Raw genomic sequence first — 224,717 nt, forward strand, 5'->3', positions numbered from 1 at the left:
GGAGCTGCTGCGCCGACGCCTGGGCGAGGAGGGCCTGCTGGACGCCTCCCGCAAGCGGGCCCTCCCCCTGCTGCCCGGCGTCATCGGGCTCATCACCGGCCGGGACTCGGACGCGAAGAAGGACGTGCTGCGCAACACCCAGCTGCGCTGGCCCGCCGCGCGGTTCGAGGTCCGCGAGGTGGCGGTCCAGGGCCCGGAGGCGCCCCGCCAGGTGGCGGCGGCCCTGGCGGAGCTGGACGCCCGTCCGGACGTGGACGTCATCGTGATCGCCCGCGGCGGCGGCGCCCTCGAGGAGGTCATCCTGCCGTTCTCGGACGAGGCCCTCGTGCGCGCCGTCGCGGCGGCCCGCACCCCGGTGGTCTCCGCGATCGGCCATGAGGCGGACCGCCCGGTGCTGGACGACGTCGCAGACCTGCGCGCCTCCACGCCCACGGACGCCGCGAAGCGGATCGTGCCGGACGCGGCCGTGGAGTCGGCCGGCGTGGCGGACGCACGGCACCGGCTGGCCGCCGCCGTCGAGCGCCGCGTGATGCGGGAGGGCGAGGGCCTGGCGCAGCTGCGCTCCCGTCCCGTCCTCGCCGATCCCACGGTGATGGTGGACCGGCGCGAGGAGGACCTGCACACGTGGCGGGAGCGCGCCCGGCGCTCCACCGGGCACCGCCTCACGCTGGAGCGGGACGCCGTGGCGCACCTGGTGGCCCGAGTGCGCTCCCTCTCCCCGCAGCAGACCCTGGACCGCGGGTACGCCGTGGTCCAGCACGCCGGCCACCTGGTGCGCGACGCCGCACAGGTGGCCCCCGGAGACACCCTCGACGTCCTCGTGGCCGCCGGCCGCATGGCCGCCGAGGTCACGCACACCACACCGGCGGCGCCTGCCGCAGGCCCCGCCCCCACCCCCCAGGAGCAGTCATGACGGAGCAGAGCAGCACCCCCCACGCCGCCCCGGTGGAGGGCTTCGCCGGAGCGGACACCTCGGACGTGGCCGCCATGAGCTACGAGCGCGCCCGCGCCGAGCTCGTGGAGACCGTGTCCCGGCTCGAGGCCGGCGGCGCCGGGCTCGAGGAGTCCCTCGCCCTCTGGGAGCGCGGCGAGGCCCTGGCCGCGCGCTGCCAGGCCTGGCTCGACGGCGCCCGCGCGCGGCTCGACCAGGTGCGCGGCACCGCGGACGCCGCCCAGGACTGAGCCGGCCACGGACGACGGCGCCCCGCACCGGGAGGGTGCGGGGCGCCGTCGGTGTGCTCAGCGGGGCGGGCTCAGACGGACTGGCCCTCGTGCCTGCCCTCGGCGAGCTCCTCGACGAGCTTGGCGTTGAAGGCGTCCAGGTCGCCCGGGTTGCGGGAGGTGGTCAGGCCGGAGTCGACCACGACCTCCTTGTCCACCCACGTGGCGCCGGCGTTCTTCAGGTCCGTCTTGAGGGAGGCGTAGCTGGTCAGCTCGCGGCCCTCGACGACGCCGGCGTCGATCAGCGTCCAGGGCGCGTGGCAGATGGCGGCCACGGGCTTGTGCTGGGCGAAGAAGTCGCGCACGAACGCCAGCACGTCCTCGTCGCCGCGCAGGGCGTCGGCGTTCAGGGTGCCGCCGGGCATGACGAGGCCGGCGAAGTCCTCGGCCTTGGCCTCGGAGACGTGGAGGTCCACGGGGAAGGACTCGCCGTGCTCCCAGTCCTGCTTCATCGCGGTGACCGTCTCCTTCTCGAGCGAGACGAGGCTGGGGGTGCCGCCGGCGGCCAGCACTGCCTCCCACGGGGAGGTGAGCTCGACCTGCTCGACGCCCTTGGTGGCGAGGAAGGCGACCTTCTTGCCGGTGAGCGGCGCCGTGGTCTCGGTCTGCTGGGTGGTGTCCGTCATGGTCTGCATCCCTTCGTTCTGCGGTGGCGCGCCGTCGGAATGGCGCCTGGTCTACCATAGGCACGCTCCCCGGGGGTGGTGGCAAGGGGCGCCGCCCCGCGGGCGGGGATCAGCCGACCGCGGGCGGTGTCAGCCTGCGGCGAGGCGGCGGCGCTGCTCCTCGACGTCGAAGTCAGCCTCGGGCCAGGTCAGCTCGAGGCCCTGGAGCGTCTCGATGAGCAGCTCCTGCACCGCGAGGCGGGCGTACCACTTGCGGTCCGCCGGCACCACGAACCACGGGGCCGTCTCGGTGTCCGTCCGCTCCATCGCGATGCGGTAGGCGTCCATGTAGGCGTCCCAGTGCGCGCGCTCGTCGACGTCCCCGGGGTTGAACTTCCAGTGCTTCTCGGGCTCGTCCAGGCGCGCCTCGAGCCGCTCGCGCTGCTCCTCCTTCGAGATGTGCAGCATCACCTTGACGATCCGCGTGCCGCCGGCCGTGATCTCCTCCTCGAACGCGCGGATGAGCCCGTAGCGCTCCTCCACCGTGGCCAGGGGTGAGAGTCCGCGGACGCGGTGGACCAGCACGTCCTCGTAGTGGGAGCGGTCGAAGACCGCGAGGAAGCCCGGCTCGGGCAGGTGCGGGCGGATGCGCCACAGGAAGTCGTGCGCGCGCTCCTCCTGCGTGGGCGCCTTGAAGGCCGCGACGTCCACGCCCTGCGGGTCCATCGCGCCCACGACGTGCCGCATGATGCCGCCCTTGCCCGCGGTGTCCATGGCCTGCACCACGAGCAGCACGGACGGCGCCGGCCCCGCCGCGTCCGCGCGCGTGGACTGCGCGAAGAGGAGCTCCTGGAGCCGGGTCAGCTCCTCGGAGCGGGTGGCCAGCGCCGCCTTGCCGTCCGCCTTGTCCCCGTCGAATCCGGGCGTGGCGTGGGGGTCGACGTCGGCCAGGGGCGGCACCGCCCCGTCCGCGGCGCGGGCGCGCAGGGCACGCCGCAGCGGCTCGGCGAAGGGGCTCAGGATGGTGTGATCAGGCATGGCTCTCCCTCCACTCCTCGAGGAAGTCCTCCAGGCGGTCCAGGGCCACCTCCAGGTCCTCCACGCTCGGGAGCGTGACGAGCCGGAAGTGGTCGGTGTGCGGGTAGTTGAAGGCGCCGCCGTGGGAGACGAGGATCTTCTTCGCCCGCAGCAGCTCGATGACGAACCTCTCGTCGTCGTCGATCCGGTAGACCTCCGGGTCCAGGCGCGGGAACAGGTAGAGCGCGCCGTGTGCGGGCTGCACCGAGACGCCGGGGATCTCGTTGAGCCGCTTCTGCGCGAGGTTGCGCTGCTCCAGCAGGCGGCCGCCGGGCAGCACGAGGTCGTTGATGGACTGGTAGCCGCCGAGCGCCACCTGGATGGCGTGCTGCGCCGGCACGTTGGCGCACATGCGCATGTTCGCCAGGAGCGTCAGGCCCTCGAGGAAGTCGCGGGCTCGGTGCTTGGGCCCGGAGACGGCCACCCAGCCGGAGCGGAACCCGGCCACGCGGTACGCCTTGGACAGGCCGGAGAAGGTGAGGGTGAGGACGTCGTCGGAGAGGCCGGCCGCGTTGATGTGGCGGGCGCCGTCATAGGTGATCTTCTCGTAGATCTCGTCCGCCATGAGCACGAGGTGGTGGCGGCGGGCCACGTCGATCAGCCCGTTCAGTACAGCGCGGGAGTAGACCGCGCCCGTCGGGTTGTTGGGGTTGATGACCACGATGCCCTTGGTGCGCTCGGTGATGAGCGACTCGATGTGCTCCAGGTCCGGCTCCCAGCCCTGCTCCTCGATGCAGCGGTAGTGCACCGCGCGGCCGCCGGCCAGGGTCGTCGCCCCCGTCCACAGCGGGTAGTCGGGCGAGGGGATGAGGATCTCGTCGCCGTCGTCCACGAGGGCCTGGAGGACCATGGAGATCATCTCGGACACGCCGTTGCCGATGTAGACGTCCTCGACGCCGATGTCCCGGATGCCGCGGGACTCGTAGTACTGGGACACCGCGGTGCGCGCCGAGTAGACGCCCTTGGAGTCGGAGTAGCCCTGCGCGTGCGGCAGGTGCTGGTACATGCCCTGCAGGATCGTGTCCGGGGCCTCGAAGCCGAACGGCGCCGGATTGCCGATGTTCAGCTTCATGATCCGGTGCCCGGCGGCCTCCATGCGCTGCGCCTCCTCCAGGATGGGGCCGCGCACGTCGTAGCGGACGTTGAGCAGCTTGGAGGACTGACGGATCTGTCGCGGGTCGCCGGAGGAAGCCATGCGCTCCATGATGGCACTCGGCCGACCAGGCCGGAACACCGTGTCAGAACCAGGAGCCCCGCGGGACGAACCAGTCCTCGGGCGCCTCCTCGAGCCCTCGTGTCACGAGCCAGTACTGCGCGGCGTCCTCCGGGCTCAGCGCGTCGTCCCCGGTGGTGAGGCGGGCCAGCTGGCGCAGCCCCTCCTCGTCGAGGCCGTCCATGACCTCGCGGATCGCGGCCTCGGCGTCGTCGTCGAGCGCGTCCGGATCTCCCAGCACCGCGATGCTGCCCTCCGGGAGGACCCGTTCCCCGTCCCCCAGGGGCACGAGCGCGCTCGCCTCGATCTCCGGGTCGAAGCGGTAGGCCAGGCCGACCTGGGCCTCGTCCTGCACGACGGCGGGGATCGCCTCCTGCGCGGGCGGCAGCCACTCCCCGATCCGGCAGCCGGCGAGGCGGTCGAGCCGCTCGCGCAGCAGGACCGCGGCGACGCCGGGCTCGGCGCCGCCCAGCACCGCAGGGGCGGCGGCGCGCAGCTCTTCACAGCGGCCGTTGAGGTCGTCCAGGGAGTCGAGCTCGAGCCGCGTCGCGGTGGTGGCCGTGACCACGGCGGCCAGGCGCAGCGGCTCGCGGGAGGCGGAGAGCACGTGGGGGCTCGCCACCCCCGGGAAGGCCGAGGCCGCTGCCGCGGTGGAGGAGCCGCTGGCCGGCGTGACGCCGGAGGACACGGCGCCGCCGGCGGCCAGCAGCTCCTCCACGATGCCTCGCGTCGCGGCCGCGTCCGGGGCCGACTCCCCGCGCGGCAGGGGCGTGGGCGAGGCCGCGGCCGCGGGGTCGGCGGGCACGCGGGGCGGGGCCGCCGGGTCGAGCGGGGGCAGGCTCGTGGACGCCGCGCCCGCCGCCGTGGGGGCCGTCGTCGGGCGCGGACTCGGCTCGGGCACCGAGGGCAGCAGGGAGGCGGGGTCCTCCGTCAGGACGAGGGTGAGCGTGTCCACGACGGCCACGGTGCGGCCGCCCGCGGCGTCCCAGGGCTGGGCCGGGACGGGCGCACCCTCGGGCTGGGGGGCGACGGCGTGGCCGCGGCGGCGCAGGTTGCGCTCCACGACGGCGGCCACGGCCGCCTGGAGCGGGGCGTTCGAGTGGGTCACCGTGACGGGCGCCCCCGTGGGGCCGGACGACGGCTCCGGAGGGCCGGCGGGCGAGCACGCACCGAGGGCCACGGCCAGGCCGAGAGCGACGGCGGGGACGAGCGAGCGGCGCGCCGGGCGGCGGTCCTTCACGCGGCGGCCGTTCACGCGGCGTCCCCGACGGAGCGCTGCGCGGCGAGCTCCAGGGCGCGGGCCACCCACGTGGCGGTGCGGACCTCGTCGAGCGCGGTCAGGTCGAACCAGCGGGCGTCGGTGGAGGATCCCCCCACCTCGGGCCGGAGGACTCCGCCCGTGAGGCGCGCGGTGTAGAGGATCTGCACGGTGAGGAGAGGGACGCCCTCGCCCCGCAGGCGTCGTTCGGCGGGGATGAGGCCCGTGGTGACCCCCAGCAGGCCCGTGAGCTCGCTCGTGTGGCCGGTCTCCTCCCACACCTCGCGGCGGCAGGCCTCCTCGGGGCTCTCCCCCGGCTCCAGCCCGCCGCCGGGCAGCGTCCAGACCACCTCGCCGGGGCCCTCCCACGAGGAGAGCAGGATCCGGCCCTCGGACACGATCAGGGCGTAGGCGCCCGCGCGCGTCTGGAACGGCCCGGGCTCGGGCGCGGCGGCGGCGGGGGCGGCGGGGCGGGTGGTCACGGGCGGGCTCCTGCCGGACGGGGATGGGGGTGGGGCGGACCGGCGGGCCCAGTCTACGAGCACCGCCCGCCGCGAACAGGGGCTCGGCCCGCACTCACCCTGGCTAGGGTGGGTGGACCACCCGCCGCCCGAGGAAGGAGTCCGCCCATGGCCCCCGCGGCTCCCGCCCCCGAGGACCCGGCCGCCGCCGGCGACGACGCCCTCGGCCGCCTCACCACGCTGCTCGCCCGGGCCCAGGCCGCACCCGGCGGCCTCAACCTGACCGGCACCGACGACCCGGCCGGCGTCACCGGCCCGCAGGGCGCCGCGCTCGACGCGCACGGGTGGTCCGACCTCGCCCTCGAGGCCGCCCTCCGGGAGGAGCCGGCCGACGTCGTCCGGTGCGCGGAGTCCGGTCTCCTCGCCCCCGGCGGGGATCAGCCCGGCACGCGCCTGACCCTGCTGCGCCAGCTCGCGCTCGCCGCCGATCAGGCCGACGACGAGGACGCCCTCGCCCGGCGCGTGGAGGAGCGGGCCGACGTGCTGCGGGCCCTCGGGCGGCCACATCAGGCGGCCCTGGAGACGCAGCTCGGCGCGGCCCTCGTGCGCGAGCCGGACGGGTTCGAGGCCGCGGTGCTGGCCGGCGTCGTGGAGGACGAGCGGCGGCGCCGCGCGCAGGGATCCGGCGGCGACCCGGCGGACACCGTGCTCCCGGAGGCACTCCTCGGCCTGGCCGTCCAGCGCATCCACGAGTCCGACCTGGACGGGGCGCTGGTGCACCTGCGCGAGGCGATCGCGCTGCTGCGCGAGCTGCGGGCCGCCGGCGCGGTGCTCCCCTCCGGCACGTGGGCCAGCGCCCACCTCGTGCTCGCCCGCCTCCACCTGTGGCGGGGCGAGCACGCGGAGGCGGAGGTGGAGGCCCTGACCGTCCTCTCCCTTCCAGCGGCCCGCGCCGTCCGGGCCTCCGCGCTGCTGGTGCGCGCCATCGCCGCCCATGAGCAGGGACGGCCCGACGACGCCCTGCGGTTCGCGCTCGACGCGACCGCGGGCATGGGCGAGGCCGGGCTCCGGCGCGGGGCCGCCTCGGCCGCTGCGCTCGTGGCCCGGGCGGCCGACGACGGCGACCGGCAGGAGGCCGCCGTCCTCGCGTGGCGGCTGGCCGCCGTCCACGCCGAGAAGGCGGAAGCCCCGGAGGCGGCCGTCCTGACCTACTGGTGGGCCCACCAGCTGGTGCTGGCCGGCAGGCCGCAGGAGGCCGAGCCCGTGCTCGAGGGGCTCGTGCGCCGCGCCGCCGCGGGCGGGCAGGCCGTGGAGCAGGCCCGCGCGCTCGTGGACCTCGGCCACGCCCTCCACGACCAGGACCGCTCCGTCGAGGCGCTGCCGCTGTGGCGCGAGGCCGCGGACCTGTTCGAGGCCCACGGGCAGGCCGAGGACGCCGCGCGCGTGCTGCTGGCCGCCGGAGCCCTCGTGAACCGCGAGCGCGACGCGGCCTCCCGCCCGCTCGCCCTCGACCTCTTCGAGCGCGCGGCGACGGCAGCCCGCCGCGCCGCGGACGAGGCCGGCGAGGAGGACGACGGCGACGTGCTGCCCGCTGCGCTCCACGCGCTGGGGTACCTGCTGTGCGAGTCCGGCCGCCCGGAGGGGCTGGCCCTGCTGGACGAGGCGATCTCGCTCGCGGAGCAGGCCCCGGCGCCGTGGCAGGCCGCCGACTTCCTGGACACGCGGGCCCGCGCCCTGTGGGCCCTGGAGAACGGGCCGGAGGCCGTGTCCACCGCGCTGACCTCCGCCGACCGCTTCACGGCCGCGGGAGACCCGAACGGCGCCGCGCAGGCCGAGCTGTTCGCCGCGTACGTGGTGGCCGAGGACGGGCGCCCCGAGCAGGCCGCCACCCTGTTCCGGCTGGTCGGGGACTCCACCGGATCGGACCTCGTGCGACTCGGCGCGCTGACGGGGCTGCACCAGTGCCTCGACGCGCTGGGCGACCACGCGGGCGCGGCCCGCGTGCGCGACGACCTCGAGAGCGTCCGCGCGCGGCTCGGGGTCAGCGGAGACTGACCGGGGTCAACGGGGGCTGTCCGGGGGCACCGCGGGCCGACCAGGGCCCTCACCGGCCGTGCAGCACCTCCGCCGCCGCCGCCCGCCGTGCCTCGCGTGCCGCCGGGGGTGCCTCGGGCTGGGCCGCGAGCGCGAGCAGGGTGGCGGCCGTCCGCGCCGCGAGGGCCTCCGGGTCCGCGCTCGTCCCCGCCCGGCGGGTGAAGCGTGCGATCACGCCGTCGAGGGCGGTCCCGCCCGCGCCGAGGTCGGCGCGCGCGGCACGCAGGTGGCCGATCAGGGCGGCCCAGTCGTCCACGCGGTGGCCGGGTCCGAGGGTGTCGGCGTCCAGGAGTCCCGTCACGCGCGTGCCGGCGGGGCCCACGTGGAGGTTGCCGGGGTGAAGGTCTCCGTGCACGGGGACCACGGGCCCCGGATCGGCGGAGTCCAGCAGCGTCCGGGCGGCGCCCGCGGCGCGCCCCGTCTGCGCGCCCGTCGCCGGGTCCAGCACGGCGGCGGCCCACGTCGCGTGGTCGAGCAGCTCGCGCCATGCCCCGGTGCCCGCGGCCGCGGCGTCGGGCGCGGGGACCCGGCCGGCCGTGCCGGAGGCGCCGACGTCGTCGGGGTCCTCGGCGGCCAGGGCGGCGGGGAGGCGGTCCAGCACGTCCTCGACCGCCCGGGGATCCAGGGCGTCCGCCCGCGGGCCGGTGAGGAGTCCGCGCCACGGGACGCCGGGGACCCGGCCGAGCGCGAGGACGCCGAGGTGGGGCGGGGCCACGAGCGGTGGGACCGGGACGCCGGCCTCCAGGGCCGCGCGCAGGCGGCGGTGCAGCGGGTGGACGGCCTCCGGTGGGAGCACCTTGAGGAACACGGTGCGGTCCGGGCGGGCCTCGTCCTCCCGGGGCTCCCATGCGGTGGCGAGGACGGCCCGCTCTCCGGGCCGGTAGGCCACCTGCTCGAGGGAGCGCAGCACGCCCAGTCCGCCGAGCCATCCGCCCACGTGCTCGCGGTCGACGGCGAGGGGCAGGCCCGGCAGGGCGGGGTCGTGGGGCAGCCAGCACCACGCCGTCCCGTCGGGGAGGTGCCCGGAGAGTGGACCGTCGGCGGGATCATCGTCGGCCACGGGATCGTCGTTCGCGGGATCGTCGTCGGCCACGGAGATGACGGCGGGGTGTTCAGCCGCGGCGGCGGGCGGGCCGTCGAGCACGAGGGTGCGGGCGATCGCCTCGCCGGCACCCACCGCCCCGGCCACCACCACGAGGTCGATCTCATGGGCGACCCGCCGGCCGAGCCTCAGGTGCAGGCGGGGCGGAGCGGCGCGCAGCAGGCGCAGCCCCGACGCCTCGAGGGCGGCCAGGACTGCGAGAGGGACCGCCGTCATGCGTGGGGCCGGAGAGGGCTCAGGAGGCGCGGCGGCGGGCCAGGACGTTGTCCAGGTCCAGTGCGGCGATGTCCCGCTCGGCGGTGGGGCTGATGTCCTCCGCGCGGGCGGTCTCGGGGCTCAGGGAGTCCTTGATGCGCCCGGAGGTCGCGGGCACCGGCGCGGCCTCGAGCGGCGCCGGCGCGGGGCGCTCCATCTCCGGTGCGTCCAGGTAGGTGGGGCGCGGCACGGCGGGGATGACCACGGAGCCGTGGCCGGACGGGACGGCGGGCGCGGCGCTCCGCGGCGCCTCCGGCACCGCGCGGGCCTCAGCTTCCCGGCCGTCGACGACGCCGGCCGTCCCGGTCTCCTCCGCGGCCGGTGCGGCGGCGGGGGCGCCGAAGGCGAGGACGGTCTCGAGCGTGCGGCGGTCGCGCGCGGGATCGGCGTGCGGAGCCGTGGCGTCCGCGTCCTCGGCCGGTGCGGCGCCGGTGAGGGCGTCGTCGGCGGGGGCGGCGGGACGATCCGCGGCGCGATCGCGCAGGGCGAGGGCCCGGAGGCCGCCCAGCGAGGCCGCGGCGATCAGCAGGGACCACCCGGCGGCGGCCGCGCTGGAGGCCCCGAAGAGCGCGCCCATGCCGGTGACGAGGAAGACCACGAGGGCGAGGGCTCCCACCAGGGCGACGGCGGCACGGTCCCGGCGCACGTGGAGGCGCGAGAGCTCGGGCGAGACCTCGGCGAGGCGGGCGGCGGAGACCTGCGCGGCCGCGCGGCGGGCGGCGGAGAGACGCCGGGCCAGGGCACGGGCCGCCGGAGAGCTCTGCACACGGGTCGTCATGAAGGTCCTCCAGCGGTTCGGGCGGGCGGCGGCGGCGCGGGCTCGGCGGCGGTGCACGAGCCGCCCCACCCCGACCGCCACGAGGACCAGCATGACCACGGAGGCGCTGACCTTGAGGCCCGCGAACACGCCGAGGGCGGAGTCGAGCTCCGCCACCAGGGTGTTCCACTCGTCCATGCGGGCCAGCCTACCGGCCGGCAGGGGCACGCCGCGCGTCGAGCCAGCGCGCGAGGAGGCCCTGCGGCACCTCGTCCACGGTGACCGCGAAGCTGCGGTGGTCGCGCCAGTCGCCGTCCACGTGCAGGTAGCTCCGGCGCAGGCCCTCCTCCCGCAGTCCGAGCTTCTCCACCACGCGCAGGCTCGCCGCGTTCTCGGGACGGATGTTGACCTCCACGCGGTGCAGCCCGAGGGTGAAGAAGGCCCAGTCCGCGGCCATCGCCACGGCGGTCGGCGTGAGCCCCCGGCCCGCGTGGCGCTGGTCGATCCAGTAGCCGATCGCGCCCGAGAGCACGGAGCCGTACTGCACCCCGCTGAGGCTCAGCAGCCCGATCAGGCGGTCCCGCCCCGGGGCGTCGTCGTCGAGGGCCACGCCCCACGTGAAGGAGGTGCCCGCGCGGGCATGGCGGCCGTGCCAGCGGACCATCTGCCCGAACGTGGCCGGGCCGGCGCCGGGCTCGGGGCTCGTGGCGTCCCACGGCGTCAGCCACTGCTCGTTGGCGGTCCGCTGCTCCCGCCACGCCCGCTCGTCGCGCCGACGCAGCGGGCGCAGGGTGAGGGAGTCGTGGCGCAGCGCCACGGGCCAGGACGAGCTCGACATGCCCTCGATCCTAGGACGTGGGCCGGAGTCCCAGGGCGCGGGCACAATGGCTCCATGGCCTCCCCCGACGCACCCCTGCCCTCCCCCGCGTCGACGCTCGACGAGTCCGGCGCGACGGCCCTGGCGAAGGCCGCCCTGCGCGCCCGCGTGCGCGCCGCACGCCGGGCCCTGGATCCGGCGCGCCGCGCCGCCGAGGCCGAGGCGGCGGCCGCGCACCTGTGGGAGTGGCTCGGTCCGCGCGTCGCGGCGACGCGCGGGCGGGGCGCCACGCCCGTCGTCGCCACGGTGCTGCCGATGCCCACGGAGCCGGACACCGGCCCGCTGCGCGAGCGCCTCCACGCCGCCGGGGCGCGCATCCTGGTGCCCGTGATCGAGCCGGGGCGGCGGCTGAGCTGGGCCGCGTGGCACCCCGGGGTGGGCATGGCCCGGGCGACGGCGGCCCCGATCGACGAGCCGATCGGGCCGCGACTCCGCGCGGACGCCCTCGCCGACGCCACGGCGGTGGTGCTGCCGGGGCTCGCGGTGGGCGAGGACGGCATGCGCCTGGGCCAGGGCGGCGGGTACTACGACCGCTTCCTCGCGGATCTGCCTGCCGCCGTGCCCACCGTGGCCCTGCTGTTCGCCCACGAGGTGCTCCCGGCCACAGAGGTGCCCGCCGAGCCCACGGACCGGCCCGTGGACGGGGTGGTCACGGCGGCCGGGCTGCGGTGGCTCGGACCGGCGGGTCCGCGGGGCGCGGCGGAGTAGCATCGCAGGGCCCGGACCATCCGCCCCGCGCCACGGCGCGCCCGACCCGAGGGGACCCATGCCCACGTACGCCTACCGCTGCAAGGACTGCGGCCACGCCTTCGACGCCGTCCAGTCCTTCACGGACGACGCCCTCACCGAGTGCCCCGAGTGCGGCGGCACCCTGCGCAAGCAGTACGGCTCCGTGGGCGTGAGCTTCAAGGGGTCCGGCTTCTACCGCACCGACTCGCGCGGCGGATCGGCCGGCGTCCCGGCGAGCGGCTCCGAGGGGTCGACGGGCGGCACGGCCTCCTCCGGCACGTCCGGCTCCGGCGCGGGCGACGGCGGCTCGTCCTCCGGCACCCCGACCTCGGCGTCCAAGGCCGACTGACCTCCGCCGCCCCCGTGGTCCCTGACCCCGGGGGCGGGGGCGTCGTCAGCCCCAGTGCGGCGGGCGCTGCGCGAGCAGCCAGCGATCGTGCTCGTCCATCGCCGCCACGGGCTGCCCCGCGGGCGCCTGACCGGCGGCACCGGGGCGGGGCGAGGAGCGGGGCGCGCGGGCACCGGCCCCGTCGAGCCCCGCGACGCGCGGCTCCGGGCCGTCGGCGGCCGTCGGCCCCGTGCCCGGGGCGTCCGCGCGCCGGGACCGGCCGCGCCGAGGACCGCTCCCCCGCGCCGCACGCCCGTGGGCTGGGGGCCCCGGCTCAGCGCTCATCGGCGTCGGTCTCGTCCTCCGACTCCTCCACCGGCTCGTCCAGGCCGAGCCGCTCGGCCAGCCGGTCCGCGAGGGACTCGGGATCGGCGAACACGTCGATCGCCCAGAGGGTGTCCGTGTCCCAGCCGCGCGCCTCGAGCTGCTCCGGCAGGCGCCGCGAGCGCTCGCGCACGGTCATCGAGCGGTACGTCAGGCCGCCGTCGCTCACGAGGGCCAGCGGCCGCACGGCCCCGCCCCGCCCGGCGGCCGCGAGGTCCATGACTCCGCCGAGCCGCGGGCGCACCTGCGCGCCGTGCTCCGCGAGGCGGTCGCACAGGTCCGCCATGAGCGGATCGTCCACCTGGCCGCCCGTGGGCTCCTCCCCCGAGCCGAGGTAGGCCTCCAGCAGCGTGAGGAACCAGCGGGCGCCGCCGTCCAGCCGCTCCGCCTCGAGGTCCGAGGCGCGCACCGCGGAGACCAGGTGCAGGCGCCGGCGCGCCCGGCTCACCGCGATCGCCATCATGCGCTCGCCGTCCGGCTCCGAGACGGCCCCGAAGTGGTGCACCACGCGGCCGTGGGGGGTGCGGCCGTAGCCCGGGGTGAGGATCACGGCGTCGCGCACCACGGAGGCGGCCCGCGTGACCGGGACGATCACGAAGGGCTCGCGGGTCGACTCGTCCTCGCCCCGCCCGCGGGCCAGGAAGTCCCGCGCCCACGGCGCGCGCGCGGCGGTGGCCTGCACGGCGGCGGCCACGCGGCGGGCGTGCTGCTCGGACACGGTGACCACGGCGAGCGACTCGTCGGCGTGGTCCCGGATGTGCTCGAACACGCGCTGCACGGTGCGGGCCACCTCGGCGTCGGTGGACTCCACCACGTCTCCGCCCGTCATGGGGATGCCGGTGCCCTCGGCCACGTACTCGGCGGTCACGGTGCGGCCGTGCCCCGTCAGCTCGCCGGCCGTGGGCACGGCCTCGAGCTCGCCGTCGTAGGCCAGCGTGGAGATCAGGCGGACGAGGCGCCGCTCCATCCCGCGGTGCACCGTGCGCAGCGGCAGCACGGGCAGCACCTCGGCGAGCGCCTCGTGCGCGGAGCGCAGCGGACGCAGCGGGCCGGCGGTGGCCGTGGGGTCCACGGACACCTGGAAGGACTGCGGCCGGCCGATCACGGGGTCGCCGAACGAGACCACCTGGGGGGCGCGCACGAGCGCGCCCATCACGGTGGCCAGCGCGGTGGCGTCCGCGTCCAGCAGCACCACGACGTCGGCGGACCAGTCCGCGGGGAACTCCGCGAGCGCCATGGGCGAGGTGGTCATGATCGGCACGAGGGGCTGCAGGACCTCCGGTGTGAGCGTGGCGAGCGACTCCACGCTCGGGCGGCCCTGCTTGAGGAGGTTCCGCAGCACGGCGGCGTCAGCACGGTAGGTGCCCAGCGCGGCGCGCCAGCGCTCGGACAGCGCGGCGGAGAGCCGCTCGGCGCCGGAGGCCAGCAGGTCCCGGTCCGCCGCGCGGAAGCCGCGCTCGACCTCGGTCAGGTCGGTGCCGCTCATCATGGCCAGGAAGTCGTCGCCGGAGATCATCGCCTCGAGCGCGGACTGCCACCAGGCCAGCTCGAGCTCGGCGTTGAGCCGTTCGGGCGGCACCTCCCGATCGTGGAGGTCTGCGAGGAGCTCGGTGAGGCCGTGGTCGCGCAGCTGGTCGAGCACGAGCGTGCGCTCGGGCAGGGAGGAGAGGGTCTCGCGGTCGGCCACGAGGCCGTCCACCGCGGCGGCGAGGTCGTCGGCGTCCCGCTCCACGAGCGCGGTCTCGGCGGTGGCCTCCGGCGCCAGCACGGCCGTGAGCCGCTCGAGGCGGTCCTCGACGCCGGCCACGGCGCCCAGTCCGCGGGCGGCCTGGTCCGGGACCATCGGCACGGAGCCGGGCTCGGCGGCGTGGCGGCGCCAGTCCTCGACGACGGTCTCCGCCTCCAGCAGCGCCGCGTGCAGGTCGTGCGGCTGGACGCCGGGACGCACCACGTCCTTGGCCTGGCGGCGCACGCGGGAGCGGGCGACGGAGGACATCTCCACCATGTTCTGGCGACGCCACCCGCTGGAGGCGGTGGCCGCCACGAGCTGAGAGAGGTCCTGCGCGAACACCTCGGGGGTGAAGGTCTCGAGGCAGCGGGCGACCCGCTCGTACAGGTCCACCTGCTCACGCCAGCCGGCCACGGTGCGCGCGGGGCGCAGCCCGGCCTGCGCCGCGGCGGTGTCCACCGCGCGACGCGTGGTGTGGAGCGTGGCCGCGAGCTCCTGCACGAGCTCGGCGGCGGATTCGGTCTCCTGCACGTTGCGCACGCGCGCACCGAACCAGCGGCTCTGCGTGGCCTGGGGCGAGAACGCGCCCAGCTCGCCGGCCCGCTCGAGCTGCTCGGCCACGGCGTGGCGGTTCACGGTGGAGTCCAGCACGGAGCGCTTCAGGCGCACGGTGGTGGCGGGCGGGGTCTCGAGGCCGGTCAGGGCCGCGAGCGCCTGCATGGCCTGGAACGGCGAGCAGCCCCACCGGGGGCGCACGTGGTGCAGCGAGCCCACGTGCTCGCGCAGGCGACGGCGACGCTCGACGAGCTCGGCGTCGGCGCGGCGGCGGTCCGGCTGCTCGGCGCGTTCCGTCCGCAGCACGGCGGCCACGAGCTGACGCCGCAGCCACTCCGGGTCCGCGTTGGCGGGCACGTCGAGGGCCGCGGCCCGCAGGCCGGCCTCCTCGAGGCGGTCGTGCACGTCGGCCAGGGCCGCGGAGCGCTCAGCCACCACCAGCACGCGCCGGCCCTCCCAGGCCAGGCGGGCGGCCAGCGCGACGGCGGTCTGCGTCTGGCCCGTGCCGGGCGCGGCGTGCACCACGAGCGAGCGGCCCGCGGAGGCTTGGTCCAGCACCGCCTGCTGGGAGGGGTCGAGGTCGAGCACGAGCCGCTCGTCCTGCGGCGCGCGGTCGTCCCCGTCCGGCCCGTCCACGGGCCCGAGGTCGGCGGGACGGGGCACCATGCCGGTGCCGGCGTCGTAGAGGACCTGGACCACGGGCAGGTGCTCGAGGGAGTCCGGCAGGCTCGCCGTCTCCCCGAGGTCCGCGAACGTGGAGAGCAGCATGCGCTCCGAGACCTGCAGGCCGTCCAGGGACCCGGCCTGCTCCCGCAGCAGCGCCAGGGCGGGGCCCGGCTCCATGCGCGCGGTGGCGTAGGCGGCGTGCTGGTACGCCTCCGGGTCCAGGCGGATCCCGTGGTGCCGGCGGAGGTTGCGGACCAGGGCGGGGTTGAGCCGCGCCGGCTCGGTGATCTGCACCTCGAGCTCGTCCCGGTCCTGCGCGCCGCGGCGCACGGTGAGCGCCACGCGGGCCAGCAGGACGGGGGCGGAGCGGCGCTCCCGGCGGCCGTCCTCCTGCGCTGTCCACGTGGCCACGCCCACGGCGAGGGCCGCGACGTCGATGCCGCGCTCCTCCGAGAGCTCGCGCACCTTGGCGCGCAGGCCGAGGGAGACCTGGTGGGCGGACTCGAGCACGGGGCCGGCCGGCAGCAGCGTGGACAGGCGCGTGCGGCGCCCCAGCAGCAGCTGCGAGACGCCGGAGGAGTTGGCGTCCGTCACGTCGATGCTGTTGGCCGCCGAGGGCGCGAAGCGCAGCATCGTGTCGTTCTCCGCCCCCGAGCCGAGCGAGGCCACCCACGTGGCCGGGTCGGGACGGGCGGCGCCCTCGTCGGGGCGGGCGGCCGCGCGGGCGCGGGCCAGGCGGGGGAACTCCTGCTCGGTCACTTCGGTGCGGTCCTTCCTCTGCCCGCCCCGGGCGGGCGGGATTCGAGCCTGATGCCGCCCCGGATCGGGGCGGCCCTCACGCGGCGCGCGGGGCGCCGCTCACTCCCACTCGATGGTGCCCGGGGGCTTGGACGTGACGTCCAGGACCACGCGGTTGATGCCGTCCACCTCGTTGGTGATGCGATTGGAGATCCGGGAGAGCACGTCCTCCGGGATGCGGGCCCAGTCCGCCGTCATGGCGTCCTCGGAGGTGACGGGGCGCAGGACCACGGGGTGGCCGTAGGTGCGGCCGTCGCCCTGCACGCCCACGGAGCGCACGTCCGCGAGCAGCACCACGGGGCACTGCCAGATCTGCCGGTCCAGGCCGGCCGCGGTCAGCTCGGCGCGCACGATGGCGTCCGCGCGGCGCAGCAGGTCCAGGCGCTCCTGCGTGACCTCGCCGATGATGCGGATGCCCAGGCCGGGGCCGGGGAACGGCTGGCGGTGCACGATCCCCTCGGGCAGGCCGAGCTCGGCGCCCACGGCGCGTACCTCGTCCTTGAACAGCTCGCGCAGCGGCTCGCACAGCTCGAACTCGATGTCCTCCGGCAGGCCGCCCACGTTGTGGTGGGACTTGATGTTGGCGGCGCCGTCGCCGCCGCCGGACTCCACGACGTCCGGGTAGAGCGTGCCCTGCACGAGGAAGCGGACCTCGGGGGCGTTCGGGTCGTGCGCGGACTCGAGCACGATGTCCGCCTGGGCCTTCTCGAACGTGCGGATGAAGCGCTCGCCGATGGTCTTGCGCTTCTGCTCGGGGTCGGTCACGCCGGCCAGCGCGGCCAGGAAGTCCTCGCGGGCGTCCACCATGACGAGCTTCGCGCCGCCGTGGGCCTCGCCGAAGGCCTTCTCGATCTCGGCGGACTCGCCCTCGCGCATGAGGCCGTGGTCCACGTACACGCAGGTCAGGCGGTCGCCGATGGCGCGCTGCACGAGAGCCGCGGCCACGGCGGAGTCCACGCCTCCGGAGAGGCCGCAGATCGCGCGGGCGTCGCCGATCTGCTCGCGGATGCGCTCGACCTGCTCCTCGATCACGTTGCTGGCCGTCCAGTCGGAGGCGAGCCCGGCGCCGTCGTGCAGGAAGTGCTCGAGCACCTCCTGGCCGCGGGAGGAGTGGCCCACCTCGGGGTGCCACTGCACGCCGTAGATGCGGCGCTCGCGGTCCTCGAACGCGGCCACGGGGGCGCCGACGGTGGTGGCGGTGACCGCGAAGCCCTCGGGCGCCGCCGTCACGGCGTCCCCGTGGGACATCCACACGACCTGCTCCTCGTCCTGGCCCGCGAAGAGCACCGACTCGGGATCCACCTCGGTGAGGCGCGTGGAGCCGTACTCGCGGGTCCCGGTGCGGGCGACCTCGCCGCCGAGCGCGTGGGCGATGGACTGGAAGCCGTAGCAGAGGCCCAGCACGGGCACGCCGGCCTCGAGCAGCGCGGGATCGAGCCGGGGGGCGCCGGGCTCGTACACGGACGAGGGGCCGCCCGAGAGGATCAGCGCCGCGGGCTCACGGGCGAGCACCTCGGCGGCGGGCGTGGACGCCGGCACCACCTCGGAGTACACGTTGGCCTCACGCACGCGACGGGCGATGAGCTGGGCGTACTGCGCACCGAAGTCCATCACCAGGACGGTGGGCATCACGTCGCTCAGCGGGGCGGGCTTCTCGGGGGTGGGGGGGGTCTGCGTCACCCGACCAAGGATAGTCCAGGCGTCCCGGGGCGCCGCGCCCGCGCCTCAGTAGCGGCGGGCGGCGGACGGGTACCGGTGGACCTCGTCGCGCACCACGCGGGTCATGCGCTTCTCCACGATGAAGGAGAGGAAGGGCACGACGCCACCGCCCGCCATCGCCAGCAGGCGCACCGGCTCCCAGCGCATGAGGGACCACAGGCGGAAGCACGCGAGGAGGTAGACCACGTACATCCAGCCGTGGGCGATGAGGATGAGGAGGGAGAGGTTCACTCCCCCGGTCACCGAGTCCTCCGGATGCAGGCCCAGCACGTTGGGCTCGCCGTCCACCGTGGTGCCGCCCGCGAACAGCTCCTGGTGGAGGCCGTACTTGAACACCATCTCCGCCACGAGCAGCAGGAGCATGACGCCCGTGATCCACGCGCACACCACGTAGAACCGGGTGGCCGAGCGGATCTGCTGCTGCGTGCCGGCGAACCGGCGGCTCTCCCGGCCCGGGCGCGGCGGCGGCTCGGGGAGGTCGGCCTCGGTGATGTCCTCGGGGTCCGGCAGGCTCGTCGGGTCCACCGCGGCGTGCGCGTCCGGTCGGGACTGGGGGTCGGGATGGCTCATCGTGTCTGCTCCTTCGGGGGACCCGCGGGTCCGTCGTCATGCGGGGTGCGCGCGGCCTGCGCCGCGAGCGCCCGCTCCTTGGCCTCGCGCGTGGCGGCCCGGCGCCGGGCGAGCTCCTCGGCCCGCCACTGGGCGGCCCACTCCTCGTCCAGGCGGGCCTCCTCCAGCTCGCGCTCGTGGTCGTCGCGCACGAACCGCCACCACAGGAAGAGGGCGAAGCCCGCGAAGAGGATCCACTCGATCGCGTAGAACACGTTCAGCCAGACGACCTGCGTCTCCTCCGGCTGCGGCGGCACCCACACGGGCTCGAGGCCTCCCGGGGCGGCCCCCGCCGAGACGTCCGCGCCCACCGCGTCCGTCACCGCGAACGCGGCCACGTAGGCGGCGTAGGAGGGCTCGTCCCAGACGTTGACCAGCTGGCCGGGGGCGAGCGTGGTGTACACGGGGCGCCCGGAGGTCTCCGCGGGCTCCGTGGAACGGGGCAGGGGGCCGTCCGGGGGCAGGAGGCGCCCGGTCAGGGTCACCTCGCCCGTGGGCGCCGGGTCCACGAGGGCGGCGTCCTCCGACCAGCCCCGCACGACGGGGACGACCTCGCCGTCCGGGGCGCCGGCCACCCGGAAGGCCGTCACGGTCCAGAAGCCCTGCCGCCCCTCGTGCAGGCGCCGGGCGATGAGTGCGTCCGTGCCCGGGATGAACGCCCCGGACGCGGTGACGACCTGATCCGCCTGCGAGGCCAGGAGCGGCTCGGAGGGGCGGACGTGGTCCGTGAACGGGACGGCGTTCTCCGTCTGCGTGCGGGGCGGCGGGGCCGCCGTCTCCGCAGACTGGAACTGCCAGCGTGAGAGGGCCACGAACAGGCCGGCCGCCACGAGGGCCAGCACGAGCGTGGCCAGCCACACGGGCTTCAGGGCGGTACGGAGCACCCGAGATCACTTCTTCCGGAACGGGACGGGAGGGCCGCAGCGACGGCGGGCCGAGGGGCGGTCGGCCGGGGCAGGCGGTGGCCCGCCCCGGCGCCGGTGGTCACATCACGTGCGTGGGCGCGACGATGACCTCCACCTTCTGGAAGTCCTTGAGCTCGGTGTAGCCCGTGGTCGCCATGGCGCGCTTGAGCGCGCCCATGAGGTTGGAGGTGCCGTCCGTCTGGTGGCCGGGGCCCCACAGGAGCTCCTGGAGCGGTGCGACGGTGCCGACGTGCGTGCGGTGGCCGCGCGGCAGGTCCGGGTGGGCGGCCTCGAGGCCCCAGTGCCAGCCGGCTCCGGGCGCCTCGGCGGCGCGGGCGAGCGCGGTGCCGAGCATGACGGCGTCGGCGCCCATCGCGAGGGCCTTGACGATCTGGCCGGACGTGCCCAGGCCGCCGTCGGCGATCACCTGCACGTAGCGGCCGCCGGACTCGTCCATGTAGTCGCGCCGGGCCTCGGCGATGTCCGAGATGGCCGTGGCCATGGGGACGCGGATGCCGAGGGCGCGGCGCGTCGTCGTCGAGGCGCCGCCGCCGAAGCCCACGAGCACGCCGGCCGCGCCGGTGCGCATGAGGTGCAGCGCCGGGGTGTAGCCCGCGGCGCCGCCCACGATCACGGGGACGTCGAGCTCGTAGATGAACTGCTTGAGGTCCAGCGGCTCGTGCGTGGAGGACACGTGCTCGGCGGAGACGGTGGTGCCGCGGATGACGAAGAGGTCCACGCCCGCGGCGAGCACGGTCTTGTAGAACTGCTGCGTGTTCTGCGGAGTGAGGGAGCCGGCCACCACGACGCCGGCCTCGCGGATCTGCGCGAGGCGCGCCGTGATCAGCTCGGCCTGGATCGGCGCGTCGTAGATCTCCTGGAGGCGGCGGGTGACCTCGGGGCTGCCGGGGGCCGCCTCGAGCGCGGCGATCTCCTCCAGCAGCGGCGCGGGATCCTCGTGCCGGGTCCACAGGCCCTCGAGGTTCAGCACGCCGAGGCCGCCCAGGCGGCCCAGCGCGATGGCCGTGTCCGGGCTCATCACGGAGTCCATGGGGGCGCCGATCACGGGCATGTCGAACGTGTAGGCGTCGATCCGCCAGGACAGGTTCACATCCCCCGGGTCCCGGGTCCGGCGGGCCGGCACCACGGAGACGTCGTCGAGGGAGAAGGCGCGGCGGCCGCGCTTTCCACGGCCGATCTCAATCTGATTCGTCACCTCCCCAGCATATCCCAGGGATCCTGGGCGCCACCGGGGAGGGCGCCGGGCTCAGCGGGAGCTGTAGTTCGGCGCCTCCACGGTCATCATGATGTCGTGCGGATGGGACTCCTTGAGGCCCGCGGAGGTGATGCGCACGAAGCGTCCGTTCTCCTTGAGGTCCGCGATGGTGGGCGCGCCCGTGTAGAACATGGTCTGGCGCAGGCCGCCCACGAGCTGGTGCACCACGTTGGCGACGTGGCCGCGGTAGGGCACCTGGCCCTCGATGCCCTCGGGGATCAGCTTGTCCTCGGCCGGCACGTCCGCCTGGAAGTAACGGTCCTTGGAGTAGGAGCGCTTGCCGTTGCGGGTCTGCATGGCGCCCAGGGAGCCCATGCCGCGGTAGGCCTTGAACTGCTTGCCCTGGTAGAACACCAGGTCGCCCGGGGACTCGGCGGTGCCGGCCAGCAGGGAGCCGAGCATCACGGAGTCGGCGCCGGCCACGAGCGCCTTGCCGATGTCGCCGGAGTGCTGCAGGCCGCCGTCGGCGATCAGCGGCACGCCCGCGGGGCGCGTGGCCTTGGCCGCCTCGTAGATCGCGGTGATCTGGGGGACACCGACGCCGGCCACCACGCGCGTGGTGCAGATGGAGCCCGGGCCGACGCCGACCTTCACGGCGTCCGCGCCGGCGTCGACGATCGCCTTGGCGCCCGCGTACGTGGCGGCCTGGCCGCCGATGATGTCCACGTGCGCCGCGGCCTTCTCCTTCTTCAGGCGGGCGATCATGTCCAGCACGCCGTGGGTGTGGCCGTTGGCGGTGTCCACCACGAGGGCGTCCACGCCCGCCTCGACGAGCGCCATGGCCCGCTCCCAGCCGTCGCCGAAGAAGCCGACGGCACCGCCCACGCGCAGGCGGCCCTCCTCGTCCTTCGCGGCGTCCGGGTACTTCTCCGCCTTGTCGAAGTCCTTGACGGTGATCAGGCCCTGCAGCCGGTTCTGATCGTCCACGAGGGGGAGCTTCTCGATGCGGTGGCGGGAGAAGAGCGCGACCGTCTCCTCGCGGGAGATGCCCACGGGGCCCGTGATGAGCGGCATCGGCGTCATGGCCGAGCGCACCGTGCGGGTGGCGAAGTCCTCGTGGTCCACGAAGCGGACGTCGCGGTTGGTGATGATGCCGACCAGCACGCCGTCCGTGTCCACCACGGGCAGGCCGGAGACGCGGTACTGCGCGCACAGCTCGTCGAGCTCCTCGAGGGTGGCGTCCGGGCCGACGGTGACGGGGTCCGTGATCATGCCGGACTCGGAGCGCTTCACCGTGTCCACGTGCGAGGCCTGGTCCTCGATGGAGAGGTTGCGGTGGATGATGCCCATGCCGCCCTGGCGCGCCATCGCGATGGCCAGCGGCGCCTCGGTCACGGTGTCCATGGCGGCCGAGATGACGGGGATGTTCAGGCGGATCCGCTTGGTCACCTGCGTCCCGGTGTCCGCGTCCGCCGGGATGACGTCCGTGTGGCTGGGCAGGAGGAGGACGTCGTCGTACGTCAGGCCGAAGAATCCGAACGGATCGGCGGCGGAGTGGACGGGGTCCGAGGACGGGCCGGTGCTGGTGGTGGTCACGAAGGGGCCTTTCGAGACGGGGGTTTCCGCGATTCTATGCCCACGGGGTGGTGCGCCGGGGATGGGTGCGTCGGCGGTCACAGGGTCGGGCGGGTCCGGGTGGAGGACCGGAGACGGAGGTCGGCATGGGAGCTCCCCGATGATGTGACGGTCGGGGCGGTCCCGTGAGGTCCGCCATGATTCGCGCACGGGCTGCCGGCGAGACCGGCGTCACGCCCGAGTCACAGAACGCAACCCGTTTCGTCGTCGTGCTAGGCACCCTCCTAGCCTCTCCCGGTGAGCACAGCACAGACCTCCCCCGCACCGGCCGCGCGACGCCGGCTCCCCGCCTGGATGACCAACTTCGGCTGGCAGATCGTGGCCGCCCTCGTCCTCGGCCTCGTCCTCGGCCTCCTCGCCCGCGGCATGGGCCACACCGAGGAGAATCCGACCTGGCTCGGAGAGATGCTCGACCTGATCGGCGGCATCTACGTGACCCTCCTGAAGGCCGCGGTCGTCCCGCTGGTCTTCTTCGCCGTCGTCGCCTCCATCGCCAACCTCGCCCAGGTGACCAACGCGGCCCGCCTGGCCGCGAAGACCCTGCTGTGGTTCGCGATCACGAGCCTCATCGCCGTGCTGGTGGGCCTCGCCGTGGGCGTGATGCTGCAGCCCGGCGTCGGCACCGGGCAGACCGCCCCGGACTCATACAACGCCCGCGACGTGGGCTGGCTCGACTTCGTGACCTCCATGGTCCCGGTCAACTTCCTCGGCCTCACCGTGAAGGCGTCCACCAGCGACGCCGGCGCCGTCGTCGCCTCCCCCACCTTCAACGTGCTCCAGGTGCTTGTCATCTCGATCGCGGTGGGCGTCGCCGCCCTCAAGGTGGGCGAGAAGGCCGAGCCGTTCCTCGCGTTCTCCCGCTCGATGCTGGCCATCATCCAGAAGGTCCTGTGGTGGATCATCCGCCTCGCACCGATCGGCACCATCGGCCTGCTGGGCACCGCCGTGGCCTCCTACGGCTGGTCCACCATGGGCACGCTCGTGAAGTTCGTGATCGCCATCTACATCGGCCTCGCCCTCATCATGCTCGTGGTCTACCCGCTGCTGGCCCGAGCGCACGGCCTCTCCGTGCGGCAGTTCTTCTCCGGCGTGTGGCCGGCGTTCCAGCTGGGCTTCGTCTCCCGCTCCTCGCTGGGCACCCTGCCCGTGACCCAGCGCGTGGCCGAGCGGAACTTCGGCGTGCCCACCGGCTACGCCTCCTTCGCCGTCCCGCTGGGCGCCACCACCAAGATGGACGGCTGCGCCGCCATCTACCCCGCCATCGCGGCCGTGTTCGTGGCGCAGTTCTACGGCATCGACCTGAGCCTCGGCCAGTACGCGCTGATCGTGCTCGTCTCCGTGCTGGGCTCGGCGGCCACGGCCGGCACCACCGGCGCCACCGTGATGCTCACGCTCACCCTCTCCACCGCGGGCCTGCCCCTCGAGGGCATGGCGCTGCTGCTCGCCGTCGACCCGATCGTGGACATGGGGCGCACCGCCCTGAACGTCTCCGGCCAGGCGCTCATCCCGGCCCTCGTGGCCAAGCAGGAGGGCATCCTGGACCAGGCCCGCTACGACGCCGAGCGCGGCGACGTGATGGCCGACGACGACGCCGAGATCGTCGAAGCCCGGGCGCAGGACCGCGCCGACACGCAGGCGCAGATGGTCGGGGTCGACACGCGTCCCTGACGCGGCCCCTCGCTCGACGCGCTGATCAGGGGAGGAGGGGCCATGGCCCCTCCTCCCCTGGCCTGTCCCCACGTCGGCGACTCCCTCGGCGCGCCGCCCGGTGGTCCCGAGCCCTCTCCCCCGCGACCCCCCCCCTGGCGCAGGACCTCATCACGCGGCGGTCCGTCACGGCGCCGGGTCCGACGTCCCGGACCGCCATCGATCCCGTTGCGTCAAGGACGCGGCCGCGGAGCGCCCCGGTGCGCCAACGGAAGCGGGCACAGGTGCGGAGGCGCGAAACGGCCCGTCATCTGCGCGCGCAGATGACGGGCCGTCGTCGTGAGGGAGCCGGCCCTGCCGGCGTCGTCACTCAGCTCAGTGCTGGTGGCCGTGCTCGTCCTCGTCCTCGGGCTTGTCCGCCACGAGGGTCTCGGTGGTGAGCACGAGCGCCGCGATGGACGCCGCGTTGGCCAGCGCGGAGCGGGTGACCTTCACGGGGTCGATCACGCCGTCGGCGAGGAGGTCGCCGTACACGCCCGTCTTCGCGTTGTAGCCGTGGTTCGGCTCCAGCTCGGCGACCTTGGAGACGACGACGTAGCCGTCCTCGCCCGCGTTCTGGGCGATCCAGCGCAGCGGCTGCTTGAGCGCCTTGCGCACGATCTCCACGCCCGCGGCGGCGTCCCCGGTGAGGGCCTGCACGTCGGCGTCCTCGTCCAGGACGGAGAGGGCGTTGATGAGGGCGGTGCCGCCGCCGGCGACGATGCCCTCCTCGAGCGCGGCACGCGTGGAGGACACGGCGTCCTCGATGCGGTGCTTGCGCTCCTTGAGCTCCACCTCGGTGGCGGCGCCCACGCGGATCACGCCGATGCCACCGGCGAGCTTGGCGAGGCGCTCCTGCAGCTTCTCGCGGTCCCAGTCGGAGTCGGTCGCGGCGACCTCGGCCTTGATCTGGGAGACGCGGGCGTCCACGTCGGCCTTCTCACCGCCGCCGTCCACGATCGTGGAGTTGTCCTTGGACACGGTGATGCGGCGGGCGGTGCCGAGCACGTCGAGGTCGGCCTGCTCGAGCTTCATGCCGAGGTCCGGGGAGACCACCTGGGCGCCGGTGAGGATCGCGATGTCCTGCATCATGGCCTTGCGGCGGTCGCCGAAGCCCGGGGCCTTCACGGCCACGACGTTCAGGGTGCCGCGGATCTTGTTGACCACGAGGGTGGACAGGGCCTCGCCCTCGACGTCCTCCGCGATCACGAACAGCGGGCGGTTGGACTGCAGGACCTTCTCCAGCAGGGGCAGCAGCTCCTGCACGTTGGAGATCTTGCCGGAGTTGATGAGGATGTACGGGTCCTCGAGCACGGCCTCCTGACGCTCGGCGTCGGTGACCATGTACGGGGACAGGTAGCCCTTGTCGAACTGCATGCCCTCGGTGACGTCCAGCTCCGTCGAGGTGGTGGAGGACTCCTCGATGGTGATGACGCCGTCGGTGCCCACGGTGTCGAAGGCGCGGGCCAGCAGCTCGCCGACCTCGTCCGACTGCGCGGAGATGGCGGCCACGTGGGCCACGTTCTTGCCCTCGACCGGGCGGGCGTTCTCCAGCAGGCGCTTCTCGACGGCGGACACGGCCGCCTCGATGCCCTTCTTGACGTCGTTCGGCGCGGCGCCGGCGGCGACCTGGCGCATGCCCTCGTTCACGAGGGCCTGGGCCAGCACGGTGGCGGTGGTGGTGCCGTCGCCCGCGATGTCGTTGGTCTTGGTGGCGACCTCCTTGGCGAGCTGGGCGCCCATGTTCTCGTAGGGGTCGTCCAGCTCGATCTCACGGGCGATCGTGACGCCGTCGTTGGTGATGGTGGGGGCACCCCACGCCTTGTCGAGCACCACATTGCGGCCCTTGGGGCCGAGCGTCACCTTGACGGTGTCGGCGAGCTTGTCGATGCCGGCCTGGAGGGCGCGGCGTGCGTCGTCGTTGAATGCCAGCTGCTTGGCCATGACGGACGCTCCTTTCGGTTCAGGAAGTCTTCGGGGAGTGCGGGACGCGTCGGGCCCGGGGCGGCGCACCGGTGGGGTGCGCTCCGCTCACCGGGCCCGACGCGCGGGGGTCACTTGGTGACGATGGCCAGCACGTCGCGGGCGGAGAGGACGAGGTACTCCTCGCCGCCGACCTTGACCTCGGTGCCGCCGTACTTGGAGTACAGGACGACGTCGCCCTCGGCGACGTCCACCGGCACGCGGCTGCCGTTCTCGGCGACGCGGCCCGGGCCCACGGCCACGACCTGGCCCTCCTGGGGCTTCTCCTTGGCGGTGTCCGGGATGACGAGGCCGGAGGCGGTGGTCTGCTCGGCCTCCAGCGGGCGGACGACGATGCGGTCCTCGAGGGGCTTGATGGCAACGGACATGCTGCACACTCCTTCTTGTTCGACGTGCGGGCCGGCGACAGGGCCGCCGAGTCTGCGTTGACGTGGTCTCAGGGGGTGCCACGGGCGTGGAGACCCTCCGTCGTCGCGGTGCCGCAGGGCCCATCCTCGGGCGTTGGCACCCGGTACCCCCGAGTGCCAGTGTCGACTCTACTCCGGGCCTTGGCACTCCTTCAACACGAGTGCCAGCCGCGTCCGGCGGCGGGGTCCGCTCGCCGACTCGCCGCGCGGCTCGAGTCGTCAGCGCCCACTCCTGGCCCCTTGCCGTATGGACCCGGTTCCAGGGTGGTCACAACACGCCGTCTGCAAGAAGTTCAGGCGGCGTGTTGCGACCATCCTGCGGGGGGCGGGGCGGCGGGGACGGGGCCGGGCGGCGGGGCCGGGCGGCGGGGCCGGGGCCGGGGCGAGGCGGGGGCGGGAAACAGGGCGGGAGAGCCATAGGGGTCGTCGGGAGGGAGGCGGGGCCACCCTCCCCCGGAGCGGACACGCAACGCCCCCTGCACAGCGGCCGACGGCGGGCTGCCCCATCCCCAGATGTGCTCACCGCGAGCGTCGCACGGTCCCGCTGCGCCGAGGCTTCGGCCATGTCGCCGACGCCGCCCTCGGGCCTTCCTCCCCTGCCTCCTGCGTTCACCACAGCTGAAGCGCGGACAGCGGGGGTGCCCCCTCAACGGCTGCGACGCGCTGACCTCTCCACTCCCCTGCACGGCGTGCGGGTCCGCGCGGAGTCTCCCGGCCCGTCATGGGCGGACGTCGGCCTGGCCGAACCGGGCCACGGATGGAGCGGTGCTGTCCTCGCCGCCCTGCTGCGCCGACGCGGTGCGGCGGTGCTCTCCCACGACACCGCGGCTCATCTGCACGGCATGCCGACCCCGCACGCCGCGGCCCCCTCCAGCCTCGTCCACGTCACGCTCCCGCCGGGGCAGCGGCTGCGGCGCGAGGGCGTCGCCCCGCACCGTCGGGATCTTCCAGCGCACCACGTGGGTGCCGTCCACGGGCTGCGGGCCACCACGCCGGAGCGGACCTGGGCGGACCTGTGCACGCGCGGCGCTCCGTGGACGCCCGAGGACCTCATCGCCGCCGGCGACCACCTGCTCGCCCGGCCATGGTCGCGGCGAGGACGACGCGAGCCGGCGTCGACTCCGGAGGGGCTGGCCGCCGTCGTGGCGGCGCTGGGTGGTGTACCGGGCATCGATGCGGCGCGACGGGCGCTGGCGCAGGTGCGCGTGGGGTCGGACTCTCCCCTGGAGACGCGTGTGCGGCTCGATCTGATCGCTGCGGGGCTGGGCGAACCCATCCTGCAGTTCCGCCTCGACGCCGCCGATCCCCAGTGTCCCGAGGTGGACCTGTACTACGCCGACGGCGCCGTCGCCCTCGAGTACGACGGCGCGCATCACCTCGCGCGGGAGCAGCAGGCCCGGGACGCCCGGCGGGACCGCTGGCTCCTCGCGCGGGGGGTCGCTCCCCTGCGGGTGACGGCCGAGGATCACCGTGAGGCCTGCCGACGGCTGGTCGAGGTCATTCTCGGACGGCGGGCGGCGGGGCATCGCATCGACCCGCGCCCGGAGTCCACCTCGCAGAGTGGTCACGACGCGCCGCCTGCCGAGAGTTGAGACGGCGTGTTGTGACCACTCTGGGAGGGTGTGGGCGTCTCTGGGAGGGTGTGGGGGTCTCTGGGAGGGTGTGGGCGTCTCTCGGAGGGTGTGGGCGTCGGATGGAGGGACCGGAGACCACACGGGCGGCCGACGGCAGCTCAGCCCAGCTCAGCCCCGCCCCGCCCAGCTCCAGCCCCGCCCAGCCCCGCTCAGTAGTAGACGGCGAGCGGGCCGGCCGGCCCCTCCACCACGTGGCACGGCGTCTTGAAGATCCGCTCGAGGACCTCGGGGCGCATGATCTCGTGGGGCGAGCCCGTCTCCACCACCTGGCCGTCGCCCATGGCCACGATGTGGTCGGCGTAGTGCGCGGCGAAGTTGATGTCGTGCAGCACGATCACCACGGTGCGGCCCAGCTCGTCGGCGGCGCGGCGCAGCTGCTGCATCATCTGCACCGAGTGCTGCATGTCCAGGTTGTTCAGCGGCTCGTCGAGCAGCACGTACTCGGTGTTCTGCGCGAGCACCATGGCCACGTAGGCACGCTGACGCTGGCCGCCGGAGAGCTGGTCGAGGTAGCGGTTCTCGAACGGCCCCAGGCCCAGGAAGTCCACGGCCTCGGAGATGTGGCGCTCGTCGTCGAGGGTCAGCCGCCCGCGGGAGTACGGGTACCGTCCGAAGCCCACGAGCTGCCGCACCGTCAGGCGCGTGATGAAGTGGTTCTCCTGGCGCAGGATGGAGAGGGTCTGCGCGATCCGCCGCGAGGGGGTCGCGGTGATGTCCTGGCCGCCCACGGCGATCGTCCCGGCGTCCGCGTCCTGAAGCCGCCCGATCATCGTCAGCACGGTGGACTTGCCCGCGCCGTTGGGCCCCACGAGGGCGGTGATGCCCCCGGCGGGGATCTGCAGGTCCACCGGACCGATGCACACCTCGTCACTGTGGCGCTTGGTGACGCCCCGCAGTTCGATCACAGCCGACCCTTTCTCATCACGACGATCAAGAAGGTGATGCCGCCCACGAGCTCGATGACCACGGTGACCGCACCCCCCGCGTAGAAGACGTGCCGCAGCACGAAGTAGGCGCTCGCGAGCACGGCGTAGCCGGCCAGTGCGGCCACGGGCAGCACGAGACGGTGGTCGTACGTGTCCGTGATGGAGTACGCCAGTGTGGCCACGAGGAAGCCGAGGAACGTCATCGGCCCCACCAGGGCGGTGGTCATGGCCATGAGCACGGAGACGAGCAGCAGCGTCCCCATGAGCTCCCGGCGGTGGCTCAGCCCCAGGTTGGTGGACACGTCGGCGCCGAGGGCCACCACGTTCATTCGCCGCGAGCGCAGCCACAGCAGGAGGCACACCACGACGACGATCGGCGCGGCCACCGCCACGTACTCGGTGCGCGCGTTGGAGATGTTGCCGAACAGGCGGGCCGAGAGCACGTCGAACGAGTTGGGGTCCAGCAGGCGCTGCATGAAGGTGCTCAGCGCCGCCAGTCCCCCGCCCAGGACCACGCCCACGAGCAGCATCAGGTGCATGCTCCCGTACGGCCGGGAGAGCAGCCACGAGTACAGGGCGGTGGCCAGCACCACCATGAGCGCAGCCTGGGCCAGGAAGGGCCCGGTCCCGCTCACCACGGCGACGCCGGCAGCCCCCAGCGCGTATACGGCGGCGGTCTGCACCGCCACGTAGAGGGCCTCGAAGCCCATGATCGAGGGAGTGATGATCCGGTTGCCGGTGGCGGTGTGGAAGCTGACCGTGGCGAACGCGTGGCACAGGGCCACGAGGGCGATCACCCCGATCGCGTCCACGCGCATCCCGGCGATGAGCCAGAACGCGCGGGAGCCCGGCGTCGCCTCATTGCCCCACAGCAGGATGCCGGCCGTCGCGGCCAGCCCGACGACGGCGAGCACCGCCACGGTCACGAGGTACCGGGTGCGCTCGGTGCGGGTGACGAACGGGCCGGACGCGCGAGCGCGGTCGGCGAGGGGACCGGCGGCGGTGGAGCCGCGGCGCAGCCCCGGGACGGTGCGGGCCTCAGCCATGCTTGGCCTGCCTCAGCAGCAGGGCGAGGAACACCACGGCCCCCACGACGCCGAGGATCAGGGAGATCGGCACCTCGAAGGGCATGATCACGGTGCGCCCGATGACGTCGCACACGATGACCACCCAGATGCCCACCATGACCACCCACGGCAGGTTGGTGCGCAGGTTGTCCCCGCGCACCATGGAGACGATGTTCGGCACCACGAGCCCCAGGAAGGGAAGGGCCCCGATCACCACGGTGACCACGCCCGTGGCCACGGACACCATCGCGACGCCGGTGAAGACGACCGCCTCGTAGTTCAGCCCCACGTTCGTGGCGATGTCCTTGCCCAGCCCGGCCACGGTGAAGCGGTCAGCGATCACGAAGACCGCCACGCACACGGCCAGCACGATGAACAGCAGCTCGTAGCGGCCGCGCACCACGGAGGTGAAGGAGCCGGCGAACCACGCGCCCATCTGCTGGAGCATGTCGGTCTGCAGCGCGAGGAACGTCGAGGCCGAGCCCACGACGGCGCCCATCATGATGCCCACGATCGGCACAATCAGGGAGGAGGAGAGCCGCACGCGGCGCAGGAACAGGAAGAAGACCATGGTGCCCACGAAGGCGAACAGCACGGCGCCGACCATGCGGGTCATGATCCCGGCGCCCGGGATGAGGAGCATGGTGACCAGCAGCCCCAGCCCCGCCCACTCGGTGGTGCCGGTCGTGCTGGGCTCGACGAACCGGTTCTGCGTCATGAGCTGCATGATCAGCCCGCACATGGCCATGGCGGCGCCGGCCAGGATCAGCGCGATCGTGCGGGGCACGCGCGTGATGCCGAACATCTCCGCCCCGCCCTCCGCGCCGAGGTCGTAGACCCCCACGAAGAGGGAGAGGACGGTGAGCGCCACGGTGATCGCGGCGCCGGCGAGCAGGGGCCACGTGCGCTGCCAGCGCGAACGCTCGGGGCGCAGGACGGCGGGAGGGACCCAGCACACGCGTTCGCCCGGACCCGCCGCGAGGGGCTGGGTCCGGGCGTCGACGGTGCCGGTGGGCGACTGGGTCACCGGGCGCCCTCGAAGGCGTCCGCGAGATCCTCCATGACGGTGGTGTGGTTCTGGATGTCCTCGGCGACGTAGAAGTCGGCGGGCAGGTACACGATGTTGCCCTCCTTCACCGCGGTCACGTCCTGGAGGGCCTCGGAGCGCTCGACCAGCTCGGCGGCGGTGGCGTTCTCCTCGCCGACGGCGGCGTCGCGGTCCATGACGATCAGCCAGTCCGGGTTCGACTTCGCGATGGCCTCGACGGAGATGTCATCGCCCTGGTGGTTGTCGGTGCCCGACTGCTCGAGGGCCGGGGTCAGGTCCAGCATGTCGAAGAACGGGCCGATGGCGCGACCGGTGCTGGGCGCGACGTACGACAGCTCGCCGCCCGAGGCGATGAGGCCCATGACGGTCTGCTCGGGGTCGTAGGCGTCCTTGGCGCGCTGCGTGGCGGCGTCGAAGTCGGCGATGAGCTTCTCGGCATCGGCCTCGTGGCCGGTGGCCTCGCCCAGCAGGGTGGTCAGCTTCTTCAGGCCCTCGTCCATGGGGGTCTGCGTGACGTCGAAGTTCGTGTCCACGACGGCGGCGTCGCCGGTCAGCTCGTCGATCTCCGCCTTGCGCTCGTTGAACCGCTGGCCGTTGAAGACGACGTCCGGCTCGGCGGTGACGAACAGCTCCATGTCCGGCTCCCGGTGGTTGCCGATGTCGGCGACCGAGTCGTCCTGGAGGTAAGAGGGCCCGCCCTCGCCCTTGTACATGATCTGCTTCGGCGCGGCCGACAGCTCGACGCCCCAGTCGTCCAGGGTGCGGAAGGTGCGGTTGTCGGTGGCGATGATGGAGTCGACCTCCTCCGGCAGGGTGACCTCGGTGCCGGACATGTCGGTGACGGTGACCCCGGCCGCCACGCCGCCCGAGGCGGCCGAGGAGCCGCCGGCGGAGCTCGCGGACGCTGAGGACTCGCCGGAGGCGCTTGCGGAGGACGAGCCCGTACCGGAGGCGCTCGCGGAGGACGAGCCCGTGCCGGAGGCGCTCGCGGAGGACGAGCCCGTGGCTGCGCCGCCGGCGGAGCAGCCGACGAGGGCGAGGGCGGCGACCGAGGTCAGGGCGATCGCCGACAGGCGAGGGGCGTGGGGGGCGCGCTGCATGGTTCTCCTCCCGGGCGCCGCTCGAGGCGGGCCGAGGTCTGGGGTGTCTCGTCAGGGTCGGCAGGGCCCACCCTCAGGTGAGGCTTGCCTCAGTGGATTAAAGTACACATGAGTGCGCTAATCAACAAACCGGGGCCCCGACTCCGCGGATCCGATGTCGGACGGCGACATCGAGACCCTCAGCCCACCCCGTCCAGGGGCGTCACCTCGAGGGCCACGCGGCGTCCGCCGACGCGGGCGAGGACGAGGGTCCCGTGCGCGCCCGCCGCTGCCCCGCCGCCGGCCCGGCGGCCCTTCTTCCCCGCGCCCTTCCCCGCCCCCGCGAGAAGGCGGGCCCGCAGCTCCTCCGGGCGCACGTCCACGCCGCGCTTCTTCACGTCCAGGCGGGTGATGCCGCGCTCGCGCACCCAGCGGCGCAGCGCCTTCACGTCGAGGGGGTGGACGGCCTCCACCCGGTATCCGCGCGCCAGCGGGGAGGGCACGGGGGCCTCGGTCACGAGGTAGGCCAGGTGCGGGTCGAGCAGCCGGGCCACCGCGCCGCCCTCCTCCCATGCGGCGCCGAGGTCCGTGACGAGGCCCGCGCGGATCACGGCGCCGTCGGGCTCGTGGAGGACGCAGCCCGGCAGGGCGTCCAGTCCCGCCTCCCCCACGGACTCGAGGGCGGGCGAGCCGCCGGGACGATCGCGCAGCACGGCGACGGACGGCCGGGGTCTCCGCGTGTCGATGACGGCGGCCGCGCGGACCCCCGGCGCCGTCGTCAGCGCGTTGAACCACAGCACCACCTCGACGACGTCGCCGTCCACGGAGACCCATTCCGCCTCGGCCTCCGCGGGGACGTGCTCGTGCGGCAGCCCCGGGCCGAGCTTGGCGCCCACCGCGCGCCCCTCGGCGGCCAGCCCCAGGACGAAGGACAGCGGCGGGGAGAACGCCTCCGGGTCGAACACGCGCGCCGAGCCCGAGCTGGAGATCCGGCGTCGGGCCGGATCGAACCACAGGGCGTCCACATCGTCGGCGTGGGCGCCCGCCCACGCGAGCGCGTCCCCCTCCTCCACCCGCGCCCCGGGCGCCAGCGCGGCCATGTTGGCGGCGGCCACGGCGGCCACCACGGGATCCCGCTCCACGGCGACGACGGACAGCCCGGCGCGCGCGAGGCCGAGGGCATCGGCCCCGATCCCGCAGCCCAGGTCCGCCACCGAGCGCAGCCCGGCCGCCGTGAACCGCTCAGCGCGGCGTTCGGCCACGACCCGGCGGGTGGCCTGCTCGAGCCCGTCGCGAGTGAAGAGCATCCGATCGGCGAGGTCGCCCAGCTTGGTGCGGGCCGCCCGGCGCAGCGCGGCCTGGGTGAGCACCGCGGCCACGAGCTCGGGGGCGTGGCCGGCGGCCCGCAGCCGTGTGGTGGAGGCCAGCGGGTCGGCGACGTCCGCGTCGGTCAGCGAGTCCAACAGCTCCCGGCCGGCCCCGGTCAGTGCGGGGGCCAGGTGCGTGGCGTCCGGGGAGGAGTCCTCGGCGGAGGGGCGGGGGTCGCGGTCGTCGGCCATGGATCCAGGCTAGGGCCCGGGTCGGGCAGCGCCGCCCCGCCGGGCTCGCCCGCGCCTCTAAGATGTCTGCATGAGCCTCCCGTTCCAGCAGTCGGCGCAGTCCACCCTCGGCATCGAGTGGGAGCTCGCACTCGTGGACGCCGTCACCGGCGACCTGCGTGCCGAGGCCCCGGAGGTCATCGCGGCCGCCCGCGACGTCGCCGGCCTCGGCCCGGAGGACGAGCACCCGCACGTCACGGCGGAGATGCTGCAGAACACGGTGGAGCTGGTCACGGGCGTGCACCGGACCGCCGGTGCCGCGGCCGAGGAGCTGCGCGGGATCGCCGCCGGCATCCTCACGGCCGCCGAGGCGCGCGGCCTGCAGCTCTACTGCCAGGGCTCGCACCCCTTCGCGGAGCCCTGGCTGCAGCCGGTCACGGACAAGGACCGGTACAACCGCGTCGTGGAGATCGCCCAGTACTGGGGGCGGCAGATGCTGATCTTCGGCGTTCACGTGCACGTGGGCCTCGACGACGTCTCGAAGGCGATGCCCGTGGTCAACGGCCTCGTCAACCGCTTCCCCCACCTCCTCGCCCTCTCCACCTCCTCCCCCTTCTGGGCCGGCCACGACACCGGCTACCAGTCGCAGCGCACCCAGGTTTTCCAGCAGCTGCCGACGGCGGGCCTGCCCCACCAGTTCGAGGACTACGCGGACTTCGAGCGCTGCGTGGAGCAGATGGTCCAGGCAGGCATGGTGGCCGACGCCACGGAGTGCCGCTGGGACGTGCGCGCCGTCCCTCGTCTCGGCACGGTCGAGATGCGGGTGTGCGACGGCATGGCCACGATCGAGGAGATCGCCGCCGTCACAGCCCTGACGCAGTGCCTCGTGCACGATCTCTCGTCCCGGCTCGAGTGCGGCGCGGACGCTCCCGCGATCCTGCCGCCGTGGTATGCGGCCGAGAACAAGTGGCGGGCCGCCCGCTACGGCCTCGAGGCGCGCGTGATCCTCGACGCCGAGGGCAACGACGCTCCCGTGGCCGAGCACCTCGGCGAGGAGCTGGAGCGTCTCGCCCCCGTGGCCCGCGAGCTCGGCTGCGAAGCGGAGCTGGACCACGTGCACGCCATGATGGCCGAGAGCGGCGCGGCGCGGCAGCGGCGGATCGAGCGGGAGGCCGCGAGCGTGCCCCCGGCGGAGGGGCAGGCGCCCGACGACGCCGTGGCCCCGCTGCGCGCCGTGGTGCTCGACGCCGCCGCACGGACCCGCACGTCCCTGCGCTCCACCACCGGCTGAGGAGTTCCAGGTCAGGAGCGCGTCAGCGCTTTCGCCGGCCCCGGACCCGGGACTACGGTGGGCGGCATGCGAGCACTCACCTGGCAGGGCAAGCGAACCGTCTCCGTCGAGGACGTCCCGGATCCGCGGATCCAGGAGCCCACGGACGCCATCATCAAGGTCACCTCCACCGGCATCTGCGGATCCGACCTCCACCTCTACGAGGTCCTCGGCCCGTTCATGGACGCCGGTGACATCGTCGGCCACGAGCCCATGGGCATCGTGCAGGAGGTCGGCTCGGCCGTCACCCACATCAAGCCCGGCGACCGCGTGGTCATCCCCTTCATCATCGCCTGCGGGCACTGCTGGATGTGCGAGCGCGGGCTGCAGTCCCAGTGCGAGACCACCCAGGTCCGCTCCCAGGGCTCCGGCGCGGCCCTGCTGGGCTACTCCCGCCTCTACGGCTCCGTGCCCGGCGGCCAGGCCCAGTACCTGCGGGTCCCCCACGCCGACTACGGGCCCATCAAGGTCCCCCACACCGGCCCCGACGAGCAGTGGCTCTTCCTCTCCGACGTCGTCCCCACTGCGTGGCAGGGCGTGCAGTACGCGAACCTCTCCAAGGGCGACACCCTCGCCGTGCTCGGCCTCGGCCCGATCGGCCAGATGGCCGCGCGCATCGGCGTGCACCTCGGCTACCGCGTGATCGGCGTCGACCCCGTCGCCGAGCGTCGCCACATGGCCGCGCGTCATGGCGTCGAGGTCATGGACATGCAGGGCTGGGGCGGCCGCGAGGTCCCCGAGCTGCTGCGCGAGGCCACCGGCGGCCGCGGCCCGGACGGCGTCGTGGACGCCGTGGGCATGGAGGCCCACGGCTCCCCCGTGGCCAAGGCCGCGCACCAGGCCGTCGGGATGCTTCCCGACGCCGTGGGCCGCGCCGCCATGAACACCGCCGGCGTGGACCGCCTCAACGCCCTCCACACGGCCATCGAGGCCGTCCGCCGCGGCGGCACCGTGTCCCTGAGCGGCGTCTACGGCGGCATGCAGGACCCGATGCCCATGTTGACCATGTTCGACAAGCAGATCACCCTCACCGAGGGCCAGTGCAACGTGCGCCGCTGGATCGACGACCTGTTGCCCCTCATGGACGACCCGTCCGACCCGCTGGGCGTCCTGGACCTCACCACGCACACGGCGCCCCTCGAGGACGCCCCGCGCATGTACGAGATGTTCCAGAAGAAGGAGGACGGCTGCATCAAGGTGGTCCTGCAGCCGTGAGGATCGTCGTCCTCGGCGCGACGGGCAATGTGGGCACCGCCCTGCTCGAGCGCCTCCACCGGGCCCCGGAGGTCACCCGCGTCGTCGGTGTGAGCCGCCGGGGCCCCGACCGGGCGGGAGCCCCCTACGACGACGTCGAGTGGCACCTCCTGGACATCGCCGACCCCGCCTCCACGCCCCGGCTGGAGGCGATCCTGCGGGGCGCCGACGCCGTCGTCGACCTCGTGTGGGTGATCCGTCCCAACCGGGACCGCGCGCTCCTGCGCGCCGTGAACGTGGTGGGGAACGAGCGGGTCTTCCGGGCGGCGGCCACGGCGCGCGTCCCCCATCTGGTCTACGCGTCCTCCGTGGGCGCGTACGGACCGGGTCCGAAGCACGTCGCCGTCGACGAGTCGCACCCGACGACGGGCGTGCCGACCTCGCACTACGCCGCCCAGAAGGCGGAAGTTGAGACGATCCTCGACCGCGTGCAGGCAGAGAACCCCCGGATGCTCGTGACCCGGCTGCGGCCAGGCCTCATTTTCCAGGCCGCCGCCGGTCCGGAGATCAAGGACTACTTCCTCGGGGACCTCGTCCCCGGCCGGCTGGTCGCCCGGCTGCGGACGCCGCTGCTTCCCTTCCCGGCGGGCCTGCGCTTCCAGGCGCTCACCGCGCAGGACGTGGCGGAGGCGTACTGGCAGGTGATCGCCCACCGCGCGGGCGGTCCGTTCAACGTGGCGGCCGATCCCGTGCTCGACGCGCACACGATGGGCACGGCGCTCGAGGCAAAGCGGATCCTGGAGCTGCCGATGGGCCTGTTCCGGACCCTCGCCTCGCTCACCTACCGCGCCCGGCTGCAGCCCACGGACCCGGGATGGCTGGACATGGCCGCCGCAGTGCCCGTGATGGACACCTCCGCGCTGCGGCGGGCGACCGGCTGGCGCCCGACGACCGACGCGCGCGAGGCCGTCCGGCTCGTCCTCGACCACCTCGACGGGCGTGAAGGCCTGGGCAACGCCGCGCACCGCTCCCACTCCCCGGTGGAGTGAGGACATGACGACGACGGCGCCACCCCCCACCCGCTGATCGACCGCGCTGAGCGCGTGCCCGGCGGGGCCCAGCCCGGGGTGCGGCAGGCGGGAGCCCGCGTACGGGACGAGGGGCACGTGGTCCGCGTCGAGAGGTTCGCGGTGCCCCGCGCCGGACGTCAGCGTCGGCGGGCCTCGGGGTCCCGGTGGTCCAGGAATCGGTCCAGCAGCGTCGCGTCGATCACCTGCTGGAGCTCCTGGACGTGGGCGAGGGTGGCCGTGTAGCGCTCGTGCGCCTCATCGGCGTCCAGGCCAGGGTGGTAGGGGGCGAGGTTCTCGAGGAGACGCCACATCTCGGACTGCGCGCGCAGCGCCCCCGTGAGGATCTCCAGCTCGACCTGCGTCCACCCCGAGCCCTTCGAGCGCACGGCGTTCACGGGGTTGGCCCGGCCGCCGACGGCGGCGATCGCACCCATGGCCCGGTGCGTGACCGGCGTCGAGAATCCGAGGCGGGCGATGATGGACGTCAGCGTCCGCTGGCTCGAATCGACGTCGTCGGCGATGCCCCGCAGCACGGCCTCGTGCGGGGTGTCCTTCCAGGTGCCCGCGGCGGCGCGGAACGACGGGACGCCGGGGCGGGATCCGAGCAGGTGCTGGTTCAGGTAGTCCTCGAGCATGCCCTCGTCGAGGGAGGGCCGGGCATCGGGCGTGGAGCCGGGGGTCGCAATCATGGAGCATGTCTACGGGAGGCACCCCGACGTGCTCAAGGGATCACCGGCTGACGGTGCCCACCGGCTGCCCCGGGTCCGCGCCGAAGAACGGGTCCGAGGGGGCGATGCCGTCGCGCACCAGGCGCGCGCCCAGCGCGGCGACCATGGCCCCGACGCGGGCCCGGCCCTACGGCTCTCACCGGTCCGTCGGGGTGGGGCACCTCGTGGCCGCCGTCGCCCTGTCCGTGATGGGCGTGGTCCTCGTCGGCGACTCCATCCTGGGCCTGGTGACGGCGGAGCACCCGCCCATCGGCACGTTCGACCTGTTCGGGCACACCGTGTGGCAGGGCTGGTTCATGATGGCCGTGATGGCCCTGTCCGTGCCCGGGCCCATGATCCTCGGCCACAAGAAGCTCACGCTGGCCGAGCAGCTCCACGACCGCGTGCTGTACGCGGACGCGGACATGAACAAGGCGGACTGGCAGACGGGCGTGGCCACCATCGTCGGCGTGGCCGGCATCGGCCTGGGCTGGGGGTGGGCGGACTCCGCTGCGGCGATCTTCGTGGGCGTGAGCATCGTGCTGGACGGCTGGAAGAACCTCAAGGAGGCCGTCAAGAACCTGGCGGATCGCCGCGCCGCCACGATCGACGGCGCCCGGCCGCACCCGCTCATCGACCGTGCTGAGCGGGTCGCCTGGGCGGAGCCGTGGGTGCGCCATGCGGGCGCCCGCGTCCGAGACGAGGGCCACGTGTTCCACGTGGAGATGTTCGTGGTGCCGCACGAGGGGGCGGACGTGACGGTGGCCCGCTGCTGCGCGTTGCGGGACGCGATCGCCGCCCTGGATTGGAAGCTGCAGGACGTCGTCGTCGCCCCGGTGGACGAGCTGCCCGCCGAGGTGCACGGTGGTCGGTCCGGGGAGCATCAGACGGGTGAGGAGTAGCCCGGGGCTCAGCCTGCCAGGAACCGTCCCTCAAGGGTGGCGGAGGTGATGCGCTGGACCTCGCGCTGCTGGTCGGCGGTCCTCTGGCGCAGGGCGTGCATCTCGGCGGCGTCGACCGCCGGCAGGTGCGGCGCAAGCTGTGCGAGGACGTCCCACATCGCGAACTTGGCCTGGAGCATGCCCTGCAGCAGGTCCAGTTCGATCTGCGTCCAGCCGGAGTCGCGCGTGCGCAGCGCGTTCACGGGGTTGAGGCGTCCGCCGACCTCGGCCGCCGCGCCGGCGGCCCGGTCCACCAGCGGGGTGCGGAGGCCCAGTTCGCCGATGAGCGCCTCGAGGCGGTCCTGGTCGTCCTGGACGGCGTCGCCGAGGCGGCGCAGCGCGGCCTCCTGCGGGGTGCCGGCCCAGGTCTGCTCGGCGGCGCGGAACGCCTTCACACCGGAGCGGGAGCCGAGCAGGTGCTGATTGAGGAAGTCCTCCAGCATCTACTCGTCCACAGCGGCGGAGGTGGACTCGGAGCGGGGGTGCTCATGGCCGGTCATGGCCGGTCATGGCCGGTCATGGCCGGTCATGGGCGGTCATGGGCGGTCATGGGCCCTGTCTACGGAGCCCCTGGTCCGACTGCAAGGGCTGACCTGCCGGGCGGCACCCGCGTGCCCGCCGCGGACGAGATCTAGCTGATCCGGTGCATCCGAAGGGCGCCGCAGTCCAGGTTCGGCCAGGCGGCCACGGGAAGGCCGGCGGCCGCTCACGGGGCGAGGGCGGGCCGGGCCCCGCAATGGCTCCCAGCGGGTCGACCCACCTCCAGGAGGCACGACGGGCTTGACTTCCGCCTCGATCTTCGGCTGGGCCTCCCAACAGTGACGCAGAGCCCGCAGCATCGTGGCCGCCCCGTCAAGGAAGGGATGGTGTGACCGGCCTGCCACCGTCCGAAGACCGACTCCTGCTGACGTACTCGAGTCACTGCTGCTGCAAACAGGCCTTAGGATGTGCACGCTCCATGCCCCACGACGAAAGCATGTGCATGATGAATGTGAGTGCCCCGGTACCAACGCGCCCGCAGCTTCCACCTCTAGCGCGACACGCGCTGCTGATCATCTGGGACGGCGTGTCGTGGATCCTGGCGCTGCTGGCCTTCTTGGTGGTCCGCTACGACTTCGGGCTGTCACCCATGCAGTGGAACTGGGTGATCGCGTTCACCTTCATCGCGGTGGCGCTCCAGTGTGCCGCGGGCCTGGTCACCCAGGTCTATCTCGGACGCCACCGAGTGGGCAGCTTCTCCGACGCCGGGTGGACGGCTGTGATCGTCTGCGCCATCGCACTGAGCATCGGCCTCGCTCTGAGTGTGGCGTCCCCCGCCTTCCCCCGCGGCGTGGCGTTGACCATGCCGCCGTTGGCCCTGGTGATCATGCTGGCCGGCCGTTTCCTTGCGCGCAATGTGGCGGCGGGCCGGCCTCGGGCTGCCACGGAGGCTTCCATACCGGCGATCGTCTACGGCGCCGGCAACGCCGGTCATCAGGTCTCACAGCTGATGCGCCAAGCCGAAGAGCCTCCCTACCGCATCGTGGGGTTCCTTGATGACGACAAGGGCAAGTCCCGGCTGCGGATCCACGGCCTCGGGGTGCGCGGCAGGGGCAAGGATCTGGCCGAGGTCGCCGCTGAACTGGGCGCCGAGGCTGTGATCTATGCCATCTCCAACGCCGATGCCGACCACGTCGAGTGGGTCAGCCGCATGTGCACCGAGGAAGGGCTGGACCTCGTCGTCGTGCCGCCGCTGCGCGAGATGGTCGGCGGGAAGGTAACGCTCGGGTCCCTGCGCCATCTGAGCGTGACTGACCTGTTGGGCCGACGGCCTATTTCCACGGACATCTCCACTATCTCGGATTACGTCTCGGGCAAGGTCGTACTGGTCACCGGCGCCGGCGGTTCCATCGGCTCAGAGCTGGCCGTCCAGCTGCACCGTCTCGGTCCGGCTAAACTCCTCCTGCTGGATCGAGACGAGTCCGCCCTGCACGGCGTGCAGCTGGACATCTACGGCAACGGTCTCCTGGACACGGACGACATCATCCTCTGCGACATCCGTGACGAGCAGGCGTTGCAGGCCGTCTTCGAGCACCACCGGCCGCAGGTCGTCTTCCACGCCGCCGCGCTGAAGCACCTCCCCATGCTCGAGCGGTTCCCCCTGGAAGGATGGCGCACCAATGTCCTGGGCACGCGCAACGTCCTGCAGGCCGCCCACTCGGTCGGCGTGCAGCGCTTCGTGAACATCTCCACGGACAAGGCCGCCGCGCCGACCAGTGTCCTCGGCGCCACCAAGCGCCTGGCCGAGCGCCTGACCGCCTGGCACGCCACCACGTATGACCTGCCATACCTTTCAGTGCGCTTCGGCAACGTCCTCGGCTCCCGAGGATCGGTGCTGATCTCCTTCAGGAATCAGATAGAAAAGGGAGGCCCGGTCACCGTCACCCACCCGGACGTGACCCGCTACTTCATGACCATTCCCGAGGCCTGCGAGCTCGTGCTCCAGGCCGGCGCGATCGGCAATCCCGGCGAGGTCCTGGTGCTGGACATGGGCCAGCCCGTGAAGATCCTGGACGTGGCCAAGCGGATGATTGCCGAGTCCGGGCAGAACATCGACATCCACTTCACCGGCCTGCGTCCTGGCGAGAAGATGCATGAGGTGCTGTTCAGCAATGCCGAGGCGAAGGCAACCAGCCAGCATCCGATGATCAGCGAGGTGCAGGTCCCCGACCTCGATCCGATCGTGGTGGCAGAACTGCCCTCAGATCGAGAGTCGATCCTGGCCATGATCGACGATGAGCCGTCCGTCGGACCCGCCGACGATGCCCAGACCGCAGGACTCGACCAGTCAGGAGCACGCCCGTGACCGACCGCATCTTCCTCTCGTCCCCAGATGTCACGCAGGCCGAAGAGGACGCCCTCGTCCGAGCCTTCCGGTCGAATTGGATCGCGCCTCTGGGCCCCGAAGTGGACGCCTTCGAATCCGAGCTGGCGGACTACACCGGACGCGCCCATGCAGTCGCTCTGTCCTCGGGGACGGCGGCTCTCCACCTGGGTCTGCTCAACCTCGGGGTTGGTCCCGGCGATCTGGTGCCGACGTCATCGCTGACGTTTGCCGCGACGGCCAACGCGATCACCTACACCGGTGCGGAGCCGGTGTTCGTCGACGCTGACGAGTCCGGCAACATGAATCCCGCCCTGCTCGAGCAGGCCCTCAGCACCCTCCGCGGCGAAGGCCACGAGATCAAGGCGGTGGTCCCCGTCGACCTGCTCGGCAAGACCGCCGATCACGCCACCATCGGGCGGATCGCCACTGACCACGGCGCCGTCGTGCTGTCCGACGCCGCTGAGTCCCTCGGCGCGACCCGAGACGGGAAGCAGTCGGCTGCCTACGGGGTGGCCGCTGCGGTGTCGTTCAATGGGAACAAGATCATGACCACCTCAGGCGGCGGGGCCCTGCTCACCGACGACGAGGAGATGGCTGCACGCACCCGCTATCTCGCGACCCAGGCCCGCCAGCCGGTGGTCCACTACGAGCACACCGAGATCGGCTACAACTACCGCCTCTCCAACATCCTTGCCGCCTTGGGTCGGGCGCAGCTGAACCGGCTCGATCAGATGATCGAGCGCCGCCGGGCGCTGCGGATCCGGTACCGCGAGCTGTTCGCCGCGGTGCCCGGTGTCGACATGTTCGGCGAGCCGTCCGGCGTCGACGGCGGCCCCACGCGCGACAACTTCTGGCTCTCCTCCATCCTGGTGGACCCGGACGCGGCGGGGTTCACCGCCGAGGATCTGCGCGTCCACCTGGCCGGGCAGGACATCGAAGCCCGACCGCTGTGGAAGCCCATGCACCTCCAGCCGGTCTTCGCTGAGCGCCGCGCATTCACGGACGGCACCGGCGAGCGGTTGTTCACCACCGGGCTGTCGCTTCCCAGCGGTTCGGTGCTCGACGAATCCAGCATCAGTCGTGTCGTGGAGTCGATCACCTCGTTCCTGGAGAGCCGAGCATGAGGATCCTTCTCTCCTCCGTGGGCAGAAGGCCCTACCTGGTGCGCTGGTTCCGCGACGCCCTGAAGTCGAACGGCGTGGATGGCGCAGTCCTCGCGGCGGACGTCGACGCCAACGCCCCGTCACGGCCGTTTGCCGACGGCTTCGTCTCGGCGCCGAGGGTGGTGGACCCCGGCTATGCGTCGTGGCTCCGCCAGACCCTGGTCGAGCACGACATCGACCTGGCCGTCTCGATCAACGACTTCGAGCTCTCGACCTGGGCGACCCTTCCTGAGGACCGCGCCTGGGCACCGCTCGTACGCCTCGACGCCGACACCCAACGCCTGGTCGAGGACAAGTTCGCCACCAGCCAGGCCCTCGTCAAGGCCGGCGTCCCCTCCCCGGTGACGTGGCTGGGCACCGCTCCCCCCGCAGCCGAGGAGGCGGCCGGGCCGTTCGTGACCAAGGGCCGCTACGGCAGCGCGTCGCGTGGGCTGCGGTTCGTCGACCGGGCCGGACTTCCCGGGGCGCTCGAGGAGGCGTCCGGCGAGGTCACAACTCGCCAAGGGGTGCCCGCACTGCAGCAAGGCGAGGTCCCGCCTGCGGAACTGATCGTGATCCAGGAGCGGATCGACGGCGTCGAGTACGGCCTTGATGTGGTCTGTGACTTGGAGGGCCGCTATGCCGGCGTCCTGGCGCGACGCAAAATCGCCATGCGCAGCGGCGAGACAGACCGCGCCGTTTCCGTCGACGCGGCCCCCTTCGATTCCATTGCTCGTGGTATCGCGGAGGCAATCCCCCACCCGGGGTCGATCGACGTGGACGTGTTCGTAGACGCCTCCGGTGACATCTATGTGATCGACATCAACCCCCGGTTCGGCGGCGGCTACCCGTTCTCGCACATGGCCGGTGCTCGCGTGCCGGAATGTTATGTGGCCTGGACGCTCGGCAGGGAGCCCGACCCCGCATGGCTGCGCTGCCGACCGGACGTCGTCGCCGGCAAGTTCGTCGAGATCGCAGCCACGAGCGAAGGAGGCACCGGTGCTGACGCCTGACTCCCCCTACCAGGAGCGTTTCGCCGCGCTCAACCAGAAGTTGCGCTGGGAAGTCGCGGACGAGCTGCGGCGGGCGAACCTCGCGCGGGTCAACGAGCTGCACCCCCCGGTCACGCCGCGGGACTCGTTCTACACCCGGCACGGCAAGCGAGCCCTCGACGTCGCCGTCTCCGGGGCGGCCCTGCTGCTGAGCTCGCCCGTGGTCGGCGCGCTGTGCCTGGTGACGCTCAAGGACCTTGGCCGGCCCGTGCTGTTCACACAGGAGCGCCCCGGCCAGCACGGGAAGATGTTCCGGATGGTCAAGCTGCGCACCATGCGAGAGGCCTACGATGACCAGGGCAGGCCCCTGCTCGGCGAGTTGCGCGTGACGAAGGCCGGGCGTCTGATCCGGCGGGCTTCTCTGGACGAGCTCCTGAACTTCTGGAACATCTTCACGGGGGACATGTCTCTGATCGGCCCACGCCCGCTGGTGCCCGAGTACGTGGAGCGCTTCAGTCGACGCCACCGCCAGCGCATGGCGGTCAAGCCAGGACTGGAGTGCCCTCCCCCACGTCCGCCGAAGGGCCCGGTCACCTACAACGACCAGTTCGAGAACGACTGCTGGTACGTGGAGAACGTCTCGCTCAAAACCGACGCCTGGCTGATCTGGCGCGTCCTGCAGACCGCTCTGGACCGGCGCCAGAACAAGGCACGCGGATCCTCCACGCGCGGCTCCTTCATGGGATACGACGCCGATGGCACGGTGATCACCACCGTCGCCCTGCCGGACTGGGCCCTCAACACGGTGCTCAAGCGCCACGGCCTGTTGACGTCGAACTCCGCGGACGCTCGGCAGGGGGTGTGATCATGGATCTGGACGCCAGGCCGTTGGCCGGCAGGAAGCTGCTGTTGCTGGATGGCTCCCGCAAGTCCATCGAGATCGTGGACGAGGCGCATCGCCTTGGCGTCCACGTGATCGTGACCGACTACAACGCCCCGGAGCAGTCTCCCGCCAAGCTCGCCGCAGACCAGCACTTCGAAGTGAGCACCAGCGACGTCGACGCAGTCGTCGAGCTCATCCGCCGGGAGGGGGTCGACGGCGTGCTCGCGGGGTTCTCCGACCGTTGGCTGGCTACCTACGCGGAGATCTGCGCAGCGGCGCAGGTGCCGTGCTACGCCACCGTGGACCAGATCCGGCTGTTCACGGACAAGAAGCGCTACAAGGCCCTGCTCGAGCAGTTCGGGGTGCCCACCATCACTGGGTACTCCGTGGAGGACGCCACCTCGGGAGCGATTCCGGAGGAGGCGTTCCCGCTGATCGTCAAGCCTGCCGACGGCAGCGGCTCCCGCGGGATCAGCGTGGTGGCATCGCAGTCCGAGCTCCAGAGCGGCCTCGACGTGGCCCTGGACTACTCCTGGACACAGGAGCTCGTCATCGAACGGTTCCTGCCCGGCCAGGAGGCCACCGTCTACTGGGTGTTCCAGGACGGTGACTGCCGGGTATCGCTGATGTGGCACCGGCATATGCACGACTTCGGCCCGCAGGACCGGTACCGCTTGCCGGTGGCGTACTCTTCGCCGAGTTCGCTGCTGCCGACGTACTTGGCGGACGTGGCGCCGTCCGTCCAGGCGATGATGCGCTCAGCCGGGGTGCGAGATGGAATCATGTTCATGCAGGGGCTGATCCACGAGGGTGTGTTCCACACCTACGACATCGGCTATCGGGTGACGCCGACCCAGGAGTACCGCGTCGTGGAGGAGCTGTGCGGGTACAACCCACTGTCCATGCTGATCCATTTCGCCCTCACCGACACGATGGGCGAGCCCGATCTGGCGGCTGTAGCCGAGCCGCGACATCACGGGTACGGCTTCAACATCTCCACGTTGATCCGTCCGGGGACGGTCGGCTCCGTGACGGGCCTTGACGACGTCGCCGCCCTGCCCGGCATCCTGTCCACCGTGGCGGCCATCGACGCCGGTGAGACGCTGCCGGAGGAGGGCTGGGGCCAGTTGCGGCAGGTGGCGGTGCGGACCGTCGGCGTCGCGGACTCCCTGGACTCGTTGCGTCAGACAATGCGCCGGGTCGACGAGCTGATCGATGTCCGGGACGTGGACGGCGCATCCATGGTGATCCACCCGGACATGCCGCCGCAGGACCTGGACTCCTGTGTCCTGTGAGCGGGCCTCAGACGACGAAGGACGGAGAGACATGCGCTTTGTGGTGACCGGGGCCGGTGGGTTCCTCGGCAGCAGCGTGGTGCGCGAGCTGCTCGCGGAGACGGATCACGACGTCGTCGCGGTCAGCTCGCAGACGGTCGGAGAGCTGGCAGCGCAGCTGGAGCGCGCCCCCTACGCCGCGTTGCGGCGCTTCCCGCAGGTCCACCCGCGGACGCGGCTCCTCGAGGCGGGCTTCTTGCGCGACGGCGACGTCGTCATCAACTGCGCGTTCCCCTGGAACCGCGGCGGCCGGGCGATGGCCGACGGGCTGGAGTACCTGACCCGGCTGTTCCGGTCGGCCCACGCCGTCGACCTGCACAGCTTCGTGAACGTCTCCTCCCAGAGCGTCTACTCCCAAGCCCGCACCAAGGCGGCCGACGAGGGCAGTCCGATCGAGTGCGACACGCCCTATTCCACCGGCAAGTACGCGATGGAGCTCGCCGCCGCGCTGGTGCTCCCACCGGAGGTGTTGGTGAACGCGCGGATGTCCAGCCTGATCGGCCCCGGGTACGACGTGCGCATCGTCAATCGCTTCATCGCCCGGTTCCTGGCCGATGAGCCGGTTTCGATCCAGGGCGGGGACCAGGTGTTCGACTTCATGGACGTCCGTGACGCCGCTCGGGCGTTGATCGCCGTGGCCCTGGCCGGCCCCCCGGAGGGCTCTACGGCCCTCAACATCGGCGGCGGTGCCCCCCGGACGCTCCGGGACATCGCCCAGACCGTCGCGGACGTCGTCCGGACGCACACGGAGCACGAGCCGCGCATCGACTGGGAACCCTCCGCCGGTGACGACCGCACCCTCGGGCTGGACTCCGGCCTGCTGCGTCGGGAGTACGACTTCGCCCCCCGTCACACCCTCGAGGACTCGACCCTGAACATTCTTCAGGCGATGACCACTCCTCAGCTCACGTCGGTGCGGGAGACCCCCACCGGTCCCGACACGGGAGGCCGCCGATGACCCGCCGCCTGTTGCTCTTCGCCAACTCCTTCCCCTACGGGAAACAGGAACCGTACCTGATGCGGGAATGCCACTACCTGGACGCCTTCGACGAGGTCTACATCTTCTCGCTGTCGATCCGCAAGCATCAGAGGGAGCACCGGCGTGATCTGCCGCTCGAGCAGGTGACGGTCGTCCCCGTCCCGTTCAAGTCCCCCCTGTTCTACGCCGCTGTCTCGCCGAGGGCTCTGGTGTCCCGTGCCTTCGTGACCGAGCTTCGCCAGCTCCTCAGAGACCGTCGCTTCACCATGGCGCGTGCCCTCCAGGCACTGTCCCAGTTCAGCCGCGCCGAGCACGAGGCGTCCGTGATCGGACGCTTCATCCATGACAACATCGCGCCGAGCGCCTCCGACGAAACCGTCTACTATGCCTACCGCTTCCTCTACCAGCCGTACCTGATGAGCAGACTGGCAGCTAAGTTCCCGTCGAGCCGACTGATCGGGCGTGCCCACGGCATCGATCTCTTCGAAGAGCGCCAGCCCACGGATTACCTGCCGGGCCGCGAGATCAACCTGCGCGCTCTCGACGAGCTGCACAGCGTCTCACAGGCCGGCGCCGAGTACCTCCGCGCGCGGCATCCGGATTTCGTGGAGAGGATCCAGGTGTCCTACCTCGGGACCGAGGACCATGGGGTCCGCCCGCCGCGGTCCTCGTCTCAGGTGCTGCGGCTCGTCTCCTGTTCCGAGGTGGCACCCGTCAAGCGACTCGAACTCCTCGTGGAGGCACTGAGGGAGGTCTCGGACACCGTCCAGGTCGAGTGGAGTCACTACGGGGATGGCCCGGACATGGACCGGGTGCGCGCCATGGCCTCGACCCTGCCGGGCCACGTCTCCGTCGACTTCCACGGCTGGACCCGCAACGACGAGATCCTGGAGGCCTACCGCTCCGGACGGCACGACGTTTTCATCAATGTCAGCAGCTCTGAGGGACTGCCGGTCTCCATCATGGAGAGCAGTTCCTGCGGGCTTCCCACCATCGCCACGGATGTCGGCGGCACAGGGGAGATCGTCTCCGACGGCGTGAACGGCCGGCTCATCTCAGCCAATCCGATGCCGCGGGAGATCGCGGCCGCGGTCGAGGAGTTCGCCCGGATGACTCCCGATGCCTTCGCCCGTCGGTCGGCCGCTGCCCGAGAGACGTGGAGCACGCACTTCGACTCCGACCGGAACTATCGGCAGTTCGTCGAGAAGATGCTGTCGTGACCCGTCAACGCCGACCACTGCGCACGCCGCAACCAGACCAGGGCGGACCTCCGCATCCCGTGATGGCCTTCCTCCAACGTGCCCGGCGGAAGGCCGTCGGCGACGGCACGCTCATGCGCCAGATCCTCACCGTGCTGTCCGGGACGACGATGGCCCAGCTGATCACCATCGTCGGCATGATCCCGTTGGCGCGCCTCTATACGCCCACAGACTTCGGACTGTTCGCGATTGCCCAGTCGATTGTGCTCGCCGGGACGATGGTCGCGGCGCTGCGCTATGACATCGCCATCGTCCTTCCCGAGAGCCAGTCGGCCGCGCGCACCGTCCACCGGCTGGCCTCACGGATCATCCTGGTGACCTGCGTCGTTCTCGCCGTCGTCCTGCTGCTAGTGCATCGGTTGGTCAGCGAGCACTATGCGCACCCGTCCTTCGGCATCTGGCTCACCGTGACCGCGCTCATCGTCTACGCGATGGCGCAGATCATGAACACGCAGAGCTGGCTGATCCGGATGAAACAGTTCGGCCTCATCGCACAGAACCGGGTTCTTGCGGCAGCGCTCATGCTGACGGCGCAGCTGGTCTGCGCGCCCCTGGTGGGGGGATTCGAGGGGCTGCTGATCGGCATGCTCGTCGGGCAGGTCCTGACCCTCATCGTCCTGCACCGGCGGGTCCCGGAGCTGCGCACCTCACTCCCGGTGGACGCCCCTGCGATCCGGGAGATGGCCGTGCGCTACAAGAAGATGCCGTTGCTCAATGCCCCCAACGTCCTGGTGGACGCTGTCCGGGACGCCGGGATCAACATCCTGATCGGCAACATCGCCCTGGGCAGCCTCGGGCAGTACTCCTTGGCGAACAAGGCGACGAATGCGCCGGTCTACCTGATCCGCGGCGCCATCGCCCAGGTGTTCCTGCCGCTCATGGCCCGCGCACGCCCCGGTGAGCTGACGCCGCTGGTGAAGCGACTGCTCATCCGTCTGGGCTTCGTCGCCACTCCGGTGTTCCTGGTCTTCTACTGGCTGGCGCCATGGCTATTCCCCCTGTTTCTGGGAGACCAGTGGGACCAGGCGGGCCTGATCGCTCAAGCATTGATGCCGTGGCTCTTCATGAACACCTTCACCTCGCCGCTGGCCAACGTCTACGTCACCACGGAGCGTCAGGGGTGGCTGTTCGGATTCGCCGTGGTGTACGCGGCGGCGCCGTTGATCTTCTTGACGACCAGCACGCTCCCGCTGCTTCCCCGGGTGCAGGTCATGGCGTGGATCATGGCCGCGGCCCTGATGTGCATGCTCGTCATGACCCTGATCGTCACCCGTCAATTCGACCGCCGTGGTCACCCAGCCGAGGTCGCCTCGGACGTGGCACGGCCGACGAAGGAGCACCCGTGAAGAGCGTCCGGAACCGTGTACCTCCCGCCACCCCCGGCGGCGCCGGACTGTTGATCGTCCCGGTCGTGGTGACGGTGCTGGTGCTCGCCGCGGTCGTGCTCATCGATCCGCAGATGCGGGCGTGGTCCTTACCGGTGAGCCTCTGGATCGCGGCGGTCGGCTTCGCAGCCGCTCGGATCCGCGACCGCATCATGCTGCTCGCCCTGTTGGCGACGTACGCCTTCTTCCTGCTGGGCAAGCCCATCATGATGGGCTATTTCGGCTACGACGGCCTCGGCTGGTATGCCGAGGTCGAGGACCACCTGATTCTCACGCTGTCCCTGGGTCTGCTCGGCATCGTCGCCGGGTATCTCCTGTACCCCCGGGCGATCATCACCCTCCTCGCCGGCCGTCGCCGACAGGCACGATCGGCCGCGCGCGAGGAGGCCCGGCGGCAGTTCGGCGAACGCTTCGCCTCCGCGGCGGATCTCGCGTACTGGGCGACCCTGCCCTTTGCGCTCGCCTATCTGGTCACCAACGTCCGCACGGCCAGCCAGGCCGGCTACACGGGCCTCTACGTCACCGGGCAGAGCGGCTTCGCCTCCGTCACCGCCTATGGCAACTTCGCCAACACCGTCGCCTTCTGTGTCTTCCTGGCCGCCCTGGCGTCGAGACGGCGAACCTGGGTCGTGCTGACCACCGCTTTCACCGTGCAGGCCCTGATCATGGTCACCGGCGACCGCGGCGACTTCGGCACCTTCCTGTTGATGGTCTTCGCCTACCTGGTGTTTCGCGCCCGTCATCAGGACACGACGCTGATCCCGCTGCGCCGGCTGATGCTGATCGGAGGCGCGGCGGTGACCGTTCTGGTCCCCGTCTTCCTCCTGGTCGGGGCGAACCGAGACGGCGCCGAGGGAAGCGACACCCTGTCCGGCTTCCTCTACGGACAGGGCTCCAGTCTCAACGTCATCGAGTACGGTCTCCTCTACGAGTCACGGCTGCCGGAGAGCCACTACCTCATGACATTCGCCAGCCAGGGAATCCTCCGGCTGATCTTCGGGGGAGACGGCGGACTCGCCGGCAACACCGTGGCGTACGCGCAGTCCGGCACCTCCCTGAGCCACTCGCTGTCCTACATCACCCTGGGGGACCTCTACCTCACCGGACGCGGGGTGGGCTCGTCTTTCCTCGCCGAGGGGTTCGCGGACTACGGTTACGCCGGCGTCCTTCTGGTCGCGGTGTCCTACGGACTGCTGGTGGCCTGGATCGACGCCTTCGTCCCCGGTTCGGTGCTGGCCAACACCATGCGCCTGCTCAGCATCCCCGCCATCGTGTTCGCACCTCGTGGCAGCGCCTCCGGTTTCCTCGCCGACGTGCTGTCCCCGGTCACCTTGGCCGTCCTGCTGGGCACCTGGCTCGTCGCGCTCCTGCTCAAGGACCGCCGGCGTGAAGGGGCTCAACGCGTCACGCCGCGGGTCGTCTCGAGCACACACGCCGGCCGACTACCCCATCTGATTCCGAAGAGCTAGGACCACATCACCATGTCCAAGCTCCGCATGCTCTCCCGAATGCTCAGGAAGGGCCGGTTCATGTTCATCATCAGCGGCGGTGACCGAGCCCGGTACATGAGCAGGAAGGGCCTCGTCCGCGGGATGGGCGAGAACGTGTGGTTCCAGCCGCGCGCCCTGCCCAACGATCCCAACCTGATCCGCTTTCACAACAACATCGTCGTCGCCTCCGGCGTGACCTTCGTGGCGCACGACGTCATCAATCTCATGATCGGCAGGAAGAACGGCGTCCGCCTTCCCGTCAATGAAGACTGCATCGAGGTGCTGGACGACGTGTTCATCGGCTCCGGGTCCGTGATCCTGCCCGGCGTGCGCATCGGCCCGCGTGCGATCATCGCCGCCGGGTCTGTAGTGACCAAGGACGTGCCGCCAGACTCCATCGTCGGGGGCGTTCCGGCCAAGCGGCTGGACGAGTTCTCTGAGCTGGAGGCACAGCGCCTGGCGGACGCGGGACGCTTCGACGGCATGACACGCGCCCAGATCGACGACGTGCTCTGGGAGCGCTTCGACGCCGCACGCGAATCTGCGGTCACCCGCTGACCCGCTCCCCCGCCTCAGAGCCGACCAGACGAGGATCCTCATGACCGCCCATCCCCCACCGGCTCCGGCCGGGACATCTCCACGCGCACTCCGCCGCAGGCTCACTCCCGCCTGGGTGTTCGCCCTCGCGATCGGCTCGGAGGTGGGGTGGGGGGCCTTCGTCCTGCCCTTCGACTGGTTGCAAGGCGCCGGGCTCGCCGGGGTGGTCCTGGGCTTCGGCGTCGCCACCGTGCTCATCCTCGTGGTCGGTCTGGTGTACGCGACCGCCATCCGAGCCCTTCCCCGCACCGGCGGCGGCGTGCTCTTCGCACTCTTCTCGGCCGGACGGATCCCCGGATTCATCGCCGGCTGGTCCTTGGCCCTGGGGTACACCGGGATCGTCGCCATGAACGCCTCAGCGGTCACCCTGATCTTCCGTGTGACCTTCCCGGGTCTCCTCTCCCACGGCAAGCTCTTCGACGTCGCAGGTTGGGAGGTCTACCTTGCGGAGGTCCTGGTCTCGATCCTGTTCATCTGGGTCTTCGCCCTGTTGAACATGAAGGGGGTGGAGTTCTCCGGACGGTTCCAATTCTGGGCGGTCGTGACCATGCTCACCTGCATCGCCGTACTCGGAGTGTCAGCCGTGTACGCCTTCCTGACCCAGGACATCGAGCTGCCGGCAGCCGTTCCCCCGGGCCAGTCGCTGCTGACCAGCGTCTTCGTCATCCTCGCGATCGCGCCGTGGGCTTTCATCGGGTTCGACACCGTCCCGCAGATGGCCGGGGAATTCGGCTTCGCCCCGCGCAAGGTCGTCGGGCTGATGGTGACGGGCATCGTCACCGCAGCGGTGGTGTACGTCCTCATGTCTCTGGTGACGGCGATCGCGGTGTCCTCTCGGGCCGCAGACTACAGTGACAGCGCCTGGCCGCCGGCGGAGGCGCTCACGGACCTGTTGGGCCCCACGGCCATGGTTCTGGTGGTGGTGGCGGTCTCCGCGGGCGTGCTGACCGGGCTGAACGGGTTCATCGCGGCATCCTCGCGGGTGCTGTACACCATGGGCGAAGCGAAGATGATCCCACCGGCCTTCCGCTCGCTGTCTCGGACCTCCGGCACCCCGGTGTTCTCCATCCTGGTCATCGCCACACTGTGCTCGGCGACCCCGTGGTTCGGCAGGGCCGCCTTGAGCTGGCTCGTGGACATGACCTCGGCCGGCATCACCGTCGCATACTTCTTCGCCTCGATCTTCGTCATCTCCCTCGCCTCCGGCAGGATCCGGTCGGCGGAAGCGATGGCTCCCTCCGCCGGACTGAAGATCCTGGGCATGGCCGGCGCCCTGATCGCTGTCCTGTTTCTCTTGTTGTTGCTCGTCCCGTCATCCCCCGGGGCATTGGGCACCGAGTCGCTCTTCGCGCTGATTGTCTGGGCCGTCCTGGGCGGTGCGCTGCTGGGCTTGAGTTGGTCGCGCTTCAGGACGACGGACATCGAGGCGCTCCACCGGGAGTACACGGACGCCGAACCGCAGTGACGGGCCCCATGTGAGCTGTGCGCACGGCTTCCATGGCCACCTGTGAAAGGGCCGGCACGGGGAGGACATCCCCGTGCCGGCCATGTTCTTGGGCCCCGAGAGGGCGACGACGGCGCGCTCCCGTCGTCAGCGGCCCCCCTCCACAAGGGCCGACGGGTCGTCGATGTCACTGACGAAGAACTTGCGCTTGCCCGACGCCAGCACCGGCATCTCGTCGACGTACTCGAAGCGGCACTCGACAACGTCACCGACCCGCTCGTCCAGGGCACGGCGCAGGGTGCCCTCGATCTCTGCCGACGGCTCTGCGTTCAGGAGCCATGTGAACCGCCCGATGTCGTGCTGGCGCAGCTGGAACTGGCGGAGCTCCGAGATCTGCGCGGCAGGGCCCCAGATCGCCAGAGCGTGGAGCTTTCTCGGCGCCGCAGCGGTGCCTCCCACCAGCACATCCAGTCGACGACCGTGCAGGTCGACGATCGTGTTCCGGACGGCCCGACCCTGGTCGTCGACCTTGAATCGCGCCATGTCACCCGTGTCGTAGCGCAGCAGAGGCATGGCCAGGTTATGCAGATCGCTCACGACAAGGCGACCCAGCTCCCCCGCTGCGGCAGGCTCGTCGGTGTCCTCCTGGAGGATCTCCACGTGATACGAACTGGTGTCGAACTTGTAGGCGCTCCAGTCGTCTCGGTCTGAGATGCTCATGGCTCCCATCTCCATGCTGGAGTACCGGGCATAGGCCTGGACGCCGAAGAGGCGACGTGCCGCCGCGAAGAAGTACGGAGTCGGTGCCTCCGCTGCGGAGATCAGGGTGCGGACATTGCCCGGGGCGAACCGCGCGCCTTCGGCTTCGAGGGTGCGCATGACCATTTCCAGGTACGACGGGTAGCCCAGGAACATGACGTCTTTGCGCTTCTGCACCCAAGCCTTCAGCGGCGCGATGTCCGCGGGGTCGAAACGGTCCGCATGCGCTGGGTAGTGTTCACGCAGGATCTGCACCGCACGGCTCCTGGCCGAGATGCGGCCCCACTGGCGCGCCCGCACGATGGGGGCGAACGGGTCGGCGCCGGCGTACGTGAGCGATGCCGCCACCCCGGCCTGGTTGCGCCGGGCACGGGAACGGTCCAGATAGACCGTCAGCGGAATGCCGGTCGACCCGGACGTCGTCCGCGACACGAGCTGGCTGCGGTCCACCCCTGCGCGGAGGAAATCCTCGACTCCGCTCTTGACCATCAGTTTGTCCACCACGGGCAGGTCCTCGAGGGACGAGGTCTGAGCGGAGTGGCGGTTGTAGAACGGCACGTTCCGCACGGCGTGTTCGACGATCCGGTCGATGCGTTGCGGCTCCGCGGCGCCCGCCGGCTGTTCGAGAGCGGCGAGGATCTCGGACTCGATGTCGTCGAAGGAGCCCTTGGTTAGGGCTCGGGCCGCCATTCTGCGCAGTGCAGACTTCATGGATGATCCTCCACTTCAAAGGGCTGGGACGGGGCCTCCGGCAGGGTGCAGAGAGCGCCGCTCCCGCGTGGGAGGAGGCCTGCGCCTCAGCGATAGTACTGGGAGTATCCGTCGATCTGCGACACCGGAACGTCGTTGAGCACGACGCCGTAGACGGACGCGTCGGCCGCCTCGAGGATCGACAACGCCTCAGTGAGCTGGTTCTGGCGCGCGACCCCCGCGCGTGCCACCACGACAGCGCCGCCGGCCTGGTGGCTGAGGACTACCGCGTCGGTCACGGGCAGCAGCGGTGGGGCATCGAGGATGACGTACTCGAAGTGCGCCTCGACGAGAGCGAGAAGTTCCGCCATGGCCTCCGACCCCAGCAGCTCGGACGGATTCGGAGGAACCGTTCCGGCGGTGAGGACCGACAGGTCGTCCACGGACAGCAGCACGTCGTTGAGGTCGGCTCGGCCGGTCAGCACATCGGACAGGCCCAGCTCGTCGTCCAGGCCCAGCCTGGCGCCCACCTGCGGGCGGCGCAGATCCGCATCAACCAGCAGGACCCGGGCGCCGGTCTCGGCCAGAACCTTGGCCAGATTCGTCGAGGTCTCGGTCTTGCCCTCACCCTGCACGGACGACGTGACGACGATGGAGGAACGTCGTTCACCGCCGAGAGCGACGAAGCCCACGGCGGTGCGCAGCTTCCGATACGACTCGTCGCTGGCCCAGGCTGTGCCTCGGGCGGGAGCGGCTTCGTCCTTGGCCCGGTCCGACCCCTTGTGATGGACCACGGAGGCCAGGACCGGCGCATCGGTGATTTCCTCGAGGTCATCCCGTGTACGGATACGAGAGTCAAGCAGGCGCCGCACCAGCGCCTGGCCCAGACCGAGGACGACGCCGGCGATCAATCCCAGGGCGATGTTCACCACGGGACGCGGTGACACCGGTCGGGACGATTCAGACGCCGGCTCCACCACCGTGACGGTGACGATCTCGTCCCCGTCAGGACCGGTGGGCACGACGTCGCTGGTGACGTTCTTGAGGCTCGCCGTGATCGCGTTGGCGATCTCGGCGGCACGTCCGGCGTTCGTGTCCGTGACCGTGACATCCACGATGGAGGTGCCGGCGGGAGCCGACACCGAGACGCGACTCCGCAAGGCCTGTGGTGTCACGTCCAGGCCCAATTCATCGATGACTGGGTCGAGGACGAGGGCACTGTCGGCGAGGGCGACGAAGGAGGAGACCTGCCGCTCGGCGTAAAGGGCGCCCGAGGACAACTCACCGGCGGAGGCCGCCGTGTCCACCGCGATGAGCGCCGACGATGTGGAGCTGTACTTCGGCGTCTGCAAGAACGTGAACACGAGAGCCGCGCCCACGCATACCGACAGCACGGTCAGAATGCTGCGCCAGTACTTGCGGAAGGTCTGTAGGTATTGCTGAAGATCCATCACGTTCCCTCGATCGAGACTCCTATGAGGTTCGCCACGACATGGACCCACCTATGACAGCGTGATCATCGCGGTGCCTGCCACCCATCGAGAACCTCACCGGTCAGCCGCGAGGCCTCCATCCCGCATGCGAGCTCGGCTCACCTTATCCCAGTTCCGGAGCGGCGAAGTGATCCGTGGGGCACCCTGCGGCGCGATCATCCGATGAGGCGGAGACCACGCAGGTATCTTGTGTCCCGGGCCCTCCGGTGAGGAGCGTGCCCCGGCGCGTCCACGACGATGAGGAGCCAATCCGATGACACGATTCCAGTGGCAACCCGGCGGTGGAGACCGCCATGCGCTCGGGCACGAAGGCCCCTTCAAGGTCCTTTTCGTCTGCACGGCCAACATCTGTCGTTCCGCCTACGCCGACGTGACCAGCCGCGCGCGCGGCATCCAGGGCGTCGAGTTCGGATCGGCAGGAACACGCGCGCTCGTCGAACATCCCATCGATCCGCCCATGGCCGCAGAGGTCCACGCCGCTGGAGACCCGTCCCAGCACGTCGCACGCCAGCTCACCCGCGGCCTCCTGGAGGAGGCGGATCTCGTGCTGACCATGGGCCCAGACCACCGGCGATGGATCCTCGACGCCTGGCCCCAGCACGGGCGCAAGGTGCTGCTGCTGGGCCAGGCAGCGCGCATCATGTCGGACCTGCCCGCAGACCTGGAGTTGGACCGCCTTGTCGCACTCCTCTGGGCGCGTCGCTCCGCCGATCCGAGCGACGAAGTGCAGGATCCATACAAGCGAGGCCCCGAGGCCATGGCCACCGCTGCACGGCAGATCGATGCGGCCATGGACGTCATCGCACCCGCGCTGGAGTACATCGCCCAGCGCTGACGCGTCCCGCAGCGAATGGCCGCGCGGCTCCGTGGGGCATCTTCCCCGTCAGGGTGCGTCCCCCGCGTAGCCCGAGGGATTGGCCTGCTGCCACGCCCAGAGATCACGCACCATGGCGTCGGTATCACGGCTCGCCCGCCACCCCACGGTCGCGGCGATGGCGTCCACCGACGCGCATGACGCAGCGATATCACCGGGTCGGCGCCCGACGACCTGGAACGGCACCGGGCGACCGGTCACGCGTTCGAAAGCCTGGATCATCTCGAAGACCGTGACCCCTTCCCCACGGCCGATGTTCCAGACTTGCACCCCGACCTCGTCCCCGGGCTGAGCGACCATCCATTCGAGGGTGGCCACGTGGGCCTCCGCCAGGTCCATCACGTGGATGAAGTCCCGCACGGCACTGCCATCACGCGTGGCAAAATCAGCGCCGAACACGTTCAGTTGTTCGTAGCACCCACCGGCGACTCGCGCCACGAACGGCATCAGGTTGGCGGGGACGCCCTGAGGGTCCTCACCGAGACGACCCGAGGGGTGCGCTCCGACGGGGTTGAAGTAGCGAAGCACGGCCACACCCATGTGACGCCCCGCCTCGTGCATGTGCCGGAGCACCTGCTCCGCCATGAGCTTGGAGTGCCCGTAGGGGGTGACCGGCGCACCAGCGGCGTCCTCCCCCACCGGGACGGGGGCTTCATCCCCGTACACCGTGGCGGACGACGAGAAGACGAAGGCGCGGGCACCGGCGGCGCCCGCGACCTCGGCGACGGCGGCAGTGCCGGCGACGTTCACCGTGTAATACGACGCCGGGTCGGCGAGCGACTCCGTGGGCGACTTCAGTCCGGCGAAGTGGACGACGGCATCGGGACCGAATGCCACCACGGCGCCCCGATAGGACGTGGGCTCACGCACGTCGGCTCTGTGGAACCTGAGGCGCGGTCCTCCGAACGTCACCTCAGCCAGCTCAGCGACCCGCTCCAGGGGCACGATGGTGCTGGAGACCAGGCTGTCGAGCACCAGGACGTCGTGACCGGCGTCGAGCAGGACACTGACGGTGTGAGAACCGAGGAATCCGGCGCCGCCGGTGACGAGTACGCGCATGAGGCCGATCCTATCGGGCAGCCCGAGTGCCCTCGTCGTGCCACCCCCGCTTCAGACGCTGACGGTGCCCACCGGCTGGCCCGGATCCGCCCCGAACGCCAGGTCGGAGGGGGCGACGCCGTCGCGCACGAGACGGGCGCCGAGGGCTGCGACCATGGCGCCGTTGTCCGTGCAGAGGTTCACCGGCGGGACCGTGAGCTCGATCCCGGCGGAGCGGCAGCGGTCGGCCAGCAGCGCGCGCAGGCGGGAGTTGGCCGCCACGCCGCCGCCCAGCAGGAGGTGGGTGAGCCCGTGCTCGCGGCACGCGCGGACGGCCTTGGCCGTGATCACGTCGGCCACGGCCTCCTGGAAGGACGCGGCGATGTCCGCCCGGGGCACCTCGAGGCCGCGGGCCTCGAACTGCTCCACGGCGCGGGAGACGGCGGTCTTCAGGCCGGAGAAGGACCAGTCGTGGCGGTGCGCGCCGGGCTCCTCCGCCGAGCCGACGAACTTGCCCGCCGTGAGCCCGCGCGGGAAGCGGAAGGCCTGGGGATCGCCCTGCTGCGCCATGCGGTCGATGACGGGGCCGCCCGGGTAGCCGGCGCCGATGAGGCGGGCGACCTTGTCGTAGGCCTCACCGGCGGCGTCGTCGATCGTGGAGCCGAGCAGGGTGACGTCCGCGCTGATGCGGTCCACGCGGAGGATCTCCGTGTGCCCGCCGGAGACGAGCAGGGCGCCGAGATCGGCGGGGAGGTCGTCCCACGCGGTCGGGCGCACGCCGTCCAGCATGCCGACACCCACGTGGGCCACGAGGTGGTTGATCCCGTAGAGGGGCTTGCCCAGGGCGGCCGCGAGGGCCTTGGCTCCCGACACGCCCACCATGAGCGCGCCGGCCAGGCCCGGCCCGGACGTCACGGCGATCGCGTCGAGGTCCTCGAGGGTGACGTCCGCGGCCTCGAGGGCCCGGCGCACCGTCGGGACGAGGGCCTCGAGGTGGGCGCGCGCCGCGATCTCGGGGATGACACCGCCGAAGCGCACGTGCTCCTCGACGGAGGAGGCGACCTCGTGGGCGAGCAGGGTCGTGCCGCGCACGATCCCGACGCCGGTCTCGTCGCACGAGGACTCGATGCCGAGGACGAGGGGGGCGGCGGTGGCGGTGGGCATGGGCTCCATTCTAGGGACGCGCCCGGCTCACAGCTCCTTCAGCATCACGACGGCGTCCTCGCCGCCCGGGTAGTAGCGGCGCCGCACGCGGACGTCGGCGAAGCCATGACGCGTGTAGAGGCGGCGGGCGGGGTCGTTGGACGCGCGCACCTCGAGCATGAGGCCGCGGGCGCCGCGCGCCGCGGCCTCCTCGAGCATCCAGCGCAGCTGGGCCGCGCCGATCCCCCGGCCCTGGACGGCGGTCACGGTGCCGATCGTCTGCACGTCGGCGACGTCTCCGGCCACCATGATCCCGCCGTAGCCGACGATGTCCCCCGGGTGCTCGCCGGCGTCGACGTCCGCGGTCTCGTCGCGCACGACCACGCGGTAGTCGCGGGTCGCGGGGCGCCCGTGCGCGTCCGCGCCGCCGGCCGGTCCCACCTGGGCGAGCTCCTCTTCATAGAAGCGGGCCGGCCACGCGTCGAGGGGGAAGAGCGCGTGCTCGTGGGCCAGCACCTCGGGGATGTCCCACACGGTCATGGGGCGCAGCATGAACCCGGCGGGGAGCCCGACGTCGGCGCCCGGCCGCCCGCCGCCGTCGCGCGCCTCGGCGTCCCGCGGCGCCATCAGGCCCCCGCGCGCTTGCGAGGACCGGGCACCTTGGCGTCCGACTCGCGCAGGTAGAGCGGGACGGGCGGCAGCAGGCCGCGCCCGCGCCGCAGGGCCAGCTCCGCGACGGCGCCGAGGCCCTCCGGGTCCGGCACGGCGGCGGTCCACCCGTCCACGCCCGCGAGCGCCTCCGGGTAGAGGCCGGCGCCGGCGCCGTAGGCGGGCAGCGGGGTGACCTCGGCGGGCGGCGTGACGAACGGGCCGTGCAGGAGGGTCGGCTGGCCGCCCACCTGCACGTAGTGCGCCCAGTAGACCTCCCGGCGGCGCGCGTCGGTGGCGACGACGAACTCCTCGGCGCCCCGGCGGAAGGCGTCGACGCCGGCGCGGTGGGCGAGCGCGTCGAGGCTGCGCACGCCGTGCACGGGCACGTCCCACGCGAAGCCGAGCATGGCCGCCGTCGCGAGGCCGGCGCGCAGGCCCGTGAAGGGCCCCGGGCCCACGCCGACGGCGATCCCGTCCAGGTCCGTTCCGCGCACGCCGGCCTCGGCGAGGACGCGGGTGACGGCGGGGGCGAGCACCTCGGCGTGCGTCGTGGTGCGCTCCGTGGCCCAGGCCGCGCGGACCTCCCCGTCGGCGAGCACGGCCACGGAGGCGGCGGCGGACGAGTCCAGGGCGAGGAGCAGCGGCATGCCCGCCAGTCTACGGAAGGCGCACCCCGCGCCACCGCGGCCCGTAGCCGGTCACGACGGCGGTGCGCACTTCTTCGGCCGACTCGCCCTCCTCGTCGGAGAAGTCGGTGACGATTACGGCAGGCCGGCCGTCCGACGTCGGGCCGGCCGACTCCCCGCCGCGGGCGCGGACGATCTCCACGTCGAGCCACGAGGCGTCCGGGTCCTCGGGGAACCCCGCGAGCGACTCCGCGAGCCCGCGGCCCCACTCCACCACCGTGACGGAGCGGTCGAGGCTCTCCTCGAGGTCGAGGTCGGTCAGCTCCGCCCCGGAGCGCAGGCGGTAGGCGTCCACGTGCACGAGGTCCGGCCCGTCGGCGGGTCCCGGGTGGATGCGGGCGAGCACGAACGTGGGCGAGATGACGCCCTCGCGCACGCCGAGGCCCTCCCCGAGCCCCTGCGTCAGCGTCGTCTTCCCGGCGCCGAGGTCGCCCGTGAGGATGACGACGTCGCCAGGGCCGAGCACCCGGGCCAGGGCGCGCCCGACGGCGCGGGTGCCGACGGCCCCGTCGAGCTCGACGGCGGTGGTGAGCGTGGGCGCAGGCAGGGTGGTCATGCGCGGGCCTCCCCCGTCGTCGCCGCGGCGTCCCCGGCGCTCGCCTCGAGACCGTGGTCCGAGTCCACGTGCTCGCGCGGCACGCGGCTCCCGATGCGGGTGACGAGCTCGTAGTTGATGGTTCCCGCGGCCTCGGCCCAGGCGTCCGCGGGGATGCCCGACGTCGGGCCGAACAGCTCGACGGGGTCGCCCACGCGCTCCGTGGCGTCCGGGCCGAGGTCCACCACGAACTGGTCCATCGCGATGCGTCCGGCCACGGTGAGCCGGCGTCCGGCGACGTCGAGGGGGGCGTCCTCCGCCACGCGCGGGACGCCGTCGGCGTAGCCCAGCGGCACGAGGCCGAGCACGGTGGGCGCGGCGGTGCGGTGGCGGTAGCCGTAGGACACGCCCTGGCCGGCGGGTGCCGCCTTGACGCTCGCGAGCGACGTCCGCAGCGACATCGAGGGGCGCAGCCCGAACTCCTGCGCGGGGCGATCCGGAAAAGGGCTGAGGCCGTAGAGGCCGAGGCCCACGCGGACCATGTCCAGGTGCGCGTCCGGGCGGGTGAGCGTGGCGGGCGTGTTGGCGATGTGGCGGACGGAGGGCGTCAGGCCCGCCTCCCGCAGGACCCGCACACCCGCCTCGAACGCCGCGAGCTGCGCGTCGGTCTCCGCGGCGCGCTCGGGCTCGTCTGCGACCGCGAGGTGGGAGAAGACGCCCTCGACCCGCAGCACGCCCTCGGCCTCGAGCGCCGCGGCGCGCGCGGCGAGGTCCGGCAGCGCGGCGGGCGGGCAGCCGTTGCGCCCCAGGCCGGTGTCCAGCTTGAGGTGGACCGTGGCGGGACGTCCGGCGGCGCGGGCCGCGTCGGCGACGGGCTCGATCTCCCACCCCGAGACGCCGAGGGCGACGTCGGCCGCGAGCGCCTGAGCGAACGGGGTGTCCCGCGTGTGCAGCCACGCCAGGACCGGGGCGTCGACGCCGGCGGCCCGCAGGCCGAGCGCCTCGGTCACGTGCGCGACGCCCAGGCGGTCGGCACCGGCTGCGAGCGCGGCGCGGGCCACGGGGACGGTGCCGTGGCCGTAGGCGTCCGCCTTGACGACGGCCATGAGCGCGGGGGCCGTGCCGTCGGGATGGCGAGTGCGCTCCTTGAGCGTCCGCACGTTGTGGCGGACGGCGGCGAGGTCGATGCGGGCGCGGCGTTCGAGGGGGTGGTCGGTCACGGATCCCATTCAATCAGCCCGAGTTCCGCGCGCCTCGCCCCACCACATCCGCGCCACCGTCCCCCCGACCGCGGCCGGCAGGGTCCCGGCGGTCATGCGGCCCGCACGGGCCTGGTCGGCGCCGGCGCGGGCGTGCAGCCACGCGGCCGCGGCGGCGAGGGACGCGAGGGTCGGGACGTGCTCGACCTCCCCGGCCCCGCACGTCGCGCCCTCCTCCTCGGCCGCGCGGGCCCGGCGCGCCGCATCGGCGGCCAGCACCGCGCCCAGCACGCCGGAGAGGACGTCTCCCGTCCCGCCGACCCCGAGCTCGGGGCCGCCCTCGCCCATGAGCCACGCCTCGCCGTCGGGCGCCACGACGAGCGTGCGCGGCCCCTTCAGCAGCACGGCGGCGCCGTGGGCGGCGGACCACGCCCGTAGGCGGGCGAGCTCGTCCGGGGCGTGGCCGGCGCCGTCGGCCCCCGGCACGGGGATCCGCTCGGTGAGGCGCGCCCACTCCCCCGCGTGCGGCGTGAGGACCACGCGGGCCCCGGCGTCGCGCAGGGCGGCGAGGTCCTCCGCTGTCACGAGGGTGAGGGCGGAGGCGTCCACCACGAGCGCCGCCCGCGGGTTCGCCAGGACGGCGTCGCGCACCCGGATGAAGCGCTCCCGCGCGTCGTCCTCGGTGTCCAGCCCGGGCCCGACGACCCAGGCGTCCGTGCGCTCCGGCGCGGGCCCCTCCGCCGAGACGAGCGCCTCCGGGTGCGCCGTGACGACCGCGGCCCGCGTCGTCGCGGGGCCGGCGTGGTGCGCCATCCCGGCGCCCGCCTCGAGCGCCCCGGAGGTGCTGAGCACGGCCGCGCCCGGGTACCGCGCGGAGCCCGCCACCACCCCGACGACGCCGCGCGTGTACTTGTGGCCGTCCGCCGCGGGGGCGGGGTGCAGCCGGGCCGCCGTCGGGCCGTCCATAACGCGCAGCCGCTCCGGCGGCGCGCTCGGCAGGTGGGGCCCGAGGCCGATGTCCACGAGGCGGACGTCCCCGGCGAGGTCCGCTCCGTCGCCGAGCAGCAGGCCCGTCTTGAGCGCGCCGAAGGTGACGGTGACCTCCGCGCGCACGCCCCCGCCGCGCACCTCGCCCGTGTCCGCGTCCACGCCGGAGGGGACGTCGCACGCCACCACGGCGGCGCCCGCGGGCAGGCCGCGCGCCGCGTCCGGCACGGCGAACTCCCCCCGGAATCCGGTCCCGAGCATCCCGTCCACCACGACGTCGGCCCGGGCCGGCACCACGTCCGCGGCCGTGCCGCCGGCCGCGCGCAGGGCAGCCCAGCCCTCGGCGTGCCAGCGGGGCGCGCCGTGCTCGTCCCGCGCGATCGGCACGGCGACGGCCGCCACCCCGCGGCGGCGCAGGAGGGCCAGGGCCCACAGCGCGTCGCCGCCGTTGTTGCCCGTGCCCACGAGCGCGGCGACGGTCGCGCCGGCCACCGGGCCGCGCCCGCGCAGGACCCGGAGCACGTGCTGGGCGAGCCCCCAGGCGGCGCAGCGCATGAGCGCGGCGCCCTGGCCGGCGGCCAGGAGGGGCTCCTCGGCGGCGCGCACGGCGGAGCCGGTGACGGCGAACGGGGTCGGGGATGCGGTCACGGGGTGTCCTCCTCCGCTCGCCTCTCGGCCACGACGTAGGCGGCGGCGACGTCGCCGTCGTGACTGAGCGAGAGGTGCCAGTGGGTGATGCCGAGGGCTCGGGCCTGCGCCTCGACCGTGCCGGTCAGCCGCACCTCGGGGCGGCCGTCGCCGTGCTCGGGGCGAGGGATCCAGCAGTGGTGCCACATCATGCCGGGCGGGGCGCCCATCGCCTTGGCGATGGCCTCCTTCGCGGCGAACCGCGCGGCGAGCGAGCGCAGCGGGAGGTCCCGCTCGTCCACGGTGAAGAGCCGCTCCCGCAGGGCGGGCGCCCGCTCCAGCTGCGCGCGGAACCGCGGCACGTCCACCACGTCCACGCCGACGCCGACGATCACGCCGACGTCTCCGCGAGCGTGACGCCGACCGGCCGGACGCCAGCCGTGCGCACGGCGGCCTCGACGGGCATGCCCAGGGCTCGCTTGGCGAGGTCGAGCGGCCAGCGCACCACGCCGGGCAGCTCGTCGCCGCAGCCGGACGTGAGGCCCGCCTTCCCGTACGCGAGGACCGCGTAGGCCGCCTGTCGTGCGCGGACGCCGTCGTCGTATCCGGCGTCGAACTCGTACATGGACACCGTGCCCTCCTCCTCCGGCCAGCACCGCCGCGCGAGCAGGCGGGCGCGTTCGAGGTGTTCGCCGAAGGTGAGCACCCCCAGGTCCTGCAGGCCGAGGGCCCGCATGCGCTCGCCCGCGTACATGACCTCCCCCTGGGTGGTCACCGGATCCGGGGAGAAGCACTCCACGGTGACGCCGTGCAGGCGGGGGTCGGCCTGCGCCGGCTCTCCGCACAGCTTCTCATGGCCGTCCGGCCCGAGGTGCGCGGAGACGAACACGCGGTCGGCCACGCCCGCGCCGAGCAGGTCGAGCGCCGCGTCGTAGACCGCCGGCTGGCTGTAGAGCACGAGCAGCGCGTCCACGTGCTCAGGGTTCTCCGCGTGGGGCTCGAGCGTCTGGCGGGCGGCCCATGCCGCGCCGTACGCGAGGGCCGCGATCGCCAGGACCGCGAGCGCCGCGAGCATCCACCGCGGGGCCCGGGGCCCCGCACGCCGCGGGCGCGCCGGGACGCGCCCCTCGGCCGGGCGGCTCACGCCGAGGCGTCCTCGGGGGTCTGGCGCAGGATCATGGTGGAGCGCGGCGGCAGCTCGACCACCTCGCCGGCGCGCACGATCGGATGGGTGCCCTGGGGCGCCACGTGCGAGGACGTGTCCAGGACGATCTCCCAGGCCGCGGGGAACGTGGGGCCGGGCAGGGTGTACGGCACCGGCTCCCACCACGCGTTCATCAGCACGTAGAAGTCCCGGTAGGGCTCCTCCTCCCCGTCTCGGCGCGGCAGCGCATGGCCGTTGAGGTAGAACCCGATCGAGCGGGCCTCGTTGCCCCAGTCGTCCTCCGTCTTGGGCGAGGCGTCCGGCTCGAGCCACACGATGTCCGGCAGGGGCGCGTCCACGTCGCGGGCGGCGGGGCGGCCGTCGAAGTGCTGGCGCCGGCGGAACACCGCGTGCTCACAGCGCAGCCGGATGAGCGTGCGCGTGAACTCCACGAGGTTCGCGTCCACCGTGGACCAGTCGATCCAGGCGATCTCGTTGTCCTGGCAGTAGGCGTTGTTGTTGCCGCCCTGCGTGCGGCCGAGCTCGTCGCCGTGGCTGATCATCGGCACGCCCTGGCTGAGCAGGAGCGTGGCGAGGAAGTTGCGCTGCTGCCGGGCACGGAGGGTGAGGACCTCCGGATCGTCCGTCTGCCCCTCGACGCCACAGTTCCAGGAGCGGTTGTGCGAGTCGCCGTCCTTGTTGTCCTCGCCGTTGGCGGCGTTGTGCTTCTCGTTGTAGGAGACGAGGTCGCGCAGGGTGAAGCCGTCGTGCGCGGTGACGAAGTTCACGGACGCGCCGGGGCTGCGGCCGTCGCCCTCGTACAGGTCCGCTGAGCCGGTGAGGCGGGTGGCGAACTCGCCGAGGGTGCCCGGCTCACCGCGCCAGAAGTCGCGCACCGTGTCCCGGTACATGCCGTTCCACTCGCTCCAGATGCCGGGGAAGTTGCCCACCTGGTAGCCGCCCCACCCCACGTCCCAGGGCTCGGCGATGAGCTTGACCATGCGCAGCACCGGGTCCTGGCGCACCACGTCGAAGAAGCCGGAGAACATGTCCGGGCCCTTCTCCCCCTCCACGCGTGTGAGGGTGGTGGCGAGGTCGAACCGGAAGCCGTCCACGTGCATCTCGGTCACCCAGTACCGCAGCGAGTCCATGACGAGCTGGAGGGCCTTGGGGCTGGAGAGGTCCACCGAGTTCCCGGTGCCCGTGTAGTCCATGTAGTGGCGCTCGTCGCCCTCCACGAGGTGGTAGTACCCGGCGTTGTCGAAGCCGCGCAGGGAGAGCATGGGGCCCTTGTCGTTGCCCTCGGCGGTGTGGTTGTAGACCACGTCCAGGATGACCTCGAGGCCGGCCGCGTGGAGGTCCTTGACCATCTGCTTGAACTCGCGCACCTGGCCGCCGAGGTCGTCCGCCGCCGCGTAGGCGGCGTGCGGGGCGAAGAACCCGATCGTGTTGTAGCCCCAGTAGTTGTCCAGCCCCTTCTCCTGGAGCGTCGCGTCGTTGACGAACTGGTGCACCGGCATGAGCTCGACCGCGGTCACGCCCAGGTGCGTCAGGTGCCCGACCACGGCGGGGTGGGCCATGCCGGCGTAGGTGCCGCGCAGCTCCTCCGGCACGTCCGGGTGCAGCCGGCTCATGCCCTTCACGTGCGTCTCGTAGACCACGGTGTCCGTGAGCTCGGTGTGCGGCGGGGCGTCCTCGCCCCAGTCGAAGTCGTCGGCCACCACCACGCCGAGCATGGTCGAGCCCAGGTTGTCGGTGGTGTCCATGCGGTCCGGCTCGTCGAAGTCGTACGAGTGGTGCTGCTGGCCCCACGCGTACTCGCCCGTGAAGGCGCGCGCGTAGGGGTCCACCAGGACCTTGGCGGGGTTGTGCCACAGCCCGCGGGCGGGCTCCCAGGGACCGCGCACCCGGTACCCGTAGCGCTGGCCCGGGCCGACGTCGGCCACGTGCACGTGCCATGTGGTGTCGTGGCGCTCCTCGATCGGGATGCGCTCCTCCGTGCCGTCCTCCCCCACGAGGCACAGCTCCACGGCCTCGACCTCCCGGCCGACGGCGATGGCGAAGTTGGTGCCGGTGTCGTCCACCGTGGCCCCGAGGGGGTACGGCTGGCCGATGTCCACTGTGCGCATGTCTCTCCGAGGTCAGGCAGGGCGCGCCGGAGCCGACGCGCATCGTCAGCGAGTCTACTGGGCGGTCCGCAGACCCTCGCGATGGCGAAGGTCTCCCCCGTCGCCGGGTCCGGACGGCGGACGGCCCCGGTGCACCCTCCCGTGGGGGTGCGCCAGGGCCGGGCGGGCTGCCCGCCGGTGCGTCAGCCGATGCGCAGGCGTCCGGCGGCGGCGCCGTGGGCGGCACGGGCCCGGGCCTCGGCGTCGACGCCCCGGGGCAGGGCGAAGGCGGCGCGCAGGACGGCCGTCTGGCGTTCCCACACCTGGGCGGCTCCCTCCGCCCAGTACGGGCGGCCGACGAACGTGAACGCCATCGCGCGCGAGCCGTCGCGGCTGGCCAGGGCGAGGGACGCGGAGCCGAACCCGCCGCCGTCGTGCCCGTACAGCGTGCCACCGGGCACCGCCGGGTCCGGCATCTGGAAGATCCCGTACCCGTAGCCGTACGGGGCGGCCGCTCCGACGGGGGTGATCATGGCGTCCACCGACGCCTGGCTGACGAGGCGGCCCTGCAGGAGCGCCTGGTAGAAGCGGACGACGTCGCCCGCCGTCGCGATGACCGCGGCGGCTCCCGCGAAGACCGACTGGTCGATGACCTCGAGGCGCATCGTCTCGGCGGGACGCACCGCGGCGTCCTCCATCTCGGCGCCGCGCACGAGCGTGCCCTCCTCGAGGCGGGCGCGGTGCATGCCCGCGGGGCGGAACACGCGCTCGCGGATCAGGCGGGAGAGCGGGCGGCCCGTGACGGCCTCCACCATCAGCTGTGCCACCACGTACCCGGTGTTGGAATAGCCCCAGTCGGTCCCGGGCTCGAACCACCAGCCGTCCTGCTTCGCCAGCTCCACGAGCTCCAGCGTCGTGTAGGGGCGGGAGACGACGTCGCGGACGTGCGTGAGCGGCAGGTCCCACAGGCCCAGGTGCTCCATGATCACCCAGACGGCATCCGGCATGCCCGAGGTGTGGTTGAGCAGCTGGCCCAGGGTGACCTCCTCGCGGCCCGGCCACAGGCCGGGGAGGACCTCCCCGATCGTGGAGTCGAGGCGCAGGGTGCCGCGCTCGATCTCCTGGAGCGCGAGTGTCGCGGTCATGGCCTTGGTGACGCTGGCGACGCGGGCGACCGACTGGGGGCGGGCCGGCGCCGGGGTGGCCGCGGAGCGCCGACCGGCGGCGAGCTCGAGGCGGCCGGCCGGGGAGGCCACGGCGCACACGGCGCCGACGACGGGCCACGCGACCAGGGCGTCCAGCGAGCGCTGGAGGATGTCGGCGTCCGCCCCGGCGGTCCGGGGCGCGGCGAGGGCAGACTCTGCCAGCGCGGCGGGAAGGGCGAGGCCGGCCAGGCCGGCGGCGAGCCCCTGCGTGACGGTGCGGCGGGACGGATGCATGGGTGGGCCTCCTCGGGGTCAGGGTCACCGATGTGTGACCGAGATCACCCTAGCGGCTCGTGCGCCGCGGCGCCCTCCACGACGGCCGCGGGCCGGGTCCCCGTGGGAGACCCGGCCCGCCGCTGCGCGCCTGACGGCGCGGAAGCTCACTCCACCGTGACGGACTTCGCCAGGTTGCGCGGCTGGTCCACGTCGTAGCCCTTCGCCGAGGCGAGCTCGAGCGCGAAGATCTGCAGCGGGACGGTGGTGAGCAGCGGCATGAGCATGGGCTGCGTCTCCGGGACCTCGAAGACGCCCTCGGCCTGCGAGCGCACCGCGGCGTCGCCCCGCTCGGCCACCGCGAAGGTACGGGCCCCGCGGGCGCGGACCTCCTGGATGTTGGAGACCACCTTGGCGTGCAGGGAGTGGCGGTCCATCGGGGAGGGCATGACCACGAACACCGGCTGGCCCTCGTCGATCAGCGCGATCGGCCCGTGCTTGAGCTCGCCGGCGGCGAAGCCCTCCGCGTGGATGTACGCGAGCTCCTTGAGCTTCAACGCGCCCTCCATGGCCACGGGGTAGCCGACGTTGCGGCCGAGGAACAGCACGGAGGTGGCGTCCGCCATCGAGCGGGCGAGCTCCTTGACCTGGTCCGCGTTCTCGAGGATCTCGCCGATCTTCGCGGGGATGTCGGCGAGGTCCGCCATGATGTCGCTGATCTGGCCGCTGAAGAGCTTCTTGTTCAGCTGCGCGAGGTAGAGGCCGAGGAGGTAGGCCGCCGTGATCTGGGCGAGGAACGCCTTCGTGGAGGCCACGGCGATCTCGGGGCCGGCGTGCGTGTACAGCACGGCGTCGGACTCGCGCGGGATGGTGGAGCCGTTGGTGTTGCAGATGGACACCGTGCGGGCGCCCTGCTCCTTCGCGTACCGGACGGCCATGAGCGTGTCCATGGTCTCGCCGGACTGGGAGATGGAGACCACGAGCGTGCCGTCATCGATGATGGGGTCCCGGTAGCGGAACTCGTGGGAGAGCTCCACCTCCACCGGGATGCGGCACCAGTGCTCGATCGCGTACTTGGCCACCATCCCGGCGTAGGCCGAGGTGCCGCACGCGAGCACGATGATCTTGGTGATGCTGCGCAGCTCCTCGGGCTCGATCCGCAGCTCGTCCAGCACGAGCGCGCCCGAGGCGTCCGTGCGGCCCAGCAGGGTGTCCCGCACGGCCTGCGGCTGGTCGTGGATCTCCTTCTCCATGAAGGTGGCGAAGCCGCCCTTCTCCGCGGCGGAGGCGTCCCAGTCCACGGAGAACGCCTTGCCCTGCGCGGGCGCGCCCGCGAAGTCGGTGATCTCGACGGCGTCGGCGGTGATGGTCACCACCTGGTCCTGCTCGAGCTCGATGGCGTTCCGCGTGAAGTCGATGAAGCCCGAGACGTCCGAGCCGAGGAAGTTCTCCCCCTCGCCCACGCCCACCACGAGCGGGGAGTTGCGGCGGGAGGCGACCACGCGGTCCGGGTGGTCCACGTGGACGGCCAGCAGGGTGAAGGCGCCCTCGAGGCGCTGGGAGGCCATTTGCATCGCGCGGGTCAGGTCCCCGGCGGCCCCGTTGCGGTAGATGTCGCCCAGCAGGTGGGCGGCCACCTCGGTGTCGGTCTCCGAGAGGAAGCTCACCCCCTTGGCCAGCAGCTCCTCGCGGAGCTCGGCGTAGTTCTCGATGATGCCGTTGTGGATCATGGCCAGACGGCCCTCGTCCGCGACGTGCGGGTGCGCGTTGACGTCCGTGGGGCCGCCGTGGGTGGCCCAGCGCGTATGGCCGACGCCCACCTGCGCCGCGGGCACCGGGTGCGCCTCGAGCTCGGCGGCCAGATTGGCCAGCTTGCCCGCCTTCTTGCGGTGGTACAGCTCGCCGTCCGCCACGACGGCGACGCCGGCGGAGTCGTATCCGCGGTATTCGAGACGGCGCAGGCCCTCCATGAGGACCTCGAGGGCGCCGTGGTCCCGAGTGGTGGAGGGGTGGCCGATGTATCCGACGATTCCGCACATGCGGATGAGGATACCGGCCGCGGCCCCGGGCGCGCGCCGCCGCGCTCAGGACTCGCGGTAGCCGTGGGGATTGGCCTCCTGCCAGGCCCACATGTCCCGGACCATCGCCTCGACACTGCGCCGGGCGCGCCAGCCGACCTCCCCGCCGATCGCGTCGACGGCCGCGCGGGACTCCCCGATGTCCCCCGCGCGGCGGCCCACGACCCGGTACGGGACGGCGCGGCCGGTGACGGCCTCGACGGCGCGGACCATCTCGAACACCGTGACGCCCTCCCCGCGCCCGATGTTCCAGACCTTCACGGCCGGCGCGTCCCGCGTGTGCTCCGTCATCCACTCGAGGGCGGCCACGTGGGCCTCGGCGAGGTCCATTACGTGGATGAAGTCGCGGATGGCGCTGCCGTCCCGCGTGGCGAAGTCCGCCCCGAACACCTGCAGCTCGGGGCACTGCCCGGTGGCCACGCGCGCCACGAACGGCATGAGGTTGGCGGGCGTGCCCTGCGGATCCTCCCCCAGGCGGCCGGAGGGGTGGGCGCCCACAGGGTTGAAGTAGCGCAGCACCGCCACGGAGAGCGCGGGCACGGACCCGTGGACGTCGCGCAGGACCTGCTCGGCCATCAGCTTGGAGTGGCCGTACGGGTTCACGGGCGCGGTGGGCGCGTCCTCGGCGACGGGCACGGCGGCGTCGTCGCCGTAGACCGTGGCGGAGGAGGAGAAGAGCAGGACACGCGCGCCGGCCTCGGCGGCCACGCGCGCGACCTGTGCAGTCCCGGCCACGTTGACGCTGTAGTAGGCGGCAGGCTCCCGCATCGACTCCGTCGGCGACTTCAGGCCCGCGAAGTGCACGACGCCGTCCGGCGCGTAGCGCACCACCGCGTCGGCGTAGTGCTCGGGACGGCAGACGTCCGCCTGGAGCAGGTCGAGGCGGGGGCCGCCGAGCTCGACGCCGCACACCTCGGCGGCCCGCTCGAGGGCTGCCCGGGACGAGCTGACGAGGCTGTCCAGCACCAGGACGTCATGGCCGGCGTCGAGCAGGGTGGTCACCGTGTGTGACCCGAGGTAGCCGGCACCACCGGTCACGAGAACGCGCATGGGTCCGATCCTAGCGGCGGCGGTTCGGAGCCCGGGGGCGCGCCGCAGGGGGCCCGGGACGCGCCACGGAACGGCGGGCTCCGACCCACCGCAGGGCGACCGTCATAATGGTGCGGTGACGGACACCGACGCGCTCCCCGCGAGCCCTGCCCTCCCGGCCCGGCCCCGCGAGCCCGCCCGGGCGGCCGACCACCACCGCTCTCCCTTCGTGGAGCTCGAGCGGCAGACCTGGTCCCGCCTCGCCGCGGAGATGGCTCAGCCCTTCGACCAGGCGGACGTGGAGCGGCTGCGCGGCATCGGCGACACCCTCTCCCTCACCGAGGTGGCCGAGGTGTACCTCCCCCTCTCCCGGCTCCTGGGCATCAACGTCGAGGCGTCCGGTGCACTGCGCAACGCGACCAATGCCTTCCTGGGCGAGCACACCGGCCGGACCCCCTACGTGATCGGCGTGGCGGGCTCGGTGGCCGTGGGCAAGTCGACCACCGCGCGCGTGCTCCAGGAGATGCTGCGCCGCTGGCCCACCACCCCCCGCGTGGAGCTCATCACCACGGACGGCTTCCTCCATCCGAACGCCGTCCTCGCCGAACGCGGGCTCATGAAGCGCAAGGGCTTCCCGGAGTCCTACGACCGGCGCGCCCTGCTCCGCTTCATGGCCGACGTGAAGTCCGGGGCGGAGGAGGTGCGTGCGCCCGTGTACTCGCACATGACCTACGACATCGTCCCCGGCGAGGAGCAGGCGGTGCACCGCCCGGACGTGCTGATCGTGGAAGGCCTGAACGTGCTCGCCCCGCCACGCACCCGCACCGACGGCACGGCCGGCCTCAGCGTCTCCGACTTCTTCGACTTCTCCGTGTACGTGGACGCCCGTGCCGACTGGATCCGCCGCTGGTACATCGAGCGCTTCATGGACCTGCGCTCGGGCGCCTTCCGCGATCCGCGCAGCTACTTCCACCGCTACGCCCACCTCGCCGACGCCGAGGCGCAGGCCACCGCGGAGCACATCTGGGACACCATCAACGGGCCCAACCTCCAGCAGAACGTGCATCCCACCCGGGGGCGGGCGCGACTCGTGCTCACCAAGAACGAGCGGCACGAGGTCACGCGGGTCCTGCTGCGCAAGGTCTGACGCCCGCCTCGTGGCCGGACCCTGGTCGCCCCGGCCCGGCCGAGCCTCGGACACGGTCGGCGCCGGCCTCGAATGGCCATAGACTTGCCCCATGCTTCAAGGATTCAAGGAATTCATCCTCAAGGGAAACGTCATCGACCTCGCCGTGGCCGTCGTCATCGGCGCCGCCTTCAGCAAGGTGATCAACGCGGTCGTGGAGAACGTGCTCATGCCGTTCATCTCCGGGCTCGTGAAGGCGCCGGACTTCGACCAGTTCGGCGTCGTGATGCTCAATGGCAACGCCATCCAGTTCGGCGTCCTCCTCACCGCGATCGTCAACTTCCTGCTCATCGCCGCGGCGGTCTACTTCGTGATCATCCTGCCGATGAACGCCATGATCGAGCGCCGCAACCGGCGCCTCGGCATCACCCCGAAGGACGAGGAGGTGCCGGAGGACGTCGCCCTGCTCTCCGAGATCCGCGACCTGCTCGCCGCCCAGCGCGGCGGCGCCGCGGGCACCGTCACCGGGACCGACCCCCGCCTCTGAGCCTCCCGGCTCCCCGACCCCGACGGGCCCCGGACACCTCCCCAACGGAGGCGTCCGGGGCCCGTCCTGTCACGGGGCTCACCCGCCGGGGGCACGGGGCCGCCCCCTACGGTGCGGTGGCCGCGCCGCCGGTCCCCGCGTCCAGGCACGGCAGCCATTCGAGCGCCACGCCGCGGCCGCACACCGGGGCGTCCACGGCCGCGTAGGCCACGCCCCACAGCAGCGCCAGCCCGGCCGTCAGCGCGCCGAGCAGAACCGCCCTGCGAGGCGGCTGGTCCGGGCGCACGGGTCAGGCGTGGAGCGCGAGCTCGCGCTGCACGACGGCGGCCAGGGACTCGGCCTCGCCGCGGGCGGTGTCCTCGTCCGGGGCCTCCACCATCACGCGCACCACCGGCTCCGTTCCGGACGGGCGCAGCAGCACCCGCCCCGTCTCACCGAGGCGCGCCTCGGCCTCGGCCACGGCGGCCTGCACGGCCTCGTCCGTCCCGGCGCGGGCCTTGTCCACACCGCGCACGTTCACGAGCACCTGCGGGAGGCGCTGCATCACGCCGGCGAGCTCGGAGAGCGGGGTGCCGGTCTGGGCCACGCGGGAGGCGAGCTGCAGGCCGGTCAGCACGCCGTCGCCCGTGGTGGCGTGGTCCGCGAAGATCACGTGGCCGGACTGCTCGCCGCCCAGCGAGTAGTCCCCCAGCTTCATGCCGGCCAGGACATAGCGGTCGCCGACCTGGGTCTCCACCAGCTGGACCCCCTCGCGGCCCATGGCCAGCTTGAGGCCGAGGTTGGACATGACGGTGACCACGAGGGTGTCGTCGCGCAGGGCGCCGCGGTCCTTCAGGGCCAGCGCCATGACGCCCATGATCTGGTCGCCGTCCACGACCTCGCCGTGCTCGTCCACCGCGAGGCAGCGGTCGGCGTCGCCGTCGTGGGCGATGCCCAGGTCCGCGCCGTGCTCCTTGACCGCCGCCTGGAGCATCTCCAGGTGCGTCGAGCCGCAGCCCTCGTTGATGTTCAGCCCGTCCGGGGAGGCGCCGATGACGACCACCTGCGCGCCGGCGGCGCGGAACGCCTCCGGTGAGCAGCCGGCGGCCGCGCCGTGGGCGCAGTCCAGCACCACGGTGAGGCCGTCCAGGCGGTGGGGCAGGGACTGGAGGAGGTGGAGGACATAGCGGTCCTCGGCGTCGGAGAAGACGCGCACGCGGCCCACGTCCGCACCCGTGGGGCGCAGCGGGTCGGCGCCCTCCAGGTGCTGGATGATCTCGTCCTCCTGCCCGTCGGTGAGCTTCTGGCCACCGCGGGCGAGGAACTTGATGCCGTTGTCCGGCGCGGGGTTGTGGGAGGCGGAGATCATCACGCCGAAGTCCGCGCCCAGGTCCGCCACGAGGAACGCGGCCGCCGGCGTGGGCAGCACACCCGCGTCCCAGACGTCCACGCCGGACGAGGCGAGGCCGGCCACCACGGCCGCGCCGATGAACTGGCCGCTGATCCGCGGGTCCCGCGCGACGACGGCCACGGGCCGCCTGCCCGCCTCGAGGGCCTCGGCCCCGAGCACGGGGGCGGCCGCCTGGGCCAGCTGGAGGGACAGCTCCACAGTGAGGGTCTCGTTGGCCAGGCCACGGACGCCATCGGTTCCGAACAATCTCGACATGATCAGTGAGTCTACGAGCCTGAGTGGCCCGGAGCACCACCCCCGGGGTCTCGAGCGCGCCGCGCGGCCGGTACCATCGAGCCGGTGGGCCCGCGCCCGTGCACCCGTCCGGCTCCCGGACGGGCGGCCCCGCGGCCCCCCGCCGCCCCGACACGAAGGACCCCTCCATGGCCGATCTCCCCGAGACCACCCCACGACGACGCTGGCCGCGCCGCGCCGTCCTGGGCGGCACCGGCATCGCGCTCGCCTCCGCCGCCGTCGCCTGCGGATCCGGCGACGAGGCCCCCGAGGCGTCCGCCTCCGCCGGCGGCGACGACCGCCCCCGCCTGCCCGCGCCGGAGATCCTCACGACGGACGACTGGGGCGCGGTCACGCCCGCCAACTACCTCCAGACCCTCTACGAGCGCCCCTCGTACCTCGTCATCCACCACACGACGACGCCGAACACCTCCGACGGGTCCCGCCAGGCCGCCATGGACCTCGCCCGCATGGTGCAGAAGGGCCACATCGCCCAGGGCTGGGGCGACTCCGGCCAGCAGTTCACGATGTCCCGCGGCGGCTTCCCCATGGAGGCCCGGCACGGCTCCCGCCACGCCCTCGAGGGCGGGGAGACCTTCATGCTCGGCATCCACGCCCTCGGCTTCAACGCCTACGCCCTGGGCATCGAGTGCGAGGGCTTCTACATGGTGAACCCGCCGCCGCAGAGCCTCTACGCGGGGCTCGTGCGGCTCTCCGCCTACATCTGCCAGCAGTACGAGATGCCGCCCTCGCGCATCATCGGCCACCGCGACGTGGTGGCCACCAGCTGCTGCGGCGACGCGTTCTACGCGAAGCTCCCGATCCTGCGCGAGGACGTGCGCGCCTCCCTGGAGGCCGGCGAGTACCGCATCAGCGAGGGGTTCGGGGCGGACAACCTCCTCGACGACGCCCACGTCAACGCGGAGTGGGTCAAGCGCAACCCCTGAGCATCCGCACCGCCGACGACGGCGCCCCACCCGAGCGGGCGGGGCGCCGTCGTCATGCGGGGGCCTCGGCGGGCCGCCGCGTCCCGGACGTGCTCAGCGCACGCGCGGGAAGGAGCCGCTGTCGTGATCCTCGCCCATCTCGAACAGGTCCGTCGCGGGTGCGCAGATGAGCGGGTCCGGGGCGTGCACGACCCGCGCGTCCTTGTCCGGGTACGGGAGCGTGTGCAGCACGTGCCGGATGGCCTCGAGGCGCGCGCGCTTCTTGTCGTTGGACTTCACCACGGTCCACGGCGCGTCGGCCGTGTGCGTGTAGAAGAACATGGCCTCCTTGGCGTTCGTGTAGTCGTCCCACTTGTCGAGGGAGGCCATGTCGGTGGGCGAGAGCTTCCAGCGGCGGACGGGATCGGTCTCGCGGGAGGCGAAGCGGTTGAGCTGCTCGCGCTGGGAGACGGAGAACCAGAACTTCACGAGGTGGATGCCGGAGTTGACCAGCATGCGCTCGAGCTCCGGGGTCTCCCGCATGAACTCGAGGTACTGCGGCGGCGTGCAGTAGCCCATGACGCGCTCGACGCCGGCCCGGTTGTACCAGGACCGGTCGAACATCACGATCTCCCCGCCGGAGGGCAGGTGCTGGATGTAGCGCTGGAAGTACCACTGCGAGGCCTCGGCCTCGGTGGGCTTCTCGAGGGCCACGGTGCGGGCGCCGCGCGGGTTGAGGTGCTCGTTGAAGCGCTTGATCGCGCCGCCCTTGCCGGCCGCGTCGCGCCCCTCGAAGATGATCAGGACCTTCTGGCCCGTCTCCTTGACCCACAGCTGCATCTTCAGCAGCTCGATCTGGAGCTCGCGCTTGCGGCGCTCGTAGAGGCGTCGGCTGATCTTCGTCTCGTAGGGGTAGCCCTCGCGCCACGCGAGCGGGTCCGGGGTCGGCAGGGCCTTGTCCCCGCGCAGCTTGCGGCCGAGCTCGTGGATCTCGTCGACCTCCGCCGCGTAGTCGTGGGTCACGGCGAACGGGACATCGGAATCCCCCGCCTCCAGCACGTGGACGGGGGTGCTCTCCGGCGACGCCGGCGCGTCGGTCTGCGCCTGGCCCTGGGCCTCCTGGGGGGCGTCCTCCGGGCGGCGGGATGAATCTGCCATGGCGGATCTCCTCGTGGCTCTCACACGTCTCGCGCCACCGGCGGGAGCCCTCACGCCCCGGGCGAGCCCCCGCCGCACTGCGGGGACCCTCACAGTCTAGGCGCCGGACGCGGCAGACCCCGCGCCACCGGGGAACGGTGACACGGGGTCTGCGGGGCGGATCCGCTCGGCCGGAGCCGAGGCGCGGATCAGCGCTTCGAGAACTGCGAGGCCTTGCGGGCCTTCTTGAGGCCGGCCTTCTTGCGCTCGATGACGCGGGCGTCACGGGTGAGGAAGCCGGCCTTCTTGAGGGCGGCGCGGTTGTGCTCGCGGTCGATCTCGTTCAGGGCGCGGGAGATGCCCAGGCGCAGCGCACCGGCCTGGCCGGAGGGGCCGCCGCCGTGGATGCGGGCGATCACGTCGTACGCGCCGGCGAGCTCCAGCAGCGTGAAGGGGTCGTTGACCTCCTGCTGGTGCAGCTTGTTGGGGAAGTAGTTCTCCAGGGTGCGGCCGTTCACGGTCCACTGGCCGGAGCCGGGGATGAGGCGGACGCGCGCCACGGCCTCCTTGCGGCGGCCGACGGCTGCACCGGGGACGGTCAGGGCGGGACGCTCGGACACGGCGGCCTCGTCGGTGGAGGCGGTGGCGGACGACTCGGAGGTGTAGCTGGTCAGCTCCACGTCCTCATGCTCATTGATGCTCATGGTTCTCCTCAGGAAAAGTCTCAGGCGGTCGCCAGGGTCACTGGGCGACCTGGCCGATCTCGAAGGTGGCGGGCTGCTGGGCGGCGTGCGGGTGCTCGGCACCGCGGTACACCTTGAGCTTGCCCATCTGCTGGTCGGCCAGCGAGTTCTTGGGGAGCATGCCGCGGACGGCCTTCTCCACGGCGCGGACCGGGTTGGTCTCGAGGAGCTCGGCGTAGCTCTGCGACTTCAGGCCGCCCGGGTAGCCCGAGTGGCGGTAGGCGCGCTTCTTCTCGAGCTTGGCGCCGGTGAGGGCCACCTTCTCGGCGTTCACGATGATGACGAAGTCGCCCATGTCCATGTGGGGGGCGAACGTCGGCTTGTGCTTTCCGCGCAGCAGGGTGGCGGTGTGGGTGGCCAGGCGGCCGAGGACGACGTCGGTGGCATCGATGATGTGCCACTGGCGGTCGGCATCGCCAGGCTTGGGAGAGTACGTACGCACGTTGTCTGCCTTCAGGGTCGGTGATCGGTCACAGTGGCCGCGCGCTGGGGCGTGATTCCGGCGTGGGGCGCACTGTCAGTTCTCCGTGCGCGCCGGGGCTCCAGGTGAGGACTGGAAGGCGACCGGGCCCGAGGATCCCGGGGGTGCGGCGCGAGCTGAAGGCCATGCAACTGAGCCACTCGCGGCACGACGCATCCGGGTGCGGACATGCGCAACGTCTCCCCATGCTACCGGGTCCGCGTCCCCGCGGCAAAAGCGCGGGCCCACGTCCCGCGGCGCCCTTCGGGGGCGCCCCCGACGTCGACGCCCGGACTCACAGGGAGCGTCGGGCCCGTGTCCCCGCGGCGCGGGCCCGCAGCACGTCCGGGTTCGCCGGGTAGGCGACGCGGGCCAGGGTCAGCCCACCCGGCGGCGCGAGGCGCACATGGGAGTCCCGCACGCGGGCCGCCAGCCGCTCGCCCGCCCAGCCGGGAGCGCGACGCCCCTCCCCCACCTCCAGGAGCGCCCCCACGATGGAGCGCACCATGTGGTGGCAGAACGCGTCCGCGCGGATCTGGACACGGACGATCCCCTCCGGGTCCCGCTCGACCCGCAGATCCTGGACCTCGCGGATGGTCGTGGCACCCTCGCGCGGCCTGCAGAAGGAGAGGAAGTCGTGCAGGCCGAGGAGGGCGTGGGCCTCCGTCTGCATGCGCCCCACATCCAGGGCGGCGCCGTGCCAGTGCGTGCCCCGGCGGGTGAGCGGGTCCTGCGTCGCTCGGCGGTCACTGATGCGGTACTCGTACTCGCGCCACAGGGCGCCGAATCGCGCGTCGAAGCCCTCCGGTGCACGGGCCGCGCCGTGCACCACGACGGCGCCGCCCCAGCTGGAGAGCACGCCCGCGAGGCGGCGCAGCAGGGCCTGCCCCGGGTCATCGCCCGGCCGGCCCCGGGAGAGGCCCTCCCACTCGGCGGCGGAGAGGTCCAGATGGACCACCTGGCCGCGCGCGTGGACGCCGGCGTCGGTGCGCCCGGCCACCACCGTGGCCACGGGGCGGCGCAGGATCCGCTCCAGCGCCTCCTCGAGCGCGCCCTGGACGGTGGGCAGCCCCGGCTGGGAGGCCCAGCCGGAGAACGCCGATCCGTCATAGGCGAGGTCGAGCCGCACCCGGAGGCGCGCGTCGGGGACGGCGAGGTCCGCGGCGGCGTCTGCGGCGGGCGCGGCGAGGTCCGCGGCGGCGGACGGGGTGGAGTCGGCCTCGGCGGACGCGTCCCCGCGCGGGCGGATGTGCTCGGCAGAGCGGTGCTCGGTCATGGTGCTCCTGGGGGTCGACGCGACGAAGGGCCGCCCACCGAGGTGGACGGCCCTTCGCTCAGGGGATGCGCTCCCCGCCGAGGGGGTGCGCACGGCCTCACTCGGAGGCGGGCATCTTCTGCGCCGCGGCGCCGCCGGCGGGCTCGAAGCCGGCGGCCACGGCCTCCTCGACAGTGGTGAACCAGACCTCGGCGGTGGTCTGGTCGTACCAGCGGGAGCCGGGGACGTGGTACTTCTTCGAGCTGGCGTTGCCCTTGATGGTCGCGCCCTCGGGAGCGGAGCCGTCCTCGGTCGTGGCGACGGCGCCGTCGATCTCGGCGGCGGTCTCCTCGGACTCGGCCACGGTGACGTCCTCGGTGGCGGCCGGGTCCACGGCCTCCACGGGGACGGCCTCGGCCTCGACCGGGGCGGCCGGAGCCGTCTCGACGGCGCGCTCGGCCTCACGGACGACGGCCTGCTTCGGGGAGACCGGATCCATGATGAGCTCGATCACGGCCATGGGCGCGTTGTCGCCGTGGCGGTTGCCGATCTTGGTGATGCGGGTGTAGCCGCCGTTGCGCTCGGCCATGGCCGGGGCGATCACCGTGAACAGCTCGTGCACGATGGACTTGTTGGTGCGGTTCTTCGCCGCGATGATGCCCTGCACCTTGCGACGGGAGGGCAGGTCGCCCTTCTTCGCGAAGGTGATGAGGCGCTCCGCGTGGGGGCGGAGGCGCTTGGCGCGGGTGAGCGTCGTGGTGATCGACTTGTGCTCGAAGAGCTGGGCCGACATGTTGGCCAGCATGATGCGCTCGTGGGCCGGGCTGCCGCCCAGGCGCGGACCCTTGGTGGGGGTAGGCATGGTGTTTCTCCTCAGGTGGTCCCCGGTGCCGGCGTCGGCCTCGGGGTCAAAGATTCAGGGGTGCGGTGCGGCTCAGAAGTCCGAGAACGGATCGTCGTCCATCTGGCGCGCGTGGAGCTGCGGGTCGTAGCCGGCCGGCGAGTCCTTGAGGGACAGGCCCAGCTCCTCCAGCTTCTCCTTGACCTCGTCGATGGACTTCGCGCCGAAGTTGCGGATGTCCATCAGGTCGGCCTCGGACCGGGCCACGAGCTCACCCACGGAGTGGATGCCCTCGCGCTTGAGGCAGTTGTAGGAGCGCACGGTCAGCTCGAGCTCCTCGATCGGCTGGGCCAGGTCGGCGGACACGTCGCCCTCCGCCGGCGTCTCGCCCAGGTCGATGCCCTCGGCCTCGACGTTGAGCGCGCGGGCCAGGCCGAACAGCTCGACGAGCGTGGAGCCCGCAGAGGCCACGGCGTCGCGCGGCAGCATGGACTCCTTGGTCTCCACGTCCAGGATCAGGCGGTCGAAGTCCGTCCGCTGCTCCACACGGGTGGCCTCGACCTTGAAGGTCACCTTGAGCACGGGTGAGTAGATGGAGTCGACCGGGATGCGGCCGATCTCCGCGTCCGCGGACTTGTTCTGGGCCGCCGTCACGTAGCCGCGGCCGCGCTCGACCGTCAGCTCCATGTCGAACTTGCCCTTCGCGTTGAGCGTCGCGATGTGGAGGTCCTTGTTGTGGATCTCCACACCGGCGGGAGCGGTGATGTCCGCGGCGGTCACGACGCCGGCCCCCTGCTTGCGCAGGTAGGCGACGACGGGCTCGTCGTTCTCGGAGGAGACGGACAGCTGCTTGATGTTGAGGATGATCTCGGTGAGATCCTCCTTGACGCCGTTGACGGTGCTGAACTCGTGCAGGACGCCGTCCACGCGGATGCTGGTCACGGCAGCACCGGGGATGGAGGAGAGCAGAGTGCGGCGCAGGGAGTTGCCGAGGGTGTAGCCGAAGCCGGGCTCCAGCGGCTCGATCACGAACCGGGACCGACGGTCGGACACGACCTCTTCGGTCAGCGTGGGGCGCTGTGCAATGAGCACGAACATTTCCTTTCGGCGAGCGTCCGCCATATGACGCACGCGGGGGGTGGAAACGAGGACGGGATGGGATCAGGTCGCAGACCTGTCCGCACCCGCCCCGGGGGACGGGGCGGGTGCGGAGAAGACGCTCAGGTCAGACGCGGCGGCGCTTCGCGGGGCGAGCACCGTTGTGGGCCATGGGGGTGACGTCCTGGATGGACCCCACCTCGAGGCCGGCGGCCTGCAGGGAGCGGATGGCGGTCTCGCGACCCGAGCCCGGGCCCTTCACGAAGACGTCCACCTTCTTCATGCCGTGCTCCTGGGCGCGCTTGGCGGCCTGCTCGGCGGCCAGCTGCGCGGCGTAGGGGGTCGACTTGCGCGAGCCCTTGAAGCCCACCTCGCCGGACGAGGCCCACGAGATGACGGCACCCGTGGTGTCCGTGATGGACACGATGGTGTTGTTGAACGTGCTCTTGATGTGGGCCTGGCCCACGGTGATGTTCTTCTTGTCCTTGCGGCGCGGCTTGCGGGCCGCTGCGGCGCGGGTCTTGGGGGGCATGTGGTTCTCCTGACGAAAAGGCTGACGGTGCAGGTGCTGCGGCGGGGCGGCCGGACGGGTCCGGGCTCAGCCTCGCCGGCAGGATCACTTCTTGCGGCCGGCGACCGTCTTCTTGGGGCCCTTGCGGGTGCGGGCGTTGGTCTTCGTGCGCTGACCGCGCACCGGAAGGCCGCGACGGTGGCGCAGGCCCTCGTAGGAGCCGATCTCCACCTTGCGACGGATGTCGGCGGCGACCTCGCGGCGGAGGTCGCCCTCCACCTTGTAGGTGCCCTCGATGTGGTCGCGCAGCTGCACCAGCTGTTCGTCGGAGAGGTCCTTCACGCGGATGTTCGGGTCGATCCCGGTGGCGGCGAGGGTCTCCTCGGCGCGGGTCTTGCCCACGCCGTAGATGTAGGTGAGTGCGATGATCACGCGCTTCTCGCGCGGAATGTCAACGCCTGCAAGACGAGCCATGCGGCCGTCCTCCTGTTCCTTGAAGCAGCAGAGGTCTGCACCAGGGACGCCCGGACGACGCGGCTCACGGCCAAGCGGACCCTCGAGCCGCGGCGCCCAGCGAGTGCTCGGCGTGCTCCGCGGCGGTCGTCCGCCGTCGTCGGTCTCCGGCCCCTGCGACCGGAGGTGTCGGCCGCGTCCCGTGTGACGGGGGCGACCGTTGTCCCTGCTGTTCGGCCATCATGGCCGGTTGGGTGTTCTCGTCAGCGCACGGCGTCGCTCCCCCGCGAGACGGGGGAGGCGATCAGCCCTGGCGCTGCTTGTGGCGCGGGTTCGAGCAGATCACCAGAACGCGGCCCTTACGGCGCACGACCTGGCACTTGTCACAAATCCGCTTCACGCTCGGCTGAACCTTCACGGCTCTTCCTCCTGCGCTCGCTTGGACGGGTTGGGTCTTACTTGTAGCGGTAGACGATGCGACCTCGATTGAGGTCGTACGGGCTAAGCTCCACCACGACGCGATCCTCGGGGAGGATGCGGATGTAGTGCTGACGCATCTTTCCGGAGATCGTGGCGAGCACGACGTGCTCGTTCTGCAGACGGACGCGGAACATCGCGTTGGGCAACGCCTCCGACACCGTGCCCTCGACCTCGATGACACCTTCCTTCTTAGCCATGTCCTCCACTATCGTCATGCTCCGACAGCGGCGCGGTGGCGCCGCCCACGGGGCGGGAACGGGGTGGATCGCGGCGGCACGCCGACGGCGAGCGGACACGATCAACATTCGATGATACCGCATCCGGAGCCGGATGACCACCACGCCCGGGCGTGCGGGGTCACTCCCCCGGCGGGACCGGGGTGACGCCGAAGCGGGCCAGCTCGGACGCGCCGCCGTCGGGGGCGGTGAGGACCCACAGGCCGCCGGCGTGGCGGCACACCGAGTGCTCCCACTGGCTCGCCCGCGCCCCGTCCTCCGTCACCACGGTCCAGTCGTCCTCGAGGGTGCGGGTCTCGATGCCGCCGCGCACGAGCATGGGCTCGATCGCGAGCGCCAGGCCGGGGCGCACGCGCGGGCCCTGGTGCCCGGTGCGGTAGTTGAACACATCCGGGGGCAGGTGCATGGCCGAGCCGATGCCGTGGCCCACGTAGTCCTCGAGGATGCCGAGCTCGGGGCCGTCCTGCGCCGAGACGTGGTCGTCGATGGCGTCGCCGATCTCCCCCACGTGCGTGGCGGACGCGAAGGCGGCGATCCCCGCCCACATGGCCTCGCGGGTGACGGCGGAGAGGCGCTCGTCCGCGGGGTCCGCCGTGCCGGCCGCGGAGGACCCCAGGATCACGGTGCGCGCGGAGTCGGCATGCCAGCCGTCCACGATCGCGCCGCCGTCGATCTTCAGGACGTCGCCGGCCTGCAGGACGCGCTCCCCGGGGATGCCGTGGACCACCTCCTCGTTCACCGACGCGCAGATCGTGGCGGGGAAGCCGTGGTAGCCCAGGAAGTTCGAGGTTGCGCCGTGCTCGGCGAGGACGCCGCGGAACACGGCGTCCAGCTCCGCGGTGGTCACACCGGGGGCGGCGGCGTCCACGGCGGCATCGAGGGCCGCGGACAGGACCACCCCCGCACGCTGCATGGCCTGCAGCTGGGGGGTGGTCTTGAGCTCGAGGGAGCGACGTCCGATCACGCGGTCAGGCCTCGGTCCGCGGGGTGATGACGGGCAGGGTGCCGGTCGCCGCGCGCACCGAGTAGACGGCCTGGAGCAGGCGTTCCGTGACGTCGTCGATCTGGCCCGTGCCGTCCACGCGCGCCACGATGCCGCGGTCCACGTAGTTCTCGATCACGACCTCCGTCTCGCGGTGGTAGAGGTCGAGGCGGTGCTGGATGACGTCCTGGGTGTCGTCGGCGCGGCCCTCGATCTCGGCGCGCTTGAGCAGACGCTCCACGAGCTCGGCGTCCGGCACCTCGAGCTCGACGACGGCGGACAGGGCCTGGCCGGCCTCGCGCAGCATGGCGTCGAGCGCCTCGACCTGGCCCGCGGTGCGGGGGTATCCGTCCAGGAGGAAGCCGTGCTCGGCATCGGGCTGGGCGATGCGGTCGGCCACCATGCGGTTGGTGACGTCGTCGGGCACGAAGTCGCCGTTGTCGATGTAGCGCTTGGCCTCGACGCCGAGCGGGGTCATGGCCTTGACGTTGTGGCGGAAGATGTCGCCGGTGGAGATGGGGACGATCCCCAGCTTGTCGGCGATCCGGGAGGCCTGGGTGCCCTTACCGGATCCGGGAGGGCCCATGATCAGCATGCGGGTCATCGTGTGTTCCTCACTCTCGAGATGGTGGACGTCCGTGGCGGCCGCTCAGCGCAGCAGGCCCTCATAGTGGCGCTGCTCCATCTGCGCGTTGATCTGCTTCACCGTCTGGAGGCCCACGCCCACCATGATGAGGATGGACGTGCCGCCGAACGGGAAGTTCTGGTTGGCGCCGATCAGCACGAAGGCGATCAGCGGGATCATGGCCACAATACCCAGATACAGGGCACCGGGGAGCGTGATCCGGCTGATGACGTACTGGAGGTAGCGCTCCGTGGGGCGCCCCGCCCGCACACCCGGGATGAAGCCGCCGTACCGCTTCATGTTGTCCGAGATCTCCTGCGGGTTGAACGTGATGGAGACGTAGAAGTAGGTGAAGCCGATGATCAGCAGCAGGTACAGCGCCATGTAGACGGGGTGGTCCCCCCCGGAGAAGTACGTGCTGAGGAAGCCCACCCATGCGGGCGGTGCGGAGCCGTCCTGCGGGGTGTTGAACTGGATCAGGATGCCCGGGAGCATCAGCACGGAAGACGCGAAGATCACCGGGATCACGTTGGCCATGTTGACCTTGATCGGGATGAACGTGCTCGAGCCGCCCACGGTGCGCGAGCCGATCTGCCGCTTCGCGTACTGCACCGGGATCCGGCGCTGGGACTCCTCCACGAACACGATGGCCAGCATCGTCAGGAGGCCGACCACCATCACGACGGCGAACGTGCGCCACCCCTGGGTCTGCAGCACCTGCGCGATGCCGGACGGGAAGCTCGCCGCGATCGAGGCGAAGATCAGCAGGGAGATGCCGTTGCCGACCCCGTTCTCCGTGATCCGCTCGCCCAGCCACATCACGACGACGCAGCCGGTGGCCAGGACGATCACCACGAGGAGGACGGTGAGCAGCGAGTCGTCCCGCAGGAGGGGGATGCTGCAGTTGAGCAGCGCGCCGGAACGGGCCAGCGACGTCATGGTGGTGGCCTGGAGGAGGGCGAGCGCGATGGTGAGGTACCGGGTGTACTGCGTCAGGGTGGCCTGGCCCTGCGGCCCCTCCTGGTGGAGCTGCTCGAAGCGCGGGATCACCACGCGCAGCAGCTGGACGATGATGGAGGCCGTGATGTACGGCATGATCCCCAGCGCGAAGACCGAGACCTGGAGCAGCGCCCCGCCCGAGAACATGTTCACGAACGAGTAGAGGCCCCCGGTGGTGCTGCCGGAGGCCAGGCAGGTCTGCACCGCCGCGTAGTCCACACCCGGGGAGGGCACGAAGGCCCCGAGCCGGTAGACCGCGATGAGACCGAGCGTGAAGAAGATCTTCCGCCTCAGGTCCGGCGTCCGGGCGATCCGCGCGATGGCCTTGAACACATGTCCTCCTGCGGGGGGGGGGTGGGGGTTCGGCGCTCCCCCACGCGGGGGACGCACGAGGGCCCGCCGCACCGGGCGGGCCACCGTGCGAGTCTACACGGAGCACGAAGGCCCCGGGCCGGGGCGGATGGCCCCGGGCCCGGGGCCCGTGTGGTCGATCAGCGGATCAGACGGTCTGCGTCGAGCCGCCGGCCGCCGCGATCTTCTCGACCGCGGAGGCGGAGAAGGCGTTCGCGGTGACCTGCACCGGAACGGTGATCTCGCCGGTCCCCAGCACCTTCACGGGCTGGTTCTTGCGGACGAGGCCCGCGGCGACGAGGGCGTCCACGGACACCTCACCGCCCTGCGGGAAGTGCGCCGAGAGCTTGTCCAGGTTGACCACCTGGTACTCGGTGCGGAACGGGTTCTTGAAGCCGCGAAGCTTCGGCAGGCGCATGTGCAGGGGCAGCTGGCCGCCCTCGAAGCCCACGCGGACCTGGTAGCGGGACTTCGTGCCCTTGGTGCCACGGCCGGCGGTCTTGCCCTTGGAGCCCTCGCCTCGACCCACGCGGGTCTTGGCGGTCTTGGCTCCGGGGGCAGGACGCAGGTCGTGGATCTTGATGGCGTCGTTCTCAGCCATGGTTGACCTCCTCCACGGACACCAGGTGCGGCACGGTGTTGACCATGCCCACGGTCGCCGCGTCGGCCTTGCGGGTGACCTGGTGGCCGATCCGCTTGAGGCCGAGCGAGCGGAGGGTGTCCCGCTGGTTCTGCTTGGTCCCCGTCACGCCACGGGTCTGGGTGATCACCAGAGTGGCGTCCGAGGGCTGGACGTTCTTGCGAGTGGGCTCAGACACGGCTCACACACCTGCCTTCTGCGCGCTCTTCTTGGCGCGGTCGTTCTCCATGGTGCGCAGCATCGCGTGGGGCGCGATCTCGTCCAGGGACTTGCCGCGGCGGGCCGCGACGGCCTGGGGCTCCTCGAGGCGCTTCAGCGCGTCCACGGTGCCGCGGACGATGTTGATGGCGTTCACGGAGCCCATGGACTTGGAGAGCACGTCGTGGATGCCGGCGCACTCCAGCACGGCACGCACCGGACCGCCGGCGATCACGCCGGTACCCGGGGACGCCGGACGCAGCAGCACGACGCCGGCGGCGTCCTCACCCTGCACGAGGTGCGGGATGGTGGAGCCCACGCGGGGCACGCGGAAGAAGGACTTCTTGGCCTCCTCCACGGCCTTCTGGATCGCGGCGGGGACCTCCTTCGCCTTGCCGTAGCCCACACCGACGGTGCCGTCGCCGTCACCCACCACCACGAGGGCGGTGAAGGAGAAGCGGCGGCCGCCCTTGACGACCTTGGACACGCGGTTGATGGCGACGACGCGCTCGAGGAACGCGTCCTTCTCCTCGTCGTTGCCGCGACCGTTGCGGTCGTCACGACGACCGCGACGGTCTCCGTCACGCCCGCCGCGACCGCCGTCGCGACCGCCACGGCCGCCGGCGGAACGCTCGGTGGTGTGGCTGGCCGAGCCCGAGGCGGTCTCGGACACGGGGGTCTCGGTGGTCTCGGTCACCTGGGTGCCCTTCTCGTTGTTGTTCTCGCTCACAGCTTCAGCCCACCCTCTCGCGCACCGTCGGCCACGGCCGCAACGCGCCCGTGGTACTTGTTGCCGCCGCGGTCGAAGACCACGGCGTCGATGCCGGCGGCCTGGGCACGCTGGGCGACGAGCTCGCCGACGCGCTTGGCCTTGGCCGTCTTGTCGCCCTCGAGCGCGCGCACGTCGGCCTCCATGGTGGAGGCAGAGGCGAGCGTGCGGCTCTGCGTGTCGTCCACGATCTGCACGAACATGTGGCGCGCGGAGCGATTGACGACGAGGCGGGGACGGACGGTGGTGCCGGAGATCCGCTTGCGCACCCGGAGGTGGCGGCGGGTGCGGGCGTTGAACTTGCCCTTGCCCTTCACCTTCAGAGTAGACATCACTTACCTGCCTTTCCGGCCTTGCGGCGGATCTGCTCGCCCGCATAGCGGACGCCCTTGCCCTTGTACGGGTCAGGGCGACGCAGCTTGCGGATGTTGGCGGCGGTCTCGCCGACCTTCTGCTTGTCGATGCCGGCGACGGTCACCGTGTTGCCCGCGACGGTGAACGCGATGCCCTCGGGGCACTTCACCGGGACGGGGTGGGAGTAGCCCAGGGCGAACTCGAGGTCCTGACCCTTGGCCTGCACGCGGTAGCCGGTGCCGACGACCTCGAGCTGCTTGGAGAAGCCGTTGGTCACGCCCTCGACCATGTTGCTGATCAGGGTGCGGGACAGGCCGTGGAGGGAGCGGGACTCGCGCTCGTCGTCGGGACGGGCCACGATGACCTGCCCCTCCTCGAGGGTGGCCGTGATGGGCGTGGGCAGCGTGTGCTCCAGCTGGCCCTTGGGCCCCTTCACGGAGACGCGGGCGCCGTCGATGGTGACATCGACGCCGCTCGGGATGGTGATCGGCAGACGTCCGATTCGCGACATATCAGTTCAGCCTTTCTTCCGTCTCGCCCGTCACCAGACGTAGGCGAGGACTTCCCCACCCACGCCCTTCTTGGCGGCCTGGCGGTCCGTGAGCAGACCCGAGGAGGTGGACAGGATGGCGATGCCGAGGCCGCCCAGCACGTGGGGCAGGGTGGTGGACTTCGCGTACACGCGAAGGCCCGGCTTGGAGATACGACGCAGGCCGGCGATCGCGCGCTCACGCTGCGGGCCGAACTTCAGGTCGATGGTCAGCTTCTTGCCGACCTCGGCTTCCTCTTCACGCCAGTCCTGGATGTAGCCCTCTGCCTTGAGGATCTCCGCGAGGCGGGTCTTCAGCTTGGAGGACGGCATGGACACGGTGTCGTGGTAGGCCGAATTGGCGTTGCGCAGACGGGTGAGCATGTCTGCGACGGGATCGGTCATGGTCATGTGGGCTTCCGCCCTTTCTCGCCGTGGTTTCCCGCACCGGTTCACCGGTGGGGGACCTGTGGCGCGGAGGTCTTACTGGTCGGTCTTGAACGGGAAGCCCAGCGCCTTCAGCAGCGCGCGGCCCTCGTCGTCGTTCTTGGCGGTGGTCACCACGGTGATGTCCATGCCGCGCACGCGGTCGATCTTGTCCTGATCGATCTCGTGGAACACGGTCTGCTCGGACAGGCCGAAGGTGTAATTGCCGTTGCCGTCGAACTGGCGGTCGGACAGGCCGCGGAAGTCACGGATGCGCGGGAGCGCGAGCGTGACGAGGCGGTCCAGGAACTCCCACATGCGGTCGCCACGGAGGGTGGCGTGCGTGCCGATCGGCATGCCCTCACGCAGCTTGAACTGCGCGATGGACTTGCGGGCCTTGGTGACCATCGGCTTCTGGCCGGTGATCGCGGTGAGGTCCGTGACGGCGCCGTCGATGATCTTGGAGTCCTTGGCGGCCTCGCCGACACCCATGTTCACGACGACCTTCACGAGGCCCGGCACCTGCATGACGTTCGCGTACTGGAACTGCTCCTGGAGGCCGCCGCGGATCTCGTCGCGGTACTTGGCCTTCAGACGCGGGGTGACCTTCTCGGTCTGCTGCACCTCGGTCATCACAGCTCCTTCCCCGAGGACTTGGCGAAGCGCACCTTCACGGTGACGTCCTCGCCGCCCTTCTGGACGGTCTCGAAGCGGTAGCCCACACGGGTCGGCTTCTGGGTCTCGGGGTCCACGACGGCCACGTTCGAGATGTGGATCGGGGCCTCGACGACCTGCAGGCCGCCCTCGGTGGAGCCGTTGTTGTTCTGGCCGGCGCGCAGGTGCTTGGTGACGCGGTTGACGCCCTCCACCAGCACTCGCTCGTCGGCGGGGAAGACGCGCAGGACCTTGCCCTGCTTGCCCTTGTCCTTGCCTGCGATGACCTGCACGAGGTCATCCTTCTTGATCTTGGCCATGAGGGTCAGATCACCTCCGGGGCGAGCGACACGATCTTCATGAAGCGCTTGTCGCGCAGCTCGCGCCCCACGGGACCGAAGATGCGCGTGCCACGGGGCTCGCCGTCGGTCTTGAGGATCACGGCCGCGTTCTCATCGAAGCGGATGTACGAGCCGTCGGGACGGCGGGACTCCTTGCGGGTCCGCACCACCACGGCCTTGACGACATCGCCCTTCTTGACGTTGCCGCCGGGGATGGCGTCCTTGACGGTGGCGACAATCGTGTCGCCGATTCCTGCGTAGCGGCGTCCTGAGCCACCGAGAACACGGATGGTCAGGATCTCCTTCGCACCGGTGTTGTCGGCGACCTTGAGCCGCGACTCCTGCTGGATCACTTGTCTCTCCTAGCGTCGCGCCGGTTCTCCCCCACTGTTGGGCGAGCCTTGCGGAACGGTTGAACGGTCATCCCGGGACGCTTACCCCTGCCCCCGTGGCGGACGTCTCCGCGGCACGGGCCGCACAGCGTTTTCAGACAGCTGCGGGCTCATGGACGCGGATCGATGCGCGGGGCAGGGCCGAGGCGGATCCGGGATCGGCGTGCGACACCCTCGGCACGCAGGATGGATGGTCCTGCCAACAAAGGGCGCACGAACACTCCACTCTAGCACAGAGCCGCCCCGTGCTGATGCACGGGGCGGCTCTGTGGTGCGGTCCGGACTCACCGGACCGCGGGCATCACTTGGCGCGCTCGACGATCTCCACCAGGCGCCACCGCTTGGAGGCGGACAGCGGGCGGGTCTCGGCGATGCGGACGCGGTCGCCCACGCCGGCGGTGTTCTCCTCGTCGTGCGCCTTCACGCGCTTCGACGACTTGAGCACCTTGCCGTACAGGGCGTGCTTCTTGCGGTCCTCGACCTCGACGACGATGGTCTTGTCCATCTTGTCGGACACGACGACGCCGCGGAGCGCCTTGCGGTAGCCGCGCTCCTCGGTGCTGGCAGCGGTCTGCTCGGTCACTGGGCAGCCTCCTCGTTCTTCGGCTCAGCCTGCGCCGCGGCGGGGACATCGCCACGGATGCCCAGCTCGCGCTCGCGCAGGATCGTGTAGATGCGCGCGATGTCACGCTTGACGGTCTTCAGCCGGCTGGCGTTGTCCAGCTGGCCCGTGGCGGCCTGGAAGCGCAGGTTGAACAGCTCCTCCTTGGAGGCCTTGAGGGCCTCCAGCAGGCTCGCGTTGTCCTGTCCGTCCAGGGACTCGACGTTCAGATCCTTGGTACCGATGGCCATGGATCACTCACCACCCTCTCGACGGATGATTCGGGCCTTCAGCGGCAGCTTGTGGATGGCCAGACGCAGCGCCTCGCGGGCCACGTCCTCGGAGACGCCCGAGAGCTCGAACAGCACGCGTCCGGGCTTGACGTTGGCGACCCACCACTCCGTGGAGCCCTTGCCGGAGCCCATGCGGGTCTCGGCGGGCTTCTTGGTCAGCGGGCGGTCCGGGTAGATGTTGATCCAGACCTTGCCGCCACGCTTGATGTAGCGGGTCATGGCGATACGGGCGGCCTCGATCTGACGGTTGGTCACATAGGCCGGCGTGAGCGCCTGGATGCCCCACTCGCCGAACGTCACGGTGGTGCCGCCCTTGGCGGCGCCGGAACGCTTGGGGTGGTGCTGCTTGCGGTGCTTGACGCGACGGGGGATCAGCATCAGGCGTTGCCTCCTTCAGCGGGAGCGGCGGCCGGGGTCTCGGCGCCGGCGCCGGCGTTCTCCTGGCGGGGAGCACGCTCGGCACGGTCATTGCGACGGCGGCGCTCGCCGCCGGCGGGGGCGCCGCCGCGACGGTCGTCACGGCCACGGCCGCGGCCGGACGGCTGGGCCGCCTCCTTGGCCGCGAGCTCCTTGGCGGTCAGGTCGCCCTTGTAGATCCAGACCTTCACGCCGATGCGGCCGAAGGTGGTCTTCGCCTCGAACTTGCCGAAGTCGATGTTCGCGCGGAGGGTGTGCAGCGGCACGCGGCCCTCGCGGTAGAACTCCGAACGGCTCATCTCGGCGCCGCCGAGACGGCCGGCGCACTGGATGCGGATGCCCTGGGCCCCGGCCCGCATGGCGGACTGGATGGCCTTCTTCATCGCGCGGCGGAAGGCCACGCGCGAGGCGAGCTGCTCCGCGACGCCCTGGGCGACGAGCTGCGCATCGGTCTCGGGGTTCTTGACCTCGAGGATGTTCAGCTGGATCTGCTTGCGGGTGAGCTTCTCGAGCTCACCGCGGATGCGGTCGGCCTCTGCGCCGCGGCGACCGATCACGATGCCCGGGCGGGCGGTGTGGATGTCCACCCGCACGCGGTCACGGGTGCGCTCGATCTCCACCTTGGAGATGCCGGCGCGCTCCATGCCGTGGGTCATCAGCTCGCGGATCTTGATGTCCTCCTTGAGGAAGTCAGCGTAGCGCTGGCCCTCCTTGTGGGAGTCCGCGAACCAGTGCGAGACGTGGTCGGTGGTGATGCCGAGGCGGAACCCGTTGGGGTTGATCTTCTGTCCCATTGGTCAGTTCCCACCCTTCTCGTCCTTGGATGCGACCACCACGGTGACGTGGCTGGTGCGCTTGTTGATGCGGAACGCGCGGCCCTGAGCACGGGGCTGGAACCGCTTCATCGTCGGGCCCTCGTCCACGAAGGCCTCCGTGATGTACAGGGCGTCCTCGTTGAAGGCGACGCCCTCGCGATCGGCCTTGACTCGGGCGTTCGCCACCGCGGAGGTCACGAGCTTGAACACCGGCTCCGAAGCGCCCTGCTGGGCGAACTTCAGGATGGCGAGCGCTTCGGTGGCCTGCTTGCCACGGACCAGGTCGACGACGCGCCGGGCCTTCATCGGCGTCACGCGCAGGTGGCGCGCAATTGCCTTGGCTTCCATTGCTTCTCTCTTTCTCTCGAAGGTCAAGCACCGCGAGCCGTGAGGCTCAGCGACGCTTGCCCTTCTTGTCGTCCTTCACGTGGCCGCGGAACGTGCGGGTGGGGGCGAACTCGCCCAGCTTGTGACCCACCATCGACTCGGTGACGAACACCGGGACGTGCTTGCGGCCGTCATGGACGGCGATGGTGTGACCCAGCATGTCCGGGATGATCATCGACCGGCGGGACCAGGTCTTGATGACGTTCTTGCTGCCCTTGTCGTTCTCGGCCAGAACCTTGAGGTAAAGGTGCTGATCCACGAAGGGGCCCTTCTTCAGGCTACGAGGCATGTCTTCTCAGCTCCCTTATCGCTTGTTCTTGCCGGTACGGCGGCGACGCACGATGAGCTTGTCGCTTTCCTTGTTCGGGCGGCGGGTGCGACCCTCGGGCTTGCCGTTGGGGTTGACCGGGTGGCGACCACCGGAGGTCTTGCCCTCGCCACCGCCGTGCGGGTGGTCGACGGGGTTCATGACGACGCCGCGGACGGTCGGGCGGACGCCCTTCCAGCGCATGCGGCCGGCCTTGCCCCAGTTGATGTTCGACTGCTCGGCATTGCCGACCTCGCCGATCGTCGCGCGGCAGCGGACGTCGACGTTGCGGATCTCGCCGGAGGGCAGGCGCAGCTGCGCGTACTTGCCCTCACGGGCGACGAGCTGCACGGAGGCGCCGGCGGAGCGGGCCATCTTGGCACCGCCGCCGGGACGCAGCTCCACCGCGTGGATCGTGGTGCCCACGGGGATGTTGCGCAGCGGCAGGTTGTTGCCGGGCTTGATGTCGGCGTTCGGGCCGGCCTCCACCGTGTCGCCCTGCTGCAGCTTGGCCGGGGCCAGGATGTAGCGCTTGGCGCCGTCCGCATAGTGCAGGAGCGCGATGCGGGCGGTGCGGTTCGGGTCGTACTCGATGTGCGCGACAGTGGCGGGCACGCCGTCCTTGTCGTGGCGACGGAAGTCGACCAGACGGTACTGGCGCTTGTGGCCGCCGCCCTTGTGACGGGTCGTGATGCGGCCCGTGTTGTTGCGGCCGCCGGTCTTGTGCAGCGGGCGGAGAAGGGACTTCTCCGGCGTGGACCGGGTGATCTCTGCGAAGTCGGCCACGGACGAGCCGCGAAGGCCCGGGGTGGTCGGCTTGTACTTACGGATAGCCATGGGTGTCTTCCTCGATTAAGTGGTCTCCGCATCGCCTCAAGAGGCGAGCGGACCTCCGAAGATGTCGATGGTCGCGCCGTCCTTGAGCGAGATGATGGCTCGCTTGGTCGACTTGCGCTGACCCCACCCGAAGCGGGTGCGGCGGCGCTTGCCGGGACGGTTCAGGGTGTTGACCGAGGCGACGTCGACGTTGAAGATGCGCTCCACCGCCTGCTTGATCTCGGTCTTGTTGGAGCGCGGGTCGACCAGGAAGGTGTACTTGCCCTCGTCGATCAGACCGTAGCTCTTCTCCGACACGACGGGAGCGATGATCACGTCGCGGGGATCCTTGTTGATGGAGCCGCTCACTGGGCATCCTCCTTCTTGGCACCGGAGGCCTGGGCCACGTACTGCTCGTAGGCCGCCTGGGTGAACACGACGTCGTCGGAGACGAGCACGTCATAGGTGTTCAGCTGGTCGGCGTAGAGGGTGTGGACCGCGGGCAGGTTGCGTGCGGACAGGGCGGTGAGGTCGTCGGCGCGGTCGATCACCAGCAGGATGTTCTTCCGGCCGGTGCTCAGCGACTCGAGACCCGCCTTGGCGGCCTTGGTGGACGGGGTGGTCCCGGACACGAGGGCCTCGACGACGTGGACGCGGCCGTTGCGGGCGCGGTCCGACAGGGCGCCGCGGAGGGCGGCGGCCTTCATCTTCTTGGGGGTGCGCTGCGAGTAGTCACGCGGCGTGGGGCCGTGGACGATGCCGCCGCCGGTCATGTGCGGGGCGCGGATGGAGCCCTGACGGGCGCGACCGGTGCCCTTCTGCTTGAACGGCTTGCGGCCGGCGCCGGACACCTCGCCGCGGCGCTTGACCTTGTGCGTGCCCTGGCGGGCCGCGGCCAGCTGGGCCACGACGACCTGGTGCATCAGCGGGACGTTGGCCTGCACGTCGAAGATCTCGGCGGGCAGCTCGACCTGGACGGTCTTCACGGAGTTCTCAGCCATGGTCTCAGGCTCCCTTCACGGCGCTGCGGACGAGAACGACCTGGCCCTTGGAGCCGGGCACGGCGCCCTTGATCAGCAGGAGGTTGTTCTCCACGTCGATGCCGTGGAGCGTCAGGTTCATGGTGGTCTGGCGGACGGCACCCATGCGACCGGGCATGCGCTGGCCCTTGAACACGCGACCGGGGGTGGACGCGCCGCCCACGGAGCCGGGCTTGCGGTGGTTCTTGTGCGCACCGTGCGAGGCGCCCACGCCGGAGAAGCCGTGGCGCTTCATGGCGCCGGCGAAGCCCTTGCCCTTGGTGGTGCCGACGACGTCGACCTTCTGGCCGGCCTGGAAGACCTCGACGGTCACGTCCTGGCCGAGCGTGTACTCGGCGGCGTCCGCGGTGCGGAGCTCGACGAGGTGGCGGCGCGGCGTGACGCCGGCCTTCTCGAAGTGACCGGCCAGGGGCTTGGTCACGCGGCGGGGGTCGATCTGGCCGTAGGCGATCTGGACGGCGCTGTAGCCGTCCGTCTCGGCCGAGCGCAGCTGGGTGACGACGTTCGCGTCAGCCTGGACCACGGTCACGGGGATGAGGTTGTTCTCCTCATCCCAGACCTGGGTCATGCCGAGCTTCGTGCCCAGCAGGCCCTTCACGTTCTGGGTGTTGTTGGTCATAGTCTCTCAGCACCTCCCTCTCAGAGCTTGATCTCGATGTTGACGTCCGCGGGCAGGTCCAGTCGCATGAGCGAGTCGACGGCCTTGGGGGTCGGGTCGATGATGTCGATGAGCCGCTTGTGGGTGCGCATCTCGAAATGCTCGCGGCTGTCCTTGTACTTGTGGGGAGAACGGATAACGCAGTACACGTTCTTCTCTGTCGGCAGGGGCACGGGGCCCACCACCGTCGCGCCTGCGCGCGTGACCGTGTCAACGATCTTGCGGGCCGAGACGTCGATGACCTCGTGGTCGTACGACTTCAGCCGGATGCGGATCTTCTGTCCCGCCATGGCGTCACGCCTCTCTCGTCGGGTGTGCTGTTCCTGTCCCTGTGCGGCGCACCCCGGGGGGCCGCCTTTTGTCCATCGTCCGCGCGGGGCGAATCCGGTTCCACCGGGTTCCTCGCCGCCGCCGGCCTCCGGTCCACGCACTCGGGCGTGTCGCCTCGGTGAGGAGGCACGCGCCCTGAGGGCGCGGTCGGAGTGGATGCGCTGCGTCTGGGCCGAGCGACGCCGCGAGACACACGACGACCGCACAATGGCGCTTGAGCAACTGATCCAGTATGACAGAGAAGGGCCCACCGCGCCAATCGGCCGGTGAGCCCCTCCCCCGCGGCCGCAGGGCGGCCCGTCGTACGGCCTCAGCGGCCCCACTCGGTCGGCGGTCCCGCGTTCAGGAGCAGGGTGAAGACGAGGGCCACGAGGACGACGGCGGCGAGGGCGCTGACGAGCGGGTGGCGCAGGACGGCCACGACGAGGCGCTCAGGGGCGGTGCGCTCGTGCTCGGCACGGGCCGGGGCGCGCCAGGACTCCGCCGGCTCTCCGCGACGGGCCGCGGACCGCTCGAAGGGGACCGTCATGAACGGCACCACGGAGGAGGCCAGGCCGGCCAGCCCCCGGCCCGCGGACCAGCGGCCGTCGATCCACACCGCCACGGTGATCAGGGCGTAGCAGAGGAAGACGAACCCGTGCACGCCGCCGGCGGCCGCCATCAGGGCGTCCGTGGTGCCGCTGTACTTGAGCGCCATGGCCGCGAGGAGCAGCGCCCACGTGACCATCTCCGCGCCTGCGGCCAGGCGGAACAGCGTGCGCGGGCCGGGAGCGCTCACCGACGCAGCTCGCCCCCGCGCTCGGCACGGCGGATGCGGCGGGCCCGCTCGATCTCGGGGCGGAAGGTGCGCAGGCCCCAGACGACGGCGGCCACGACGGCCAGGACGACGAGGAGGGTGATGAGGAGGTCCATGCCCCCACCATAGCCGGGCGTCGGAGGCCCTCCACGACGCCCGGCCACCGGACGCGACTCCGGCCTCGCCGCGCGGGGACGCGCGAGGGCCCCCTCACCCGTACGGGTGAGGGGGCCCTCGCGTGGCCGCCCGCTCAGTGAGCGGACGTCAGATCACGCAGTGATCTTGGTGACGCGGCCGGAGCCCACGGTGCGGCCACCCTCACGGATGGCGAAGCCGAGGCCCTCCTCCATGGCGATCGGCTGGATCAGCTCGACCGACATCTCGGTGGTGTCGCCGGGCATGACCATCTCGGTGCCCTCGGGCAGCGTGATGACGCCGGTGACGTCGGTGGTGCGGAAGTAGAACTGCGGGCGGTAGTTCGAGTAGAACGGGTTGTGACGGCCACCCTCGTCCTTGGACAGGATGTAGACGTTCGCCTCGAAGTTGGTGTGCGGGGTGATGGAGCCCGGCTTCACCACGACCTGGCCGCGCTCGACGTCGTCGCGCTTCAGGCCGCGGAGCAGCAGACCGCAGTTCTCGCCGGCCCAGGCCTCGTCGAGCTGCTTGTGGAACATCTCGATGCCGGTGACGGTGGTCTTCTGCACGGGGCGGATGCCCACGATCTCCACGTCCGAGTTGATGGCCAGGGTGCCACGCTCGGCGCGGCCGGTCACCACGGTGCCACGGCCGGTGATGGTGAAGACGTCCTCGATGGGCATGAGGAACGGCTTGTCCTTGTCGCGGACCGGATCCGGGATGAAGTCATCCACGGCGTCCATGAGCTCCTCGACGGTCTTGACCCACTTCTCGTCGCCCTCGAGGGCCTTGAGGCCGGAGGTGCGGATGACGGGAGCGTCGTCGCCGTCGAACTCCTGGGAGGACAGCAGCTCGCGGACCTCCATCTCGACGAGCTCGAGGAGCTCCTCGTCCTCGACCATGTCCGACTTGTTCAGGGCCACGAGCAGGGCCGGCACGCCGACCTGACGGGCGAGCAGCACGTGCTCGCGCGTCTGGGCCATGGGGCCGTCGGTGGCGGCGACCACGAGGATCGCGCCGTCCATCTGGGCCGCGCCGGTGATCATGTTCTTGATGTAGTCGGCGTGACCGGGGGCGTCGACGTGCGCGTAGTGGCGCTTGTCGGTCTGGTACTCCACGTGGGAGATGTTGATCGTGATGCCGCGCTGACGCTCCTCGGGGGCCGAGTCGATCGTCGCGAAGTCACGGGCCTCGTTCAGGTCCGGGTACTTGTCGTACAGGACCTTCGAGATGGCGGCGGTCAGCGTGGTCTTGCCGTGGTCAACGTGGCCGATGGTGCCGATGTTGACGTGCGGCTTGGTCCGCTCGAACTTTGCCTTTGCCACTAGTTCCTCCTAAGAACTGGTTCATCGTCAGAAGACGGTTCAGCCGCGCGTGAGACGTGCTGACAACTCGACTGAGTCTACTGGGATGGTGCGGGGTTGGGGAAATCCCGGCCGGTCGTCCCGTCCGGGGCGCCCCGCCCGGGGACCTCTCGGTCTCCGGGCGGGGCATGCCGTTCAGCGAGTGCGGCTGCTGGTCACTCGCCCTGGGACTTCTGGATGATCTCGTCGGCCACGGCCTTGGGGACCTCGGCGTAGGAGTGGAACGTCATCGAGTACACCGCGCGACCCTGGGTGCGGGAGCGCAGGTCGCCGATGTAGCCGAACATCTCGGACAGCGGCACGAGGGCCTTGACGACCTTCACGCCGGTGGCGTCCTCCATGGACTGGATCTGGCCGCGGCGGGAGTTCAGGTCGCCGATGACGTCGCCCATGAACTCCTCCGGGGTGCGGACCTCGACCGACATGAGCGGCTCGAGGAGCACGGGGCTGGCCTTGCGGACACCCTCCTTGAAGGCCTGCGAGCCGGCGATCTTGAACGCCATCTCCGAGGAGTCGACGTCGTGGTACGCGCCGTCGAGCAGGATCGCCTTCACGCCCACCATGGGGTAGCCCGCGAGGACGCCGAACTTCATGGCGTCCTGGATGCCGGCGTCCACGGAGGGGATGTACTCACGGGGCACGCGACCGCCGGTGACGGCGTTCTCGAACTCGTAGACCTCGCCGTCCGCGGTGTCCAGCGGCTCGAAGGAGAGCTGCACCTTGGCGAACTGGCCGGAGCCGCCGGTCTGCTTCTTGTGCGTGTAGTCGAGCTTCTCGACCTTGCGCTTGATGGTCTCGCGGTACGCGACCTGGGGCTTGCCCACGTTGGCCTCGACCTTGAACTCGCGCTTCATGCGGTCCACGAACACGTCCAGGTGGAGCTCGCCCATGCCGCCGATCTCGGTCTGGCCGGTCTCCTCGTTGAGGTTCACGCGGAACGTGGGATCCTCGGCGACGAGCTTCTGGATGGCGGTGGAGAGCTTCTCCTGGTCACCCTTGGTCTTCGGCTCGATGGCCACGGAGATCACGGGCTCCGGGAAGGTCATCGACTCGAGGATGATCGGGTGCGCCGGGTTGCACAGCGTGTCGCCCGTGGTGGTGTCCTTCAGGCCGATCACCGCGTAGATGTGGCCGGCGACGACCTCGTCGACGGGCATCTCCTTGTTGGCGTGCATCTGGAACAGCTTGCCGATGCGCTCCTTCTTGCCCTTGGTGGCGTTGAGGATCTGCGCACCGGACTCCAGGCGACCGGAGTACACGCGGATGAAGGTGAGGGTGCCGAAGAAGGGGTGCGTGGCGATCTTGAAGGCCAGGGCCGAGAACGGCTCCTCCTTCGAGGCCTCGCGGGTGATCTCCTTCTCCTCGTCGTTGACGTCGTGGCCCACCACGGCGCCCGCGTCGAGTGGGTTCGGCAGGTAGGAGACGACGGCGTCGAGCATGGGCTGCACGCCGCGGTTCTTGAACGCGGAGCCGCAGAAGACCGGGTACGCCAGGGCGTTCACGGTCAGGTGGCGGACGCCGGCCTCGATCTCCTCGGCGGTGAACTCCTCGCCCTCGAGGTACTTCTCCATGAGCTCCTCGGAGACGTCGGCGACGGCCTCCATGAGCTGCGCGCGGTACTCCTCGGCCTTCTCCTGGAGCTCCGCGGGGATCTCGCGGGTCTCGTACTCGGCCCCCATGGTCACGTCGCCCTTGGCGTCGCCCGGCCACACGAAGGCCTTCATGGAGAGCAGGTCCACGACGCCCACGAAGTCGTTCTCGGAGCCGATCGGCAGCTGCATCACGAGGGGCTTCGCGCCGAGGCGGGAGACGATGGTGTCCACGGTGAAGTAGAAGTCCGCGCCCAGCTTGTCCATCTTGTTGACGAAGCAGATGCGGGGGACGTTGTACTTGTCCGCCTGACGCCACACGGTCTCCGACTGGGGCTCCACGCCCTCCTTGCCGTCGAACACGGCCACGGCGCCGTCGAGCACGCGCAGGGAGCGCTCCACCTCGACGGTGAAGTCGACGTGCCCGGGGGTGTCGATGATGTTGATCTGGGTGTTCTTCCAGAAGCAGGTCACCGCGGCGGAGGTGATGGTGATGCCGCGCTCCTTCTCCTGCTCCATCCAGTCGGTCGTCGAGGCGCCGTCGTGGGTCTCGCCGAGCTTGTGGTTGACACCCGTGTAGAACAGGATGCGCTCGGTGGTGGTGGTCTTGCCGGCATCGATGTGGGCCATGATGCCGATGTTGCGGACCTTCGTCAGGTCGGTCAGCACGTCCTGTGCCACGGTGTCTCCCTTGCTCGGGTGGTGTTGGGGGCTCGAGGGATGGGTTCGGATGGGACGTCGAGCCCGGGGGCCGACGGCCTGCGGCCCGGGGTGCGCGCGTCACGCACCCCGGGCCGGGGGGATCACCAGCGGTAGTGGGCGAAGGCCTTGTTGGCCTCGGCCATCTTGTGGGTGTCCTCGCGGCGCTTGACCGCACCGCCCAGACCGTTCGAGGCGTCCAGGATCTCGTTCATCAGACGCTCGGTCATGGTCTTCTCGCGGCGGGCCTTCGCGAAGCCCACGAGCCAGCGCAGGGCCAGCGCCGTGGAACGCCCCGGCTTGACCTCGACGGGCACCTGGTAGGTGGCGCCGCCGACGCGGCGGGAGCGGACCTCGAGGGCCGGCTTGATGTTGTCCATGGCCTTCTTGAGCGTGGCCACGGGATCGGCGCCGTTCTTGGCGCGGGCACCCTCGAGCGCGCCGTACACGATGCGCTCTGCGGTGGACTTCTTGCCGTCGATGAGCACCTTGTTGATCAGCTGCGTGACCAGGGGGGAGCCGTAGACGGGATCGACGACGAGGGGGCGCTTCGGCGCGGGACCCTTACGAGGCATTACTTCTTCTCCTTCTTGGCGCCGTAGCGGGAGCGGGCCTGGCCGCGGTTCTTGACGCCCTGGGTGTCCAGCGCGCCGCGCACGATCTTGTAGCGCACGCCGGGGAGGTCCCTCACACGACCGCCGCGGACGAGCACGATCGAGTGCTCCTGCAGGTTGTGGCCCTCGCCCGGGATGTAGGCCGTGACCTCGACGCCGCCGTTGAGGCGGACGCGGGCGACCTTGCGCAGGGCGGAGTTCGGCTTCTTGGGGGTCGTGGTGTACACACGGGTGCACACGCCACGACGCATCGGGTTCCCCTGCAGCGCAGGGGCCTTGGTCTTGACGACCTTCGGTGAGCGGCCCTTGCGGACCAGCTGCTGAATCGTAGGCACTCTTCAGTCTTCCTGTTCGGTGATCGCTGACGTGATCCGCCGGCTGGCCCGTGGCGGGCGCCGGCTCTGCTCGTTCCTCGGCTCTGCCTCTCCTGTGGGGGCGTGCTTCGAGCAAACGTCCGCAGGCGTGCAAAAGTGTGGCATCTGTCGCGCAAGAACCCCGCGACCGGACCGAGTCCACTGTGCCACACGAAAAACAATCGTCCACCAGGCTACCACGCCGCCTCGCACCGACCAACCAGGGGTGCTGCCCGCCCCGGGCCCGGGCCGATCCTGGGACGGACCCGGGACGCTCCGGGGCCTCCTGCGTAGACTGACCGCCGTGATGTCACAACCAGCCTCCGCCTCGAATCCCCCCTCCTCCGCGCCCGGCGCCCCCCTCACGGTGCGCGCGATCACGGCCGCCGAGCACACCGAGTTCCTGGCCCGGCATCCCCTCACCTCCTTCCTCCAGAACCCGAGCTGGGCGAAGGTGAAGTCCGAGTGGCGCGCCCAGTCGCTGGGCATCCACCGCGGCGACGAGCTGGTGGGCGCGGCGCTCGTGCTCGGCCGACCCCTGCCGGTCCCCTCGCGCGTGCCCGTGCTGGGGCGCGCGTTCCTCGCCTACGTGGCGGACGGCCCCGTGCTGGACGAGGGCGTCGAGCTCGTCGACGCGCTCACCCCGCTCGTGGCCGAGCTGAAGTCCCAGGGCGCCTTCCTGGTGCGCGTCGGCCCGCCCGGCGTCGTGCGCCGCTGGGAGGCGGACGTGGTGCGCAAGGCGCTCCCGGACCCCGAGTCCTCGATGCTCACGGACCTGCCCTGCGAGGTCTCCGAGGACGCCCTGCGCACCCAGCAGTCCCTGCGCGAGGCGGGTTGGAAGGAGCCGGAGGTCAGCGCCGACTTCGCCGCCGGCCAGCCCATGTTCCAGGCCCGCATCCCGCTCGAGGGACTGGACGTGGACGGCTGGCTGGCCCGGATGAGCGGGTCGAGCCGCAAGCGCACCCGCCGCTCCACGCGCAACGACCTGGACGTCGTGACCGCCGGCCCCGAGCGCCTCGACGACTGGGACCGCCTCAACGACGAGACCGCGGAGCGCGACAAGTTCACGGGCCGCCCGCAGGACTACTTCGCCAAGATCATCCAGAACCTCGGCTCCTCGCCGATCGCGGACGTGACCTTCTTCCTCGCCGAGCACGAGGGCGAGCCGGTCGCGGCGGCGTTCCACTTCCAGCAGGGCCAGATGGCGTGGCGCCCCTACAGCGCCTCATCCCAGCGCGAGCGGCAGCGGGACGCCCCGCGCCTGTTGCAGCTGAAGCAGGTCGAGGCCGCCATCGAGGCGGGCTGCCTGTGGCTGGACCTGGGCGGCGTGAGCGGCTCGGTGGACCAGGAGCACAAGCTCTCCGGGCTCACGGAGTTCAAGACGACGCAGGGCGCCGACATCGTGCAGACCCTCGGGGAGTGGGACCTGCCGCTGAACCGCCCGCTCGCGAAGGCCTTCGACGTGTACATGTCCCGCCGCTGACCGGACCCGCGAGGCCGCACGCGAGAGGGCCCGCCCCTCCCCCGCCCTCAGGCGGAGGAGGGACGGGCCCTCGTCGCATCCGGGACCGGGCGGACCGCCGCAGCGGCCCGCCCGGAGCGGATCAGGCGCGGAAGTCGCCCCCGCGGCCGTAGTCGTCGAGCGACACGGCGTGGAACTCGCTCTCGCCGAGCGGCTGGTCCAGGCCCGGGTAGTCGAAGTCCGCGAAGCCGACCGGCGAGGCGTACAGGTTCGCCTTGGCCTCGTCCGTGGGCTCCACCGTGGTCTTCGTGTAGCGGTCCAGGCCGGTGCCGGCCGGGATCAGCTTGCCGATGATCACGTTCTCCTTCAGGCCCAGCAGCGGGTCCGACTTGCCCTCCATGGCCGCCTGCGTGAGGACGCGGGTCGTCTCCTGGAAGGACGCGGCCGAGAGCCACGAGTCGGTCGCCAGCGAGGCCTTCGTGATGCCCATGAGCTCGTCGCGCCCGGAGGCCGGCTGACGGCCCTCGGCCACGGCGGCCCGGTTGGCGGCCACGAAGCGCGGCCGGTCCGTCAGCTCGCCCGGCAGCAGGTCCGTGTCGCCGTTCTCGATGACGGTGACGCGCCGCAGCATCTGGCGGACGATGACCTCCACGTGCTTGTCGTGGATGCCCACGCCCTGCGACTGGTACACGTCCTGCACCTCCTCCACGAGGAAGCGCTGGGCGGCACGCGGACCGAGCACGCGCAGGACCTGCTTGGGGTCCACGGCGCCGGCCACGAGCTGGGTGCCCACGGCCACGTGCTCGCCGTCCTCCACGAGCAGGCGCGCACGGCGCAGCACGGGGTAGGCGATCTCCTCGGAGCCGTCGTCCGGGGTGAGGATCAGGCGCACCGACGCGTCGGTGTCCTCGATCTGCACCCGGCCCGCCACCTCGGAGATCGGGGCCACGCCCTTGGGCGTGCGGGCCTCGAAGAGCTCCTGGATGCGGGGAAGGCCCTGGGTGATGTCGTCCGCCGACGCGACGCCGCCGGTGTGGAACGTGCGCATGGTCAGCTGGGTGCCGGGCTCGCCGATCGACTGGGCCGCGATGATGCCCACGGCCTCGCCGATGTCCACGAGCTGGCCCGTGGCCATGGAGCGGCCATAGCACTTGGCGCACGTGCCCACGGCCGACTCGCAGGTCAGCACGGAGCGGACCTTGATCTCGGACACGCCGGCGTCCACCAGCTCGCCGATGAGCACGTCGCCCACGTCCGCACCGGCGGTGGCCAGCACGGTGCCGTCCTCACCCGTCACGTCCTGCGCGAGGGTGCGGGCGAAGGCCGAGTTCTCCACCTGCTCGTGCATGACGAGCTCTCCGTCGGCGTTGGGCACGGCGATGGTCACGGACAGGCCGCGCTCCGTGCCGCAGTCCTCCTCGCGGACGATGACGTCCTGGGAGACGTCCACGAGACGACGGGTCAGGTAGCCCGAGTTCGCGGTCTTCAGCGCGGTGTCCGCGAGCCCCTTGCGGGCGCCGTGGGTGGCGGAGAAGTACTCGAGCACCGACAGGCCCTCGCGGTACGAGGACTTGATCGGGCGCGGGATGATCTCGCCCTTCGGGTTGGCCACGAGGCCGCGGATGCCCGCGATCTGGCGGACCTGCAGCCAGTTGCCTCGGGCGCCCGAGGACACCATGCGGTTGATCGTGTTCAGCTCGGACAGGCCGGCCTTCATGGCCGCGGCGACCTCGTCGGTGGCCTTGTTCCAGATGTCGATCAGCTCGGAGCGACGCTCGTCGTCCGCGATGAGGCCCTTGTCGTACTGGCTCTGCACGCGCTGCGACTGCGCCTCGTAGCCCTCCATGATGGAGGCCTTGTCGAAGTCGGACGTGATGTCCGAGATCGCCACCGTCACGCCGGACCACGTGCCCCAGTGGAAGCCCGCGTCCTTGAGGTTGTCCAGGGTCTGGGCGGTGGTCACCATCGGGTAGCGCTCGGCGAGGTCGTTGACCAGCTGGCCGAGGGTGCCCTTGGTGGCCTGCGCGTCCAGCCACGGGTAGTCCGCCGGGAGGAGCTCGTTGAAGAGCACCTTGCCCAGCGTCGTCTCGATGAACGCGCGCTCGCCCTCGCTCCAGCCCTCGGGGGCCGGGACCGACGCCGACGGCACGAAGCCGTCCACGCCGATGGTGACGGGGGCGTTGAGGTGCAGGTCGCCGCCGTCGAACGCCATGATGGCCTCCGCGACGGTGGAGTACTGCGTGCCCGCGCCGGCCTCGTCCGCCCGCACCGTGGTGAGGTGGTTCAGGCCGATGATCATGTCCTGGGCCGGCACGGCGACCGCGCGGCCGTCCGAGGGCTTCAGGATGTTGTGGCTCGAGAGCATGAGCAGACGGGCCTCCGCCTGCGCCTCCGGGGAGAGCGGCAGGTGCACGGCCATCTGGTCGCCGTCGAAGTCCGCGTTGAACGCGCCGCAGACGAGCGGGTGCAGCTGGAGGGCCTTGCCCTCCACGAGCTGCGGCTCGAACGCCTGGATGCCGAGGCGGTGCAGGGTGGGCGCGCGGTTCAGCAGCACGGGGTGCTCGGTGATGACCTCCTCGAGCACGTCCCACACCTGCGGGCGGAAGCGCTCGACCATGCGCTTGGCCGACTTGATGTTCTGCGCGTGGTTGAGGTCCACGAGGCGCTTCATCACGAACGGCTTGAAGAGCTCGAGCGCCATCTGCTTCGGCAGGCCGCACTGGTGCAGCTTCAGCTGCGGGCCCACCACGATGACCGAACGGCCCGAGTAGTCCACGCGCTTGCCGAGCAGGTTCTGGCGGAAGCGGCCCTGCTTGCCCTTGAGCATGTCGGACAGCGACTTCAGCGGCCGGTTGCCCGGCCCGGTGACGGGACGGCCGCGGCGGCCGTTGTCGAACAGGGAGTCCACGGCCTCCTGGAGCATGCGCTTCTCGTTGTTCACGATGATCTCAGGCGCGCCGAGGTCGAGCAGCCGCTTCAGGCGGTTGTTGCGGTTGATCACGCGGCGGTACAGGTCGTTCAGGTCGGAGGTCGCGAAGCGGCCGCCGTCGAGCTGGACCATGGGGCGCAGCTCCGGCGGGATCACCGGGACCGCGTCCAGGACCATGCCCGTGGGCGAGTTGTCCGTGGTGAGGAACGCGTTGACGACCTTCAGACGCTTCAGGGCGCGGGTCTTGCGCTGGCCCTTGCCGGTCTTGATGGTCTCGCGGAGCATCTCGGACTCGGCCTGCAGGTCGAAGGTCTGCAGACGGCGCTGGATCGACTCGGCGCCCATGGAGCCCTCGAAGTACTGGCCGTACTTGTCGCGCATGGCGCGGTAGAGGCCCTCATCGCCCTCGAGGTCGGCGACCTTGAGGTTCTTGAAGCGGTCCCACACCTGCTCCTTGCGGTCCAGCTCGGCGTCGGCGCGCTTGCGGATCTGGGACATGGTCTTGTCCGCCGCGTCGCGCGCCTTCTTCTTCTCCGCGGCCTTGGCGCCCTCGGACTCCAGCTTCGCGAGGTCCTTCTCGAGGTCCGCGGCGACGGCGGCGACGTCCGCGTCGCGCTGGTCGGCGAGGACGCGGGTCTCCTGGTCGTGCTCGGCCTGGAGGTTGGGGAGGTCGCGGTGACGCGCCTCCTCGTCCACCGAGGTGATCATGTAGGCCGCGAAGTAGATGACCTTCTCGAGGTCCTTCGGGGCGAGGTCCAGCAGGTAGCCCAGCCGGGACGGGACGCCCTTGAAGTACCAGATGTGGGTGACGGGGGCGGCCAGCTCGATGTGGCCCATGCGGTCACGGCGCACCTTGGAGCGGGTCACCTCGACGCCGCAGCGCTCGCAGATGATGCCCTTGAAGCGCACGCGCTTGTACTTGCCGCACGCGCACTCCCAGTCACGGGTGGGGCCGAAGATCTTCTCGCAGAAGAGCCCGTCCTTCTCCGGCTTCAGGGTGCGGTAGTTGATGGTCTCCGGCTTCTTGACCTCGCCGTACGACCAGCGGCGGATGTCCTCCGCCGTGGCCAGGCCGATGCGCATCAGGCCGAAAGAGTTGTCTGTGGACATGCTGTTCACGCTCATGCTCCGGTGAACTCCTTGGTTCGGTGGTTCTCAGTAGACGTCTGGTGGGATGCGGGAGTCAGCGGGATCAGACTTCCTCGACCGAGCTGGGCTCGGCGTGGGAGAGGTCGATGCCCAGCTCCTCGGCTGCGCGGTAGACCTCGTCCTCCGCGTCGCGCATCTCGATGGTCTGGCCGTCGGCGGAGAGGACCTCCACGTTCAGGCAGAGGGACTGCATCTCCTTGATGAGCACCTTGAAGGACTCCGGCACACCCGGCTCGGGGATGTTCTCGCCCTTGACGATGGCCTCGTAGACCTTCACGCGGCCGTGGATGTCGTCCGACTTGATGGTCAGCAGCTCCTGGAGGGTGAACGCGGCGCCGTACGCCTCGAGCGCCCACACCTCCATCTCGCCGAAGCGCTGGCCGCCGAACTGGGCCTTGCCGCCCAGCGGCTGCTGCGTGATCATCGAGTACGGGCCCGTGGAGCGGGCGTGGATCTTGTCGTCCACCAGGTGGTGCAGCTTGAGCATGTACATGTAGCCCACGGAGATCGGGTCCGGGAACGGCTCGCCGGAGCGGCCGTCGAACAGCTGCGCCTTGCCGTTGGTGCCCATGAGCCGGTCGCCGTCGCGGGTCTTGTTCACGTGACCCAGCAGGCCGGTGATCTCCTCCGCCTCGGCGCCGTCGAACACCGGGGTGGCGACGTTGACCGGGCCGGACTGGCGCGGGAAGTTCGGCAGGTTGCCGATCCACTCGGGCTCGCCCTCGATGTCCCAGCCGCGCGAGGCGGCCCAGCCGAGGTGCAGCTCCATGACCTGGCCCAGGTTCATGCGGCCGGGCACGCCCAGGGGGTTCAGGACGATGTCCACCGGGGTGCCGTCCGCCAGGAACGGCATGTCCTCCAGGGGCAGGATCTTGGAGATGACGCCCTTGTTGCCGTGGCGGCCGGCCATCTTGTCGCCGTCGGTGATCTTGCGCTTCTGGGCGACATACACGCGCACGAGCTGGTTGACGCCCGGGGAGAGATCGTCGTCCTGCTCGCGGTCGAAGATGCGCACGCCGATGACGGTGCCGGACTCGCCGTGGGGCACCTTCAGGGACGTGTCGCGGACCTCGCGGGACTTCTCGCCGAAGATGGCGCGCAGCAGGCGCTCCTCCGGGGTCAGCTCGGTCTCGCCCTTCGGGGTGACGCGGCCGACCAGGATGTCGCCGGCCTCCACCTCGGCGCCGATGTGGATGATGCCGCGCTCGTCGAGCTGGGCCAGCACCTCCTCGGACACGTTGGGGATGTCGCGCGTGATCTCCTCGGCGCCCAGCTTGGTGTCGCGGGCGTCGACCTCGTGCTCCTCGATGTGGATCGAGGTGAGGACGTCCTCCGAGACCATGCGCTGAGACAGGATGATCGCGTCCTCGTAGTTCAGGCCCTCCCAGGGCATGAACGCGACGAGGAGGTTCTTGCCGAGCGCGAGCTCGCCGTGGTCCGTGGCGGGGCCGTCGGCGATGATGCTCAGGCGCTCGACGCGGTCGCCCTCGGACACGCGGACGCGCTGGTTGTACGCGTTGCCCTGGTTGGAGCGGGAGAACTTCATGATCGGGTAGTGCGTCGTGGTGCCGTCGTCGTTCATGACGGTCACCAGGTCCGCGGCCACCTCGGTCACCACGCCGGGGGCGGTGGCGGTCACGGAGTCGCCCGCGTCCACGGCCACGTACTTCTCCATGCCGGTGCCGACGTACGGGGCCTGCGACTGGAGCAGCGGCACGGCCTGGCGCTGCATGTTGGCGCCCATGAGCGCGCGGTTCGCGTCGTCGTGCTCGAGGAACGGGATCAGCGCCGTGGCGGCGGAGACCATCTGGCGCGGGGACACGTCCATGTAGTCGATGTCGTCCACGGTGGAGAGCACGGGCTCACCGCCGCCGCCGCGCTGGCGGCAGAGGACGAGCTCCTCGACGAAGGTGCCGTCGGCGTCCACCGGCGCGTTGGCCTGGGCGATCTGGAACTCGAGCTCGTCGTCCGCGGTCAGGTAGTCGACGTCGTCGGTGACGCGGCCGTCCACCACGCGGCGGTACGGCGTCTCGATGAAGCCGAAGGAGTTGATGCGGCCGAAGGTCGCGAGCGAGCCGATGAGGCCGATGTTCGGGCCTTCCGGGGTCTCGATGGGGCACATGCGGCCGTAGTGCGACGGGTGGACGTCACGGACCTCCATGCCGGCGCGGTCACGGGACAGGCCGCCCGGGCCGAGCGCGGAGAGGCGGCGCTTGTGGGTCAGGCCCGCGAGCGGGTTGTTCTGGTCCATGAACTGCGACAGCTGCGAGGTGCCGAAGAACTCCTTGATCGCCGCCACCACGGGGCGGATGTTGATCAGGGTCTGCGGGGTGATCGCCTCGACGTCCTGCGTGGTCATGCGCTCGCGCACGACGCGCTCCATGCGGGACAGGCCGGTGCGGATCTGGTTCTCGATCAGCTCGCCCACCGCGCGGATGCGACGGTTGCCGAAGTGGTCGATGTCGTCGACCTCGACGCGCACGTCGACGGTCTCGCCGTCGCGCGTGCCCTTGATGGACTTCTCGCCCGCGTGCAGCGCGGCGATGAAGTGCACCATCTGCACGAGGTCGTCCTCGGTCAGCACGGAGGCGTTCGGGTCGGCCAGGTGCACGTCCACGCCCAGCTTGCGGTTGAGCTTGTAGCGGCCCACCTTCGCCAGGTCGTAGCGCTTCGGGGTGAAGTACAGGTTGTTCAGCAGCGCCTGGGCCGCGTCGACGGCGGCGGGCTCGCCCGGGCGCAGCTTGCGGTAGATGTCCAGCAGCGCCTCGTTCTGGTCGGCGGTGCCGTCCTTCTCGAGGGTCGCGCGGATGGAGTCGTACTGGCCGAACTCCTCGAGGATGCGGGACTCGGTCCAGCCCATGGCCTTGAGCAGCACCGTCACGGGCTGCTTGCGCTTGCGGTCGAGGCGGACGCCGACCTGGTCGCGCTTGTCCACCTCGAGCTCGAACCACGCGCCGCGCGAGGGGATGATCTTGGCGGAGAAGATCTCCTTGTCCGAGGTCTTGTCCGGGGTGCGCTCGAAGTAGGCGCCCGGGGAGCGGACCAGCTGGGACACGACGACGCGCTCGGTGCCGTTGATGATGAACGTGCCGTTGCGCGTCATGAGCGGGAAGTCGCCCATGAACACGGTCTGCTGCTTGATCTCGCCGGTCGTGTTGTTCATGAACTCGGCCTTGACGTACAGCGGGGCGGCGAAGGTCGCGTCGCGGTCCTTGCACTCCTCCTCCGTCATCTTCGCGTCGGCGAACTCCGGATCGGAGAAGGACAGGGACATGGTGCCCTGGAAGTCCTCGATCGGGGAGATCTCCTCGAAGATGTCCGTGAGCCCGGAGGTCACGGGCACCGAGTGGTCGTCGACCGCGAGGGCCTGCTCCACTCGCGCGGACCAGCGCTCGTTGCCGATCAGGCGGTCGAACGACTCGGTCTGCAGCGCCAGCAGGTCCGGCACGTCCAGCGGCTCGGAGATCTTGGCGAAGGAGATGCGTCCGGCGGATGCGCCGGATCGCGGGGAGACAGTAGCGGTTTCATGGGTGCTCGAGGCGACCACGTAGGATCCTTCCACAGGCCTTCTGGGGTTCCGTTCGCTCCCCGTGCGCATGATGCGGACGGTGCGGGCCCACCGCTATATGAAGGCCACACGTCACCGTGCGGGCCGTCGGCGGTCAGGCCGTCCTCCAGGCAGCACGGAACAGGGGAGATGCAAAGATCCATCGTAACCCCGGGGTCCAGTCCTGTCCACCCACGCACGAGACCCCCGTCGCGCGATGCGCGACGGGGGTCTCGGGGTGAAGCCGTGAGATGCGGCTCAGGCCGCGATCATCACTTGAGGGTGACGGTGGCGCCGGCGCCCTCGAGCTGCTCCTTGGCCTTCTCGGCGGTCTCCTTGTTGACGCCCTCGAGGACCGGCTTGGGGGCGCCGTCGACGAGGTCCTTGGCCTCCTTCAGGCCGAGGGAGGTGAGGGCGCGCACCTCCTTGATGACGCCGATCTTCTTGTCGCCGGCGGCCTCGAGGACGACGTCGAACTCGTCCTTCTCCTCGGCGGCCTCGGCGGCGGGGGCACCGGCGCCGGCGGCGGCCATCGCCACGGGGGCGGCGGCGGTGACGTCGAACTTCTCCTCGAACGCCTTGATGAACTCGGACAGCTCGATGAGGGTCAGCTCCTCGAACGCGGCGAGCAGCTCTTCGGTGGTCAGCTTGGCCATGATGGCTCCTTTACGTGTACGTCTTGACTACGTGTGAAGTGGTGGGCCGTGCAGCCCGGGGTGGACTGCTCAGGCAGCCTGGTCCTGCTGGGCTCGCAGCGCCTCGACCGTGCGGGCGGTCTTGGAGAGCGGAGCCTGGAACAGGGCGGCAGCCTTGGACATGCTGCCCTTCATCGCGCCGGCGAACTTCGCCAGCAGCACCTCGCGGGACTCGAGGTCCGCGAGCTGCTTGATGCCGGCCTCGTCCAGGGGCTGGCCATCCATGAAGCCGCCCTTGAGGACGAGCTTCTCGTGATCCTTGGCAAAGTCACGCAGGGCCTTCGCGACGTTGACCGGGTCTCCGGTCACGAACGCGATCGCGGTGGGACCGGCGAGGTGGGCCTCGAGGCCCTCCATGCCGGCTTCCTTGGCCGCGATCTCGGCCAGCGTGTTCTTCGCCACGGCGTAGGTCGCATCCTGACGGATGGAGTCACGGAGCTGCTTGAGCTCGGACACCGTCAGGCCACGGTATTCCGTCAGAACAGCGGCGTTGGACTCACGGAACAGGTCCGTGAGCTCCGCCACCGCCGACTCCTTCGCGGACGTCGCCATGGCACTCCTCTCGATGATCGTGGGGACCGCCTGAGCCCCGGACAACGAGAAACGCCCCGTGCGGGTGCACGGGGCGTGGCGACACGGGACGGGTCGGGCCTGACGGCCGTCGTCCTGGGACGGAGCTCTGCTGCACCTGCGCGGGCCGCCTCCGTTGCGGAGGTCCTTCGGTGATGGCGGCATGCCGACATCACGACCGGCGGTCTTCGGTCCGTCAAGACTACACGGCCCCTCCCCCGGCCACAAGTCGGCGGCCCTGGGGGACGACGACGGCCGGCCGCCCGTGAGGGCAACCGGCCGTCGTCGTGTGCGGACCCGCGGGCCCGCCCCCGGGATCAGGCCTGCTCGAACTCGACCGTGGTCACGTTCGGGTCCATCTGGACGCCGGGGCCGAAGGTGGTGGCCACGGTCGCCTTGGAGATGTAGCGGCCCTTCGAGGAGGACGGCTTCAGGCGGAGGATCTCCTCCAGGGCGGCGGCGTAGTTCTCCACGAGGGCCTTCTCCTCGAAGGAGGTGCGGCCGATGATGAAGTGGAGGTTGGCGTGCTTGTCGACGCGGAAGTCGATCTTGCCGCCCTTGATGTCGGACACGGCCTTGGCCACGTCCGGGGTCACGGTGCCGGTCTTGGGGTTCGGCATCAGGTTGCGGGGGCCGAGGACCTTGCCGAGGCGGCCGACCTTGCCCATGAGCTCCGGGGAGGCCACGGCGGCGTCGAAGTCCACCCAGCCCTCGGAGATCTTGGCGATCAGGTCGTCGTCGCCGACGACGTCGGCGCCGGCGGCGCGGGCGGCCTCGGCGCGCTCACCGGTGGCGAACACGACGACGCGGGCGGTCTTGCCGGTGCCGTGGGGCAGGCTCACGGAGCCGCGGACCATCTGGTCGGCCTTGCGGGGGTCGACGGACAGGCGGAGGGCGACCTCCACCGTGGCGTCGGACGTGGAGGGGTTGGTCTCCTTGGCGAGGGCGATCGCCTTGGCGGGAGCGTAGATCTCCTCGCCGATCGCGGCCTTGGCCGCCTTGTATGCCTTGCTGCGCTGTGCCATCTGCGTGCTTCTCCTTGTGCAGTCGTGGTCTGTCGGGCCGCGCTCGGCCCTGCCACTGAGGGGGTGATGAGGGGGGAGGGCGTCAGCCCTCGACGGTGATGCCCATCGAACGGGCGGTGCCCGCGATGATCTTGGCGGCGGCCTTCACGTCGTTGGCGTTCAGGTCCTCCATCTTGGTGGTGGCGATCTCCTCGCACTGGGCCTGGGTCAGCTTGCCGACCTTGTCCGTGTGCGGGGTGGAGGAGCCCTTCTGGACGCCCGCGGCCTTCTTGATGAGCTCGGCGGCCGGCGGGGTCTTGGTGATGAACGTGAACGAGCGGTCCTCGTACACGGTGATCTCCACCGGCACCACGTTGCCGCGCTGCGACTCGGTGGCGGCGTTGTAGGCCTTGCAGAACTCCATGATGTTCACGCCGTGCTGGCCCAGGGCGGGGCCGATGGGCGGAGCCGGGTTGGCGGCGCCGGCCTGGATCTGAAGCTTGATCAGACCGGAGACCTTCTTCTTGGGAGCCATGAGTGGATCCTTCTCTCACTTCGGGGACCCACGGCGCAGGAGCGCACCGTGGGAGTGTGGCCGCCGTGGCGCGGCGGCCGGTGCCGCCCCCGGGCCGGCAGGCGGCCGGCTCGGGGCGGAAGCGGGGGTGTCCTCAGATGACCTTGGTCACCTGGCTGAAGGACAGGGTCACGGGGGTCTCGCGCTCGAAGATCGAGACGAGGACCACCAGCTGCTGGGACTCCGGCTTGATCTCGGAGATCGTCGCCGGGAGGGTCTCGAACGGGCCGTCATCGACGGTCACGGACTCGCCCACCTCGAAGTCCACGTGGACGGCGGGGGCGGTGGAGGGGAGGTCGGACGCCGGGACGGCCAGGCCGGCCTTCTCCGCGGCGCGCGTGGCCTCCTGGATCACGGACGGGGCCAGCATGTCGTAGACCTCGGTGAGGGTCAGCGGCTGCGGGGCGTGCGCGTCGTTGCCCACGAACCCGGTGACGCCGGGGGTGTGGCGCACGACGCCCCATGAGGCGTCGTCGAGGTCCATGCGGACGAGGACGTAGCCCGGGATGCGCACGCGCGAGACGATCTTGCGCGTGGTGTTCTTGATCTCCACGACCTCCTCCATGGGGACCTCGATCTCGTAGATCGCGTCCTCCATGTCCTGGGTCTGGATGCGCGTCTCGAGGTTGGTCTTCACGCGCTTCTCGTAGCCGGCGTAGGTGTGCACCACGTACCAGTCGCCGGGCTGGCGGCGCAGGCGGGTGCGCAGCTCCTCGGCGGGGTCGACGACGGGCTCCTCCTCGGCAGGGGCGGCGTCCTCAGCGGGAGCGGTCTCCGCGGCCTGGGCGTCGGCGTCCTCCGTGGGGGCGGCCTCGACGTCGACGTCGGCGGCGGAATCGGCGGCCAGGTCGGCCTCCTGCACGGTGGCCTCGTCGCCGTCGGCGGCCTCGCCCGGCACGGCCTCGTCCGTCTCGGGCTCGACGACGCCCTCTGCGGCGGCGGTCTCCTCGACGGAGACGGAGTCCTCGGGGGACTGACGATCCATTTCCTGCTCGGACACGGCTTCCTGCTTTCTGCTGACGGGGGTCGGACGACCCTCCACTGACGGGGGGCCTTGGCGTGCGGGCGTGTGGACGCCTCCTGCGCCGCGGGGCCCGGCTCGCGGTCCGCTCAGCGGCCGCCCGTGCCGAACGTCAGACCCGCCAGGGTGCCGAACAGCCAGTCCAGGCCCATCACCAGGAGGATCATGATCGCCACGAAGGCGAGCACCACTGCGGTCATGCGCAGCAGCTCCTCGCTCGTGGGGGTGACCACCTTGCGGAGCTCGTCCACCACCTGGCGCAGGAACAGGGCGATCCGCGCGAAGAGCCCACGGCGCTGCCTGTCCGGCGCCGGGGTGGAGCCCCCGCCGTTCGCCGACAACTCAGTCACGTGGCCTCACTCAATCGGATCGCCGAAGCACTTGCACGCCTGTGCCGGGCACTTCAGCCCGGCACCGAGCAGGGCAGACAGGACTCGAACCTGCAACCTGCGGTTTTGGAGACCGCTGCGCTACCAATTGCGCCACTACCCTAGGTGTCCGCCTGCCGACTCCCGGGCGCTCACCCAGGACCGTCATCGCGGTACCGAGCGTTCAGAATACGCCATGCCGGGCCGGGAGTCGAACCGGGGCGGCGCACTCACTACGCTGACGTGCGGAGGCGTGCCCTCCGCACGTCGCTCCCGCCCTCGAACCGCCGAAGAAGGTCCCCATGGCTTCCCCCGCACGCCGCGTGTCCACCCGCCTCGCCGCCATCGCCCCGTCCGCCACCCTCGTCGTCGACGCGCGGGCCAAGGAGCTCAAGGCCGCGGGCCGCCCCGTGATCGGCTTCGGCGCGGGCGAGCCCGACTTCCCCACACCGGGCTACATCGTCGACGCGGCCGTCGCCGCCGCGCAGGACCCGAAGAACCACCGCTACTCCCCCGCCGCCGGCCTGCCCGAGCTGCGCGAGGCGATCGCGGCCAAGACCCTGCGGGACTCCGGCCTCGCCGTGGAGGCCTCCCAGGTGCTCGTGACGAACGGCGGCAAGCAGGCCGTCTACAACACGTTCGCCGCCCTGCTGGACCCGCAGGACGAGGTCCTCGTCCCCGCGCCGTACTGGACCACCTACCCGGAGGCCATCCGCCTGGCCGGCGGCGTGCCGGTGGACGTGTTCGCGGGCCCCGAGGCGGGCTACAAGGTCACCGTGGAGCAGCTCGAGGCCGCCGTCACGGACCGCACCAAGGTGCTCCTCTTCGTCTCGCCCTCCAACCCGACCGGCGCGGTCTACTCCCCCGAGGAGACGAAGGCCATCGGCGAGTGGGCCCTCGAGCGGGGCCTGTGGGTCGTCACCGACGAGATCTATGAGCACCTCACCTACGACGGCGTGCCCTTCACCTCGATCGTCGCGGCCGTCCCGGGCCTGGCGGAGCAGGCCGTGGTCGTCAACGGCGTCGCGAAGACCTACGCGATGACCGGCTGGCGCGTCGGATGGATGGTCGGCCCGGTGGACGTCATCAAGGCGGCCACGAACCTGCAGTCGCACGCCACCTCCAACGTGGCCAACGTGTCCCAGCGCGCGGCCCTCGCCGCCGTCGCGGGGCCGCTGGACGCCGTCGAGGAGATGACGACGGCCTTCGACCGCCGCCGGACGGCCATGGTCGCGGCCATGAACGCCGTGCCCGGCTTCCACTGCCCCACGCCGGAGGGTGCCTTCTACGCGTACGTGGACGTCCGTGAGGCGCTCGGGAAGACGTACCGCGGAGGCGTCACCCCCACGACGTCGGCCGAGCTCGCCGCGTTCATCCTCGATGAGGCCGAGGTCGCCGTCGTGCCCGGCGAGGCCTTCGGCCCCTCGGGCTACCTGCGCCTGTCCTACGCGCTGGGCGACGACGACCTGGCCGAGGGAGTCGAGCGCATCCGCGCACTGCTCTCCGAGTGATCGCGGTCCTCGCCGGCCGCGAGTGCGTCGCGGCCGGCCGCAGACCTGCGAGCCCCGCGCCGCCCGGCGCGGGGCTCGCCCGCATCCGGCTCAGGCGTATCCGCGGCGCGCGGCCCAGCGCGTGAGCTCGTGGCGGTTGGAGAGCTGGAGCTTGCGCAGCACGGAGGACACGTGGCTCTCCACCGTGCGGTCCGAGATGAACAGCTCGGCGCCGGCCTCCCGGTACGTGTAGCCCCGGGCCACGAGGCGCATGACGTCCCGCTCGCGGGAGGAGAGGCGGTCGAGGTCCTCGTCCCGGGCCGGCTCCCCGGCCTCCGGTGCCGGCGCCGACGGCGACGGCGGGCTCCCGCGGAACGCGTCGAGGACGAATCCGGCGAGGCGCGGCGAGAACACGGCGTCGCCGCCGGCCACCCGCGCGGCCGCCTCCGTGACGTCGGCCCCCGAGGCGGTCTTCGTGATGTAGCCGCGGGCCCCGGCGCGGATCACGGCGACCACGTCCTCCGCGGCATCGGACACGGACAGCGCCAGGAAGCGCGTGCCCGGCCGCCGCTCCAGCACGCGCGCGGCCACTTCGGCCCCGCCGCCGCCCGCTCCGCCGGGCAGGTGCACGTCGAGGAGCACGACGTCGGGCTCCCGCTCGAGGACCTCGCGGACGGCGGCGTCGACGTCCCCGGCCTCGCCCACGATCTCGACCCGCGCCGGATCCAGGTCGGCGCGCAGTCCGGCGCGGAAGATCGCGTGGTCGTCCACGATCACGGCCGTGAGCGGGATGGTCATGCGGTCTCCTCCCGCGGATCGGTCGGGTGGGCGGGCTCGGGAAGGGCCAGGTGCACCTCGGTGCCGCCCGGCCCGGAGCGGAGACGGGCCGACCCTCCTGCCCGGCGCATGCGGCCCAGGATCGACTCGCGCACGCCCATCCGGTCGGCGGGGACCTCGTCGAGGTCGAAGCCCGCCCCGCGGTCACGCACGAAGACCTCCGCGAGCCGCGGTGCGCCGTCGTCGTCGGTCACCTCGGCGAAGACCTGGACGTCCCCCGCGTGGCGCGCGGCGTTGAGGACGGCCTCCCGGGCGGCGGCCACGAGCGGCTCGAGCCAGGCCCCGGAGGCCTCGCCGACCGCGACCACCTCCACGCGGCGGCCGTGGGCGTCCTCGACCTCGGCCGCCGTCTCCTCGAGCCGTTCGCGCAGGGTCCCGCCGAGCCGGGCCGCCTCGGGGAAGAGGAACCGGCGCAGCTCGCGCTCCTGGGCGCGGGCCACCCGGGCGACCGTCTCCGGGTCCTCGGCGCGCCGCTGGATCAGCGCCAGGGACTGCAGCACCGAGTCGTGCAGGTGCGCCGCGATCTCGGCGCGCTCGGCGTGGACCGCGAGCGCCGTGCGCTCCTCGTCCCGGCGGCGCTGCCACGCCAGCAGGTAGGGCATGGCCACCAGGGCCGCCCCGGCCAGCATGGCGACGGCGACCACCAGTCCCAGCCACAGCTCGCCCGAGCCGACGGCGCCCACGGCGAGGGCCAGCACGGCGAGGAGCACGAGCCCCGATCCGAGGGCGAGGCGCACGAGGCGGCCGCCGCGCTCCCCGCGCCCGCCCCGGCCGAGGTCCAGCTGCATCCACGCGAGCCCGAGGCCGATCACGAGCACCGCCACGGGGCCCACGAGCGCCCAGTCCACGTCCACGCCCAGCCCGTCGGCCGCCACGATCCCGCCGACGCCGAGCAGGACCGCGGCGAGCAGCAGCGGCCAGCCGCCCTCCCGGACGCGCTCGGCCACCTCGGGCAGGCGTGCGGCGAGCGTGGGGGCCGGGCCGGCCGCGCCGTCTGCCGCGGGGGTGCCGGGCGCGTCCTCCGGCATGAGCAGCCAGAGCCAGGCGTAGAGCGCCGCCCCGGCGCCGCCGGCCAGGGTGAGCAGCACGAACCCCCAGCGCACCGCCGCGGTGGAGAGGCCCAGGTGCCGGGCGACGCCGGCGGCGACCCCGGCCACCGGCCGGTCGGCGCCATGCCGGGCCAGCGGAGGGCGCGCGGGCAAGGCCGGACGCACGGGACCCGTCGGTGTCGGCGCGGTGGGGACGGCGGGGCTCATGGCTCCATCCTGCCCGTCCCGTGCACGGGGCACATCCGGGACCGGATCCGGGACATCCCGGATGTGCCCGGGGCGGCGGCGGACCACGATGGAGGCATGAGCACCGCCCACGGATCCTGGCCCCCCTCCCCCGCCGACGTCCAGGACGACGCCGGCGCACTCCCCTCCTGGCTGCGCCGCGCGATCGAGTCGTGGGGCGTCCGCCGCGACGACTCCTCCTGGGTGGCCGGCGTCCTCGGCGGCGTCGCCCGCCGCTACGGGATCGACCCCCTGCTGGCCCGCGGCGCGTTCGTGGCCCTGTGCGTCGTGTCCGCCGGGCTGGGCCTGCTGGCCTACGCGGCCGCCTGGGCCGTGCTCCCGGACGCGCAGGGGCGGGTGCAGTACGGCCGCCTGCGCCGCGGCGAGTGGACCGACGCGACCGTGGCGATCGCCGTGATCGGCGGCATCGGCGCCCTCAACGTCCTCGTGGGCGCGGGGTTCACCCTGCTCGCACCGGCCGTCGGCGGGCCGGGCTCGCTGCTCGGCCTCGCCGCCGTCGCGGTGCTGGTCTGGTGGCTCGTGACGCGGTGGGACGCCGACGCGCAGCAGCGCGTCACCCCCACGGCGACGCCGGAGCGCGGGCGCGTGCACAGCGAGCCCGCCTGGTATGCGCGGCGCCGAGAGACCTCGGCGGCGCCCGCCTCCGCTGACGAGCACGGCTTCCACGCGGACTGGATCGACCCGGACACCGGCGCGTGGCGAGAGCAGACGCACTCCCGCGAGCACCGCGCGGCCGCCCGACTGGCCGAGGAGCAGGCGCGCACCGTCGCCCCCGCATTCCGGGCCCCCGGGCGCAGGCCGATGCGGGCGAAGGACGGGTCCCACGGACCCGGCGGCAAGCCCGTCCTCGGACGCGGCGCGCAGGCGGTCACCTACCTCCTGGCGGCGGGAGCCGCCCTGACGGTCCTGCTGTCCATGCTCCTGGGGAACGCGGTGCCGAGCGCGACGCTGCTCCCCGTGCCACCCACCTCGGCCGCCCTGGCCGTCATCGTCGTCGCGATGACCGTCGGCCTGCTGCGGGGCCGCCGCCCCGGCACGCTCGCCCCGGTGAGCGGGGTCCTCGTGGGCGTCACCGCCGTGCAGATGGCCGCCCACCTCCTCTTCGCCCCCCTCACGTGAGCCAGGCGTCCACGATCCCCGCCGAGCGCGCGCTCTCGGGGCCTGACATCCGACGAGGGCGCACCGGCGCGCCGCACTCCGAGTGGGGCCCGACGGGCGGCCGTCCCCTGACGGCCGCCCTCCGGCATGCCTAGGGTGAGGGGGACCCCGGCAGAACACCCTCGAGAGGACCCCCATGCGCGTCGGAATGCTCACCTCCGGAGGCGACTGCCCCGGCCTCAACGCCGTCATCCGGGCGGCCGTCCTGCACGGCATCAAGACCTACGACATGGAGATGGTGGGCATCCGGGACGGGTGGGCCGGCCTCATCCGCAAGGACGTCGAGGAGCTGCCCCGCACGCGGGTCCGCGGCCTCGCGAAGCAGGGCGGCACCATCATCGGCACGTCCCGCACGCACCCGTACGACGCCGACGGCGGCGGCCCGGAGAACATGCTGCGCAGCATGCGCGAGCTGGGCCTGGACGCCGTGATCGCGATCGGCGGCGAGGGCACCCTGGCCGGCGCCAACCGCCTCGCCCAGGACGGCCTGCCGATCATCGGCGTCCCGAAGACCATCGACAACGACCTCCAGGGCACCGACTACACGTTCGGCTTCGACACGGCCGTGCAGATCGCCACGGACGCGATGGACCGCCTGCGCACCACCGGCGAGTCCCACCACCGCTGCATGGTGGCCGAGGTCATGGGCCGCCATGTCGGGTGGATCGCCCTGCACTCCGGCATGGCCGCCGGCGCCCATGCGATCCTCATCCCCGAGGTCCGCACGCCCATGGAGCAGGTGGCCGAATGGGTCACGCAGGTGCACGAGAAGGGCCGTTCGCCGCTCGTCGTCGTCGCGGAGGGCTTCATCCCCGAGGGCCAGGACGACCCGCTGGCGGACGCCGGTGTGGAGGCCTCCGGGCGCCCCCGCCTCGGCGGCATCGGCGAGTGGGTCACGCGCGAGATCGAGAGCATGACCGGCATCGAGACCCGCAGCACCGTGCTCGGGCACATCCAGCGCGGCGGCGCCCCGACGGCCACGGACCGCGTGCTCTCCACGCGCTTCGGCATGGGCGCCGTGGACCTCGCGGCGCAGCGGCGCTGGGGTCAGATGGTGGCGGCGAACGGGACGGAGATCATCTCCATCCCCATGAGTGCGGCGCTCAAGGGTCTCAAGTCCGTCCCGCGCTCCCGGTACGACGAGGCCGCCGTCCTCTTCGGCCGCTGATCCCGTGAGCGAGCTCCCCCGCCTGGACGACCACGTCCTCGGCCTCGTCCGCTGGGCGTGGTGCCGCGAGCTCGGCCTGCCGGAGGGATCGCTGGACGACCCGTCCGACGGCTCCCGTCTCGAGGTGGCGGGGCCCGCGGACGCGGTGGTCGTGCTGCAGCTGGCCGGCGCCACGGCGCTGCGGGCTCCTGCGGACGTGCTCGGCGCGGCGCGGGACCTCCCGGACGAGGTGCTGGCCCTCGAGTCCACCCTGCTGCGGCTCACGGCGCGGCACGCCCCGCGCTCGCTCGGCGAGGCCGACCTCCTCTACGCGGCCGAGGCGCCGGAGATCAGCCCCTCCTCCTCGGTGGCGGTCTCCGATGCCCCCGAGCACGCGGCGCGGCTCACGGCCCTGTGCCCCGCCGACGACGTCCACGCGGCGGACCTGGGCCCAGCACCACTGACCCTCGTGCCCGACGACGGCCACGGGGAGGCGCTGGGCGACCCCCTCGCCGGGGCGGGGCACACGGTGTGGCAGGGGCTGCTCGCCCGGATGGGGATCCTCACGGTCCCGGAGCACCGCGTCCGCGGACTCGGGACCTACGCCGCGGCCGTCGCGGCCGAGCGGGCCTTCCTGGACGGCCTCGTGCCCGAGGCGCGCGTGCGCACGCAGGACCGGGCGGGCCAGGCGATCGCCATGGCCCTGGGGTTCGCGCGGGCGGGGTCCCTCACGCGGATCGAGCTGACAGCCGGGCGCTGACCGCTCAGGGGCGGCCTGACGGGCGGCGGGCCACCGCGCCGGACGGGACGAGAGTCCCGGTCAGCCCAGGCGCCCGAGCCCCGGGGGACGGCCCACGACCTGGCCGGCGTCGGGCGAGACGAGCGGCTCCTGCGCGGCGGCGATCCACTCCGCGGCCACGTCGTCCTCCGCACCGCGGACGAGCAGCTCCGCGTCCACGGGGACGGCCCGCTTCAGCACGGCCAGCGCGATCGGCCCGGCCTCGTGGTGGAGCGCGGAACCGGTGACGGACCCGACGGGACGGGCCGTCGCCCGGCCCTCGGGGGTGTCCGGGGACGGGCGCACGATCACGGGCGCGCCGTGGGGCGGGAGCGCATGGGAGGACCCGTCCAGCAGCAGCTGCGTGAGGCGGCGGGGAGGACGGCCGAGGTTGTGGACCCGTGCCACGGTCTCCTGCCCCCGGTAGCAGCCCTTGGCCAGGTGCACGGCGGTGCGCAGCAGGTCGAGCTCGTGCGGCAGGGCCCGCGTGTCCGCGTCCAGGGCGGGACGGGGGCGCCCGGCGGCGAGCCGCAGGGCCTCCGCGGCGGAGACGCCGGCCAGGCTCCAGCCCTTCAGCTCCCCCTCACCGAGGTGCGCGGCGGTCTCCGCGAGGTCGGCGCGGGTCACGAGGTACTCGCGCCAGCTCCAGTCCGCGCCGGGGTGACACGCCGGGTCCGGCTCCGCCGAGTACGCCCAGCCGCCCTCGGCGACGGCGGGCCACGGGTCCAGCCACACGGTGCGGTCCTCCCAGCCGGGCACGGGCGCCATGGACCCCACGACGGCGACCGCGCCGGAGTGGTCGCGGATCCGCACGTCGTGGGAGAAGCGCATGGCGGTCAGCCACGCGATGAGGTCCTCGGAGCGCGAGCGGTCCACGATGAGCCACGCGGCGGCACCGTCCTCGAGGAGATGCGCGGCGTGCTCGATGCGGCCCTGCGGATCGAGCAGGAGCGTCTCGGTGCTCGTGCCCGGGGCGAGGGACTCGACGTGCTGGCTGCCCAGGGTGTGCAGCCACGCGAGACGGTCCGGGCCCGTGAGGGAGAGGACGGCGCGGTGGGAGAGGTCCACGAGGGCCCGGCCGCGGGCCAGGGCGCGCTGCTCCGGCAGGGGACGGCCGTAGTGGGCGGCGACGCCCTCCTCCAGGCCCTCCCCCTCCACGGCGCCGGCCGCTGGGCCGGGGCTCGCGGAGGCGGCGAGGCTCAGGATCGGGCTGCGCCCGGGCATGGTCATGCGGGGCGGTCCGAACCGGAGCAGCGGGGGCGCTCCGCGCCGGGGGCGAGGCGGCCCTCAGCGGGGCTGGGCATGCGGTCCAGGATCGCGGAGGCGTGGACCTCCAGCTCCCCCTCCGCCGTCGCCGCGGCGTCCCAACGCCAGAACAGCTGGCCGTTGACGAGGCCCGCGATGCGCGTGGCGCGCTCATACGGACCGGCCGCAGAGCCGCGCAGCACGGCGTCCGTGACGAGCTGCAGCTGCGGGCCCTTGATGCGGCCGTAGTAGAGCTCGGAGAGGGAGCCGGGGTGCGTGATGGTGGCGGTGATGCCGAACGAGCCGCCCTCGCTGCGCAGGGACTCGACGTCCTCGGCGGAGCGGTAGGCGGGGACGATGTCCGCGGGCACCATGCCCGGGCCCACGTCGCCGTCCCGGCGGGGGCGGTCCACCTGCCAGAAGCCGGTCTCCACGGTGAGGGGGCGCAACAGGGTGCCGTCCTCCTCGCACAGCCAGGACTCCGCGCGGTACTCCACGAAGGGCTGGCCGTGCTCGGTGAAGTCCACGCGCTGGTAGAAGATCTCCGTGCCGTCGGCGCCGTCGCCCAGGCGGCCCTGGCCCTCCCAGCTGCCGATCAGCCAGGAGAGCGGGGCGAGCTCGGGGGTGAGGTCGAAGGGGAGTTCAGTGGCCATGAGTCGTCACGGCGCGGCCCGCGGCGGGGCCGCGCTCGGTCAGCGCTGGCCCTTGAAGAGGCCCGAGACGACGACGGCGGCGACGGCGGCCATCGCCAGGCTGGCGAGGACGACGAGGCCGAGGAAGAAGATCTCGAGGGCGATGAGCGTATCCATGCCGACCATCCTAGCCACTGCCGCAGGCCGGCTCAGGCCAGCAGCCCCACCATGACGTGGCCGATCACTCCGGCGGCACCCACGGGCGCCATCGCGAGGGCGTAGCCGGCGCGGCGGGGGCGCAGCGTGGTGGCCACGGGGCGGTCCTCCGGCCGGGGGCGCGAGGACGGGGCCGTGGAGGCGGTGAGCGCCACGAGCGTCGCCGCGGAGAGCGACGAGAGCGTGAGGGCGGCGAGCTCCCGGGGCACCGTGCCCGCGAGCGCCCCGACGGCCCACGCGGCGAGGGCGCTCGCCGGGATCACCACGAGGGCGAGGACGCCCGGGCGGCCCTGCATCCAGGGCGTCAGGCCCAGGAGCGAGACGACCGCGACCGTGACGGCCAGGGCCAGCACGAGTCCGCGGACCTCCGGCACCGCGGACCACCGGGCCATCGCGACCCAGCTGGCCGACATCACGGCGATCACCACGCCGCCCATCGTGGCGACCGTGGACTCGAGGCGCAGCGGCCGCCCTGTGCCGCGGACGAGCTGGACCACGAAGGCCGCCATGGTGCCCCACGCGAGCAGCACGGCCAGGGGCTCGAGGAGCGCCCAGGCGTCTCCGTGCCCCGTGCTTGGCGCCGGCCAGAGGAGCATGAGCAGGACGCCGAGCACGCCGGTGGACGCGATCGTCGCGGACAGGGAGAGGCGCGCGGGGGCGCCCATCTGCCGGGGCCAGCCCCACGAGATCACCAGCACCACGGCCACGGCGGCGACGGCGGCGGGCGCGGGGCCCAGCAGGGTGGCCGCGGCCAGCACCAAGGCGGCGAGGGCCGCGCTCAGGGCCATGGGCAGTCGCATCACGAGGTCCATCCTGCCAGCTGTCCCCCTACGCTGAGGACATGGCCGACTCCCCCGCTCCCCGCCCCGTCCCGCCCATCGCGCCCTCCTCGGCCGCCGTCGACGTCGCCGCTCAGGACGGCTCCGGGACGAGACCGCAGCAGGTGAGCGAGGTCCTCGCGCTGGCCGACCGCGCCCACGCCGCCGACGGGCATCCTCCCCTGTCGGACCAGACCCGCGGGGTGCTCTCCCGGGGCCGGCAGCGCTGGTTGGGCCTCCTGCGCGCGGAGGAGGGAGGCCTGATCGGCGCGGCGGTGCTCGCCCCCGAAGGCTCCGAGACCGCCGGATCCGTGCTCGAGCTCGTGGTGGACCCGGCCGCGCGGCGCGCCGGCAACGGCACCCGTCTGGCCGACGCCGCCGCGACGGCGGTCCGGGGCGGCGGGCTCGAGGGGACCACGAGCGTCTGGGCGCACGGCATGCTGCCGGGCTCGGCGGAGCTGGCACGACGGCACGGCCTCGCCCCCGTGCGCGAGCTGCGCCGGATGCGGCTGGAGGGCGAGGAGATGGCCGCGCTGACCGCGCCGCGCCTGCCGGACGGGGTCCGCCTGCGCGCCTTCGAGCCCGGCCGGGACGAGGAGGCCTGGCTCGAGCTCAACGGTGCGGCCTTCGCCGACCACCCCGAGCAGGGCGGCCTGACCCGCGCCGACCTCCAGGACCGGATGGAGCAGGACTGGTTCGACGCGTCCGGCTTCCTGCTGGCCGAGCGCGCGGCCGACGGCGCCCTGCTCGGCTTCCACTGGACCAAGGTCGAGCCGGCCCATGACGACGTCGGCTCTGTCGCCGACGAGGGCGGGCACCGCATCACACGGCCGCGGCTGGGCGAGGTGTACGTCGTCGGGGTGTCCCCCCACGCGCAGGGGATGGGCCTGGGCCGGGCGGTGACCCTCGCCGGCCTCCAGCACCTGGCCGCCGTCCCGGTGGACGCCGTCGACCTGTACGTGGACGCGGAGAACGCGGCGGCCGTCGCCCTGTACGAGTCGCTGGGCTTCCAGCTGCTCGCCGCCGACGCGCAGTACCGCGCCGAGCGGGTCGGCTGACGCGGGAGGACGGGCGGGGCTCGGCCGGTCATGCGGGCCGTATCCTGGTGCGGCCCGCCGACCACCGGAACGCACCGCACCGCACCGGGCGCCCCCCCACCGCAGAGATTCAGGAGCCGCATGGCCTCGCCCCAGTCCGACCGCATCGCGACCTGGTCCACCCCGGACCGCGCCGTGACGGGACCCTCTGCGGACGTGCTGGCGGCCGGCATGCTCCCGTGGCGCCTGACCGCCGACGGACTCGAGGTGATGGTCATCCATCGCCCGCGGTACGACGACTGGTCCTGGCCCAAGGGCAAGCTCGACGTCGGCGAGACCCTCCCGGAGTGCGCGGTGCGCGAGGTCCAGGAGGAGGTGGGCCTCACTCTGCGCCCCGGCGTCCCGCTGTGCGTCACCTGCTACGAGGTGCCCGCGCGCCGCAGCGGCGGCGGCCAGACCAAGGAGGTCTGGTACTGGGCCGCCGACGCCGCGGGACTGACCGCGACCCCGGACGGCCACGAGGTGGACGAGATCCGCTGGGTGAGCCCGGCCCGCGCCGCGCAGATGCTGGCCAACGAGACGGACCGGGAGCCGCTCGAGCTGCTCGAGCGCGCCCACGCACAGGGACGGCTGCGCACCACGCCCACGATCGTGCTGCGCCACGCCAAGGCCAAGCCGCGCTCCTCCTGGTCCCGGGCCGAGCAGGAGCGGCCCCTCGCCGCCACCGGCCGACGGCAGGCGCTCTCCGTGCAGGGCCTGGTGTGGGCGTGGCGGCCGGAGCGCCTCGTCTCCTCCCCGTGGCGGCGCTGCGTGGAGACCGTGGCGCCCCTCGTGAAGACGTCGGGCCTGCCCCTGAAGACGAAGAGCGCCTTCACGGAGGCGACCGCGCGGGAGAGGCCGAAGAAGACCCGCCGGGCCATGCGGGACGTGCTGGGCCGCCGTCGCCCCCAGGTGCTGTGCACGCACCGCCCCGTGCTGCCCGAGCTGCTGCAGGAGATCCGGGATGCGGCGGCCCGCCCCGCGTCGGAGATCCTGCGTGCCCTCCCGCGCGAGGACCCGTACCTGCGCCCCGGTGCCGTCCTCGTGCTCCACCAGGCGGTCGAGCGCGACGGCGCCGTCGTGGCTGTCGAGGTCTACGACCCCTGGGACGACTGACGGGACCGGACGACTGAGCGGGCATTGAGGCCCGCGCCCCACAGGCCTAGGCTCGGTCCATGGAGACCGCATCGACGCACCAGCCCGAGAAGATCGTCCACGAGCGCCTCGCGGTGACCCGGGATCCCGACCGCGAGCGCTTCGAGCTGCGCCACGACGGCAGGTACATCGGCTTCCTCGGCTACACGCAGGAGACCCGCCCCGCCGACGAGGGCGAGGACGTCACCGTGGTGCGCCTGCAGCACACGATCATCGACGAGGCCTTCAGCCGCCGCGGCTACGCCCGCGCCCTCGTGACGATGGTGCTGGACCGCATCCGCGCCGAGGGCGACCAGATCCTCGCCGAGTGCACCTACGTGGACGACTACCTGCGCCGCTACCCCGAGTACCAGGACCTGGTGTACGGCGGCTGAGCCGGGGCCGGGCACCCGCGACACGCCGCCTGTATCACTCCATTGATACAGTGAGCACGTGCGCGGCGGTCGCGCACCCATGGACAGAAGAGGTGCCCGGTGCCCGCCCTCCCCCTCGAGGTCGTCTGGACCTCCAGTGCTCTCGTCCTCCTCGTCCTCGCGATCCTCTACTGGTTCGGTCGCCGGGCCCGGTGGACCGCAGCGCCGCTGGCCGCGCGCGGCCATCTCACCGCGACGGCGGTGCTCACCCTGGTGGCCACGGCCGTCTGGGCCGGCCCGACCCCGTTCGCGGCACTGTGGGTGACCGACGGCGCGGGCGGCTGGGTCCGGGCCGGGGGCGGAGCGCCCTCGGGGCACTGGAGCAGGGAGACACTCGAGACCGCTCCGGTCGATGCGCCGCTGCTGGCGGCGGCGATCCTCCTCCCGGCTCTGTGGCTCCTCCTGATCCCCGCCCTCGGCCAGGTGACCTGGCCTCCGGCGACGGGGCCCCGGCGCAGCGCCGCCCTGATCGCCCGCCGATGGCAGTCCCTCGTCCCGCCCCGCCTCCTCCTGCTGGTGGCCCCGGGCGCGATCCTGGCGCTCGCCGGTGTCGCAGCCGCCGCGGCCACCCCGGGCGTGCAGGGCGCGGAGTACCGGCAGCACCTCTCCGAACAGGCCACGCCGTTCAGCGCCCGGTTCGCCGGAATGCCCGCCGGGTCTGCCGTCGCACCCTGGTACGCGGCCGGCGCGGCGGCCGTGCTCCTGGCGTTGTGCGCCGTGCTGGCGATCTGCCACCGTCGGAGGGCGCTGAGCGGACTGGACCCGGCACAGGACCTGGCGGCACGGCGCATCGCCGTGGACCACGCCTGCCGCATCGGGGCGGCCCTGCTCGCCTGGATCGGACTGGCCGGCCTGGCCGGTGCCCTCGAGGCGCATGAGCGCCGTCAGGCGGCCCAGGAGGCCGCGGCCGCCTACTCTGCGTGGGAAGCCGGGCGCATCCCGGCGGCCGAGATGGCCGGGTGGCTGACCCCCGTCGCGAACGGCGCCCCGGCCGAGATGCTCCTCCTGGTCGGCTCGACGGTCGTGGGGGTGCTGCTCGTGCTCGTCCGGCCCGCCCGCGAGCAGCGGATCCTCCGCGGCGCGGCCGACGGGACCCGCGCGGACGGACCGGCGGCGAGAGGCGGCGCGCGTGACTGACCCCGTCGGCGTCGACCTGGATCTCGACTCCCCCGTGCCGCCCTTCGAGCAGATCCGAGCCCGCATCGCCGACCTCGTGCGCCGCGGGGTGCTCGCTCCTCGCGATCGGCTCCCCTCGGTCCGGACGCTGGCCGCCGACCTCGGCATCGCACCGAACACGGTGGTCCGCGCGTACGACGCGCTGGAGCTCGCCGGACTCGTGCAGAAGGAGGGTCGGCGCGGCACCGTGGTGGCCGAGGCCCCTCCGCCCCCGGACCACGCAGAGGTCGAGGCCTCGCTGCGGAGCGCGGTCGCCCTGGCCCGCGCCGCGGGCTGGGACGCCGAGCGGGTCCGGCGGTCGGTGGACGGCGCCCTCGGCGGAGTCGTCTCTGGCTAGAGTGGACCGGGTGAGCATCCCCACCCCGTACGAGGACCTGCTGGCCGACGTCATGGCCCACGGCGCCGTCAAGACGGACCGCACCGGCACCGGGACGCGCAGCGTCTTCGGCCGCCAGATGCGCTTCGACCTGTCCGCGTCCTTCCCTCTCATCACCACCAAGCGGGTGCACTTCAAGTCCGTCGCGCTCGAGCTGCTGTGGTTCCTCCGCGGGGACTCCAACGTGCGCTGGCTGCAGGAGCGCGGCGTGCGCATCTGGGACGAGTGGGCGGACGCGGACGGCGAGCTCGGCCCCGTCTACGGCGTCCAGTGGCGATCGTGGCCCACCCCCGACGGCGGGCACATCGACCAGATCGCGAAGGTCGTTGAGCAGATCCGGGCGAACCCGGACTCGCGCCGGCACATCGTGACCGCCTGGAACCCCGCCGACGTGGACGAGATGGCCCTGCCGCCGTGCCACGCCCTGTTCCAGTTCTCTGTCTCCCCCGGTGAGGACGGCGGCTCCGGCGTGCTCTCCTGCCAGCTGTACCAGCGTTCGGCGGACCTCTTCCTCGGCGTGCCGTTCAACATCGCCTCCTATGCCCTGCTCACCGTGATGGTGGCGCAGCAGACCGGCTTGACGCCGGGCGAGTTCGTGTGGACCGGCGGCGACTGCCACATCTATGCCAACCATGAGGACCAGGTGCGCGAGCAGCTGACCCGCGCCCCGTACCCGTACCCGCGGCTGCGCCTGGTCCGGAGGCCCGACTCGATCTTCGACTACGCGTACGAGGACCTCGAGGTGCTGGACTACCGGCACCACCCCGCCATCGCCGCCCCCATCGCCGTCTGAGGTGACCCCGACCCCCATGGACCACCCCGCCCCGACCTCCCCCGTGCACGGCACCTCGGCCGAGCCGACGATCGCCATGATCTGGGCGCAGACGCCGGACCGCGTGATCGGCCGCGACGGTACGATGCCCTGGCATGTGCCCGAGGACCTCGCCCACTTCCGCCGCCTGACGCAGGGGCACCCCGTGATCATGGGCCGCCGCACGTGGGAGTCCTTCCCCGAGGCCTTCCGCCCGCTCCCGGACCGCACCAACATCGTGGTCTCGCGCTCGTTGACGGCCGCCGACGACGCCGGAGCGGAGGTCCGCGCGGCGGGCGCCGTCGTCGTGCCCGACTTCGGCACCGGCCTCGACGCGGCCGCGGACGCCGACGGGTGCGACCTCGTCTGGGTGATCGGCGGTGCCACGATGTACGAGCAGGCCCTCGACGTGGCCACCCGCGCCGAGATCACCGTGATCGACGAGGACGAGGACGGCGACGCGCATGCCCCGGCCCTCGACCCGCGCTGGCGCATGACCGCGGCCGACCCGGCCCCGGACGACTGGCACGCCTCGCGCACGGGACCGCGCTACCGCATGGAGCGCTGGGAGAGAGAAGAGGACCCCGCATGAGCACCGACCCGACGCCGTCCCGCGGCACCCCGGCCCCCGGCGGGCTGCTCAGCGGCGACGCCCTGACGTTCCTCGCCCTCATCGCCCTGCCCGTGCTCGCGTTCGTGTGCGCCGTGTTCGGCCTCATCCTCATGCTGCAGGGCAAGACGATCGCCGGCCTCGTGTTCCTGCTCGTGCTGACGCAGGCGTTCGCGATCGGCGGCTTCATGCTGGGGAACCGCCGGAAGCGCGCGCAGCGGGACCGGTAGCCTGGAGGGCATGACCTCTGCCGCCCCCTCCCCCATGACCGCCCCCGACGCCGCCGCCGTGCCCACCGTGGGCCTCGTGGGCTGGCGCGGCATGGTCGGCTCCGTGCTCATGCAGCGCATGGCGGAGGAGGGCGACTTCGCGCGGGTGAACCCCGTCTTCTTCTCCACCTCCAACGCGGGTGGCGCCGCCCCGGTGTTCGCGGGGATGTCCGGTGAGCCGGGCGCGCTCAGGGACGCGTACGACGTCGAGGCATTGGCGAAGCTGCCCGTGATCCTCACCGCGCAGGGCGGGGACTACACGAAGGCCGTCTACCCGCAGCTGCGCGCCGCCGGATGGGACGGCGTCTGGATCGACGCCGCCTCCACGCTGCGCATGGAGGACTCCTCCGTGATCGTGCTGGACCCCGTGAACCGCTCCGTGATCGACGCGGCGCTGGCGGCCGGGACGAAGGACTTCATCGGCGGCAACTGCACCGTGTCCTGCATGCTCATGGGCCTCGGCGGGCTGTTCAAGGCCGGCCTCGTGGAGTGGGGCACGGCCATGACCTACCAGGCGGCCTCCGGCGGCGGTGCCCGCCACATGCGCGAGCTGCTCACGCAGTACGCGGCGCTGTCCGGCGCGGTCGAGGCCGAGCTGGCCGATCCGGCGTCGGCGATCCTGGAGATCGACCGCAAGGTCATCGAGCTGCAGCGCGGCGGCCGGCTGGATGCGTCGCAGTTTGGCGTGCCGCTCGGCGGCTCGCTCATCCCGTGGATCGACGCGGACCTCGGCAACGGCGTCTCCCGCGAGGAGCAGAAGGCCTTCGACGAGACCAACAAGGTGCTCGGCCTGCGCGGCGAGGAGCGGATCCCGTTCGACTCGCTGTGCGTGCGCGTGGGCGCCATGCGCTCGCACTCCCAGGCGCTGACGCTCAAGCTGACCGGGGACGTGCCGCTGGACGAGGTCGAGGCGATCATCGCCGCAGACAATGAGTGGGTGCGGGTGGTGCCGAATGAGAAGGAGGCGTCGATGCGCGAGCTCACGCCGATCGCCGCCACCGGCACCCTGCAGATCCCCGTGGGCCGCCTGCGCACGATGGCGATGGGCCCGGAGTACCTCTCCGCCTTCACCGTGGGCGACCAGCTGCTGTGGGGCGCCGCGGAGCCCGTGCGCCGCATGCTCATGATCGCCACCGGCAACCTCTGAGCGCACCCGACCCCAAGCTGAACGAGTCGTCACTTCTTGTGGGTATCCGCCGCGGATACCCACAAGAAGTGACGACTCGTCTCGCGTGGTGGTGGGGTGGATCAGAGGCGAGTGCCGATGATCATGGGCTCGTGGTGCAGGTCCACGCCGAAGCGCGCGCGGACGCCGTCGCGGACCTCGCGCGCGATGGTGAGGATGTCCTCGGTGCTGGCCGCGCCGCGGTTCGTCACGGCGAGCGTGTGCTTCGTGGACAGCGACGCGCGGCCCCCGGCCAGTCCCGTCCCGTCCTCACCGCGGCCATCGGGCCCGTCCTCGCGGGGCTCCACGTCCGGCAGGCCGAAGCCCTTGCCGTAGCCCGCGTGGTCGATGAGCCAGGCCGCGGAGAGCTTCACGAGCTCACCTCCCTGCTCGTCCGTCCCCGCGGCGAACGCGGGCGCACCCTCGGGAAGAGAGGCGCGCACGGCCGCCGGCACGATCGGGTTGGTGAAGTACGAGCCCGTGGACCACGAGTCCTGGTCCGCGACGTCCCACACCATGCCCTTCGAGGCGCGCAGGGCGAGCACCTCCTCCCGCACGGTCCGGAGCGCGGCGTGCGCGCCCTCCTCCACGCCGAGCGCCCGCGCGAGCTGCGCGTACCGCACCGGCGACGTCGGCTCGGCCCCCTCGGCCGCGCGACGCAGCCGCAGGTCGATCGAGAGGACGACCCAGCGTGGGCTCGGCTCCCCCGACTCCAGCATCGAGCGCTTGATGATCGAGTCGCGGTAGCCGAAGCGCAGCTCCTCGGCGGTCAGCTCGACGACAGCCCCGCCGCCGGGAACCAGCCGGTCCCACGCGCGCAGGGAGACCAGCACCTGGGACACGTCCGCGCCATAGGCGCCGACGTTCTGCACCGGCGTCGCGCCGGCGGACCCCGGGATCCCCGAGAGCGCCTCGACGCCCGCCAGGCCTCGCTCCACGGTCCACGCCACGGCGGCGTCCCACGGCTGGCCGGCGGCGATGCGCACGACGACGGCGTCGCCCTCCGCCTCGCCCGCACCCTCCGCGCGGTGCGCGTCCTCCAGCACCTCGATGCCCTCGAACGCCGTCTGCACCACGGTGCCCGGGAAGCCGGCGTCCGCCATGAGGGTGTTGGAGCCCCCGCCGAGCACGAACAGGGGCTCCCCCGCGGCGTCGGCCACGCGGATGGCCTCCACGGCCTCCTGCTCCGTGCGCGCGGTGACCCAGGCGCGGGCCGGCCCGCCGACGCGGGTGGTGGTGTGGTCGGCCAGGCGCTCGCTCACGCGGTCTCCTCCGAGGTCGGGGCTGCGGGCTCGGCCAGGCGCACGAGCACCTGGGCCTTGGTCAGCACGCGGGGCTTGTCCAGGGCGGGGTCGTTCACCGTGAGGTCGATCCGGACGGTGCCGGCGGCCTCGTCCACGACGCCCACCGTGCCGGTGACCTCGAGGCGGGCGCCGGCCAGGGGCGCGCCGTCGTCGTCGGCCCGGCCCGTGGTGTCCGCGACGGGCACCATGCCCGTGAAGCGCGTCTGGTAGTCCACCACCGCCCCGGGATCCCCGGCCCAGTCGGTGACGAGCTGCACCGCGGCGCCCATGGTGAGCATGCCGTGGGCGATCACACCGGGCAGTCCCACCCCCGTGGCGAACGACTCGGACCAGTGGATCGGGTTGTGGTCGCCGGAGGCGCCCGCGTAGGCCACCAGGTCGGCGCGCGTGAGCGCGACGGTCCGGGAGCCGATGACGTCGCCCTTGGCGAGGTCGGACAGGCGCGGGGCGTTCTGCGGGCCGATGTGCTGCGCGCTCATCAGGCCTCCTCTCCGCGGATCAGCAGGGTGGAGGTCACGGTCGAGACCGGCGCGCCGTCGGCGTCGGCGATCTCGGTGACGGTGGTGACCATGTCGTTGCCGCCGAGCGACTTCACGGAGGCGATCCTCACCGTGGCGGTGACCTCGTCCCCGGCCACGAGCAGGCGGTGGTGGGTGAAGCGCTCCTCGGCGTGCAGCACGCGGGAGAAGTCGATGCCCACCTCCGGGTCGTTCACGGCGGCGGCCTCGGCGCGCTGCGCGATCACGACGGCGAACGTCGGCGGGGCGACGAGGTCGGCATGGCCGAGGGCTCGGGCGGCCTCGACGTCGTGGTGGGCGGGGTGCTGCGCCTGGACGGCGGAGGCGAAGGCGCGGACGGCCTCCCGGCCCACCTGGAAGGGGGGCGCGGGCGGATAGCTCCGCCCGGCGGCGCTGGGGTTCACGGGCACGCGTGGCTCCTGATCAGACGGGGTCCGGACTGCGCACCAGCCTACCGCCGGGGCCGGACACGACGGCGGTCCGAGAGCCGGGGCGGGCGACCCGACGGCCGGAGACGTCGGCGCCGGGAGCGGCGACGGTGCGGGCCTCAGCCGCGAGGCCGCCCGCCCTGGCGACGCGCTGCCTGGCGGAAGCGGACCATCTGGGCCGCCAGATGGACCAGGACGCCCAGGCCCAGCACGACGAGGGCGGCCTGGGAGAGCGGGAGCCGGTGCGTGGCGGAGCCGACGACGGAGAGCACGATCCCCACGAGGAAGAGGCCGGAGCCGGTCAGCACCATGCGGCGGTACAGGGAGGAGCCGTGCTCCCACGGGGAGACGAAGCCGGCGGGCTCTCTGCGGCCTGCAGGCCGGGCGGCCGGACGGGCCGCGCCGCCGCGCGAGGGGCTCTGACGGGGGCGCGAGGACATGCCGTCAGGCTACCGGTCCGCGACGGGATCGTGACCTCCTCGTGATCACTTCGTGAGGGCACGGTTAAACCTGGGAGATCCCTGCACCTTCGGAACGTCTCGGTTCCATCCGGCTGTCACCATGATCTCCGCGAGCCCTGAGGCGACGCCCCCCGCACCCTGATCTCCCGCCGCGGCTTCACCCTGGCCGCGGCCGGCACCGTCACCGCCGGAGCCAGCCTCGCGGCTGCCGTCCCGGCCGCCGCCACCACCCAGCTGCTCGCCCTGAGCCCGATCACCCTGAGCCCGATCGCCCTGAAGTCCCGTTGCTGGTCCTACGGAACCGTCATCGGGACCATCCCCGCCGGGTCGATCGCCACCGCGGTCGGCCCGCGCGAGGGCGAGTGGATCCTCGTGAGCCACCAGGGGACGGTCGGCTGGGCCTACGGGACCCATCTCGTGCCGGCCGGCGACGCCGCCGGCCGCGTGTACGCGACGAGTGCCGCCTCCCTGCGGGAACGCCCGCGCTCCACCGCCGCGACCGTCGGGATGATCCCCAGCGGGGCGGTCGTGGCGACCACCGGCGTGATGTCGGGCGAGTGGCAGTCGGTCCGCTGCGCCGGGACGTGGGGCTGGGCCTACGGCCCCCAGCTGCGGACCCTGACCGAGGCGCCCACCACCCGGTTCCATCAGCCCTTCACCGCGGGCGACGCGTCCTCCGTCTACCACGTCTACGCGGACGGCCTGGATCTCGAGAAGCCCGTGGGCCTGGCGTGGTTCTTCGACGGCGACTACTTCTCGGCCGACCGCTCCCGCGTGCTGCGGCCTGACGGCACCGAGATGCGCGGGATCGCCGCGGAGGCCAACCGTCGCAACTGCGTCCTCGTGGCCGTGGTCACCCCCGCCCCGTACGAGACCGGCTACGGCTACACGTGGTGGAGCAACCGCCCGCGCAACGGCGCCTGACACCGGCAGCTCAACGCCCACCCGAGGGGTCGGTTCCCGTTCATCTCCGCCGCCCGCCAGTGGATGATCGGCTACTCCGGCGGCGCCGAGTTCATCTCCATGCACCTCATGGCCGAGCGCCAGTTCGAGGCCTGGCGCGGAGCGGGGGCGACCATCGTGGGCGGCGGAACCCCCCCCTGCCTCGGTGGACTCCACCAGCCCGTCCTTCCGACGCGTCCAGGCGACCTGGCACGTGAACGGCGGGGACGTGGCCGGGGAGACGATCCCGCCCACCTGGTCCGCCCTGAGCGCCGCGACGACAGGAGAGCGGCGGTACAGAGAGGGCTCCTCCTACCTGCGGACGCGGCTGAACGTGTACCCCGCGCGGGGGTGCCGACGCAGAAGGACCCGGCCTCCGTGGAGGCCGGGTCCTTCGTGTTCGTAGCGGCGGGGGGACTCGATCCCCCGACCTCACGATTATGAGTCGTGCGCTCTAACCAGCTGAGCTACACCGCCACGACATGAGAGCGCCCGCGCTCGCGGCGCATGCCGAGAGAACGGGCTCTCATGTCAGAGCCCCGACCGGGAATCGATCCCGGGACCTCCATCTTACCAAGATGGCGCTCTACCACTGAGCTATCGGGGCAACGAGGTGAAACCCTACCAGGTGTTCGCGCAGAGTTCCAACTCGCAGGCGGGCGGCGCCGAGACGGGGCCCGGCGCCGCCCCGGCATCAGCGGCGCGGGCCACCGTCGCGACGCTCCTGGGCGCCCCAGCGGGGCTTCTTCGGGCCGGCCGAGGGGCCGCGGTCCGAGCGGAACCCGCCGCGGTCCTCGCGGTCCTTCCTGAAGCCGCCGGTGCGCTCCTCACGGCCGCCGAACCCGCCGCGGTCCTCGCGGTCCTTGCGGAAGCCGCCGTTGCGCTCCTCACGGCCGCCGAAGCCGCCGCGGTCGTCACGGTCCTTGCGGAACCCGCCGAAGCCGCCGCGGTCGTCACGGTCCTTGCGGAACCCGCCGCCGTGGCCGCGGTCGTCACGGTCCTTGCGGAACCCGCCGCCGTGGCCGCGGTCGTCACGGTCCTTGCGGAACCCGCCCCGGCCGCCGCGCTCGCCACGGTCATCGCCGTCGCGCTCCCCGCGCGTCGGGCGCCCGGTGTCCTTGCGCATGTTGAGCCGGCGCCCGTTGATCTCAGCGCGCCCGGCGGCCTCGAGCTGGGCCGGGGTGAGGTCGGCGGGCAGCTCGACGAGCGAGTGGTTTCCGCGCAGGTCGATCGCGCCGATCTGGGAGGCGGGCAGGCCCACCTCGTTGGCGAGGGCGCCCACGATGTTGCCGGGCTTCACGCGGTCCGTGTGGCCCACGCCGATCCAGTACGTGGCGTTGCCGGCCGCGGGCTCGCGGGCCGGACCACGGGAACCGCGCCCGTCCGCGCTGCCGCCGCGCTCGGGACGGTCCTGGCCCCCACGGCCCTCGCGCTCGGTGCGCGCACGGCCCGTGTGGGTGGGGATGTCCTGCTCGGTGGAGAGCAGCGGGCGGCCGCCCTGCGCCATCATGGCGAGGGCCGCGCCCACGCGGGACGGCTCGATCTCGTGCTGCTCCACGTACTCGTCGACGAGGCCGGCGAAGGTCTCGAGCTCCTGGTCGCCGGCGCGCTCAAGCGTCTTGGTGATGGTGTCGGAGAAGCGCTTGAGGCGGGCGGCGTTGACCTTCGCCACGGACGGCACGGCCATCTCCTCGACCTCCTGGCGCGTGGTGCGCTCGATCTGCTTCAGCAGGTAGCGCTCGCGGGGGGTCATGAAGAGGATGGCGTCGCCCGTGCGGCCCGCGCGGCCGGTACGGCCGATGCGGTGCACGTAGGATTCCGCGTCCTGCGGGATGTCGTAGTTCACCACGTGGGAGATGCGCTCCACGTCCAGGCCGCGGGCGGCGACGTCGGTGGCCACGAGGATGTCCACGCGGCCGGCCTTGAGGTCCTCCACGGTCTTCTCGCGCTGCTTCTGCGCGATGTCGCCGGAGATGGCCACGGCCTTGAAGCCGGCGCGGGTGAGGCGCTGGGTCAGCTCCTCGGTGGCGGCGCGGGTGCGGACGAAGGCGATGACGCCGTCGTGGTCCTCGGTCTCGAGGATGCGGGTCATGGCCTCGAGCTTGTACTGGTGGCCCACCTGCAGGTAGCGCTGGCGGATGGTGGCGGACGTCGTGGACTGACGGGACACGGCCACCTCCTCCGGGGAGTTCAGGTACTGCGCGGAGATCCGGCGGATGGCCGGCGGCATGGTGGCCGAGAACAGCGCGGTCTGCTTCGACGCGGGGGTGGAGGCGAGGATGCGGTCCACCTCCTCGGCGAAGCCCATGCGCAGCATCTCGTCCGCCTCGTCCAGCACGAGGGTCTGCAGCTGGGAGAGGTCCAGGGAGCCGCGCTCGATGTGGTCGATCACGCGGCCGGGGGTGCCGACGACGACCTGGGCGCCGCGGCGCAGCGCCGAGAGCTGGGGGCCGTAGGGCGAGCCGCCGTAGACGGCCAGCACGGACACGTCGCCGAGATGCTTGGCGTACGCGTCGAAGGCCTCGGCGAGCTGGAGCGCCAGCTCGCGCGTGGGGGCCAGGGCGAGGATCTGCGGGGCGTCGGCGCGCCCGTTGACGTCCGAGGCCTCCGCCAGGCGGGAGAGCGCCGGCAGCGCGAACGCGCCGGTCTTGCCGGTGCCCGTCTGGGCGAGGCCCACGACGTCGCGGCCCTCGAGCAGCAGCGGGATGGTCGCCTCCTGGATGGGCGAGGGCGCGGTGTAGCCCAGGTCCTCGATCGCGGCGAGGACGCGTGCGTCCAGGCCCAGGTCGAGGAAGGTGGGGCCGGCCGGCTCGTCCTGCTCGGCCTCGACCGAGCCGGTGTCGTCCTGCTCGGAGACGAGGTCGGCCTCCGGCGAGGCCTCGGGGGCGCCGGCGGCCAGGGACTCGGGAGTCTCGTCCGACGGCGGGGCGGCGAGGGCCTCGTCCGAGACGATCGGATCCTGGTTCTCGGCGGCCTGGGGGGTGTCATGGATCGACATGGGTGTCCTCCTGAGGGGGTGCGCAGGCGGCACTCAACGGCGACGGTCGCGGGTCGTCGTCGAGGGTGCGGGTCTGCTGGGGGAATGGGAAACCGTTCACCCGGCGAGCCCCCGGGACCACGACGTTCGTGGTCCTCACACACATCTGCACGACATCTGCAACACCGGCGTGGCACACGCGTCCACGCTCATTCACTCAGGGGGGTAAGTCCGGATACCGGTCCCCACCACTGTACGCCCCCGCGTCCGCTCGGGCGAGACCCGACGGTGTGCCGTGCAGCACCGTCCGCGGCGACGCTAGGCTCGGAGCGTGGCAGACAACAGCAGTGACCACCGTCTCGCACGTGCCGCCGGCCGTGCCACCCGGGCCTTCCAGGAGCGGCAGCGCGCGGACGACGCGCGACTGCGCGAGGAGCGCGCCCGCCTGCGGCGCGAGGACGAGGAACGGCTCGCGGACCGTCGTGCGGCCCGGGTCCGCGCGCTGGACGAGCGCGACGCCGCCGAGGCCGGTCTCGTGCACCCGCTCCTGCGCCTGGCGCGGATCTGGTGGATCGCCGTCGCCGTCCTCCTCGCGGCCCTGTCCGCCGCGCTGCTCTGGAGGGGCGCGCAGGCGGAGCGCGAGGGCGGTCCGGTGACCGACCCGCTGACGGGGATCGAGTCCGTGGGACCGCTCGGCGGCGCCACGGGCCAGTACATGCTGGGCGGGCTCGCCGGGATCCTCGCGCTGGCGGCCCTGTGGGGCTGGATCGGGCTGCTGCGCCGCCGCCGCGGGGCGATCTCCTCCCTCACGTTCCTCACCCTGGTGGTGGCCGTCCCCTCGTTCCTGCGCGGCAACGCGCTCCTGATCGCGCTCGCCGTGCTGCTGATCATCGGCACCGCGCTCGTGTGGCTGCCCCCCGTGCGCTCGCGCGTGCGGCGCTGAGCGCCGTCCGCGCTCAGTCCTCCACGGGCCGCGTGGGCGCGACGACGGGGCGTGCCGCCGCGGTGTCGTACTCCATGACCGGGCGCCCGCCGATCCAGACCCGCAGGGCGCGCTGCATGACGTCCAGCGGGTCCCCGCTCCACAGCACGAGGTCGGCGTCCTTGCCCGGGGCGAGCGAGCCGATGCGGTCCGCGAGGCCCAGCACCTTCGCGGGGTTCAGCGTGATGGCCCGCAGCGCGGTCTCCGGGTCCAGGCCCTCCTTGACGGACAGCGCCGCCTGGTAGACGAGGAAGTCGATCGGGATGACGGGGTGATCCGTGATGATGCTGATCTCCACGCCCGCGCGCGCCAGGCGCCCCGGGTTGCGCATCGAGCGGCCGCGCAGCTCCGGCTTGGACTTCGTGGTGAACAGCGGGCCGATGAGCACCGGCACGCCCCGCTCCGCGAGCAGGTCGGCGATCGGGTGGGCCTCGGTGCCGTGGTCCAGCACGAGCTCGTAGCCGAACTCGTCGGCGATGCGCAGGGCGGTGGCGATGTCGTCCGTGCGGTGGCAGTGCTGGCGCCACGGGATCTTCCGCTCCAGCACGAGGGCGAGGGCCTCCATGTGCGGGTCCGCGGTGAACGGCTTCCCCTCGGCCTCCGCCTCCGCGCGGCGGGCCATGTAGCCCTGCGCCTTCAGGAACGCCTCGCGGATGACGAGCGCCGTGCCGAGACGCGTGGACGGCGTGCGGCCCTTCTCCTTGTACACGTTCTTGGGGTTCTCCCCCAGTGCCGACTTCACGCCCGAGGGGCTGCGCAGCACCATCTCGTCCACGGTGCGGCCGTGGGTGTGCAGGGCCACGGCCTGCCCGCCGATCGGGTTGCCGGAGCCCGGGTTCACGTTCACCGTGGTGACGCCGCCCGCGAGCGCGTCCCGGAAGCCCGGCTCGTTGGGGTCCACCGCGTCGATCGCGCGCACGCCCGCCATCACGGGATCGGTCATCTCGTTGACGTCCGCGGTCGCGCCCACCTCGCCCTCCGCGTGCATGCCCAGGTGCACGTGGGCGTCCACGAAGCCGGGCAGCAGCCACCTCCCCTCGCAGTCCACGACGTCGGCGCCCGCGGGCACCCCGACGTCGGCTCCCAGCGCGGTGATCCTCCCGTCCTCCACGAGGAGGACGCCGTCGAAGGGCTCGGACTCGACGGGGACGACATGGGCGTTCGTGAAGGCGATGATGCTCATGTGACCCACACTACGACGCCGGCCGGACCCGGCAAGGGGTCCGGCCGGCGTCGTGGACGGCGCGGGACGCGTGCGCTCAGGCCTGGAGGCCGGCGAGGGCCTGCTCGAGGTCCGCGATGAGGTCCGCGGCGTCCTCGATGCCCACGGAGAGGCGGACGAGGTCGTCCGGGACGGCGAGCTCGGTGCCGGCCACGGAGGCGTGGGTCATCTCGGCCGGGTAGTTCATCAGCGACTCGATGCCGCCGAGGGACTCGGCCAGCTGGAAGAGGCGCGTGGACTCGGCCACCTTCTTGGCGGCCGCCGCGCCCCCATGGAAGCGCACGGAGACCATGCCGCCGAAGCCCCGCATCTGGCGCTGGGCGAGCTCGTGGCCCGGGTGGTCCGGCAGGCCCGGGTAGAGCACGTGGGACACGGCCGGCTGCTCGAGGAGCCACTCGGCCACGGCCTGCGCGTTGGCCTGGTGGCGGTCCATGCGCACGCCGAGGGTCTTGAGCCCGCGGGTGGTCAGGTAGGCGTCGAACGGGCCGTTCACGGCGCCGGCCGCGAACTGCTGGAACTTCACGGCCTCGGCGATCTCCGGGTCCTTGATGACCACGGCTCCGCCCACGACGTCCGAGTGCCCGCCGATGTACTTGGTGGTGGAGTGCACCACCACGTCCGCGCCGAGCGCGAGCGGGGTCTGGAGGTAGGGCGTGGCGAACGTGTTGTCGACGACGAGCAGCGCGCCCCCGGCATGGGCCGCCTCGGCGATCGCGGCGACGTCGGAGACCTTCATCATCGGGTTCGAGGGGGTCTCGAGCCACACGATCACGGGGCCCTCGGCCTTCGCCTGCTCGACGGCTGCGCCCACGGCGGCGACGTCGGCCATGTCCACCACGGCGTGGCGCACGCCCCACTTGGCCAGCACCGTGGAGATGAGGCGGTAGGAGCCGCCGTAGACGTCGTTGCCCAGCACGACGGTCACGCCCGGCTCGGCGGCGCCCATGATGAGCGCGGTCTCGGCGGCGAGCCCGGAGGCGAAGGTCAGGGCGGTGGCGTTCGGGGTGCCGTCCTCCCCCACGCCGGCCTCGAGCGCGGCCAGCTGGGTCTGCAGGGCATCGCGCGTCGGGTTGGTGCCCCGCCCGTAGTCGTAGCCGCGGCGCAGCTCGCCGATGGCGGTCGGCGCGTAGGTGGTGGACAGGTGCACGGGCGGCACGACGGCGCCGAACACCTCGTCCAGCTCCTGTCCGGCGTGCACAGCGCGGGTGCCGAAGCCGGCGCCGCGCGGACGGGTGTCCGGCGTGGAGTCGTGCTCCGGGGCGGTCTCGCCGGTGAAGCTCTGCGTGGGGTCCTCGGTGGTCATGGGTGCGTCCTCTCGCGTCGGGGCGGCGTCGGGTCGATCGGCCGGGTCGGTGGGATCAGGCGGTGGCGTAGGCCAGCACGTCGTGCAGTGTCAGCACGCCCACCACGGTCCCGCCGCGGGCGACGAGCAGGGTGGGGTCCTCCAGCAGGCGTCGCGCCGCCTCGCGCAGGCCGGTGGCCGCGCCGATGAGCGGCAGGGCGGCGCCCATGGCGTCCGCGACCTCGGAGTCCGGGCTGACCCGGCCGTCCGCGAGGCGCGCCGCGAGATCGTGGGCGGACACGGTGCCGCGCACCTCCCCGATCCGCAGGTCGTGGCGGGGCTCGGCGACGACGGGCAGCGCGTCCACGCCGTAGCGCGTCATGGTGTCCACTGCGTCCGAGACCGACGTGGTCGGCGCCGCGGTCACGATCGTGGGCACCGAGCCGGGGAACAGGTCCTCCTTGTCCTCCAGCAGCGCGCCCACGGTGGCGTCCCAGCGCCCGCCGCGGGGCGCCGTGGTCGTGGCCTGCGCGGCGTGCGGGACGGCGGAGCGGGTCCGGCCGCGGGCCCACCCGGGCAGCACGGTGTCCTGGCCGTCGCGGGCGAAGCCGCGCTCGTCCATCCACGCGTCGTTGAAGATCTTGGCGAGGTAGCCGCGGCCGGAGTCCGGCAGCACGATCACCATGACGTCGTCCGGGCCGAGCTCGCGCGCGGCCCGCAGGCCGGCGGCCACGGCGAGGCCGGAGGAGCCGCCCACGAGCAGGCCCTCCTCGGCGGCGAGCCGCCGGGTCATGGCGAAGGCCTCCTCGTCCGAGACGGCGATGACCTCGTCCGGCACCGAGCGGTCGTAGTTGTCCACCCAGATGTCCTCGCCGACGCCCTCGACGAAGTACGGGCGCCCCGTGCCGCCGGAGTAGACGGAGCCCTCCGGGTCCGCGCCGATCACGCGGACGGGGCCCGACGCGCGGTCCGCGGAGACCTCCTTGAGGAAGCGGCCCGTGCCGGTGATGGTGCCGCCCGTGCCCGCGCCCATCACGACGTGGGTGACGCGGCCGGCGGTGTCCTCCCAGATCTCCGGCCCCGTGGTCTCGTAGTGCGAGGCCGGCGCGGCCGGGTTGAAGAACTGGTTCGGCTGGAACGCGCCCGGGATCTCCCCCTCGAGGCGGTCGGCCACGCCGTAGTACGACTCCGGCGAGTCCGGGGCGACCGAGGAGGGCACGACGACGAGCTCCGCGCCGTACGCGGAGAGCACGTCCCGCTTCTCCTGGCCGACCTTGTCCGGCGTGACGAACACGGTGCGGTAGCCCTTCTGCTGGGCCACGAGGGCGAGGCCCACGCCGGTGTTGCCGGAGGTGGGCTCCACCACGGTGCCGCCGGGGAGGATCCGGCCGTCCTTCTCCGCCTCCTCGATCATCCTGAGGGCGATGCGGTCCTTCACGGAGCCGCCCGGGTTCAGGTACTCCACCTTCACGAGCACCGTGGCGGCGACGCCCTCGGTCACCACGTTGAGCTTCACGAGCGGGGTGCGACCGATCAGCTCCAGGACGGTCTCGGCATAGCGCATGCCGCCTCGCTCGGGCGCGGGCACGGGGGTGGCGGAGGACGCGGCGGCGCCCGGGACGGGGGAGGTCTGCTCAGTCACGTGCTCCACGCTACGCCAGGGGCCGGACGCCGTCAGGGGCGTCGAGGACACGCGGGGCAACGTGCGGTGTACGGTGCACGGCATGACCGCCCCGGACGCCGTGCGCCACCTCCGGGTGTCCACGCCCGTCGACGTGGCCCTCACCCTGCGGCCCCTGCAGCGCGGGGCCGCCGACCCGACCGTCCGTGCCACCCCCCAGGGCGTGTGGCTCACGCGCCGCGAGCCGGCCGGGCCCGATGCCGTCCACGTGGGTGCCGGGCCGGCCACCCTCCTGGTCTCTCCCGCGGTGCGCGCCCCGGACGGGGCCGGGGGCTGGAGCATCACCGCCCGCGCGTGGGGCCCGGGGGCCCGCGCCGCGGTCGGGAACGCCGAGGCCCTGCTGGGGCTGGCGGACGCGGGCTGGCCGCAGTTCGACGCCGTGGCCGATCCGTCGGCGGACCCGCCGGGGGTGGGCCCGCCGCTTCCGGCGCACGTGTGGCGCGTCCGCCGCCTCCGGCCCGGGCTGCGGCTGCCCGCCGCGGGCGCGCTCGCCACCCAGCTGATGACCGTGGTGCTGGAGCAGAAGGTCACGCACGACCAGGCACGCCACGGCTGGCGCACCCTCGTGCGGCTGGCCGCCGCCCACGACGCCGAGCCCGTCCCGGGCCCCGCTCCCGCGGGCATGCTGCTGCCTCCCACCGCGGAGGCCGTGCTGCGGATCCCCTCGTGGGACTGGCACGCGCGGGCGTGGGTGCAGCCCTCGCAGTCGAGGACGGTGCTGGAGGTCGCCCGGCGCGCCGAGACGATCGACCGGCTCGGGCGCGACGTCTCCCCCGGCGACACCGCAGGCCTGGCACGACTGGCCCGACGCCTGGAGTCGATTCCTGGCATCGGCCCATGGAGCACCGCCGAGGCGCTGCAGCGCAGCCACGGCGCGGCCGACCTGGTCTCGGTGGGGGACTTCCACCTCGCCCAGTTCGTGGGCCAGGTCCTCACGGGACGGCGCACGGACGACGCCGGCATGCTGCGCCTGCTCGCCCCGTGGGCCGGGCATCGGCACCGGGTGGTGCGGCTCATCTCGCTCAGCGGCGAGCGCAAGCAGGCCTTCGGGCCCAAGCTCGCCCCGGCGGACCACCGGCGGTACTGACCCCCGCTGCGTCGGCTCCTGCACAGGCGGCTGCGGCCCCGCGCGTCGTCCCCTGGACAGCCACGGCGCGGCCGCCGCTCCGAACGGGCCTCCTAGCGTCGGCCTGGAGCGCGCCGACCGGTGCGCTCGAGGCGGGGCCGAGGCCGGCCCCCGACGGAGGGAGCCGACCATGACCACCGCTTTCGAGGACAGCCGCCGCACGCACGGGCGAGCCCGGCACGAGCCCCACGGCCCCGGCCGGCCCGGCCCGCTGCGCCCAGGCGTGCGCGCCTCGGTGCTGATCGTCTCGGCGGAGCCGGACGCGGAGGCCGCGCTGCGGGACTCGATGTCCTGGATCACCGCGTTCGAGGACGACTGCGGTCTCGTGCTCGACCACGACGAGACGAGCCTCTACGCCGTGGCGCCGGCGTCCGACCTGCGCCGCCCCGACGCGGAGGACGCCGCGGAGGGGGACGCCGCCCGGGACCCGTCGGACTTCATCGACGCCGTGCTGCTGCACGGCCGGTGGCGGCTGCGCGGCGAGGGCGGGCACTCCGGCTCCGCCTGGAGGGACCTCTACCGGCAGGCCGTCACCGAGGCCGCCCCGGATGCGCTGTGCACCGTGTGGGACGTCCGACCCCTCCCCGCCGCCTGAGCCGGGGCCTCAGGCCCCCGCCGCGCCGATCACCGCGGCGCCCTCCTCGCGCAGCTCCACCTTGCGGACCTTGCCGGAGACGGTCATGGGGAACGCGTCCATGATGCGCACGTAGGCGGGGATCTTGAAGTGGGCGATCCTCCCGGTGGCGAACTCGCGGACCGCTTCGACGGTGAGCGGCTCGGCACCCTCGCGCATGATCAGGCAGGCCATGAGCTCCTCGCCGTACCGCTCGTCCGGCACGCCGACCACCTGCACGTCCTGGACGTCCGGGTGGGCGTAGAGGAACTCCTCCACCTCGCGCGGAGAGATGTTCTCGCCGCCGCGGATCACGAGGTCCTTGATGCGTCCCTCGATGCGGACGAACCCGTCCGCGTCCATCGAGGCGAGGTCGCCCGAGTGCATCCAGCCGTCCTCGTCGAGGACCTCCGCGGTCTTCTGCTCGGCGTTCCAGTAGCCGAGCATCACCGAGTAGCCGCGGGTGCACAGCTCTCCGGTGGCGCCGCGGGCCAGGGTCTGCCCGGTGACGGGGTCGACGACCTTGGTCTCCACGTGCGGCATCGAGCGACCGACGGTCTGGGTGCGCGCCTCGAGGGTGTCGTCGCGGCGGGTCATGGTGGAGACGGGGGCGGTCTCGGTCATGCCGTAGCAGATGGCGACCTCGGACATGTGCAGCTCGTCGATCACGCGTCGCATGACCTCCACGGGGCACGGGGACCCGGCCATGACGCCGGTGCGCAGGGTGCTCAGGTCCAGGGAGGCCGCCTCGGGGCGGGCCAGCATCGCGATGAACATGGCGGGCACGCCGTAGAGGCTCGTGGCGCGCGTGGCGGCCGCCGCGGTGAGGGAGTCGAGCGGATGGAACGCCCGGCCCGGGATGACGCTCACGGTGCCGTGGGAGACGGCCGCGATCACGCCGATGACCATGCCGAAGCAGTGGAAGAAGGGCACCGGGATCACGAGGGTGTCCGCCTCGGAGTAGCCCAGCAGCTCGCCGATGTGGAACCCGTTGTTGAGGATGTTGCGGTGGGTCAGCGTGACGCCCTTGGGGAAGCCGGTGGTGCCCGAGGTGTACTGCAGGTTCACGGGGTCCTCGGCTCCGGTGGCGGCCTCGCGCTCGGCGAGCTGCTCGTCCGAGACCTCCGCGGCCCGTGCCAGGAACGCCTCCCACGTGGCCTCCTCGGCCGCGGCGTCGGCGGCGCGGCCGGCCACCTCCCCCGGGCGGGCGTGCGCGAAGGGCTCATCACCCGGGGCGCCGGCGGGCAGCATGATGAGCTGCTCCAGCGCGGGGGCTCCCTCACGGGCCACCTGCCGCGCGATCGCCGGCGGGTCCATGCGGGCGTCCGGGCAGGCCACCACGAGGCCACGCATCGCGCACTGCTCCACCACGTAGGTGAGCTCGTGGCTGCGGTACGCCGGGTTGAGGTTGACCAGGATGACCCCGGCGCGCGCGGCGCCGTAGAGCAGGGACGTCCACTCCGCCACGTTGGGGCTCCACATGCCGATGCGGTCGCCGTGGCCGTAGCCGGCGGCGATCAGCGCCTTGGCCACGGCGCGGGAGTGCTCCGCCAGCTCCGCGAAGGTCCAGGAGCGGCCGGTGTGCGGGTCGCCGCCGGGTCCGCACTCGACGACGGCGGGTGCGTCCGGCAGGCGAGCGGCGGTCTCGTCCAGGTTCTGGGCGAGGGTCTGCTCCAGGAGCGGCACGTCGTCCGGACCCCGCGTGGACGCCGTCTCCTCCGGGCGGGCGGGATCGGTGGGCTGCGTCACGCTGGGACTCCTCTGCATGTGATGCGGATCACATGCAGGCTACGTCCTCCCCAGCCCTCTCCGCCACCCGGCGCCGGACATGAGAAGACCCCGGGACCGACGACTCGGTCCCGGGGTCTTCTCATGTCCCGTGGCAGATGAGGGATTCGAACCCCCGAAGGCAGTGCCAGCTGATTTACAGTCAGCCCCCTTTGGCCGCTCGGGTAATCTGCCGGGCGACTGGACGGACGCGCTCGCCTCGTTCGAGGCACCGCACCGTTCAGGCGAGAGACGACTGTACCGCATGGGCTCAGGAGACGCCCAATCGGGCCGGGGCGCGGCGTCGTCGGACCCCGGTAGGCTGGCCCGCAGGCGCCCCGGGGCGCGCCGGGCGCCTCGCGCGACCTGCCCCGAGGCACGGACAGCCGTACGCGAGCAGCAGGAGGAGACAGCCATGGCCGGTGATTCCACGTTCGATGTGGTCAGCAAGGTGGACAGCCAGGAGGTGTCCAACGCCCTGAACCAGGCGCAGAAGGAGATCGTCCAGCGCTACGACTTCAAGGGCGTCGGCGCGGAGATCGACTTCTCCGGCGAGAAGATCCTCATGAAGGCGAACTCCGAGGAGCGCGTGAAGGCCGTCAAGGACGTCTTCGAGTCCAAGCTCGTCAAGCGCGGCATCTCCCTGAAGTCCCTCGACGCCGGGGACCCGTTCGCCTCCGGCAAGGAGTACCGGATCGAGGCCTCCATCAAGGAGGGCATCGACCAGGCCACCGCGAAGAAGATCACCAAGCTGATCCGGGACGAGGGCCCCAAGGCGGTCAAGGCCCAGATCCAGGGCGACGAGCTGCGCGTGTCCTCCAAGTCGCGCGACGACCTGCAGGCCGTCATCGCGATGCTCAAGGACTTCGCGGACGCCGACCTGCAGTTCGTCAACTTCCGCTGACCGTCCGCCCCGCCGATCCCCCATCGAGCCCCCGGCCTGACCGCCCCGCTCCGCCCCGACGAGGAGACCCCATGCTCTACCTGATCGACCCCCGCGGCGCCGTGTGGTCCGCCGACGTCACCCTGGGCCGCGCCCGGGCCCGCGCCCGCGTGGACGGCCGGCCCGTCGACGACCTGCCCTTCACGAAGGCCGCCATGGTCCTGGACCAGGAGGACTTCGTGGACCTGGCGCTGCGCCACGGCGTGGCCGCCCCCCGCGGCATCCTCCTGGACCACGGCTTCGTGGAGCGAGCCCTGGCCCCGTCGAAGCTGACGTTCCAGCAGCGCAACCAGGACGCGATCGCCGAGCAGCTCGAGCCGGTGCAGCGCCGCACGGAGGAGGACTCCGTGAAGAAGAGCCGCCACGAGGCGGTCTACGAGGGCGCCCACCGGAAGCTCGCCACGCGGATCGAGAAGGCCGAGGAGGAGGCGCGGGAGACCCTCCAGGCGGAGCCGAAGGACGAGCTCGTCGGCCACTGGACCCGCTTGGGGGGCCGGATCCCGGCCACGATCGCCGCCGACCGCCGCTCCGACGCCGACCGCTGAGCCCCTCCCCACCGGAACCCCGCGCCCGCTCAGGGCGTGGGGTTCCGTGCGTCGTAGGCCAGGAAGCCCGGCTGCCGCCGCATCAGCACGCTCACGCCCACCACGCACAGCACGCCGCCGACCACGAGGGTGAGCCCCTCCCCGAGGAGGGTCGAGGCGCCGCCCGTGATCATCTCGCCGACGCGGGGGCCCCCGGCCACGACCACCACGAACACGCCCTGCAGCCGCCCGCGCAGCCGGTCCGGCGTCGCGGCCTGCAGGATGGTGCTGCGGAAGACGCCCGAGACCGAGTCCGCCGCGCCGGCCACCGCCATGCACGCCACGCACAGCGCCATCGCGAGACCGAGGCGCGGGTCGCCCTCGGGCATCGAGCACGCCCACCACACGACGCCGCCGAATGCGGCCACGGCGGCTCCCCACGCGCAGATCGAGAGGTAGACGCCCCAGCCCTGCGCCGTGACGCGCGTGAAGGAGCCGGAGAACAGGCCGGCGAGGAACGCGCCGGCGGCCATCGCGGCCAGCAGGATGCCGACCGCGGACTCGCCGCCGCCCAGGACCACGCCGCCGATCGCGGGCAGCAGGGCGCGTGGGAATGCGGTGGCCATGGCCACGATGTCCGCGAGGAACGTCATGCGCAGGGTGGGCCGGGAGGCGAGGAAACGGAGCCCCTCGACCACCGAGCCCAGCCCCACGCGCCCCGTCGGCGCGGCCTCGCCCTCCTCGCGCGCGGGCGGCAGCGGGGGAAGGCGCCACAGGGCGTAGAGCGCGGCGAGGAACGTGACCACGTCGATCGAGTACGTCCACGCGTACCCGGCGGTGGCCACGAGGACTCCGCCGAGCACCGGGCCCACCATCATGGCCACGGAGAAGGTCATCATGGTCAGGGCGTTGGCGGCGGGCAGCAGCGTCAGCCCCACGAGCGCGGGGACGATGGCGCCGCGCGTGGGCTGGTTGATGCCGGAGGCCCCGGAGTGCACGGCCACGAGGGCGTAGAGCAGGGGCACGGACTCGGTCCCCGCCCACGCGTGCGCCGCGATGCCCACGGTCGTCGCCCACATGACGGCGGAGGAGCACAGCGCCACGGTGCGGCGGTCGTGGCGGTCGGCCACGGCGCCCCCGTACAGGCCCGCGACGACGAGCGGCACGAGCGCCGCCAGTCCCAGCAGGCCCACCGCGAAGGACGAGCCGGTCAGCGCGAAGACCTCGAGGGACACCGCCATGAGCGTGAGCTGGGTGCCCACGAAGGAGAGCAGGTTGCCCACCCACAGCCGCCGGTAGGCGGGCGAGACCTTCAGCGGCGTGAGGTCGGCGAGGAGGCGGGGCACCGGGCCAGAGTAGCCGCCCCCGCACACCACGACGGCGGGCACCCGCGGTGGGTGCCCGCCGTCGTGGTCAGCTCAGGCCGGGAGGCTCACTCCCCGCGGCTGATGCGCGTCATCTCGTCGCGGTCCACGACCTTGACGCGCTCGCGGGCCACCGGACCGGCCTCGGTGGCCGCCGCGCCGAGGGACTTCTCGTGCGCGTCGAGGGCATGCCAGCCCTCCCACGTGGTCACGGGGACGCCGCGCTCGGCGAGCAGCGCGAGCACCGCGTCCTCGGACGGGTCCTCGGCGGTCCAGAGGGCGTCCACGTCCTCGATCAGGTGCTGGATGGTCTCGAGCGAGTCGCCCTTCGTATGGCCGATCAGGCCCACGGGGCCGCGCTTGATCCAGCCTGAGGCGTAGAGCCCCGGCACGGCATTCCCGTCCGCGTCGAGCACGCGGCCCTCGGCGTTCGGGATGACGCCGCGGGCGTCGTCGAACTCCACGCCGTCCACGGGCGAGCCGAAGTAGCCCACCGCGCGGTAGACGGCCTGCACGGGGTAGTCCGCGGTCTCCTCGGTCGGGCGGACCCCGCCCTCCCCGTCCAGCTCCATGCGGCGCATGCGCAGACCGTCGAGGCGGCCGTCGCCGTCGGCGTCGAGGAACGCCTCCGGGGCCTGGAGGAAGTGCAGGTGGAGGCGGCGGGAGGCCTGCTCCGTGCGATCCTCCTGCTCCATGAGCCAGTTGGTGAGCGTGCCCACCATGGTGCGCACCTGGTTGTTCTCCGCGATCGCCTTCTCCGAGCCGGCGTCGAAGTCGAAGTCCTCCTCGTAGAGCACGATGTCCACGTCGCGGGAGTGGGCCAGCTCGCGCAGCTCCAGCGGGGTGAACTTCACCTGCGCCGGGCCGCGGCGGCCGAACACGTGCACGTCCGTGACCGGCGAGGACGTGAGCGCGCGGTACACGTTCTCGGGGATCTCCGTGACCAGGAGGTCGTCGGCGTGCTTGGAGAGGATGCGGGCCACGTCCAGGGCCACGTTGCCGTTGCCGATCACCGCGACCTCGGTCGCGTCCATCGGCCACTCTCGCGGCACGTCCGGGTGGCCGTCGTACCAGCTCGCGAAGTCGGCGCCGCCGAACGAGCCCTCGAGCTCCACGCCGGGCACGTCCAGGCTCGCATCGCGCACCGCGCCGGTGGAGAACACCACGGCGTCGTAGTGGCGGCGCAGGTCCTCGAGGGTGAGGTCCGTCCCGTAGTCCACGTTGCCGAGGAAGCGGATGTCGCCGCGGTCCATGACCTTGTGCAGGGCGGTGATGATGCCCTTGATGCGCGGGTGGTCCGGGGCCACCCCGTAGCGGATGAGGCCGAAGGGGGCCGGGTAGCGGTCGAAGAGGTCGATGCTGACCTGGAAGTCCCGCTCCTCCTTGGTCAGGATGTCCGCCGTGTAGACGCCGGCGGGGCCGGCTCCCACGATGGCGATGCGCAGCGGGCGGTCAGGGCGTTCGGTCACGTCGGGGTGGTCCTTCCGAAAGACGACGGCGGCGCCCGCGTCGGGCCCGCGGGCGGGCCGGCGCGCGGCGCGCGGGGATCGACCTCCCAGTCTACCGGCGCGGCGGCGGCCGCCCGGGTGAGCCCCCTCACGACCCCGCTCCCGCCGCGACGGCGGGGGGCGGCCCTACAGTGGTCCGGTGACCGCCTCCTCGCCCTCCGCCCCGGACACGGGCGCCCTGCCCACGGTGGCCCCGGCTGCCGCCAACGACTCCCGCGGCCTCGCCCTGGGGTTCACGGCCTACCTCCTGTGGGGCGGGATGCCGCTCTACATGGCCGCCACCGCCCCGGCCGGCGCCGTGGAGATCGTGGTGGTCCGCATCGGCTTCGCCCTCGTGTTCTGCCTCCTGCTGCTGACCGCCATGCGGCGGCTGCCCGAGCTGCGCACCGCCCTGTCCTCCCCGGCCCGCTGGGGCACCACGGCGCTCGCCGCCGGCGTGATCGGCGTGAACTGGCTCGTCTACGCGGCCAGCGTGATGAGCGGGAACGTGCTGCAGGCCTCCCTCGGGTACTTCATGAACCCGCTCGTCAACGTGCTCCTCGGCGTGCTGTTCCTGGGCGAGCGCCTGCGCCGGCTCCAATGGGTCGCCGTGGGGATCGCCGTGCTCGCCGTCGCCGTGATGACGGCGGCCCTCGGCGCCGTCCCCTGGCTCGCCCTGGTGCTGGCGTTCTCGTTCGGCCTGTACGGCTTCGTGAAGAAGCGCTTCCCCGTGCCGGTGCACGCGGTGACCACCATGACGGCGGAGACCGTGGTGCTCCTGCCCGTGTTCGCGGTGGGCTCGGTCCTGCTGCTCCAGGCCGGGCTGCTGACCACGGTGACCCAGGGCCCGGGGCACTTCTGGCTCATGGCCGGCCTGGGCGTCCTGACGGCCGTCCCCCTCATCCTCTTCTCCTCGGCGGCGAAGTCGCTCTCCCTCACCACGCTCGGGATGCTGCAGTACATCGCGCCCATCCTGCAGTTCCTGGCCGCCGTGACGGTGCTCGGCGAGCACATGCCGCTCCCCCGGTGGATCGGGTTCGGGCTGATCTGGCTCTCCCTGATCGTGTTCACGGTGGACCAGCTGCACCGCTCGCGCCTGCAGCGTCGGGCGGCCCGGGCCGCCGTCGGGAACCGCCCCTAGACTGGCCCCATGCCCGCCAAGCCCCCCGCACCCGTGTACCTGCCCGCGTTCCAGCAGCTTGTCCCGGACCTGCTCGGGGAGCCCTGGGCCGCCGACGACGGCCTCTCCCCGCGGGAGATCGAGGAGCGCCTGCCCTCCGCCCCCGCCGCGGAGCAGCTGGGCGACGCCTTCGTCCTGCCCGCCGCGCTGCGCGAGTTCTACCTCGCCCTGGGCAACTGCGGCGACCTGCTCGAGACGGCCCACTACTTCTGGGATCCGGACGACCTCGAGGCCCGCGACGGCTACCTCATGTTCCTCGAGGACGAGGACGAGACCGTGGTGTGGGGCCTGCCCGTGGCCAACCTGACCCTGCCGGACCCCCTTGTGTGGCGCCGGTCTGCGGGGGCCGAGGCCGAGGAGGGCGCCTGGGAGGACGAGGGCGGCACCTTCAGCGAGTTCGTGCTCGACCTGCTGGCGTGGACCTTCGAGGACCCGGGGGACGAGGACGACGGCGCGGAGCGGGGCGTGACCCGATGAGCGGGCCCGAGGACACCACGCGAGGCGGCGCCCCCGCCCTGCGCTCGCACGCCCCCGAGGGGTACGCCTGCCCGTTCTGCGGGCTCGTGGCCGGGAACGTGGCGGACCCGGGCAACCGCTGCGAGCTCGGGGACACCGTCTACCAGGACGAGGACCTCCTCGTGCTGATCGCGTGCGACGGCTTCGGCGAGCACGAGGGGCACGCCATGGTGTGCCCCGCCGCGCACCACGAGAACCTCTACGAGCTGCCCTCCCGTGTGCTTCAGCGGATCGCCCTCATGGAGAAGCAGGTGGCGCTGGCCATGAAGGCGGCCTGGAGCCCGGACGGGATCTCCACGCGCCAGCACAACGAGCCCGCCGGCAACCAGCACGTGTGGCACTACCACCTGCACGTCTTCCCCCGCTACGAGGGCGACCTGCTCTACCGGCAGCTGCGCCACGCCGTCGCCCCCGAGGTCCGGGAGCGCAAGGCCCGGGAGCTGGCCGCCGCACTCGACCCCGCGCCGACGTTCCTCGACTGAGGCCCGTCGGGCCGCCGCCGGAGCAGCCCGTCATCCCCGGGCGGCTCGCCGACCGGGACCTGCCGGCCCGGCCCGGCCCGGCGTCAGCTCGCGCGGTCCACCACGTAGTCGGCGAACCCCGCGAGGGACTCCTTCACCACGGAGTCCGGCAGGGGCGCCAGCGCGGCCTTGGCCTGGTCCGCCCAGTCGTGCGTCGTCTCCCACGCCCGCGTGAATGCGGGGTGTGCCACCAGCGCGGCGACGGCGGCGCCCAGCTGAGCGTCGTCGTCGAGGGGGCCGTCCACGAGCTCCTTCACACGGCGGGCCTCAGCGGCCTCGGCCGCGTCCTCGGACGCCGCGGCGCGGTCCAGCAGCAGCGTGCTCAGGGTGGCCACGCGCTCACGCAGGTCCGTGCCGGGGGTCTTGCCGAGAGCCTCGGCGGTGCTGGTGAGGTCCAGCAGGTCGTCGGCGAGCTGGAAGGCCAGGCCCACCTTCTCCCCGTACTCCCCCATCACCGCGACGGCGGACTCGTCCGCCCCGCCGAGCAGCGCGCCGAGCACGCCCGATGCCGCGATGAGCGAGCCGGTCTTGCCGCCGAGCACCCGGTAGTAGTGCTCGATGGGGTCCTGGCCGGCGGACGGGCCGCGGGTCTCCCACAGCTGCCCCTGCACGAGACGCTCGAAGGTCTCCGCCTGGATTCGCACCGCGCGCGGTCCGAGCTCGCTCATGAGCTGGGAGGCGCGCGCGAAGATCAGGTCGCCCGCCAGGATGGCCGCCGCGTTGCCCCACAGCCGGTGCGCGGCGGGCGCGCCGCGGCGCACGGCCGCCTCGTCCATCACGTCGTCGTGGTACAGGGTGGCCAGGTGCGTCAGCTCCATCACGACGGCGGCCTGGCGCGCCTGCGCGCCCACGGGCGCCACCTGCCCGGAGGCCAGCTCCGGATCGCCCAGCAGCGCGGCGAGCACCGTGAGCACGGGACGCACGCGCTTGCCGCCGGCGGCCAGCAGGTGGGCCGTGGCGGTCCGCGAGAACTCGTCGTCGAAGGCGAGCGCCTCCTCCAGCTGCGCCTCCACCTGCTCGAGGGCCGACAGCACGGTCTCCAGCACGCGGCCGTGCTCGGCCAGGTGCTCGAATCCGGGGGGCAGGGCGATGCCGACGTGGTCAGTGCTCACCCGGCCAGCCTACCCAACCGCGGGTCGTCCGCCGTGGTGAGCGACGGGATGGCCGCCTCGAGGAGGCGGACGGCACGGTCGACGACGTCGCCTCCCTCCGCGTCCACCGTGTTGCCCATGACCTTGACCACGGCACGCAGCAGCGGAGGGACGGCCATGCCCGTGCCGAGCGCGGCGCGCATCACGCGCGGGTCGCCGATCAGGCGGGCGAAGCGGGCGCCGAGGGCGAAGTGGCGGCCCCACAGGTGCTGCGTGAGCACGGGGTAGCGGGCCAGCACGCTGTCCGCACCGGCGGCGCTGCCCGCCGCGAGCGCCTCCACCGCCAGGTCCGCGGCGTGGCGGGCGGCCTCCATCGCGAAGCCGATGCCCTCTCCGTTGAACGGGGAGACCATGCCGGCGGCGTCGCCCACGAGCAGCAGCCCGGGCACGTGCTGGGGCGTGCGGTTGAAGGCCATCGGCAGGGCCGCACCGAGGATCTTCGAGGACCGGGTCTCCTCTGAGATCCCCCACTCCTCGGTCAGCGCGCCGGACCACGAGGTCAGCAGGCCGCGGTAGTCCAGCGTCCCGAACAGGGGCGAGGTGTCGAGGATGCCCAGCCCCACGTTCACCGTGCCGTCGGCGAGCGGGAAGAGCCAGCCGTAGCCGGGCAGCGGATTCCCCTGCTCGTCCGGCAGGCGCAGCCAGGACTCCATCCACTCCGCCCGGTCCCCCGGCAGGGCGGGGGCGGCGCCTCCCACGGCCGCGCCGGCCGTGTAGTAGGCGCGGACGGCCACGCCCATGGGGCGGTCCTCGCGCCGGTGCAGGCCCGCGGAGACGGCCGCACGGGCCGAGACGCCGTCGCACGAGAGCACGATCGGGGCGTGCCAGGTGACGCTCTCGCCGGTCTTGCGGCCGTTCTCCCCGATCAGCTCGGCGTTCAGCCCGTCGACGCGTCCGGCGTCGTCCCGGGTGACGCCTGTGACGGCGTGGCGCTCGAGCACGGTGGCACCGCGCTCTCGGGCGAGGTCCACGAGGACGGCGTCGAAGTCCCGGCGGGTGCGCGTCAGGGCGTAGTCCGGCCACGTCTGCGTGCTCGGCCACGGCACGTCCACCCCGCGCCGGCCCGCACGCAGGCGCAGGCCGCGGATGCGCTGCCAGCCGCCGTCGTCGCCGGCCTCCCCGCGGTGGGGCACGCCGAGCAGCTGCAGCTCGCGGACGGCCTGCGGAGTGAGGCCGTCGCCGCACACCTTCTCGCGAGGGTGCGCGGACTTCTCCAGCACCACCACGTCCAGGCCCGCGGCGGCCAGGTGCGCGGCGGCGGTGGCCCCGGCGGGGCCGCCGCCGGAGATGAGCACGTCCGCGCGGCGGGGCCGATCGGCGGCGCCCGTGGCGGACGACGGGCGCGGGGTCTGTGCGGTCATCGGGCGGCCTCCTCGGGGCTGGCGGGCTCGGACGCGGGGTCCGGGAAGGTGGAGCGCACGGCGGCGGCGATCGAGGCGGCCACGCGCGGGCGCTCGGTGCGGTCGCAGCGGACCTCCACGAGCCGTCGGCCGCGCACCGGGACCGCGAGGAGGTGCACGAGCCCCACCCGGTCCGCGGCGCAGACGTACGGCACGCCGTACGCGGCGGCCAGGCCCTCCAGGTCCACGGCGTGCGGGGTGCCGAAGAAGCGCTCCACGGCGCCGGCCATCCCCGGGGCCCGTGCCACGGTGCCGTGCTCGAGGCCGGCGAAGATCGCGCCGCCCGTGTCGTTGACCACCACGAGGTCCACGTCCGGGTCGGCCTCTGTGGTCCCCACCAGCAGCCCGCCGGCGTCGTGCAGCGCCGTGAGGTCGCCCAGGAGGGCGACGGTGCGGCGGCCCGTGCCCAGGGCGATCCCCATGGCGGTGGACACCGTCCCGTCGATCCCGGCGAGGCCGCGGTTGGCGTACACGTGCACGTGGGCCAGCGTCGGGGGCCGCCACGCGAGGTCCACGTCCCGGATCAGAGACGAGGATCCCAGCACGAGCGGACCCCGTGTCACGGACGCGCACACCTGGGCGACGCTCTGCGGGCTGAGCCCGTGCGCGGTGTCCTCGTCCAGCACGACGTCCTCCACCGCGGCCTGGGCGCGCATCGAGGCCGTCTGCCATGCGGCGAGCCATCCCGGCTCGCCCTGACCCGCGAAGGACGCGAGCTCCGCGAGGGAGCCCACGACCCGCTCGGCGCGGCGGCCCACCTCGAACCACGGGGCGGGCTCGGTCAGGAGGACCGCGGTCTCCACGTCCGGGCGTGCGAGCAGCGCCGTGACGGAGCGGGTGAGCGTGGGGCGGCCGAAGAGCACGACGCGCTCGATGCGCCCGGCCAGCGGGTGGCTGTCCGCACCGCGCCCGCCGTGGGAGCCGATCAGCGCTGGATAGGCCGCCACCGCGTTGACGGAGAACCGAGCGTTCGAGCTGGGCTCGGCCAGCAGCGGCAGGCCCAGGGAGACGGCGAACGCGGCCGCCACCGGACCGGCGCCGTGGCAGGCGAGCACCACGGTGCGCCGCTCCCGCAGCCGGGAGGCGTCGAGGTCGGGCAGGCCGGACAGGTCCGCGCCGGCCGGTCGCCACGGGGCCCGGGCCGCGGCGTCGCGGCGCACGTCGCCGACGGCGGGCAGCGCGCGGGAGTCGGCCGAGAGGTCCGGCAGCCCGTGGTCGGCGTCCGGGCACGGGGGCGTCCGCGCGGGGATGCGGGCGCCCATGTCCGCGGCCTCCCGGGGGTCCGGCACCAGCGGGGCGCGGAAGCGCAGGTTCAGGTGCACCGGTCCCGCGGGGGCGTCACGGACGTGGACGGCGGCCTCCCGCGTGGCCGGGCACCCGGCGTCGGGGTCGCACACGAAGCCGTCCGCCGCCAGCAGGGCCTGGCGCACGGTGGCCCCGGCCTCGTTCAGGTGCTGCTGCGCAGAACGGCCCGCCGCGGGATCCGCCTCGATGGTGGCCGAGAAGCGGGTGTGGTGCCCGAAGATGCCGTCCTGCTCGGTGGTCTGGTTGGCGCCCGAGCCGTGCAGCTCCGCGGGCCGGTCCGCCGTGAGGGCCACGAGGCGGGTGCCGGCGTGGAAGGACTCCATGAGGGCGGGCAGGAGGTTCCCGACCGCCGTGCCCGACGTCGTGAGCACCCCCACGGGGCGGCCCGAGGCCAGGGAGAGCCCGTGGGCGAGGAAGCCCGCCGCGCGCTCGTCCACCCGCACGTGCAGCCGGATCCGGCCCTGCCGTTCGAGGTCGGCCAGCGCGTACACGAGGGGCGCGGAGCGGGAGCCGGGGCAGATCACCGCGTCCCTCATCCCGGCGTCGGTCAGGGCGGCGGCGACGGCGCGCGCCACGGAGAGGGAGTCGGCGGAAGTCATGGTGGCCCCCAGTCTAGGCGGGCAGAGCCGGACGGCCCCGGCCCGTGCCGTCCCCGCACAGCGGGGGCGGCGCGATCCCCGGACGCGGCGAGGCCGCCACGGCGGTGTGCCGTGGCGGCCTCGTCAGGGGGGGGACTCGGCCGGCCCCCATGCTGCGGGTCCGGCCCCGTCCGCGCGGGGATCACTCCCCGCACCGGGTCACTTCTTGGGGCCGTTGCCCTGCGCGTGGCCGAAGGCGGAGTTGCCGTGGCCGTTGCTGCCCTTGCCCTTGTTGCCCTTCTCCTTGCCGGAGCCCTTGCCCACGCCGTTGTTGCCGGTCACGTTGAAGACCTGCACGACGGAGGGACGGGGGGCCGCGACCTTGTCGCCGACCTGCACGGGGCCGGCCGGGGACAGGAAGTCCGGGAAGTAGGACGTGTGGGCGCCCCAGTTGCCGTCCTCGCCCGGGTGCTGGACGTTGACGAACACGGAGTTGTCGCGGTCGTGGATGACCGGGCCGCAGGTCTCGGCGTCACGGGGGACGGCGAGGAACTGCTCGACGCGGCCGCGCTCCGGGCCGTCCAGGGTGACCTTGTGGAGGGCGTCGGCGAGGCCGATCGTGCCGGGCTGGCCGTCGGTGGAGATCCAGAGGTTGCCCTCGGAGTCGAACGCCACGTTGTCCGGGCAGGAGATCGGGGACACGAGCTCCTTGGGGTACCCGGCGAAGTAGGCCGAGGAGGAGACCGCCGGATCGCCGGCGAGCAGCAGGATGACCCAGTTGAACGTCGTGGCGGTGTGGTCGCCGCCCTTCTCGGTCAGCTCGACGACGTGGCCGTCGCGGTTGCCCACGACCGGGTTGGCCTCGTCCACCTCGGTGCGCTTCGTGTTGTTGGTCAGCGCCATGTAGACCTTGCCGTTGACCGGGTTGGTCTCCACGTCCTCCGGGCGGTCCAACTTGGTGGCGCCCATCTTGTCCGCGGCGAGGCGGGTGTAGACGAGGACCTCGGCCAGGGACATGCCGGGCACGAGGGACTTCTTGTCGGTCGCCAGGGCGATCCACTCGCCGGCGCCGTCGAACGCGCCGTCGGAGGGCAGGGTGCCCTTGCCGTCGATCTCGGACTTCGGGGAGTCGCCCTTGAACTTGGCCACGTAGAGGGTGCCCTCGTCCAGGAGGCGCATGTTGTGCTTCTTGTCGCCCTCGACGAACTTCTTCGCGGAGACGAACTTGTAGAGGTAGTCGTGGCGCTCGTCGTCGCCCGAGTAGACCACGGCGCGGCCGTCGCCGGAGAGGACTGCGGTGCCGGCCTCGTGCTTGAAGCGGCCCAGGAGGGTGTGCTTCACCGGGGTGGAGGTGGGGTCCTCAGGGTCGACCTCGACGACCCAGCCGAAGCGGTTGGCCTCGTTCTCGTAGCCGTCCTTGGTGAGGTCGAAACGGTCGTAGAAGAGCTCCCAGCCGCGCTGCGTGGCCTTGGTGCCGATGCCGTAGCGCTTCTCCTCGGCGGTGCCGCGGCCCTTGAAGTACTGGTTGAAGTTCTCCTCGCCGGAGAGCACGGTGCCCCACGGCGTGGTGCCGCCGGCGCAGTTGTTGAGGGTGCCCAGCACGCGGGTGCCGGTGGGGTCCTCGACGGTCTTCAGCAGGGCGTGGCCGGCGGCCGGGCCGGTGACCTTGAAGGGGGTGGTGCCGGTGATGCGGCGGTTGCGACGGCCCCCCTGCACGTACTCCCACTTCTGGCCGCGCTTGGCGCGCTCCAGCTCCACCACGGACAGGCCGTGCGACTGGATGCCGGCGTCCACCACGTCCTTGCGGTGGGAGATGATGTACTCCGGGGAGAACATGATGTTCTCGTTGGTGTACTCGTGGTTGGACACGAGGTAGCCGGAGCGGTCGTTGCCGCCGTCGGAGACGATGTTCAGGTAGTCGTTGTTGTAGCCGAACTGGCCGGCCGCCGACTTCCCCGTCTGGTGCTGGATGTCGAACTCCTCGGAGTCCTTGAAGAGCGGGTCGCCCCAGCGGATGATCGTGCCCCACTCGTAGCCCTCGGGGACCGTGACGTCGTCCACGGTGCGCGGGACGGGCTTGATGGCCGTGAAGTCCAGCTTGCCGCCGCCGGTGGGGTGGTTGCCGTTGTCCGCCAGGGCCTCGGGGGCCTGGGCCATGTTCGCGCCGATCACGACGGCGGCGGCCAGGCCGGTGCCGCCCATGAGGGCCGAGCGACGGGAGATCGCGGTCTCGGCGATCTGCTGGAACGTGGCGTTGTCCGAGGTGTTCGGGATCGGGTGCGAGCACGCGTTGCCGCACTTGAGCTCGCAGGTGACAGCCGAACGGTTGCCGCGGGTATGACCGGACATGGGCAGGAGGCGCTTGAGCATGGGGAGTCCTTCGCGTCGTTCAAGAGGGAGTGGGCCCGCCCGTGGGGCGGCCCCGGGCCACGATGCCCGCGGACACCCGCGGACATTCCCCCACCCTGTCCCCCCGAGTCGAGCGGCGAAGGACACCAAGGTGAACCGGGACGAAACAGTGCGTGGCACCGAGATTTCGTCTCGTCGACGTGTCGTATTGCCCTCTGGGTCCCCCCCTGGGGGATGGATTCCCGGAGGCGCGCCATCGCCCCAGGTCAGCCGGAGATCTGTGCGAGGACGGCGTGAGCGTGCTGCACGCGTTCGGCCCACCGCCGCCGCCCCTCCCGGTCCAGCTGCAGTCGGCGCAGCGCGCTCGGGTCCGGTTCGGGAGCGCGGACGCCGGGGGCGGGGAGCGTCCCGTCCACCGGACGCCACGGGGGCGCGACCACGTCGTCGGCGAACAGCGCCGCAGTGCCCAGGCCGCACGCGTGCGGCAGGGAGGGCAGGTGCGCGGCCAGGGCCGCTCCCCCGGCCAGTCCCACGGAGGTGTCCAGGGCCGAGGAGACGACGGCGGGCAGCCCCGCCGCCGCCACGATCGCCGCGGCGCGCCGCACTCCGCCGAGGGGCTGCACCTTGACCACGATCAGGTCGGCCGCGCCCGCCGCGGCCACGGCCAGCGGGTCGTCCTCCTTGCGGACGGCCTCGTCGGCGGCGATCGGGGTGGCGACGCCGCGCTCGCGCAGGGCGCGGCGCACACGGGCCAGCGGGGCGATGCCCGGCACGGGCTGCTCGGCGTACTCGAGGCCGACGTCGGCCAGCTCGGTGAGCATGTGCAGCGCCTCGTCCTCGGTCCAGCCGGCGTTGGCGTCGATGCGAATCGCGGCCTCCGGGAGCAGCTCGCGCACCCGCCGCACCCGGGCGAGGTCGGCCGCGTGGCCGCCCGCCACCAGGCCGCCGCCGGGGCGGTGCTCGGCCACCTTGACCTTCACCGCGGGCACGGGGCCGAAGCGCTCGAGGACGTCCTCGACCTCGGCCGCCCCCACGGCGGGGACGGTCGCGTTGACGGGCACCGCGTCCCGCACCGGCGCCGGCCAGCCCTGCCAGCCGGCCTCGACAGCCGCCGCGAGCCACCGGGAGGACTCCTCCGGGCCGTACTCGGGGAACGGGGAGAACTCGGCCCATCCCGCGGGCCCCCGCAGCAGGAGAGCCTGGCGCGCGGTGGTGCCCCGGAAGCGCACCGTCATGGGCAGCTCCACGGCCACCGCGTCGGCCAGCAGCTCCTCCACCGAGGGCAGGGCGCAGCCACCGGGGGCACCGGGCAGGGGCGGGAGGGACGGAGGGGGGTGCAGGCCGTCGGGGCCGGGCTGCGCACGGTCCGGCTGCGCGGGGTCAGGCGACGTCATGCGGCCAGCCTAGGGGCGGGAGGCCGCCGTCGCCCGCGCGGGCGTCCGGGAGGCAGGCGTCTCCCGGGCGTCCCCGACGGCGGGGTCAGCGCGCGGCGAGGTAGCCGAGCTTGCGGGCCAGGCCCGCGGCCCGCTCATGCGAGCCGAGCACGCCCTCGAGGCCGGCGACGACGGCGGCCACCACCTCGTCCGTGAGGTGCCAGTCCGGGGTGAAGGGATCGTCGAACCGGGCCCACGCGGTGCCGACCGCGGCGAGGGCGCGGGCCATCTCGGTGACGTCCCGGAAGACCGGCTCGGGCTCGTCCATGCGGTCCTCCCAGCCGTCCTCGCCGGGGGCCATGAGGATGCGGCCGGTGGCAGCCTCGTGGATGAACGGGTCGGCGCCCTGCTTCGCCACCACCGTCCAGTCGTCGTTCCAGTCCACGAGCAGGGCGCCGGTGCGATGGTTCCAGCGGTAGCCGGCCTGCTCGTCCCACAGGCGGTCCAGCGGGAAGAACAGCAGCGGCAGCCCCACGGTGTCGATCTCGAGCCACTCCGGGCCCACGTAGCGGTAGAAGTCCGCCAGATCCGTGGGCAGCGGCTCCTCGGCGGCCCATTCGATGGGCTCCTGGCGGGCGAGGTTGCCGAACGGGCCGAGCGCCTCACGCGCCGAGATGAGGGACTCCGGGTCCAGCGTGATGCGCGGCCGCGCGGCGGCCTCGCCCGCGGCGGGCGTGTCGCTGGAGGAGGACGGACCGTGCGCGGAGGGAACGCGGTTCATGGCCCCAGGCTAGGCACGGGGCACCCCGGGCGGAGGAGCCCCCAGGCGACGGTCGCGTGACGCTCCGGTGAAGCCTGCGTGACGCGCCGCCGTCGTGCGTCCACGAACCCCACACCAGAGCAGGACGAGTCCTGCGCAGGTGTGCCCCTCCGCATCGGAGGGGCACACCTGCACAGGACTCGTCCAGGAGGGGCGGGCCCGTCAGATCCGGGCGAGGGCCGCCGTCGGGTCGTTGAGGCAGTCCGCCACGAACGTGAGGAACGCGCTCGCAGTGGCGCCGTCGGTGACGCGGTGGTCGAAGGTCACGGTCATCTCGGTGACCTTGCGGACCACGATCTCCCCGTCCACGACCCACGGGCGGTCCATGATGCGGCCGATGCCGAGCATGCCCACCTCGGGGATGTTGAGGATGGGGGTGGCGCCGTCGGTGCCGAGCGGTCCGTAGTTGTTGAGCGTGAACGTGCCGCGGGTCAGCTCGGCCGGGGCGGCCTTGCCGTCGCGGGCACGGGTGACGGTCTCGTTGATCGCGCGGGTCAGCTCGTCCGCGGACAGCCGCTCCGCGTGCTCCACGGAGGGCACCATGAGGCCGCGGGGCGTCTGCACCGCGAGCCCGAGGTGGACGCCGTCCACCTCCACGATCTCGTCCCGGCCGCCGGCGCCGGCCTCGATGCGTGCGTTCATCACCGGGTACCGGCGCAGGCCGGCCAGCGTGAAGCGGGCGATCAGGCCGAGCAGGCTCGGGGCGTTCTCCGGGTCCGCCTTCTTCAGCTGCGCGCGCAGCTGAAGCAGGGCGGTGACGTCCACGTCCAGCCACGCGGTGACCTCGGGGACCTCGCGGCGGGAGCGGGAGAGCTGGTCCGCGATCACCTTGCGCACACCCGAGATCGGGGTGCGGGCGGTGACGGACAGGCCCGTGCGGGCGTCCGCCTGCCCCTGCGCGGCGGTGGCGCTCAGGGACTGCGCCGCGGGCGAGGCCTGGCCCTCGGCGGCGCCGACGGCGACCGACTTCTCGGCCGGCGTCTGCTCGGCCGCGGTCCCGGCGAGCACGGCCGAGGCGGCCAGCGCGCCCGTCGAGGCGGCCGCGGAGGGGACGTCGGCCGCGCCGGAGGAGGCGGCGAGCACGTCGGCGCGGGTGATGAGGCCGTCCGGGCCGGTGCCGGTCACGGCGGCCACGTCCACGCCGGTCTCCCGGGCGAGCTTGCGCACGATCGGGGAGGCCACGCGCGGCGCCTTCCCGGGGGTGGCCGGCGCGGCGCCGGAGCGGGCCGGACCGGCGGGGGCGCCGGTGCGCGAGCGCTTGGACGGGCGGGTGCGGCCCTTGGCCTTGTGGCCGGAGGTGCCGTAGCCGATCAGCACGGCGCCGGAGGCCTCCTCGTCGGAGCCCTCCACGTCGCCGTCGCCGCCGCGGGCCTTGTCCGGCGCGGGCTGCACGCCGGCGCGCTCCTCCTCGCGGTAGGACAGCGCGCCGGGCACGGCGCCGTCGGCCGCGGAGCCGGGGGTCGCGTCCGAGGCCGCGGGAGCGGCAGGGGCCGCGGCGGGTGCGCCGGCGTCGTCGGCCGCGCCGACGGTGAACAGCGGCCTGCCGACCTCCATGGTCTGGCCCTCGGCGCCGTGCAGCGTCAGGACGGTGCCGGCGTAGGGGCTGGGCACCTCCACGATCGCCTTGGCGGTCTCGACCTCGCACACGGGCTGGTCGACGGCGATCTCGTCGCCCTCGGCCACGAGCCAGCGGACCAGGTCGGCCTCGGTGAGGCCCTCGCCCAGGTCGGGCAGCAGGAAGATGTTGCTCATGCGCGGGCCTCCTCGGGCTCCAGGTCCCAGTTCAGGTCGTCGATCGCGTCGAGGATGCGGTCCACGTTCGGCAGGTGGTGCTCCTCGAGCTTCGGGGCGGGGAAGGGGATGTCGAAGCCGGTCACGCGCAGCACCGGAGCGGCGAGCGAGTGGAAGCAGCGCTGCTGGACGCGCGCCACGAGCTCCGAGGCCACGGACGCGAAGCCCTGGGGCTCGGCGACGACGACGGCGCGGCCCGTCTTGGACACGGAGGCCGCGACGGTCTCCTCGTCCAGCGGGTTCACGGTGCGCAGGTCCACGACCTCCACGCTGTAGCCCTCCTCCTCCGCGGCCGCGGCGGCGGCCAGGCAGGTGGGCACGGACGGGCCGTAGGACACCAGGGTGACGTCGGTGCCGGTGCGGACGACGGCGGCCTGGGCCCAGGCCTCGCCGTGCTCCTTCTTCTCCTCGACGCGGGCCCAGCGCTCCTCGAACTCGGCGCGCAGCTCGTCCAGGTCCAGCTCTGCCTTGGTCCAGTACATCTTCTTGGGCTCCATGAAGACGACCGGGTCGTCCAGGCGGATGGCCGAGCGCAGCATCATGTAGGCGTCCTTGACCGAGGCCGGGGTGTACACCTTCAGGCCGGGGGTGTGCGCGTAGTAGGACTCGGAGGAGTCGCAGTGGTGCTCCACGCCGCCGATGCCGCCGCCGTAGGGGATGCGGATGGTCATGGGCATGGGGGCCGCGCCCTTGGTGCGGTTGCGCATCTTGGCCACGTGGCTCGCGATCTGCTCGAACGCGGGGTAGGCGAAGGCGTCGAACTGCATCTCGATGACCGGGCGGGCGCCGCCGAGGGCCATGCCCACGGCCATGCCCGCGATGCCGGACTCGGCCAGCGGGGTGTCGAAGCAGCGCTCCTCGCCGAAGCGCTTCGTCAGGCCGTCGGTGATGCGGAAGACTCCGCCGAGGGTGCCGACGTCCTCGCCGAACACGACCACCATCGGGTCGGCGGCCATCTCGTCGGCCAGGGCCGCGTTGAGCGCGGCGGCGAAGGTCAGGGTCGCCATGCTCAGGCCTCCTGGGTCTCGGTGCGGGACAGCTCCTCGGCCAGCTGCGCGCGCTGGGCGGCGAGCTGGGGGGTCTGCACGGTGTACACGTGGTCGAAGAGCTCGAGCGGGTCCAGCTCGACCTCGGCGTTCATGGCGTCGCGCAGGCGGGCCGCGACGTCCTCGGCGTCCTGGGTGATCTGCTCGGACACCTCGTCGGTGAGGGCGCCGGTGCCCTGCAGGTACGCGGTCATGCGGCGCAGCGGGTCGCGCTCGGCCCACATCTGCACCTCGGCGTCCTCGCGGTACCGCGTGGGGTCGTCGGTGTTGGTGTGCGCCTGCATGCGGTAGGTGTCCGCCTCCACGAGGAAGGGGCCCTGACCCGCGCGGCACAGGTCCACGGCACGGCCGAGGACGGCCAGGAGGGCGGCGAGGTCGTTGCCGTCCACGCGCTCGCCGGCCAGGCCGTAGCCCACGGCCTTGTGGGCCAGGGACGGGGCGGCGGACTGCTTCGCGAAGGGCACGGAGATCGCGTACTTGTTGTTCTGCACGAAGAAGATCACCGGCAGCTTGAACACGGCGGCGAAGTTCAGCGCCTCGTGGAAGTCGCCCTCGGAGGTGCCGCCGTCGCCGACCATGGCCAGGCAGACGACGTCCTCGCCGCGCAGGCCGGCCGCCTTGGCCAGGCCGACGGCGTGCAGCATCTGGGTGGTCAGCGGCGTCGCCTGCACGGAGACGCGGTGCTCCTTGGGGTCGTAGCCCTGATGCCACGTGCCCTGGTAGGCCACCATGACGTCGAGGGGGTCCACGCCGCGGGCGATCACGGCCACGGTGTCGCGGTAGGTCGGGAAGAGCCAGTCGTCCTGGCCCAGGCACACCGCGGCGGCGACCTCGGCCGCCTCCTGGCCGTGCGAGGACGGGTACACGGCCATGCGGCCCTGGCGCACCAGCGCGTAGTTCTGGTCGTTGACGCGGCGGCCGATCACGAGGTGGCGGTAGGCCTCCAGCAGGGTCTCGTCCGAGGGCAGCGGGTACTCGTGGCCGGGCTCGGTGCCCTGCTCCTCCGGGGAGAGCAGCGTGCCGTCCTCGCCGATGAGCTGGATGCGGCGGGTCGCGGGGAGCAGGTACTCCTCGAGGGAGATGCCGAAGGCGGCGCCGGCGTTGGTGCTCGCCGCGGCCTTGGCCGCCTCGTCGGCGGCCGTGCCGGGCACGGCGGGGGTGGAGTCACTCACGTTGGGTCCTCTCGATCTGTGGCCTTCAGTGTGCCGGTCGACGGCATTCTGTCGCCCGCCGGCGGAGAATCAGTGGAGCAATGGAATACTTTGGCCTGCTGCTGGAGACGTTCTGCTAGTGTGACCGGTGACACGGAGACGGACCGTACAAGGCGTCAGTCCCGCGTGGGCGGCGGCCCCCGAGCTGCCCGCCGGAGCGGCCGCGGCCCGCCGTCCCCATCCTGCCCCAGCTCTCGAGGAGATCCCATGGCCACCGATGCCCTGGACCGCGTGAACCGCGCGATCGTGCGCGAGCTGACCCAGGACGGCCGCCTCTCCGTCGCCGCGCTGGCCGAGCGCGTGCACATCTCCCGCGCGCACTGCTACTCGCGCCTCAACCGGCTGCAGGACGCCGGCGTCATCACCGGATTCACGGTGCGCGTGGACCCCGTCAAGGTCGGCCTGGGCGCCTCGGCGCACGTCACCCTCAAGCTGCGCCAGCACAACTGGCGCGAGCTGCGCGCCACCCTGCTGGCCATCCCGGAGGTGTGGCACGTCTCCCTCGTGGGCGGGAACATGGACGTGATCCTGCTGGTGCGCGCCCGGGACAACGCGGACCTGCGCCGGGTCATCTTCGACGAGCTGCAGACCCTGCCCGGCGTCGTCGACACCCAGACCTACATGATCTTCGACGACCACGCCTCCGGGCAGACGGTCCCCCCGGAGGACCCGGCGGCCGCCTGACCCGGGCTCCAGCGGGACACGTTCACGCCCGCGGCCGCACCGCCACGTCGGCCGGTTCGGCGACGGCGCCCGGCCCCGCCGGCAGCACGATGCGGAACACGACGGCGCCCGCCGCGCACACCGCCGCGAGCGCGCCGACGCCCCACGCGAGGCCGGCCGCCGCGGTGACCAGGGAGACCAGCAGCGGGCCGGCGAGCATGCCGGCGTCGGACATGGACCGCCACAGCCCCAGGAACTGGGGGCGGGCGTTGGCCGGCGAGTAGTCCGCGCCGAGCGTCATAACGATCCCCGAGCCGAACCCGTTGCCGATCCCCAGCAGCAGCGCGGCCGCCGCGAAGGCGAGCGGGTGCGCGGAGAGGCTCACCGCGAGGAACCCCGCCCCGAGCAGCGCGAGGCAGGGCACCGCGACCGCGCGTCGGCCGTACCGGTCCATGAGCCGCCCGGACGGGTAGAACAGGAGCAGGTCCGCGGCGCCTGCGAGGCCGAAGGCGAGCGAGGCGGCCGCCGGGTCGAGGCCGAGGTGGGCGGCCCACAGCGGGATCACCGCGTTGCGCGCCGCGCGGGCCGCCGAGACGGCCATGACGCCGAAGCCCGCCGTCAGCAGCACCCCGCGCTGGGCGCGCGCCACGTCCGCGACGCGCGGGCGGCCTTGCCCGACCCGGGGTGCACCGCCCCCGGCCCCCGCCGCCGTCCCCCGGGCCGCGACGCCGGCCGTCTCCCCGGGCACCGTCAGCTCGCGGATGCGCAGGCACAGGACCGCGCCGGCCGCCATGGTCGCCGTCGCGGCGGCGAAGGCGCCGGACAGCCCCAGCCCCGCCTGGGCGGCGGCGCCGAGGAAGGGACCGGAGAACACGCCGATGCGGATGGTCCCCCCGAGCGTGGACATCGCCCGCGCGCGGTGGGTGGCCGGGATGGCGACCGCCAGGTAGGCCTGCCGGGCGAGGTTGAACCCCGCCCCCGCGACGCCCACCAGGAGCACGGCCAGCAGGAACAGGGCGAGCCGGCCCGGCTCGCTCACCCCGCCGCCCGGGACGACGGCGGCCGAGGCGAGGGCCGCCGTCGTGCCCCAGGCCAGGCCCGCCCCGGCGGTGCCGAGCACCGCCGAGACGATCATGGTGAGCCGCTCCCCCGCGCGGGCGGCGAGGAGCGAGGCCGGGCCGTTGGCCACGAGCGAGCCGAGGCCCACCAGGACGACGACGGCGGCGGCCTGGGCCGTGGTGAGGCCGAGGGCGAGCGCGGCGGAGGCGATGGCCGGCGTCATGGCGCCGAGGCCGATCGCGTAGACCACGGACGGCGCGTAGATCTGGAAGGCCCCCCGCAGGTCGCCGAGGCGGGACCGGGTCGCGGGGGTGGGAGAGCTCACCGGTCGAGTCTGCCCGCACTGGCGCGCCGCGTCCAGGCCGCTCACTACCCTGGTGCCATGTCCTCGCGCACCGCCTCCTCCCCCGCCGCCCCGCCCGGGCACCCACGCCCGCCGGCCCCCGCCTCCGGCCTCGACCGCTTCTTCCGCATCTCGGCACGCGGCTCCACCGTCGGCCAGGAGATGCGCGGCGGCCTCGCCACGTTCCTGGCCATGAGCTACATCATCGTGCTCAACCCGCTCGTGCTCTCCGGCGCGGACGCCCACGGGGACGTGCTCGGCGTGCCGCGCGTGGCCGCCGTGACCGCGATCGTGGCCGGCGTCGCGACCATCGTGATGGGCGTGTGGGCGCGGCACCCGTTCGCCCTCGCCGCAGGCCTGGGCATCAACGCGTTCGTGGCCATCACCGTGGCCACCACCCCGGGCATGACGTGGCCGGACGTCATGGGACTCGTGGTGCTCGCGGGCCTGGTGATGGTGGTGCTCGTGGCCACCGGCTTCCGCACGGCGGTGTTCAACGCGGTGCCGGAGGCGCTGAAGACGGCCATCGTCGTCGGCATCGGCCTGTTCATCGCCCTGATCGGCCTCGTCAACGCCGGGTTCGTGCGCCGCCTCCCCGACGCCGCGGGCACCACCGTGCCCGTGGGCCTGGGCACGGGCGGCGAGCTGGCCGGCTGGCCGGTGCTCGTGTTCATCGTGGGCCTGGCGGTCACGGCGATCCTCGTCATCCGCGGGACGCGCGGGGCCATCCTCATCGGCATCGTGGTGGCCACCGTGCTGGCCAACATCCTCGAGGCCGTGTTCCACATCGGCCCCTCCGTGGCCGCGGACGGCACCGTGAACCCGCTCGGCTGGTCCCTCGTGGCGCCGTCCGTTCCGGACTGGGCGGCCCCGGACCTCTCGCTGCTGGGCCACGTGTCCCTCTTCGGCGCCTTCGACACCCTCGGCGGGCTCATGGCGTCGCTGCTCGTCTTCGCGATCCTGCTCTCGGTGTTCTTCGACGCGATGGGCACCTCCGTGGGCCTGGCCCGCGAGGCCGGCACCGTGGAGCCCGACGGCACCATCCCGGACCTCAACCGGGTGCTCATGGTGGACGCCCTCGCGGTGACCGCCGGCGGCGGCGCGTCCGGCTCCGCCAACCAGATCTTCGTGGAGTCCGGCACCGGCATCGGCGAGGGCGCCCGCACGGGCCTGGCCTCCGTGGTCACGGGCCTGCTGTTCCTGCTGGCCATGTTCCTCACGCCCCTGATCCACCTCGTCCCGTTCGAGGCGGTGGCGCCCGCCCTCGTGGTGGTGGGCTTCATGATGTGCGCGCAGGTGACGCGCATCGACTGGTCGGACTGGGGTGCCGCGCTGCCGGCCTTCCTGACGTTCATCCTCATGCCGTTCACGTACTCGATCGCCAACGGCATCGGCGCCGGCATGATCGCCTACGCGGTCATCCGCGCCGGCCAGGGCCGCGCCCGTGAGGTGCACCCGCTGCTGTGGCTGGTCGCCGCCGCGTTCGTGGTGTTCTTCGGCATGGGCGTGGTGCGGGGGATCCTCGGCCTGGCCTGACCCCCGGCGGCCGCTCAGTGCGGGAGCGCCGCCGGCCGCATCTCCAGGTACGCGGAGATCTCCATGGTGAGCACGTCCTTGCCGTCCTGGTTGCACACCCGGGACGCGAACACCACGAGACCCCGTCCCTGCTCCGGCTCGAGCGTCAGCTCGGTCACGACCGCGTCCCCGGTGAGGACGTCCCCGGGCCGAACCGGGCGCACGAAGCGCAGGCGGTCGATGCCCCGCCCCGCGATCACGTGCCAGTGGTCCGTGCGGGCGAGCACCTGGAGCCGCTGGAGGATCGCCACGGTGTGGATGCCGCTCGCGATCAGTCCCCCGTAGCGCCCGTGGGTGACGCTGCGCTCCGGGTCCGTGTGGATGAACTGAGGGTCCCACTGGCGGGCGAACGCCATGACCTCCTCCTCGGTGACCGGGTACGAGCCCATCGATGACCGCGTCCCCACCGGGAAGTCCTCGGCGTACAGTCCGGCGCCCCGCATCCGTGCCTCGTCGTCTCGCATCTCCGGTCGACTCCTTCTCCTCGCGACGCCAGGGCTCCGTGCGCCTCGTCCGTCCGATCCGCCTGCGCGTCATCATTGCACATTCGTGCAGATCGCCATACAGTCGCATAGCATCCACGGATGAGACGGGCATCACACATCTGGCCGCCCGCTTCCGCACGCGACCCAGGTGCACCCCATGCCCACCCTGCCCGGCGTGCTCGCCTCCACCGCCCGCCGCGTCCCGGACCGCCCCGCGCTGCGGTGGGGCGAGTCCTCCCTCACGTACGGGGAGCTGGACCGCACCGTCACCCGCCTCGCGGCAGAGCCCGCCGACCGCGGCGTCCAGCGGGGGGACCGCGTGGTCCTCGTCGCGGGCAACACCATGGCCTTCGTGGTCGGGGTCTACGGCGCGCTGCGCGCCGGGGCCATCGCCGTTCCCGTCAACCCCCGCTCCGCCGCGCCCGAGCTCCGGCACTTCCTCGCCGACACCGAGTCGTCGATGGTCCTCGTGGACCCGGCTGCCGGCGACGGCGTCCGCGCACTGCAGGCCGACGACGGCGGGCTGGGGACGGCGACGGCCCTCGCCCTCGGCGAGCTGGACGGGTTCGACGACGTGCTCGCCGCGGCGCTGGCCCGCGACGAGTCGACGTTCGAGCGCGAGCTGTCCGAGGACGACGACGCGCTGATCATCGACACCTCTGGCACCACCGGCCGGCCCAAGGGCGCCCTGTTCGACCACCACCGCGTGCTCTGGGTCGGGCAGAACATCACCATGGGCCTCGGCCTCCGCCTGGACGAGACGATGCTGCACGTGGCCCCGCTCCACCACTCCGCGTCCCTCAACCTGCTGCTCTTCAACGGCGTGATGCTGGGCGCCACCCAGGTGCTGATGCCCGCGTTCGCGCCGGACGACGTGCTGGAGGCGCTGGAGCGCGAGAAGGTCACGGTGTTCTTCGGCGTCCCCACGATGTTCGCCTACATGCTGCGCAGCCCGCAGATGGCCGCCCGGGACCTCTCCCACCTGCGCCACCTCTTCTACGGAGCCGCCCCGATGCCCGCGAGCGCCGCGGAGGCGCTGGTCGCCGCCCTCCCGCACGTGGACATCGTCCAGGCCTGCGGCCAGACGGAGGGCGGTCCCGGCGGCATCCTCCTCACCCACGAAGAGGTCATGGCCCACCCGTCCGCCAGCGGACGCCTGGCCATGCCGAACACGGAGGTGCGCGTCGTCGACGCAAACGGCGAGGACGTGGCCGTCGGCGAGGTGGGCGAGATGATCATGCGCGGCGAGACGATGATGAAGGGCTACTGGCGCAACCCCGAGGCCACGGCCGCCACCGTGGTCGACGGCTGGGTGCTCACCGGCGGCCGCAACGTCTCCTCGGTGGAGGTGGAGAACGCGCTCGCCGGCTGCCCCGGCGTCGCCGAGCTCGCGATCGTCGGCCGCGACCACCCGGACTTCGGGGAGAGCATCGTCGCCGTGGTCACCCCCGCGCCGGGGGCCACCGTGACCCTGAAGGACCTCCGCGCGTACGGCGAGAGCCGGATCGCCCGCTTCAAGCTCCCCCACGACCTCGTGATCGCGGAGATCCCGCGCAACCTGTCCGGGAAGATCCTCAAGCACCGGCTGCGGGCCCAGCTCGACGGACCCGTCGGATCGGCCGATCCCGCCGCGCCGGCCTGACCCCCGCCGGCGCCTCCGGCCTCGGCGAGGCCACCACGACGGCGCTGCTCGAGCGCGGCGCCCACGTCGTGGTGGCCGACCTCGCCGGGTCCGCCCCCGAGGGCGCCGTGCTCGTGGAGACCGACGTGACCGACTCGGACCAGGTGGCCCGCACGGTCGAGGAGGCGACCCGCCAGCCCGGGCCGCTCTCCGGCGTCGTGAACTGCGCCGGCATCGGCACGCCCGCGAAGGTCCTCTCCCGCGGGGGGCGCAGCCGCTCGAGGCCTTCGAGAAGATCATCGCCGTCAACCTCGTGGGCACCTTCAACGTCATCCGCCTGGCCGCCCAGGCCATGGCGGGCAACGAGCCGGACGGGACGGCGGCCGCGGCGTCATCGTCAACACCGCGTCGGTGGCCGCGTTCGAGGGCCAGATCGGCCAGGCCGGCTACTCGGCCTCCAAGGGCGGCGTCGTGGCCATGACCCTGCCCATCGCGCGCGAGCTGGCAGCGCACGGCATCCGTGTGAACACGATCGCCCCCGGGCTCTTCCTCACGCCCATGATGAGCCAGCTGCCGGAGAAGGCGAGGGAGTCCCTGGGCCAGCAGGTCCCGTTCCCCTCACGCCTCGGCGACCCGTCCGAGTACGCCCACCTGGTGACCCACCTCGTGGAGAACCAGATGATCAACGGCGAGACCATCCGGCTCGACGGCGCCATCCGCATGGCCGCGCGCTGACCGCCCCACTGAGTCACACCGACACCGAGGAGACCCCCATGATCCTGGACAGCTACCATTCCCCCTGGCTCACCGAGGACGCCGAGTCCCTGCTCGAGCTCACCGACGAGTTCATGGCCCGCGAGGCCGTGCCGAACTTCTCCCGCTGGGCCGAGCAGCACGGCGTGGATCGCGACTTCTGGAACAAGGCCGGCGAGGCCGGCCTGCTGTGCCCCTCCATCCCCGAGGAGTACGGGGGCATCGGCGGCACCTTCGCACTAGAGGCCGCCGTCATGACGGGGCAGGCGCGCTGCTTCGACGACGCGTGGGGCTACGGCGTCCACTCCCCCATCGTGGCGCACTACATCCTGGCCTACGGCACCGAGGAGCAGAAGCAGAAGTGGCTGCCGGGCATGGTCACCGGCGAGCTGGTCGGCGCGGTCGCCATGACCGAGCCGGGCACGGGCTCCGACCTGCAGGCCGTGCGCACGCGCGCCGTACGCGACGGCGACGACGACGTGATCAACGGCTCGAAGACGTTCATCTCGAACGCCACGCACTGTGACCTCCTGGTCATCGTGGCGCGCACGGGCGACCAGCCGGGCGGCCGGGGGCTGTCCCTGATCGTCGCGGAGACCGCCGGGCTCGAGGGCTTCGAGCGCGGCCGCGTGCTGAACAAGATCGGCCAGCACGGCCAGGACACCCGTGAGCTGTCCTTCTCGGACATGCGGGTGCCCGTGGCCAACCTCCTGGGCGGGGCCGAGGGCCAGGGCTTCATCCAGCTCATGTCCCAGCTGCCCCAGGAGCGCCTGACGCTGGCCGTCACGGCCGCCGCGGCCTGCGAGGCCGCGGTGCGCGAGACCATCCGCTACACCAAGGAGCGTCACGCGTTCGGCAGCCCCCTGCTGGGCTTCCAGAACACGCAGTTCGTGCTCGCCGAGTGCGTGGCGGACACGCTCGCCACGCGCACCCTGGTGGACCAGTGCATCGTGGCGCACGTGGAGGGCAAGCTGACCGCGGCCGACGCCTCGATGGTGAAGTTCTTCGCCACCGACATGCAGACCACGGTGGTCGACCGCTGCCTGCAGCTGTTCGGCGGCTACGGCTACATGGAGGAGTTCCCGATCGCGCGCGCCTTCACCGCCGCGCGCGTGCAGAAGATCTACGGCGGCACCAACGAGATCATGAAGATGCTCGTGGCCCGCGCCCTCTGAGCCGGCGCCCTCACGGGCTTCGGGGGCGGGCCACGCCCGGAAGGCGGAACCTTTCGGGCGTGTCCCGCCCCCGTTGCGCGTCGAGGCAGCCTGTGCCCTCGCGCGCGACGCTCCTGTGATGGGATGGGGACCATGCCTGACGCCCAGCACCGCGCCGACGACGTCGTCGCCACCCAGCCCGACGCCCTCGCGCACCGCTCCCCCGCCGCACGCCCGACGCCGCCCGTGGCAGCCGTCGTCCCGACGACGCGCACCGTGCACGGCGAGGAGTTCGCCGACGACTACGAGTGGCTGCGCGCCAAGGAGGACCAGCGCGTGCTGGACCACCTGCATGCCGAGAACGCCTACACCGAGGCCGTCACCGCGGACCAGGCCGATCTGCGCGCGGCGATCTTCGGCGAGATCAAGGCGCACACCGTGGAGACGGACCAGTCCGTGCCCGCTCGCCGGGACCGCTGGTGGTACTTCGTGCGCACGATCGAGGGCGAGCAGTACCCCGTGCACTGCCGCGTGCCCGCGCGGGACACCGGGGACCTCGAGGCGGACTGGACGCCGCCCGTCGTCGCCGCGGGCGAGACGCTGCCCGGCGAGCAGGTGATCCTGGACGGCAACGCCGAGGCCGCCGGCCACCCCTTCTTCTCCCTCGGCGGGATGCACATCAGCCCGGACGGCGAGCGTGTGGCGTACGCCGTGGACCACGCGGGTGACGAGCGCTTCACCCTGCGCGTCCGGGACATCGCCACCGGCGAGGACCTGCCGGACGCGGTGGAGAACATCGCCCACGGGGTGCGCTTCGACCGCTCGGGCGCGCGCGTCTTCTACACGCTGTGGGACGACTCGTGGCGCCCGTACCGCGTCATGGTGCACACGCTCGGCACGGACCCGGCCGAGGACGTGCTGGTCTACGAGGAGTCCGACCCCGGCATGTGGACGGGCTTCGAGGGCGTCGCGGACCGCACCCAGCTGCTCATCGGCGTCGGGAACTCGGAGGTGTCCGAGACCTGGGTCGTCGACCTGCCCGAGTCCGCGGACGAGCCCCTGCCGGCCCCGCGCCTGCTCGTGCCGCGCGCCTGGGGGATGCTCGCCGACGTCGAGCCCGTCACGGGCGGCGACGGCGTCCGCCGCCTGCTGATCGTGCACGATGCGGAGCTCACCGGCGACGGCGCCGAGCGCCTCGCGCCCAACGGCATGCTCTCCGTGGTCACGGAGGCGGACGTGGCCGACCGCTCCACGTGGCGCACCGTGGTCCCGCACCGCGAGGACGTGAAGGTGGACGGCGTCATGGTGACGCTGACCCACGCCGCGCTCGCGGTGCGCCGTGAGACGACGCCGCGCGTCGTCGTCGCGGAGCTGGACGCGGTGCTGGGCTCAGGGGACGCGGGTTCCGTGGGCTGGCGCGAGCCGGCGTTCGAGGAGGAGCTCTACGCGTGCCACCTGGCGTCGACGGCGGCCGAGTCGCCGTTCCTGCGCCTGGCCTACACGTCCTGGATCACGCCGGCCCGCGTGCTGGACGTCGTCGCGGCCACCGGCGAGGTGCACCTGCGCCGCGAGGTGGAGGTGCCCGGCCACGACCCGGCCGACTACGCGGTGGAGCGCTGGTGGGCGCCGGCCTCGGAGCCCTCCGCCGCCACGGGGGCGGACGTGCGCGTGCCGCTCACGGTGATCCGACGCAAGGACGTGGCGCAGGACGCGAGCGCGCCGTGCGTGGTCTACGGCTACGGCTCCTACGAGATGTCCATGGACCCGGCGTTCGGGGTGGCCCGGCTGTCCCTGCTGGACCGCGGCGTCGTCTACGTGGTGGCCCACGTGCGCGGCGGCGGCGAGCTGGGCCGGGCCTGGTACGAGGACGGCAAGAAGGCCGCGAAGGCGCACACGTTCACCGACTTCGTGGACGCCACCCGCTCCGTGGCGGACTCCGGGTGGGTGGACCCGGCGCGGATCGCGGCGACGGGCGGCTCGGCCGGCGGGCTGCTCATGGGTGCCGTCCTCAACCGAGCGCCCGAGCTGTACCGCGCGTGCCTGGCCGTGGTGCCGTTCGTGGACGCGCTGACCACCATCCTCGACCCGGACCTCCCGCTGTCCGCACTGGAGTGGGAGGAGTGGGGCAACCCGATCACCGACCCGGAGATCTACCGGCTCATGAAGTCCTACACCCCGTACGAGAACGTGCGGGCCGTGGACTACCCGGCGATCGCCGCGGTGACCTCGCTCAACGACACCCGCGTGCTCTACGTGGAGCCCGCCAAGTGGGTGGCGCAGCTGCGCCGCACGGTCACCTCGGACCAGGCCACGCCCCTGGCCGAGGGCGGCTCGCCCATCCTGCTGCGCACCGAGATGGACGGCGGCCACGGCGGCGCCTCCGGCCGCTACCAGGGCTGGGAGGACACCGCGTGGGAGTACGCGTTCCTGCTCACGGCGCTGGGGGCGACCCGCCGCACGGTGTGACGGGGGCGGGGTGTCCGCCCAGAACCGGTCAGTCTCCGGCCTCCCCGGCCCCGCCGGCCGCACGGACCTGGGCCAGCGCGTCGGCAGCGCGCAGCAGCCCCAGGTGGCTGAACGCCTGGGGGAAGTTGCCCGCCATGCGGTCCTGGCCGTCGTCGTACTCCTCGGCCATGAGGTCGAGGTCGTTCGCGCACGCGTCGAGCCGCTCCATGAGGGCGTCGGCGTCGTCCAGGCGGCCGGTGCGCGCGTACTGCTCCACGAGCCAGAAGGCGCACGCGAGGAACGGCGCCTCCTCACCGGGCAGCCCGTCGGAGCCGTCCGGGCGGTAGCGCAGCACCAGGCCGGTGTCCGTGACGAGCTCCTCCTCGATCCGCCGTACGGTGGCGAGCATGCGCGGGTCGTCCGGGGGCAGGAAACCGGTGTGGGGGATCTGGAGGAGGGAGGCGTCCACCGCGTCCGAGCCGTAGGTCTGGGTGAAGTGGCCGTCCGCGTGCACGCCGCGGGTGAGGATCTCCTCCCGCAGCTCGTCCCGGTGGCGCTCCCACGCCGCGGTCTCCGCCTCCGTGGCGGGCACGCCGTGGGTGGCCACGGCGTGCAGCGCGCGGTCCAGCGCGGCCCACATCTTGACGCGGCCGTGCGTGAAGAAGGCAGGCTCCCCGCGCATCTCCCACAGCCCGTGGTCCGGGTCCTCCCGGTGCGCCACGACGCGCTCCACCAGCCGCTTCTGCAGCGGCCAGGACCACTCGTCCTCGGGAACGCCGGCGTCCCGGAGGGCGCACAGCGCCATCATGACCGTGCCGATGACGTCCGCCTGCCACTGGGCCGCGGCGCCGTTGCCCACGCGCACGGGACGGGAGTCCGCGTGGCCGGGGAGGTGCTCGAGCTCGCGCTCGGGCATGTGGCGCTCCCCCGAGAGCGTGTACATGATCTGCACCTCGTGGGGCTCCCCCGCGATGGCGCGCAGCAGCCAGTCGCGCCAGGCCGTCGCCCCCTCCACGTGTCCGTGCGCGAGCAGGGCCTCCAGGGCGAGCGCGGTGTCCCGCAGCCACACATAGCGGTAGTCCCAGTTCCGGACCCCGCCGATGTCCTCCGGCAGGCTCGTGGTCGGGGCCGCCACGATGCCGCCCGTGGCCCGGTGCGTGAGCCCCTTGAGCACGAGGAGGGATCGCTGGACCCGATCGGCGAGCGGGTCGTCCGCCCGCGGGGCCTCTCGGGTCGACTCCTCCAGCCAGCCGCGCCACGTGCGCACGGTGGCCTCCAGCACGTCCTCGGCGCGGGGCGCGGAGGGGGCCATGCCCCACGCCGGGTACCAGGTCAGGCACCACTGGGCGGACTCCCCGGCGACCAGCTCCGTCGTGCCCTCGTGATGCCCGTCCACCGGCTCCAGGTCCGGCCCGTGCACCGCGAGCGCGTCCCCGCCGGCGACGACGGCCAGGAACGACTCCCCGTCTGCGTCCTCCTGACGCGAGACCCACGGCTCGACCTCGCCGTAGTCGAGGCGGGCGAACACGGACTGCGTCACGCGCACGCGTCCCGCGAGGCAGCGGACCAGCCGCATGACGTCGGCCCGCGCCGCCGCCTCGGACGCCCCGGTCCCGTCGGGGCCGCCGTCGTTCCCCAGGGCGTCCCCCACGCCGTCCGCGTCCATGAGCGGCATGAAGTCCAGCACCTCGGCCTCCCCGGACGGCGAACGCCAGAGGGTGCGCAGCACGAGGGTGCCCGGCAGGTAGGCGCGCTCCGCGACCTCGCCGTCCTCGATCCCCAGGCTCCACTCGCCGTGCTCCCGCGTGCCGAGGAGCGAGGTGAACACCGAGGCCGAGTCGAAGCGGGGCAGGCACAGCCACGTGATCGCCCCCTCCCGGGACACCAGTGCCCCGCTGAGCTGGTGGGACAGGAAGGCGTGGTCGTCGATGCGGGGCTGGGCGCTCATGCAGGGCAGTCCATCACCCCGGGGGAGGCGGGGCCAGTCGGGGGCGTGGACCCACGACGACGTCACCGGGAGAATGGCGTGGCCGGCCGGGTCCCTCCCGGCCGCCGCCCGCGCACCCGCCCCGCTCCCCCGTTCCGTCTGCCCGCCCCGTCCAGGAGGACCCATGCCCGACGTCCAGAACCCCTGCCCCACCGGAGCATCCCCGGCACCCGACGACGACCGGGCCTCCGCGTCCGTGGCGCTCGTGATCGTGGGCGCGACCGGTGACCTGACCCGACGGCTCCTGCTGCCGGGGCTGGCCCGGGCCCTCACGGTCCACGACCTGCCGGAGGTGACCCTGGTGGGCTCGGCCCACGCGGACGGCCATTCGCTCGAGGAGTGGCGCGGCGTCATCGAGGAGGCCGTGGGAGAGACGGATCTGGACGCCGACGCACGGGCGGGCCTCGTCGAGCGCGCCGCCTGGCGCACCGCCGACGCCTCGGACCCCGAGGACCTGGGCGCCCTGCTCGTCGCCGCCCGCGAGGCCGCCGGGGAGGAGGCCGTCGTCGTGCTGTACCTGGCGCTGGACCCGGACCTCGCCGCCGAGGCGTGCGCGGCGCTCGAGCAGGTGGAGGACCGCCCGGAGGGGCTGCGCATCGTGCTGGAGAAGCCGTTCGGCTCGGACCAGCGGTCGGCGCGCGAGCTCAACGCGCTGCTGGGGCGGATCGCCGGGGAGGAGGACGTGTTCCGCGTGGACCACTTCCTCAGGGAGTCGATGGTCTCGGGCCTGCTCACCCTGCGCACCGCCAACCGCGTGCTGGGGCGCGTGTGGAGCGCGGCCGACGTCGAGCACGTGGACATCGTGGCGGACGAGTCCCTGGCCCTGGAGGGGCGCGCCGGGTTCTACGACGGCACCGGGGCTCTCGAGGACATGCTCCAGTCCCACCTGCTGCAGGTGCTGGCCATGGTGGCCCTGGAGCCCCCGCGGCGTCTCACCCCGGACGCCCTGCAGGACGCCGTCGTCGAGGTGCTGCGGGCCACGCGCGTGCGCGACGACGACGCGGTCGCCTCCTCGCGCCGGGCCCGGTACACCGCCGGGACGGTGGGAGGCCAGGACGTGCCCGACTACGTCGCCGAGGAGGGCGTGGACCCGGAGAACGGGGCCGAGACGCTCGCCCAGGTGGAGCTGGAGGTCCGGACCGACCGGTGGGCGGGCGTGCCGTTCCGGCTGCGGTCCGGCAAGGCGCTGGAGCCGCGCCGCTGGGAGGTCGTGCTCTCGCTGCGGCCGCCCGAGGGGGTGCCCGCGGGGCTGGAGGCGGCCGCGGGGCGGGAGCGGATCGTGGTGGGACTGGACCCGCGGGCCCTGCGGGTGGAGCTGGCCGTGGACGGGCCGGACACCCCGTTCGTCGCGGAGCGCAGCGTGCTCGCGGCGGACCTGGCCGAGGAGGACGTGGACGCGTACGGCGAGGTGATGCGCGGCGTGCTCACCGGGGATCGGATGCTCTCGGTGCGAGGCGACGCCGCGGAGGAGTGCTGGCGCATCCTGGCCCCCGTGATCGAGGCGTGGGACGCGGGGCGGGTGCCCCTCGACGAGTACGCCGCCGGGTCCTCGGGACCGGAGGACTGGCCGGAGAGGTGACCCGCGGGAGTGACCGTGGGTCGCACGGCGGGCCTAGACTCGGGCCCCATGAGCAGCCCGCAGCCCGACGCCGCCCGCCCCGACCGCGACCGCCTCCCCGAGAAGGTCTCCGACCTCTTCGACCCGACGCGCTGGCGCGTGGTGGAGGGCTTCGACCTCGAGGACATGACGTACCACCGCCAGGTGGAGCGCGACGCCGACGGCCGCTGGGTGCGCGACCTGCCCACGGTGCGCATCGCCTTCGACCGCCCCGAGGTCCGCAACGCGTTCCGTCCCGGCACCGTGGACGAGCTCTACCGCGCCCTCGACCACGCCCGCATGACCCCGGACGTGGGCACGGTCCTCCTCACCGGCAACGGCCCCTCCTCCAAGGACGGCGGCCACGCGTTCTGCTCCGGCGGGGACCAGCGCATCCGCGGCCGCGACGGCTACCGCTACGCCGAGGGGGAGACGGCCGAGACCATCGACCCGGCCCGCGCCGGACGCCTCCACATCCTCGAGGTCCAGCGCCTGATGCGCACCTCGCCCAAGGCGATCATCGCCGTCGTGAACGGGTGGGCCGCCGGCGGCGGGCACTCGCTGCACGTGGTCGCGGACCTCACGCTCGCCTCCCGCCAGCACGGGAAGTTCAAGCAGACGGACGCCACGGTCGGCTCGTTCGACGCCGGCTACGGCTCGGCCCTGCTCGCCCGCCAGGTGGGCCAGAAGCGGGCGCGGGAGATCTTCTTCGCCGCCCGCGAGTACTCGGCCGAGCAGATGGTCGAGATGGGCGCCGTCAACGAGGCCGTGGACCACGAGCGCCTCGAGGAGGTCGCCCTCGAGTACGCCGCGGACATCAACCGTCAGTCCCCGCAGGCCATCCGCATGCTCAAGTTCGCGTTCAACCTGCCCGACGACGGCATGGCCGGCCAGCAGGTCTTCGCCGGCGAGGCCACGCGCATGGCCTACATGACGGACGAGGCCGTGGAGGGCCGGGACGCGTTCCTGCAGAAGCGCGACCCGGACTGGTCCGCCTTCCCGTACCACTTCTGACCGACCACCACGGCAGGACGGAGACCCGCCCATGCTCGCACTGCTCAACGACCAGCCCATCCTCGTCCTCATGGCCACCGTCGCCCTGGGCGCCGCCGTCGGCACCATCCCCCTGGGCAAGATCCGCCTCGGCGCCTCCGGCGCCCTGTTCGTGGGCCTGCTCGTCGGAGCGGTGCTGCCCGGCGTCGGCGACCGGCTGGCCTTGTTCCAGAGCTTCGGCCTGGCCCTCTTCGCCTACCTGATCGGGCTCGGCGCCGGCAAGGTGTTCTTCCGGGACCTGCGCCGCAACCTGCCCCTGATGCTGGCCGCCGTCGTCGTGGTGATCCTCACCGCCTTCACGGTGCACCCGCTGGCCGCGCTGCTCAACCTGGACCTGCCGACGGCGATCGGCGTGTGGACGGGTTCGCTCACCGCGACGCCGGCGATGGCGCTGGCGAACCAGCTCACCGGCGGGCAGGCCCCGGCCGTGGGCTACGGGCTGTCCTACCTGGTGGGTGTGGTCGGCACCATCATCGCGATCACCCTGCTCGCCGCCCGCCCGTGGAGCAGTTCCCCGCGCGATCCGGCGCCGGTGACCGACGGAAAGCTGCGCTTCACCGCCGTGACCGCCACCTCCGCCATCGCCGTGCGGGACATCCCGGGGATCGCCGAGGGGCTGCTGCGCGTGGTCGCGCTGCGCCGCGGCGGCGTGGCCCGGATCGCCGGCTCCGCCAACCGGATCGAACCCGGGGACAAGGTCGTCCTGGACGGCACGGAGAAGAACATCGACGAGGCCGTGCAGGCCTTCGGCCGCCGCACCGACGCCGACCCGGCGCGGGTGATGAACCCGCTGCAGACCTCCATGGTCATCGTCACGGCCCGTGCCCTGGCCGACCGCCGCCTGGGCACGCTGTCCCTGCGCGAGCGCTTCGGCACCGACGTGGCCCGGCTGCGGCGCGACGACGTCGAGTCGCTGGCCACCCCGCAGACCGAGCTCAAGGTCGGCGACCGGGTGCTCATCGTGACCACCGCGCCGCGCATGGAGGCGGTGCGCGACTTCTTCGGCAACTCGACGCGCGGGCTCTCGAACCTGGACTGGATCTCCCTGGGCACGGGCATGGCGCTGGGCTACCTGCTGGGCATGGTGACGATCCCGCTTCCGGGCGGTGCCTCCTTCTCCCTCGGCCCGGCGGCCGGGTGCATCCTCGTCGGCCTCGCCCTCGGTGCGATCGGCCGAACGGGACCCACGGTGTGGGAGCCGTCCACGGAGATCGCGCTGACGCTGCGGCAGTTCGGCCTCATGCTCTTCCTAGGCGTGGTGGGCTTGGCCGCCGGCCCGGCGTTCATCGAGACGGTGTTCACCCGGGTCGGCGGGCTGGCCATCCTGATGTCCGCCGTGCTCACCGCGCTGACCGCGGCCCTGCTCATCGCCGCGGCACGGCTGCTGGGGCAGTCCGTGGATCGCACCTACGGGGCACTGGCGGGCATCACGGGCCAGCCGGCGATCCTGGACTACGCGCTCTCCCGGTCCACCGACGCCCGCGTGACCGAGGGCTACGCCCAGCTGTTCGCGCTGATCATGGTGGTCAAGATCGCCACCGTGCCGTTCATGCTCTGACCGGCCGGTCGGATCCGGTCCGCCGGGCGGGTCCGTCCGACCGTCGGGCCTCCTACACTCGGGGCCATGCCCGCCACCGCCGACGCCCTCGCCCGCGCCACGGACGTCTGCACGTCCTCGAGGTCCAGCGCCTGATGCGCACCTCGCCCAAGGCGATCATCGCCGTCGTGAACGGGTGGGCCGCCGGCGGCGGGCACTCGCTGCACGTGGTCGCCGACCTCACGCTCGCCTCCCGCCAGCACGGGAAGTTCAAGCAGACGGACGCCACGGTCGGCTCGTTCGACGCCGGCTACGGCTCGGCCCTGCTCGCCCGCCAGGTGGGCCAGAAGCGGGCGCGGGAGATCTTCTTCGCCGCCCGCGAGTACTCGGCCGAGCAGATGGTCGAGATGGGCGCCGTCAACGAGGCCGTGGACCACGAGCGCCTCGAGGAGGTCGCGCTGGAGTATGCGGCGGACATCAACGCGCAGTCCCCGCAGGCCATCCGCATGCTCAAGTTCGCGTTCAACCTGCCCGACGACGGCATGGCCGGCCAGCAGGTGTTCGCGGGTGAGGCCACGCGCATGGCCTACATGACGGACGAGGCCGTGGAGGGCCGGGACGCGTTCCTGCAGAAGCGCGACCCGGACTGGACGCCGTTCCCCTACTACTTCTGAGCCCGGCGCCCCACGCGGAACTCGAGGCCCTTCCTCACTGCGGGCCACTCCGCGGCGACGACGGAGTAGACCACCGTGTCCCGCACGTAGCCGTTGCGCTGTGCCTGCTGGCGCAGCACCCCGTCCCGCTTGGCACCGAGCCGCTCGATCGCCGCGCGGGACTGCATGTTCATCCAGTCCGTGCGGAACTCGACGGCCGCGACGCCCCAGACCTCGATGGCGTGGCCGAGCAGGAGCAGCTTGGCATCGGCGTTCGTCCCCGTGCCGGAGGCGGAGGCCGCGTTCCAGGTGCTGCCGACCTCCACGCGGGGCACGGAACGGTCGATGTTCATGAACGTCGTCATGCCGATGACCTGCCCGTCGGAGAGCCGACGGGTGGCGAAGGGGACCATGGACCCGGCCTCCTGCAGGGCCAGGCGACGGTCGATCTCCGCGGCCATGCCCTCGGGGGTGGGCACGGCGGTGTACCAGAGCTCCCACTGCCGGCCGTCCTGCACCGCCTCGACGAGCTCGTCGTGGTGGTCGTGGCTCAGCGGCTCCAGCCGGACGAGGCGGCCGGTGAGCGTGACGGGGCCGATCTCGGCGGCGGGCGTGGCGGCGGTGTCGGGGGCGGTCATGCGTGAAGCCTAGAGCGTCCCCGCCCACGATTACCGTGGTCTCATGCCGCTGACCCCCGACGCCCTGGCCACTGCCCGCTCCGCCCTCGCCACGGCGTTCGACGGCGGCGCGCCCGTCGAGTTCACGGCGGACGGCACCGTGGCCCTGCGCCCCCAGGCCCGCGATCCGGCGCGCTGCGGCCACCCGGACGCCGTCGCCGTCGTCCGCACGTCCGGCTCGACGGGCACGCCGAAGGAGATCGTCCTGACCCGCGGCGCCCTGCGCGCCTCGGCTGCCGCCACCGCGCAGCGGCTCGGCGGGGAGGGCACGGGCGGCGAGGGGCACTGGCTCCTCGCGGTCGGCGTCCACTACGTGGCCGGCCTGGCCGTGCTCTCCCGCACCATCGCGGCCGGCACCGCGCCCGTCGCGCTGCCGCCCGGCCCGTTCACACCCGCCGCCTTCGCCGCAGGGGCCGCCCGCCTCCCGGACGACGGCGGCCCGCGCTTCGTCTCGCTCGTCCCCACCCAGCTCGCCCGGCTCCTGGCGCCCGGAGCCGACCCGGCCGGCGTGGCGGCGCTGCGCGCCTTCGACCGCGTGCTGGTGGGCGGGGCGCGCCTGGCCCCCGAGCTGCGCGCGTCCGCCGAGGCCGCCGGTGTGCGTGTCACCGCGACCTACGGCATGGCGGAGACGTGCGGCGGCTGCGTGTACGACGGCGTCCCGCTGCCCGGCGTCACGGCAGACACCGTCCCGTCCGACCCCGCCGACCCAGCCGCCAGTCCGCGGGTGCGCCTCGCCGGGCCCATGGTGGCCGCCGGCTACCTCGACGACCCCGTCCGCACCGCGGCGCACTTCCCGCGCGGCGCGGACGGCGCCCCCGCCTTCCTCACCGAGGACACGGGCACGGTGTCCGGCACCCCCGACGGCGGCACGCGCCTGTCCGTCACCGGGCGCCTGGACGACGTCGTCATCACGGGCGGTGTGAAGGTCTCGGCCGCCGCGGTGGCCGCCGCGCTCGAGGCGCACCCGGGCGTCGCGGCCGCCCACGTGGCGGGCGTGGCCGATCCCGAGTGGGGGCAGCGGCTGTGCGCGGCGGTGGTGCCGGCCGAGGGCGACGTCCTCCCCGGCGGGGCCCTCCCCGCGGCCCTCGAGGATGAGCTGCGCTCCCGCGTGCGCACCGGGCTCGGGCCGGCCGCCGTCCCGAAGACGTGGCTGGCCCTCGACGCGCTGCCGCTGCTGAGCACCGGGAAGACGGACCGGCAGGAGCTCACCCGGCGGTTCGCCGAGGCGTGACGCTGCCTCTCCCCGGATCGGCAGCCGGGACACGGATGACGCCGTCCGCGCGGTGGGGGAGCCGGCCAGGGCGGAGCTCGGCCCGGGGAGGCGGAGGGCGCAGGCCGTGGCCGCCCGGATGGGCCGCGCGTCATCCCAGGTCGCCCCCTGAGGGCCGACGTGATCACCCTCGGCCTCCTCTCCACCCCCCAGCACGGCTACGCTGAGTTCGCAGTCCCCCCGTTCGAGGCGTTCGTGAAGTGCGCCATCCCCGAGCCGGACGTCCCCCACCGCGTCGACGTCGCACGCGTCCCCTCGCTGACCCGCCTCGCACCGCCCCGCATCGCATCGTCTCCAGGAGGTCCCCCGACCATGTCCGCCTCGCTCTCCCAGTGGGTCGCCGCCGCGCGCCTGCGCACGCTGCCGATGGCGGTGGCGCCCGTGATCGTCGGCTCGGCCGCCGCGGCGGACCTCGGGTCCCTCCACGTGGGCCGCGCCCTGCTCGCGCTCGTGGTCTCGCTCGCCCTGCAGGTGGGCGTGAACTACGCCAACGACTACTCCGACGGCATCCGCGGCACCGACGACGACCGGGTGGGCCCCTTCCGCCTCACGGCGTCCAAGCTCGTTCCCGCGAAGCATGTGAAGCTCGCCGCGTTCGCCTGCTTCGCGCTGGCGATGCTCGCCGGGCTGTGGCTCGTGCTGCTGGCCGGCCAGTGGTGGCTGATCGCCGTGGGCCTGCTGTGCGTGGCGGCCGCGTGGTACTACACGGGCGGCAAGAAGCCCTACGGCTACCTGGGCCTGGGCGAGGTGTTCGTGTTCGTGTTCTTCGGCCTCGTGGCGGTGCTCGGCACCACGTACACCCAGGCGGGCACGGTCTCCGGCCTGGCCTGGGCCGGCGCCGTGGGCTGCGGGCTGATCTCCACGGCACTGCTCATGGTGAACAACATCCGGGACATCCCCACGGACCGCGCGGTCGGCAAGATGACCCTGGCCGCCCGCATCGGGGACGCCCCGGCCCGCGCATCCTACGCCGTCATGCTGGCGGTCGCCGTGCTGCTGCCGCTGCTGTTCGTGGACTCCCACCCGTGGATGCTGCTCGTGCTGCTGGCGGCGGCGCTCGCCGTCCGCCCGGCCCGCACGGTGCTGCGCGCCCAGGACCGCCGCCGGCTCATCCCCGTGCTGCGCGCGACGGGCGTCATCGGCCTGCTCTACGCGATCACCTTCGCGCTCGGCGCGGCCCTCTGACCGGTGCCGGGGCTCGTCAGCCCCGGAAGCGTCCCTCGGTGTAGGCGTCCTCGGCGTCCGCGTCGGTCTGCTCGGTGCGGCCGCGCCGCCCGGGCCGGCCCTCCCACGCGGCCGCGAGGTCCTGCGTGGCGCCCAGGCGCAGCCGTGTGAGGAAGAGGTAGCTGATCGCGAAGGTCAGCACCGCGGCCACGATCGTGGACATCACCAGTCCCAGGCCCAGCCAGAGGCTGACGCCCCAGACGGCGAAGAACAGGAGCACGCGGACGAGGCCGTAGAGGAAGAGACGCACCCGTCCATTCTAGGAGCGCTCCGCCGCCGAATAGACTGGACCGATGGGCCGCTTCCTCATCCCCGCCGCGATCGTCCTCGTCGGCCTCACCCTGTACGCCCTCTTCGAGGCGCTGCTCACCCCGGCGCACCAGGTGCGCTCGATGCCCAAGTGGGCGTGGGTGGCCGTCGTCGTGCTGGTCCCGCTCGTGGGGCCCCTGCTGTGGCTGTGCCTCGGCCGCGCCCGCCCGGCGGGCGCCACGGGCCGCCCCGCCGCCCGTCCCGCCTCCCCCGACGACGACGAGGACTTCCTGCGCACCCTGCGCACCCAGCGTCGTCAGGCCGAGCGGGAGCGCGAGCTGGACCGGCGGGACGCCGAGCTGCGCGCCCGCGAGGAGGAGCTGCGCCGCCGTCGGGAGACGGGTCAGGAGCCGGACGGTCCCGAGGCCTGACCTCCGATCAGCTCGGCAGGCCCGCGTACGAGTGCAGGCCGGGGAAGAACTTGTTGACGATCGTGTAGTTGAACACGATGCAGGCGAAGCCCACGATGCTCAGCCACGCGGCGCGGGAGCCGGTCCAGCCGCGGGTGGCGCGGGCGTGCAGGTACGCCGCGTAGACCACCCAGATCACGAAGGACCAGACCTCCTTGGTGTCCCAGTTCCAGTAGCGCCCCCACGCGGCCTCGGCCCAGATGGCGCCGGCGATCACGGTGAAGGTCCACATCACGAAGGCGACCGCGTTCAGGCGGTAGGACCAGTTCTCGAGCGCGAAGGCCGAGGGCACGAGGCGCAGGAAGGACCAGGAGTGCTCTCCCGCGGCGGCCCGCCGCTCGGCGCGGTCCTGCAGGAGCTGGAGCACGGACATGGCGGCGGTCAGCGCGAAGAGAGAGCTGGCCAGCACGGCGATGGACACGTGGATCACGAGCCACGGCGACTGCAGCGGCGGCTGGAGGTGGCCCACCGGCGTCGGGAAGCCCATGGTGGCGGCGCACATCATGGCCACCACGAGGCCCGTGACGAAGGAGCCCACGAAGCGCAGATCCTTGCGGATCAGGAACGCGAGGTACACCGTCACGATGACGAGCGCGCCCGTGGTCATGAACTCGTAGAGGTTGCCCCACGGCACGCGGTGCGCGGCGATGCTGCGGGCGACCACGGCGAAGGCGTGCAGGGCCCAGCCGATCGCGAGCACGGCCACGGCCACGTTGGCGACGGGGCGGCGGCCCGTGCCGGTGTAGTCCATGTCCTCGTCCACGAGGCCGTTGCCGGCTCCCGCGTGGCGCGTCTCGGCGGGCAGGGCGGTGGTGCCGGAGCCGCCGACCGTGCCGGAGGCGGCGGAGCGGGCGCCGACGCCGGCCGGCTCCCGCGTCGCCGCGGGGACGACGCCGGCCGTGCCGCGCTCGGCCGCGAGCTGGGTCTCGATGCGACGGATGGTGGAGGAGGAGATCGCCATGTCGACGGCGAAGAGGATGAAGGCCGCCGCGTAGACGAGGGCGGCGATGAGCATGAACAGGTCGCTGTACTGCGCCAGCTGCTCGTTCACGGGTGCCGTGGGGTTGTACACAGTCAGGCTCCTGAGGCGGGATGGGTGATGCCGGGGTCGGCGTGGGGGGCGCGGGGCGCGGCCGTCGCGGCCACCGCGCCGGAGGGGTCGGGCCGGTGCTCCTCGGCGTCCGGCGCGGAGACGGGCCACATGCGGTCCATGGCCGCGCGCAGGGCGAGGTGCTCCTCGCGCAGCCCGAACTCCTCGCCGCGGGCGAGGAGGGCGTACTCGACGCGGGTGCGGCCGTCGTCGCCGACGGCGGCGCGCACCCACGCGCGGCGGCGCCGCACGAACAGGCTGGTGGCGAGGCCGAGCAGGGCCGTCACGGCGAACAGGCCCACGCCCCACTTGCCCGGGTCGTAGTGGATGTCCAGGCCCACATAGCGGCGGACGCCGTCGAAGCTGATCGAGCCCTTGCCGTCCGGCAGCTGGTGGGTCTGCCCCGGGGTCAGCGTGATGCCGCCGTTCTCGCTCTTGCGGCTGTTCAGCTCGGTGAGGGACTCGGTGTCGAGCACGTACACGTTCTGCGGCACGCCGCGGTCCAGGCCGAGGTCCCCGGCGTACGAGTTGAGGATCAGCGTCGGGTTCAGCAGCTCGGGGTCCACCGAGACCTGCACCCCGGAGCCCGTGGGGTCGTCCGCCGCGGGCATGAACTGGCCCACGAAGCCCAGCTGCTCCGGCCGCGCGTCGGGCGCCTTGACCACGGCCATCGAGTTGAAGTTCTGGTCCTGCACGCGGGTGACCACGGGGCCCTGGAAGGCGATGTCCCCGTTGCCGTCCCGCACGGTGACCACCGGGGCGTAGCCGTTGCCCACGAGGTAGACGCGGGCGCCGTCCACGGAGAGCGGGTGGTTGACCTTCAGGATCTCCTCGTGGGCCTCGCCGCCGGCGCCCTCGCGGACCTCCATCACGGCCGTGTAGTCGAGCGGCTGGCCCCAGTGCGCCTCGGACTGGCGCTCGAACCGCGCGTCGAAGGACGTCAGCGCCAGGGAGAAGGGCTGCAGGCTGTTCGGGTCGAAGCGGGCGCCCGGCGTGAAGGAGTCGTAGGCCACGAGGTTGTTGGCGAAGCCCTCCCCCTCCACGATGATCTTCTGCCCCGTGTACTTGGTCATGCCGCCGTACGCCATGAACACGAGCACGCCGATGAGCGAGAGGTGGAACAGGATGTTGCCGATCTCCCGGACGTAGCCGCGCTCCGCCCCCACGGACGCGCCGCCTTCCTCGGGCCGGTACTCCACGCGGTAGCGGCGCCTCTTCAGCCAGGCCTGCGCCTGCCGGACGGCGTCCTCGGGGGCGGGGCCGCCCTCCTCGAGCACCACGACGCCGGACTCCGGCAGCCGCTCGAGGCGGCGCGGTGTGCGCGCCGGGGGCTGGCGCAGGGCGTGGGCGTGCTTGACGGCGCGGGGCCACACGCAGCCCACGAGGGAGATGAACAGCAGCAGGTAGATGGCGGAGAACCAGGCGGAGGTGTAGACGTCGAAGAACTGCAGCGCGTCCAGCACCGGGCCCCAGAACGGGTTGTCCTCGATCCAGCGGTCCACCACCTCGGGGCCCGCGCGGCGCTGCGGCACGAGGGAGCCGGGCACGGCGGCCACGGCCAGCAGGAGCAGCAGCATGAGCGCCGTGCGCATGCTCGTCAGCTGCGTCCACATCCAGCGCAGGGTCCCGGCCAGCCCGAGCGAGGGGAGGGCGACGTCCCGCGCGCGGGCGGGCTGGGGGGCCGAGGAGCCGTGGCCGGTCGAGGAGCTCACAGGGGCATCTCCCATTCGTTCGCGAACCAGAACTGCAGCTGGGTGGTCCACGCGGTCCACACCCCGGTGGCCATGAGCAGCCCGAGGAGGATCAGCAGGGCGCCGCCCAGGCGCATGATGAGCACGCGGTGCGTGCGGAAGAAGGCCAGGGCCCGCAGGCCACGCTCCATGCCCAGGGCGATCAGCACGAACGGCACCCCGAGGCCGAGGCAGTAGAGGAAGGCCAGGAGCGCGGCGCGGCCCAGGGAGCCCTCGCCGCCGCCCACCGTGGACATCGCCAGGACGGCGGCCATCGTGGGGCCGATGCACGGGGCCCAGCCGAGCCCGAAGGTCATACCGAGCAGGGGGGCGCCAGCCAGGCCCATGCCGGGCTTGGCGTGCACCCGGCGCTCCTGCTGCAGGCGCCCGCCGCCGCCCATGAAGATGACGCCCATCAGCATCACGAGCACGCCGAGCAGGCGGGTGACCCACACGCCGTCGCGCTGCAGCCACACCAGGGCCTGCGTGAACACCACGCTGACGGCCACGAAGACCACCGCGAACCCGAGCACGAAGAGCACCGCCCCGAGGGCGAGGCGCCCGCGACGGCGCGAGGTGAGCACGTCCCCGCCCAGGCCGGTGACGTAGCCGAGGTAGCCGGGCACGAGAGGGAGGACACACGGGGAGAGGAAGGAGACGAGGCCGGCGAGCAGAGCGACCGGCGCCGCGAGCAGGAGGGAGCCCTGCAGGGCGATCTCGGCGAAGGGGTTGTCGCGCATGGGCTCTGCCGGCGGCTCAGGCCGCGGCCTCGTCCACCACGGTCTTGAGCAGCGCCCGGAGCGTGGACTCCTCGATCGCGCCGAGCACGCGGGCGGAGACGCGGCCCTGGGCGTCCAGCACGAGGGTGGACGGCACGGCCTGAGGGGGCACGTAGTCGGTCATGCGCAGCAGGACGTCGCCGCGCGCGTCCTCCACGGAGGGGTAGGGGATCTCGAAGGACCGCTCGAAGGCCTGCGCCGTGGTGGCCGTGTCCCGCACGTTCACGCCGAGGAAGTTCACCCCCTGCGGGGCGAACTCCTCGTGGAGCGAGACCAGGTGGGGCGCCTCGACGCGGCACGGCGCACACGAGGCATACCAGAAGTTGAGGAGGGCGGGCGCGCCGCGCAGGCTCTCCCCGCTCACGGGCGTGCCGTCGAAGCGCGTCGCGGTGAACTCCACGGGCTCCCCGCGGTCGGCCGGGGCGAACTCGAGCACCGATCCGTCGCCGGCGATGTAGTTCTTGCCGTCCCCGTTGCCGGCCTGAGCGGCCAGGGAGTCATCCCCGCCGGAGCAGGCCGCGAGCACGGGCGCCAGGCCGGCGGCCGTGAGGCCGGCGAGCACGCGACGGCGGGTGAGCGGGGACTGCGGGGTCATGGGCGGGCGCTCCAGGCGAGGCGGACGGGAGGGAGTCGGAGGGCCCCCGCGGGGGCCTGATCGAGTCTACTGTCCGCCCCTGATCCTGACTGAACCCTGGGCGTCAGCCGTCCCGGGGGCCTCAGGCACCGGGCAGGGAGGAGGCGTCCTTGAGGAGCTCGCGGTTGGGCTCGTGGTACTCGACGCGCGGGGTGGCCCGGCCCTCCTCGAACACGAGGGAGGTCACCGAGGTGAGGGAGCACTCGCGCTGACGCGGATCGTGCCACAGGGGCCGGCCCTCGACCGCGAGGCGGGTGACCCAGATGGGGAGCTGGTGGGAGACGAGGATGGCCTCCGCGCCGGGGCCGAGGGTGTCCACCGCCTCCCCCTTCACGCGGTCCACCACCTCGAGCATGCGCGCGGCCTGCTGGTGGTAGGGCTCGCCCCACGAGGGGCGCAGGGGATTGCGCAGCTTCGGCCAGAGGCGCGGGTCCCGCTTGAGGGAGTCGACCACCTGGGACATCCCCTCGAAGGCGTTCTCGGCCTCGATGATGTTCGGCTCGGTGAGCAGCGGCCGGGAGAAGGCGCCGGCGATCGGCGCGGCGGTCTGCTGAGCGCGCAGCAGCGGGGAGGCCGCCACCAGGGCCGGATGCCGCCGGATGCGGTTCGCGCGGTGCAGGAACCACTCGGCCACGCCGTCGGCCATCCGGTGCCCCAGCTCCGAGAGGCCGAACCCGTCCAGACGGCCGTAGAGGACGCGGTCGGGGTTGTGGACCTCGCCGTGACGGACGAGGTGGACGGTCGCGATCGTCTGCATGCCACCAGTCTGGCAGACCGGCCGGCCCGGTACGGTGGGGAGCAGCAGCCCGCCGGCGTCGCGAGCGCCGGGCGCACAGGGCTCCCACCGTCCCCGCCGCCGTCGCCCTCCCCGCGGCGGCGCTTCCCCAGGAGGCACCCATGACCGGCTCGACCAATCCCTACGGCCAGAACCCGTACGGCCAGGGCACTCCGTCCGGGCAGGAGCCCGCGGGCGCCGCGAACCCCTACGGGACCGCCCCCGGCGCGCACGAGCAGAACCCATACGGCCGCCCCGAGGACGGTGCGGCCCCGTGGGGCGCCCAGGCGCCCTCGCCCTCCCCGGCGGCCATGCCGGGCGTGGGCCACCCGCAGGGCGCCGTGCCCGGCGTCGGCATGCCCGCCCCCGCGCGCCCCGGCTCGATCACCGCGGCCTTCTGGCTGATCGTGTCCGCGGGGCTCGTCCAGCTCCTCAGCACCGCGCTCGGCCTGCTCGCCGCGAACACCCCGGAGGGCCGCGCCCTGCTCGAGCAGACCATGCGGGACGCGGTGGGGCAGGCGGGCCTGCCGGCGGACCAGGCGTCCGAGATGGAAGCCATGATGCTGGGCGCCGTGCCCGCCGTCCTCACGACGACGGCCGTGCTCGGCGTTCTCGGGTTCCTGCTCTACCTGCTGATCGCCGTCAAGATCCGCGGCGGATCCCGGGCCGCCCGCACCGTGGGCACCGTGCTCGCGGTGCTCTCCGTGCTCATGCTGCTCGCCAACCTGGCGATGGGCGCGTTCTCCGTGTTCGAGCTGCTCTGGGTGGGCCTGGGCGTGGCCGGCATCGTCATGGCCTACCGCAAGGACGCCACCGAGTTCATGCGCCTCAAGGCGTGGGAGCGCGCCGGACGCCGCTGACGCCGCCGGCGGCGGGGCTCTCAGGCCGCGTCGAGCAGGCGGCCCAGGCGCGCGGCGTCCACACGCCAGAAGTCGCGCTGGACGCCGTCCACGAACAGCACGGGCACCTCGTCCGCGAACCGCTCGAGCAGCTCGGGGTGGGCCGCGCCGTCCACGGGCTCCCACGTCTGGCCCCGCTCGGCGCACACCTGCGCGACGACGCCGGCCGCCTCCTCGCACAGGTGGCACCCCGGCTTCACGAGGAGCTGGACGCGGGCGGCGGAGGCGGGCAGGTCGGCGGTCATGCCGACCATGCTACGGACACGACGAGGCCGCCCGCTCCTGACGGAACGGGCGGCCTCGCTGGCGCTCTCGACGAGCGCGGGCGTCACTTCTTGTTGCGACGCTGGTGGCGGGTCTTGCGAAGCAGCTTGCGGTGCTTCTTCTTCGCCATGCGCTTGCGGCGCTTCTTGATGACAGATCCCATGGGGACTCCTTGCGTCGGGGTGAGGGTCGGCGGCTGGTGGGGACCGCGGGCATCCGGGCTCCCGGACACGCCGACCCGCATTCCACCGGGTGTGGAACGCATGAAAACGTTCTCGGTCACAATACCGGGCGGACGAGCCTCAGTCGAACCAGGGATCCAGCCCGTGCAGCGGGAAGACCTCCCGGCGGGTGGCCATGATCGACTGGTCCACAGGATCGGCGGGGTCGTAGCCCACCTCCCACGAGCGCCACCACACGTCCGCGTCCTCGCCCATCGTCGTGGGGATCCGCTCGTCCTCCGCGCCCTCGTGCAGGGACATGTCCCCCGTGAGGTCCTCCGACGTGAGCTCCCGGGCGTGGGCCAGCCACTCGGCGGGGATCGGCGCCCGCAGCGGCACCGGCGTCCCCAGCACCGCGGCGGTCAGGTGCGTCCACGCGCGCGGCACCACCTTGAGCGGGTTGTATCCGCCGCCGCCCGTGGCCAGCCACCGGCCGTGCGCGAAGCGCTCCGCCCAGTCCGCCATGTCGAAGGCGAGCTGGCGCTGGCCGTCCACCGTCAGGCGCAGGTCCGCGAGGGGATCGGCGTGGTGGGAGTCGCAGCCGTGCTGGCTCACGATCACGTCCGGGGCGAACGCCTGCAGCAGCGGCGGCACCACGGCGTGCACGGCGCGGAGGAAGCCGGCGTCGCCCGTGCGCGGCGGGACGGCCACGTTGGCCGCGGTCCCCTCCGCCGCAGGCCCGCCGGTCTCGTTGGCGAAGCCCGTGCCCGGGAAGAGGCTCATGCCGGTCTCGTGGACGGAGATCGTCAGGACGCGGGGGTCGTCGTAGAAGATCGCCTGCGTGCCGTCCCCGTGGTGCGCGTCCACGTCCACGTAGGCCACGCGCTCGGCGCCGAGGTCGAGGAGGCGCTGGATCGCCACGGCGCAGTCGTTGTAGATGCAGAACCCCGAGGCCTTGTCCCGCGCGGCGTGGTGCATCCCGCCCGCGAAGTTGACCGCGCGGCTCACGCGCCCGGACCAGATGGCCTCGGCGGCCACGAGCGAGCCTCCCGCGATGCGGGCCGCAGACTCGTGCAGGTCGGGGAACACGGGGCAGTCCTCCGTGCCCAGGCCGTGCGCGGCGTCGTCGGAGGAGGTCTGCGCCGAGGCCGCGCGCACCGCGGCGATGTACTCGCGCCCGTGCACGGCGGCGAGCTCGTCGTCCGTGGCCACCGGGGGCTGCAGGATGCTCACGTGCGGGGCGTCGAGGAGGCCGAGGGCGTCCACGAGGCGGTGGGTGAGGTCCAGCCGCAGGGGTGCCATCGGGTGCTCGGCGCTGAAGCGGTAGCGGAGCAGGCTCGGATCCCACACGACCGCGGCGGGCGTGGGGGCATCGGGCTCGAGGGTGGCACTCATCACGTTCCAGAGTAGATCCCTCGACCGCCCGAGGCCATGGGCGGACGCGCACATGACCGGCGCATGACGGGCGCGGGGCGATACTGGGACGGGCCCGCACGCGGTCCGACACCCGTCACGGCACGCAGGAGGTGCACCATGGGCACTCGCCCCCGGGCCACGGACCCACAGGGCGGACCGGGCCGTGGCGACTGGGCGCCGCGCCGCGCCTCCCGCGACGACGACCCGGCCCGCGTGGGCTTCGCGCGCTCCCGCCGGCGCCCCGCGCCACGGGTGACGCCCCGGCCCGGTGCCGGGTCCAGCCTGGAGCCCTCCGGCGGCCTGGCGACCGCGCTGCACCGCTCCCGGCGCCGCGTCACGGATGCGGTCGGCGGCTCCCCCGCCCGCGCGGCCCTGTCCGCGTTCGCACTCATGTCCCTGCTGTTCACCGCCCTCCTGATGCTCCCCGCGGCCGCCGAGGACGGTCAGGTGACGCCGCTGCACGACGCGATGTTCACGGCCGTCTCCGCGTTCTCGGTGACCGGTCTGACGGCCGTGAACACGGCGGAGCACTGGTCCGTGTTCGGGGACATCGTCATCCTGCTCGCCATCCAGGTCGGCGGCCTCGGCATCCTCTCCATGGCGTCCCTGCTGACGCTCGCCGTCTCCCGCCACCTGGGCGTCAAGTCCAAGCTGAACACGCAGGAGGCGGGCATGACCACGGGCAACGTGGGAGAGGTCGCCCGCCTGCTGCGGGTCGTCGTCCTCACCGTCCTGACGTGCGAGGCAGCCGTGGCCGTGTTCCTCGTGCCGCGCTTCGCGGCGCACTCCGGCTCGTGGCTGACCGGCCTCTGGGAGGGCGTGTTCTACTCCATCAGCGCGTTCAACAACGCGGGGTTCGCCATCCACCCCGGCGGCATCGCGGAGTTCGCGCACGACCCCGTGATCCTCACCGTGATCGCCGTGGGCGTGTTCGCCGGGGCACTGGGCTTCCCCGTGGTCATGGTGCTGATGGACAAGGGGTGGCGCTTCCGCGCGTGGAACCTGCACACCAAGCTCACGGTGGAGGTGACGCTGATCCTGCTGGTGCTGGGCGCCGTCCTGCTCTTCGTCTTCGAGTCCGGCAACCCGCTCACGCAGGGCGACCTGACGTTCTGGGAGCGGGTCGGCCACTCGCTCTTCGGCTCGATCATGACCCGCTCCGGCGGGTTCGCGATCGACAACCCGGACGTGCACCGCCCGGAGTCCCTGCTCCTCATGGACGCCCTCATGTTCGTGGGCGGCGGATCCGCCTCCACCGGCGGCGGCATCAAGGTGACGACGCTGGCGGTCATGTTCCTGGCCATCATGGCCGAGGCGCGCGGCGACCGCGAGGTCACCGCGCATGGCCGCACGATCGCCCCGGAGACCCTCCGCGTGGCCATCTCGGTGCTCGCCCTCGGCGCGACCCTCGTGCTCGTGGCCACCCTCATCCTGGTCTCGATCCTCGACGAGTCGCTGCAGCGGCCCCTCTTCGAGGTGATCTCCGCGTTCGGCACGTGCGGCCTCTCCGTGGGCATCTCCGAGGCCGCGCCGCCGGCCGGCAAGTACCTCCTGACGGCCATGATGTTCGCCGGCCGCGTTGGTACGATCACGTTCGCCGCGGCCCTGGCCCTGCGCTCGCGCCGCGTCCTCTACCGCTACCCCATCGAGAGGCCGATCCTTGGCTGAGCACCAGCGCTCCGATCCCAACGCCCCCGTGCTCGTGGTCGGCCTCGGCCGCTTCGGAGCAGCGACCGCGGAGGAGCTCGTCTCCCAGGGCCGCGAGGTGCTCGCGATCGAGCGGGACCCCGTGCTCGTCCAGCGCTTCGCCCCCACGCTCACCCACGTGGTGGAGGCCGACGCCACCGACGCCGAGGCCCTGCGCCAGCTCGGCGCGCAGGACTTCTCCACCGCCGTCGTGGGCGTGGGCACCTCGATCGAGGCGTCCGTGCTCATCACGGTCAACCTCGTGGACCTCGAGATCCCCCACGTGTGGGTCAAGGCGATCAGCGAGAAGCACGGCACCATCCTGCGGCGGATCGGCGCGAACCACATCATCTTCCCGGAGCACGACGCGGGCGTGCGCGCCGCGCACCTCGTGAACGGCCGCATGATGGACTTCATCGAGTTCGACGACGACTTCGCGATCGTGAAGATGTACCCGCCGTCCGAGTGCGTGGGCTTCACCCTCGGCGAGTCGAACGTGCGCGCCAAGTACGGCGTGACCGTGGTGGGCGTGAAGACCCCCGGCGAGGACTTCACCTACGCCCAGCCGGACACGCGCGTGGGGCCCCGCGACACGCTCATCGTCTCCGGGCACACCGAGCTGATCGACCGGTTCGCCGCCCGCCCCTGAGCCACGGGCCCGCCGGGTGCCCGCGCCGCATCCCGGCCCCCGGCCGCGTGGCGGTCCGTGCCGCTCGCCTCAGCCGGCGAACTCGCGACCCATCTCGCGGTCGCGCGCGGCCGCGGCGTGCATCGCGCGGGCCACGAGCTGCGGCAGACCGCCGTCCTGCAGCGCGGTCACGGCCCGCTCCGTGGTGCCGTTGGGGCTCATGACGGCGCGGCGCAGGTCCTCGGCGGTCTGCTCTCCCGACTCCACCGCGCGCTCGAGCATGAGGCCCGCGCCCTTCACGGTCGCGGCGGCCATCGCCTCCGCGTCCGCGCGGTCCAGGCCGAGCTCCACGGCATGCTGCGCGATCGCCTCGGCCAGCAGGAACACATAGGCCGGGGCCGAGCCGGCCGCGGCCACGACGGCGGGCAGCTGCCGCTCGTCCACGCGCACGACCAGGCCCGAGCCGGAGAACAGACCCTCCACGGCAGCGGCCTGCTCCTCCCCCACGCCCTCGGCGGGGGCCACGCCCACGACGCCCGAGCCCACCGTCAGCGGCGTGTTCGGCATGGTGCGCACGAGCGGCTGGCCCGGACGCAGCGCGCCCGCGATCGTCCCGGCCGTGACGCCGGCGGCCACCGAGACCACCACGGCGTCCGCGGGCAGGGCGTCCGCGATGCCGCGCGCGGCGGCCACGAGGTCCTTGGGCTTCATGCCGAGCAGCACGACGTCGGCCTCGCGCACGGCGTCCGCGTTGGCCTCGTCCGCACCGCCGGCGGCGCGCACGTCCACCCCCGCGAAGCGCTCGCGCGCGGCCGCGGCGGAGTCCTCCGAGCGGGTGGTGGCGGTGACGTCGGCGGCCTGCACGGCGCCCGAGTCGAGGGCGCCGGTCAGGATGGCGCCCGTCATGGTGCCCAGGCCCAGGATGGTCAGCTTCACGATCGTGCTCCTTCGTCGTCGGTGGTCTCGTCGTCGAGGGTGAGGTGCGTCCGGGCGAAGGCGAGCGAGGCGGCGAGCCGCTCCTCGCGCTGCCCGGCGTAGTCCATGCCGCGCGTGCCCACCTCCACGCACACCGTGCCGGCCAGGCCGGTGCGGGCGAGGTGGCGCAGGGACGCGGCGACGGGCTGGGTGCCCTCGCCGGGGATCAGGTGCTCGTCCTTGTGGCTGTCGGTGCCGTCGGTGAGGTGGACGTGGCGCACGCGGGGCCCGAGCGCCGTCAGCGCCGCGAGGGAGTCCTCGCGGGCGATGGCCGCGTGGGAGAAGTCCCAGCACACGTGCTCGTACGGCTCCGGGACCGGATCCCAGTGGGGCAGGTACATCTTGGTCTCGCGGCCGTAGGCGCGCCACGGGTACATGTTCTCCACCGCGATCACCACGCCGGACTCGGCCATGAGGTCGGCGATCCCCTCCGCGAAGCGCTCGGCGTACGTGCCCTGCCAGCGGAACGGGGGGTGGGCCACGACGGTGGCCGCCCCCACGGCCTGGGCCATCTCCACGGAGCGCCGGATCTTCGTCCACGCGGATCCCCACACCTGCTGGGTGAAGAGCAGGGTCGGCGCGTGGATCGAGTCGATCCGCATGCCGGTGCGCTCCGCGAGGGTGCGCAGCCGGTCGGCGTCCTGGCTCCATCCGTTGTGGGTGACCATGACCTCGACGCCGTCGTAGCCCAGGTCCTGCGCGGTGGCGAAGGCGTCCTGCGTCCCCAGGGGGAACACCGACGACGAGGACAGGGTCACCGGGATGTCCGCGCCGAAGCGCGGGGCGGGGGCGAGATGCCCGGTGGAGATCAGCGGCATCTCAGCGCACCCCGAGGCGCAGGCCGGGCAGCAGCGTGTCCGTGTTCAGGTCCACGCGCCCGACGCCGGGCACGCCGTCCCGCGTGAGGTGGCCCTCGAGCATGAGGGCGTCCAGGCGGTTGAGGATGAGGCCCTCACGCAGGGCCCAGGGGCAGATCTCCAGCTGCACCACGCCGAAGGTGCGCATCGCGGTGAGCGCCACGATCGCGCCGGCGAGCATCTGCTGGGCCCGGACCTCGGAGACCCCGGGCAGGTCCGCGCGCTCGGCCGAGGGCATCGCGGCGAGGCGGTTGACCCAGAGGTGCAGGTCGTCCGCGCGCAGGTGCCGCTTGACGAAGGGTCCCGCGGCGGACGGCGCCGCGCCGGTGAGGCGGGCCAGCGAGCGGAACGTCTTCGACGTGGCGGTGACGACGACCGGCGGGGTCACCGGGGGGAAGGAGGCGAAGGCCGCCTCCATGTGCGTCGACACGTACTTGCGCAGCTGCTTGACGTCCCTGGGGTGCGGCGGGTCGTCCGGGAGGCGGTCCCGCGTGAGGCGCCCCGCGCCGAGCGGCAGGGACACCGCGTGGGAGGGCAGCTCGTCCTGACCGTAGGCGATCTCGAACGAGCCGCCGCCGATGTCGAAGTTCAGGATGGAGCCGGCGTCCCAGCCCTGCCAGCGGCGCACCGCGAAGTAGGTCATCGCGGACTCCTGCTCGCCGGAGAGCTCCACGAGGTGCACGCCGGTCTGCTCCTCCACGCGGGCGAGCACGGCCTTCCCGTTGGCCGCCTCGCGGATGGCCGAGGTGCAGAAGGAGACCATGTCCTCCGCGCGGTTCTCCTCCGCGAAGGCCACCGCCTCCTGGATGAAGTCCACGAGCTCGCGCTGGCCCTCCTCGCTGATGGCGCCCTCGGCGTCGAGGAAGCGGATGAGCGGCAGCGAGCGCTTGTGGTCGGCGTACGCGGTGGGGCGGGCGCCTGGGTGGGCGTCCACGAGGAGCAGGTGGACGGTGTTCGAGCCGATGTCCAGCACGCCGAGGCGCATGCGTCAGGCCCTCTTCCGAGGGGTGGTCTTCGCGGCCGGCTTCTTCGCAGGGGCCTTCGTGGCGGCCGGCTTGCGGGCCGGTGCCTTCTTGGGAGCCGGGCCCTTGGCGCGCTTGTCCGCGAGCAGCTGGTAGGCCTCCTCGGCCGTCAGCTCCTCGGGCACGCGGCCGCGGGGCACGGTGATGTTGGTGACGCCGTCCGTGACGTACGGGCCGAAGCGGCCCTCCTTCACGGTGACCCTCTTGCCGGACACCGGGTCCTCGCCGAACTCCGCGAGCGGCGGCTTCGCGGTGCCGCGTCCGCGCTGCTTGGGCTGGGCGTAGACCTCCCGGGCCTGGTCCTCGGTGATGCTGAAGATCTGGTCCTCCGACTCGAGCGAGCGCGAGTCGGTCCCCTTCTTCAGGTAGGGGCCGAACCGGCCGTTCTGCGCGGTGATGACCTCACCTTCCGCGTCCGCCCCCACGATGCGCGGCAGGGACATCAGCTGCAGCGCCTGTTCGAGGGTCACGGTGTCCACGGCCATGCTCTTGAAGAGCGAGCCGGTGCGGGGCTTCTGCGCCGCGGGCTTCTTCTTGGGCTTCGGCTTGCCGTTCTTGTAGTACTCGGTGGGCTGCGCGTCCAGCCACGCCTGCAGCTGCTCCTCGGTCATCTCGGGGATGACCTCGGTGACGTAGGGGCCGTAGCGCCCGTCCTTGGCGACGACGGCGTGGCCCGTCTCCGGGTCCGTGCCCAGCGCGCGCTCGGAGGGCTTGGCGGTGGCGAACAGCTCCTCCGCCTTGGCGGGGGTGAGCTCGTCCGGGGCCAAGTCCTCGGGGACGTTGGCGCGCGGCGGCGTCGAGCCCTCTTCGGCGCCGGCGGGCAGCGGCTTCTCGAGGTACGGGCCGTACTGGCCCACGCGCAGGGTAATGTCCTCGGTGATCGGCAGGGAGTTCACCGCGCGGGCGTCGATGTCTCCCAGGTTCTCCACCACCTGCTGGAGGCCGTCCATGCCCTTCTCGGCACCCGAGGCCGGGGCGCCGAAGTAGAAGGTCTGCAGCCAGGCCTCGCGGGCCAGCTCGCCCGCGGCGATGCGGTCGAGGTCGTCCTCCATGCGGGCCGTGAAGTCGTAGTCCACGTACCTGCTGAAGTAGTCCTCGAGCAGGCCGATCACGGCGAACGCGGTCCACGACGGGACCAGGGCGTTGCCGCGCTTGGTGACGTAGCCGCGGTCCATGATCGTGGAGATCGTGGGGGCGTACGTGGAGGGGCGGCCGATCTCCCGGCGCTCCAGCTCGGCCACGATGGAGGCCTCGGTGTAGCGGGCCGGCGGGGAGGTCTCGTGACCGGTGGCCTCGATCGGCTCGCCGGTCAGCCGCTCCCCCTCGGCCACCTGCGGCAGGCGGCGGTCTCTGGCCTCGGCCCTCTCCTCCTCGCTCTCCGCGTCCTTGCCCTCCTCGTAGGCGTCGAGGAAGCCCTTGAACGTGATCACGGTGCCGGAGGCGGCGAACTGGGCGGTGCGGCCGTCCTTCGCCTGCGCGGAGAATCGCAGCGTGGCGGTGTAGCCCTTCGCGTCCGCCATCTGGGAGGCCACGGTGCGCTTCCAGATCAGCTCGTAGAGGCGGAACTCGTCCGGGCGCAGCTCGTTCCTCACCTGGGCGGGGGTGCGGAAGGAGTCGCCCGCGGGGCGGATGGCATCGTGCGCCTCCTGCGCGTTCTCGGAGCGCTTGGCGTACGTGCGCGGCTGCGCCGGCACGGCGTCGGACCCGTAGAGCTCGGCGGCCTGCGTGCGGGCGGCCCCGATGGCCTCCTGGGACAGGTTCACCGAGTCGGTGCGCATGTAGGTGATGTAGCCGTTCTCGTACAGGCGCTGGGCCACCTGCATGGAGACGCGGGAGCTCATCCGCAGCTTGCGCGAGGCCTCCTGCTGCATGGTCGACGTGGTGAACGGCGCGGCCGGCCGGCGCGTGTACGGCTTGTCCTCCACGGCGTCCACCGTGAAGTCCGCGCCGCGCAGCCCCTCGGCAAGGGAGGTGGCGGCGGCCGCGTCCAGGTGCGCGACCTTCTTGCCCGGGGCGGACTTCAGGCGGCCGGCGTCGTCGAAGTCGCGGCCGGTGGCCACGCGCTCACCGTCCACGGTGGAGAGTCGGGCTGTGAAGGAGGCGCCGACGGCGTCGGCGGCCTGCGCGCCCTCGGCGACGGTGAACGTGCCCTCCACACCCCAGTACTGCGCGGCCACGAACGCCATGCGCTCACGCTCGCGCTCCACCACGAGGCGGGTGGCCACGGACTGCACGCGGCCGGCGGAGAGGCCGCGGGAGACCTTGCGCCACAGCACCGGGGAGAGCTCGTAGCCGAAGAGGCGGTCCAGGATGCGGCGCGTCTCCTGGGCGTCCACCAGGTGGGTGTCCAGGTCGCGGATGTTCTGCAGGCCGCGCTGCACGCCCTCCTTGGTGATCTCGCCGAAGGTCATGCGGTACACGGGGACCTTGGGCTTGAGGGTGTCCAGGAGGTGCCACGCGATGGCCTCGCCCTCGCGGTCCGCATCCGTGGCGAGGTAGAGGGCCTCGGCGTCCTTGAGCTCGCGCTTGAGCTCGGTGACCTTCTTCTTCTTGTCCGGGTGCACCACGTAGTAGGGGTCGAAGCCGTGCTCCGTGTCCACCGCGAACTTGCCGTAGGGACCCTTCTTCATGTCCGCCGGCAGGTCGGAGGGCTTGGGCAGGTCACGGATGTGGCCCACGGAGGAGTCCACCACCCAGCCCTCGCCCACCGCGTTCAGGTACTTCGCGATGGACTTGCTCTTGGCCGGGGACTCCACGATGACCAGCTTCTTGCCCTGGGGCACGGAGCCGGTCACGGAAGCGGGGGTGGTGGTCAACGGAGTCCTCCTGGACGGTGAGTGCTGCGGGCCCGCCGGCGGCGCCGGGGTGGCGCGGACATGGCGGACGGACGTCCCCACATCGTAGGGGGCGCGTGGCCCACCATAACGGTTGGGTCTCCGTGCGCCCGCAGAGGAGGCGGAGCGGAGCGGTCAGGCCCCCTCCACGAGGAACCCGTCCTCGTAGAGCTCCCGCAGCGCCGCGAGCAGGCCGGCCCGGCCGGCGTCGTCCAGCTCCAGCAGGGCGACGACGGCGCCGACCAGCTGCCCCACGCTCAGCTCGCCGTCCGAGGCGGAGAGGACGCCCGCCGTCGCGGTGTCCAGGCGCGCGGTGCGCCGGAAGCCGCCGCCCTGCCGGGCCAGGATCACCTCCGGGTGCTCGGCGCCGAAGCGCTGGTGGCGCTCCTCCGTGACGTCGTCCGCCACGCGCAGGTGGAGGGAGCGCAGGGCGGTCAGCGCCGGGTCGCCGACGACGTCGCCCGACACGCCGCCGGCGCGGTCCGGGACCACGGCGAGCCGGTCCCGGCGGGCGACGGCGGCCGCCCACGCGGCGCCGAGCGCCTCGTCGACCGGCTGGGTCAGCTCCTCGGCGACCGTCCAGCCCCGACCCTGCGAGCCGTCCGCGGCGGGGCGGCGCAGCCACACGTGGCCGAAGCCCACCCCGGAGACCCCACGGGCGACGAAGTCCTCCAGATAGCCGCGATACGCCGCCTCGTAGGCGTGCGGGTCCAGCTCCAGGGAGGAGTCCCGCAGCCAGGTCTCGGCGTAGCCGGCCGGGTCCTGGGAGTCGCGCTGGATGATCCAGGCCTGGACGCCGGGGGCGATCCACGAGCGGGGGCGCGCGTCCCAGGCGGCGGCGCCGTCGCCCTCGGCCGGGATCTCCCAGTTGGCGAGCAGCTGCGCGGTGCCGCCCTCGGTCAGGTGATCCGGCAGGGCGGCGATCAGCTCGGCCACGATCCGATCGCCCTCGCGGCCGCCGTCCCGGTAGGTGAGGACGGGGGCGTCCGGGTCGGTGCGCGGCGTGATGACGAACGGCGGGTTGGAGACCACGAGGTCGAAGCGCTCCCCCGCCACCGGGGCCAGCATGTCCCCGGCGAGCAGGCGCACGCGGTCCTCGATCCGCTCCCGGTCGAGGCCGAGCTCCTCCGCGTTCAGCAGGAGGTTGAACCGGGTGAACTCGAGGGCCCGCTCGGAGAGGTCCGTGGCGGTGACGTGCTCGGCGTGGGCGAGCAGGTGCAGGGTCTGGATGCCGCAGCCGGTGCCGACGTCCAGGGCGCGACCCACCGGACGGCGCTGCGTGGCACCGGCGAGGGTGAGCGAGGCCCGCCCGATGCCGAGCACGTGGTCCTCCGGCAGCGGACCGCGGCGCTGGAGCGCGGTCTGGTCCGCGGCCACCCACATCCGCCCGGGCTCGTCCACCTCGTACGGGGTGAGCTCCACGGTCCCGCGCACGAGCCCCTCGCCGGCCTCCACCACCAGGCCGGCCGCGAGAGCACCGGGCAGGCCCGTGCGCGGCAGGGCGGCGGCGAGGTCGGAGGCGGGGACGGGGTCGCCGAGCATCCACGCTCCCACGAGCGCGGCGAGCGGACGGTGCGCCGACCGCGGGAGGGCGGCGTCGTCGTCGTGGCCCGTGGCCTCGTCCTCCAGGCCCTCGACGTCCCGCGCTCGGGCGACCGCGAGGCGGGCCGCCTCGGGGCGCTCGCGCGCGAGGGAGTCCGCGGCGACGGGTCCGAGCAGCGCCTCGACCGACTCCGCGGTGTAGGGGAGGTCGGCGAGATCGGCCGTGAGCGCGGCGGCGGCCACGGGCGTCAGGCGGGGCGCGGGGTGGGAGCCGAGCGGGGTGGACGGCGTGGCGGCGTGCATCAGGCGGCGCTCCTCTCGGCGCAGACGTGGCACCGGTGGTCGGGGTGGGCCGCGGCGCAGGCGGCGCAGCGGACCTCGAGGGTGGTGCAGGCGGGGTCGGCGCAGTTGCGCAGGTCCGAGGTGGGCTCGCCGCACAGGTGGCACCGGCCGATGGTCTCGGCGTCGTCGGTGAAGCGGGTGGCCATGCGCCGGTCGAAGACGGCGAGCTCGCCGCGCCACAGGCCGGCGTCGCCGAAGGCCTCCCCATAGCGGACGATCCCGCCCTCGAGCTGGTAGACCTCGGCGAAGCCGCGGTCCTTGAGCAGGGCGGAGAGGACCTCGCAGCGCACCCCGCCGGTGCAGTAGGCGACGACGGGCGCGTCCTTGAGGTGGTCCAGGGCGCCGGAGTCGACGGCGGCCAGCAGGTCCCGCGTGGTCTCCGCCTGGGGCACCACGGCCCCCTCGAACCGGCCGATGGCGGCCTCGACGCTGTTGCGCCCGTCCAGGAACCGGACGGGGCTGTCCGTGGCGGCGCGCTCGGCGACGAGGTCCGCGAGCTGCTGCGGCGTGAGATGCTCCCCCGTGCCGACCACGCCTCGCTCGTCCACCCGGATCCGCTCGGGGGCGCCGAAGGCGACGAGCTCGGGGCGGACCTTCACGGAGAGGCGGGGGAAGTCCGCCGCGGAGCCCGCGGACCACGTGACGTCGAGAGCGCGGAACGCGGGGTGCTCGCGCGTGGCCCTGACGTAGGCCTTCACCGCCTCGACCGGCCCACCGACCGTGCCGTTGATGCCCTGCGGGGAGACGATGATCCGGCCGGTCAGGCCCAGGGAGGCCGCCAGGGTGCGCTGCCACAGCCGCACGGCCTCGGGATCGGCGAGCGGCGTGAAGCGGTAGTAGAGCGCGATGCGGGAGACGGGGGAAGGACTCACCGGTCCAGGGTAGGTCCCGGCGCGGCACCGCCTCTGTGGACTCGGATGTTGCAATGGGGTCACGGGTGTTCCCGTGACGGCGGTCACACCCTAGCCTCGTGTCATGACGCAGCATCTGGACACGGCACTGGTGGACACCTGGTTCGAGGCGTGGGCCCGTTCGCGCTGCTACCGGACCGACACGGAGGGCGGCCGGCGCGCGGCGCTGCGCACGCAGCGCCCCGCCCGCATGATCCCCGGCGGCTCCGGCCGGGCCTCGCTGGACGTCCCCGCCACGTGGGAGCACGTCCTCGTGACGCCGGGCCAGGAGGAGCTGGACGCGCTGGAGCCCATCCTCGACGACGCACCCGACTCCCTCGTCACCGTGTTCGGGGAGGCCGAGGGGGACCTCGCCGGCCTCGGCCTGGCCTGCCAGGTGGACGCCGAGCGGCTCATGGCCCTCGAGATGGACCCCGAACTGCTCGACGTCGAGCCGCCGCTGCTCCCGGAGGGGTACGAGGCCCGCGTGGACGAGCCCGTGGACGGCAGCCGCCGCCTGCGCGTGGTGGCCGTGGGGGCCTCCACGGCGCCCGAGGGCGAGGAGGAGCTCGCCGCGCTCGGCTGGGTCACGTTCCAGGACGCCACCGCCGTCTACGACCGCATCTGGACCGCGCCGAACCACCGGCGCCGCGGCATGGGCTCCCTCGTGATGCGCCACCTGACCAGCGAGGTGATGAGCGAGGGCGAGGTCCGCCGCGGCCTGCTCGTGGCCTCCCCGGACGGCCAGAAGCTCTACGCCCACCTCGGCTGGACCGATCTGGCTCCGGTGGCCATCTTCAGCCGCGACCGTGTCGAGGGCGCCGCGACCCCCGAGCACACGGGCACCATGGGTGGGTGACCCCGCCGCCCCCGCCCTCTGACGTCCCCTCGCCATGGGAGGACCCGGCCGCCGGGTGGGACGTGCCCGCGCCCCCGGCCGCTCCCGACCACGCGCGCGCGGCCCTCGCCACGGCGCTCGGGCGCCGCATGCTGCCGGAGCAGGTGCTGCACGTGCGCACGGTCCCGTCCCGCGCGGCGCGCCCCGTCGACTGGCCGGCGGGCACACCGGAGGGGCTGGTCGAGGCCTTCGCGGCCCGGGGCGTCGAGCGGCCCTGGGCCCACCAGGTGGAGGCCGCCCTCGCCCTGGCACAGGGCGCGCACACGGTGCTGGCGACGGGGACGGCGTCGGGCAAGTCCCTCGGCTACCAGCTGGCGGTGGGCACGGCCCTGGCCGCCGACCCGAACGCCACCGTGCTCTACCTGGCACCGACCAAGGCCCTCGCCGCCGACCAGCTGGCGTCGTGGCGCGCCCTCGAGCGCGACGGCGCCCGCTGGCTGCGCGCCGCCCCCTACGACGGGGACACCGCTCCCCAGGACCGGGTCTGGGCGCGGGAGCACGCGAACATCCTGCTGACCAACCCGGACATGCTGCACGTGGGGATCCTGCCGCACCACGAGCGGTGGGCCGTGTTCTTCCGGAACCTGACGCACGTGATCGTCGACGAGTCGCACACGTACCGCGGGGTGTTCGGCTCGCAGGTGGGCATCCTGCTGCGCCGCCTGCGCCGGGTGGCGGCGCACTGCCGGGGCGAACGCCCCGAGACCGTGTTCGTGGGCGCCTCCGCCACCTCGGCGGACCCGGCCGCGCACTTCACCACGCTGATCGGTGCGCCCGCGAGGGCGGTGACGGAGGACGGCTCCCCCCACGGCGCGGTGCACGTGGGCTTCTGGCAGCCCGAGCTGACCGACCGGCGGGGCGAGAACGGCGCTCCCGTGCGGCGCTCGGCCATGGCGACCGCCGCCGACCTCGTCACCGACCTCGCCCTCCAGCAGACCCGCACCCTCGCGTTCATCACATCCCGACGCGGCGCGGAGGCGATCGCGGGCACCGCGAAGCGTCAGCTCGAGGAGGTCGAGGCCGGACTCGGCACCCGGATCGCGGCGTACCGCTCCGGCTACCTGCCGGAGGAGCGGCGCGCGCTCGAAGAGGCCCTCCGCTCGGGGCGGCTGCTCGGCATGGCCTCGACCCCGGCGCTCGAGATGGGGATCGACGTGGCCGGGCTCGACGCCGTGGTGGTGGCCGGCTGGCCCGGGACCCGCGCGTCCTTCTTCCAGCAGATCGGCCGGGCCGGGCGCGGCGGTCAGGACGCGCTCGCGTTCTTCGTGGCCTCCGACGACCCGCTCGACACCTTCGTGGTGGACCACCCCGAGGCCGTGTTCGACCTGGGCGTGGAGGACACCGTGGTGGACCCGCAGAACCCGCACCTGCTCGGCCCCCAGCTGTGCGCCGCCGCCGCTGAGCTGCCGATCACCCCGGACGCGCTCGGCTGGTTCGGCACGCCGGCGCGCGTACGGGAGCTGCTCGACGCCCTCGTGGCGCAGGGCCTGCTGCGCCGGCGCCCCGCAGGCTGGTTCTGGACGCACGCCGAGCACGCGGCCGGACTGGTCTCCCTCCGCGACGACGGCGGCGGCCCCATGGACATCATCGACGTCGAGTCCGGGGCACTGCTGGGCACGATGGACTCCCCGCAGACCCACTACCAGGCGCACCCGGGCGCGGTGTACGTGCACCAGGACCGCACGTTCCTCGTGGAGGACCTCGACGAGGACGCCCACGCCGTGCTCGTCACGCGCGCGTGGCCGGACTTCACGACGCAGGCCCGGGACGTCACGGAGATCGAGATCGTGGCCGTGGAGCGTCGGCTCGACGCGCACGGCAGCTCCCTGCGCTGGTGCCTGGGCGACGTGCAGGTGCGCACGCAGGTGGTCTCCTTCCAGCGCAAGGCCCTGCTCTCCGGCGAGGTGCTCGGCGAGGAGCCGCTCGATCTGCCGGCCCGGGACCTGTTCACCTCCGCCGTGTGGTTCCAGGCCTCCTCCGAGGAGCTCGTGGCGGCGGGCCTGACGATGGACCGGCTGCCCGGCGCCCTGCACGCGGCCGAGCACGCCATGATCGGGATGATGCCCCTGGTGGCCTCGAATGACCGCTGGGACATCGGCGGCGTGTCCATGGTGCTGCACCCGGACACCGGCTCGCCCGCGGTGTTCGTGTACGACGGCCGCCCCGGCGGGGCGGGCTTCGCGGAGCGCGGCTTCGAGCAGGCGCGCCGCTGGGTCACGGCGACGGCGGCCGCGATTCACACGTGCGAGTGCCCGGAGGGCTGCCCCTCCTGCGTGCAGTCCCCCAAGTGCGGCAACCGCAACAGCCCCCTGGACAAGGCCGGGGCGCTGACGGTGCTGCGCTTCCTGATCGAGCGGTTCGATGCGCTCGCGGAGGTGGACGTGGGTGAGCCGGAGGCGGCCGAGGACTGACCGCCTCCTCACCGCACCGAGGGCGGGCCGGCCACGGCCACCGCGCGGGCGGGCGGCAGCGGCACCCGGGCCACCTCCACCTCGACGCGCACCGAGCCCTGCGGGGACGCCGAGCAGTCCAGCACCCGGGCGTGGTTCCGCTCGGCCGTCTCCGCGGCGAGGGCGCACGGCTCCTGCGCGGTGATCCCGCGGCGGGCGTCCGAGGCCGCGAGCGCGGCGAGGTCCGCCGCGCCGGCCGCCTGCGACGCGGTGACGGAGGCCGCGCCCAGGGCGGCCACCGCGATCACGAGCGACGCCCCGAGGGCCACGGTGCCGAGGGCCGTGACCCCGCCCGCGCCGCGTTCGTCGGCGAGGGCCTGCCGCGCCCTGGCCGGCGCACCGCCGCGGTGCGGGGTCACGACGCCTCCCCCGGGTTCGGATGCTGCAGCGGCGCCGCCGCACCGGCCTCGAGCGCGATCGGCTCGATCCACCCCAGCGGGCCCGGGCCGGGATGGCTCACGGTCACGGTCACCCAGCCGTCCCCCTCCTCGTGCGCCAGGCGGGCCTCCTCCCCCGCCATGCGCTCGACGGTCCGCCTGGCCTCGCCGACGTCGTCTCCGCGGGCGAGGAGGCGCGCCGCCGACGCCGCTGCGTCCCCGTTGCGCACCTGCTGGACGGAGGCGGCCCCGGCGAGGACCACGGCCACGAGGATGAGCACGACCGCCGGCAGCAGGGCCGCGTACTCGGCCGTGACGGCGCCGCGCTCGCCTGCCGACGCGGTGCGGGGGCGGGGCATGGCCGCCTCAGGACGAGGCGCGTCCGATTCACGACGGGGCACGGCCCCGGCCCGGCCACCGCGGGGGTGTCCGGGCCGGGGCGCGCCGTTGCGGGACTCAGTCACGCTTGAGGGCCTCGGCGATGATGTCCTTGAGCATCTCCTGCACCTCGGGGCTGGTGAGCAGGACGGCCAGGACGCCGGCGAAGCCGACGGCGGCGAGCGTGAGGATGCCGTACTCGGCGGTCTGGGCGCCGGTCTCGTCCTCGAGGCGCTCGCGGCCGACGAGATCGGTCAGGGCCAGGTGCAGGGCGGTGGAGAGCTGGGTCATGGGGTTCCTCCTGGAAGGGCGGCCCTCGGTGCGAGGGCGGTGGGACGGTCCGGTGCGGGCCGCTGATCCCAGACTGCGCGGGACGGCGTCCGCCGCGCTCGCCGCGCCCGCCGGCCGGGGACGGCCGCCCCGCGCCGGGCGGCCTGTGCAGGAGCGATCAGGCGCCCGCGCGTCACGGGCCCGCCGTGAGCAGGGCGATCACCATGGGGATCACGCCCCAGCACACGAACGCCGGCAGCAGGCACAGGCTCAGCGGCACCACGAGCCGCACGGCGAGCTCCTCCGCGGCCCGCTCGTCCGCGCGCCGCGACTGCTGGCGCACCGCGGCGGCCGTCTCCGTCAGCGCACGGGCTCCGGCCATGCCGCTGCGGTGCAGGGGACGCAGCCAGGCCGCCACCTCAGTCCACAGCGGATCCTGCGCCACGGGCTCCCACGCCTCCTCCCACGGGCGGCCCCAGCGCAGCAGGGCCGTCACGGCGCGCAGGGCGTGCGCGTCCGGCAGCGCACGGGCGAGGTCGTCGAGGGCCGCGGTGAGCGAGCGGCCCGCCGCGAGGAGAGGGGCCACGAGGTCCAGGACGACGGCGGGCTCGATCGACCCGGTCGGCCGGGTCGCCCGGGCGACGAGCAGACGCGTCCACGCCTGGCCGGCAAGCGTGAACAGCAGGCCCAGCACGCCGATGATCCACCCGAAGGGCGAGGTCAGCAGATCTGCCGGCGACGTGCCCAGCAGCCACGCCATCCCGAGGCCGCCCATGGGCAGCCACTGCAGCAGCCGGGCGGTCGCGCGGGGCCCCGCCGCGGCGCTGCGGCGGGCGCGGGCCGCGTCGACGGCGGCCTCCAGGGTGTCCGCCAGGCGCGCGGCGATCGCGGCGGGCGCGGCCCCCGCACGCCGCCCGGCCGTGAGGGCGGTGTCCACCAGCTCCCAGCCCGGGTCCGGCGGCGCCGCGCGCCCGGGCAGCCGCCGCCACGGACGTCGCCCCGCACGGTCGGCGCTGCCGCCCACGTCGGAGCAGGGGCCCTCAGCGTCCAGTCCGAGCCGCTCGCGCGCGGCCCGCCGGCGGACGCGGTGGTGGAGGCAGCAGCCCGGGCGGGGCCGCGCGCAGGCGGGCACGGTCCGGGCGACCTCCGCCCAGGCGCGGTCCGCCGGGAGTCCGGCCCGCAGCAGCGCGGACCAGCGGCGCAGGACGGCCACGAGCTCCTCGGTCTCCTTCTCCGGATCAGCCCGAGGCCGGCACAGCGGTCCGGGGATCCTCAGCACGTGTGCCGGCCCTCGAGGCGGGCGCGCAGCAGCTCGAGCCCCGGGCCCTCGACCGTGCGTCCCGCGGCGCCGCCGCCGTCGTCAGCGATGCCGTCCTCCCAGGTGAGCGCGGGGACCAGGGCGAGCGGCCCCGGGGCGTCCGCGGGGACGGCGAGCTCCACGGGGTGCCGGCCGTGCACGTCCCGGACCACGTGGAGCACGGCGTCCACCCCGGCCCGGGCCTGGGCGTCGACGGCGGCCGGGCTCCACCCGGCGAGGGAGGCCATCGCGGTGAGGCGGGCGGGCACGTCCGCCGCGGCGTTGGCGTGCAAGGTCCCCCAGGCACCCTGGTGGCCCGTGTTCAGCGCAGTGAGGACGTCGGTCACCTCGGCGCCGCGGCACTCCCCCACCACGAGCCGGTCCGGGCGCATGCGCAGCGCGTGGCGGATGAGCTCGGGGAGGGCCACCTCCCCCGCCCCCTCCTCGTTCGCGGCGCGGCACTGCAGCGCCACCACGTGCGGGTGCTCCGGCGCGGCCTCGAGGGTGTCCTCCACGGTGATGATGCGCTCGTGCGCGGACACCTCGGAGAGGGCCGCCGAGAGCAGCGTGGTCTTGCCCGTGCCGGTCGCGCCGCTGATGAGCACGGTGGCCCGGTGCAGCACCAGCCACTGCACCGCCTCGGCCCAGAGGCCGCCGTCGGGCCAGGACTCGGCGAGCTCCGCGAGCGAGCGGGCACGCCGTGCGGGCACGCGCAGGCTCAGCACCGTGCCGCCACCGCTGACGGGCGGCAGCACGGCGTGCACGCGGACCCCGCCCACCCGGGCGTCGGCCATCGGGACGGCCCCGTCGAGGCGCCGGCCCGCCTGCCCCAGCAGCCGGACCGCGAGCGCGTGGGACGCCTCCGGGTCCAGGCGCGCCGGGCGCCGGATCAGCCCGCCCGCCCCGTCGGTCCACACGGCACCGCCGCCGTCCACGAGGACGTCCGTGACGCCCTCGACGCCCACCCAGGGGGCGAGCGGGCCGAAGCCGGCGAGCTCCTCCTCGAGGGCGCGGGCCTGAGCCTCCCGCACGGCGGGGGCCGGCGGGGTCCACGGCCGATCCGGATCGGGGGCGCCGCGGCCGATCCGCCGCCACCACGGTGCGGGACGCATGGCATCCGCGCGCCGCTGCGCCTCGGCGTCCGCGAGCACCCGCTCGATCAGCGGACGCAGGTCCGCCTCGGTCGCGGGATCCCCCTCGGCGCACTGCTCGGCGATCCTGCGGCGCAGCGCGGCGGCGTCGTCCGGCCCCGGGGACGCCGCGGCCAGCGGGGCGGCGGCCGGCGGCGGGGAGGCCGCGGCCAGCGGGGCGGCGGCCGGCGGGGGATGCCCTGGCCGCGGTGGGTGAAGGCCGGACCGGACGGACGGGCGGGCACGGCGGGGACGGGGTGGGGCATCGGGCACCCAGGGACGCATGGCGGACCTCCAGCGGGACGGCGGGTCCGGCGCCGACGTCGACGGCCGCCGGCCTCCGCCCAGTCCAGCCGCCGCGCACGGGGCCCGGCGCGTCCGTGCCCGATTGCGGGGACACGCGAGCCCCGGGCGCCGCCTGTGCAGGAGCCGCCGGGCCTCAGAGGTCTCCGGCGGCACCGTGCCGCCACCGCCCGGCCCCCTTCAGCCGTGGGATCGCGTCAGCGCCCCTGCCCCGTCAGCCGCTGACCGGCTCCCACGTCTCGGCGTCGATCACGCGGCTCCGGTCCCAGGGCACGGACCAGTCGAGCAGGTCCAGCAGCCGGTCCAGCAGTGCCGCCGTGAACCCCCACACGAGCCGCTCCCCCACGAGGAAGCCGGGAGTCTCGCCGCGGTGGCCGCCGGGCCGCGCCACCCGGCACCGGTTCTGCGGGGCCACGAGGTCGGCCACGGGCAGGCGGAACACGGCGGCGGCCTCGGCCTCGTCCACCACGGCCACGCGACCCGGGCGGCACCACCACCCGATCACGGGGTGCACCACGTGGCCGGACACGATCAGGGGCACCGGGGGCAGGACGCCCAGCACCTCGACGCCGTCCGGATCCAGCCCCGTCTCCTCACGGGCCTCGCGCAGGGCCGTGGCCACCACGTCCGCGTCCTCGGGGTCCACGCGTCCGCCGGGGAAAGCGATCTGCCCCGCGTGCTGGCGCAGGGTGGACGCGCGCTGCGTGAGCAGGACGTCCACGGCGGGGTGGACGCGGCCGGCGTCGTGGACCGCCGGGACGTCGTCGAGTGCGCCGACGAGGATGAGCACGGCCGAGGGGCGCGCCTGCACCGGGCGGGGCCAGTCCAGGCCCCACGCGGAGGCGGCGCCGTCCGGGACCGCGGTGAGCGCGGCGGCGTCGTGGCGGCCGGGGACCTCGGCCACGCCCCACCGGGCCGTGAGGGCGGTCAGCTGGTCGCGTGCCCCCGCGATCGAGCCGGGGAGGGCGGGGGCGGACGCAGGGTGCGCGGCGGGCTCGGTCATGTCCCCCACGCTACCCACGGCCCGGTGCGTGAGACGCCGGCCGCGGGCGGGGCTCGGTAGCCTCGGAGCCATGAGCGCCTCGCACCCCGCACCCACGACGGCGGCCCCGACCGCCGTCGACGTCGCTGTGATCGGCGGCGGCCAGGCCGGCCTCGCCGCCGGATTCCACCTCCAGCGGCTCGCGCGGGACGTCGAGCGCGGCCGCGCTGCGGGGCCCGCGCCCTCGTTCGTGATCCTGGACGCGGCAGGGGAGCCCGGCGGCGCGTGGCGCCACTTCTGGGACTCGCTCGAGCTCTTCTCCCCCGCGGAGCACTCCTCCCTGCCCGGCCACCGCATGCCGGCCCTGCCGGACGCCTCGGCCACGGAGTCCGGCAACCCCGACGCGCTCCACGTCGTCGACTACCTCGCCGACTACGAGCAGCGCTACTCCCTGCCCGTCCGCCGCACCGCGCGCGTCAGCACCGTCACCCGGGGCGCCTCGGCGGCGGAGGAGCCGCCGTTCACCCTCCTCCTCGAGGACGGCTCCCGCCTCACCGCCGGGGCCGTGGTCTCCGCGACCGGCACGTTCACCCGCCCGTACCTGCCCGCGGTCCCCGGGGCCGCGGAGTTCGCGGGACGCCGGCTGCACTCCGCGGCCTACCGCCGTCCGGAGGACTTCACCGACCAGCGGGTGCTCGTGGTGGGCGGGGGCAACTCCGGCCCCCAGGTGGCCGCGGACCTGCTCGACCACGCCGCGGAGGTCACGTGGGCGTGTCGGCGCCCGCCGCGCTTCATGCCGGACGACGTCGACGGCCGCGTGCTGTTCCAGGCCGCCTCGGCGCTGGTGCTGGGCCGGGACGGCCCGTCGGTCGGCGAGCTCGGGGACATCGTGGCCGTCCCGCCCGTGCGCCGGGCCCGCGACGAGCACGGGCTGCATGCGGTCCCCATGGTCTCCCGGCTCACCCGGCGCGGCGCGGCCTGGGACGACGACGCCGGCCTCGAGCACGGCTGGGCGGCGGACTCGGCGGCCGCCGCGGAGGTGCGGGGCACGGATCGCACGTTCGACGCGATGGTGTGGAGCACCGGCTTCCACGCGGAGCTGCGCCACCTGCGGCAGCTGGACCTGAGCACGACCGGCGCCGGCGTGCCCCGCACCCGGAGCGACCTGCCGACCGCGAGCACCGACGTCCCCGGCCTGTACCTGCTCGGCTACGGCGACTGGTGCGGGCCGGCCTCGGCCACGCTCGTGGGCGTCGGCGTGTGGGCGCGGAACACCGTGGAGGACGTCGCCGCCCGACTGGCCGAGGGCTGAGCCGCCGGCTCAGCTGAGCATCAGCCGCACGGCGAGCATCGCCATGACCGCGGCGATGAGCACGTCCAGGACGCGCCACGCGCTCGGCGAGGCGAGCGGGCGGGACAGGAGCCCCGCCCCGAACCCCAGCCCGGAGAACCACAGCAGGGAGGCGAGCACGGCGCCGGCGGCGAACACCCAGCGTCCGTCCGGGCCGTGCTGGTTGGCGAGGCTGCCGAGCAGCACCACGGTGTCCAGGTACACGTGCGGATTCAGCCACGTCAGGGCGAGCGTGGTCCCCAGCACCGAGCCGGCCGTCCGCGACGCCGGCCGTGCCTCCCACGATCAGCACGGCGTCCGATGCCGCGCACACCGCGACGACGGGGCCCACGTGCTCACGGCGCACGCCCTGGCGCAGGACGAAGGCGTTCTGGGCGCCGATCGCCACGATGAGGGCGAGTCCGGTGAGCAGGCCCGTCACGGCGAGGTTCCACATGAGCCTGACGCTAGGGCGGTCTCGAATCTGAGACAAACGCATCATCCTGCGATTGCCTAAGCTCTGCTTCATGAATCACGAGCAGCTGCGCGCCCTGCTGGCCATCGTCGACGAGGGCTCGTTCGAAGGGGCGGCCCACACGCTGGGCGTCAGCGCGTCCGCCGTGAGCCAGCGGATTCGCGCGCTCGAGCACACCGTCGGCCAGGTGGTGGTCCGGCGAGGCAGCCCCTGCGTGCCGACCGATGCCGGCACGGCCCTCGTGCGCATGGCCCGGCACGTGCAGGTCCTCGAGGAGGAGGCCTGGGCACGTCTCGGCCGGCAGGCGTCCGGTCGCAGCGTCACCGCGCTCGCCGTGCCCGCGGACGCCCTGGGCACGTGGTTCCAGCCCGTGGTGCGGGACGCCGCCGCCTGGCATGACACCGTGCTGGACCTGCACGTGGAGGACCAGGACCACAGTGCGCAGCTGCTGCGGCGGGGCGAGGTGCTGGCCGCCGTCACCACCGAGCCGGTCCCCGTGCCGGGCTGCGAGTCGGAGCCGCTCGGCCACATGCGGTACGTCCCCGTGGCCGCGCCCGCCCTGCTCGAGCGGCACCGGGGAGCCGGCGCCGTCGACCTCGCGGCCATGCCGATGATGCGGTTCAACGTGAAGGACGACCTCCAGGGCATCGTGCTGCGCTCCGCCGGAGTCGCCACGGCCCCGCCGACCCACACCGCCCCGTCCTTCGACGCCTTCCAGCGCTGCGTGGAGGCCGGCCTGGGCTGGGGCATGCTCGTGGACCATCAGGCTCGCGAGGGCCTGCGCGACGGCGGCCTCGTCCGCCTGCCGGGGGTCGACGACGTCCTCCTGCCCCTGCACTGGCAGGCCGCCACCCTGCCCTCACCGCGCCTGCTGCGACTGACCGCGGCCGTCCGTGCCGCCGCCCACCGGGGGCTGGAACCCCCGTGAGGCGCCGCATCCGAGGCACCGGCCCCGTCCGTCGGCGGGGCGAGCCCTTCTGCCGGCCCCGCCCCGATCAGGACCCGGTCAGGACCTGGTCCGGACCGCTCATGCCCCGAGGGAATGCCCCAGGGCCCGGAGCTCGCGGCGCGTCCGCCCCGCGCGCATGAGTGCGAGCAGCTCCTCCCGGCCGGGCTTGAGCTCGTAGGCCAGCAGGGAGCGCGCCCTCTCGGGGTCGGTCTCGCCCGCACCGTAGCTGGGGCACCACCGGGCGATCGGGCAGGCCCCGCACGCCGGCTTCCGCGCGTGGCACACGCGGCGGCCGTGGAAGATGAGGTGGTGGGAGAGCATGGTCCAGTCCCGCGGCGGGAACAGGGCGGCGACGGCGTGCTCCACCTTCACCGGGTCGGTCTCCTCCGTGAAGCCGAGCCGGCGCGCCAGGCGCCCGAAGTGCGTGTCCACGGTGATCCCGGGGCGGCCGAACGCGTTGCCCAGCACCACGAACGCCGTCTTGCGACCCACCCCCGGGAGGGTCACGAGATCCTCGAGGCGGCCGGGGACGTCCCCGTCGAAGCGCTCCACGAGCTCGACGGAGAGCCGCAGGAGCGCCGACGCCTTGTTCTTGTAGAAGCCCGTGGGGCGCACGAGCTCCTGCAGCTCCACCTCCGTGGCCGCGGCCATGGCCGCCGCGTCGGGGAAGCGCGCGAACAGCGCGGGGGTCACGGAGTTCACCCGCACGTCCGTCGTCTGGGCCGAGAGCACGGTGGCCACGAGCAGCTCGAAGGGGTTCTCGAAGTCCAGCTCGGCCACCGCGTACGGGTACGCCTCCGCGAGCGCGCGGTCGATCCGCCGCGCCCGGCGCGTCAGGGCCAGCGGGCTCTCCCCCGTCGGCGTCGTCGTCCCGTGCGCGCTCACGCCGACCGCCGCCCCGCCACGGCCGTGAAGGAGCCCTGCGGGGAGTCCGCCCACTCGGCGTCCGCGTCGCGCAGCAGGGCGTCGTGAGGCCGCGGCCCCCCTGCTCCGCCTCCTCGGCGTCGGGCAGCTCGTCCCACGGCTCCGCCGCCGGCCACCACCACGTCCCACTGCTCCCGAGTCATGGACCGATTCTCCCGTGCCGCGGTGGCGGGCGCGAACGCATCCGGCGGCCGCTCGCCGTGGGGAGCAACACGAACGGCGGTGATTTGCCGCCTCCGGCCCCGCGCGTCATGCTGATCCCGACAGACCTGTGCCACGCGTCACACCGGCGACCGGCCCTGCCGGCCACCCCCAGATCCCGGCGCGCCCCGCCCCGAAAGGACACCCCCGATGGATGAGCAGATCCCCACGTTCCCCCCACCACCGGAGTTCGCCGCCCAGGCCGTCGCCACGGCGGACCTGTACGCCGAGGCCTCCGAGGACCGGCTCGCCTACTGGGCCCGCCGAGCCCGCGAGGCCCTGCACTGGGAGGAGGACTTCACCGAGGTCCTGGACTTCTCCGACGCCCCGTTCGCGAAGTGGTTCGCCGACGGCACCACCAACGCCGCCTACAACGCACTGGACCGCCACGTGGAGGCCGGCCGCGGCGAGCGTGTGGCCATCCACTTCGAGGGCGAGCCGGGCGACACCCGCACCTACACGTACGCCGAGCTGGCCGCCGAGGTGCGGCGGGCCGCCAACGCGTTCGAGTCGCTGGGCGTCGCCAAGGGCGACCGCGTGGCCGTCTACCTGCCCATGATCCCCGAGGCCGTCATCACGATGCTCGCGTGCGCGCGCATCGGCGCCGTGCACTCCGTGGTGTTCGGCGGCTTCTCCGCCGACGCCCTGCGCTCCCGCGTGGACGACGCCGAGGCGAAGCTCGTCGTCACCGCGGACGGCTCCTTCCGCCGCGGCAAGCCCTCCATGCTCAAGCCCGCCGTGGACGAGGCGCTCTCAGCCCCCGGCCACACCGTGGAGAACGTCGTCGTCGTGCGCCGCAACGAGGCCGAGGTGCCCATGGCCGAGGGCCGCGACCACTGGTGGCATGACGTGGTCCCCACCGCCTCCGACGAGCACGAGCTCGTGTGGCACGACGCCGAGCACCCGCTCTTCATCCTCTACACCTCCGGCACCACCGGGAAGCCGAAGGGGATCCTCCACACCACGGGCGGCTACCTCGTCCAGGGCGCCGTGACGATGCACGACACCTTCGACCTCAAGCCGGAGACGGACGTCTACTGGTGCACCGCCGACGTCGGCTGGGTCACCGGCCACTCCTACGTCGCCTACGCGCCGCTCGTGAACGGCGCCACCCAGGTGATCTACGAGGGCACCCCGGACTCCCCGCACCAGGGCCGGTGGTGGGAGATCGTCGAGAAGTACGGCGTCACCATCCTCTACACCGCGCCGACCGCGGTGCGCACCTTCATGAAGTGGGGCCGCCAGATCCCGGACGGCCACGACCTCTCCTCCCTGCGCCTGCTGGGCACCGTGGGCGAGGCCATCAACCCCGAGGCGTGGCGCTGGTTCCACGAGGTCATCGGCGGCTCGCGCTGCCCGATCGTGGACACCTGGTGGCAGACCGAGACCGGCGCGCACATGCTCACCCCGCTGCCGGGCGTCACCACGCTCAAGCCCGGCTCGGCGCAGCAGCCCGTGCCCGGCGTCGTGCTGACCGTGGTGGACGAGGCGGGCGAGCCCCTCGAGGGCACCGCCGCGGGCTTCCTCGTGGCGCGCGAGCCGTGGCCCTCCATGCTGCGGGGCATCTGGGGCGATCCGGAACGCTTCAAGGAGACCTACTGGTCCCGGTTCCCCGGCATGTACTTCGCCGGCGACGGCGCCCGCTACGACGAGGACGGCGACATCTGGCTGCTCGGCCGCGTGGACGACGTCATGAACGTCTCCGGCCACCGCCTGTCCACCCAGGAGATCGAGTCCTCCCTCGTGGCGCACGAGCTCGTGGCGGAGTCCGCCGTGGTCGGCGCCGCGGACGAGACGACGGGTCAGTCCGTCGTCGCCTTCGTCCTCCTCACCGAGGAGGCCTCCGCCCGGGGCCTGGACCCTGCCGAGGTCGAGCAGGCGCTGCGCGCCCACGTGGGGCACGACATCGGCCCGATCGCCAAGCCGAAGCGCATCCTCGTGGTGCCGGAGCTGCCCAAGACCCGCTCGGGGAAGATCATGCGCCGCCTCCTCAAGGACGTCGCCGAGGGCCGCACCCCCGGCGACGCCACCACCCTGGCGGATCCGACCGTCATGGACCGCATCGTGGAGACCCTGGGCGACCGCGCCTGACCTGCTGAGCACAGACGAGCCCTGCGACGTGGCGCCCATCCGGAGCGGATGGGCACCACGTCGCAGGGCTCGTTCGTCGTGGCGCTCAGGTCTGGTGCGTGGTCAGGGTCGCGACGCCGCGGCGCCTCAGCCCCGGGCGGCGGCGGCCAGGCGGACCTGCTCCACGGCGTCGGCGGGCGTGAAGCCGAGGCGGCCGACGACCTCGTCCACGAAGCGGCGTGCTGCCTGTCGGGCCTCCTCCCTGCACCCCTCCGCGGACGCCGCGACGAACGTGCCCGCGCGACCGCGGGTCTCCACGGCCCCGCGAGCCTCGAGCTCCTTGTAGGCCTTGGCCGCGGTGCCCGGGGCGAGCCCGAGCTCCCCGGCCAGCGTGCGCACGGGCGGGAGGCGGTCGCCGCGGGCGAGGAGACCGCGGGCCACGGCGTCCACGACGGCGTCCACGAGCTGCGCCGAGGCGGGATCCGGGGCCGAGCGGTCGACCGACAGACACGGCAGGGACGGCGCGGCGACACGCGAGGGCGGGGAGGCCGCCGTGGCAGCCTCCCCGCCCTCGCGGTGCGCAGGGGTGCGCGGGGTCATCCGGCGTGCATCAGACGCGGTGAGCGGGGGCGTCGTCGTCCACCGGGGCTCCGAACGCCTCCTCGTCGGCTGCGTCCCAGGCCTCGTCCGGAAGGTGGCCGGAGGTCTCGTCCGGGTGCCGCACGAGGTGGATCATCGCGACGACCAGACCTCCCCAGACCAGGACGATCGCGAGGGTCATCATCATGATGGCTGCGATGCTCATGGCTCAGTGCTCCTTCCGGACGGCACGGGCCGCCGCGTCGACGGATGGGTCCGTCGTGTCCGTGCGGACCACGGGGATGGCGCCGGTGGGCGTGGTGCCGGCCGGGACCGCGTGGGTCGGGATGAGGTCGCCGTGGATCTCGTTCTCCACGGGCTCTTCATAGAGGTTCGACTTCTTGGACCACGGGATCAGGGACAGCAGCACCGCGAAGGCCACCGAGCCGAGGGCCAGGCCCCAGCCGTACTGGCCGAGGAAGTCGCCCGGGTAGTCGCCGTAGCCGTCCCGGATGGTCTCCATGATCCAGGAGAGCCAGATGTAGGAGAGCACCAGGGGCATGACCACGCCGATCAGCAGCGTGAAGATCCCGCCCACACGGAACGAGGAGACCGCGTTGAGGTGGGCCACGATCCGGCGCGCCGAGCCCAGGACGGCCGTCACCACGAGCACCGACATGAGGGCGGCGCCCACGATGCCGAAGTTGTTGGCGAAGGCGTCCATGGTGTCCAGCATGTAGAGGCCCGTGGTGGTGGAGAAGAGTGCGAGGGACACGACGGCCGAGAGGCCGACCACCACCAGCACGGTGGTCCAGCGGCCCCAGCCCAGCTTGTCCTTCACCGCCGAGACCACGACCTCGAGGATGGAGATGAGCGAGGTGAACCCCGCGATCACGAGGGAGCCGAAGAAGAGGATGCCCACGAGGGCGCCCATGGGGGCCTGGGAGATCAGCGTGGGGAACGCGACGAAGGCCAGGCCGATTCCGCTGGCCACCACCTCGTCCACCCGCACGCCGGAGGCCTGCGCCATGAAGCCCAGCGCCGAGAACACGCCGATGCCGGCGAGGATCTCGAAGCCCGAGTTGGACAGGCCGACCACGAGGCCGGAGCCCGTCAGGTTCGTGCGCTTCTTCAGGTAGGACGCGTAGGTGATCATGATGCCGAAGCCCACGGAGAGGGAGAAGAAGATCTGCCCGTAGGCCGCGATCCACACGCCCGGCTCGGCCAGGGCCGCCCAGTTCGGGGTGAAGAGGGCGTCGAGGCCCTGCGTGGCGCCCGGCAGGGTGAGGGCGATGACGACCAGCACGAGGAACATGACGATGAGCAGCGGGATGCCGATCATGGACGCCAGCGCGACGCCGCGGCGGATGCCGAAGCCCATCACGAGGATGAGGATGACCCACACCGCGAGCATCGGCCAGAACACGCCGGGCACGATGTCGAACGAGGGCTGCGGGGCGTCGGCCACCTGGAGGTAGGTCCCGTTGAAGAAGCCCTCGGGGTCGTCGCCCCACTCCTGGGTGAGGGAGAAGCCCGTGTAGCGGATGGACCACGCGATGATGGCCGCGTAGTAGATGCCGATGACCACACAGATGAGCACCTGCCACCAGCCGATGGCCTCGGCCCAGCGGTTCAGCCGGCGGAAGGCCAGGGGCGCCGAGCCCCGGAAGCGGTGGCCGATCGCGTAGTCGAAGAACAGCAGGGGGATGCCCGCGGTGAGGAGCGCGATGAGGTAGGGGACGACGAAGGCGCCGCCGCCGTTCTCGTACGCCACGTAGGGGAAGCGCCAGATGTTGCCGAGGCCGACCGCCGAGCCGATCGCCGCGAGGATGAAGGCCCAGCGGCCGGTGAACTCCTCACGGGACTGCCGCGGTGCGGCGTCCGTGGCGGAGACGGATGTGGACATGGGGGACCTCCGGGGAAGGACGGGGTGCAGATGTGATCGACCACACAATACGACATCGTCCGATGCGTGGGAACCCGCGTCCAGGATGCAGACGCGGCCGTGGTGCGGGTCAGCCCCCCACGACGCACTGCCCCGCGGAGACGGTGGAGCTCAGGCTGGGCGCGACCGCCACTGTCCGGGCGATCGCGTCCGCCGTGAGGGCGTAGCCGATCTGACCCGACCCCGGCGCGCGGGCGAACACGAGGCCGGCGAGCGTGCCGTCCTCCGCCACCACGGGCCCGCCGGAGTATCCGTGGCGGATGTCCGCCTCGAGGGTGTAGACGTCCACCGCGGAGACGGCGCCGCCGCCCACGGCCTCGAGCGGGACCTCGCCCACGGCCTGCACGCGGGCGGCGGTGGTGGCGAACGGGCCGCTGTCCGGGTAGCCCATGGCCGTGGCCGTGTCGCCCACGCCCAGCTCCGCACCCAGACGCGCCACGGGCAGCTGCGCCCCGTCGACGGCGAGCACCGCGAGGTCCCGGGCCGTGTCCAGGAGGACGACGCGTGCCGCGTACACCCCGCGGTCGCGGTCGAGCACGGTGGGCGCGGGGACGCCGGCCACCACGTGGGCGTTGGTGAGCACGCGGTCCGGGGCGATCGCCACTCCGGAGCCGCTCTGGACCTGCGCGCAGGCCGTGGCGGTGCCGGTCAGGCGGACCACGGAGCGGGACACGTCCGCGGCCGGCGCCGGCTGCGGTGCGGCGGCCGGTCCGGATGGACGGGCAGCCGCCGTCGTCGGGCTCGACGCCGCGGCGGCCGGTGCGGGCGCGGAGGAGGCCGGGTCTGCGGGCGCGTCCGGCTGGGAGCGCGACGGTGCGGCGTCCGGCTCGGGCGCGCCGGGCTGGGACGCGCCGGGCTCCCCCTGCGCGGGGGTGCTGGGGAGCGGTGCAGGCCCCGCTCCCGCCGAGTCGTCGGCAGACGTGGCCGACCCCGGCTCGCCCGGGGTGCCCGCGTCGCCGGGGGTGCCGGCCTCGCCGGGCCGGGCCGCGCCCGGGGTGTCCGCAGGGGCCGCGCCGCCGGACGGCTCACCACCGGGGGCCGCGGCCGAGGAGCCGGGAACGGCAGCGGCGTCGGGGCCGCCGGACCCCGTGGCGCCGGAGCCGAGCGCCGCGGTCACGGGCGGCAGGTCGGGCGCGTCGGCGTCTTCGGCGGGTGCGGGCAGCTCCACCTCGGGGAGGCCGTCGAGGCCGGCGACCGCGGCGCGGGCGCGGGCCGCCCACGAGAGGACAGCGTCGGGCATGGCGGCGTCCACCGTGGTGAGCACGCGGGACCGGGCGACCTCACGGGTGACCGCGGTGTTGCCCAGTGCACCGAGGGAGAAGGAGAGGAGGCCCATCACGAGCGCGGCCACGAGCACCGACGCCAGCGCGCCGAGGAGCCGGTCCACGCGGCGCAGCACGGGCGGACCGATGCGCAGGCGCAGCTGCGCGCCGATCGCCGCGCCGACGTACTGGCCCGAGGCGACGAGGGCCACCACCGTGACCAGGGTGAGCACCCACCGCCAGCCCGTGCCGGTGGCCCACTGGGAGACGACGGGCACGGCGAGGAAGGCGATGAGCGCGCCCGCGATGAACCCCGCCAGGTTGCCCAGCACGACGCCGAGGCCACGGCGATGGCCCTGCACGAAGAACATGACCAGGAGCACGAGCAGCACCGCGTCCAACCAGGTCAGGCCGAAGATCATCCCGTGTCCACTCCTCATCCTCTCCCCGCGCGGTGCGTCCGCGTCGGCAGGCGCCGTGGGGGACTCCAGGGTATCGGCAGCCTCGAGGGGCATGGGGCACAATGGACCGGACAGACTTCGGCGGCACGCCGTCGGGGTGAGACAGGCAGAGGAAGGACGCACATGGATCTCGAGGTTCTGCGGAAGGCCCCGCTGTTCACTCACCTGGACGACGAGGTGTTCGCCATCCTGACCTCCGAGCTGACCGAGGTGGAGCTCTCGCGCGGCTCGTCCGCGTTCCACGAGGGCGATCAGGGCGACCAGCTGTACGTGATCATGTCCGGCAAGGTGAAGCTCGGCCGGACGGCTCCGGACGGGCGCGAGAACCTCGTGGCCGTGCTCGGCCCCGGTGAGATCTTCGGCGAGATGGCCCTGTTCAACCCCGCGCCGCGCAGCGCCACCGCCACTGCGGTCTCGGCCGCCCGCCTCGCGGGCCTGCGCCACGAGAACCTGCGCCGCGCGATCGCGTCCTCCCCCGAGGTCTCCCTCCAGCTGCTCCAGGCCCTCGCCCAGCGCCTGTCCAAGACCAACGAGTCCCTCGCGGACCTGGTCTTCTCCGACGTTCCGGGCCGCGTCGCGAAGGCGCTCCTGGACCTGGCCGACCGCTTCGGCCGCCCCGCGGCGGACGGGCTCCTCGTGGCCCACGACCTCACGCAGGAGGAGCTG

212 protein-coding genes, 4 tRNA genes and 3 pseudogenes (2 of these 219 only partly in view) are annotated in these 224,717 nt (G+C 73.0%); 71 read left to right on the forward strand and 148 right to left on the reverse strand.

The annotated features are described in order from the left end of the window. Together xseA and LG274_RS04740 are read left to right on the forward strand one after the other, a co-directional pair. Positions 1-913: the 3' portion of an exodeoxyribonuclease VII large subunit gene (xseA, locus tag LG274_RS04735; protein ID WP_404465715.1), read on the forward strand. Its footprint begins 422 nt before the window's first position; 913 of the gene's 1,335 nt are visible here — the last part of the coding sequence; its start codon lies off the left edge, out of view; it ends in the stop codon at positions 911-913. After that, entirely contained in the window at positions 910-1,182 is a 273-nt protein-coding gene (locus LG274_RS04740; protein WP_248118301.1) for an exodeoxyribonuclease VII small subunit, read from the forward strand. Before xseA ends, LG274_RS04740 begins: the two co-directional genes overlap by 4 nt. Before the next feature lie 71 nt (positions 1,183-1,253). On the opposite strand, the gene LG274_RS04745 is transcribed toward LG274_RS04740, so the two are convergent. The 5 genes from LG274_RS04745 to LG274_RS04765 form a co-directional block, all read right to left on the reverse strand. After that, positions 1,254-1,847: a type 1 glutamine amidotransferase domain-containing protein gene (locus tag LG274_RS04745; protein WP_298711574.1), complete on the reverse strand. Its 594-nt coding sequence runs from the start codon at positions 1,845-1,847 to the stop codon at positions 1,254-1,256. Positions 1,848-1,976: 129 nt separating this feature from the next. Beyond that, positions 1,977-2,864 (reverse strand): PPK2 family polyphosphate kinase, encoded by an 888-nt coding sequence (locus LG274_RS04750; RefSeq protein WP_404465718.1) that lies wholly within the window; start codon positions 2,862-2,864, stop codon positions 1,977-1,979. After that, positions 2,857-4,098 carry a pyridoxal phosphate-dependent aminotransferase gene (locus LG274_RS04755; protein ID WP_298987937.1) on the reverse strand — a complete coding sequence of 414 codons (1,242 nt, stop codon included), beginning with the start codon at positions 4,096-4,098 and terminating at the stop codon, positions 2,857-2,859. Before LG274_RS04755 ends, LG274_RS04750 begins: the two co-directional genes overlap by 8 nt. A 43-nt stretch (positions 4,099-4,141) precedes the next feature. Next, a complete protein-coding gene (locus tag LG274_RS04760; protein ID WP_404465721.1) occupies positions 4,142-5,371 on the reverse strand; it encodes a glycine betaine ABC transporter substrate-binding protein in 1,230 nt (409 codons plus the stop codon). Next, positions 5,368-5,856 (reverse strand): NUDIX domain-containing protein, encoded by a 489-nt coding sequence (locus tag LG274_RS04765; protein ID WP_248118292.1) that lies wholly within the window; start codon positions 5,854-5,856, stop codon positions 5,368-5,370. Before LG274_RS04765 ends, LG274_RS04760 begins: the two co-directional genes overlap by 4 nt. A gap of 147 nt (positions 5,857-6,003) precedes the next feature. Here LG274_RS04765 and LG274_RS04770 point away from each other — a divergent pair, with 147 nt between their 5' ends. Then, positions 6,004-7,890: a hypothetical protein gene (locus tag LG274_RS04770; protein ID WP_404465724.1), complete on the forward strand. Its 1,887-nt coding sequence runs from the start codon at positions 6,004-6,006 to the stop codon at positions 7,888-7,890. 49 nt (positions 7,891-7,939) lie between these two features. Here the strand turns inward: LG274_RS04770 and LG274_RS04775 are convergent, their stop codons facing one another. Genes LG274_RS04775 through LG274_RS04785 form a run of 3 tightly spaced genes read right to left on the reverse strand, consistent with a single transcriptional unit; the run spans position 7,940 to position 10,881 of the window. Further along, positions 7,940-9,247, reverse strand: coding sequence for a phosphotransferase family protein (locus LG274_RS04775; RefSeq protein ID WP_404465726.1), 1,308 nt, complete (start codon positions 9,245-9,247; stop codon positions 7,940-7,942). A gap of 19 nt (positions 9,248-9,266) precedes the next feature. Further along, complete coding sequence (locus LG274_RS04780) at positions 9,267-10,241, reverse strand: hypothetical protein (protein ID WP_404465728.1); 975 nt, start codon at positions 10,239-10,241, stop codon at positions 9,267-9,269. Positions 10,242-10,251: 10 nt separating this feature from the next. Beyond that, complete coding sequence (locus tag LG274_RS04785; RefSeq protein WP_248118284.1) at positions 10,252-10,881, reverse strand: GNAT family N-acetyltransferase; 630 nt, start codon at positions 10,879-10,881, stop codon at positions 10,252-10,254. 54 nt (positions 10,882-10,935) lie between these two features. Here LG274_RS04785 and LG274_RS04790 point away from each other — a divergent pair, with 54 nt between their 5' ends. Continuing rightward, positions 10,936-11,628 (forward strand): 5-formyltetrahydrofolate cyclo-ligase, encoded by a 693-nt coding sequence (locus LG274_RS04790; protein WP_248118282.1) that lies wholly within the window; start codon positions 10,936-10,938, stop codon positions 11,626-11,628. 58 nt (positions 11,629-11,686) lie between these two features. Continuing rightward, on the forward strand, positions 11,687-11,998 hold the full coding sequence (locus LG274_RS04795) for an FmdB family zinc ribbon protein (protein ID WP_248118280.1): 312 nt from the start codon (positions 11,687-11,689) through the stop codon (positions 11,996-11,998). A gap of 313 nt (positions 11,999-12,311) precedes the next feature. Here LG274_RS04795 and LG274_RS04800 read toward each other — a convergent pair whose 3' ends face one another. The 6 genes from LG274_RS04800 to guaB form a co-directional block, all read right to left on the reverse strand. Continuing rightward, the gene (locus LG274_RS04800; RefSeq protein WP_404465731.1) at positions 12,312-16,070 is read right to left on the reverse strand and encodes a DUF4011 domain-containing protein; all 3,759 of its coding nucleotides are present in this window, start codon (positions 16,068-16,070) and stop codon (positions 12,312-12,314) included. Positions 16,071-16,169: 99 nt separating this feature from the next. Beyond that, positions 16,170-17,738 carry a glutamine-hydrolyzing GMP synthase gene (gene guaA, locus LG274_RS04805; RefSeq protein WP_248118333.1) on the reverse strand — a complete coding sequence of 523 codons (1,569 nt, stop codon included), beginning with the start codon at positions 17,736-17,738 and terminating at the stop codon, positions 16,170-16,172. Positions 17,739-17,834: 96 nt separating this feature from the next. Further along, a complete protein-coding gene (locus LG274_RS04810; protein ID WP_248118274.1) occupies positions 17,835-18,398 on the reverse strand; it encodes a DUF3817 domain-containing protein in 564 nt (187 codons plus the stop codon). Beyond that, entirely contained in the window at positions 18,395-19,321 is a 927-nt protein-coding gene (locus tag LG274_RS04815) for an SURF1 family protein (protein WP_404465733.1), read from the reverse strand. The genes LG274_RS04810 and LG274_RS04815 overlap by 4 nt, the downstream gene beginning before the upstream one ends. Positions 19,322-19,421: 100 nt before the next feature. Beyond that, a complete protein-coding gene (locus LG274_RS04820; RefSeq protein WP_343282034.1) occupies positions 19,422-20,558 on the reverse strand; it encodes a GuaB3 family IMP dehydrogenase-related protein in 1,137 nt (378 codons plus the stop codon). 51 nt (positions 20,559-20,609) lie between these two features. Further along, positions 20,610-22,154 (reverse strand): IMP dehydrogenase, encoded by a 1,545-nt coding sequence (gene guaB, locus LG274_RS04825; protein ID WP_319074112.1) that lies wholly within the window; start codon positions 22,152-22,154, stop codon positions 20,610-20,612. A gap of 276 nt (positions 22,155-22,430) precedes the next feature. Between guaB and LG274_RS04830 the strand changes: the two genes are divergently transcribed. Next, positions 22,431-23,861 carry a dicarboxylate/amino acid:cation symporter gene (locus LG274_RS04830; RefSeq protein WP_248118268.1) on the forward strand — a complete coding sequence of 477 codons (1,431 nt, stop codon included), beginning with the start codon at positions 22,431-22,433 and terminating at the stop codon, positions 23,859-23,861. A gap of 354 nt (positions 23,862-24,215) precedes the next feature. On the opposite strand, the gene groL is transcribed toward LG274_RS04830, so the two are convergent. Together groL and groES are read right to left on the reverse strand one after the other, a co-directional pair. Next, entirely contained in the window at positions 24,216-25,823 is a 1,608-nt protein-coding gene (groL, locus tag LG274_RS04835) for a chaperonin GroEL (protein WP_404465736.1), read from the reverse strand. Between the two features lie 110 nt (positions 25,824-25,933). Next, complete coding sequence (gene groES, locus LG274_RS04840; RefSeq protein WP_248115875.1) at positions 25,934-26,230, reverse strand: co-chaperone GroES; 297 nt, start codon at positions 26,228-26,230, stop codon at positions 25,934-25,936. Positions 26,231-26,958: 728 nt separating this feature from the next. On the opposite strand from groES, the gene LG274_RS04845 reads away from it, so the two are divergent. After that, on the forward strand, positions 26,959-27,861 hold the full coding sequence (locus LG274_RS04845; RefSeq protein WP_404465739.1) for a hypothetical protein: 903 nt from the start codon (positions 26,959-26,961) through the stop codon (positions 27,859-27,861). Positions 27,862-28,052: 191 nt separating this feature from the next. On the opposite strand, the gene LG274_RS04850 is transcribed toward LG274_RS04845, so the two are convergent. The 5 genes from LG274_RS04850 to LG274_RS04870 form a co-directional block, all read right to left on the reverse strand. Beyond that, positions 28,053-28,808: an ABC transporter ATP-binding protein gene (locus tag LG274_RS04850; protein WP_248115879.1), complete on the reverse strand. Its 756-nt coding sequence runs from the start codon at positions 28,806-28,808 to the stop codon at positions 28,053-28,055. After that, positions 28,805-29,875: an iron chelate uptake ABC transporter family permease subunit gene (locus LG274_RS04855; RefSeq protein ID WP_404465741.1), complete on the reverse strand. Its 1,071-nt coding sequence runs from the start codon at positions 29,873-29,875 to the stop codon at positions 28,805-28,807. Before LG274_RS04855 ends, LG274_RS04850 begins: the two co-directional genes overlap by 4 nt. Further along, complete coding sequence (locus tag LG274_RS04860) at positions 29,868-30,923, reverse strand: ABC transporter permease (RefSeq protein WP_248115883.1); 1,056 nt, start codon at positions 30,921-30,923, stop codon at positions 29,868-29,870. The genes LG274_RS04855 and LG274_RS04860 overlap by 8 nt, the downstream gene beginning before the upstream one ends. Continuing rightward, the gene (locus LG274_RS04865; protein ID WP_404465744.1) at positions 30,920-32,044 is read right to left on the reverse strand and encodes a siderophore ABC transporter substrate-binding protein; all 1,125 of its coding nucleotides are present in this window, start codon (positions 32,042-32,044) and stop codon (positions 30,920-30,922) included. Before LG274_RS04865 ends, LG274_RS04860 begins: the two co-directional genes overlap by 4 nt. 179 nt (positions 32,045-32,223) lie before the next feature. Then, positions 32,224-33,582, reverse strand: a complete 1,359-nt coding sequence (locus LG274_RS04870; protein ID WP_343282040.1) for a class I SAM-dependent methyltransferase — start codon at positions 33,580-33,582, stop codon at positions 32,224-32,226. A gap of 70 nt (positions 33,583-33,652) precedes the next feature. Here LG274_RS04870 and LG274_RS04875 point away from each other — a divergent pair, with 70 nt between their 5' ends. From LG274_RS04875 to LG274_RS04885, 3 genes are all read left to right on the forward strand, one after another. Further along, positions 33,653-34,852, forward strand: a complete 1,200-nt coding sequence (locus LG274_RS04875; RefSeq protein WP_404465746.1) for a glutamate--cysteine ligase — start codon at positions 33,653-33,655, stop codon at positions 34,850-34,852. Between the two features lie 66 nt (positions 34,853-34,918). Next, entirely contained in the window at positions 34,919-36,106 is a 1,188-nt protein-coding gene (locus tag LG274_RS04880) for a zinc-dependent alcohol dehydrogenase (RefSeq protein WP_404465748.1), read from the forward strand. Beyond that, the gene (locus LG274_RS04885) at positions 36,103-37,134 is read left to right on the forward strand and encodes an NAD-dependent epimerase/dehydratase family protein (protein WP_404465750.1); all 1,032 of its coding nucleotides are present in this window, start codon (positions 36,103-36,105) and stop codon (positions 37,132-37,134) included. The genes LG274_RS04880 and LG274_RS04885 overlap by 4 nt, the downstream gene beginning before the upstream one ends. A gap of 158 nt (positions 37,135-37,292) precedes the next feature. On the opposite strand, the gene LG274_RS04890 is transcribed toward LG274_RS04885, so the two are convergent. Continuing rightward, positions 37,293-37,844 (reverse strand): hypothetical protein, encoded by a 552-nt coding sequence (locus LG274_RS04890; RefSeq protein ID WP_404465752.1) that lies wholly within the window; start codon positions 37,842-37,844, stop codon positions 37,293-37,295. 143 nt (positions 37,845-37,987) lie between these two features. Between LG274_RS04890 and LG274_RS04895 the strand changes: the two genes are divergently transcribed. Beyond that, positions 37,988-38,764 (forward strand): cation transporter, encoded by a 777-nt coding sequence (locus LG274_RS04895; RefSeq protein ID WP_404465754.1) that lies wholly within the window; start codon positions 37,988-37,990, stop codon positions 38,762-38,764. Between the two features lie 8 nt (positions 38,765-38,772). Here the strand turns inward: LG274_RS04895 and LG274_RS04900 are convergent, their stop codons facing one another. Beyond that, positions 38,773-39,246, reverse strand: a complete 474-nt coding sequence (locus LG274_RS04900) for a hypothetical protein (protein ID WP_404465756.1) — start codon at positions 39,244-39,246, stop codon at positions 38,773-38,775. Positions 39,247-39,761: 515 nt separating this feature from the next. Here LG274_RS04900 and LG274_RS04905 point away from each other — a divergent pair. The 11 genes from LG274_RS04905 to LG274_RS04955 all read left to right on the forward strand — a co-directional run bounded on the left by LG274_RS04905 (position 39,762) and on the right by LG274_RS04955 (position 53,195). Then, positions 39,762-41,648: a polysaccharide biosynthesis protein gene (locus LG274_RS04905; protein WP_404465758.1), complete on the forward strand. Its 1,887-nt coding sequence runs from the start codon at positions 39,762-39,764 to the stop codon at positions 41,646-41,648. Beyond that, positions 41,645-42,793, forward strand: coding sequence for a DegT/DnrJ/EryC1/StrS family aminotransferase (locus tag LG274_RS04910; RefSeq protein WP_404465760.1), 1,149 nt, complete (start codon positions 41,645-41,647; stop codon positions 42,791-42,793). The genes LG274_RS04905 and LG274_RS04910 overlap by 4 nt, the downstream gene beginning before the upstream one ends. After that, positions 42,790-43,824: an ATP-grasp domain-containing protein gene (locus tag LG274_RS04915; RefSeq protein ID WP_404465762.1), complete on the forward strand. Its 1,035-nt coding sequence runs from the start codon at positions 42,790-42,792 to the stop codon at positions 43,822-43,824. The genes LG274_RS04910 and LG274_RS04915 overlap by 4 nt, the downstream gene beginning before the upstream one ends. After that, positions 43,811-44,668, forward strand: a complete 858-nt coding sequence (locus tag LG274_RS04920; RefSeq protein ID WP_404465764.1) for a sugar transferase — start codon at positions 43,811-43,813, stop codon at positions 44,666-44,668. Before LG274_RS04915 ends, LG274_RS04920 begins: the two co-directional genes overlap by 14 nt. A gap of 2 nt (positions 44,669-44,670) precedes the next feature. After that, positions 44,671-45,981, forward strand: a complete 1,311-nt coding sequence (locus LG274_RS04925; RefSeq protein WP_404465766.1) for an ATP-grasp domain-containing protein — start codon at positions 44,671-44,673, stop codon at positions 45,979-45,981. Between the two features lie 31 nt (positions 45,982-46,012). Then, positions 46,013-46,978, forward strand: a complete 966-nt coding sequence (locus LG274_RS04930; RefSeq protein WP_404465768.1) for an NAD-dependent epimerase/dehydratase family protein — start codon at positions 46,013-46,015, stop codon at positions 46,976-46,978. Continuing rightward, complete coding sequence (locus tag LG274_RS04935) at positions 46,975-48,219, forward strand: glycosyltransferase (RefSeq protein ID WP_404465770.1); 1,245 nt, start codon at positions 46,975-46,977, stop codon at positions 48,217-48,219. The genes LG274_RS04930 and LG274_RS04935 overlap by 4 nt, the downstream gene beginning before the upstream one ends. A gap of 62 nt (positions 48,220-48,281) precedes the next feature. After that, complete coding sequence (locus LG274_RS04940) at positions 48,282-49,604, forward strand: oligosaccharide flippase family protein (RefSeq protein ID WP_404465772.1); 1,323 nt, start codon at positions 48,282-48,284, stop codon at positions 49,602-49,604. Then, positions 49,601-51,112: an O-antigen polysaccharide polymerase Wzy family protein gene (locus LG274_RS04945; RefSeq protein ID WP_404465774.1), complete on the forward strand. Its 1,512-nt coding sequence runs from the start codon at positions 49,601-49,603 to the stop codon at positions 51,110-51,112. Before LG274_RS04940 ends, LG274_RS04945 begins: the two co-directional genes overlap by 4 nt. Positions 51,113-51,124: 12 nt before the next feature. After that, complete coding sequence (locus tag LG274_RS04950; protein WP_404465776.1) at positions 51,125-51,691, forward strand: acyltransferase; 567 nt, start codon at positions 51,125-51,127, stop codon at positions 51,689-51,691. Between the two features lie 115 nt (positions 51,692-51,806). Beyond that, a complete protein-coding gene (locus LG274_RS04955; RefSeq protein WP_404465778.1) occupies positions 51,807-53,195 on the forward strand; it encodes an APC family permease in 1,389 nt (462 codons plus the stop codon). 126 nt (positions 53,196-53,321) lie between these two features. Here the strand turns inward: LG274_RS04955 and LG274_RS04960 are convergent, their stop codons facing one another. Continuing rightward, positions 53,322-54,644: a hypothetical protein gene (locus LG274_RS04960; RefSeq protein WP_404465780.1), complete on the reverse strand. Its 1,323-nt coding sequence runs from the start codon at positions 54,642-54,644 to the stop codon at positions 53,322-53,324. A gap of 86 nt (positions 54,645-54,730) precedes the next feature. After that, complete coding sequence (locus LG274_RS04965) at positions 54,731-56,074, reverse strand: polysaccharide biosynthesis tyrosine autokinase (RefSeq protein ID WP_404465782.1); 1,344 nt, start codon at positions 56,072-56,074, stop codon at positions 54,731-54,733. A 295-nt stretch (positions 56,075-56,369) separates the two neighbouring features. Here LG274_RS04965 and LG274_RS04970 point away from each other — a divergent pair, with 295 nt between their 5' ends. Next, positions 56,370-56,951 (forward strand): hypothetical protein, encoded by a 582-nt coding sequence (locus LG274_RS04970; protein WP_404465784.1) that lies wholly within the window; start codon positions 56,370-56,372, stop codon positions 56,949-56,951. A 48-nt stretch (positions 56,952-56,999) separates the two neighbouring features. Here LG274_RS04970 and galE (LG274_RS04975) read toward each other — a convergent pair whose 3' ends face one another. The 13 genes from galE (LG274_RS04975) to galE (LG274_RS05035) form a co-directional block, all read right to left on the reverse strand. Next, positions 57,000-58,049, reverse strand: a complete 1,050-nt coding sequence (gene galE / locus LG274_RS04975; protein WP_404465786.1) for a UDP-glucose 4-epimerase GalE — start codon at positions 58,047-58,049, stop codon at positions 57,000-57,002. A gap of 51 nt (positions 58,050-58,100) precedes the next feature. Further along, positions 58,101-59,192 carry a tRNA (adenosine(37)-N6)-threonylcarbamoyltransferase complex transferase subunit TsaD gene (tsaD, locus tag LG274_RS04980; protein WP_404465788.1) on the reverse strand — a complete coding sequence of 364 codons (1,092 nt, stop codon included), beginning with the start codon at positions 59,190-59,192 and terminating at the stop codon, positions 58,101-58,103. 27 nt (positions 59,193-59,219) lie between these two features. Beyond that, on the reverse strand, positions 59,220-59,798 hold the full coding sequence (locus LG274_RS04985) for a GNAT family N-acetyltransferase (RefSeq protein WP_404465790.1): 579 nt from the start codon (positions 59,796-59,798) through the stop codon (positions 59,220-59,222). Then, positions 59,798-60,469: a tRNA (adenosine(37)-N6)-threonylcarbamoyltransferase complex dimerization subunit type 1 TsaB gene (gene tsaB / locus LG274_RS04990; RefSeq protein ID WP_404465792.1), complete on the reverse strand. Its 672-nt coding sequence runs from the start codon at positions 60,467-60,469 to the stop codon at positions 59,798-59,800. Before tsaB ends, LG274_RS04985 begins: the two co-directional genes overlap by 1 nt. Before the next feature lie 10 nt (positions 60,470-60,479). Next, entirely contained in the window at positions 60,480-61,064 is a 585-nt protein-coding gene (tsaE, locus tag LG274_RS04995; protein ID WP_248115933.1) for a tRNA (adenosine(37)-N6)-threonylcarbamoyltransferase complex ATPase subunit type 1 TsaE, read from the reverse strand. Further along, complete coding sequence (gene alr / locus LG274_RS05000) at positions 61,061-62,272, reverse strand: alanine racemase (RefSeq protein WP_404465795.1); 1,212 nt, start codon at positions 62,270-62,272, stop codon at positions 61,061-61,063. The genes tsaE and alr overlap by 4 nt, the downstream gene beginning before the upstream one ends. Continuing rightward, positions 62,273-63,877: an NAD(P)H-hydrate dehydratase gene (locus LG274_RS05005; protein ID WP_404465797.1), complete on the reverse strand. Its 1,605-nt coding sequence runs from the start codon at positions 63,875-63,877 to the stop codon at positions 62,273-62,275. After that, on the reverse strand, positions 63,874-64,251 hold the full coding sequence (locus tag LG274_RS05010) for a holo-ACP synthase (RefSeq protein WP_248115940.1): 378 nt from the start codon (positions 64,249-64,251) through the stop codon (positions 63,874-63,876). Before LG274_RS05010 ends, LG274_RS05005 begins: the two co-directional genes overlap by 4 nt. Beyond that, on the reverse strand, positions 64,248-65,000 hold the full coding sequence (locus LG274_RS05015; protein WP_404465799.1) for a hypothetical protein: 753 nt from the start codon (positions 64,998-65,000) through the stop codon (positions 64,248-64,250). Before LG274_RS05015 ends, LG274_RS05010 begins: the two co-directional genes overlap by 4 nt. Further along, complete coding sequence (gene glgX, locus LG274_RS05020; RefSeq protein WP_248115944.1) at positions 64,997-67,129, reverse strand: glycogen debranching protein GlgX; 2,133 nt, start codon at positions 67,127-67,129, stop codon at positions 64,997-64,999. Before glgX ends, LG274_RS05015 begins: the two co-directional genes overlap by 4 nt. A gap of 182 nt (positions 67,130-67,311) precedes the next feature. Next, positions 67,312-68,547, reverse strand: coding sequence for a serine hydrolase domain-containing protein (locus tag LG274_RS05025; RefSeq protein WP_404465801.1), 1,236 nt, complete (start codon positions 68,545-68,547; stop codon positions 67,312-67,314). Positions 68,548-68,693: 146 nt separating this feature from the next. Continuing rightward, on the reverse strand, positions 68,694-70,565 hold the full coding sequence (gene glmS, locus LG274_RS05030; RefSeq protein ID WP_404465803.1) for a glutamine--fructose-6-phosphate transaminase (isomerizing): 1,872 nt from the start codon (positions 70,563-70,565) through the stop codon (positions 68,694-68,696). 45 nt (positions 70,566-70,610) lie between these two features. Then, positions 70,611-71,654, reverse strand: coding sequence for a UDP-glucose 4-epimerase GalE (galE, locus tag LG274_RS05035; RefSeq protein WP_298987221.1), 1,044 nt, complete (start codon positions 71,652-71,654; stop codon positions 70,611-70,613). A gap of 208 nt (positions 71,655-71,862) precedes the next feature. On the opposite strand from galE (LG274_RS05035), the gene coaA reads away from it, so the two are divergent. Together coaA and mscL are read left to right on the forward strand one after the other, a co-directional pair. Next, positions 71,863-72,780: a type I pantothenate kinase gene (gene coaA / locus LG274_RS05040; RefSeq protein WP_404466006.1), complete on the forward strand. Its 918-nt coding sequence runs from the start codon at positions 71,863-71,865 to the stop codon at positions 72,778-72,780. 91 nt (positions 72,781-72,871) lie between these two features. Continuing rightward, complete coding sequence (gene mscL / locus LG274_RS05045) at positions 72,872-73,306, forward strand: large conductance mechanosensitive channel protein MscL (RefSeq protein WP_298711712.1); 435 nt, start codon at positions 72,872-72,874, stop codon at positions 73,304-73,306. Positions 73,307-73,412: 106 nt separating this feature from the next. On the opposite strand, the gene LG274_RS05050 is transcribed toward mscL, so the two are convergent. Then, on the reverse strand, positions 73,413-73,592 hold the full coding sequence (locus tag LG274_RS05050) for a hypothetical protein (RefSeq protein WP_298711715.1): 180 nt from the start codon (positions 73,590-73,592) through the stop codon (positions 73,413-73,415). Between the two features lie 3 nt (positions 73,593-73,595). Further along, positions 73,596-74,951: a phosphoglucosamine mutase gene (glmM, locus tag LG274_RS05055; protein ID WP_248115958.1), complete on the reverse strand. Its 1,356-nt coding sequence runs from the start codon at positions 74,949-74,951 to the stop codon at positions 73,596-73,598. Between the two features lie 167 nt (positions 74,952-75,118). Between glmM and LG274_RS05060 the strand changes: the two genes are divergently transcribed. Then, positions 75,119-75,916 (forward strand): peptidoglycan recognition family protein, encoded by a 798-nt coding sequence (locus tag LG274_RS05060; protein ID WP_298987209.1) that lies wholly within the window; start codon positions 75,119-75,121, stop codon positions 75,914-75,916. A 93-nt stretch (positions 75,917-76,009) separates the two neighbouring features. Here LG274_RS05060 and ppk2 read toward each other — a convergent pair whose 3' ends face one another. The 39 genes from ppk2 to rpsL form a co-directional block, all read right to left on the reverse strand. Beyond that, entirely contained in the window at positions 76,010-77,053 is a 1,044-nt protein-coding gene (ppk2, locus tag LG274_RS05065; protein WP_404465807.1) for a polyphosphate kinase 2, read from the reverse strand. A gap of 188 nt (positions 77,054-77,241) precedes the next feature. Next, on the reverse strand, positions 77,242-77,736 hold the full coding sequence (gene rpsI, locus LG274_RS05070; protein WP_248115965.1) for a 30S ribosomal protein S9: 495 nt from the start codon (positions 77,734-77,736) through the stop codon (positions 77,242-77,244). Positions 77,737-77,773: 37 nt separating this feature from the next. Beyond that, a complete protein-coding gene (gene rplM, locus LG274_RS05075; protein ID WP_248115967.1) occupies positions 77,774-78,217 on the reverse strand; it encodes a 50S ribosomal protein L13 in 444 nt (147 codons plus the stop codon). Positions 78,218-78,530: 313 nt separating this feature from the next. Then, positions 78,531-79,511, reverse strand: a complete 981-nt coding sequence (truA, locus tag LG274_RS05080; protein ID WP_404465810.1) for a tRNA pseudouridine(38-40) synthase TruA — start codon at positions 79,509-79,511, stop codon at positions 78,531-78,533. A 97-nt stretch (positions 79,512-79,608) separates the two neighbouring features. Continuing rightward, a complete protein-coding gene (rplQ, locus tag LG274_RS05085; protein ID WP_248115972.1) occupies positions 79,609-80,352 on the reverse strand; it encodes a 50S ribosomal protein L17 in 744 nt (247 codons plus the stop codon). Positions 80,353-80,424: 72 nt separating this feature from the next. Continuing rightward, the gene (locus LG274_RS05090; RefSeq protein ID WP_298987195.1) at positions 80,425-81,423 is read right to left on the reverse strand and encodes a DNA-directed RNA polymerase subunit alpha; all 999 of its coding nucleotides are present in this window, start codon (positions 81,421-81,423) and stop codon (positions 80,425-80,427) included. Between the two features lie 133 nt (positions 81,424-81,556). Then, positions 81,557-81,961: a 30S ribosomal protein S11 gene (gene rpsK / locus LG274_RS05095; protein WP_248115977.1), complete on the reverse strand. Its 405-nt coding sequence runs from the start codon at positions 81,959-81,961 to the stop codon at positions 81,557-81,559. Positions 81,962-82,045: 84 nt separating this feature from the next. Continuing rightward, positions 82,046-82,414, reverse strand: coding sequence for a 30S ribosomal protein S13 (rpsM, locus tag LG274_RS05100; RefSeq protein WP_248115979.1), 369 nt, complete (start codon positions 82,412-82,414; stop codon positions 82,046-82,048). Between the two features lie 283 nt (positions 82,415-82,697). After that, positions 82,698-82,811 (reverse strand): 50S ribosomal protein L36, encoded by a 114-nt coding sequence (gene rpmJ, locus LG274_RS05105; protein WP_002857509.1) that lies wholly within the window; start codon positions 82,809-82,811, stop codon positions 82,698-82,700. 37 nt (positions 82,812-82,848) lie between these two features. Then, positions 82,849-83,070 carry a translation initiation factor IF-1 gene (gene infA, locus LG274_RS05110; protein ID WP_010080397.1) on the reverse strand — a complete coding sequence of 74 codons (222 nt, stop codon included), beginning with the start codon at positions 83,068-83,070 and terminating at the stop codon, positions 82,849-82,851. A gap of 160 nt (positions 83,071-83,230) precedes the next feature. After that, positions 83,231-84,073 (reverse strand): type I methionyl aminopeptidase, encoded by an 843-nt coding sequence (gene map / locus LG274_RS05115; RefSeq protein WP_343282067.1) that lies wholly within the window; start codon positions 84,071-84,073, stop codon positions 83,231-83,233. Between the two features lie 4 nt (positions 84,074-84,077). Beyond that, positions 84,078-84,695: an adenylate kinase gene (locus tag LG274_RS05120; RefSeq protein WP_248115988.1), complete on the reverse strand. Its 618-nt coding sequence runs from the start codon at positions 84,693-84,695 to the stop codon at positions 84,078-84,080. Between the two features lie 45 nt (positions 84,696-84,740). Then, positions 84,741-86,048 (reverse strand): preprotein translocase subunit SecY, encoded by a 1,308-nt coding sequence (gene secY / locus LG274_RS05125; RefSeq protein ID WP_248115992.1) that lies wholly within the window; start codon positions 86,046-86,048, stop codon positions 84,741-84,743. Positions 86,049-86,214: 166 nt separating this feature from the next. Continuing rightward, positions 86,215-86,667: a 50S ribosomal protein L15 gene (gene rplO, locus LG274_RS05130; protein ID WP_298987176.1), complete on the reverse strand. Its 453-nt coding sequence runs from the start codon at positions 86,665-86,667 to the stop codon at positions 86,215-86,217. Next, entirely contained in the window at positions 86,660-86,884 is a 225-nt protein-coding gene (rpmD, locus tag LG274_RS05135; protein WP_248115996.1) for a 50S ribosomal protein L30, read from the reverse strand. Before rpmD ends, rplO begins: the two co-directional genes overlap by 8 nt. A 3-nt stretch (positions 86,885-86,887) precedes the next feature. Next, a complete protein-coding gene (rpsE, locus tag LG274_RS05140; protein WP_248115998.1) occupies positions 86,888-87,634 on the reverse strand; it encodes a 30S ribosomal protein S5 in 747 nt (248 codons plus the stop codon). Then, on the reverse strand, positions 87,631-88,005 hold the full coding sequence (gene rplR, locus LG274_RS05145; RefSeq protein WP_248116000.1) for a 50S ribosomal protein L18: 375 nt from the start codon (positions 88,003-88,005) through the stop codon (positions 87,631-87,633). The genes rpsE and rplR overlap by 4 nt, the downstream gene beginning before the upstream one ends. After that, the gene (rplF, locus tag LG274_RS05150) at positions 88,005-88,538 is read right to left on the reverse strand and encodes a 50S ribosomal protein L6 (protein ID WP_248116002.1); all 534 of its coding nucleotides are present in this window, start codon (positions 88,536-88,538) and stop codon (positions 88,005-88,007) included. Before rplF ends, rplR begins: the two co-directional genes overlap by 1 nt. 30 nt (positions 88,539-88,568) lie before the next feature. Beyond that, positions 88,569-88,967 carry a 30S ribosomal protein S8 gene (gene rpsH / locus LG274_RS05155; protein WP_248116004.1) on the reverse strand — a complete coding sequence of 133 codons (399 nt, stop codon included), beginning with the start codon at positions 88,965-88,967 and terminating at the stop codon, positions 88,569-88,571. A 72-nt stretch (positions 88,968-89,039) separates the two neighbouring features. Next, on the reverse strand, positions 89,040-89,615 hold the full coding sequence (gene rplE, locus LG274_RS05160; RefSeq protein ID WP_248116006.1) for a 50S ribosomal protein L5: 576 nt from the start codon (positions 89,613-89,615) through the stop codon (positions 89,040-89,042). Beyond that, positions 89,615-89,956 carry a 50S ribosomal protein L24 gene (rplX, locus tag LG274_RS05165; protein ID WP_248116008.1) on the reverse strand — a complete coding sequence of 114 codons (342 nt, stop codon included), beginning with the start codon at positions 89,954-89,956 and terminating at the stop codon, positions 89,615-89,617. The genes rplE and rplX overlap by 1 nt, the downstream gene beginning before the upstream one ends. A 5-nt stretch (positions 89,957-89,961) precedes the next feature. Next, positions 89,962-90,330: a 50S ribosomal protein L14 gene (gene rplN / locus LG274_RS05170; protein ID WP_248116010.1), complete on the reverse strand. Its 369-nt coding sequence runs from the start codon at positions 90,328-90,330 to the stop codon at positions 89,962-89,964. A 340-nt stretch (positions 90,331-90,670) separates the two neighbouring features. Further along, positions 90,671-90,952 (reverse strand): 30S ribosomal protein S17, encoded by a 282-nt coding sequence (gene rpsQ, locus LG274_RS05175; RefSeq protein WP_298711718.1) that lies wholly within the window; start codon positions 90,950-90,952, stop codon positions 90,671-90,673. Next, positions 90,949-91,221 carry a 50S ribosomal protein L29 gene (gene rpmC, locus LG274_RS05180; protein ID WP_248116012.1) on the reverse strand — a complete coding sequence of 91 codons (273 nt, stop codon included), beginning with the start codon at positions 91,219-91,221 and terminating at the stop codon, positions 90,949-90,951. Before rpmC ends, rpsQ begins: the two co-directional genes overlap by 4 nt. A gap of 3 nt (positions 91,222-91,224) precedes the next feature. Further along, positions 91,225-91,641, reverse strand: a complete 417-nt coding sequence (rplP, locus tag LG274_RS05185) for a 50S ribosomal protein L16 (RefSeq protein ID WP_248116014.1) — start codon at positions 91,639-91,641, stop codon at positions 91,225-91,227. Continuing rightward, entirely contained in the window at positions 91,641-92,474 is an 834-nt protein-coding gene (gene rpsC, locus LG274_RS05190) for a 30S ribosomal protein S3 (protein WP_248116016.1), read from the reverse strand. The genes rplP and rpsC overlap by 1 nt, the downstream gene beginning before the upstream one ends. Positions 92,475-92,477: 3 nt before the next feature. Then, on the reverse strand, positions 92,478-92,843 hold the full coding sequence (rplV, locus tag LG274_RS05195) for a 50S ribosomal protein L22 (protein WP_248116018.1): 366 nt from the start codon (positions 92,841-92,843) through the stop codon (positions 92,478-92,480). Between the two features lie 46 nt (positions 92,844-92,889). Continuing rightward, positions 92,890-93,171, reverse strand: coding sequence for a 30S ribosomal protein S19 (rpsS, locus tag LG274_RS05200; protein WP_248116020.1), 282 nt, complete (start codon positions 93,169-93,171; stop codon positions 92,890-92,892). A 15-nt stretch (positions 93,172-93,186) separates the two neighbouring features. Continuing rightward, complete coding sequence (gene rplB, locus LG274_RS05205; RefSeq protein WP_248116023.1) at positions 93,187-94,026, reverse strand: 50S ribosomal protein L2; 840 nt, start codon at positions 94,024-94,026, stop codon at positions 93,187-93,189. A gap of 36 nt (positions 94,027-94,062) precedes the next feature. Next, positions 94,063-94,374 carry a 50S ribosomal protein L23 gene (gene rplW / locus LG274_RS05210; protein WP_248116025.1) on the reverse strand — a complete coding sequence of 104 codons (312 nt, stop codon included), beginning with the start codon at positions 94,372-94,374 and terminating at the stop codon, positions 94,063-94,065. Beyond that, a complete protein-coding gene (gene rplD / locus LG274_RS05215) occupies positions 94,371-95,006 on the reverse strand; it encodes a 50S ribosomal protein L4 (RefSeq protein ID WP_248116027.1) in 636 nt (211 codons plus the stop codon). Before rplD ends, rplW begins: the two co-directional genes overlap by 4 nt. Positions 95,007-95,010: 4 nt before the next feature. After that, on the reverse strand, positions 95,011-95,664 hold the full coding sequence (gene rplC, locus LG274_RS05220) for a 50S ribosomal protein L3 (protein ID WP_248116029.1): 654 nt from the start codon (positions 95,662-95,664) through the stop codon (positions 95,011-95,013). Positions 95,665-95,684: 20 nt separating this feature from the next. Beyond that, entirely contained in the window at positions 95,685-95,993 is a 309-nt protein-coding gene (gene rpsJ, locus LG274_RS05225; RefSeq protein ID WP_002857463.1) for a 30S ribosomal protein S10, read from the reverse strand. A 350-nt stretch (positions 95,994-96,343) separates the two neighbouring features. Further along, positions 96,344-96,811: a DUF3817 domain-containing protein gene (locus tag LG274_RS05230; RefSeq protein ID WP_248116031.1), complete on the reverse strand. Its 468-nt coding sequence runs from the start codon at positions 96,809-96,811 to the stop codon at positions 96,344-96,346. Continuing rightward, positions 96,808-96,945: a hypothetical protein gene (locus LG274_RS05235; protein ID WP_248116033.1), complete on the reverse strand. Its 138-nt coding sequence runs from the start codon at positions 96,943-96,945 to the stop codon at positions 96,808-96,810. The genes LG274_RS05230 and LG274_RS05235 overlap by 4 nt, the downstream gene beginning before the upstream one ends. Positions 96,946-97,098: 153 nt before the next feature. After that, positions 97,099-98,289, reverse strand: coding sequence for an elongation factor Tu (gene tuf, locus LG274_RS05240; protein ID WP_248116035.1), 1,191 nt, complete (start codon positions 98,287-98,289; stop codon positions 97,099-97,101). Between the two features lie 194 nt (positions 98,290-98,483). Further along, positions 98,484-100,598, reverse strand: coding sequence for an elongation factor G (gene fusA / locus LG274_RS05245; RefSeq protein ID WP_248116036.1), 2,115 nt, complete (start codon positions 100,596-100,598; stop codon positions 98,484-98,486). 122 nt (positions 100,599-100,720) lie between these two features. Then, positions 100,721-101,191: a 30S ribosomal protein S7 gene (gene rpsG / locus LG274_RS05250; protein ID WP_248116038.1), complete on the reverse strand. Its 471-nt coding sequence runs from the start codon at positions 101,189-101,191 to the stop codon at positions 100,721-100,723. Continuing rightward, positions 101,191-101,565, reverse strand: a complete 375-nt coding sequence (gene rpsL / locus LG274_RS05255; RefSeq protein WP_135028796.1) for a 30S ribosomal protein S12 — start codon at positions 101,563-101,565, stop codon at positions 101,191-101,193. Before rpsL ends, rpsG begins: the two co-directional genes overlap by 1 nt. A gap of 325 nt (positions 101,566-101,890) precedes the next feature. Between rpsL and LG274_RS05260 the strand changes: the two genes are divergently transcribed. Next, positions 101,891-103,066, forward strand: coding sequence for a peptidoglycan bridge formation glycyltransferase FemA/FemB family protein (locus tag LG274_RS05260; RefSeq protein WP_248116040.1), 1,176 nt, complete (start codon positions 101,891-101,893; stop codon positions 103,064-103,066). Between the two features lie 121 nt (positions 103,067-103,187). Here LG274_RS05260 and LG274_RS05265 read toward each other — a convergent pair whose 3' ends face one another. The 9 genes from LG274_RS05265 to LG274_RS05305 form a co-directional block, all read right to left on the reverse strand. Continuing rightward, positions 103,188-107,084 (reverse strand): DNA-directed RNA polymerase subunit beta', encoded by a 3,897-nt coding sequence (locus tag LG274_RS05265; protein WP_404466008.1) that lies wholly within the window; start codon positions 107,082-107,084, stop codon positions 103,188-103,190. A gap of 82 nt (positions 107,085-107,166) precedes the next feature. Beyond that, positions 107,167-110,670: a DNA-directed RNA polymerase subunit beta gene (locus LG274_RS05270; protein WP_248116042.1), complete on the reverse strand. Its 3,504-nt coding sequence runs from the start codon at positions 110,668-110,670 to the stop codon at positions 107,167-107,169. Between the two features lie 272 nt (positions 110,671-110,942). Further along, positions 110,943-111,326, reverse strand: a complete 384-nt coding sequence (gene rplL / locus LG274_RS05275; protein WP_298711730.1) for a 50S ribosomal protein L7/L12 — start codon at positions 111,324-111,326, stop codon at positions 110,943-110,945. 69 nt (positions 111,327-111,395) lie between these two features. Beyond that, the gene (rplJ, locus tag LG274_RS05280) at positions 111,396-111,917 is read right to left on the reverse strand and encodes a 50S ribosomal protein L10 (protein ID WP_298987145.1); all 522 of its coding nucleotides are present in this window, start codon (positions 111,915-111,917) and stop codon (positions 111,396-111,398) included. A gap of 335 nt (positions 111,918-112,252) precedes the next feature. Further along, positions 112,253-112,960, reverse strand: coding sequence for a 50S ribosomal protein L1 (gene rplA / locus LG274_RS05285; protein ID WP_298711736.1), 708 nt, complete (start codon positions 112,958-112,960; stop codon positions 112,253-112,255). 82 nt (positions 112,961-113,042) lie between these two features. Beyond that, positions 113,043-113,474 carry a 50S ribosomal protein L11 gene (gene rplK, locus LG274_RS05290; protein ID WP_248116049.1) on the reverse strand — a complete coding sequence of 144 codons (432 nt, stop codon included), beginning with the start codon at positions 113,472-113,474 and terminating at the stop codon, positions 113,043-113,045. A gap of 133 nt (positions 113,475-113,607) precedes the next feature. Continuing rightward, on the reverse strand, positions 113,608-114,513 hold the full coding sequence (gene nusG, locus LG274_RS05295; RefSeq protein ID WP_404465827.1) for a transcription termination/antitermination protein NusG: 906 nt from the start codon (positions 114,511-114,513) through the stop codon (positions 113,608-113,610). A gap of 110 nt (positions 114,514-114,623) precedes the next feature. Beyond that, positions 114,624-114,875: a preprotein translocase subunit SecE gene (secE, locus tag LG274_RS05300; RefSeq protein WP_298711869.1), complete on the reverse strand. Its 252-nt coding sequence runs from the start codon at positions 114,873-114,875 to the stop codon at positions 114,624-114,626. Between the two features lie 78 nt (positions 114,876-114,953). Continuing rightward, a tRNA-Trp gene (locus tag LG274_RS05305) sits at positions 114,954-115,026 on the reverse strand. A 178-nt stretch (positions 115,027-115,204) separates the two neighbouring features. Between LG274_RS05305 and LG274_RS05310 the strand changes: the two genes are divergently transcribed. Next, positions 115,205-116,413: a pyridoxal phosphate-dependent aminotransferase gene (locus tag LG274_RS05310; protein WP_298711742.1), complete on the forward strand. Its 1,209-nt coding sequence runs from the start codon at positions 115,205-115,207 to the stop codon at positions 116,411-116,413. Positions 116,414-116,503: 90 nt separating this feature from the next. Here LG274_RS05310 and LG274_RS05315 read toward each other — a convergent pair whose 3' ends face one another. After that, entirely contained in the window at positions 116,504-117,190 is a 687-nt protein-coding gene (locus LG274_RS05315) for a response regulator transcription factor (protein ID WP_248116056.1), read from the reverse strand. Then, on the reverse strand, positions 117,187-118,485 hold the full coding sequence (locus LG274_RS05320) for a PspC domain-containing protein (RefSeq protein WP_404465830.1): 1,299 nt from the start codon (positions 118,483-118,485) through the stop codon (positions 117,187-117,189). Before LG274_RS05320 ends, LG274_RS05315 begins: the two co-directional genes overlap by 4 nt. Before the next feature lie 96 nt (positions 118,486-118,581). Here LG274_RS05320 and LG274_RS05325 point away from each other — a divergent pair, with 96 nt between their 5' ends. The 3 genes from LG274_RS05325 (at position 118,582) to LG274_RS05335 (ending at position 121,589) form a co-directional block, all read left to right on the forward strand. Further along, complete coding sequence (locus LG274_RS05325) at positions 118,582-119,643, forward strand: PspC domain-containing protein (RefSeq protein ID WP_404465832.1); 1,062 nt, start codon at positions 118,582-118,584, stop codon at positions 119,641-119,643. 175 nt (positions 119,644-119,818) lie between these two features. Continuing rightward, positions 119,819-120,850, forward strand: coding sequence for a 6-phosphofructokinase (locus LG274_RS05330; protein WP_404465834.1), 1,032 nt, complete (start codon positions 119,819-119,821; stop codon positions 120,848-120,850). A gap of 4 nt (positions 120,851-120,854) precedes the next feature. After that, a complete protein-coding gene (locus tag LG274_RS05335) occupies positions 120,855-121,589 on the forward strand; it encodes a hypothetical protein (protein WP_404465836.1) in 735 nt (244 codons plus the stop codon). Between the two features lie 60 nt (positions 121,590-121,649). Here the strand turns inward: LG274_RS05335 and LG274_RS05340 are convergent, their stop codons facing one another. The 3 genes from LG274_RS05340 to LG274_RS05350 form a co-directional block, all read right to left on the reverse strand. Then, positions 121,650-122,831: a YgfZ/GcvT domain-containing protein gene (locus tag LG274_RS05340; RefSeq protein WP_404466011.1), complete on the reverse strand. Its 1,182-nt coding sequence runs from the start codon at positions 122,829-122,831 to the stop codon at positions 121,650-121,652. 2 nt (positions 122,832-122,833) lie between these two features. Then, complete coding sequence (locus tag LG274_RS05345; protein ID WP_248116066.1) at positions 122,834-123,505, reverse strand: FABP family protein; 672 nt, start codon at positions 123,503-123,505, stop codon at positions 122,834-122,836. A gap of 188 nt (positions 123,506-123,693) precedes the next feature. Beyond that, positions 123,694-124,500 (reverse strand): hypothetical protein, encoded by an 807-nt coding sequence (locus LG274_RS05350; RefSeq protein ID WP_298711874.1) that lies wholly within the window; start codon positions 124,498-124,500, stop codon positions 123,694-123,696. Positions 124,501-124,541: 41 nt separating this feature from the next. Here LG274_RS05350 and mshD point away from each other — a divergent pair, with 41 nt between their 5' ends. From mshD to asd, 9 genes are all read left to right on the forward strand, one after another. Continuing rightward, the gene (mshD, locus tag LG274_RS05355) at positions 124,542-125,576 is read left to right on the forward strand and encodes a mycothiol synthase (protein WP_404465838.1); all 1,035 of its coding nucleotides are present in this window, start codon (positions 124,542-124,544) and stop codon (positions 125,574-125,576) included. A gap of 120 nt (positions 125,577-125,696) precedes the next feature. Next, on the forward strand, positions 125,697-126,710 hold the full coding sequence (locus LG274_RS05360; RefSeq protein ID WP_298711763.1) for an NUDIX domain-containing protein: 1,014 nt from the start codon (positions 125,697-125,699) through the stop codon (positions 126,708-126,710). Between the two features lie 59 nt (positions 126,711-126,769). Next, positions 126,770-127,123, forward strand: coding sequence for a GNAT family N-acetyltransferase (locus LG274_RS05365; RefSeq protein ID WP_248116072.1), 354 nt, complete (start codon positions 126,770-126,772; stop codon positions 127,121-127,123). A 99-nt stretch (positions 127,124-127,222) separates the two neighbouring features. Next, entirely contained in the window at positions 127,223-128,299 is a 1,077-nt protein-coding gene (locus LG274_RS05370) for a hypothetical protein (RefSeq protein ID WP_298987115.1), read from the forward strand. Next, positions 128,292-128,675, forward strand: a complete 384-nt coding sequence (locus tag LG274_RS05375; protein WP_248116076.1) for a GntR family transcriptional regulator — start codon at positions 128,292-128,294, stop codon at positions 128,673-128,675. The genes LG274_RS05370 and LG274_RS05375 overlap by 8 nt, the downstream gene beginning before the upstream one ends. 1 nt (position 128,676) lies before the next feature. Beyond that, on the forward strand, positions 128,677-129,507 hold the full coding sequence (locus LG274_RS05380) for a thymidylate synthase (RefSeq protein WP_298711772.1): 831 nt from the start codon (positions 128,677-128,679) through the stop codon (positions 129,505-129,507). 16 nt (positions 129,508-129,523) lie between these two features. Continuing rightward, positions 129,524-130,117 (forward strand): dihydrofolate reductase, encoded by a 594-nt coding sequence (locus LG274_RS05385; protein WP_298987109.1) that lies wholly within the window; start codon positions 129,524-129,526, stop codon positions 130,115-130,117. Then, positions 130,114-130,365: an NF038396 family protein gene (locus LG274_RS05390; RefSeq protein WP_298711779.1), complete on the forward strand. Its 252-nt coding sequence runs from the start codon at positions 130,114-130,116 to the stop codon at positions 130,363-130,365. Before LG274_RS05385 ends, LG274_RS05390 begins: the two co-directional genes overlap by 4 nt. Before the next feature lie 34 nt (positions 130,366-130,399). Beyond that, positions 130,400-131,551 carry an aspartate-semialdehyde dehydrogenase gene (gene asd / locus LG274_RS05395; RefSeq protein WP_298711877.1) on the forward strand — a complete coding sequence of 384 codons (1,152 nt, stop codon included), beginning with the start codon at positions 130,400-130,402 and terminating at the stop codon, positions 131,549-131,551. Between the two features lie 101 nt (positions 131,552-131,652). On the opposite strand, the gene LG274_RS05400 is transcribed toward asd, so the two are convergent. The 4 genes from LG274_RS05400 to LG274_RS05415 all read right to left on the reverse strand — a co-directional run bounded on the left by LG274_RS05400 (position 131,653) and on the right by LG274_RS05415 (position 134,259). Beyond that, a complete protein-coding gene (locus tag LG274_RS05400) occupies positions 131,653-132,831 on the reverse strand; it encodes a UDP-N-acetylmuramate dehydrogenase (RefSeq protein ID WP_404465842.1) in 1,179 nt (392 codons plus the stop codon). Then, the gene (locus LG274_RS05405; protein ID WP_248116086.1) at positions 132,828-133,352 is read right to left on the reverse strand and encodes a MaoC/PaaZ C-terminal domain-containing protein; all 525 of its coding nucleotides are present in this window, start codon (positions 133,350-133,352) and stop codon (positions 132,828-132,830) included. The genes LG274_RS05400 and LG274_RS05405 overlap by 4 nt, the downstream gene beginning before the upstream one ends. Then, positions 133,352-133,801 (reverse strand): MaoC family dehydratase N-terminal domain-containing protein, encoded by a 450-nt coding sequence (locus LG274_RS05410; RefSeq protein WP_298987102.1) that lies wholly within the window; start codon positions 133,799-133,801, stop codon positions 133,352-133,354. Before LG274_RS05410 ends, LG274_RS05405 begins: the two co-directional genes overlap by 1 nt. Before the next feature lie 137 nt (positions 133,802-133,938). Then, positions 133,939-134,259: a hypothetical protein gene (locus LG274_RS05415; RefSeq protein ID WP_248116090.1), complete on the reverse strand. Its 321-nt coding sequence runs from the start codon at positions 134,257-134,259 to the stop codon at positions 133,939-133,941. Positions 134,260-134,652: 393 nt separating this feature from the next. On the opposite strand from LG274_RS05415, the gene LG274_RS05420 reads away from it, so the two are divergent. Beyond that, positions 134,653-135,204, forward strand: a complete 552-nt coding sequence (locus tag LG274_RS05420; protein WP_404465845.1) for a hypothetical protein — start codon at positions 134,653-134,655, stop codon at positions 135,202-135,204. A gap of 421 nt (positions 135,205-135,625) precedes the next feature. Here the strand turns inward: LG274_RS05420 and LG274_RS05425 are convergent. From LG274_RS05425 to LG274_RS05435, 3 genes are all read right to left on the reverse strand, one after another. After that, positions 135,626-135,699 (reverse strand) — tRNA-Met (locus LG274_RS05425). 58 nt (positions 135,700-135,757) lie between these two features. Continuing rightward, positions 135,758-135,829: transfer RNA gene (locus LG274_RS05430), tRNA-Thr, on the reverse strand. 87 nt (positions 135,830-135,916) lie between these two features. After that, complete coding sequence (locus LG274_RS05435; protein WP_404465847.1) at positions 135,917-138,220, reverse strand: DEAD/DEAH box helicase; 2,304 nt, start codon at positions 138,218-138,220, stop codon at positions 135,917-135,919. A 310-nt stretch (positions 138,221-138,530) separates the two neighbouring features. On the opposite strand from LG274_RS05435, the gene LG274_RS05440 reads away from it, so the two are divergent. Then, positions 138,531-139,142 (forward strand): hypothetical protein, encoded by a 612-nt coding sequence (locus LG274_RS05440; RefSeq protein WP_298711792.1) that lies wholly within the window; start codon positions 138,531-138,533, stop codon positions 139,140-139,142. Positions 139,143-139,155: 13 nt separating this feature from the next. Here the strand turns inward: LG274_RS05440 and LG274_RS05445 are convergent, their stop codons facing one another. The 3 genes from LG274_RS05445 to LG274_RS05455 form a co-directional block, all read right to left on the reverse strand. After that, on the reverse strand, positions 139,156-140,364 hold the full coding sequence (locus tag LG274_RS05445; protein WP_298987090.1) for an amidohydrolase: 1,209 nt from the start codon (positions 140,362-140,364) through the stop codon (positions 139,156-139,158). 76 nt (positions 140,365-140,440) lie between these two features. Beyond that, positions 140,441-141,706 carry a cystathionine gamma-synthase gene (locus LG274_RS05450; RefSeq protein WP_298987087.1) on the reverse strand — a complete coding sequence of 422 codons (1,266 nt, stop codon included), beginning with the start codon at positions 141,704-141,706 and terminating at the stop codon, positions 140,441-140,443. Positions 141,707-141,761: 55 nt separating this feature from the next. Further along, positions 141,762-143,249: a cystathionine beta-synthase gene (locus LG274_RS05455; RefSeq protein ID WP_298711880.1), complete on the reverse strand. Its 1,488-nt coding sequence runs from the start codon at positions 143,247-143,249 to the stop codon at positions 141,762-141,764. Positions 143,250-143,409: 160 nt separating this feature from the next. On the opposite strand from LG274_RS05455, the gene LG274_RS05460 reads away from it, so the two are divergent. Continuing rightward, complete coding sequence (locus tag LG274_RS05460; RefSeq protein ID WP_343282069.1) at positions 143,410-144,453, forward strand: 3-methyladenine DNA glycosylase; 1,044 nt, start codon at positions 143,410-143,412, stop codon at positions 144,451-144,453. A gap of 169 nt (positions 144,454-144,622) precedes the next feature. Then, positions 144,623-145,087, forward strand: a complete 465-nt coding sequence (locus tag LG274_RS05465) for a hypothetical protein (RefSeq protein WP_248116104.1) — start codon at positions 144,623-144,625, stop codon at positions 145,085-145,087. 9 nt (positions 145,088-145,096) lie between these two features. Here LG274_RS05465 and LG274_RS05470 read toward each other — a convergent pair whose 3' ends face one another. Together LG274_RS05470 and LG274_RS05475 are read right to left on the reverse strand one after the other, a co-directional pair. Continuing rightward, positions 145,097-146,872 carry an AMP-binding protein gene (locus LG274_RS05470; RefSeq protein ID WP_298711803.1) on the reverse strand — a complete coding sequence of 592 codons (1,776 nt, stop codon included), beginning with the start codon at positions 146,870-146,872 and terminating at the stop codon, positions 145,097-145,099. Between the two features lie 113 nt (positions 146,873-146,985). Beyond that, positions 146,986-147,067: transfer RNA gene (locus tag LG274_RS05475), tRNA-Tyr, on the reverse strand. 220 nt (positions 147,068-147,287) lie between these two features. Here LG274_RS05475 and LG274_RS05480 point away from each other — a divergent pair. Further along, complete coding sequence (locus LG274_RS05480) at positions 147,288-147,776, forward strand: YajQ family cyclic di-GMP-binding protein (RefSeq protein WP_248116108.1); 489 nt, start codon at positions 147,288-147,290, stop codon at positions 147,774-147,776. 71 nt (positions 147,777-147,847) lie between these two features. Next, positions 147,848-148,360, forward strand: coding sequence for a hypothetical protein (locus tag LG274_RS05485; RefSeq protein WP_298711806.1), 513 nt, complete (start codon positions 147,848-147,850; stop codon positions 148,358-148,360). 29 nt (positions 148,361-148,389) lie between these two features. Here LG274_RS05485 and LG274_RS05490 read toward each other — a convergent pair whose 3' ends face one another. Then, the gene (locus tag LG274_RS05490) at positions 148,390-149,685 is read right to left on the reverse strand and encodes an MFS transporter (RefSeq protein ID WP_298711808.1); all 1,296 of its coding nucleotides are present in this window, start codon (positions 149,683-149,685) and stop codon (positions 148,390-148,392) included. A gap of 86 nt (positions 149,686-149,771) precedes the next feature. Further along, positions 149,772-151,172: an FAD-dependent oxidoreductase gene (locus tag LG274_RS05495; RefSeq protein WP_248116114.1), complete on the reverse strand. Its 1,401-nt coding sequence runs from the start codon at positions 151,170-151,172 to the stop codon at positions 149,772-149,774. Between the two features lie 178 nt (positions 151,173-151,350). Here LG274_RS05495 and rarD point away from each other — a divergent pair, with 178 nt between their 5' ends. Genes rarD through LG274_RS05510 form a run of 3 tightly spaced genes read left to right on the forward strand, consistent with a single transcriptional unit; the run spans position 151,351 to position 153,368 of the window. Beyond that, positions 151,351-152,331: an EamA family transporter RarD gene (rarD, locus tag LG274_RS05500; RefSeq protein WP_298711811.1), complete on the forward strand. Its 981-nt coding sequence runs from the start codon at positions 151,351-151,353 to the stop codon at positions 152,329-152,331. A 9-nt stretch (positions 152,332-152,340) separates the two neighbouring features. Further along, a complete protein-coding gene (locus LG274_RS05505) occupies positions 152,341-152,847 on the forward strand; it encodes a hypothetical protein (protein ID WP_404465853.1) in 507 nt (168 codons plus the stop codon). Further along, positions 152,844-153,368, forward strand: coding sequence for an HIT family protein (locus tag LG274_RS05510; protein WP_248116121.1), 525 nt, complete (start codon positions 152,844-152,846; stop codon positions 153,366-153,368). Before LG274_RS05505 ends, LG274_RS05510 begins: the two co-directional genes overlap by 4 nt. An 83-nt stretch (positions 153,369-153,451) precedes the next feature. On the opposite strand, the gene LG274_RS05515 is transcribed toward LG274_RS05510, so the two are convergent. The 9 genes from LG274_RS05515 to LG274_RS05555 all read right to left on the reverse strand — a co-directional run bounded on the left by LG274_RS05515 (position 153,452) and on the right by LG274_RS05555 (position 166,392). Continuing rightward, positions 153,452-154,519, reverse strand: coding sequence for a polyprenyl synthetase family protein (locus LG274_RS05515; RefSeq protein ID WP_248116123.1), 1,068 nt, complete (start codon positions 154,517-154,519; stop codon positions 153,452-153,454). Continuing rightward, complete coding sequence (locus LG274_RS05520; RefSeq protein ID WP_298711819.1) at positions 154,516-155,919, reverse strand: geranylgeranyl reductase family protein; 1,404 nt, start codon at positions 155,917-155,919, stop codon at positions 154,516-154,518. The genes LG274_RS05515 and LG274_RS05520 overlap by 4 nt, the downstream gene beginning before the upstream one ends. Further along, positions 155,916-157,862, reverse strand: a complete 1,947-nt coding sequence (gene menD / locus LG274_RS05525) for a 2-succinyl-5-enolpyruvyl-6-hydroxy-3-cyclohexene-1-carboxylic-acid synthase (protein WP_298711822.1) — start codon at positions 157,860-157,862, stop codon at positions 155,916-155,918. The genes LG274_RS05520 and menD overlap by 4 nt, the downstream gene beginning before the upstream one ends. Positions 157,863-158,060: 198 nt before the next feature. Continuing rightward, positions 158,061-160,211: a PhoX family phosphatase gene (locus LG274_RS05530; protein WP_298711826.1), complete on the reverse strand. Its 2,151-nt coding sequence runs from the start codon at positions 160,209-160,211 to the stop codon at positions 158,061-158,063. 245 nt (positions 160,212-160,456) lie between these two features. Next, the gene (locus LG274_RS05535) at positions 160,457-161,584 is read right to left on the reverse strand and encodes an o-succinylbenzoate synthase (RefSeq protein WP_298711829.1); all 1,128 of its coding nucleotides are present in this window, start codon (positions 161,582-161,584) and stop codon (positions 160,457-160,459) included. Positions 161,585-161,669: 85 nt separating this feature from the next. Further along, complete coding sequence (locus LG274_RS05540) at positions 161,670-162,344, reverse strand: hypothetical protein (protein WP_298711832.1); 675 nt, start codon at positions 162,342-162,344, stop codon at positions 161,670-161,672. Positions 162,345-162,545: 201 nt separating this feature from the next. Beyond that, the gene (locus LG274_RS05545) at positions 162,546-164,135 is read right to left on the reverse strand and encodes a dihydrolipoamide acetyltransferase family protein (RefSeq protein ID WP_404465857.1); all 1,590 of its coding nucleotides are present in this window, start codon (positions 164,133-164,135) and stop codon (positions 162,546-162,548) included. Further along, on the reverse strand, positions 164,132-165,181 hold the full coding sequence (locus LG274_RS05550) for an alpha-ketoacid dehydrogenase subunit beta (RefSeq protein ID WP_248116134.1): 1,050 nt from the start codon (positions 165,179-165,181) through the stop codon (positions 164,132-164,134). Before LG274_RS05550 ends, LG274_RS05545 begins: the two co-directional genes overlap by 4 nt. Positions 165,182-165,183: 2 nt before the next feature. Next, positions 165,184-166,392 carry a thiamine pyrophosphate-dependent enzyme gene (locus LG274_RS05555; RefSeq protein ID WP_298984937.1) on the reverse strand — a complete coding sequence of 403 codons (1,209 nt, stop codon included), beginning with the start codon at positions 166,390-166,392 and terminating at the stop codon, positions 165,184-165,186. A gap of 246 nt (positions 166,393-166,638) precedes the next feature. On the opposite strand from LG274_RS05555, the gene LG274_RS05560 reads away from it, so the two are divergent. Further along, positions 166,639-167,115 carry an Lrp/AsnC family transcriptional regulator gene (locus LG274_RS05560; RefSeq protein WP_248116138.1) on the forward strand — a complete coding sequence of 159 codons (477 nt, stop codon included), beginning with the start codon at positions 166,639-166,641 and terminating at the stop codon, positions 167,113-167,115. A 22-nt stretch (positions 167,116-167,137) separates the two neighbouring features. Here the strand turns inward: LG274_RS05560 and LG274_RS05565 are convergent, their stop codons facing one another. Continuing rightward, positions 167,138-168,478 (reverse strand): MFS transporter, encoded by a 1,341-nt coding sequence (locus LG274_RS05565; protein ID WP_248116140.1) that lies wholly within the window; start codon positions 168,476-168,478, stop codon positions 167,138-167,140. A 57-nt stretch (positions 168,479-168,535) separates the two neighbouring features. Here LG274_RS05565 and LG274_RS05570 point away from each other — a divergent pair, with 57 nt between their 5' ends. Beyond that, positions 168,536-170,032, forward strand: a complete 1,497-nt coding sequence (locus LG274_RS05570; protein ID WP_404465861.1) for an NCS2 family permease — start codon at positions 168,536-168,538, stop codon at positions 170,030-170,032. Positions 170,033-170,046: 14 nt separating this feature from the next. On the opposite strand, the gene LG274_RS05575 is transcribed toward LG274_RS05570, so the two are convergent. Next, positions 170,047-170,535 carry a MaoC/PaaZ C-terminal domain-containing protein gene (locus LG274_RS05575; protein ID WP_298711842.1) on the reverse strand — a complete coding sequence of 163 codons (489 nt, stop codon included), beginning with the start codon at positions 170,533-170,535 and terminating at the stop codon, positions 170,047-170,049. A gap of 178 nt (positions 170,536-170,713) precedes the next feature. On the opposite strand from LG274_RS05575, the gene LG274_RS05580 reads away from it, so the two are divergent. From LG274_RS05580 to LG274_RS05595, 4 genes and pseudogenes are all read left to right on the forward strand, one after another. Further along, on the forward strand, positions 170,714-172,198 hold the full coding sequence (locus LG274_RS05580) for a class I adenylate-forming enzyme family protein (RefSeq protein ID WP_404465863.1): 1,485 nt from the start codon (positions 170,714-170,716) through the stop codon (positions 172,196-172,198). Continuing rightward, positions 172,171-172,912 (forward strand): annotated as a pseudogene (locus LG274_RS05585) (SDR family NAD(P)-dependent oxidoreductase). The gene LG274_RS05580 and the pseudogene LG274_RS05585 overlap by 28 nt, the downstream one beginning before the upstream one ends. A gap of 38 nt (positions 172,913-172,950) precedes the next feature. Beyond that, positions 172,951-174,105: an acyl-CoA dehydrogenase family protein gene (locus tag LG274_RS05590; RefSeq protein ID WP_404465865.1), complete on the forward strand. Its 1,155-nt coding sequence runs from the start codon at positions 172,951-172,953 to the stop codon at positions 174,103-174,105. Positions 174,106-174,237: 132 nt separating this feature from the next. Beyond that, positions 174,238-176,550, forward strand: a complete 2,313-nt coding sequence (locus tag LG274_RS05595) for a S9 family peptidase (RefSeq protein ID WP_298984945.1) — start codon at positions 174,238-174,240, stop codon at positions 176,548-176,550. A gap of 28 nt (positions 176,551-176,578) precedes the next feature. Here the strand turns inward: LG274_RS05595 and LG274_RS05600 are convergent, their stop codons facing one another. After that, complete coding sequence (locus LG274_RS05600; protein WP_298711853.1) at positions 176,579-178,477, reverse strand: glycoside hydrolase family 15 protein; 1,899 nt, start codon at positions 178,475-178,477, stop codon at positions 176,579-176,581. A 163-nt stretch (positions 178,478-178,640) separates the two neighbouring features. Between LG274_RS05600 and LG274_RS05605 the strand changes: the two genes are divergently transcribed. The 4 genes and pseudogenes from LG274_RS05605 to LG274_RS05620 form a co-directional block, all read left to right on the forward strand. After that, positions 178,641-180,095: a glucose-6-phosphate dehydrogenase gene (locus LG274_RS05605; RefSeq protein ID WP_298711856.1), complete on the forward strand. Its 1,455-nt coding sequence runs from the start codon at positions 178,641-178,643 to the stop codon at positions 180,093-180,095. A 48-nt stretch (positions 180,096-180,143) separates the two neighbouring features. After that, the gene (locus tag LG274_RS05610) at positions 180,144-181,127 is read left to right on the forward strand and encodes a 1,4-dihydroxy-2-naphthoyl-CoA synthase (protein ID WP_404465868.1); all 984 of its coding nucleotides are present in this window, start codon (positions 180,144-180,146) and stop codon (positions 181,125-181,127) included. 31 nt (positions 181,128-181,158) lie between these two features. Then, positions 181,159-182,724, forward strand: a complete 1,566-nt coding sequence (locus LG274_RS05615) for an aspartate:alanine exchanger family transporter (protein WP_404465870.1) — start codon at positions 181,159-181,161, stop codon at positions 182,722-182,724. A 92-nt stretch (positions 182,725-182,816) separates the two neighbouring features. Further along, positions 182,817-183,377: pseudogene (locus tag LG274_RS05620) on the forward strand (enoyl-CoA hydratase-related protein); the annotation flags it as partial. Here LG274_RS05620 and LG274_RS05625 read toward each other — a convergent pair. Then, positions 183,368-183,994 (reverse strand): GNAT family N-acetyltransferase, encoded by a 627-nt coding sequence (locus LG274_RS05625; protein ID WP_298984951.1) that lies wholly within the window; start codon positions 183,992-183,994, stop codon positions 183,368-183,370. The pseudogene LG274_RS05620 and the gene LG274_RS05625 overlap by 10 nt on opposite strands. Before the next feature lie 43 nt (positions 183,995-184,037). On the opposite strand from LG274_RS05625, the gene LG274_RS05630 reads away from it, so the two are divergent. After that, positions 184,038-185,264: an AMP-binding protein gene (locus LG274_RS05630; RefSeq protein ID WP_404465873.1), complete on the forward strand. Its 1,227-nt coding sequence runs from the start codon at positions 184,038-184,040 to the stop codon at positions 185,262-185,264. Positions 185,265-185,615: 351 nt separating this feature from the next. Next, on the forward strand, positions 185,616-186,488 hold the full coding sequence (locus tag LG274_RS05635) for a 1,4-dihydroxy-2-naphthoate polyprenyltransferase (RefSeq protein ID WP_404466014.1): 873 nt from the start codon (positions 185,616-185,618) through the stop codon (positions 186,486-186,488). 16 nt (positions 186,489-186,504) lie between these two features. Here the strand turns inward: LG274_RS05635 and LG274_RS05640 are convergent, their stop codons facing one another. Next, on the reverse strand, positions 186,505-186,777 hold the full coding sequence (locus tag LG274_RS05640) for a DUF4229 domain-containing protein (RefSeq protein ID WP_298984957.1): 273 nt from the start codon (positions 186,775-186,777) through the stop codon (positions 186,505-186,507). 43 nt (positions 186,778-186,820) lie between these two features. Here LG274_RS05640 and LG274_RS05645 point away from each other — a divergent pair, with 43 nt between their 5' ends. Further along, a complete protein-coding gene (locus tag LG274_RS05645; RefSeq protein ID WP_298984959.1) occupies positions 186,821-187,207 on the forward strand; it encodes a PLDc N-terminal domain-containing protein in 387 nt (128 codons plus the stop codon). A gap of 7 nt (positions 187,208-187,214) precedes the next feature. On the opposite strand, the gene ccsB is transcribed toward LG274_RS05645, so the two are convergent. The 5 genes from ccsB to LG274_RS05670 form a co-directional block, all read right to left on the reverse strand. Then, the gene (gene ccsB / locus LG274_RS05650; protein ID WP_298712676.1) at positions 187,215-188,318 is read right to left on the reverse strand and encodes a c-type cytochrome biogenesis protein CcsB; all 1,104 of its coding nucleotides are present in this window, start codon (positions 188,316-188,318) and stop codon (positions 187,215-187,217) included. A 2-nt stretch (positions 188,319-188,320) separates the two neighbouring features. Next, positions 188,321-190,063 carry a cytochrome c biogenesis protein ResB gene (locus LG274_RS05655; protein ID WP_404465876.1) on the reverse strand — a complete coding sequence of 581 codons (1,743 nt, stop codon included), beginning with the start codon at positions 190,061-190,063 and terminating at the stop codon, positions 188,321-188,323. Beyond that, positions 190,045-190,806 carry a cytochrome c biogenesis CcdA family protein gene (locus LG274_RS05660; protein ID WP_298984965.1) on the reverse strand — a complete coding sequence of 254 codons (762 nt, stop codon included), beginning with the start codon at positions 190,804-190,806 and terminating at the stop codon, positions 190,045-190,047. The genes LG274_RS05655 and LG274_RS05660 overlap by 19 nt, the downstream gene beginning before the upstream one ends. A 16-nt stretch (positions 190,807-190,822) precedes the next feature. Beyond that, positions 190,823-191,440 carry a TlpA disulfide reductase family protein gene (locus tag LG274_RS05665; protein WP_298984967.1) on the reverse strand — a complete coding sequence of 206 codons (618 nt, stop codon included), beginning with the start codon at positions 191,438-191,440 and terminating at the stop codon, positions 190,823-190,825. A gap of 121 nt (positions 191,441-191,561) precedes the next feature. Further along, positions 191,562-192,236: a histidine phosphatase family protein gene (locus tag LG274_RS05670; RefSeq protein WP_298712664.1), complete on the reverse strand. Its 675-nt coding sequence runs from the start codon at positions 192,234-192,236 to the stop codon at positions 191,562-191,564. A gap of 140 nt (positions 192,237-192,376) precedes the next feature. On the opposite strand from LG274_RS05670, the gene LG274_RS05675 reads away from it, so the two are divergent. Next, entirely contained in the window at positions 192,377-193,114 is a 738-nt protein-coding gene (locus LG274_RS05675; RefSeq protein WP_298712661.1) for a hypothetical protein, read from the forward strand. A 20-nt stretch (positions 193,115-193,134) separates the two neighbouring features. On the opposite strand, the gene LG274_RS05680 is transcribed toward LG274_RS05675, so the two are convergent. The 3 genes from LG274_RS05680 to LG274_RS05690 form a co-directional block, all read right to left on the reverse strand. Next, complete coding sequence (locus LG274_RS05680; RefSeq protein ID WP_248117992.1) at positions 193,135-193,398, reverse strand: glutaredoxin family protein; 264 nt, start codon at positions 193,396-193,398, stop codon at positions 193,135-193,137. A gap of 83 nt (positions 193,399-193,481) precedes the next feature. Then, positions 193,482-193,580, reverse strand: coding sequence for a 30S ribosomal protein bS22 (locus tag LG274_RS05685; protein ID WP_003792170.1), 99 nt, complete (start codon positions 193,578-193,580; stop codon positions 193,482-193,484). Positions 193,581-193,719: 139 nt separating this feature from the next. Continuing rightward, the gene (locus LG274_RS05690; protein WP_298712659.1) at positions 193,720-194,973 is read right to left on the reverse strand and encodes an acetoin utilization protein AcuC; all 1,254 of its coding nucleotides are present in this window, start codon (positions 194,971-194,973) and stop codon (positions 193,720-193,722) included. A 138-nt stretch (positions 194,974-195,111) separates the two neighbouring features. Between LG274_RS05690 and LG274_RS05695 the strand changes: the two genes are divergently transcribed. Both LG274_RS05695 and LG274_RS05700 read left to right on the forward strand, forming a co-directional pair. Beyond that, positions 195,112-196,662 (forward strand): TrkH family potassium uptake protein, encoded by a 1,551-nt coding sequence (locus tag LG274_RS05695; RefSeq protein ID WP_298712656.1) that lies wholly within the window; start codon positions 195,112-195,114, stop codon positions 196,660-196,662. A gap of 28 nt (positions 196,663-196,690) precedes the next feature. Further along, on the forward strand, positions 196,691-197,329 hold the full coding sequence (locus tag LG274_RS05700; RefSeq protein WP_404466016.1) for a potassium channel family protein: 639 nt from the start codon (positions 196,691-196,693) through the stop codon (positions 197,327-197,329). Between the two features lie 69 nt (positions 197,330-197,398). Here LG274_RS05700 and proC read toward each other — a convergent pair whose 3' ends face one another. The 6 genes from proC to LG274_RS05730 form a co-directional block, all read right to left on the reverse strand. Further along, entirely contained in the window at positions 197,399-198,244 is an 846-nt protein-coding gene (proC, locus tag LG274_RS05705; RefSeq protein ID WP_298712649.1) for a pyrroline-5-carboxylate reductase, read from the reverse strand. Then, the gene (locus LG274_RS05710) at positions 198,241-199,101 is read right to left on the reverse strand and encodes a sugar phosphate isomerase/epimerase (protein ID WP_298712646.1); all 861 of its coding nucleotides are present in this window, start codon (positions 199,099-199,101) and stop codon (positions 198,241-198,243) included. The genes proC and LG274_RS05710 overlap by 4 nt, the downstream gene beginning before the upstream one ends. A 1-nt stretch (position 199,102) precedes the next feature. Beyond that, entirely contained in the window at positions 199,103-200,125 is a 1,023-nt protein-coding gene (locus LG274_RS05715) for a Ppx/GppA family phosphatase (RefSeq protein WP_248117980.1), read from the reverse strand. Positions 200,126-200,128: 3 nt separating this feature from the next. Beyond that, positions 200,129-202,978 carry a type I DNA topoisomerase gene (topA, locus tag LG274_RS05720; RefSeq protein WP_404465881.1) on the reverse strand — a complete coding sequence of 950 codons (2,850 nt, stop codon included), beginning with the start codon at positions 202,976-202,978 and terminating at the stop codon, positions 200,129-200,131. Between the two features lie 153 nt (positions 202,979-203,131). After that, positions 203,132-204,841 carry a methyltransferase gene (locus LG274_RS05725; protein ID WP_404465883.1) on the reverse strand — a complete coding sequence of 570 codons (1,710 nt, stop codon included), beginning with the start codon at positions 204,839-204,841 and terminating at the stop codon, positions 203,132-203,134. Further along, a complete protein-coding gene (locus LG274_RS05730) occupies positions 204,841-205,752 on the reverse strand; it encodes a rhodanese-related sulfurtransferase (protein ID WP_298712637.1) in 912 nt (303 codons plus the stop codon). Before LG274_RS05730 ends, LG274_RS05725 begins: the two co-directional genes overlap by 1 nt. Positions 205,753-205,855: 103 nt before the next feature. Between LG274_RS05730 and LG274_RS05735 the strand changes: the two genes are divergently transcribed. Continuing rightward, entirely contained in the window at positions 205,856-206,629 is a 774-nt protein-coding gene (locus LG274_RS05735) for a GNAT family N-acetyltransferase (RefSeq protein ID WP_404465885.1), read from the forward strand. A 128-nt stretch (positions 206,630-206,757) separates the two neighbouring features. Further along, positions 206,758-209,079: a Zn-binding domain-containing protein gene (locus LG274_RS05740; RefSeq protein ID WP_343282426.1), complete on the forward strand. Its 2,322-nt coding sequence runs from the start codon at positions 206,758-206,760 to the stop codon at positions 209,077-209,079. An 8-nt stretch (positions 209,080-209,087) separates the two neighbouring features. Here LG274_RS05740 and LG274_RS05745 read toward each other — a convergent pair whose 3' ends face one another. The 6 genes from LG274_RS05745 to LG274_RS05770 form a co-directional block, all read right to left on the reverse strand. Continuing rightward, on the reverse strand, positions 209,088-209,477 hold the full coding sequence (locus LG274_RS05745) for an Rv3654c family TadE-like protein (RefSeq protein ID WP_248117970.1): 390 nt from the start codon (positions 209,475-209,477) through the stop codon (positions 209,088-209,090). After that, a complete protein-coding gene (locus LG274_RS05750; protein WP_298712630.1) occupies positions 209,474-209,854 on the reverse strand; it encodes a TadE family type IV pilus minor pilin in 381 nt (126 codons plus the stop codon). The genes LG274_RS05745 and LG274_RS05750 overlap by 4 nt, the downstream gene beginning before the upstream one ends. Before the next feature lie 97 nt (positions 209,855-209,951). Further along, positions 209,952-210,164: a DUF4244 domain-containing protein gene (locus tag LG274_RS05755; RefSeq protein WP_138899813.1), complete on the reverse strand. Its 213-nt coding sequence runs from the start codon at positions 210,162-210,164 to the stop codon at positions 209,952-209,954. A 172-nt stretch (positions 210,165-210,336) separates the two neighbouring features. After that, positions 210,337-211,422 carry a type II secretion system F family protein gene (locus LG274_RS05760; RefSeq protein WP_404465888.1) on the reverse strand — a complete coding sequence of 362 codons (1,086 nt, stop codon included), beginning with the start codon at positions 211,420-211,422 and terminating at the stop codon, positions 210,337-210,339. Then, entirely contained in the window at positions 211,416-212,855 is a 1,440-nt protein-coding gene (locus tag LG274_RS05765) for a CpaF family protein (RefSeq protein ID WP_298984986.1), read from the reverse strand. Before LG274_RS05765 ends, LG274_RS05760 begins: the two co-directional genes overlap by 7 nt. A 232-nt stretch (positions 212,856-213,087) precedes the next feature. After that, complete coding sequence (locus LG274_RS05770; RefSeq protein ID WP_404465891.1) at positions 213,088-213,876, reverse strand: NUDIX hydrolase; 789 nt, start codon at positions 213,874-213,876, stop codon at positions 213,088-213,090. Positions 213,877-213,946: 70 nt separating this feature from the next. Here LG274_RS05770 and LG274_RS05775 point away from each other — a divergent pair, with 70 nt between their 5' ends. Next, positions 213,947-215,167, forward strand: a complete 1,221-nt coding sequence (locus tag LG274_RS05775; protein WP_404465893.1) for an NAD(P)-binding domain-containing protein — start codon at positions 213,947-213,949, stop codon at positions 215,165-215,167. Between the two features lie 9 nt (positions 215,168-215,176). Here LG274_RS05775 and LG274_RS05780 read toward each other — a convergent pair. Continuing rightward, positions 215,177-215,642 (reverse strand): annotated as a pseudogene (locus tag LG274_RS05780) (LysE/ArgO family amino acid transporter). A gap of 70 nt (positions 215,643-215,712) precedes the next feature. Between LG274_RS05780 and LG274_RS05785 the strand changes: the two are divergent. Then, the gene (locus LG274_RS05785) at positions 215,713-216,588 is read left to right on the forward strand and encodes an ArgP/LysG family DNA-binding transcriptional regulator (RefSeq protein WP_404465895.1); all 876 of its coding nucleotides are present in this window, start codon (positions 215,713-215,715) and stop codon (positions 216,586-216,588) included. Positions 216,589-216,687: 99 nt separating this feature from the next. On the opposite strand, the gene nth is transcribed toward LG274_RS05785, so the two are convergent. Together nth and LG274_RS05795 are read right to left on the reverse strand one after the other, a co-directional pair. After that, positions 216,688-217,494 carry an endonuclease III gene (gene nth / locus LG274_RS05790; protein ID WP_404465897.1) on the reverse strand — a complete coding sequence of 269 codons (807 nt, stop codon included), beginning with the start codon at positions 217,492-217,494 and terminating at the stop codon, positions 216,688-216,690. Beyond that, the gene (locus LG274_RS05795; protein WP_404465899.1) at positions 217,491-217,676 is read right to left on the reverse strand and encodes a hypothetical protein; all 186 of its coding nucleotides are present in this window, start codon (positions 217,674-217,676) and stop codon (positions 217,491-217,493) included. Before LG274_RS05795 ends, nth begins: the two co-directional genes overlap by 4 nt. A gap of 208 nt (positions 217,677-217,884) precedes the next feature. Between LG274_RS05795 and acs the strand changes: the two genes are divergently transcribed. Continuing rightward, entirely contained in the window at positions 217,885-219,825 is a 1,941-nt protein-coding gene (gene acs / locus LG274_RS05800) for an acetate--CoA ligase (protein WP_298712613.1), read from the forward strand. Positions 219,826-219,951: 126 nt separating this feature from the next. Here the strand turns inward: acs and LG274_RS05805 are convergent, their stop codons facing one another. The 4 genes from LG274_RS05805 to LG274_RS05820 all read right to left on the reverse strand — a co-directional run bounded on the left by LG274_RS05805 (position 219,952) and on the right by LG274_RS05820 (position 224,012). Further along, positions 219,952-220,404 (reverse strand): GntR family transcriptional regulator, encoded by a 453-nt coding sequence (locus LG274_RS05805; protein ID WP_298984999.1) that lies wholly within the window; start codon positions 220,402-220,404, stop codon positions 219,952-219,954. Positions 220,405-220,414: 10 nt separating this feature from the next. Beyond that, on the reverse strand, positions 220,415-220,609 hold the full coding sequence (locus LG274_RS05810) for a methionine/alanine import family NSS transporter small subunit (RefSeq protein ID WP_298712608.1): 195 nt from the start codon (positions 220,607-220,609) through the stop codon (positions 220,415-220,417). A gap of 3 nt (positions 220,610-220,612) precedes the next feature. Then, positions 220,613-222,289 carry a sodium-dependent transporter gene (locus LG274_RS05815; RefSeq protein WP_298712605.1) on the reverse strand — a complete coding sequence of 559 codons (1,677 nt, stop codon included), beginning with the start codon at positions 222,287-222,289 and terminating at the stop codon, positions 220,613-220,615. Between the two features lie 109 nt (positions 222,290-222,398). After that, positions 222,399-224,012, reverse strand: a complete 1,614-nt coding sequence (locus LG274_RS05820) for a CvpA family protein (RefSeq protein ID WP_298985002.1) — start codon at positions 224,010-224,012, stop codon at positions 222,399-222,401. A 162-nt stretch (positions 224,013-224,174) separates the two neighbouring features. On the opposite strand from LG274_RS05820, the gene LG274_RS05825 reads away from it, so the two are divergent. Further along, on the forward strand, positions 224,175-224,717 hold the 5' portion of the coding sequence (locus LG274_RS05825; protein WP_248117936.1) for a Crp/Fnr family transcriptional regulator. It continues 135 nt past the right edge of the window; only the first 543 of its 678 coding nucleotides appear in the window; its start codon is at positions 224,175-224,177; its stop codon lies beyond the right edge, outside the window.

Origin of the sequence: Micrococcus antarcticus (genome assembly GCF_044872765.1) — a bacterium.
Lineage (GTDB): Bacteria > Actinomycetota > Actinomycetes > Actinomycetales > Micrococcaceae > Micrococcus.

What these genes read in the sequence shown, in the direction of transcription:
- LG274_RS04905 (WP_404465758.1), top strand. Translation starts at nt 39,762, where the DNA reads ATGCCCCACGACGAAAGCATGTGCATGATGAATGTGAGTGCCCCGGTA.
- LG274_RS05755 (WP_138899813.1), bottom strand. Translation starts at nt 210,164, where the DNA reads ATGACCCAGCTCTCCACCGCCCTGCACCTGGCCCTGACCGATCTCGTC.
- rplC (WP_248116029.1), bottom strand. Translation starts at nt 95,664, where the DNA reads ATGACCAACAACACCCAGAACGTGAAGGGCCTGCTGGGCACGAAGCTC.
- LG274_RS05340 (WP_404466011.1), bottom strand. Translation starts at nt 122,831, where the DNA reads ATGCCCGGGCGCAGCCCGATCCTGAGCCTCGCCGCCTCCGCGAGCCCC.
- LG274_RS05330 (WP_404465834.1), top strand. Translation starts at nt 119,819, where the DNA reads ATGCGCGTCGGAATGCTCACCTCCGGAGGCGACTGCCCCGGCCTCAAC.
- LG274_RS04890 (WP_404465752.1), bottom strand. Translation starts at nt 37,844, where the DNA reads ATGATTGCGACCCCCGGCTCCACGCCCGATGCCCGGCCCTCCCTCGAC.
- rplD (WP_248116027.1), bottom strand. Translation starts at nt 95,006, where the DNA reads ATGGCTGAGAACTCCGTGAAGACCGTCCAGGTCGAGCTGCCCGCCGAG.
- LG274_RS05315 (WP_248116056.1), bottom strand. Translation starts at nt 117,190, where the DNA reads ATGACCATCCCGCTCACGGCCGTGATCGTGGACGACCACGCGATCTTC.
- LG274_RS05060 (WP_298987209.1), top strand. Translation starts at nt 75,119, where the DNA reads ATGGCCGATCTCCCCGAGACCACCCCACGACGACGCTGGCCGCGCCGC.
- LG274_RS04785 (WP_248118284.1), bottom strand. Translation starts at nt 10,881, where the DNA reads ATGTCGAGCTCGTCCTGGCCCGTGGCGCTGCGCCACGACTCCCTCACC.
- groES (WP_248115875.1), bottom strand. Translation starts at nt 26,230, where the DNA reads ATGTCCGTTGCCATCAAGCCCCTCGAGGACCGCATCGTCGTCCGCCCG.
- LG274_RS05675 (WP_298712661.1), top strand. Translation starts at nt 192,377, where the DNA reads ATGACCGGCTCGACCAATCCCTACGGCCAGAACCCGTACGGCCAGGGC.
- LG274_RS05365 (WP_248116072.1), top strand. Translation starts at nt 126,770, where the DNA reads ATGGAGACCGCATCGACGCACCAGCCCGAGAAGATCGTCCACGAGCGC.
- LG274_RS05450 (WP_298987087.1), bottom strand. Translation starts at nt 141,706, where the DNA reads ATGACCACCGAGGACCCCACGCAGAGCTTCACCGGCGAGACCGCCCCG.
- LG274_RS05235 (WP_248116033.1), bottom strand. Translation starts at nt 96,945, where the DNA reads ATGGACCTCCTCATCACCCTCCTCGTCGTCCTGGCCGTCGTGGCCGCC.
- LG274_RS04755 (WP_298987937.1), bottom strand. Translation starts at nt 4,098, where the DNA reads ATGGCTTCCTCCGGCGACCCGCGACAGATCCGTCAGTCCTCCAAGCTG.
- LG274_RS05345 (WP_248116066.1), bottom strand. Translation starts at nt 123,505, where the DNA reads ATGGCCACTGAACTCCCCTTCGACCTCACCCCCGAGCTCGCCCCGCTC.
- LG274_RS05595 (WP_298984945.1), top strand. Translation starts at nt 174,238, where the DNA reads ATGCCTGACGCCCAGCACCGCGCCGACGACGTCGTCGCCACCCAGCCC.
- LG274_RS04930 (WP_404465768.1), top strand. Translation starts at nt 46,013, where the DNA reads ATGCGCTTTGTGGTGACCGGGGCCGGTGGGTTCCTCGGCAGCAGCGTG.
- LG274_RS05665 (WP_298984967.1), bottom strand. Translation starts at nt 191,440, where the DNA reads ATGACCCCGCAGTCCCCGCTCACCCGCCGTCGCGTGCTCGCCGGCCTC.
- LG274_RS05530 (WP_298711826.1), bottom strand. Translation starts at nt 160,211, where the DNA reads ATGCTCAAGCGCCTCCTGCCCATGTCCGGTCATACCCGCGGCAACCGT.
- LG274_RS04935 (WP_404465770.1), top strand. Translation starts at nt 46,975, where the DNA reads ATGACCCGCCGCCTGTTGCTCTTCGCCAACTCCTTCCCCTACGGGAAA.
- mscL (WP_298711712.1), top strand. Translation starts at nt 72,872, where the DNA reads ATGCTTCAAGGATTCAAGGAATTCATCCTCAAGGGAAACGTCATCGAC.
- LG274_RS05600 (WP_298711853.1), bottom strand. Translation starts at nt 178,477, where the DNA reads ATGAGCGCCCAGCCCCGCATCGACGACCACGCCTTCCTGTCCCACCAG.
- LG274_RS05740 (WP_343282426.1), top strand. Translation starts at nt 206,758, where the DNA reads ATGCTGCCGGAGCAGGTGCTGCACGTGCGCACGGTCCCGTCCCGCGCG.
- LG274_RS05560 (WP_248116138.1), top strand. Translation starts at nt 166,639, where the DNA reads ATGGCCACCGATGCCCTGGACCGCGTGAACCGCGCGATCGTGCGCGAG.
- LG274_RS05670 (WP_298712664.1), bottom strand. Translation starts at nt 192,236, where the DNA reads ATGCAGACGATCGCGACCGTCCACCTCGTCCGTCACGGCGAGGTCCAC.
- rplV (WP_248116018.1), bottom strand. Translation starts at nt 92,843, where the DNA reads ATGGAAGCCAAGGCAATTGCGCGCCACCTGCGCGTGACGCCGATGAAG.
- LG274_RS05715 (WP_248117980.1), bottom strand. Translation starts at nt 200,125, where the DNA reads ATGCGCCTCGGCGTGCTGGACATCGGCTCGAACACCGTCCACCTGCTC.
- LG274_RS05635 (WP_404466014.1), top strand. Translation starts at nt 185,616, where the DNA reads ATGTCCGCCTCGCTCTCCCAGTGGGTCGCCGCCGCGCGCCTGCGCACG.
- rpsK (WP_248115977.1), bottom strand. Translation starts at nt 81,961, where the DNA reads ATGCCCCCCAAGACCCGCGCCGCAGCGGCCCGCAAGCCGCGCCGCAAG.
- LG274_RS05320 (WP_404465830.1), bottom strand. Translation starts at nt 118,485, where the DNA reads ATGAGCCCCGCCGTCCCCACCGCGCCGACACCGACGGGTCCCGTGCGT.
- LG274_RS05385 (WP_298987109.1), top strand. Translation starts at nt 129,524, where the DNA reads ATGGACCACCCCGCCCCGACCTCCCCCGTGCACGGCACCTCGGCCGAG.
- rplE (WP_248116006.1), bottom strand. Translation starts at nt 89,615, where the DNA reads ATGACCGAGGTGCAGCAGACCGAGAAGGTCACCCCGCGTCTGAAGGCC.
- LG274_RS04770 (WP_404465724.1), top strand. Translation starts at nt 6,004, where the DNA reads ATGGCCCCCGCGGCTCCCGCCCCCGAGGACCCGGCCGCCGCCGGCGAC.
- rplR (WP_248116000.1), bottom strand. Translation starts at nt 88,005, where the DNA reads ATGTCTACTCTGAAGGTGAAGGGCAAGGGCAAGTTCAACGCCCGCACC.
- rplQ (WP_248115972.1), bottom strand. Translation starts at nt 80,352, where the DNA reads ATGCCTACCCCCACCAAGGGTCCGCGCCTGGGCGGCAGCCCGGCCCAC.
- LG274_RS05710 (WP_298712646.1), bottom strand. Translation starts at nt 199,101, where the DNA reads ATGCCGCTGATCTCCACCGGGCATCTCGCCCCCGCCCCGCGCTTCGGC.
- LG274_RS05460 (WP_343282069.1), top strand. Translation starts at nt 143,410, where the DNA reads ATGACCGCCCCGGACGCCGTGCGCCACCTCCGGGTGTCCACGCCCGTC.
- rpmC (WP_248116012.1), bottom strand. Translation starts at nt 91,221, where the DNA reads ATGGCCATCGGTACCAAGGATCTGAACGTCGAGTCCCTGGACGGACAG.
- LG274_RS05485 (WP_298711806.1), top strand. Translation starts at nt 147,848, where the DNA reads ATGCTCTACCTGATCGACCCCCGCGGCGCCGTGTGGTCCGCCGACGTC.
- LG274_RS05580 (WP_404465863.1), top strand. Translation starts at nt 170,714, where the DNA reads ATGCCCACCCTGCCCGGCGTGCTCGCCTCCACCGCCCGCCGCGTCCCG.
- LG274_RS05685 (WP_003792170.1), bottom strand. Translation starts at nt 193,580, where the DNA reads ATGGGATCTGTCATCAAGAAGCGCCGCAAGCGCATGGCGAAGAAGAAG.
- LG274_RS04750 (WP_404465718.1), bottom strand. Translation starts at nt 2,864, where the DNA reads ATGCCTGATCACACCATCCTGAGCCCCTTCGCCGAGCCGCTGCGGCGT.
- LG274_RS05795 (WP_404465899.1), bottom strand. Translation starts at nt 217,676, where the DNA reads ATGACTCGGGAGCAGTGGGACGTGGTGGTGGCCGGCGGCGGAGCCGTG.
- rplF (WP_248116002.1), bottom strand. Translation starts at nt 88,538, where the DNA reads ATGTCGCGAATCGGACGTCTGCCGATCACCATCCCGAGCGGCGTCGAT.
- asd (WP_298711877.1), top strand. Translation starts at nt 130,400, where the DNA reads ATGACCGCCCCCGACGCCGCCGCCGTGCCCACCGTGGGCCTCGTGGGC.
- LG274_RS04870 (WP_343282040.1), bottom strand. Translation starts at nt 33,582, where the DNA reads ATGGCCGACGACCGCGACCCCCGCCCCTCCGCCGAGGACTCCTCCCCG.
- LG274_RS05465 (WP_248116104.1), top strand. Translation starts at nt 144,623, where the DNA reads ATGACCACCGCTTTCGAGGACAGCCGCCGCACGCACGGGCGAGCCCGG.
- LG274_RS04855 (WP_404465741.1), bottom strand. Translation starts at nt 29,875, where the DNA reads ATGGCTGAGGCCCGCACCGTCCCGGGGCTGCGCCGCGGCTCCACCGCC.
- LG274_RS05260 (WP_248116040.1), top strand. Translation starts at nt 101,891, where the DNA reads ATGTCACAACCAGCCTCCGCCTCGAATCCCCCCTCCTCCGCGCCCGGC.
- LG274_RS04895 (WP_404465754.1), top strand. Translation starts at nt 37,988, where the DNA reads ATGGCCCCGACGCGGGCCCGGCCCTACGGCTCTCACCGGTCCGTCGGG.
- LG274_RS05815 (WP_298712605.1), bottom strand. Translation starts at nt 222,289, where the DNA reads ATGTCCACATCCGTCTCCGCCACGGACGCCGCACCGCGGCAGTCCCGT.
- LG274_RS05590 (WP_404465865.1), top strand. Translation starts at nt 172,951, where the DNA reads ATGATCCTGGACAGCTACCATTCCCCCTGGCTCACCGAGGACGCCGAG.
- rplX (WP_248116008.1), bottom strand. Translation starts at nt 89,956, where the DNA reads ATGGCCAAGATCAAGAAGGATGACCTCGTGCAGGTCATCGCAGGCAAG.
- LG274_RS04940 (WP_404465772.1), top strand. Translation starts at nt 48,282, where the DNA reads ATGGCCTTCCTCCAACGTGCCCGGCGGAAGGCCGTCGGCGACGGCACG.
- LG274_RS05575 (WP_298711842.1), bottom strand. Translation starts at nt 170,535, where the DNA reads ATGCGAGACGACGAGGCACGGATGCGGGGCGCCGGACTGTACGCCGAG.
- LG274_RS04790 (WP_248118282.1), top strand. Translation starts at nt 10,936, where the DNA reads ATGGCCTCCCCCGACGCACCCCTGCCCTCCCCCGCGTCGACGCTCGAC.
- rpsJ (WP_002857463.1), bottom strand. Translation starts at nt 95,993, where the DNA reads ATGGCGGGACAGAAGATCCGCATCCGGCTGAAGTCGTACGACCACGAG.
- LG274_RS05550 (WP_248116134.1), bottom strand. Translation starts at nt 165,181, where the DNA reads ATGGCGACCCTGACCTTCGCCGCCGCGCTCAACGCGGCCCTGGCCGAC.
- LG274_RS04970 (WP_404465784.1), top strand. Translation starts at nt 56,370, where the DNA reads ATGACACGATTCCAGTGGCAACCCGGCGGTGGAGACCGCCATGCGCTC.
- LG274_RS05455 (WP_298711880.1), bottom strand. Translation starts at nt 143,249, where the DNA reads ATGCGCTATGCCGAGACCGTCCTGGAGCTGATCGGTCGCACCCCGCTC.
- LG274_RS05520 (WP_298711819.1), bottom strand. Translation starts at nt 155,919, where the DNA reads ATGACCGCACAGACCCCGCGCCCGTCGTCCGCCACGGGCGCCGCCGAT.
- LG274_RS05645 (WP_298984959.1), top strand. Translation starts at nt 186,821, where the DNA reads ATGGGCCGCTTCCTCATCCCCGCCGCGATCGTCCTCGTCGGCCTCACC.
- LG274_RS05545 (WP_404465857.1), bottom strand. Translation starts at nt 164,135, where the DNA reads ATGAGCAACATCTTCCTGCTGCCCGACCTGGGCGAGGGCCTCACCGAG.
- LG274_RS04925 (WP_404465766.1), top strand. Translation starts at nt 44,671, where the DNA reads ATGGATCTGGACGCCAGGCCGTTGGCCGGCAGGAAGCTGCTGTTGCTG.
- LG274_RS04900 (WP_404465756.1), bottom strand. Translation starts at nt 39,246, where the DNA reads ATGCTGGAGGACTTCCTCAATCAGCACCTGCTCGGCTCCCGCTCCGGT.
- ppk2 (WP_404465807.1), bottom strand. Translation starts at nt 77,053, where the DNA reads ATGGCAGATTCATCCCGCCGCCCGGAGGACGCCCCCCAGGAGGCCCAG.
- LG274_RS05405 (WP_248116086.1), bottom strand. Translation starts at nt 133,352, where the DNA reads ATGAGCGCGCAGCACATCGGCCCGCAGAACGCCCCGCGCCTGTCCGAC.
- glmM (WP_248115958.1), bottom strand. Translation starts at nt 74,951, where the DNA reads ATGTCGAGATTGTTCGGAACCGATGGCGTCCGTGGCCTGGCCAACGAG.
- glgX (WP_248115944.1), bottom strand. Translation starts at nt 67,129, where the DNA reads ATGCGCACAGTGGACATCGGCCAGCCGTACCCCCTCGGGGCCACGGTG.
- LG274_RS05360 (WP_298711763.1), top strand. Translation starts at nt 125,697, where the DNA reads ATGGCCTCGCCCCAGTCCGACCGCATCGCGACCTGGTCCACCCCGGAC.
- LG274_RS04950 (WP_404465776.1), top strand. Translation starts at nt 51,125, where the DNA reads ATGTCCAAGCTCCGCATGCTCTCCCGAATGCTCAGGAAGGGCCGGTTC.
- LG274_RS05535 (WP_298711829.1), bottom strand. Translation starts at nt 161,584, where the DNA reads ATGACGTCGCCTGACCCCGCGCAGCCGGACCGTGCGCAGCCCGGCCCC.
- galE (WP_404465786.1), bottom strand. Translation starts at nt 58,049, where the DNA reads ATGCGCGTACTCGTCACCGGCGGCGCCGGATTCCTCGGTTCTCACACC.
- LG274_RS05470 (WP_298711803.1), bottom strand. Translation starts at nt 146,872, where the DNA reads ATGCAGAGGAGTCCCAGCGTGACGCAGCCCACCGATCCCGCCCGCCCG.
- LG274_RS05655 (WP_404465876.1), bottom strand. Translation starts at nt 190,063, where the DNA reads ATGGGAGATGCCCCTGTGAGCTCCTCGACCGGCCACGGCTCCTCGGCC.
- guaA (WP_248118333.1), bottom strand. Translation starts at nt 17,738, where the DNA reads ATGCCCACCGTCCTGGTGATGGACTTCGGTGCGCAGTACGCCCAGCTC.
- rpsS (WP_248116020.1), bottom strand. Translation starts at nt 93,171, where the DNA reads ATGCCTCGTAGCCTGAAGAAGGGCCCCTTCGTGGATCAGCACCTTTAC.
- LG274_RS05805 (WP_298984999.1), bottom strand. Translation starts at nt 220,404, where the DNA reads ATGACCCCGCGCACCCCTGCGCACCGCGAGGGCGGGGAGGCTGCCACG.
- rplL (WP_298711730.1), bottom strand. Translation starts at nt 111,326, where the DNA reads ATGGCCAAGCTGACCACCGAAGAGCTGCTCGCCGCGTTCGAGGAGCTG.
- rpsM (WP_248115979.1), bottom strand. Translation starts at nt 82,414, where the DNA reads ATGGCTCGTCTTGCAGGCGTTGACATTCCGCGCGAGAAGCGCGTGATC.
- LG274_RS05265 (WP_404466008.1), bottom strand. Translation starts at nt 107,084, where the DNA reads ATGTCCACAGACAACTCTTTCGGCCTGATGCGCATCGGCCTGGCCACG.
- LG274_RS05390 (WP_298711779.1), top strand. Translation starts at nt 130,114, where the DNA reads ATGAGCACCGACCCGACGCCGTCCCGCGGCACCCCGGCCCCCGGCGGG.
- LG274_RS05310 (WP_298711742.1), top strand. Translation starts at nt 115,205, where the DNA reads ATGGCTTCCCCCGCACGCCGCGTGTCCACCCGCCTCGCCGCCATCGCC.
- LG274_RS05605 (WP_298711856.1), top strand. Translation starts at nt 178,641, where the DNA reads ATGCCCGACGTCCAGAACCCCTGCCCCACCGGAGCATCCCCGGCACCC.
- LG274_RS05435 (WP_404465847.1), bottom strand. Translation starts at nt 138,220, where the DNA reads ATGTCGATCCATGACACCCCCCAGGCCGCCGAGAACCAGGATCCGATC.
- LG274_RS05765 (WP_298984986.1), bottom strand. Translation starts at nt 212,855, where the DNA reads ATGCGTCCCTGGGTGCCCGATGCCCCACCCCGTCCCCGCCGTGCCCGC.
- rplO (WP_298987176.1), bottom strand. Translation starts at nt 86,667, where the DNA reads ATGGCTGAGAACGACGCCATCAAGATCCACGACCTGCGTCCTGCCCCC.
- LG274_RS04960 (WP_404465780.1), bottom strand. Translation starts at nt 54,644, where the DNA reads ATGAAGTCTGCACTGCGCAGAATGGCGGCCCGAGCCCTAACCAAGGGC.
- LG274_RS05820 (WP_298985002.1), bottom strand. Translation starts at nt 224,012, where the DNA reads ATGATCTTCGGCCTGACCTGGTTGGACGCGGTGCTGCTCGTGCTCCTG.
- LG274_RS04875 (WP_404465746.1), top strand. Translation starts at nt 33,653, where the DNA reads ATGAGCCTCCCGTTCCAGCAGTCGGCGCAGTCCACCCTCGGCATCGAG.
- rpsC (WP_248116016.1), bottom strand. Translation starts at nt 92,474, where the DNA reads ATGGGACAGAAGATCAACCCCAACGGGTTCCGCCTCGGCATCACCACC.
- LG274_RS04745 (WP_298711574.1), bottom strand. Translation starts at nt 1,847, where the DNA reads ATGACGGACACCACCCAGCAGACCGAGACCACGGCGCCGCTCACCGGC.
- LG274_RS04775 (WP_404465726.1), bottom strand. Translation starts at nt 9,247, where the DNA reads ATGACGGCGGTCCCTCTCGCAGTCCTGGCCGCCCTCGAGGCGTCGGGG.
- LG274_RS05610 (WP_404465868.1), top strand. Translation starts at nt 180,144, where the DNA reads ATGAGCAGCCCGCAGCCCGACGCCGCCCGCCCCGACCGCGACCGCCTC.
- rplB (WP_248116023.1), bottom strand. Translation starts at nt 94,026, where the DNA reads ATGGCTATCCGTAAGTACAAGCCGACCACCCCGGGCCTTCGCGGCTCG.
- LG274_RS05415 (WP_248116090.1), bottom strand. Translation starts at nt 134,259, where the DNA reads ATGTCCTCGCGCCCCCGTCAGAGCCCCTCGCGCGGCGGCGCGGCCCGT.
- LG274_RS05445 (WP_298987090.1), bottom strand. Translation starts at nt 140,364, where the DNA reads ATGAGCATCATCGCCTTCACGAACGCCCATGTCGTCCCCGTCGAGTCC.
- LG274_RS05770 (WP_404465891.1), bottom strand. Translation starts at nt 213,876, where the DNA reads ATGACCGAGCCCGCCGCGCACCCTGCGTCCGCCCCCGCCCTCCCCGGC.
- LG274_RS05735 (WP_404465885.1), top strand. Translation starts at nt 205,856, where the DNA reads ATGACGCAGCATCTGGACACGGCACTGGTGGACACCTGGTTCGAGGCG.
- rplP (WP_248116014.1), bottom strand. Translation starts at nt 91,641, where the DNA reads ATGCTGATCCCCCGTCGCGTCAAGCACCGCAAGCAGCACCACCCCAAG.
- LG274_RS05510 (WP_248116121.1), top strand. Translation starts at nt 152,844, where the DNA reads ATGAGCGGGCCCGAGGACACCACGCGAGGCGGCGCCCCCGCCCTGCGC.
- LG274_RS05680 (WP_248117992.1), bottom strand. Translation starts at nt 193,398, where the DNA reads ATGACCGCCGACCTGCCCGCCTCCGCCGCCCGCGTCCAGCTCCTCGTG.
- tsaD (WP_404465788.1), bottom strand. Translation starts at nt 59,192, where the DNA reads ATGCCCACCGCCACCGCCGCCCCCCTCGTCCTCGGCATCGAGTCCTCG.
- LG274_RS04795 (WP_248118280.1), top strand. Translation starts at nt 11,687, where the DNA reads ATGCCCACGTACGCCTACCGCTGCAAGGACTGCGGCCACGCCTTCGAC.
- LG274_RS04985 (WP_404465790.1), bottom strand. Translation starts at nt 59,798, where the DNA reads ATGGCGCCGCGGGACGCCGAGGCGCGCGACGGCGGCGGGCGGCCGGGC.
- rplJ (WP_298987145.1), bottom strand. Translation starts at nt 111,917, where the DNA reads ATGGCGACGTCCGCGAAGGAGTCGGCGGTGGCGGAGCTCACGGACCTG.
- LG274_RS05570 (WP_404465861.1), top strand. Translation starts at nt 168,536, where the DNA reads ATGTCCTCGCGCACCGCCTCCTCCCCCGCCGCCCCGCCCGGGCACCCA.
- LG274_RS05690 (WP_298712659.1), bottom strand. Translation starts at nt 194,973, where the DNA reads ATGAGTGCCACCCTCGAGCCCGATGCCCCCACGCCCGCCGCGGTCGTG.
- LG274_RS04915 (WP_404465762.1), top strand. Translation starts at nt 42,790, where the DNA reads ATGAGGATCCTTCTCTCCTCCGTGGGCAGAAGGCCCTACCTGGTGCGC.
- LG274_RS05630 (WP_404465873.1), top strand. Translation starts at nt 184,038, where the DNA reads ATGCCGCTGACCCCCGACGCCCTGGCCACTGCCCGCTCCGCCCTCGCC.
- LG274_RS05540 (WP_298711832.1), bottom strand. Translation starts at nt 162,344, where the DNA reads ATGAACCGCGTTCCCTCCGCGCACGGTCCGTCCTCCTCCAGCGACACG.
- LG274_RS05810 (WP_298712608.1), bottom strand. Translation starts at nt 220,609, where the DNA reads ATGAGCATCGCAGCCATCATGATGATGACCCTCGCGATCGTCCTGGTC.
- LG274_RS04740 (WP_248118301.1), top strand. Translation starts at nt 910, where the DNA reads ATGACGGAGCAGAGCAGCACCCCCCACGCCGCCCCGGTGGAGGGCTTC.
- LG274_RS04880 (WP_404465748.1), top strand. Translation starts at nt 34,919, where the DNA reads ATGCGAGCACTCACCTGGCAGGGCAAGCGAACCGTCTCCGTCGAGGAC.
- menD (WP_298711822.1), bottom strand. Translation starts at nt 157,862, where the DNA reads ATGACTTCCGCCGACTCCCTCTCCGTGGCGCGCGCCGTCGCCGCCGCC.
- LG274_RS05025 (WP_404465801.1), bottom strand. Translation starts at nt 68,547, where the DNA reads ATGCATCCGTCCCGCCGCACCGTCACGCAGGGGCTCGCCGCCGGCCTG.
- LG274_RS05350 (WP_298711874.1), bottom strand. Translation starts at nt 124,500, where the DNA reads ATGCGACTGCCCATGGCCCTGAGCGCGGCCCTCGCCGCCTTGGTGCTG.
- tsaB (WP_404465792.1), bottom strand. Translation starts at nt 60,469, where the DNA reads ATGCCGCTGCTCCTCGCCCTGGACTCGTCCGCCGCCGCCTCCGTGGCC.
- LG274_RS05325 (WP_404465832.1), top strand. Translation starts at nt 118,582, where the DNA reads ATGAGCACCGCCCACGGATCCTGGCCCCCCTCCCCCGCCGACGTCCAG.
- alr (WP_404465795.1), bottom strand. Translation starts at nt 62,272, where the DNA reads ATGGGATCCGTGACCGACCACCCCCTCGAACGCCGCGCCCGCATCGAC.
- groL (WP_404465736.1), bottom strand. Translation starts at nt 25,823, where the DNA reads ATGGCCAAGCAGCTGGCATTCAACGACGACGCACGCCGCGCCCTCCAG.
- rpsH (WP_248116004.1), bottom strand. Translation starts at nt 88,967, where the DNA reads ATGACCATGACCGATCCCGTCGCAGACATGCTCACCCGTCTGCGCAAC.
- rplA (WP_298711736.1), bottom strand. Translation starts at nt 112,960, where the DNA reads ATGGCACAGCGCAGCAAGGCATACAAGGCGGCCAAGGCCGCGATCGGC.
- LG274_RS05785 (WP_404465895.1), top strand. Translation starts at nt 215,713, where the DNA reads ATGAATCACGAGCAGCTGCGCGCCCTGCTGGCCATCGTCGACGAGGGC.
- mshD (WP_404465838.1), top strand. Translation starts at nt 124,542, where the DNA reads ATGGCCGACTCCCCCGCTCCCCGCCCCGTCCCGCCCATCGCGCCCTCC.
- LG274_RS05750 (WP_298712630.1), bottom strand. Translation starts at nt 209,854, where the DNA reads ATGCCCCGCCCCCGCACCGCGTCGGCAGGCGAGCGCGGCGCCGTCACG.
- rpsG (WP_248116038.1), bottom strand. Translation starts at nt 101,191, where the DNA reads ATGCCTCGTAAGGGTCCCGCGCCGAAGCGCCCCCTCGTCGTCGATCCC.
- LG274_RS05480 (WP_248116108.1), top strand. Translation starts at nt 147,288, where the DNA reads ATGGCCGGTGATTCCACGTTCGATGTGGTCAGCAAGGTGGACAGCCAG.
- LG274_RS05775 (WP_404465893.1), top strand. Translation starts at nt 213,947, where the DNA reads ATGAGCGCCTCGCACCCCGCACCCACGACGGCGGCCCCGACCGCCGTC.
- truA (WP_404465810.1), bottom strand. Translation starts at nt 79,511, where the DNA reads ATGACCGAGCACCGCTCTGCCGAGCACATCCGCCCGCGCGGGGACGCG.
- LG274_RS04810 (WP_248118274.1), bottom strand. Translation starts at nt 18,398, where the DNA reads ATGAGCCATCCCGACCCCCAGTCCCGACCGGACGCGCACGCCGCGGTG.
- tsaE (WP_248115933.1), bottom strand. Translation starts at nt 61,064, where the DNA reads ATGACCACCCTGCCTGCGCCCACGCTCACCACCGCCGTCGAGCTCGAC.
- LG274_RS05505 (WP_404465853.1), top strand. Translation starts at nt 152,341, where the DNA reads ATGCCCGCCAAGCCCCCCGCACCCGTGTACCTGCCCGCGTTCCAGCAG.
- LG274_RS04965 (WP_404465782.1), bottom strand. Translation starts at nt 56,074, where the DNA reads ATGGATCTTCAGCAATACCTACAGACCTTCCGCAAGTACTGGCGCAGC.
- LG274_RS05725 (WP_404465883.1), bottom strand. Translation starts at nt 204,841, where the DNA reads ATGCACGCCGCCACGCCGTCCACCCCGCTCGGCTCCCACCCCGCGCCC.
- galE (WP_298987221.1), bottom strand. Translation starts at nt 71,654, where the DNA reads ATGCGCGTTCTCGTGACCGGTGGTGCCGGCTACCTCGGGTCACACACG.
- rplK (WP_248116049.1), bottom strand. Translation starts at nt 113,474, where the DNA reads ATGGCTCCCAAGAAGAAGGTCTCCGGTCTGATCAAGCTTCAGATCCAG.
- infA (WP_010080397.1), bottom strand. Translation starts at nt 83,070, where the DNA reads ATGGCTAAGAAGGAAGGTGTCATCGAGGTCGAGGGCACGGTGTCGGAG.
- rpsI (WP_248115965.1), bottom strand. Translation starts at nt 77,736, where the DNA reads ATGAGCATCAATGAGCATGAGGACGTGGAGCTGACCAGCTACACCTCC.
- LG274_RS05120 (WP_248115988.1), bottom strand. Translation starts at nt 84,695, where the DNA reads ATGACCCGCATGCTGATCATGGGCCCTCCCGGATCCGGTAAGGGCACC.
- LG274_RS05695 (WP_298712656.1), top strand. Translation starts at nt 195,112, where the DNA reads ATGGGCACTCGCCCCCGGGCCACGGACCCACAGGGCGGACCGGGCCGT.
- LG274_RS04780 (WP_404465728.1), bottom strand. Translation starts at nt 10,241, where the DNA reads ATGGACGAGTGGAACACCCTGGTGGCGGAGCTCGACTCCGCCCTCGGC.
- LG274_RS05615 (WP_404465870.1), top strand. Translation starts at nt 181,159, where the DNA reads ATGCTCGCACTGCTCAACGACCAGCCCATCCTCGTCCTCATGGCCACC.
- acs (WP_298712613.1), top strand. Translation starts at nt 217,885, where the DNA reads ATGGATGAGCAGATCCCCACGTTCCCCCCACCACCGGAGTTCGCCGCC.
- LG274_RS04865 (WP_404465744.1), bottom strand. Translation starts at nt 32,044, where the DNA reads ATGCAGCGCGCCCCCCACGCCCCTCGCCTGTCGGCGATCGCCCTGACC.
- glmS (WP_404465803.1), bottom strand. Translation starts at nt 70,565, where the DNA reads ATGTGCGGAATCGTCGGATACATCGGCCACCCCTCCACCACTCGGGAC.
- LG274_RS05625 (WP_298984951.1), bottom strand. Translation starts at nt 183,994, where the DNA reads ATGACCGCCCCCGACACCGCCGCCACGCCCGCCGCCGAGATCGGCCCC.
- LG274_RS05660 (WP_298984965.1), bottom strand. Translation starts at nt 190,806, where the DNA reads ATGCGCGACAACCCCTTCGCCGAGATCGCCCTGCAGGGCTCCCTCCTG.